This window comes from Leifsonia sp. Y878, from assembly GCF_057669685.1.
Map to the genome: position 1 here is coordinate 721,276 of NZ_JBYHFS010000001.1, position 228,234 is coordinate 949,509.

At 63.6% G+C, this 228,234-nt stretch carries 210 protein-coding genes, 2 tRNA genes, 1 other RNA gene and 1 pseudogene; 97 read left to right on the forward strand and 117 right to left on the reverse strand.

Annotated elements, in window-relative coordinates:
* Positions 1 to 100 precede the first annotated feature (100 nt).
* From AC25Y4_RS03395 to AC25Y4_RS03430, 8 genes are all read right to left on the reverse strand, one after another.
* Positions 101 to 1,435, reverse strand: coding sequence for an Ig-like domain repeat protein (locus AC25Y4_RS03395; RefSeq protein WP_488118958.1), 1,335 nt, complete (start codon positions 1,433 to 1,435; stop codon positions 101 to 103).
* Positions 1,436 to 1,486: 51 nt separating this feature from the next.
* Positions 1,487 to 2,827 (reverse strand): Ig-like domain repeat protein, encoded by a 1,341-nt coding sequence (locus AC25Y4_RS03400; protein WP_488118959.1) that lies wholly within the window; start codon positions 2,825 to 2,827, stop codon positions 1,487 to 1,489.
* Between the two features lie 90 nt (positions 2,828 to 2,917).
* Positions 2,918 to 4,078 (reverse strand): type 2 periplasmic-binding domain-containing protein, encoded by a 1,161-nt coding sequence (locus AC25Y4_RS03405; protein ID WP_488118960.1) that lies wholly within the window; start codon positions 4,076 to 4,078, stop codon positions 2,918 to 2,920.
* Between the two features lie 136 nt (positions 4,079 to 4,214).
* Positions 4,215 to 6,899: a hypothetical protein gene (locus AC25Y4_RS03410; RefSeq protein WP_488118961.1), complete on the reverse strand. Its 2,685-nt coding sequence runs from the start codon at positions 6,897 to 6,899 to the stop codon at positions 4,215 to 4,217.
* A complete protein-coding gene (locus AC25Y4_RS03415) occupies positions 6,896 to 8,536 on the reverse strand; it encodes a phosphate ABC transporter substrate-binding protein PstS (protein ID WP_488118962.1) in 1,641 nt (546 codons plus the stop codon). The genes AC25Y4_RS03410 and AC25Y4_RS03415 overlap by 4 nt, the downstream gene beginning before the upstream one ends.
* A 59-nt stretch (positions 8,537 to 8,595) precedes the next feature.
* On the reverse strand, positions 8,596 to 9,894 hold the full coding sequence (gene pstA / locus AC25Y4_RS03420) for a phosphate ABC transporter permease PstA (protein WP_488118963.1): 1,299 nt from the start codon (positions 9,892 to 9,894) through the stop codon (positions 8,596 to 8,598).
* 7 nt (positions 9,895 to 9,901) lie between these two features.
* Positions 9,902 to 10,969, reverse strand: a complete 1,068-nt coding sequence (gene pstC, locus AC25Y4_RS03425) for a phosphate ABC transporter permease subunit PstC (protein ID WP_488118964.1) — start codon at positions 10,967 to 10,969, stop codon at positions 9,902 to 9,904.
* A 373-nt stretch (positions 10,970 to 11,342) separates the two neighbouring features.
* Positions 11,343 to 11,927, reverse strand: a complete 585-nt coding sequence (locus AC25Y4_RS03430) for a TetR family transcriptional regulator (RefSeq protein ID WP_488118965.1) — start codon at positions 11,925 to 11,927, stop codon at positions 11,343 to 11,345.
* 221 nt (positions 11,928 to 12,148) lie between these two features.
* Between AC25Y4_RS03430 and AC25Y4_RS03435 the strand changes: the two genes are divergently transcribed.
* The 6 genes from AC25Y4_RS03435 to AC25Y4_RS03460 all read left to right on the forward strand — a co-directional run bounded on the left by AC25Y4_RS03435 (position 12,149) and on the right by AC25Y4_RS03460 (position 22,675).
* Positions 12,149 to 13,381 (forward strand): sensor histidine kinase, encoded by a 1,233-nt coding sequence (locus AC25Y4_RS03435; protein ID WP_488118966.1) that lies wholly within the window; start codon positions 12,149 to 12,151, stop codon positions 13,379 to 13,381.
* On the forward strand, positions 13,378 to 14,025 hold the full coding sequence (locus AC25Y4_RS03440; protein WP_488118967.1) for a response regulator transcription factor: 648 nt from the start codon (positions 13,378 to 13,380) through the stop codon (positions 14,023 to 14,025). The genes AC25Y4_RS03435 and AC25Y4_RS03440 overlap by 4 nt, the downstream gene beginning before the upstream one ends.
* Positions 14,026 to 14,165: 140 nt before the next feature.
* Positions 14,166 to 16,871 (forward strand): class III lanthionine synthetase LanKC, encoded by a 2,706-nt coding sequence (gene lanKC, locus AC25Y4_RS03445; RefSeq protein ID WP_488118968.1) that lies wholly within the window; start codon positions 14,166 to 14,168, stop codon positions 16,869 to 16,871.
* Positions 16,872 to 16,877: 6 nt separating this feature from the next.
* Positions 16,878 to 17,000 (forward strand): class III lanthipeptide, encoded by a 123-nt coding sequence (locus AC25Y4_RS03450; RefSeq protein WP_488118969.1) that lies wholly within the window; start codon positions 16,878 to 16,880, stop codon positions 16,998 to 17,000.
* Positions 17,001 to 17,239: 239 nt separating this feature from the next.
* A complete protein-coding gene (locus AC25Y4_RS03455) occupies positions 17,240 to 21,766 on the forward strand; it encodes a glycoside hydrolase family 97 N-terminal domain-containing protein (RefSeq protein WP_488118970.1) in 4,527 nt (1,508 codons plus the stop codon).
* Positions 21,767 to 21,814: 48 nt separating this feature from the next.
* A complete protein-coding gene (locus AC25Y4_RS03460; RefSeq protein WP_488118971.1) occupies positions 21,815 to 22,675 on the forward strand; it encodes an AI-2E family transporter in 861 nt (286 codons plus the stop codon).
* On the opposite strand, the gene AC25Y4_RS03465 is transcribed toward AC25Y4_RS03460, so the two are convergent.
* Positions 22,672 to 23,658, reverse strand: a complete 987-nt coding sequence (locus AC25Y4_RS03465; RefSeq protein ID WP_488119516.1) for a formylglycine-generating enzyme family protein — start codon at positions 23,656 to 23,658, stop codon at positions 22,672 to 22,674. The two genes, AC25Y4_RS03460 and AC25Y4_RS03465, sit on opposite strands and share 4 nt — an antisense overlap.
* Before the next feature lie 157 nt (positions 23,659 to 23,815).
* Between AC25Y4_RS03465 and AC25Y4_RS03470 the strand changes: the two genes are divergently transcribed.
* On the forward strand, positions 23,816 to 23,977 hold the full coding sequence (locus AC25Y4_RS03470) for a hypothetical protein (protein WP_488118972.1): 162 nt from the start codon (positions 23,816 to 23,818) through the stop codon (positions 23,975 to 23,977).
* A gap of 149 nt (positions 23,978 to 24,126) precedes the next feature.
* On the opposite strand, the gene AC25Y4_RS03475 is transcribed toward AC25Y4_RS03470, so the two are convergent.
* Entirely contained in the window at positions 24,127 to 26,487 is a 2,361-nt protein-coding gene (locus tag AC25Y4_RS03475; protein WP_488118973.1) for an arylsulfatase, read from the reverse strand.
* Positions 26,488 to 26,726: 239 nt separating this feature from the next.
* On the opposite strand from AC25Y4_RS03475, the gene AC25Y4_RS03480 reads away from it, so the two are divergent.
* The gene (locus tag AC25Y4_RS03480; RefSeq protein ID WP_488118974.1) at positions 26,727 to 27,332 is read left to right on the forward strand and encodes an HdeD family acid-resistance protein; all 606 of its coding nucleotides are present in this window, start codon (positions 26,727 to 26,729) and stop codon (positions 27,330 to 27,332) included.
* Positions 27,333 to 27,458: 126 nt separating this feature from the next.
* Here the strand turns inward: AC25Y4_RS03480 and AC25Y4_RS03485 are convergent, their stop codons facing one another.
* A complete protein-coding gene (locus tag AC25Y4_RS03485) occupies positions 27,459 to 27,674 on the reverse strand; it encodes a hypothetical protein (RefSeq protein WP_488118975.1) in 216 nt (71 codons plus the stop codon).
* Positions 27,675 to 28,187: 513 nt separating this feature from the next.
* Between AC25Y4_RS03485 and AC25Y4_RS03490 the strand changes: the two genes are divergently transcribed.
* Positions 28,188 to 29,288 (forward strand): type I restriction endonuclease, encoded by a 1,101-nt coding sequence (locus tag AC25Y4_RS03490; RefSeq protein WP_488118976.1) that lies wholly within the window; start codon positions 28,188 to 28,190, stop codon positions 29,286 to 29,288.
* 76 nt (positions 29,289 to 29,364) lie between these two features.
* Here the strand turns inward: AC25Y4_RS03490 and AC25Y4_RS03495 are convergent, their stop codons facing one another.
* Together AC25Y4_RS03495 and AC25Y4_RS03500 are read right to left on the reverse strand one after the other, a co-directional pair.
* Positions 29,365 to 30,033 (reverse strand): GAP family protein, encoded by a 669-nt coding sequence (locus tag AC25Y4_RS03495; protein WP_488118977.1) that lies wholly within the window; start codon positions 30,031 to 30,033, stop codon positions 29,365 to 29,367.
* A gap of 3 nt (positions 30,034 to 30,036) precedes the next feature.
* Positions 30,037 to 31,722: a SulP family inorganic anion transporter gene (locus AC25Y4_RS03500; protein ID WP_488118978.1), complete on the reverse strand. Its 1,686-nt coding sequence runs from the start codon at positions 31,720 to 31,722 to the stop codon at positions 30,037 to 30,039.
* Between the two features lie 187 nt (positions 31,723 to 31,909).
* On the opposite strand from AC25Y4_RS03500, the gene AC25Y4_RS03505 reads away from it, so the two are divergent.
* The 3 genes from AC25Y4_RS03505 to AC25Y4_RS03515 all read left to right on the forward strand — a co-directional run bounded on the left by AC25Y4_RS03505 (position 31,910) and on the right by AC25Y4_RS03515 (position 34,544).
* Entirely contained in the window at positions 31,910 to 33,529 is a 1,620-nt protein-coding gene (locus AC25Y4_RS03505) for a SulP family inorganic anion transporter (RefSeq protein ID WP_488118979.1), read from the forward strand.
* Positions 33,530 to 33,705: 176 nt separating this feature from the next.
* A complete protein-coding gene (locus AC25Y4_RS03510) occupies positions 33,706 to 34,149 on the forward strand; it encodes a DUF6325 family protein (RefSeq protein ID WP_488118980.1) in 444 nt (147 codons plus the stop codon).
* Complete coding sequence (locus tag AC25Y4_RS03515) at positions 34,149 to 34,544, forward strand: SHOCT domain-containing protein (RefSeq protein ID WP_488118981.1); 396 nt, start codon at positions 34,149 to 34,151, stop codon at positions 34,542 to 34,544. The genes AC25Y4_RS03510 and AC25Y4_RS03515 overlap by 1 nt, the downstream gene beginning before the upstream one ends.
* Positions 34,545 to 35,039: 495 nt before the next feature.
* Here the strand turns inward: AC25Y4_RS03515 and AC25Y4_RS03520 are convergent, their stop codons facing one another.
* The 3 genes from AC25Y4_RS03520 to AC25Y4_RS03530 all read right to left on the reverse strand — a co-directional run bounded on the left by AC25Y4_RS03520 (position 35,040) and on the right by AC25Y4_RS03530 (position 38,069).
* Positions 35,040 to 35,243, reverse strand: coding sequence for a hypothetical protein (locus AC25Y4_RS03520; protein ID WP_488118982.1), 204 nt, complete (start codon positions 35,241 to 35,243; stop codon positions 35,040 to 35,042).
* A gap of 173 nt (positions 35,244 to 35,416) precedes the next feature.
* On the reverse strand, positions 35,417 to 36,106 hold the full coding sequence (locus tag AC25Y4_RS03525) for a helix-turn-helix transcriptional regulator (RefSeq protein ID WP_488119517.1): 690 nt from the start codon (positions 36,104 to 36,106) through the stop codon (positions 35,417 to 35,419).
* Positions 35,991 to 38,069, reverse strand: coding sequence for a winged helix-turn-helix domain-containing protein (locus AC25Y4_RS03530; protein WP_488118983.1), 2,079 nt, complete (start codon positions 38,067 to 38,069; stop codon positions 35,991 to 35,993). Before AC25Y4_RS03530 ends, AC25Y4_RS03525 begins: the two co-directional genes overlap by 116 nt.
* A 483-nt stretch (positions 38,070 to 38,552) precedes the next feature.
* Here AC25Y4_RS03530 and AC25Y4_RS03535 point away from each other — a divergent pair, with 483 nt between their 5' ends.
* From AC25Y4_RS03535 to AC25Y4_RS03550, 4 genes are all read left to right on the forward strand, one after another.
* Positions 38,553 to 39,848, forward strand: coding sequence for a ScyD/ScyE family protein (locus AC25Y4_RS03535; protein ID WP_488118984.1), 1,296 nt, complete (start codon positions 38,553 to 38,555; stop codon positions 39,846 to 39,848).
* Between the two features lie 214 nt (positions 39,849 to 40,062).
* The gene (locus AC25Y4_RS03540) at positions 40,063 to 40,569 is read left to right on the forward strand and encodes a sigma-70 family RNA polymerase sigma factor (RefSeq protein WP_488118985.1); all 507 of its coding nucleotides are present in this window, start codon (positions 40,063 to 40,065) and stop codon (positions 40,567 to 40,569) included.
* Positions 40,566 to 41,345, forward strand: coding sequence for a zf-HC2 domain-containing protein (locus tag AC25Y4_RS03545; RefSeq protein WP_488118986.1), 780 nt, complete (start codon positions 40,566 to 40,568; stop codon positions 41,343 to 41,345). The genes AC25Y4_RS03540 and AC25Y4_RS03545 overlap by 4 nt, the downstream gene beginning before the upstream one ends.
* A 111-nt stretch (positions 41,346 to 41,456) precedes the next feature.
* Complete coding sequence (locus tag AC25Y4_RS03550) at positions 41,457 to 41,987, forward strand: COG4315 family predicted lipoprotein (protein ID WP_488118987.1); 531 nt, start codon at positions 41,457 to 41,459, stop codon at positions 41,985 to 41,987.
* Positions 41,988 to 42,023: 36 nt separating this feature from the next.
* Here the strand turns inward: AC25Y4_RS03550 and AC25Y4_RS03555 are convergent, their stop codons facing one another.
* The 5 genes from AC25Y4_RS03555 to AC25Y4_RS03575 form a co-directional block, all read right to left on the reverse strand.
* The gene (locus tag AC25Y4_RS03555; protein WP_488118988.1) at positions 42,024 to 42,791 is read right to left on the reverse strand and encodes a metal-dependent hydrolase; all 768 of its coding nucleotides are present in this window, start codon (positions 42,789 to 42,791) and stop codon (positions 42,024 to 42,026) included.
* 103 nt (positions 42,792 to 42,894) lie between these two features.
* Positions 42,895 to 43,254, reverse strand: coding sequence for a hypothetical protein (locus AC25Y4_RS03560; RefSeq protein WP_488118989.1), 360 nt, complete (start codon positions 43,252 to 43,254; stop codon positions 42,895 to 42,897).
* Positions 43,255 to 43,402: 148 nt separating this feature from the next.
* Positions 43,403 to 44,086, reverse strand: a complete 684-nt coding sequence (locus AC25Y4_RS03565; protein ID WP_488118990.1) for a response regulator — start codon at positions 44,084 to 44,086, stop codon at positions 43,403 to 43,405.
* Positions 44,083 to 46,596 carry a sensor histidine kinase gene (locus tag AC25Y4_RS03570; RefSeq protein WP_488118991.1) on the reverse strand — a complete coding sequence of 838 codons (2,514 nt, stop codon included), beginning with the start codon at positions 46,594 to 46,596 and terminating at the stop codon, positions 44,083 to 44,085. Before AC25Y4_RS03570 ends, AC25Y4_RS03565 begins: the two co-directional genes overlap by 4 nt.
* Before the next feature lie 101 nt (positions 46,597 to 46,697).
* Positions 46,698 to 48,917, reverse strand: a complete 2,220-nt coding sequence (locus tag AC25Y4_RS03575) for a heavy metal translocating P-type ATPase (protein ID WP_488118992.1) — start codon at positions 48,915 to 48,917, stop codon at positions 46,698 to 46,700.
* Between the two features lie 178 nt (positions 48,918 to 49,095).
* Here AC25Y4_RS03575 and AC25Y4_RS03580 point away from each other — a divergent pair, with 178 nt between their 5' ends.
* Both AC25Y4_RS03580 and AC25Y4_RS03585 read left to right on the forward strand, forming a co-directional pair.
* Positions 49,096 to 50,835 carry a bifunctional 3'-5' exonuclease/DNA polymerase gene (locus tag AC25Y4_RS03580; RefSeq protein ID WP_488118993.1) on the forward strand — a complete coding sequence of 580 codons (1,740 nt, stop codon included), beginning with the start codon at positions 49,096 to 49,098 and terminating at the stop codon, positions 50,833 to 50,835.
* A gap of 7 nt (positions 50,836 to 50,842) precedes the next feature.
* Positions 50,843 to 51,739 carry a DUF1684 domain-containing protein gene (locus AC25Y4_RS03585; RefSeq protein ID WP_488118994.1) on the forward strand — a complete coding sequence of 299 codons (897 nt, stop codon included), beginning with the start codon at positions 50,843 to 50,845 and terminating at the stop codon, positions 51,737 to 51,739.
* Here the strand turns inward: AC25Y4_RS03585 and AC25Y4_RS03590 are convergent.
* Together AC25Y4_RS03590 and AC25Y4_RS03595 are read right to left on the reverse strand one after the other, a co-directional pair.
* Positions 51,687 to 52,328: a PadR family transcriptional regulator gene (locus tag AC25Y4_RS03590; protein WP_488118995.1), complete on the reverse strand. Its 642-nt coding sequence runs from the start codon at positions 52,326 to 52,328 to the stop codon at positions 51,687 to 51,689. The genes AC25Y4_RS03585 and AC25Y4_RS03590 overlap by 53 nt on opposite strands.
* Before the next feature lie 100 nt (positions 52,329 to 52,428).
* Positions 52,429 to 53,481, reverse strand: a complete 1,053-nt coding sequence (locus AC25Y4_RS03595; RefSeq protein ID WP_488118996.1) for an LLM class F420-dependent oxidoreductase — start codon at positions 53,479 to 53,481, stop codon at positions 52,429 to 52,431.
* Between the two features lie 223 nt (positions 53,482 to 53,704).
* Here AC25Y4_RS03595 and AC25Y4_RS03600 point away from each other — a divergent pair, with 223 nt between their 5' ends.
* The gene (locus AC25Y4_RS03600; RefSeq protein WP_488118997.1) at positions 53,705 to 54,226 is read left to right on the forward strand and encodes a DUF3145 domain-containing protein; all 522 of its coding nucleotides are present in this window, start codon (positions 53,705 to 53,707) and stop codon (positions 54,224 to 54,226) included.
* A 146-nt stretch (positions 54,227 to 54,372) separates the two neighbouring features.
* On the opposite strand, the gene AC25Y4_RS03605 is transcribed toward AC25Y4_RS03600, so the two are convergent.
* The 6 genes from AC25Y4_RS03605 to aceE all read right to left on the reverse strand — a co-directional run bounded on the left by AC25Y4_RS03605 (position 54,373) and on the right by aceE (position 61,985).
* A complete protein-coding gene (locus AC25Y4_RS03605) occupies positions 54,373 to 55,608 on the reverse strand; it encodes a beta-ketoacyl-[acyl-carrier-protein] synthase family protein (protein WP_488118998.1) in 1,236 nt (411 codons plus the stop codon).
* Between the two features lie 93 nt (positions 55,609 to 55,701).
* A complete protein-coding gene (locus AC25Y4_RS03610) occupies positions 55,702 to 55,950 on the reverse strand; it encodes an acyl carrier protein (protein WP_488118999.1) in 249 nt (82 codons plus the stop codon).
* 61 nt (positions 55,951 to 56,011) lie between these two features.
* Positions 56,012 to 57,016 (reverse strand): beta-ketoacyl-ACP synthase III, encoded by a 1,005-nt coding sequence (locus AC25Y4_RS03615; RefSeq protein WP_488119000.1) that lies wholly within the window; start codon positions 57,014 to 57,016, stop codon positions 56,012 to 56,014.
* Positions 57,017 to 57,035: 19 nt separating this feature from the next.
* A complete protein-coding gene (locus AC25Y4_RS03620; RefSeq protein ID WP_488119001.1) occupies positions 57,036 to 57,956 on the reverse strand; it encodes an ACP S-malonyltransferase in 921 nt (306 codons plus the stop codon).
* Positions 57,957 to 58,048: 92 nt separating this feature from the next.
* Positions 58,049 to 59,251, reverse strand: coding sequence for a PucR family transcriptional regulator (locus tag AC25Y4_RS03625; RefSeq protein ID WP_488119002.1), 1,203 nt, complete (start codon positions 59,249 to 59,251; stop codon positions 58,049 to 58,051).
* A gap of 7 nt (positions 59,252 to 59,258) precedes the next feature.
* The gene (aceE, locus tag AC25Y4_RS03630) at positions 59,259 to 61,985 is read right to left on the reverse strand and encodes a pyruvate dehydrogenase (acetyl-transferring), homodimeric type (protein WP_488119003.1); all 2,727 of its coding nucleotides are present in this window, start codon (positions 61,983 to 61,985) and stop codon (positions 59,259 to 59,261) included.
* A 256-nt stretch (positions 61,986 to 62,241) separates the two neighbouring features.
* On the opposite strand from aceE, the gene AC25Y4_RS03635 reads away from it, so the two are divergent.
* The 4 genes and pseudogenes from AC25Y4_RS03635 to AC25Y4_RS03650 all read left to right on the forward strand — a co-directional run.
* A complete protein-coding gene (locus AC25Y4_RS03635) occupies positions 62,242 to 62,709 on the forward strand; it encodes a peroxiredoxin (protein WP_488119004.1) in 468 nt (155 codons plus the stop codon).
* Between the two features lie 166 nt (positions 62,710 to 62,875).
* Positions 62,876 to 62,948, forward strand: a tRNA-Val gene (locus AC25Y4_RS03640).
* 182 nt (positions 62,949 to 63,130) lie between these two features.
* Positions 63,131 to 63,685: a hypothetical protein gene (locus AC25Y4_RS03645; protein ID WP_488119005.1), complete on the forward strand. Its 555-nt coding sequence runs from the start codon at positions 63,131 to 63,133 to the stop codon at positions 63,683 to 63,685.
* 501 nt (positions 63,686 to 64,186) lie between these two features.
* Positions 64,187 to 64,330, forward strand: a pseudogene (locus AC25Y4_RS03650) (DUF2809 domain-containing protein); the annotation flags it as partial.
* Here the strand turns inward: AC25Y4_RS03650 and AC25Y4_RS03655 are convergent.
* On the reverse strand, positions 64,310 to 65,284 hold the full coding sequence (locus AC25Y4_RS03655; protein WP_488119006.1) for a DMT family transporter: 975 nt from the start codon (positions 65,282 to 65,284) through the stop codon (positions 64,310 to 64,312). The pseudogene AC25Y4_RS03650 and the gene AC25Y4_RS03655 sit on opposite strands and share 21 nt — an antisense overlap.
* 45 nt (positions 65,285 to 65,329) lie before the next feature.
* Between AC25Y4_RS03655 and AC25Y4_RS03660 the strand changes: the two genes are divergently transcribed.
* A complete protein-coding gene (locus AC25Y4_RS03660) occupies positions 65,330 to 65,824 on the forward strand; it encodes a MarR family winged helix-turn-helix transcriptional regulator (protein WP_488119007.1) in 495 nt (164 codons plus the stop codon).
* A 35-nt stretch (positions 65,825 to 65,859) separates the two neighbouring features.
* On the opposite strand, the gene AC25Y4_RS03665 is transcribed toward AC25Y4_RS03660, so the two are convergent.
* Positions 65,860 to 66,600, reverse strand: coding sequence for an SDR family NAD(P)-dependent oxidoreductase (locus tag AC25Y4_RS03665; RefSeq protein WP_488119008.1), 741 nt, complete (start codon positions 66,598 to 66,600; stop codon positions 65,860 to 65,862).
* 165 nt (positions 66,601 to 66,765) lie between these two features.
* Between AC25Y4_RS03665 and AC25Y4_RS03670 the strand changes: the two genes are divergently transcribed.
* The 5 genes from AC25Y4_RS03670 (at position 66,766) to rnpB (ending at position 72,356) form a co-directional block, all read left to right on the forward strand.
* Positions 66,766 to 67,689: a DMT family transporter gene (locus AC25Y4_RS03670; RefSeq protein ID WP_488119009.1), complete on the forward strand. Its 924-nt coding sequence runs from the start codon at positions 66,766 to 66,768 to the stop codon at positions 67,687 to 67,689.
* Positions 67,690 to 67,693: 4 nt separating this feature from the next.
* Entirely contained in the window at positions 67,694 to 68,515 is an 822-nt protein-coding gene (locus tag AC25Y4_RS03675; RefSeq protein WP_488119010.1) for a Nif3-like dinuclear metal center hexameric protein, read from the forward strand.
* 81 nt (positions 68,516 to 68,596) lie between these two features.
* Positions 68,597 to 69,334, forward strand: coding sequence for a zinc ribbon domain-containing protein (locus AC25Y4_RS03680; protein WP_488119011.1), 738 nt, complete (start codon positions 68,597 to 68,599; stop codon positions 69,332 to 69,334).
* Between the two features lie 134 nt (positions 69,335 to 69,468).
* Complete coding sequence (locus tag AC25Y4_RS03685; RefSeq protein WP_488119012.1) at positions 69,469 to 71,949, forward strand: MMPL family transporter; 2,481 nt, start codon at positions 69,469 to 69,471, stop codon at positions 71,947 to 71,949.
* Positions 71,950 to 71,972: 23 nt separating this feature from the next.
* An RNA gene (rnpB, locus tag AC25Y4_RS03690) (RNase P RNA component class A) lies at positions 71,973 to 72,356 on the forward strand.
* Between the two features lie 36 nt (positions 72,357 to 72,392).
* Here rnpB and AC25Y4_RS03695 read toward each other — a convergent pair.
* The 6 genes from AC25Y4_RS03695 to map all read right to left on the reverse strand — a co-directional run bounded on the left by AC25Y4_RS03695 (position 72,393) and on the right by map (position 79,213).
* Positions 72,393 to 72,794 carry a DUF779 domain-containing protein gene (locus AC25Y4_RS03695; RefSeq protein WP_488119518.1) on the reverse strand — a complete coding sequence of 134 codons (402 nt, stop codon included), beginning with the start codon at positions 72,792 to 72,794 and terminating at the stop codon, positions 72,393 to 72,395.
* 92 nt (positions 72,795 to 72,886) lie between these two features.
* Positions 72,887 to 74,410, reverse strand: a complete 1,524-nt coding sequence (exaC, locus tag AC25Y4_RS03700; RefSeq protein WP_488119013.1) for an acetaldehyde dehydrogenase ExaC — start codon at positions 74,408 to 74,410, stop codon at positions 72,887 to 72,889.
* A gap of 182 nt (positions 74,411 to 74,592) precedes the next feature.
* A complete protein-coding gene (locus tag AC25Y4_RS03705) occupies positions 74,593 to 75,951 on the reverse strand; it encodes a GAF domain-containing protein (protein WP_488119014.1) in 1,359 nt (452 codons plus the stop codon).
* Between the two features lie 66 nt (positions 75,952 to 76,017).
* Positions 76,018 to 77,511 (reverse strand): serine hydrolase domain-containing protein, encoded by a 1,494-nt coding sequence (locus tag AC25Y4_RS03710; RefSeq protein WP_488119015.1) that lies wholly within the window; start codon positions 77,509 to 77,511, stop codon positions 76,018 to 76,020.
* Positions 77,511 to 78,284: a polyphosphate--glucose phosphotransferase gene (gene ppgK, locus AC25Y4_RS03715; protein WP_488119016.1), complete on the reverse strand. Its 774-nt coding sequence runs from the start codon at positions 78,282 to 78,284 to the stop codon at positions 77,511 to 77,513. Before ppgK ends, AC25Y4_RS03710 begins: the two co-directional genes overlap by 1 nt.
* Positions 78,285 to 78,346: 62 nt before the next feature.
* Positions 78,347 to 79,213 (reverse strand): type I methionyl aminopeptidase, encoded by an 867-nt coding sequence (map, locus tag AC25Y4_RS03720; protein WP_488119017.1) that lies wholly within the window; start codon positions 79,211 to 79,213, stop codon positions 78,347 to 78,349.
* 12 nt (positions 79,214 to 79,225) lie between these two features.
* Between map and AC25Y4_RS03725 the strand changes: the two genes are divergently transcribed.
* On the forward strand, positions 79,226 to 79,414 hold the full coding sequence (locus AC25Y4_RS03725) for an SPOR domain-containing protein (RefSeq protein WP_488119018.1): 189 nt from the start codon (positions 79,226 to 79,228) through the stop codon (positions 79,412 to 79,414).
* A gap of 40 nt (positions 79,415 to 79,454) precedes the next feature.
* On the opposite strand, the gene panB is transcribed toward AC25Y4_RS03725, so the two are convergent.
* Positions 79,455 to 80,327: a 3-methyl-2-oxobutanoate hydroxymethyltransferase gene (panB, locus tag AC25Y4_RS03730; protein WP_488119019.1), complete on the reverse strand. Its 873-nt coding sequence runs from the start codon at positions 80,325 to 80,327 to the stop codon at positions 79,455 to 79,457.
* Between the two features lie 103 nt (positions 80,328 to 80,430).
* On the opposite strand from panB, the gene AC25Y4_RS03735 reads away from it, so the two are divergent.
* From AC25Y4_RS03735 to AC25Y4_RS03755, 5 genes are all read left to right on the forward strand, one after another.
* Positions 80,431 to 81,768: a glutamine synthetase family protein gene (locus AC25Y4_RS03735; protein ID WP_488119020.1), complete on the forward strand. Its 1,338-nt coding sequence runs from the start codon at positions 80,431 to 80,433 to the stop codon at positions 81,766 to 81,768.
* A 19-nt stretch (positions 81,769 to 81,787) separates the two neighbouring features.
* Positions 81,788 to 84,817 carry a bifunctional [glutamine synthetase] adenylyltransferase/[glutamine synthetase]-adenylyl-L-tyrosine phosphorylase gene (locus AC25Y4_RS03740; RefSeq protein ID WP_488119021.1) on the forward strand — a complete coding sequence of 1,010 codons (3,030 nt, stop codon included), beginning with the start codon at positions 81,788 to 81,790 and terminating at the stop codon, positions 84,815 to 84,817.
* Between the two features lie 523 nt (positions 84,818 to 85,340).
* Entirely contained in the window at positions 85,341 to 86,894 is a 1,554-nt protein-coding gene (locus tag AC25Y4_RS03745; protein ID WP_488119022.1) for a glycosyltransferase family 2 protein, read from the forward strand.
* Complete coding sequence (locus AC25Y4_RS03750; RefSeq protein WP_488119023.1) at positions 86,887 to 88,332, forward strand: glycoside hydrolase family 26 protein; 1,446 nt, start codon at positions 86,887 to 86,889, stop codon at positions 88,330 to 88,332. Before AC25Y4_RS03745 ends, AC25Y4_RS03750 begins: the two co-directional genes overlap by 8 nt.
* A gap of 60 nt (positions 88,333 to 88,392) precedes the next feature.
* The gene (locus AC25Y4_RS03755) at positions 88,393 to 89,793 is read left to right on the forward strand and encodes a UDP-glucose dehydrogenase family protein (RefSeq protein ID WP_488119024.1); all 1,401 of its coding nucleotides are present in this window, start codon (positions 88,393 to 88,395) and stop codon (positions 89,791 to 89,793) included.
* A 109-nt stretch (positions 89,794 to 89,902) separates the two neighbouring features.
* Here the strand turns inward: AC25Y4_RS03755 and AC25Y4_RS03760 are convergent, their stop codons facing one another.
* Positions 89,903 to 90,874, reverse strand: coding sequence for a universal stress protein (locus tag AC25Y4_RS03760; protein ID WP_488119025.1), 972 nt, complete (start codon positions 90,872 to 90,874; stop codon positions 89,903 to 89,905).
* A 121-nt stretch (positions 90,875 to 90,995) separates the two neighbouring features.
* On the reverse strand, positions 90,996 to 92,420 hold the full coding sequence (gene glnA / locus AC25Y4_RS03765; protein ID WP_488119026.1) for a type I glutamate--ammonia ligase: 1,425 nt from the start codon (positions 92,418 to 92,420) through the stop codon (positions 90,996 to 90,998).
* A 138-nt stretch (positions 92,421 to 92,558) separates the two neighbouring features.
* On the opposite strand from glnA, the gene AC25Y4_RS03770 reads away from it, so the two are divergent.
* Complete coding sequence (locus AC25Y4_RS03770) at positions 92,559 to 93,002, forward strand: RDD family protein (protein WP_488119027.1); 444 nt, start codon at positions 92,559 to 92,561, stop codon at positions 93,000 to 93,002.
* A 46-nt stretch (positions 93,003 to 93,048) separates the two neighbouring features.
* Here AC25Y4_RS03770 and AC25Y4_RS03775 read toward each other — a convergent pair whose 3' ends face one another.
* Positions 93,049 to 93,759 carry a DUF4191 domain-containing protein gene (locus AC25Y4_RS03775; protein ID WP_488119028.1) on the reverse strand — a complete coding sequence of 237 codons (711 nt, stop codon included), beginning with the start codon at positions 93,757 to 93,759 and terminating at the stop codon, positions 93,049 to 93,051.
* A gap of 144 nt (positions 93,760 to 93,903) precedes the next feature.
* Between AC25Y4_RS03775 and AC25Y4_RS03780 the strand changes: the two genes are divergently transcribed.
* Positions 93,904 to 95,400, forward strand: coding sequence for a hypothetical protein (locus AC25Y4_RS03780; protein WP_488119029.1), 1,497 nt, complete (start codon positions 93,904 to 93,906; stop codon positions 95,398 to 95,400).
* A 16-nt stretch (positions 95,401 to 95,416) separates the two neighbouring features.
* Here the strand turns inward: AC25Y4_RS03780 and AC25Y4_RS03785 are convergent, their stop codons facing one another.
* The 3 genes from AC25Y4_RS03785 to AC25Y4_RS03795 form a co-directional block, all read right to left on the reverse strand.
* On the reverse strand, positions 95,417 to 96,844 hold the full coding sequence (locus tag AC25Y4_RS03785) for a 2-oxo acid dehydrogenase subunit E2 (protein ID WP_488119030.1): 1,428 nt from the start codon (positions 96,842 to 96,844) through the stop codon (positions 95,417 to 95,419).
* Between the two features lie 76 nt (positions 96,845 to 96,920).
* Positions 96,921 to 98,294 carry a dihydrolipoyl dehydrogenase gene (gene lpdA / locus AC25Y4_RS03790; RefSeq protein WP_488119031.1) on the reverse strand — a complete coding sequence of 458 codons (1,374 nt, stop codon included), beginning with the start codon at positions 98,292 to 98,294 and terminating at the stop codon, positions 96,921 to 96,923.
* A gap of 105 nt (positions 98,295 to 98,399) precedes the next feature.
* Positions 98,400 to 99,884 (reverse strand): leucyl aminopeptidase, encoded by a 1,485-nt coding sequence (locus AC25Y4_RS03795; RefSeq protein ID WP_488119032.1) that lies wholly within the window; start codon positions 99,882 to 99,884, stop codon positions 98,400 to 98,402.
* A 95-nt stretch (positions 99,885 to 99,979) separates the two neighbouring features.
* On the opposite strand from AC25Y4_RS03795, the gene AC25Y4_RS03800 reads away from it, so the two are divergent.
* From AC25Y4_RS03800 to AC25Y4_RS03820, 5 genes are all read left to right on the forward strand, one after another.
* Positions 99,980 to 100,903: a proteasome assembly chaperone family protein gene (locus AC25Y4_RS03800; protein ID WP_488119033.1), complete on the forward strand. Its 924-nt coding sequence runs from the start codon at positions 99,980 to 99,982 to the stop codon at positions 100,901 to 100,903.
* 38 nt (positions 100,904 to 100,941) lie between these two features.
* Complete coding sequence (locus AC25Y4_RS03805) at positions 100,942 to 102,291, forward strand: MFS transporter (RefSeq protein ID WP_488119034.1); 1,350 nt, start codon at positions 100,942 to 100,944, stop codon at positions 102,289 to 102,291.
* A gap of 241 nt (positions 102,292 to 102,532) precedes the next feature.
* Positions 102,533 to 103,837 (forward strand): RNA polymerase sigma factor, encoded by a 1,305-nt coding sequence (locus AC25Y4_RS03810; RefSeq protein WP_488119035.1) that lies wholly within the window; start codon positions 102,533 to 102,535, stop codon positions 103,835 to 103,837.
* Between the two features lie 10 nt (positions 103,838 to 103,847).
* Positions 103,848 to 105,137, forward strand: a complete 1,290-nt coding sequence (locus AC25Y4_RS03815; protein ID WP_488119036.1) for a MurT ligase domain-containing protein — start codon at positions 103,848 to 103,850, stop codon at positions 105,135 to 105,137.
* A complete protein-coding gene (locus tag AC25Y4_RS03820) occupies positions 105,134 to 105,862 on the forward strand; it encodes a type 1 glutamine amidotransferase (protein ID WP_488119037.1) in 729 nt (242 codons plus the stop codon). Before AC25Y4_RS03815 ends, AC25Y4_RS03820 begins: the two co-directional genes overlap by 4 nt.
* Before the next feature lie 77 nt (positions 105,863 to 105,939).
* Here the strand turns inward: AC25Y4_RS03820 and AC25Y4_RS03825 are convergent, their stop codons facing one another.
* Positions 105,940 to 106,176, reverse strand: a complete 237-nt coding sequence (locus AC25Y4_RS03825; protein ID WP_488119038.1) for a DUF7455 domain-containing protein — start codon at positions 106,174 to 106,176, stop codon at positions 105,940 to 105,942.
* A 162-nt stretch (positions 106,177 to 106,338) separates the two neighbouring features.
* Between AC25Y4_RS03825 and AC25Y4_RS03830 the strand changes: the two genes are divergently transcribed.
* Entirely contained in the window at positions 106,339 to 108,420 is a 2,082-nt protein-coding gene (locus AC25Y4_RS03830) for a DNA gyrase/topoisomerase IV subunit B (protein ID WP_488119039.1), read from the forward strand.
* A gap of 97 nt (positions 108,421 to 108,517) precedes the next feature.
* Here the strand turns inward: AC25Y4_RS03830 and AC25Y4_RS03835 are convergent, their stop codons facing one another.
* Positions 108,518 to 110,995 carry a DNA gyrase/topoisomerase IV subunit A gene (locus AC25Y4_RS03835; RefSeq protein ID WP_488119040.1) on the reverse strand — a complete coding sequence of 826 codons (2,478 nt, stop codon included), beginning with the start codon at positions 110,993 to 110,995 and terminating at the stop codon, positions 108,518 to 108,520.
* A 79-nt stretch (positions 110,996 to 111,074) separates the two neighbouring features.
* Here AC25Y4_RS03835 and AC25Y4_RS03840 point away from each other — a divergent pair, with 79 nt between their 5' ends.
* On the forward strand, positions 111,075 to 112,220 hold the full coding sequence (locus tag AC25Y4_RS03840; protein ID WP_488119041.1) for an alkaline phosphatase family protein: 1,146 nt from the start codon (positions 111,075 to 111,077) through the stop codon (positions 112,218 to 112,220).
* Between the two features lie 68 nt (positions 112,221 to 112,288).
* On the opposite strand, the gene AC25Y4_RS03845 is transcribed toward AC25Y4_RS03840, so the two are convergent.
* Positions 112,289 to 112,885: a DUF3043 domain-containing protein gene (locus tag AC25Y4_RS03845; RefSeq protein ID WP_488119042.1), complete on the reverse strand. Its 597-nt coding sequence runs from the start codon at positions 112,883 to 112,885 to the stop codon at positions 112,289 to 112,291.
* A 38-nt stretch (positions 112,886 to 112,923) separates the two neighbouring features.
* Between AC25Y4_RS03845 and AC25Y4_RS03850 the strand changes: the two genes are divergently transcribed.
* The 5 genes from AC25Y4_RS03850 (at position 112,924) to AC25Y4_RS03870 (ending at position 118,074) form a co-directional block, all read left to right on the forward strand.
* Positions 112,924 to 114,342 carry a M20/M25/M40 family metallo-hydrolase gene (locus tag AC25Y4_RS03850; RefSeq protein WP_488119043.1) on the forward strand — a complete coding sequence of 473 codons (1,419 nt, stop codon included), beginning with the start codon at positions 112,924 to 112,926 and terminating at the stop codon, positions 114,340 to 114,342.
* 102 nt (positions 114,343 to 114,444) lie between these two features.
* Entirely contained in the window at positions 114,445 to 114,816 is a 372-nt protein-coding gene (erpA, locus tag AC25Y4_RS03855) for an iron-sulfur cluster insertion protein ErpA (protein ID WP_488119044.1), read from the forward strand.
* A 202-nt stretch (positions 114,817 to 115,018) separates the two neighbouring features.
* Positions 115,019 to 115,909 carry an aa3-type cytochrome oxidase subunit II gene (gene ctaC / locus AC25Y4_RS03860; RefSeq protein WP_488119045.1) on the forward strand — a complete coding sequence of 297 codons (891 nt, stop codon included), beginning with the start codon at positions 115,019 to 115,021 and terminating at the stop codon, positions 115,907 to 115,909.
* A gap of 3 nt (positions 115,910 to 115,912) precedes the next feature.
* Positions 115,913 to 117,649, forward strand: coding sequence for an aa3-type cytochrome oxidase subunit I (gene ctaD / locus AC25Y4_RS03865; protein ID WP_488119046.1), 1,737 nt, complete (start codon positions 115,913 to 115,915; stop codon positions 117,647 to 117,649).
* Positions 117,650 to 117,651: 2 nt separating this feature from the next.
* On the forward strand, positions 117,652 to 118,074 hold the full coding sequence (locus AC25Y4_RS03870; protein ID WP_488119047.1) for a cytochrome c oxidase subunit 4: 423 nt from the start codon (positions 117,652 to 117,654) through the stop codon (positions 118,072 to 118,074).
* Positions 118,075 to 118,155: 81 nt separating this feature from the next.
* Here AC25Y4_RS03870 and AC25Y4_RS03875 read toward each other — a convergent pair whose 3' ends face one another.
* Complete coding sequence (locus AC25Y4_RS03875; RefSeq protein ID WP_488119048.1) at positions 118,156 to 119,148, reverse strand: zinc-binding dehydrogenase; 993 nt, start codon at positions 119,146 to 119,148, stop codon at positions 118,156 to 118,158.
* 108 nt (positions 119,149 to 119,256) lie between these two features.
* Between AC25Y4_RS03875 and AC25Y4_RS03880 the strand changes: the two genes are divergently transcribed.
* The 5 genes from AC25Y4_RS03880 to AC25Y4_RS03900 all read left to right on the forward strand — a co-directional run bounded on the left by AC25Y4_RS03880 (position 119,257) and on the right by AC25Y4_RS03900 (position 123,544).
* Complete coding sequence (locus AC25Y4_RS03880; protein ID WP_488119049.1) at positions 119,257 to 119,643, forward strand: MmcQ/YjbR family DNA-binding protein; 387 nt, start codon at positions 119,257 to 119,259, stop codon at positions 119,641 to 119,643.
* Positions 119,640 to 119,990, forward strand: a complete 351-nt coding sequence (locus AC25Y4_RS03885; RefSeq protein WP_488119050.1) for an MmcQ/YjbR family DNA-binding protein — start codon at positions 119,640 to 119,642, stop codon at positions 119,988 to 119,990. Before AC25Y4_RS03880 ends, AC25Y4_RS03885 begins: the two co-directional genes overlap by 4 nt.
* Before the next feature lie 136 nt (positions 119,991 to 120,126).
* On the forward strand, positions 120,127 to 121,380 hold the full coding sequence (locus tag AC25Y4_RS03890; protein WP_488119051.1) for a replication-associated recombination protein A: 1,254 nt from the start codon (positions 120,127 to 120,129) through the stop codon (positions 121,378 to 121,380).
* Positions 121,381 to 121,391: 11 nt separating this feature from the next.
* Positions 121,392 to 122,033: an ABC transporter ATP-binding protein gene (locus tag AC25Y4_RS03895; RefSeq protein WP_488119052.1), complete on the forward strand. Its 642-nt coding sequence runs from the start codon at positions 121,392 to 121,394 to the stop codon at positions 122,031 to 122,033.
* Positions 122,030 to 123,544 (forward strand): hypothetical protein, encoded by a 1,515-nt coding sequence (locus tag AC25Y4_RS03900; protein WP_488119053.1) that lies wholly within the window; start codon positions 122,030 to 122,032, stop codon positions 123,542 to 123,544. Before AC25Y4_RS03895 ends, AC25Y4_RS03900 begins: the two co-directional genes overlap by 4 nt.
* Here AC25Y4_RS03900 and AC25Y4_RS03905 read toward each other — a convergent pair.
* The 5 genes from AC25Y4_RS03905 to ctaE are packed head-to-tail and all read right to left on the reverse strand — an operon-like array spanning position 123,541 to position 128,605.
* Positions 123,541 to 124,380, reverse strand: coding sequence for a methyltransferase domain-containing protein (locus tag AC25Y4_RS03905; RefSeq protein ID WP_488119054.1), 840 nt, complete (start codon positions 124,378 to 124,380; stop codon positions 123,541 to 123,543). The genes AC25Y4_RS03900 and AC25Y4_RS03905 overlap by 4 nt on opposite strands.
* A 39-nt stretch (positions 124,381 to 124,419) precedes the next feature.
* Positions 124,420 to 126,039 carry a cytochrome bc1 complex cytochrome b subunit gene (qcrB, locus tag AC25Y4_RS03910; RefSeq protein WP_488119055.1) on the reverse strand — a complete coding sequence of 540 codons (1,620 nt, stop codon included), beginning with the start codon at positions 126,037 to 126,039 and terminating at the stop codon, positions 124,420 to 124,422.
* The gene (gene qcrA / locus AC25Y4_RS03915) at positions 126,036 to 127,109 is read right to left on the reverse strand and encodes a cytochrome bc1 complex Rieske iron-sulfur subunit (RefSeq protein WP_488119056.1); all 1,074 of its coding nucleotides are present in this window, start codon (positions 127,107 to 127,109) and stop codon (positions 126,036 to 126,038) included. The genes qcrB and qcrA overlap by 4 nt, the downstream gene beginning before the upstream one ends.
* A gap of 54 nt (positions 127,110 to 127,163) precedes the next feature.
* Entirely contained in the window at positions 127,164 to 127,976 is an 813-nt protein-coding gene (gene qcrC, locus AC25Y4_RS03920; RefSeq protein ID WP_488119057.1) for a cytochrome bc1 complex diheme cytochrome c subunit, read from the reverse strand.
* A 23-nt stretch (positions 127,977 to 127,999) separates the two neighbouring features.
* Entirely contained in the window at positions 128,000 to 128,605 is a 606-nt protein-coding gene (ctaE, locus tag AC25Y4_RS03925) for an aa3-type cytochrome oxidase subunit III (protein ID WP_488119058.1), read from the reverse strand.
* A gap of 169 nt (positions 128,606 to 128,774) precedes the next feature.
* On the opposite strand from ctaE, the gene trpD reads away from it, so the two are divergent.
* Entirely contained in the window at positions 128,775 to 129,827 is a 1,053-nt protein-coding gene (trpD, locus tag AC25Y4_RS03930) for an anthranilate phosphoribosyltransferase (RefSeq protein WP_488119059.1), read from the forward strand.
* A gap of 21 nt (positions 129,828 to 129,848) precedes the next feature.
* Here trpD and glpK read toward each other — a convergent pair whose 3' ends face one another.
* Positions 129,849 to 131,363, reverse strand: a complete 1,515-nt coding sequence (glpK, locus tag AC25Y4_RS03935; protein WP_488119060.1) for a glycerol kinase GlpK — start codon at positions 131,361 to 131,363, stop codon at positions 129,849 to 129,851.
* Between the two features lie 91 nt (positions 131,364 to 131,454).
* Positions 131,455 to 132,168 (reverse strand): MIP/aquaporin family protein, encoded by a 714-nt coding sequence (locus AC25Y4_RS03940; protein WP_488119061.1) that lies wholly within the window; start codon positions 132,166 to 132,168, stop codon positions 131,455 to 131,457.
* A 289-nt stretch (positions 132,169 to 132,457) separates the two neighbouring features.
* On the opposite strand from AC25Y4_RS03940, the gene dhaK reads away from it, so the two are divergent.
* The 4 genes from dhaK to AC25Y4_RS03960 are packed head-to-tail and all read left to right on the forward strand — an operon-like array spanning position 132,458 to position 135,188.
* The gene (gene dhaK, locus AC25Y4_RS03945) at positions 132,458 to 133,459 is read left to right on the forward strand and encodes a dihydroxyacetone kinase subunit DhaK (protein ID WP_488119519.1); all 1,002 of its coding nucleotides are present in this window, start codon (positions 132,458 to 132,460) and stop codon (positions 133,457 to 133,459) included.
* 9 nt (positions 133,460 to 133,468) lie between these two features.
* The gene (gene dhaL / locus AC25Y4_RS03950; protein ID WP_488119062.1) at positions 133,469 to 134,107 is read left to right on the forward strand and encodes a dihydroxyacetone kinase subunit DhaL; all 639 of its coding nucleotides are present in this window, start codon (positions 133,469 to 133,471) and stop codon (positions 134,105 to 134,107) included.
* Positions 134,108 to 134,112: 5 nt separating this feature from the next.
* Positions 134,113 to 134,820, forward strand: coding sequence for a dihydroxyacetone kinase phosphoryl donor subunit DhaM (gene dhaM / locus AC25Y4_RS03955; RefSeq protein ID WP_488119063.1), 708 nt, complete (start codon positions 134,113 to 134,115; stop codon positions 134,818 to 134,820).
* Between the two features lie 53 nt (positions 134,821 to 134,873).
* A complete protein-coding gene (locus AC25Y4_RS03960) occupies positions 134,874 to 135,188 on the forward strand; it encodes a hypothetical protein (protein WP_488119064.1) in 315 nt (104 codons plus the stop codon).
* 84 nt (positions 135,189 to 135,272) lie between these two features.
* Here the strand turns inward: AC25Y4_RS03960 and AC25Y4_RS03965 are convergent, their stop codons facing one another.
* The 13 genes from AC25Y4_RS03965 to AC25Y4_RS04025 form a co-directional block, all read right to left on the reverse strand.
* Positions 135,273 to 136,661, reverse strand: a complete 1,389-nt coding sequence (locus AC25Y4_RS03965; protein ID WP_488119065.1) for a glycine--tRNA ligase — start codon at positions 136,659 to 136,661, stop codon at positions 135,273 to 135,275.
* A gap of 97 nt (positions 136,662 to 136,758) precedes the next feature.
* Positions 136,759 to 137,733 (reverse strand): urea transporter, encoded by a 975-nt coding sequence (locus AC25Y4_RS03970; protein WP_488119066.1) that lies wholly within the window; start codon positions 137,731 to 137,733, stop codon positions 136,759 to 136,761.
* 1 nt (position 137,734) lies between these two features.
* Positions 137,735 to 138,829 carry a HoxN/HupN/NixA family nickel/cobalt transporter gene (locus AC25Y4_RS03975; protein WP_488119067.1) on the reverse strand — a complete coding sequence of 365 codons (1,095 nt, stop codon included), beginning with the start codon at positions 138,827 to 138,829 and terminating at the stop codon, positions 137,735 to 137,737.
* Between the two features lie 6 nt (positions 138,830 to 138,835).
* Positions 138,836 to 139,843: an urease accessory protein UreD gene (locus tag AC25Y4_RS03980; protein WP_488119068.1), complete on the reverse strand. Its 1,008-nt coding sequence runs from the start codon at positions 139,841 to 139,843 to the stop codon at positions 138,836 to 138,838.
* Positions 139,840 to 140,475, reverse strand: a complete 636-nt coding sequence (ureG, locus tag AC25Y4_RS03985; protein WP_488119069.1) for an urease accessory protein UreG — start codon at positions 140,473 to 140,475, stop codon at positions 139,840 to 139,842. Before ureG ends, AC25Y4_RS03980 begins: the two co-directional genes overlap by 4 nt.
* A gap of 55 nt (positions 140,476 to 140,530) precedes the next feature.
* Positions 140,531 to 141,226, reverse strand: coding sequence for an urease accessory protein UreF (locus tag AC25Y4_RS03990; protein WP_488119070.1), 696 nt, complete (start codon positions 141,224 to 141,226; stop codon positions 140,531 to 140,533).
* 6 nt (positions 141,227 to 141,232) lie between these two features.
* The gene (gene ureC, locus AC25Y4_RS03995) at positions 141,233 to 142,957 is read right to left on the reverse strand and encodes an urease subunit alpha (RefSeq protein WP_488119071.1); all 1,725 of its coding nucleotides are present in this window, start codon (positions 142,955 to 142,957) and stop codon (positions 141,233 to 141,235) included.
* Positions 142,957 to 143,367: an urease subunit beta gene (locus AC25Y4_RS04000; RefSeq protein ID WP_488119072.1), complete on the reverse strand. Its 411-nt coding sequence runs from the start codon at positions 143,365 to 143,367 to the stop codon at positions 142,957 to 142,959. The genes ureC and AC25Y4_RS04000 overlap by 1 nt, the downstream gene beginning before the upstream one ends.
* Before the next feature lie 17 nt (positions 143,368 to 143,384).
* Positions 143,385 to 144,287 carry a sirohydrochlorin chelatase family protein gene (locus AC25Y4_RS04005; RefSeq protein WP_488119073.1) on the reverse strand — a complete coding sequence of 301 codons (903 nt, stop codon included), beginning with the start codon at positions 144,285 to 144,287 and terminating at the stop codon, positions 143,385 to 143,387.
* Positions 144,288 to 144,290: 3 nt separating this feature from the next.
* Positions 144,291 to 144,596, reverse strand: coding sequence for an urease subunit gamma (locus AC25Y4_RS04010; RefSeq protein WP_488119074.1), 306 nt, complete (start codon positions 144,594 to 144,596; stop codon positions 144,291 to 144,293).
* A 155-nt stretch (positions 144,597 to 144,751) separates the two neighbouring features.
* Complete coding sequence (locus AC25Y4_RS04015; protein WP_488119075.1) at positions 144,752 to 145,312, reverse strand: dihydrofolate reductase family protein; 561 nt, start codon at positions 145,310 to 145,312, stop codon at positions 144,752 to 144,754.
* A gap of 67 nt (positions 145,313 to 145,379) precedes the next feature.
* Positions 145,380 to 145,985 carry a GNAT family N-acetyltransferase gene (locus tag AC25Y4_RS04020; protein WP_488119076.1) on the reverse strand — a complete coding sequence of 202 codons (606 nt, stop codon included), beginning with the start codon at positions 145,983 to 145,985 and terminating at the stop codon, positions 145,380 to 145,382.
* 85 nt (positions 145,986 to 146,070) lie between these two features.
* Complete coding sequence (locus tag AC25Y4_RS04025) at positions 146,071 to 146,244, reverse strand: hypothetical protein (RefSeq protein ID WP_488119077.1); 174 nt, start codon at positions 146,242 to 146,244, stop codon at positions 146,071 to 146,073.
* An 85-nt stretch (positions 146,245 to 146,329) separates the two neighbouring features.
* On the opposite strand from AC25Y4_RS04025, the gene AC25Y4_RS04030 reads away from it, so the two are divergent.
* Complete coding sequence (locus AC25Y4_RS04030) at positions 146,330 to 146,827, forward strand: VOC family protein (protein ID WP_488119078.1); 498 nt, start codon at positions 146,330 to 146,332, stop codon at positions 146,825 to 146,827.
* A gap of 32 nt (positions 146,828 to 146,859) precedes the next feature.
* Here the strand turns inward: AC25Y4_RS04030 and AC25Y4_RS04035 are convergent, their stop codons facing one another.
* The gene (locus AC25Y4_RS04035) at positions 146,860 to 147,594 is read right to left on the reverse strand and encodes an NADPH-dependent F420 reductase (protein ID WP_488119079.1); all 735 of its coding nucleotides are present in this window, start codon (positions 147,592 to 147,594) and stop codon (positions 146,860 to 146,862) included.
* 140 nt (positions 147,595 to 147,734) lie between these two features.
* On the opposite strand from AC25Y4_RS04035, the gene AC25Y4_RS04040 reads away from it, so the two are divergent.
* Positions 147,735 to 148,097: an ArsR/SmtB family transcription factor gene (locus AC25Y4_RS04040; protein WP_488119080.1), complete on the forward strand. Its 363-nt coding sequence runs from the start codon at positions 147,735 to 147,737 to the stop codon at positions 148,095 to 148,097.
* Positions 148,098 to 148,495: 398 nt separating this feature from the next.
* On the opposite strand, the gene AC25Y4_RS04045 is transcribed toward AC25Y4_RS04040, so the two are convergent.
* Positions 148,496 to 150,856 (reverse strand): ATP-binding cassette domain-containing protein, encoded by a 2,361-nt coding sequence (locus AC25Y4_RS04045; protein ID WP_488119081.1) that lies wholly within the window; start codon positions 150,854 to 150,856, stop codon positions 148,496 to 148,498.
* Between the two features lie 41 nt (positions 150,857 to 150,897).
* On the reverse strand, positions 150,898 to 151,662 hold the full coding sequence (locus AC25Y4_RS04050) for an SDR family oxidoreductase (RefSeq protein ID WP_488119082.1): 765 nt from the start codon (positions 151,660 to 151,662) through the stop codon (positions 150,898 to 150,900).
* Positions 151,663 to 151,777: 115 nt separating this feature from the next.
* Here AC25Y4_RS04050 and AC25Y4_RS04055 point away from each other — a divergent pair, with 115 nt between their 5' ends.
* The 4 genes from AC25Y4_RS04055 to AC25Y4_RS04070 all read left to right on the forward strand — a co-directional run bounded on the left by AC25Y4_RS04055 (position 151,778) and on the right by AC25Y4_RS04070 (position 154,454).
* Positions 151,778 to 152,248: an NfeD family protein gene (locus AC25Y4_RS04055; protein WP_488119083.1), complete on the forward strand. Its 471-nt coding sequence runs from the start codon at positions 151,778 to 151,780 to the stop codon at positions 152,246 to 152,248.
* Positions 152,248 to 153,183, forward strand: a complete 936-nt coding sequence (locus AC25Y4_RS04060; protein WP_488119084.1) for an SPFH domain-containing protein — start codon at positions 152,248 to 152,250, stop codon at positions 153,181 to 153,183. The genes AC25Y4_RS04055 and AC25Y4_RS04060 overlap by 1 nt, the downstream gene beginning before the upstream one ends.
* Before the next feature lie 50 nt (positions 153,184 to 153,233).
* Positions 153,234 to 154,001, forward strand: a complete 768-nt coding sequence (locus AC25Y4_RS04065; RefSeq protein WP_488119085.1) for a glycerophosphodiester phosphodiesterase family protein — start codon at positions 153,234 to 153,236, stop codon at positions 153,999 to 154,001.
* An 87-nt stretch (positions 154,002 to 154,088) separates the two neighbouring features.
* Entirely contained in the window at positions 154,089 to 154,454 is a 366-nt protein-coding gene (locus AC25Y4_RS04070; RefSeq protein WP_488119086.1) for an RNA polymerase-binding protein RbpA, read from the forward strand.
* Positions 154,455 to 154,490: 36 nt separating this feature from the next.
* On the opposite strand, the gene lnt is transcribed toward AC25Y4_RS04070, so the two are convergent.
* From lnt to AC25Y4_RS04120, 10 genes are all read right to left on the reverse strand, one after another.
* The gene (gene lnt, locus AC25Y4_RS04075) at positions 154,491 to 156,044 is read right to left on the reverse strand and encodes an apolipoprotein N-acyltransferase (RefSeq protein ID WP_488119087.1); all 1,554 of its coding nucleotides are present in this window, start codon (positions 156,042 to 156,044) and stop codon (positions 154,491 to 154,493) included.
* Positions 156,045 to 156,053: 9 nt separating this feature from the next.
* Positions 156,054 to 158,504 (reverse strand): DEAD/DEAH box helicase, encoded by a 2,451-nt coding sequence (locus AC25Y4_RS04080; protein WP_488119088.1) that lies wholly within the window; start codon positions 158,502 to 158,504, stop codon positions 156,054 to 156,056.
* 9 nt (positions 158,505 to 158,513) lie between these two features.
* Complete coding sequence (gene tatC, locus AC25Y4_RS04085; protein WP_488119089.1) at positions 158,514 to 159,266, reverse strand: twin-arginine translocase subunit TatC; 753 nt, start codon at positions 159,264 to 159,266, stop codon at positions 158,514 to 158,516.
* Between the two features lie 47 nt (positions 159,267 to 159,313).
* Positions 159,314 to 159,568, reverse strand: a complete 255-nt coding sequence (gene tatA, locus AC25Y4_RS04090; protein ID WP_488119090.1) for a twin-arginine translocase TatA/TatE family subunit — start codon at positions 159,566 to 159,568, stop codon at positions 159,314 to 159,316.
* Entirely contained in the window at positions 159,558 to 159,902 is a 345-nt protein-coding gene (locus tag AC25Y4_RS04095; RefSeq protein WP_488119091.1) for a hypothetical protein, read from the reverse strand. The genes tatA and AC25Y4_RS04095 overlap by 11 nt, the downstream gene beginning before the upstream one ends.
* Positions 159,903 to 159,905: 3 nt before the next feature.
* The gene (locus AC25Y4_RS04100; RefSeq protein WP_488119092.1) at positions 159,906 to 160,913 is read right to left on the reverse strand and encodes a helix-turn-helix transcriptional regulator; all 1,008 of its coding nucleotides are present in this window, start codon (positions 160,911 to 160,913) and stop codon (positions 159,906 to 159,908) included.
* The gene (locus AC25Y4_RS04105) at positions 160,910 to 161,929 is read right to left on the reverse strand and encodes a helix-turn-helix transcriptional regulator (RefSeq protein WP_488119093.1); all 1,020 of its coding nucleotides are present in this window, start codon (positions 161,927 to 161,929) and stop codon (positions 160,910 to 160,912) included. The genes AC25Y4_RS04100 and AC25Y4_RS04105 overlap by 4 nt, the downstream gene beginning before the upstream one ends.
* Before the next feature lie 81 nt (positions 161,930 to 162,010).
* On the reverse strand, positions 162,011 to 162,982 hold the full coding sequence (locus tag AC25Y4_RS04110; RefSeq protein ID WP_488119094.1) for an FKBP-type peptidyl-prolyl cis-trans isomerase: 972 nt from the start codon (positions 162,980 to 162,982) through the stop codon (positions 162,011 to 162,013).
* 64 nt (positions 162,983 to 163,046) lie between these two features.
* Positions 163,047 to 164,048, reverse strand: coding sequence for a tRNA (adenine-N1)-methyltransferase (locus tag AC25Y4_RS04115; RefSeq protein ID WP_488119095.1), 1,002 nt, complete (start codon positions 164,046 to 164,048; stop codon positions 163,047 to 163,049).
* A complete protein-coding gene (locus AC25Y4_RS04120) occupies positions 164,045 to 164,794 on the reverse strand; it encodes an HAD family hydrolase (RefSeq protein ID WP_488119096.1) in 750 nt (249 codons plus the stop codon). Before AC25Y4_RS04120 ends, AC25Y4_RS04115 begins: the two co-directional genes overlap by 4 nt.
* Positions 164,795 to 164,876: 82 nt before the next feature.
* On the opposite strand from AC25Y4_RS04120, the gene AC25Y4_RS04125 reads away from it, so the two are divergent.
* Positions 164,877 to 165,821: a proteasome assembly chaperone family protein gene (locus tag AC25Y4_RS04125; RefSeq protein ID WP_488119097.1), complete on the forward strand. Its 945-nt coding sequence runs from the start codon at positions 164,877 to 164,879 to the stop codon at positions 165,819 to 165,821.
* On the opposite strand, the gene mshC is transcribed toward AC25Y4_RS04125, so the two are convergent.
* The 3 genes from mshC to AC25Y4_RS04140 are packed head-to-tail and all read right to left on the reverse strand — an operon-like array spanning position 165,818 to position 169,319.
* Positions 165,818 to 167,083, reverse strand: coding sequence for a cysteine--1-D-myo-inosityl 2-amino-2-deoxy-alpha-D-glucopyranoside ligase (gene mshC / locus AC25Y4_RS04130; protein ID WP_488119098.1), 1,266 nt, complete (start codon positions 167,081 to 167,083; stop codon positions 165,818 to 165,820). The genes AC25Y4_RS04125 and mshC overlap by 4 nt on opposite strands.
* A 13-nt stretch (positions 167,084 to 167,096) precedes the next feature.
* A complete protein-coding gene (locus AC25Y4_RS04135) occupies positions 167,097 to 167,951 on the reverse strand; it encodes an undecaprenyl-diphosphate phosphatase (RefSeq protein ID WP_488119099.1) in 855 nt (284 codons plus the stop codon).
* Between the two features lie 42 nt (positions 167,952 to 167,993).
* Positions 167,994 to 169,319, reverse strand: a complete 1,326-nt coding sequence (locus tag AC25Y4_RS04140; RefSeq protein WP_488119100.1) for a M20/M25/M40 family metallo-hydrolase — start codon at positions 169,317 to 169,319, stop codon at positions 167,994 to 167,996.
* A gap of 113 nt (positions 169,320 to 169,432) precedes the next feature.
* Between AC25Y4_RS04140 and AC25Y4_RS04145 the strand changes: the two genes are divergently transcribed.
* Together AC25Y4_RS04145 and AC25Y4_RS04150 are read left to right on the forward strand one after the other, a co-directional pair.
* A tRNA-Leu gene (locus tag AC25Y4_RS04145) sits at positions 169,433 to 169,516 on the forward strand.
* A 192-nt stretch (positions 169,517 to 169,708) separates the two neighbouring features.
* On the forward strand, positions 169,709 to 170,488 hold the full coding sequence (locus AC25Y4_RS04150) for an alpha/beta fold hydrolase (protein ID WP_488119101.1): 780 nt from the start codon (positions 169,709 to 169,711) through the stop codon (positions 170,486 to 170,488).
* A gap of 48 nt (positions 170,489 to 170,536) precedes the next feature.
* Here the strand turns inward: AC25Y4_RS04150 and AC25Y4_RS04155 are convergent, their stop codons facing one another.
* The 5 genes from AC25Y4_RS04155 to AC25Y4_RS04175 all read right to left on the reverse strand — a co-directional run bounded on the left by AC25Y4_RS04155 (position 170,537) and on the right by AC25Y4_RS04175 (position 175,832).
* Positions 170,537 to 171,415 carry an ABC transporter permease gene (locus tag AC25Y4_RS04155; protein WP_488119102.1) on the reverse strand — a complete coding sequence of 293 codons (879 nt, stop codon included), beginning with the start codon at positions 171,413 to 171,415 and terminating at the stop codon, positions 170,537 to 170,539.
* Positions 171,402 to 172,418, reverse strand: coding sequence for an ABC transporter ATP-binding protein (locus AC25Y4_RS04160; RefSeq protein WP_488119103.1), 1,017 nt, complete (start codon positions 172,416 to 172,418; stop codon positions 171,402 to 171,404). Before AC25Y4_RS04160 ends, AC25Y4_RS04155 begins: the two co-directional genes overlap by 14 nt.
* Positions 172,415 to 173,485 (reverse strand): LolA family protein, encoded by a 1,071-nt coding sequence (locus AC25Y4_RS04165; RefSeq protein ID WP_488119104.1) that lies wholly within the window; start codon positions 173,483 to 173,485, stop codon positions 172,415 to 172,417. Before AC25Y4_RS04165 ends, AC25Y4_RS04160 begins: the two co-directional genes overlap by 4 nt.
* A 242-nt stretch (positions 173,486 to 173,727) precedes the next feature.
* Complete coding sequence (locus AC25Y4_RS04170) at positions 173,728 to 174,093, reverse strand: hypothetical protein (RefSeq protein WP_488119105.1); 366 nt, start codon at positions 174,091 to 174,093, stop codon at positions 173,728 to 173,730.
* A 47-nt stretch (positions 174,094 to 174,140) separates the two neighbouring features.
* A complete protein-coding gene (locus AC25Y4_RS04175) occupies positions 174,141 to 175,832 on the reverse strand; it encodes a SulP family inorganic anion transporter (RefSeq protein WP_488119106.1) in 1,692 nt (563 codons plus the stop codon).
* 192 nt (positions 175,833 to 176,024) lie between these two features.
* On the opposite strand from AC25Y4_RS04175, the gene AC25Y4_RS04180 reads away from it, so the two are divergent.
* Complete coding sequence (locus AC25Y4_RS04180) at positions 176,025 to 176,432, forward strand: SHOCT domain-containing protein (protein ID WP_488119107.1); 408 nt, start codon at positions 176,025 to 176,027, stop codon at positions 176,430 to 176,432.
* 145 nt (positions 176,433 to 176,577) lie between these two features.
* Positions 176,578 to 177,459, forward strand: a complete 882-nt coding sequence (locus tag AC25Y4_RS04185; protein WP_488119108.1) for a hypothetical protein — start codon at positions 176,578 to 176,580, stop codon at positions 177,457 to 177,459.
* A 56-nt stretch (positions 177,460 to 177,515) separates the two neighbouring features.
* Here AC25Y4_RS04185 and AC25Y4_RS04190 read toward each other — a convergent pair whose 3' ends face one another.
* The 3 genes from AC25Y4_RS04190 to AC25Y4_RS04200 all read right to left on the reverse strand — a co-directional run bounded on the left by AC25Y4_RS04190 (position 177,516) and on the right by AC25Y4_RS04200 (position 180,539).
* A complete protein-coding gene (locus tag AC25Y4_RS04190) occupies positions 177,516 to 178,034 on the reverse strand; it encodes an HNH endonuclease signature motif containing protein (RefSeq protein WP_488119109.1) in 519 nt (172 codons plus the stop codon).
* Positions 178,035 to 178,092: 58 nt separating this feature from the next.
* Complete coding sequence (locus tag AC25Y4_RS04195) at positions 178,093 to 179,244, reverse strand: DUF222 domain-containing protein (RefSeq protein WP_488119110.1); 1,152 nt, start codon at positions 179,242 to 179,244, stop codon at positions 178,093 to 178,095.
* A 362-nt stretch (positions 179,245 to 179,606) separates the two neighbouring features.
* Positions 179,607 to 180,539 (reverse strand): J domain-containing protein, encoded by a 933-nt coding sequence (locus AC25Y4_RS04200; protein ID WP_488119111.1) that lies wholly within the window; start codon positions 180,537 to 180,539, stop codon positions 179,607 to 179,609.
* Positions 180,540 to 180,614: 75 nt separating this feature from the next.
* Between AC25Y4_RS04200 and AC25Y4_RS04205 the strand changes: the two genes are divergently transcribed.
* Positions 180,615 to 181,271 (forward strand): DUF1345 domain-containing protein, encoded by a 657-nt coding sequence (locus AC25Y4_RS04205; RefSeq protein WP_488119112.1) that lies wholly within the window; start codon positions 180,615 to 180,617, stop codon positions 181,269 to 181,271.
* A gap of 47 nt (positions 181,272 to 181,318) precedes the next feature.
* Here the strand turns inward: AC25Y4_RS04205 and AC25Y4_RS04210 are convergent, their stop codons facing one another.
* Together AC25Y4_RS04210 and AC25Y4_RS04215 are read right to left on the reverse strand one after the other, a co-directional pair.
* Positions 181,319 to 181,483: a hypothetical protein gene (locus tag AC25Y4_RS04210; RefSeq protein WP_488119113.1), complete on the reverse strand. Its 165-nt coding sequence runs from the start codon at positions 181,481 to 181,483 to the stop codon at positions 181,319 to 181,321.
* Positions 181,484 to 181,577: 94 nt separating this feature from the next.
* Positions 181,578 to 182,090 (reverse strand): DUF6328 family protein, encoded by a 513-nt coding sequence (locus AC25Y4_RS04215; protein ID WP_488119114.1) that lies wholly within the window; start codon positions 182,088 to 182,090, stop codon positions 181,578 to 181,580.
* 92 nt (positions 182,091 to 182,182) lie between these two features.
* Here AC25Y4_RS04215 and AC25Y4_RS04220 point away from each other — a divergent pair, with 92 nt between their 5' ends.
* A complete protein-coding gene (locus AC25Y4_RS04220; protein ID WP_488119115.1) occupies positions 182,183 to 182,641 on the forward strand; it encodes a Dps family protein in 459 nt (152 codons plus the stop codon).
* 71 nt (positions 182,642 to 182,712) lie between these two features.
* Here the strand turns inward: AC25Y4_RS04220 and AC25Y4_RS04225 are convergent, their stop codons facing one another.
* A complete protein-coding gene (locus tag AC25Y4_RS04225; protein ID WP_488119116.1) occupies positions 182,713 to 183,546 on the reverse strand; it encodes an SOS response-associated peptidase in 834 nt (277 codons plus the stop codon).
* 30 nt (positions 183,547 to 183,576) lie between these two features.
* Between AC25Y4_RS04225 and AC25Y4_RS04230 the strand changes: the two genes are divergently transcribed.
* The 8 genes from AC25Y4_RS04230 (at position 183,577) to AC25Y4_RS04265 (ending at position 193,430) form a co-directional block, all read left to right on the forward strand.
* On the forward strand, positions 183,577 to 184,473 hold the full coding sequence (locus AC25Y4_RS04230) for a slipin family protein (RefSeq protein ID WP_488119117.1): 897 nt from the start codon (positions 183,577 to 183,579) through the stop codon (positions 184,471 to 184,473).
* 184 nt (positions 184,474 to 184,657) lie between these two features.
* Entirely contained in the window at positions 184,658 to 185,299 is a 642-nt protein-coding gene (locus AC25Y4_RS04235; protein WP_488119118.1) for a hypothetical protein, read from the forward strand.
* Positions 185,300 to 185,301: 2 nt separating this feature from the next.
* Positions 185,302 to 186,879 (forward strand): DNA polymerase Y family protein, encoded by a 1,578-nt coding sequence (locus AC25Y4_RS04240; protein ID WP_488119119.1) that lies wholly within the window; start codon positions 185,302 to 185,304, stop codon positions 186,877 to 186,879.
* 30 nt (positions 186,880 to 186,909) lie between these two features.
* Positions 186,910 to 190,308, forward strand: coding sequence for an error-prone DNA polymerase (locus AC25Y4_RS04245; RefSeq protein ID WP_488119120.1), 3,399 nt, complete (start codon positions 186,910 to 186,912; stop codon positions 190,306 to 190,308).
* Between the two features lie 68 nt (positions 190,309 to 190,376).
* Positions 190,377 to 191,225 carry a DUF3097 domain-containing protein gene (locus AC25Y4_RS04250; RefSeq protein WP_488119520.1) on the forward strand — a complete coding sequence of 283 codons (849 nt, stop codon included), beginning with the start codon at positions 190,377 to 190,379 and terminating at the stop codon, positions 191,223 to 191,225.
* Between the two features lie 204 nt (positions 191,226 to 191,429).
* A complete protein-coding gene (locus AC25Y4_RS04255) occupies positions 191,430 to 191,633 on the forward strand; it encodes a cold-shock protein (RefSeq protein ID WP_026851477.1) in 204 nt (67 codons plus the stop codon).
* Between the two features lie 224 nt (positions 191,634 to 191,857).
* Positions 191,858 to 192,724 (forward strand): ketopantoate reductase family protein, encoded by an 867-nt coding sequence (locus AC25Y4_RS04260; RefSeq protein ID WP_488119121.1) that lies wholly within the window; start codon positions 191,858 to 191,860, stop codon positions 192,722 to 192,724.
* A 64-nt stretch (positions 192,725 to 192,788) separates the two neighbouring features.
* Positions 192,789 to 193,430: a TetR/AcrR family transcriptional regulator gene (locus AC25Y4_RS04265; RefSeq protein ID WP_488119122.1), complete on the forward strand. Its 642-nt coding sequence runs from the start codon at positions 192,789 to 192,791 to the stop codon at positions 193,428 to 193,430.
* 28 nt (positions 193,431 to 193,458) lie between these two features.
* Here the strand turns inward: AC25Y4_RS04265 and AC25Y4_RS04270 are convergent, their stop codons facing one another.
* The 3 genes from AC25Y4_RS04270 to AC25Y4_RS04280 form a co-directional block, all read right to left on the reverse strand.
* A complete protein-coding gene (locus AC25Y4_RS04270) occupies positions 193,459 to 195,360 on the reverse strand; it encodes an APC family permease (RefSeq protein WP_488119521.1) in 1,902 nt (633 codons plus the stop codon).
* A gap of 85 nt (positions 195,361 to 195,445) precedes the next feature.
* Positions 195,446 to 195,943 (reverse strand): Lrp/AsnC family transcriptional regulator, encoded by a 498-nt coding sequence (locus AC25Y4_RS04275; protein ID WP_488119123.1) that lies wholly within the window; start codon positions 195,941 to 195,943, stop codon positions 195,446 to 195,448.
* A gap of 88 nt (positions 195,944 to 196,031) precedes the next feature.
* Positions 196,032 to 197,843 carry a DEAD/DEAH box helicase gene (locus AC25Y4_RS04280; protein WP_488119124.1) on the reverse strand — a complete coding sequence of 604 codons (1,812 nt, stop codon included), beginning with the start codon at positions 197,841 to 197,843 and terminating at the stop codon, positions 196,032 to 196,034.
* Between the two features lie 56 nt (positions 197,844 to 197,899).
* On the opposite strand from AC25Y4_RS04280, the gene AC25Y4_RS04285 reads away from it, so the two are divergent.
* A complete protein-coding gene (locus AC25Y4_RS04285; protein ID WP_488119125.1) occupies positions 197,900 to 198,721 on the forward strand; it encodes an SGNH/GDSL hydrolase family protein in 822 nt (273 codons plus the stop codon).
* A gap of 14 nt (positions 198,722 to 198,735) precedes the next feature.
* Here AC25Y4_RS04285 and AC25Y4_RS04290 read toward each other — a convergent pair whose 3' ends face one another.
* A complete protein-coding gene (locus AC25Y4_RS04290; protein WP_488119126.1) occupies positions 198,736 to 199,962 on the reverse strand; it encodes a D-alanyl-D-alanine carboxypeptidase family protein in 1,227 nt (408 codons plus the stop codon).
* 64 nt (positions 199,963 to 200,026) lie between these two features.
* Positions 200,027 to 200,827, reverse strand: coding sequence for a TrmH family RNA methyltransferase (locus AC25Y4_RS04295; protein ID WP_488119522.1), 801 nt, complete (start codon positions 200,825 to 200,827; stop codon positions 200,027 to 200,029).
* Positions 200,828 to 200,941: 114 nt separating this feature from the next.
* Here AC25Y4_RS04295 and AC25Y4_RS04300 point away from each other — a divergent pair, with 114 nt between their 5' ends.
* Positions 200,942 to 201,793, forward strand: coding sequence for a Sir2 family NAD-dependent protein deacetylase (locus AC25Y4_RS04300; RefSeq protein WP_488119127.1), 852 nt, complete (start codon positions 200,942 to 200,944; stop codon positions 201,791 to 201,793).
* Between the two features lie 85 nt (positions 201,794 to 201,878).
* Positions 201,879 to 202,478, forward strand: coding sequence for a histidine phosphatase family protein (locus AC25Y4_RS04305; protein ID WP_488119128.1), 600 nt, complete (start codon positions 201,879 to 201,881; stop codon positions 202,476 to 202,478).
* Here the strand turns inward: AC25Y4_RS04305 and AC25Y4_RS04310 are convergent.
* The 3 genes from AC25Y4_RS04310 to AC25Y4_RS04320 form a co-directional block, all read right to left on the reverse strand.
* Positions 202,475 to 203,488: a hypothetical protein gene (locus AC25Y4_RS04310; protein WP_488119129.1), complete on the reverse strand. Its 1,014-nt coding sequence runs from the start codon at positions 203,486 to 203,488 to the stop codon at positions 202,475 to 202,477. The genes AC25Y4_RS04305 and AC25Y4_RS04310 overlap by 4 nt on opposite strands.
* A gap of 107 nt (positions 203,489 to 203,595) precedes the next feature.
* A complete protein-coding gene (locus AC25Y4_RS04315) occupies positions 203,596 to 203,934 on the reverse strand; it encodes a cupin domain-containing protein (RefSeq protein WP_488119130.1) in 339 nt (112 codons plus the stop codon).
* Between the two features lie 68 nt (positions 203,935 to 204,002).
* Positions 204,003 to 204,506, reverse strand: coding sequence for a DUF805 domain-containing protein (locus AC25Y4_RS04320; protein WP_488119131.1), 504 nt, complete (start codon positions 204,504 to 204,506; stop codon positions 204,003 to 204,005).
* A 160-nt stretch (positions 204,507 to 204,666) separates the two neighbouring features.
* Between AC25Y4_RS04320 and AC25Y4_RS04325 the strand changes: the two genes are divergently transcribed.
* A complete protein-coding gene (locus AC25Y4_RS04325) occupies positions 204,667 to 205,323 on the forward strand; it encodes a Pr6Pr family membrane protein (RefSeq protein WP_488119132.1) in 657 nt (218 codons plus the stop codon).
* A gap of 41 nt (positions 205,324 to 205,364) precedes the next feature.
* On the opposite strand, the gene AC25Y4_RS04330 is transcribed toward AC25Y4_RS04325, so the two are convergent.
* A complete protein-coding gene (locus AC25Y4_RS04330) occupies positions 205,365 to 205,559 on the reverse strand; it encodes a hypothetical protein (protein WP_488119133.1) in 195 nt (64 codons plus the stop codon).
* A 148-nt stretch (positions 205,560 to 205,707) separates the two neighbouring features.
* Positions 205,708 to 206,697 (reverse strand): alpha/beta hydrolase, encoded by a 990-nt coding sequence (locus AC25Y4_RS04335; RefSeq protein ID WP_488119134.1) that lies wholly within the window; start codon positions 206,695 to 206,697, stop codon positions 205,708 to 205,710.
* A gap of 6 nt (positions 206,698 to 206,703) precedes the next feature.
* On the opposite strand from AC25Y4_RS04335, the gene AC25Y4_RS04340 reads away from it, so the two are divergent.
* Together AC25Y4_RS04340 and AC25Y4_RS04345 are read left to right on the forward strand one after the other, a co-directional pair.
* Entirely contained in the window at positions 206,704 to 207,492 is a 789-nt protein-coding gene (locus tag AC25Y4_RS04340) for a GNAT family N-acetyltransferase (protein ID WP_488119135.1), read from the forward strand.
* A 91-nt stretch (positions 207,493 to 207,583) separates the two neighbouring features.
* Complete coding sequence (locus tag AC25Y4_RS04345; RefSeq protein WP_488119136.1) at positions 207,584 to 208,228, forward strand: flavin reductase family protein; 645 nt, start codon at positions 207,584 to 207,586, stop codon at positions 208,226 to 208,228.
* A gap of 36 nt (positions 208,229 to 208,264) precedes the next feature.
* On the opposite strand, the gene AC25Y4_RS04350 is transcribed toward AC25Y4_RS04345, so the two are convergent.
* Entirely contained in the window at positions 208,265 to 208,975 is a 711-nt protein-coding gene (locus AC25Y4_RS04350; protein WP_488119137.1) for a potassium channel family protein, read from the reverse strand.
* A 99-nt stretch (positions 208,976 to 209,074) separates the two neighbouring features.
* On the opposite strand from AC25Y4_RS04350, the gene AC25Y4_RS04355 reads away from it, so the two are divergent.
* A complete protein-coding gene (locus AC25Y4_RS04355) occupies positions 209,075 to 209,587 on the forward strand; it encodes a hypothetical protein (protein WP_488119138.1) in 513 nt (170 codons plus the stop codon).
* A 33-nt stretch (positions 209,588 to 209,620) separates the two neighbouring features.
* Here the strand turns inward: AC25Y4_RS04355 and AC25Y4_RS04360 are convergent, their stop codons facing one another.
* Positions 209,621 to 210,076: a hypothetical protein gene (locus tag AC25Y4_RS04360; protein WP_488119139.1), complete on the reverse strand. Its 456-nt coding sequence runs from the start codon at positions 210,074 to 210,076 to the stop codon at positions 209,621 to 209,623.
* 210 nt (positions 210,077 to 210,286) lie between these two features.
* Here AC25Y4_RS04360 and AC25Y4_RS04365 point away from each other — a divergent pair, with 210 nt between their 5' ends.
* Both AC25Y4_RS04365 and AC25Y4_RS04370 read left to right on the forward strand, forming a co-directional pair.
* Entirely contained in the window at positions 210,287 to 210,700 is a 414-nt protein-coding gene (locus AC25Y4_RS04365; protein ID WP_488119140.1) for a hypothetical protein, read from the forward strand.
* A 69-nt stretch (positions 210,701 to 210,769) separates the two neighbouring features.
* Positions 210,770 to 211,351 (forward strand): dihydrofolate reductase family protein, encoded by a 582-nt coding sequence (locus tag AC25Y4_RS04370; RefSeq protein ID WP_488119141.1) that lies wholly within the window; start codon positions 210,770 to 210,772, stop codon positions 211,349 to 211,351.
* Between the two features lie 26 nt (positions 211,352 to 211,377).
* Here the strand turns inward: AC25Y4_RS04370 and AC25Y4_RS04375 are convergent, their stop codons facing one another.
* The gene (locus AC25Y4_RS04375; protein WP_488119523.1) at positions 211,378 to 213,048 is read right to left on the reverse strand and encodes a DNA-3-methyladenine glycosylase 2 family protein; all 1,671 of its coding nucleotides are present in this window, start codon (positions 213,046 to 213,048) and stop codon (positions 211,378 to 211,380) included.
* A gap of 95 nt (positions 213,049 to 213,143) precedes the next feature.
* The gene (locus AC25Y4_RS04380) at positions 213,144 to 213,956 is read right to left on the reverse strand and encodes an isocitrate lyase/PEP mutase family protein (RefSeq protein WP_488119142.1); all 813 of its coding nucleotides are present in this window, start codon (positions 213,954 to 213,956) and stop codon (positions 213,144 to 213,146) included.
* 122 nt (positions 213,957 to 214,078) lie between these two features.
* Here AC25Y4_RS04380 and AC25Y4_RS04385 point away from each other — a divergent pair, with 122 nt between their 5' ends.
* Complete coding sequence (locus AC25Y4_RS04385) at positions 214,079 to 214,741, forward strand: class I SAM-dependent methyltransferase (protein WP_488119143.1); 663 nt, start codon at positions 214,079 to 214,081, stop codon at positions 214,739 to 214,741.
* 22 nt (positions 214,742 to 214,763) lie between these two features.
* On the opposite strand, the gene AC25Y4_RS04390 is transcribed toward AC25Y4_RS04385, so the two are convergent.
* From AC25Y4_RS04390 to AC25Y4_RS04400, 3 genes are all read right to left on the reverse strand, one after another.
* Positions 214,764 to 215,015, reverse strand: a complete 252-nt coding sequence (locus AC25Y4_RS04390) for a hypothetical protein (protein ID WP_488119144.1) — start codon at positions 215,013 to 215,015, stop codon at positions 214,764 to 214,766.
* Positions 215,016 to 215,209: 194 nt separating this feature from the next.
* Positions 215,210 to 216,358, reverse strand: a complete 1,149-nt coding sequence (locus AC25Y4_RS04395; protein WP_488119145.1) for a glycosyltransferase family 4 protein — start codon at positions 216,356 to 216,358, stop codon at positions 215,210 to 215,212.
* Entirely contained in the window at positions 216,355 to 217,251 is an 897-nt protein-coding gene (locus AC25Y4_RS04400; RefSeq protein ID WP_488119524.1) for an alpha/beta fold hydrolase, read from the reverse strand. The genes AC25Y4_RS04395 and AC25Y4_RS04400 overlap by 4 nt, the downstream gene beginning before the upstream one ends.
* 120 nt (positions 217,252 to 217,371) lie before the next feature.
* On the opposite strand from AC25Y4_RS04400, the gene treS reads away from it, so the two are divergent.
* Both treS and AC25Y4_RS04410 read left to right on the forward strand, forming a co-directional pair.
* A complete protein-coding gene (treS, locus tag AC25Y4_RS04405; protein ID WP_488119146.1) occupies positions 217,372 to 219,069 on the forward strand; it encodes a maltose alpha-D-glucosyltransferase in 1,698 nt (565 codons plus the stop codon).
* Positions 219,070 to 219,173: 104 nt separating this feature from the next.
* Complete coding sequence (locus AC25Y4_RS04410; RefSeq protein ID WP_488119147.1) at positions 219,174 to 219,860, forward strand: exonuclease domain-containing protein; 687 nt, start codon at positions 219,174 to 219,176, stop codon at positions 219,858 to 219,860.
* Between the two features lie 131 nt (positions 219,861 to 219,991).
* Here the strand turns inward: AC25Y4_RS04410 and AC25Y4_RS04415 are convergent, their stop codons facing one another.
* The 3 genes from AC25Y4_RS04415 to glgA form a co-directional block, all read right to left on the reverse strand.
* A complete protein-coding gene (locus AC25Y4_RS04415) occupies positions 219,992 to 220,243 on the reverse strand; it encodes a type B 50S ribosomal protein L31 (RefSeq protein ID WP_414803448.1) in 252 nt (83 codons plus the stop codon).
* Positions 220,244 to 220,386: 143 nt separating this feature from the next.
* Complete coding sequence (locus AC25Y4_RS04420; protein ID WP_488119148.1) at positions 220,387 to 221,172, reverse strand: ABC transporter ATP-binding protein; 786 nt, start codon at positions 221,170 to 221,172, stop codon at positions 220,387 to 220,389.
* A 47-nt stretch (positions 221,173 to 221,219) separates the two neighbouring features.
* Positions 221,220 to 222,401: a glycogen synthase gene (gene glgA, locus AC25Y4_RS04425; RefSeq protein WP_488119149.1), complete on the reverse strand. Its 1,182-nt coding sequence runs from the start codon at positions 222,399 to 222,401 to the stop codon at positions 221,220 to 221,222.
* 82 nt (positions 222,402 to 222,483) lie between these two features.
* On the opposite strand from glgA, the gene glgC reads away from it, so the two are divergent.
* Entirely contained in the window at positions 222,484 to 223,725 is a 1,242-nt protein-coding gene (gene glgC / locus AC25Y4_RS04430) for a glucose-1-phosphate adenylyltransferase (RefSeq protein ID WP_488119150.1), read from the forward strand.
* Entirely contained in the window at positions 223,722 to 224,399 is a 678-nt protein-coding gene (gene serB, locus AC25Y4_RS04435; RefSeq protein WP_488119151.1) for a phosphoserine phosphatase SerB, read from the forward strand. The genes glgC and serB overlap by 4 nt, the downstream gene beginning before the upstream one ends.
* Before the next feature lie 38 nt (positions 224,400 to 224,437).
* Here the strand turns inward: serB and AC25Y4_RS04440 are convergent, their stop codons facing one another.
* Positions 224,438 to 225,148 (reverse strand): beta-ketoacyl-ACP reductase, encoded by a 711-nt coding sequence (locus tag AC25Y4_RS04440; protein WP_488119152.1) that lies wholly within the window; start codon positions 225,146 to 225,148, stop codon positions 224,438 to 224,440.
* Between the two features lie 143 nt (positions 225,149 to 225,291).
* On the opposite strand from AC25Y4_RS04440, the gene AC25Y4_RS04445 reads away from it, so the two are divergent.
* Genes AC25Y4_RS04445 through AC25Y4_RS04455 form a run of 3 tightly spaced genes read left to right on the forward strand, consistent with a single transcriptional unit; the run spans position 225,292 to position 226,687 of the window.
* The gene (locus tag AC25Y4_RS04445) at positions 225,292 to 225,600 is read left to right on the forward strand and encodes a DUF3099 domain-containing protein (protein WP_488119153.1); all 309 of its coding nucleotides are present in this window, start codon (positions 225,292 to 225,294) and stop codon (positions 225,598 to 225,600) included.
* Positions 225,601 to 225,611: 11 nt separating this feature from the next.
* Positions 225,612 to 225,848, forward strand: a complete 237-nt coding sequence (locus AC25Y4_RS04450; RefSeq protein ID WP_488119525.1) for a hypothetical protein — start codon at positions 225,612 to 225,614, stop codon at positions 225,846 to 225,848.
* On the forward strand, positions 225,845 to 226,687 hold the full coding sequence (locus AC25Y4_RS04455) for an SURF1 family cytochrome oxidase biogenesis protein (protein WP_488119154.1): 843 nt from the start codon (positions 225,845 to 225,847) through the stop codon (positions 226,685 to 226,687). The genes AC25Y4_RS04450 and AC25Y4_RS04455 overlap by 4 nt, the downstream gene beginning before the upstream one ends.
* 63 nt (positions 226,688 to 226,750) lie before the next feature.
* Here AC25Y4_RS04455 and AC25Y4_RS04460 read toward each other — a convergent pair whose 3' ends face one another.
* Positions 226,751 to 228,136, reverse strand: coding sequence for a M14 family zinc carboxypeptidase (locus AC25Y4_RS04460; RefSeq protein WP_488119155.1), 1,386 nt, complete (start codon positions 228,134 to 228,136; stop codon positions 226,751 to 226,753).
* Positions 228,137 to 228,234 lie beyond the last annotated feature (98 nt).

The window sequence follows — 228,234 nt, forward strand, 5'->3', positions numbered from 1 at the left end:
TAAGAGTTGGGTTCTTCGGTTTTTTTTTTGGGGCGAGAGGGGGGGGGGGTGTGGTTGAGATGGGGCAGAACGAGAAGGTCCTCCCCCCCCCGACACCGTGCTAGATCAGCGTCAGCGTGAGCTTCGCCGTGTAGTTGCCGGCAGCCGTGTCGACGGGAGCCTTCAGCGTGAAGGCGGCGTTGACGGTGGTCTGCGCCGTGGTGACTCCGGCCGCTGCCTGGGCGAGCGGCTTGTCGCTCGACAGGCCGCCGCTGACACCCGCGACAACGGCGGCACCAGCGGTCCCGGCGTTCGTAGTGCCGACCGCGGCCGGAACCCAACCGAGGTTGCTCGCTGCGATCGTCTTGGTGGCGTCGGTGAGACCGACGAAGTCGCCGGCCTTGCCGTTCAGCGTCCACGCAGTGCGCGCGGCACGGCTGTCAGAGACCGTCACCGTGCCGAGTGCGCCCGTGGCGACGTAGTTGGTTCCGTCGAGCGTCGGCTGGCCGAGCGCCGCGTCGCCGGGGGTGATCGTGAACTGCAGGCCGGTTGCGGATGCCGGAATGGTCACGGTGATGTTCGTGTCCTGCGGCGGGGCGGGCTCGGCGACCGTGGTCACGGTCACTGCGTTCGACGTGGAGGTGTTGTACAACGCGTCGCCCGAGTAGGCGGCGGTGTAGCTGTAGGTAGTGCCTTCGGTCAGCACGCCCGATGTCCACGACGCGACACCGTTGACGGGCGCGACATTAGCAACTTCGGCGCCGGCGCTGTCTTTGAACGACACCGTTCCGGTGGCGGCCGCGGGGGCAACCGTGGCCGTGAGGGTGACCGCGCCCGTGTTGAGGGCGCTGGCGGCGAGGGTCGTGACGGTGTCGGTCTTGACGACGGGCGCGTCGCCGACGAGCTTCCAGCCGGTGGCGGTGACCTCGAAGTCGGCGCGGAAGTAGGGGTTGCCGGCCGACAGATTCGACGTGGTGGCTTTAGCGTGCAGCACGACTGAGAAGGTGGATCCGACTGCCGTGGTGTCGATGGTTGTGACCGAGTTGAGGCGGCCCGAGAACGTACGGGCAATCATGTCGCCGCCGGTGGCCGCGGGGTCGGAGCCGAAGTTGTAGGGGCCGTGGAGCGGACCCGTGTAGGCGGCGTTGCTGTTCAGCGTGCCGAGTGTGCCCGCGAAGTTGCCCTTCTGTAGCGAGAGCCACACGTACGGGTGGGTGGTAGCCGTGACAGCAGGATCGAAGGCGGTGTCGGTCCAGACACGGGTGAGCTTGTCGTCCCATGTGCCCGAGCTGGGCTCGACGTGCAGCTCGCCAACGTAGGTGCCGTAGGCGGGCGGGATGTCGAGGTCTGCGGCGTGGGCGGGTGTGCCGGCGAGCACGGCACCGGCGACGAGGCCGGCGCCAATGAGCAGCGCGGCGAACCGCCGCGGCGAGCGGGTGGTGGGCTGGGTAGGCATGCGGGTGTCTCTTTCTCTAGGTTGTGTGCGGTCGGGTGCGGATGGAAGAAGTTAGATAAGGGTGAGCGTGAGAGTAGACGTGTAGGTGCCGGGAGTGGTGTCGGCGGGCGCTCTGAAGATGACGTTGGCGATCACTCTCGTCTGCACATTGGTCGCGCCGCTCGTTGCTTGCGCTAGCGGCTTTGCGGAAGACAGCCCGCCTCCTACGCCCGCGGTGACGATCGCGCCGGGGCTGCCGGCGCTGTCCGCTTGCTGGCCTACCAGTGCGGGCACCCACCCGAGACCCGAGGCCGCGATCGTCTTGGTCGAGTCGGCCACGTTCACGAAGTCGGTTGCTTTGCCGTTGAGCGTCCACGCGGTTCGAGTGCGGCGCTGGTCACTCACCGTCACCCTGTTGAGTTGGCCGGTCGCGACGAGAGCGTCGCCTTCGAGAAGGGCCTTGTTGAGCGAAACGCCGCCGGGGGTGATCGTGAACTTCAAGGCGCTGGGGGCTGTCGGGATCGCCACGGTGATGTTCGTGTTCGCGGGCGCGATGGGATCGGCGACCGTGGTGACTGTGACGGCAGCGGCCGTTGACGGGTTGTAGAGGTCGCTGCCCGAGTAATCGGCCGAATAGGTGTACTCGGTGGCCGGGGACAGGACCGCGGATGTCCACGTGGCGACGCCGCGCACGGGGGTCACCTGGGCGAGCTCGGCGCCGGTGGCGTCTTTGAACGTCACCGTTCCTGTCTCCGCCGCCGGAGTCACCGTGGCGGAGAGCCGCACCGCGCCGGTCTTGAGCGCGGTGGCGCCGAGGGTCGTCACGGTATCGGCCTTGACCACGGGCGCCGTTTCGACGAGTTTCCAGCCGGTGGCGGTGACCTCGAAGTCGGCGCGGAAGTAGGGGTTGCCGCCCGAAGGGTTGGACGTGGTCGCTTTCGCGGCGAGAATCGTCGAAAAGGTCGAGCCGACAGCCGTGGTGTCGATTGTTGATACAATGCTCAGTCGCCCGGAGAACGCCCGAGTGATGACGTCGCCGCCAGTGGCGCCGGAGCCGGAGCCAAAGTTGTAGGGGCCATACAGCGGGCCTGTGTAAAGCGCGATGCTATTCAGCGTGCCGAGTGTGCCCGCGAAGTTGCCCTTCTGCATCATGAGCCAGACATACGGGTGGCTCTCCGGGGTGATCGAGGCGTCGAATGCGGTGTCGGTCCAGACGCGGGTGAGCTTGTCGTCCCACCCGCCGGAGCTGGGCTCGACGTGCAGGGGGCCAACGTAGGTGCCGTACACCGGTGGGATGTCGACGTCTGCGGCGTGCGCTGCTGTGCCCGCGAGAACGATGCTGGCGAGCAGACCGGCACCCACGAGCAGTGCGGCGACCAGCCGTTGGCGCCGCGTGCGGGGGATGGTGTGCATCTGTCTGTCTCTTTTCGGTAGGCGAGCAGGTGAGAAACGTGCGCCTGCGGGGCGGACCGGGGTCCGCCCCGCAGGGTGTTGCTGGTGGTGCTAGTTGATGGTGAACGCCGTGGATCCGGCGGTGTAGGCGTCTACCCCGATGGTCAGCGGGAGGGCGTTGAAGCCGAAGTCTTCAAAGACCTTGTTTCCGCTGTACGGGCTGTCTTGCGTGTATGCCGAGCCGGCTGCTCCGACGAAGGTCGAGGCGAGGTCGGCGTTGTAGAGGTCGCCCGTGGTGATCGCTGCCGTCTCGACGACGGTGAAGACCACGCGCTTGAGGGGGAATGCCGAGTTCAGCACGCCGCCCGAGACGGGCACGCTAGCATCGACCTGCTGCAGTTCTGCGGCTCCACGACGGTCGACTACGCCGGCTGCGTAGTTGGCGTTGAGGGTTGCCGCGTTGCTCTGCTCGATGAACGCGCCGATCGAGAACGGCACAATGTAGCTGCCGTCGAGCAGCGGCGCGCCGCTGTTCTCCTGCACCTGGGTGTTCGCCGGTCCATAGGTTGCCGGGATGGTGGGACTGATTGTTGTGCCGGCGAGAACGGTGTCGGTGAAGTACTTGCGCGTTCCCGAACCATCCTGCGGAAGCAGGGGGTGCAGGGTGATGGTCGTTCCGCCCGAGGTGTAAGTGGTCACGTTGCCCGCGTAGATGTTGCGCAGGGTCAGCAGGGTGGACGCATCCGTCGTTTCGCCCACCGGGATGGTGGTCGGCAGGATGCTGTCCTCGGTGGTCGCCCACGTCACGCCGTCAGCCGCGTAGGGCAGGTAGGTGAGCGCGCCGGTACCGCTGGTCAGCCACTTCGCGCCACTCGAGGAGCGGGCAAAGTTGACGTCATTGTGGTTGAGGTTGACGCTCGTCGTACCGTTGAACAGGGTGGTGGTGTCGTCGATCGCCGAACGCAGCGCCTTCACGCCAGCACTCGAACCGTCGGGACGGTTGAACGTGGTTCCACCGCTCCAGGTCTTGATGGTGCTGGCGAGCGGGGTGGCGTTGAACGAGGCGATGTACTGGTCGCCCATGCCGTTGAGCAGTACCTGCGAGAGACCGTTGTACAGGTCCTGCGTGGTGTCGGAGCCGACGCCGCGCAGTGAGCGGTCGGCGGTGTCGCCGATCGGGTCCGCGTTCGCGGCGGTAGCTCCACCGAGAGCGAGGGCCGCGATGGTGGCGACGCTGAGCGCCGAAACCGTCATTTTCTTGATGAGTTTCACTTTGTGCAACCTTTCGGTTATGATGTCCACTTGTTACATGCGCTGTTGCGCGGAAGCCCTCACCACGTTTTGAAGCCTTGGTGGGGGCTTCTTCATGCCACCGGACGTTAGTGTGGCAAGAAGCTTTAAGGGCGACTCATTGCGGTTTCCGTCGCAGGAGGAACGGCGCTCCCACCAGTCCGGCCAGGCCGGCGATGAGAGAGCCCCCAAGGGCCGTTGACCCGACAACGCTGCTCGTCGGCTCCGCGGCGGTTACCGTGGTCGACGCGCGGGTCGAGGTCGCGGTGGTTCCGGGCGCGGCGGGAGCCGCACTGGTGGTGGACGTCTTCGAGGGGACCGTCACGATGGCGCTGGAAGCGGCAGGTGGCGTGGTCGGTGCTGCGGCGGGCGCCGGTTGGGGTCCGGCCTCGAGCACGTCGGCCGCTGTCAGCGCCTGAGTCACGAGCGCGGCGTTCAGGGGCGCGTATCCGGGCGGGAGCTGCCCCGGACCGAAGCCGAGTTCATTTCCCCCCTGCGCCGCATAGCGGATGAGCTCGGCGTACTTGCCGCGCGCGTCGGCGCCCATCGCGGGGTCGTTGAGGTCGGCCGCCGCATAGACGATCGAGGTGAGGGGGTAGGCGTCGTCGGGCAGGGCGGCGAAGTCGGTGGTTGTCACCCCCGCAACGCTCGTCGCCTTCTGCGCGTCGAGCGTTCGCGCCTGCGCCTCGGCATCCGCGCCGGCAAATACGCCGGGCCTATTCGGCAGCTGAAGGCGCGCCGTGCGCAGCGCGAAGGCCTCTGCCGTGGGGGCGTCGAGAATACCTATTACAAATGTGGCAATCGGGTATGAGGGCTGCTCAGCCTTGAACGCCTTGAGTTGGTAGTCCCACGCGGTGAGTCGGCCGGTGTCGCCTCGACCTATCCGCTGCGCTACGTTCTCGAAGCTCCCGGCGTAGCTGGGGTACGATTGCGCGTCAATGCGGACCGTGCCCTCCGTGGAATAGCCGGCTTGCCCTACAACCGTTGGGTGAGAGTAGGGAGCCTGGGTCTCGTCCGCCTTCGGAAAGTAGTTGATCGTGTCCGTTGCGAGATTCACATCGAGGCCGACGGCCTTGCTGATCGGGTCCCCGTTCGGACCGAGCACCTTATCGCCGTCGACACAAGGGGCCCCGCTGCTCAGCGCGGGGAGGCCGTTCACGCAATAGACAGGTGATACGACGGCTCCTGGGTGGCCGACAGGCAGGTAATACGGGTTCACTGTCATGCCGTGATTGTCGGCATCGGGCCGGCCTTCGAGGAATGCGCGCGCCTCGTCGTCGGCCTGGATCCACGCCCAGACTTGTGCAAAAGCATCCGCGGTCTGCGGCCCAAGCACCTGAGGCAGCGGCGGGTAGGGGGTCTTCCGTGAGGAAGGGTTGTCTGGATCGTCGAGGTGAAATGCCCGCACGACGTCGGGGTCTTGCCAGAACGCTGGTGAAGTATCGATTGCGTTCCACCAGGCGAGGTGCTCGCTGGTCGTGGTCTCGGAAGGGCCCATGTTTGAGATCCTGCCGGTGATCTGATGCGGGTATGACTGCGTCAATAGCTTCGCGAGCAGCCGTGGCGATATGTCTGCGGTAGTCACGGTGCCCGCGAAGGTCGTGAACTTGTAGCCGATTACGACGCCCGTCGCGGCCACGGGTGCGTACACGATGTCGGCGCCCGCTGTCGATGCTGCTTCTGCATCCACCGGCTGAGAGGTGTAGATGAACGGGGTGGATCCAGAGAGCATCTGCCCCCGGGTGACGTCGTCGCCGTTGGTCACCATCGAGTACAGGCCCTTGTCGCATAGTTCGCGCTGCCACGACCCCATCGCCTTTGACATCAGGGCCGAACCGGTGGCGCGAATTTCTTCGGTTCCCGACGAACACGCAGCGCCGACGGGAGTGAAGTCGAGCGGGATGACCATTCGTTCACTCCACCGCGAATACTGTGGGTCGAACGGGCTCCCGGTGCTCCCGATATCGGTCAACGTTGCACCGTACTTCGGGTCTGCTACGTCGACTATCTGCGTGTGACTTCCATAGGGAACCACCACGAGCCAGCAGCGTCGGACTGCGCCCGAGTCGTCGTCGGCGCCGCAACCCAAGTGAGGCGCGCCGACGGCGTTCTGCGTCTCAAAAGTGACTTCGCCGTGCCCGTCGGCTCCCACACGAGCTATAGAAACTTCGTTGGTCGTCGTTTCACCGAAGTACTCCAACTTTTTCGACTGTGGGTCGCTCTCCCCATACCCTCCGCCTGCCGCGGAGCGGAAGGCTGTCGCTCCACGTTCGACGACCGTCGTCGCGAGGCCCGCGCTGTCGATGTACTTTCCTGCCGAGCCATCGTTACTGGGCAGCACGTGGTCGGAGTTCCACACCCCTCCCCATTGGCACGTCTCTGCGAAATTATCAGCGAGTGGGTTGGGCCCCCAGCACTGCATGACGCTGAGGAAGTTGTAACTGACCGCCCCCGACCCAGTCCCTGTGCCACGCTGCGTCCCCCCCATCCCGTCGTACGTCACCCGCACCCCGCCGTCGGCGAGGTTCCGCGTGCGATCGACCGTCACCGTGAGGTCTTTGAAGTCCTCGTAGTCGCCGCTTTTATCCGTCGCGTCGGGGTGAGCCGGCTGAAACTTCTGCAGCGCGGGGTCATTGCCGCCCGCCCACGCCACGGTGACCGACGAGTCGTCAACGACCGCCTGGGCGCTCGGCGGGGTGGAGACGGCGGCGAGACCGAGGGCAGAGAATGCGACGAGCGCCAGACTCAGGCCGCGCACGAGGCGCAGCCGGGCGGAGTCGCTGCGGGGGGCGGGGAATGTCACGAGAGCATCAGTCCTTCGGGGTTGAGCTGGGGGGGGGAGCCGCGGGTGGGAGTGGGAAAGAGTGTCTTGCGGCCGCGCTTGCCGAGCAGCGGCGGCACGGCGGCGAAGGCGAGCAGACCGCCACCCGCGCCAAGCATGGCCGCCGAGGGAAGAAGGCCCACGCCGGCCGGGGGAATCGACTGCGGGGTTGCTGCGACGATCACCGGGCTCGCGTCGGCGTCGATGACCGACGAGTTTCCGCCACCGCCGGACGAGCCGGTGCCCGTGTCGCGAACCGCATCACCAGAGGCGCCGCCCGAGGTGGTGCCGTCGGTGTTGGTGGTTCCGCCCGCCGCCGCGCCGCCCCCCGTCGGCGTGGTGGGCGTATCCTTCGCCCCGCCGGTGCCGGTGGTGCACTGGGTTACGCCCTTTTTGTCACAGTCGGGCGGCTGGGGCGCCTCGTTGGCGAGCTTGTTCGACCCGTCGGGCGAGAAGGTGGGGTTGTTGCAGTCGTTGATGCCCTTGATCAGCGGGTCGCCGCCGGGAATCTTCTGAATCTGCTTCTGGCCGGCCTGCACCAGGTTGATCGGCAGCGGCGAGTAGCCGAGTGTCTCGGCGCTCATCTGCCCTTCGCAGAGAAAATAGGCACCGAAGTCGGCGAGGGTGAGACCCTTGTCTTCGGTGAATCCCGAACCGAGCGCGGTGGGCAGAATGCTGTACGAGTACGACGACAGCGGATAGGTGCGTGCGTCGCCCGAAGTGTAGACGCCAGACAGGTCTTGCGTGAGGTAGTCGGGAGAGGTCATGTCTTCGTTGATGCGCGCGCTGAGCAGCGCCACCGCCACGTTCTGCGCCGTGGGTTCGGTGTAGTAACCCGCGTTGTTCAGCACCTTCGCCACCGGGAACCCGGAGTTGAGGGCGTACGAGTACTCGACGAAGGTGATCGCGCCCACCGCATGCGACTGTGCCACGTATCCCGCGACGCCGTTGGATCCCGACCGCGCGACGAAACCGGTGCCGGGCACGACCGGGTAGTTGCTGGTGACGCCGCAGTGTCCGTTGACAAGGGGCCGGCCGACCTGGGGGCAGTAGGCGTCCCACTCGGCCGCGTGTTCCTGCCGCAGCCAGATCGACACCTGCGCGGTCGCTCCCGATCCGTCGGAGCGCACCACGGGCACGATCGGAATCGACGGCAGCGCGAGCTCGGGGTTGTCGGCCTTGATCAGGGCGTCGTCCCAGCGGGTCACGGTGCCGGTGAAGATCTTGGCGATCGTCTCGCCCGAGAGCCGAAGGTTGGTGACCCGGTGGCCGCCAATGTCGAGGTTGTACATAAACGCGGTGCCGCCCGCGACGATGGGCATGTACGCGAAGGGGCGCTCGGGGCGAACATCGGCCTCGTTGCTGTTGGCGATGCCGTAGGGGATCTCGGAGACGCCGAAATCGGATGTCCCGTTGCCGAAGTCATTGCGGCCCTGGGTCGATCCCGACTCCGAGAAGGTGATCTTCCACTGGTAGTTGGCCCACACGTTGCGGATCCAGGCCTGCAGCGCGTTAGCCGACCAGGTGGAACCCGAGCCGACGATCGGCGCGTGAACGGAGCCAACGGCGAGGGCCTGCGGGGCGCCGACGAAGCCGAGCACACCCGTGCCGATCAGCACGAGGCCGAGCAGCGCTGCAACCGCGCGAGCTGAGCTCCACCGTGACATCCGCGTTATGCTCATTCGCTGGCCTCCGTGCCTGTTGTCGATGTTTCTGTGATCGCGGGTTTCGCGGCCATCGCCCCGCTCGCGACCGGCGCGAGACGGTGTTCGAAGCGTTCGGCGTCGCGGTGTGATGCGGCGAGAGCGCGGGCCTGGCCGCGCGGCGACAGGAGCCCTGCGCCGCGGCCGCCGATGATGCGGGCGACGAGGAAGAGCACGAAGACCAGCACCATCAGCACAGCTGCGGCGCCGAAACCGCGGGCGATCTGCGTGGGCTCCGGGCTCTTCACCAGGGTGAACGTGGCGAACGGCAGCGACACCATCGGGCCCGAGAACGGGTTGAAGTTGTAGAACGTGGTGTAGCCGGCGGTGAGCAGCACGGGTGATGTCTCGCCGATGCCGCGGGCGGTGCCGAGGATGATCGCGGTCATCAGCCCCGACTTGCTGGTGGGCAGCACCACGTGCCAGATCGTGCGCCACTGGCTGGTGCCGAGGGCGAGCGAGGCCTCCTTGAGCGTGCCGGGCACGAGCCGCAGCACCACGTCGGCCGAGCGGATGATGATCGGCAGGATCATGATCGTGATGGCGAGGCTGGCGGCGAATCCCGACTTGTCGAAGCCGAACAGCAGGATGTAGGTGGCGTAGATGAACAGGCCGCAGACGATTGACGGCAGCGCGGTCATCGCCTCGACCACGGTGCGCACGATGCGGGCGAATGGGCTGGGGAACTCGGCGAGGAAGACCGCGCATAGCAGCCCGAGGGGGATGGCGATCGCGAGTGCGATGGCGATCATGATGAGCGTGCCGACCGCTGCATGGGCCATGCCGCCGACCGTCAGCGGGTCGAGCGGGCCGGCGAGCGACAGGTCTTGCACCCAGAAGTTCCAGTTGAGAAACGCCTCGGTGCCTCGGCCGAGGGTGAAGACGACGACCACGGCGAGAGCCAGGATCAGCACGATAGCGAGGGAGTGGATGACCACTGCGATCACTCTGTCGACGATCGTCACCCGGTTGTCGTCGAAGCTGATCAGGGTGACGAAGAAGCCGACGAAGAGCAGGTAGGCGACCACGACGAAGGTGACCGGCCCCTCGAAGGGGAACACCTGCGTGTACAGCCAGGCCGTGGTCGCGATCGCGGCGACCGCGGCGCCGACGACGCGCAGCACGTCATCGCGGCGGATGCGCGCGAGGTTGCGCCGCGTCTCCGGACGGGTGGGGTGTGTGCTGCGACCGTCGCGGCCGGGCAGGTGGGTGCGCGTGATGCGCGCCGGGCGCTGGACGCGGCGCTGAGTGCGGGGGGATTCGATCGTGGTCATGGGTCTCTCAGCTCGCCGCGCCCGAACGGGAACGCTGGATGATGATGCCGGCACCGAAGTTGACGACCATCGTGATCAGAAACAGAACAAGCCCGGCAGCCATCAGGGCCGACAGCTCGAACGGGCTCGCCTCGCCGTACCGCAGAGCGATGAGCGACGAGATGGAGTTGGTGCCGGTCTGCAGAATGTGCGGCTGGATGACGAACACCGGCGAGATCACCAGGTAGACCGCGATGGTCTCGCCGAGCGCGCGGCCGAGGCCGAGCATCGCGCCGCCGATCATGCCGCCGAGGCCGAACGGGTAGACGACCGAGCGGATCATGCCCCACTTGGTCGACCCGAGCGCCAATGCGCCCTCGCGTTCACCGACGGGCGCCTGGGCGAATACCTCGCGCATGATGGATGCCGCGACCGGAGCCACCATCATGGCCACGACCAGCCCGGCCAGGAAGGCGCTGGCGGTGAACACCGTCGGCGTGGCGAGCGGGTCGCCCGGTTCGAAGTTCGGCACAGCGAAGATCGGGATCCAGCCGAAGTAGGTGGATATCCACTGGGCGATCGGCAGGATCGACCCCTCGAGCCAGAACATGCCCCACAGGCCGTAGACCACAGAGGGGATCGCGGCCATCAGGTCGACGATGCCCACCAGGAAGCGCTTGATGGCGGCGGGCGCGTACTCCGAGATGTAGGTTGCCGTGCCAACGGCGAGTGGCAGTGCCACGCTGATTGCTATGAGCGCGATGGTCACCGTGCCGAAGAGAACGGCGGCGATGCCGAACCTGCCAGAGTTGGGCTCCCAGTCTTGCTCGGTCAAGAAGTTGGGGCCTGCGGCGGCGATCGCCTCTGCACCGCGCACCGCGAGGAACACGCCGACGAGGGTCATGATGCTGAGCACAACGACACCGCCGCCGTGCGCCGTGAATCGGAAGGCGTTGTCGGAGATGCCGCGCACCGTCGTCAGTTGGCGGGGTTTGTCTTTGACGTGCGCCTGCTCGTCGAGCGGCGTGTCGTCGAGCGGTGTGCCTTCGAGCACTGCGCCCTCGTGAGAGGTTCGCTCTGTGTCGCGAATCTCCATCGGTTCCCCCTAGTGGTGAGCGCGCTCACAGACCCGACGGTCGGTCGGATGCTCTGGCGCTTGTGTGGCGTGTGCGTGCCAGAGTTCCGCTTCTCGGGGGCCCACGGTGGCTGGCTCGGCAATCATGCAATACCCGACGAAATTTCGCAAACCTATTCGTCGGTAAAACCCCGCCAGGGGGCCCGGTACGCCGCGTTCGAAGATGAACACTAGGTTAACGCCGCACGTCCGAAGCACAGGAGGAGGCGGAGTTCGGTCATCCGAACCCGCTAGTTCACGGGCGAAAGGGTCGGTGAATACGGTTAGTCGCGTATGTCCGGCAGGTGAATCACTTTAATTTGTGGCGAATCGCTCAAATGTGCCGTGTCGAGATTCAGCGGGCGGTCGTGCGCAGGCCCGCACCCAGGATCATCCAGAGCCTCGCGAGGCGTTCGCTCACGACCACTTGACGGCTGATCGGGAAGGGGCAGATGCTGGCCCCGTAGATGCACTCAACGACCGTCTGCGCGAGTTCGCGGATCGGGATCGAGTCGGAGACGTCGCCGTCGGCGATGGCCTGCTGCAGAGCGAGGATCACGAAGTCATGCCAGAGCTCGAATGCCGCGACGGCCGGTGGGTCGAGTTCTTCGGCGATGCGCATGATCGCGCGTGCGCGCACATCACCGTCGATACGCTCGGCGACGGCGATGGAAAACGCTTCGAGTGCGGCGAGTCCGCGAAGCCCAGAGCCTTCTACCAGGGCGACCAGCTCTGGCCAGCGCTCGGCCTCGAGCTCAACGATTGCTTCGGCCATCTGCACTTTGTTCGTGAAGTGGTGGTACAGCCCGCCCTTGGTCATATCGGCGCGGTCGAGCACGTCTTGAATACGGGTGCCTTCGAGGCCGTGCAGCCAGAACTCTTCCGCTGCGGCGTCGAGCAGTGCGTCACGCGTGCGTTTGGCCTGTTCACGCCGGATCATCGCGTCTGCTCCATTCACTCAGGGTAGGCCATTAGGCCTATGCCGTTCGTGCACGGCGCGGGATAACAGTGGGCACTCGGGGTGCTTCCGTGCCGCACGTCGTTTGGAGAGGATTAAACTCCCGTTCGTCTGCCGCGGGCACCGCTTGGATAGCCTGAAAGAGCAATCCCCAACTTGTGACGCTCACCGCCAGGAGCATCCCTACACAGACACGAGACTCTATGGCTTCCCGCACCTCGGGCCCAATGATCCAACGCCTGCCTCTGCCCGACTGGGCGTGGGCAATGATCTTCGGCGTCACATCCATCGGCTATTTCCTGATCACCATCGCGACAGGAACGAGCTTCTTCGAGGCGAACGGCGGGCCTACCGTCAGCGCAGAGAGCGTGTGGGGGAGCGTCGCCGTCTTCGGCCTGCAGGCAGTGCCGCTCATCTGGCGCAGCTGGTTGCCGGTGCTGAGCTTTGTGCTCGTGTTCACGTGTTTCTTAATCGCGATCGCAATTTCGATCGACCGTAACCTCACCGTCACCCCGACACTCCTCTTCGCGATGTTCAATGTCACGGCTCTCACCTCGTGGCGAACCTGGAGTGTTGTGCTGGGCGCCGCATTCGTCGTCGATTTCACCATCCATCTCACCCTCGCTTGGGTGAGCATCGGGGCGCTGCCGCCCGTTGCGATTCTGGCGACGCTCATCCGTATAGTGCCGTCGTACGTGACGGCGATTCTTGCCGGTCTGCTCTACGGATCGCAGCGCCGGCGGGCCGAGCTTGCCGCCCAGGCGGGCTCCGCCATAACCAAGGCCCGCGACGGGCAGCTTGCCGCGGCCGTCGCCGAAGAACGCAACCGCATGGCGCGGGAACTCCACGACGTGGCGGCGCACCACCTGTCCGGCATCCTGCTGCAGACGAAAGCGGCGATCCGGGTGCAGACATCAGACCCGGTTACAACCGCGGAGTTGCTCGAGTCGATCAACAGCGAGGGTGAGCTCACCCTTCAGAACCTTCGCGAGGTCGTCGGCGTACTTCGAGAAGAAAGAGAGATCGGCACCGTGCCAGAGCCGACCCTCAGTCGCTTGCCCGACCTCATCGAATCGGTGCGCGCCCTGCACCCGACGATCGATCTCGTCGTCGAAGGAGACATCGATGACCTCTCGCCCGCGACGTCGCTGGCCTGCTACCGGATTATCCAGGAGTCGTTGACCAACGCGCGCAAACATGCGTCGGGCGCCTACGTGACCATCCACATCGATCGCACCGCGCGCGATGTCGTAGTCAGGGTGTCCAACTCGGCGCCCGCGCTCGCCTCCGCTCCAACCGCCGATCCCGGCTATGGAATGGTCGGCATGCGCGAGCGCGCCACCATGCTCGGCGGTAGCCTCGACAGCGGCCTCACCCTCGACGGCGGTTGGCAGACCCGCGCCGTCATCCCTATAGAACGGCGCTCCATCGTATGATTCGAGTTCTCATCGTCGACGACCAACTTCTCGTGCGGCGCGGCCTGCGCGTATTGCTTGACGACTTCCCAGGCATCGAGGTGGTGGCCGAAGCCGCGTCTGGCCCTGAGGCGATCCAGCTGGTGAACGACGTGAAGCCCGACGTGGTGATTATGGACATCCGCATGCCAGAGGGCGACGGAATCGCGGCTACCCGTGCAATCGCAACCAGCCCAGAGCCGGTGCCGGTAATCGTGATCACGACCTTTGACCTCGACGACTACGTGTTCGGTGCGCTCGAAGCTGGGGCCGTCGGCTTCCTCCTGAAGAACACCGGACCCGAAGAACTTGCCGCCGCCGTGCGCGCTGCCGCCCGCGGCGACGGCCTGGTCTCGCCCGCCGTCACCCGGCGCGTGCTCGCCGAGTTTGCCCGGCGCCGACGCTCGCCCGTTGCCACCGATGCCGTCACCGGCGTGCTCACCGCGCGCGAACTGGACATTGTCCGAGCCCTTGGACACGGAAATACCAATGCGCAGATCGGCGAGCTGCTACACCTCGAGTCGGGAACAGTGAAGGCGCACCTGTCGCGCATCATGGGCAAGCTCGTCGTGCAGAGCCGCGTGCAACTCGTGATCTGGGCCTTCCGCAACGGCATCTCGTCATAAGGGCGTGCCGAACGACATAGGGCGAATAGTAACTTTCGGCAGGCGCGCTGCACCTCTGCAATTCGGAGACTTGTAACGCGAAGCTGCGCCGGCCGATTCGGGCGAGCCGGGGGCTGAGGCACCGTCGAGAGGCTCCCTACGTGGATACGACCTACCTGCGCTTTGCCCGAATCGACCCGTACTTCTACGAGACGCCTGCCCGCGGTTCTGTGGAGCAACGACACGACACCTTTATGCCAGACGCACAGAGCGACTGGAACGGATGGCGCCGCGACGTCGACAATGACTGGTCGGGTTGGCGCCCTCACCATTCGGCACTTCCCGAGCAGGGCTGGAAGATCCACGTGGCGGCGACACCCGCAGGGGCAGCCGAAATCCTGCGGCTCGTAACGGGCTACTGCAACGCACACTCTCTTACCTTTAAATACGCACCTTCAGCCGACGCCCTCGTCGGACGCAACTCGAAAGACGCCGACCGCGCAGGATCGGGCAAATTCATCACGGTCTACCCGCGGGACGAGCGCCAGTTGCGCGAAACGCTGCTCGGCCTTGACGATCTCGTGGGCGGAATGCCCGGCCCATACATCCTCTCCGACCTGCGGTACAACGAAGGCCCTCTCTACGTGCGCTACGGCGCCTTTGCCCGTCTCTACACGCGCGGCGAAGACGGTGAGGACGTGCTCGCCATCCGCACCCCAAAGGGATCGCTCGTGGAAGACCAGCGCTCGGCGGGGTTCACGCCACCGCCCTGGGTCGAGCTGCCGCCGTTTCTCGCCGAGCAGCTCGAGGCACTCGGCGCGGAGGACGCCCCAGACGGGTTCCCGTTCAACATCACCCGCGTGCTGCACTTCTCCAACGCGGGCGGCGTGTACGAGGCTACGGATGCCACGGGTGACACGGTCATTCTGAAGGAGGCGCGACCGCACTCGGGTCTCACCCCCGACGGCCGGGACGCCGTCACCCGTCTTGCAGACGAGGAGGACCGCCTGCGCGCACTAGCCGGTCCGTCAGTTGTCGGCGTCCGCGCATCCGTCGACCTGCATGGCCATCGCTTTCTTGCTCTCGACCTCGTCGACGGCGACAGCCTCAACAGCGCGGTTGTGAGGCGGTGCCCTGCGATCCGGGCGAACGCGACAGCGGCCGACTACCTCGAATATCGGCAGTGGGCGCTCGACGTGGCCGCGCAGACGCAGCAGGCGCTCGAGGGGGTGCACGCGGCGGGGTACGTGCACGGCGACGTTCACCCCGGCAATGTGTTGGTGACAGGTGAGGGCCGCGTTGTGCTGCTCGACTTCGAGATGGCCCAGCGGGTCGCCGACGCCGGGCGCGTGCTCATCGGAGCTCCGGGTTTCGTCGCGCCGTCGCACGCCGATCCCTCAACACGTGGGGGCGTCGGCGCCGACAGGTACGCGCTTGCCTGCCTCAAGCTGTTCCTCTTTGTTCCTCTCACGTCGCTGCTCGCACTCGACCCACTCAAGGCGGACGAGCTGCTGGAGTTCGCGCTCGACGGGTACGCGCTCGACGAGGCGTGGATCGATGAGATCCGGCAAGATCTGGGGATGCCGGGACGGGAGTCGCTTGCCGGCCGCAGCGTGCTGGTACGAGACGCCGACACGGCGATCCGCGACTGGCGCACCGACAGTGAAGACGCCATCCTCGCGCTGCAGGTGATGATCGGCCGGTCACTCGACGCGAGCGCCGATTTCTCTCGCGGCGACCGCGCCTGGCCAGGCGATCCGCGTCAGTTTGCGGAGAACGGCTACGGGCTTGCCCACGGCGCAGCCGGAGTGATTCACGCGCTCGAGTCGACCAGTCTCGCCGTCGATCCGCAGGCGGTCGACTGGCTGCGCGCGGCAGTCGACTCGCCGAAGGCGCGGCCCGGACTTTACGACGGCCTCGCAGGAGCTGCCTGGCTGAACAGGCGGATCGGAAACGACAACCTGGCGGATGCTCTGATCGAACGGATTCTCGCCGTCGATTTCGATCAGCTCGGCCCCGACCTCTACGGCGGGCTTGCAGGCATCGGTCTCTACCTGCTCAGCGAGGCAGAGCAGGGCGACTCGTTCGATCACGACCTTAATCACGAGCTCGATCACGAGCTTGCCCGCGTCGCCGTGCTGCTGCGTGGGCATCACGACCGTCGCCCGCCGTTGCGGGCCGACGATGCGGAGCCGAGTGTGCGCGCGGGTCGCGGCGGTCTGATGTGGGGAGCGACCGGTACGGCGCTGTTCGCCTTGCGGCTCTATCAGCGCACGGCCAATCCTGAACACCTGCAGCTGGCCGAAGACGCGCTCGACTACGATCTGGCGCACTGCACCTTCGCCGCAGACGGTTCACTGCAGGTAAACGAAGGATGGCGGCTGATGCCGTACCTGGCCACCGGCTCAACGGGCATCGGTCTCGTCGCGGCCGCGCTCGTTTCCCACGTTGCCGAGCCCCAGCGCTACCTGGACGCGCTCGACGGCATCACGGCCGCCGCGTGCGCGCCGTTCGCGATCGAGCCGGGACTGTTCTACGGACGCGCGGGACTCATCCACTTCTTGGTCGCGATATCGCGCGCTGGGCTGTCCACCGCCGAGTCCGATACGGCACTCGCCAACCACGTCTCAGCCCTGCAACTGCACGCCATCCGACACAGCACCGGTATTGCCTTCCCTGGCCAGGGCCTGCTGCGGTTGTCGTGCGACCTGGCCACCGGCGCAGCCGGCATCCTGACCGCGCTTCAGGCCTATGGCCTGAGCGTCTACGACGGCGACCGCGACGGCTGGCCGCATCTGCTGCCGTTACTCAGCCTGACTGCGAACCTCCACGCAGTTTCCGACCCGACGTCGCAGCGGAGGAGGTGAAACCACATGCGCTACCTCCTCACGCTCCAGAAGCTCGACGAGAACTCCAGCAGCCAGCACCGCAACCAGCTCGCGAGCACGTTCAGTCTGACCGTCTGCATCAGCACCACCTCGCAGGTGCTCTGCTAGTCGGATGACGCGCAGGCTGGTGAGAGGATCTCACCGCTCATCAGCCTGCCCTTGATCGGAATGTGAACGGGTATCAGGCGTCATCGCCTCATCCTTCAGCCGTGTGACGTCATTCTCCCTCTCGACGCCGACTGTTCATCCCGCAGAGTGGACTGCTTTAGCGCCGGGTCGTTGCGGCTTCATGCCCGCTGACCAGCCTTTTCGTCGAACCTTCCTATTCACGGCGAGAGGACATTCCAGTGGCACATCAACCAACCAAACGACGACGAGGGATACCGATCGGCAGCGCCTCGGCGGCGGCCGTCGTTGTCGCCTTGGTCGCGGGGGCCGTCGGCAGCGGTTTCCTGGCCCACGCCGAGACGCCTCTGGCCGGGGCAGGTACCGAGGCTGAGCCCTACCTCATCGGCTCGACAGAGGAGTTCTCCGCCTTCATCGCGGCCGCCAACGCCGACACGGCCGGCACCGGCGCGGCATCGGCGCGCTACACGCTCACCTCGGATATCGAACTCACCGCCCCGGTGAAGATGATCGACAGTTTCGCGGGAACGCTCGACGGAGGCGGACACACCGTGTTCGGCCTCTCGGTCGATTTCGCGGGATCGAAGGCGTACGCCAGTTCAGCTGGCAAGGACAAGTCCGCAGCGCTCATCAATGCCAACAGCGGCACGGTCACGAAGATCGGATTCAGCAGTGTCAGCATCACCGGCACCGCGGCGTCTGAGTCGGAAACGACGAAGACCAAGAAGGCCGCGGTGGTGGCGAACAACCGAGGCACCATCGACCAGGTCTATGTGAACGGTTCGATCGCCGGCGGCTGGCGCACCGGCGGTATTGTGGCCGACAACCTCTCCGGGGGAACCATCCAGAACAGCTACTTTCTCGGATCGGTGTCCGGAGGGTGGGAGACCGGCGGCATTGCTGCCCGCAACGACAACACCGGCACTCAGCGCATCACGAACGTCTACGCCGACGCCACCGTGACGACCTTGAACCGCAACATCGGTCTGATCAGCGGCTACAGCTACAGCACCGCGACCATCACCGGCGCGGTGGCACTCAACGGCTCGGTGACACAGCCGAGCGGCCAGTCCGCCAGCAACATCGGCCGGGTCAACGGCCAGAACAACACGACCGTCGCCGGCCGTGGCGCCACGTACTCCAATAACCTCGCGCTCAACACCATGTTGCTCAGCGGAGCAACGGTCACGGGCGGTGCGGGCAACAACCGGCAAGGACTCGACGCAACGGCCGCGGAACTCACGCAGCAGGCCACCTACGAGGGTATCGGCTGGGACTTCGCGAATACCTGGACCATGAATACGACGGCTCAGCGTCCCCAGCTCACCGCTGTCACGGAGAAGACCGTCCCCGACGCGCCGACCGAGCCGACTGAGCCGACCGAGCCGGGCGAGCCGGGCGACCCCGGATCCAGCGACCTCAGCTCGCACACCCAGATCTCGAGCCCTGATGGCCAGACCGTCGCCACCGTGTCAACCGATGCCTCTGGCACCCTCGGCTACACGATCTCCCAGGGTGGCACGATCGCCGTGCGCGACTCCGCGCTTGGGCTTGTGGTCGACGGTACCGACTGGGGCGCCGGCGTCACGCTCGGAACCGCGGTCACCTCATCCGTTGATGAGTCGTACCCGTTGATGGGCTTCCATGACACCGGCCGCGACCACCACAACGCCAGCGTGATCCCGATCGTTCCCAGGGGCAACACCGGCCAGAGCCTGGTCTCGGTCGAGTTCCGCGTCTTCGATACCGGTATCGCCGTTCGATACGTTCTCGACCCCTCGCTCGCCGGCAAAATGGTGACCAGGGAGAATACAACGTTCTCGTTCGATCCAGCCTCCGTGCTCAACTATCAGGTCACGACTCCGAGCACCATCGACGACCTGCAGAACTCTTTCAGCCGCAACACCTTCGCTCAGGCCGGCTCGCAGAGCATCACCGTACTGCCCACGGTCGAAATCGCCGGCGGCGGATTCGCCAACGTCACCGAAGCGGACATCCGCGACTGGCCGGCGATCGCCCTCCGCACCACCAGCGGCGGCGATCTGTCGACCTACTACTGGGCTACCGACAACGGTCAGGGCACCTTCGCAGTGAACCCGGCGACCCTGCACTCGCCGTTCCGTGTCATCACGATCGCGGCCGACCTCACGGGTCTGACCAACTCCGACATCATCACCTCGGTGAACGCGCCCATCGATCAGAGTGTGTTCCCGGGCGGCGATACCAGCTGGATCCGCCCTGGTACCAACTCCTGGTCGACCCTTTCGACCGGCGACCAGACTTTCACCGGCATCCAGTCGCTGATCGACTCTGCGTCGGAGGCCGGCATCTCGGGTGTTCTCATCGAGGGCAACCTGTCGAACGCGTCATGGGGTTCCACCACGACCGAGCGTTTTGCGAAGATCGCGGAACTGGCAGCACGGGGCAAGGCGAAGGCCTTCCCTGTCGACGTCTGGCTGTGGACTGATTTCGACAGTGGCGCAGGCGCTGACTCCAGCTTCATCGACGGCATCCGCTACACCAGTGGGAGCCCCTACCCGCAGCGCAGCCTGCAGAACCCTGATTTCCGCGCGGCCTACCTGGAACTGTCGGCGGCCAGCGGAATCGCGGGACTCAAGATCGACCACACCTTCGACGAGACCGAGACCAAGGTCAACTTCTTCGGTGACGCGGCGAAAGACGCGGCGGCTCTCAAGCTGATGGTGATCTACCACAACCCCCTCGAGCCCACCGGCTTGAACCGCACCTACCCGAACGAGCTCGGCCGTGAGGCCATCAAGGGCCTGCAGTCCGGGTACAACGCGAACCAGGACGTGATCGCACCATTCACCCGCCTTGTGGCTGGGCCGGCCGACTACACACCGTTCCTCCTCTCAGGCTCGGGCGGCAACGTCACCTGGTCGCACCAGCTCGCCTCGACGGTCATCTACTCGATGCCGTTCCTGCAGTTGTCGGAGCGCCCGTCCTACCTCGCTCCTGGGGGGCAGTACCACAACCTCGTCGGCGACGTGGTGCGAAACCTGCCCACCACGTGGCAGCGCAGCTGGATTCTGCCGCAGAGCACGATCGGCAGCCTCGCCGGGGTAGTGCGGCAGACCGCAGACGGCGAGTACTGGATCGCGGTGGCCGCTGGCACGACCGCTCCGGGCACGCTCTCGATTCCGCTGGACTTCCTGCCCGCTGGCACGACCTACAACGCCGACGTCTACACCGACAAGGCTGTGGGAACCACAATGACCCGAACCACCACAACGGTGGACGGATCGACGGTGTTGACGCCTGCACTCACCTCTGGTGGAGGCTTCCTCGTTCGGATCACCACTGAGGCGATCAACAACCCGATGAACGACGGCTCCAACGGGCCGTTTGCGATCGCGACCGAGGCCGACCTGGCGCTCATTGGGCAGCATCCGTCTGCCACCTTCACCCTCACGGAGGACATCACCCTGACGAAGCCCTGGACCCCGGTCCCGACTTTCGAGGGAACCATCGAGGGCCGGGGGCACAAGATCATCGGCCTCACGGTCGAAGGTTCTGCGTCGAAGGCGTTCATCATGAACAACTCAGGCACGATCCGTCAGCTCGGATTCCTTGACGCCACCTCGGAGGTCACCGGGCCCTACGCGCAGACGACCCGGGTTGCCGTGGTGACCGTCACGAACAACGGTCTCATCGACGAGGTGTTTGTCTCCGGTGCGGTGGTCTCCGGCGGTTGGCGCACGGCGCCCATCGCGGCGGAGAACAACGGCCAGGTCACCAACAGCTACACCGTTGATGCGAAGGTCACGTCCAACTGGGAGGCCGGCGCTCTCACCGGTTGGAACTCCGCGGCGAGTGTTCTCCGCAACAACTACGTGGCCGGTGCCACAGTGAAGGCGGACGTGCAGAACGGTGGCATCCTCACCGGATACGGCTATACCGGCACAAAGTTCATCGGCAACGTGGTGGTCAGCGGTTCGGTGCAGACCGTCAACTCGCCGCGAGGCCGCATCGTGGCGCGGGAAAATAGCACACCGACCTACACCGACAACCTGTCGCTAGACACTGCCACCGTGAACGGGGCTGCCATCACCGACGGCACCTCCACGAACAGAAACGGTGCCAACCGTACTGCGGCCGAGCTCGCGCAGCAGGTGACCTACGACGCTATCGGTTGGGACTTCGCAGCGATCTGGAGCTTTGATGCTGAGCGTGGCCGACCGGTGCTGAGAGCAGTGTCGGAGACTCCAGAAGCTCCGGAGCCTCCGGTGTCCGCGATCTCACAGGGGCTCCAGGTGGTGCTGTCGCAGGTGGATCCCGGCGAGCCGGGCGAGTTCATCTGGAACGTCGACGGGAACAACTCCCTGGTCGACTTCGGCACCGCGGTCGCGAACGGCGACCACTTCGCCGCCACGGGCGCGATCAACCCGATTCGAGTCACCGACACTCGGGCGCGGACGGCAGGGTGGTCGATCTCAGCGCAGACGACTGACTTTACCTTCGGCAGCCAGAAGCCATCGTTCTCGGGCAAGTACCTCGGCTGGACGCCGAAGCTTGTCGAGGCGGGCGGCGATGCGGTGGCCGGAGCAGCGGTGGCCTCCGGGTTCGGAGGGGGCAACGGCCTCTCGGTCTCCTCGACACTCGGATATGCCTCGTCGGGCCATGCAGTCGGCTCAGCAAAGCTGGGCGCAGATCTTGATCTGCGATTCCCGATCGATGTCGCCGGCGGCACCTACCGGGCGACACTCACCCTGACCGCGCTCGGCTAACAGCCACCGTCCGTAGCAGCGCAGTCCTCACACAACACGGCGCCCCCGATGAATTTCGGGGGCGCCGTGTTCCGTTGTGCTCGGCTGTGGCGGGTTCGCCGTGCGATGCTGCTCATCGTGGCATCCGCTCAATTCATCAAATTGTTGCCCGATTACGTCGACGAGTTCACGGGAGTGGCCGACGATCTCGTTGCCGCGCTCGGCTCGATCGGCTTCCATCCCGACACCGCCGCCGGCGCCTTCAGTTGGCTCACGCCTGAGGTGCTGATCAACGCGGCCTACGCTGTCGCGGACTCGGTGCTTGGCCTGGCAACCGCGTTCTTTTTCGTGCTGGCCTACGTCATTTTCATGGCAGCGGATGCGGCGTCGCTCGGCCGTCGTGGAATCGGCTTTGCCCCGCGCGCCGGCGTGATTGCCGAGCGTTACTTCGGTGGAGTGCGCCGCTACTACGTGGTGAATGCGAGCTTCGGACTCGTCGTCGCTGTGGTCGACGGCCTGCTGCTCTGGTGGCTGGGTATTCCCATTCCCATCGTGTGGGCGGTGCTCGCGTTCGTCACCAACTTCATCCCCAACATCGGCTTCGTGATCGGCGTGATCCCGCCGGCGTTGTTCGCGCTCGTGATCGGCGGTTGGCCGCTCGCGCTGCTCGTGGTTCTCGCCTACAGCGTTGTGAACGTGGTGCTGCAGGTGATGGTGCAGCCCAAGTTCGTGAGCGACGCCGTTGGCCTGAGCATGACGCTGACCTTCTTCAGTGTGGTGTTCTGGACACTCGTGATCGGCCCGATCGGCCCGATCGGCTCGATCCTCTGCATTCCGCTGACGCTGCTGGTGCGGGCCTTGCTGCTGGAACCCGACCCGCACGCCAAGAACCTGCGTGCGCTGAGCGGGGACACTGCGCCGATGAGCTAGCGCGCGCAGCGAAAACCGATGTGCGTCGTGGCGGTGTCGTCGGCCTGCGGCGAGCGTGCTGCTGGGCGGTAACGCAGGCAATATTCGGGCGCGCACAGGTGCGAACCGCCTTTGAGTACGCGGCGGGGGATCGCGGATCCGGGCTCGGCAGACGCGGCCGCTTGCGCTGCCCTAGCGGCCTCCTCCGCGCCGCTGGTGCTCGTGCGGCCGGAGGAGCTCGGGCCACAGGCGCAGGCATCTCCGCAGCCAGTGGCCGCGGCATCCGGAACCTGCAAAAGATTGGGGCGAGCGGATGCCGGTGGCACATGCCTTTCGGTGTATATGTCGCTCGTCCACTCCCACACGTTGCCGATGCAGTCGAGCAGGCCGTAGCCGTTCGGCGGAAAGGTGCCGACGGGCGCCGTGCCCACCCAACCAGCCGCGCCCGTGTTGTTGTAGGGAAAATTGCCCTGCCAGGTGTCGGCCATGAGCACGCCGTCAGGACGCACCTCGCTACCCCAGGCGAAGGTGGCGCCGTCGAGTCCGCCGCGGGCAGCGAACTCCCACTCGGCCTCGGTGGGCAGGCGTTTGCCGACCCACGCCGCGTAGGCGCTGGCATCTTCGAACGAAACCTGAACGACTGGATGCTCGTCGCGGCCGTCGATTGAGGAGTTCTGGCCGAAGGGGTGACGCCAACTGGCCCCCTCGCCCCACGCCCACCATTGGCGCCAGTCGCCCAGGTTCACGGGGCCGCGCGTCGGAGTGAAAACGAGCCCGCCGGGGGAGTAGCCGCTGATGTCTGCGCCGGGAAAGTCTGCAGGGTCGAGTGGGCGCTCGGCCACCGTCACGTACCCCGTTGCCTCAACGAATGCAGCGAACTGAGCGTTGGTCACCGGATGCAGGTCGAGCTCGAACGGAGCGACCGTTCGCGCGTGAACTGGCCCTTCTTCGGGGTAGAAGTCGGTCGACCCCATTCGAAAAGTGCCACCGGCAATCTTGACCATCGCGCTTGTCTCGCTCACGCTTCGAGCTTAGGGGCGCACCCGCAGAGCCGCCAGCGCCGAGAAGACGCACATGGCTCCGCCGACGTGGTGCACGACCCAGTCCGATCTATCTGGGGCTGGGACACATGTCACCGGGTAAGTACCGCAGACTGAGGGTGTGATTGACGAGAACCTGGACAGCACCGACCTGTGTGATGGCCCGCCGTGCCCGGCGTGTGGTGTGGAGATGCAACCCGATGGTGTCGACACCGTTGAGGGGCTTGAGTCCTGTCATCGTTGCCCGCGCTGCAAGCTGGTTCTTGTTGTTCCCGGCTACTGAGCCGGACGCCGGAATGGCGAACAGATCGGCGTCGAACACCTCGCGGTGCTCGACGCCGATCCCGACAGCGCCTCCGAGCAGGAACTCATGACGCGAAGCCGCGAGTACCTGAAGAGCAGCGCTCCGAGGGATTCTTGCAGTGATAACGGCTATTGCTTGAGCATGGCGACTGCAAGTTTGTGTTCGTCCTCGATGAGATGGGAGTGGTCGTCCTCGCCGAGGTCGATGCGCACCCAGTCGAGTGTTCCGGTGAAACCGTTGCCGGTGGCAGCGTAATCGGGTGAGACTGGAGAGGCGAGGTCGGCTCCGACGTCGACGGTCTCGTCGAAACTGAACTGGTACGGGATCGTCTTCTCTATGCGCCCCTCACCGAGCTGCTGGTCGCCGGCGAAGAGGGTGACCAGTCCGCCCTTCGCGACTCCGCCACCGTCGTAGGCGAAGTGTGCGCGCAGTTCCTGCTCGCCGGTCGGCACATCTACGTCCGAATGGATCACCGTCACGTCAATACCGAGCAGGCTGTAGGCGAAGGCGAGCTTTCCTTCGTGTGCGTAGAACGACCAGCCACCGTACGCGCCGCCCTGGGCGATGAGCACACCGTCGGCGCCTGCGTCCGGGACTGTGGTACTCGCGGTGACGGTCCACGACTTGTTCTTAATGTTGATCGTGGTGTTCTCGCTGAGCCGTTTCATGCCCGGGTAGAACTTCTGGCTGTCGCTGACGATCAGTTGCGGCCGCCCCGCGATGTCGGGGTTCATCCGCTCTGCGGAGCGAATGTCCAGTGGCAACACGTTGAACCGGGCGGCCTGAATCAGGAAGAGCTGCTGCAGGTGGGCTAGCTTTTCCGGCTCCGCGGCAGCGAGGTCGTTGGACTGCGTCCAGTCCTCGTCGACGTTGTAGAGCTCCCAGACGTCGCCGTCGAGTCCATGGGTTGACCCCTCCCACGGGTTTTTGTGCTTGGCGACGGCCGTCCACCCCTTGTGGAAGATCGCGCGGTTCCCAAGCATCTCGAAGTACTGGGTGGTGTGCCGTTCATCGGCATCCGCGCCGGTCTCGGCGAATGTGTAGTTCATCGGTGTGCCCTCGTATGGACGTTGCGTTACGCCGTTCACCGCGGAAGGCTCTGGGATACCGGCTGCTTCGAGCACCGTTGGAGCGACGTCGATGACGTGGCTGAACTGATTTCGGATGCCGCCTTTCTCCACGCCGCCGTTCGGCCAGCTAACGATGGTGCCGTTGCGGGTACCGCCCCAGTGGCTGGCGACCTGCTTCGTCCACTGATACGGGGTGTCCATGGCGTGAGCCCACCCAACCGCGTAGTGGTTGTACGAGCGGGGCGTGCCGATGTCATTGATGTGGTCGGCGACATACTGCTCGGTCTCGATGTCGTTCATGTGGTTGATCGTGAAGCCCTCGTTGGTCGTACCGTGCATCGACCCTTCGGCGCTGGCGCCGTTGTCGCCGATGATCACATAGACGAGGGTGTCATCGAGAATGCCAAGTTCTTCGTACGCGTCAAGTAGGCGTCCAACGTGATGGTCGGCGTACGCGAGGAACCCTGCGTAGACCTCCATCTGGCGGGCCAGGGCGGGTTTGATGAGATCGCTCATCTCGTCCCAAGCGGGAATACCCGCACTGCGTTCGGTGAGCACGGAGTCGGGCGCGATTACCCCGAGCTTGAGCTGGCGGGCGAAGGTCTCCTTGCGTACCTCATCCCAGCCTTGATCGAACTGTCCTTTGTACTTGTCGGCCCACTCCGTGGGTACGTGGTGCGGTGCGTGAGTAGCGCCCGGCGCGAAGTAGGTGAAGAACGGCACGTCGGGAACGAGCGACTTTTGCGCCCGCGTCCACGCGATGGCCTTGTCGGTCATGTCGCCCATGAAGTGGTAACCCTCTTCAGGCGTACCCCATGGCTCGACGGGCACGGTGTTCTCATACAGTGCGGGATACCACTGGTTGGTCTCGCCACCGATGAATCCGTAGAAGTACTCGAACCCATTGCCGGGGCTCGGCCAACCGCCGAACGGGCCGATCTCACTTGCCTGCCAGACCGGCACTTCATGGCATTTGCCGAACTGCGAGGTGTTGTACCCGTTGAGCTTCAGCGTCTCTGCCAAAGGAGCGCAACTGTTCGGCCGTAGCGAGTTGTAGCCGGGCGCGGACGTTGCGATCTCGGTGATACCGCCCATCCCCACCGTGTGGTGATTGCGGCCGCTTAACAGGGCCGCACGGGTCGGCGAGCACAGAGCCGTGGTGTGGAACCGCGTGTACTTCAGGCCCGCCGCCGCCACACGCTCGAAATTCGGCGTCTGCACCGGACCGCCGAAAGCGCTTGAGGCTCCGAATCCGGTGTCATCAATCAGAACGACCAGGACGTTGGGCGCTCCCGCAGGCGGCCGGATCGGCTGAATCGGCGGGTAATGAGTGTCAGGATCGGTGGCATCGTAAGTGACCGTGCCGGTGTAGGCAAGGTCAGGGATGGGAAGACTGGAACGCTGCGGATAAGTCGACATTGACACTCCCGAGTTTCACGGCGGCCAGGCCAGGTCGCCTCCTGCCGGAAGCCTACGAGATCAGCGAGATTCTGTCAGCACGTCGGTGGGTATCCTCCTCGCGTCCGCGCGCCGTAGGCAGTGATTCGCCACCAAAATGCCTGCGATCAGTGAGTTGTCTCAAAAGTGTTGTGGCGCGGGAGCCAATCTGGGAATAGCCTGAGTGCACACTTGATCACCGTTGCTGCAGGAGGTAACAGATGTCCACATCATCCGGTTCGACGCTCGGCGGCTTCTCGCTCGACGCAGCTGAACTCACTAAGTCCGCTGTCAACAGCATCCGTATTGCGCTGGGCGTCAGTGGGGTTGTCGCCCTCATCATTGGCCTCTTGATCACATTCCAGCCGCAGACGGCGGCCGCGACTATCGCCGTGCTGTTGGGCATCTACTTCATCGTCGCCGGTCTCGCGTACATCGGCCTCGGCATTTTCTCGCGGGGGATCTCTGGGGGGACCAGGGCGCTGAACATCATCCTCGGTGTCCTCTTCGTTATTGGTGCAGTCCTGGCATTCGCCAACCTGTCTGGCACGGTGGTGTTCCTCGCCGTCTTCCTCGGAATCCTGGTCGGCATTCTGTGGATCGTCGAGGGCGTGGCGACTCTTGTGCAGCTCGGCGACTCGGCATCGAGAGGCTGGAATCTCTTCTTTGCGATCATCAGCATCCTCGCCGGCATCGTGCTGCTGTTCGCGCCGGTGTGGGGCGCTCAACTGCTCTTCCTGCTGACCGGTATTGCGCTGATCATCTTGGGCATCGTGCAGATCGTCCGCGCGTTCACGTTCGGGCGCGGCATCACCGCCACAGTCTGACCCTCATCCCCTTATCCAACGGAAACGACGTTTCGACCATCTTGGTGTCACCGTCGCAGGCCTCGTGACGACGTACTTCTTCGGGCTGGGTCATGGGGCCGTGGCATGTCAACGCCCGTGGAATTCCTAGTTCGTGGTTATCTCAGAACCGAAGTCGAGCTCTGAGGCAGCGATTCGGAGGGCCGTGGCGAAGGCCTCTCTGTAGTTGCCGAGGGGGAAAGGGATCGGCTGCTCGTGGAGGAGGGGCGCTGCCGCCGCGGTGAGTTCGGGGGCGAGAACCTTAAACGATGGCGTGTGGCAAATGACGATGCCGTCAGGGTTGAGTTCGAGGATTTCACGCACCCGTGACGGGGCGCTGATTTTGAGTGCTCGGCGCCGGTCACCGGAGCTCAGATGGTTTACCGGGAAAGGCGCTAGGTCGATAAGCCAAACACCGTCGTCCCGAAGTCGACTGAGGAGCGGGGCGCGATCTTGGCCAGTGTGAAGCTTCTCGCCGTAGAGTCCGAGGGCGACTCCGCGGAATAGGTTGTCGGCGCGGCTGACCGTTGGTGCATAGAAGAATCGTCGTTCCGCCTCGGTCGCGATTGGATTAGGTGCTGACTCTGCAACAAGGAGGAGCCGGACTTTGACGGGAGGCGCTCATACCAGGCGCCGTCAGGGTGGATTTGGAAGTTGGCAGGAGCGGCATCGTTGAGCACGCCCCGATCGTAACGGTATCAGCGCGTGCAGATGACCGATGGTGGGGGTGTGGTGGATTCCTGCCGCGCAACAACTGAGGCGCGGTGACGCGCGTCGTCCAGGTAGCGAGTCCGCGTTCAAGTATTGTGCGAACAGGACATTCAGATTAGGGGAATCATGGAATTTGCGGAACTACTGTCGGCAATGTCGCTCAAGGTGCGAAACCAGCGCGACGCCATTCAAACCGAAGAGGGAACCAAGAACGCGTTCGTGATGCCGTTCATCTCGACCATCCTTGGTTACGACGTCTTCAACCCGCTCGAAGTAGTGCCAGAATTCACCGCCGATGTTGGCATCAAAAAGGGTGAAAAGATCGACTACGCCATCATGCGCGATGGTGAAGTGCAGATGTTGATGGAATGCAAGAAGTCGACGGAACCTCTGAAAATCGAGAATGCGTCACAGCTGTACCGGTATTTCGCAGTCACGAACGCTCGAATTGCCGTACTGACTAATGGCCAGGTTTATCAGTTCTACACGGACTTAGATGCGCCCAATCGTATGGACGCTAAGCCTTTCCTCGTTTTGGACCTGCTCGATATTGACGACACTCTCATCCCCGAGTTGCGCAAGCTTACGAAGGATGTTTTTGACCTCGACTCCATCATCAACGCCGCCGGTGAGCTGAAGTACGTTGGTCAGATCAAGCGAACAATCGCGGCCCAGTTCAAGGAACCGGAAGACGAATGGATCCGATTCTTCACTTCACGGGTATACGAAGGTTCGCTCACGCAAAAGGTGAGAGAGCAGTTCGCTCCGCTCGTCACTAAGGCAACCAGCCAGTTCCTCAACGATCAGGTTAACGACCGGTTGAAGACGGCCCTCGGCGGGACGAATTTTGCGATCGATGACGTTGAAACTGAATCGGGTGGCGTCACGAGTCAGGCAGCAGCCGAAGACGACCTGGACAGAGATACCGAACTCGACACGACTCTTGAAGAGCTGGAGGGCTACCAGATCGTCAAGGCAATCGCCTGCAGCGAAGTTAAACCCCAGCGGGTCGTTCACCGTGATTCCAAGTCGTATTTTGCGATTCTCTTGGACGACAACAATCGCAAGCCGATAGCGCGCCTTCACTTCAACGGGAAGAAGCAGAAGTATCTCGGTCTGTTTGATGACCAAAAAGTCGAGACTCGGCATCCGATCGAGAACCTTGACGACATCTATCAGCACGCTGCGAGAATCAGGGAATCAGTCAAGACCTACACCCTCCAGTAAGTGACCGAGGATCAACTGCCGTGAGACTCGGCTACTGATCTGCAAGTCGGGTTGGGTTTTCTGCTGCCGCTTCAGTTCAGAAGCTGCCGAGGCCCTTGCCGATCAGCACCACGCCGAGCACCAGCAGCAGCAGTGCCATCACGACCGCGTTCTCTCGCGTGAGCCACGTGCGCATCGCGTCCAGCGGGCCCGCCATTTGCTTGGACGCCACCAGATAGGCGATCACCGGCACGGCAACGGATGCCGCGGCAATGGCCGTGAAGACGACGATGACGATGGTGGCCTCGCCCACGGCCAGGCCGCTCCCGCCGATGATGACGCCGGCGCCAATGCTCATCAACAGGTTCTTGGGGTTGATCGCAGCGAGTGCGAAGCCGAGTCCGAGGCCCCTTGCCGGAGTCATCGTGTCGATGGCTTTCATCCAGCCCGGCAGCTTCGGCGCTTCGTCCCGCTTCGGGCGCCCTCTCCACTGCCTGACGGCGAGCAGGAGGAGCAGCAGGCCCAGGATGATTTTGATCGTCCCTGCCACCGGCTTCGAGCCACTGTCAGGCTCAGGCAGTACCGACGAGAGCAGCGTGAAAATCGTTACCGCAACGACGATGCCCACAACCCAGCCGATCATGAACCCGACGCTCGTTCGCTTCGCTCGCGGTGAGAGCAGCATCAGGATCGCCGCGATGATCGGGATCGGGCTGATGGTGATACCGAGGGCCAGGCTCAGGATGTCTCCGATGACTGCGGCCATGTTTTATCCCTTTCCAGGGTCTGTGGTGTCGAGAACAGGGCTGGGAACCGGAGCGCCGAGAGCCGCGACCGCCTCTCGATTGGTGTCAAAGACGCGTTCGTCGCCCAGAACGCCGAGCGCAGTCATACGGTCGCGCGCGTCCGCTCTCATTCGGCTGAAGCTCACCTCGATGTCGCGGTCGCGCAGCCACTCCAGCAGGGTCGTGAAGCTCTCGGCCCCGGTGACATCCACATCGGTGATGGCCTCCATGTCGATGACGATATGTCGTACCTGGTTGGCGGGTACCGCAGTGACCGACTTCTTTACAGCGGATGCGAAGACAGAGCCGTTCGCGAAGAACAACGGCGCAGCCAAGCGGATGACGATGATCCCTGGCGCGGTCAGCGTTCCCCGCGGCGCTTCGACCAGCAGCGAATCCGTCGGATTGTCGTTGGCGGCCAACACGTCGATGGCCGGGTTGGCTGCACGTTTCGCGAGATTAATCAGCGCGAGCACGAACGCGACGAGGATGCCGGGGATAGACCCGACGAACAGCGTGACCAGGAAGCAGACGAGGCCGATGACGAATTCGAACTTGTCGAGGTGCCAGAGTCGACGGAACTCTGCGATCCCGAGCAGCGGCACGATGGCGACGGCGACGATGGCGCCGATGGCGGGGGAGGGAATGTCTTCCAGCAGGGCGGTGCCGAAGAGCAGCAGCAGGAGAGTGCCGACCGCAGTGATGATGGCGGGCAGCTGGGTGCGGGAGCCCGCCTGGTCCATCGCCGCCGTGCGCGACGTCGATGACCCGACAGCGAAGCCGCCGGAGGCCCCGGCCGCGACGTTCGCAACGCCAAAGGCGAACAGGTCGCGGTTCGGGCTGGTGTGGTAGCCGCGCTTGTCGCCGTAGCTGCGGGAGACGAGCAGGCCCTCTGCCGTCGCCACGAGTGTGAGTGCGATGGCCGACGGGATGAGTGCGAGCCACATGGACCACTCAAGCACCGGCCAGCCGAAGGTGGGCGGGCCGGCGTCCACCGGTCCGAGTACGGCGACGCCCTCATCCTCCAGGCCGGTCGTCACGACCACGACGGTAGCGACGATGAGCACGACAAGTGCCCACGGTATGGCTCTGGCAATGCGCCGTCCGAGGAGAAGAACGGCGACCGCCGCTGCGGCGATGACGATGGAGAAGCCGTTGGCCGTGGTGAGACCGGTGACAAGGGCAGTGACCTTCGCGACGAACTCACCTCCCGAATCGATCTTCACGCCCAGCATCTTCGCGACCTGGCTGACCAGGATGTCGAGGGCAAGGCCTCCCACGAACCCGATCAGGATTGGACGGGAGAGAAAGTTCGCCAGGAATCCGAGCTTGAAGAACGCGCACAACAGAAACAGCACGCCGCAGATGATGGCCTGGGCGAGTGCGAGGGTGAGGTAATCGGCACTGCCGGCCACGGCGAGGCCGCCGATCGACGATGCCACGAGTGCGGCTGCCGCGGCATCCGGTGATGCCACCAACTGTCGCGACGACACGGTGAGCGCATAGACGATCGCCGGAACGATGAGCGCATACAAACCGGCCGTTGGCGGGAGTCCCGCAATCTGCGAGTAGCCGATGTTGAGGGGAATCGCGATGGCCAGCAAGGTGACCCCGGCTGTCGTTTCGCGCACCAGATTCCGGCGATTCAAGCCGGCGAGAGGTCGCTGCACGTGCTCCCCGTTCTGTGTGGGAATCAAGCTGGGTGGAAATCAAGCTGTGGGGGACGCGAGCGACCAGCGTTGGATCTGACTAACACTTGTCAGGTAGACCCGCTGGTGAGCATGATAATTGCACTGCAGCAAGGTATCTGGCAAGGTCCGAGGTGGTGACGGTGGATTGACCGGGGTCGGGGGCACCATGGCGCGAACGGGAACCGTGGCGAGACGCGCCTGGTTCTTCCCCACGCTGAGCACCTACCAGCGCGCGTGGCTGCGGCCCGACATCACCGCCGGAATCGCGGCAGGAGCGGTGATCATTCCCCAGGCGATGGCCTATGCCACCATCGCGAACCTGCCGGTGCAGGTCGGCCTGTATACGTGCATGGTGCCGATGATCGTCTACGCCATGCTCGGCGGCTCCCGCGCGATGAGCGTGTCGACGACATCGACGATCGCCACGCTCACGGCAACGACGCTGGTGACCGGCAGCGTGGCCGCCGACTCTGACGATCCCATTGGCAGCGTGACGACGCTCACCCTGCTGGTCGGCCTGATCCTCGTGATCGCCAGGGCGCTGAAGCTCGGCGCGCTCGTCGAGAACATCAGCAGGGCCACCATCGTCGGGATCCAGATCGGCGTCGGTTCCACTGTCGCCGTCGGTCAACTCCCGAAGATGCTCGGGGTCGACACCAACTTCACCGGGCACGGGTTCATCCGCTCCATCGTTGCGGTGGTGGAGGCACTGCCGGGAATCAACTGGGCGACCACGCTGCTGTCGGTGGCCACCTTGTTGATTCTCGTTGCCGGCAAGAGATACCTGCCGCGGATTCCGGCCCAGCTGATTGTCGTCGCCGTCGGTATCCTGCTGGTCGCCTTCACCGGGCTGGATGCCGCAGGCGTCGATCTCATCGATCCGATTCCGGCCGGGCTGCCGCTGCCAGCACTGCCGTCGCTCGACGGCATCGCGCAGCTGATACCCGGCGCGCTGGCCATCGCCATCATGGCGTTCCTCGAGACGGCGGCCGTCGCGCGCGGCATCCGCTCGCCGGGGGACACCCAGATCGACAGCAACCGGGAACTATTGGCGGCCGGCGCGGCCAGCGTTGCCGGCTCGTTCTTCCAGACGCTTCCGGCGGCGGGCGGCTTCTCGCAAAGCGCGGTGAACCAGTCAGCCGGCGCCAAGTCGCAGCTGGCGACACTGGTGACGGTTGCGCTTGCCGTGCTCGTTGCCCTCTTTCTCGGCCCTGTGCTCAGCCTGCTGCCACAGGCGACACTCGCGGCCATGGTGTTCGTCGCGGTCATTGGGCTGATCGACGTTCGTGCGCTGGTGAGATATGCGCGCATCAGCCGCCCGGAGTTCTGGGTCGCGGCGCTGACGGCCTTCATGGGGCTGACCGTCGGGTTGCTGGCCGCCGTGGCCGTTGGGGTGGCCACGACCTTCGCGCTTGTGCTCCACGAGCTGAACCGCGTGCGGGTCGTTGCCGGTGAGCGTCGCGGCTCCACCCAGGTCGTGGTGATCGAGGGCTCTGTTTACACGGCGAACGTTTTGGAGAATGAGCAGGCCGTCATAGCCCTGGTTGAAGCGGATGCCGGGATCGCCACCGTGGTGCTCGATCTCTCCCGGATGATGGCCACGTCGCTCATGGTTCTTGACGCGCTTGCAGACCTAGACAGGGAGCTGTCCGATCGCGGGATTGAGCTGAGGATTGCCGCGCTTCCCGACGGCGCCACTCTTATGGCCGACAAGACCGAGTGGTACAGCACGCTCCGCCGGGACGGCCGGGCGTTTGCCAGCGTGCAGTTGGCTGTGGCTGGCTGAGAAACGTCGACCTGCAGTAGCAACCTATGCCAGGCAATTGCAGTTGCGAAAGGGCCGCGTGAACGAGCGGGGCTGGACGCGCCAAAAACATCCCCGCCTTCGTGAGCCGGGTGTACTGTGCGAAAAAATCGTCGACATCGGTGTCGACGGGTTCAAGACTGTGATGGGTGGCAGCAATGACTGATTTTGAATACGGGCCTGTCGAGCTGGTGCTTGCGGGCTTCGAGGGTGATGAACCGAACCCCGGTGTCATAAGTGCGGTGATGGATCTCGTCGAAGCCGGAACCGTCCGACTCCTTGACCTGGTCTTTATAGCGCGATCGGAGGCAGGCGATCTCACCTTCGTCGAGGTCGACGAAGCGCCGGCGACGTTTGGCGTGGCCGGCATCGAACTCTCTGCGCGCGGGATGGCCGGGGACGAAGACGTGGCTGAACTGGGTGAATCGCTGCCGCCTGGCACATCTGCGCTGCTTCTCGTGGTTGAACTGACGTGGGCAAAGAAGCTCGCGTCGCGTCTGGCGGATGCCGGTGGCTTCGTGATCGACGCCAAGCGCATTCCCGCCCCCATCGTCAATGCGGCACTGGCCGAGGCCGAAGCCGATTCTGAAAGGACCCACTGATGCCAATCTTCAGGAGAGGGGGCCGGCCAGGCCTCATCGGAATGGCCGCGCGCACCGCGGTGGTTGCCGGCACAGCGACCGCCGTTGCCGGAGGGGTATCCCGGCACCAACAGAACAAGGCGAACGAGCAGGCAGAGGCTCAGCAGTACGAGCAGCAGCAACAGGCAGAAGCGGCGCAGGCCCAGGCAGAGCAGGCGCAGGCCCAGGCCGCCCAGCAGGCTCAAGCCCAGCAGGCTCAAGCCCAGCAAGCTCAAGCGCAGCCGGCGGCTGACGCGGGCGGAGCGCCGGGTTCCACCATGGTCGAGGAGATCCAGCGACTCGCGACCATGCACCAGCAGGGAATCCTGAGCGACGAGGAGTTCGCTGCCGCGAAGAGCAAGATGCTCTCCACCTAGCGACGGCGCTCAACACGCACCACGCTTCACGCTTGACGTGAACACGAACGTGCGCTTGAAAGGGATGACCGAGCCACCGGCGGTCATCCCTTTCGCGTGCCTGCGCGCCTTCCTGGGAGCACAGCGCGTATTGGCCGTCCAGACGCGTGTCACCATTGCGCGACGTGTCGTGAATACAGCACGTGTCGCCAATACAGGATGGGCGATACGAAATGAGCGAATTCGTCCTGTATTCGACGACATATCGCCGATTCGTCATGCTTTCGATACTGGTTTCGAGCAGTGGCACCGCTGCGCGACATCATGGTGGATGCACAAACTCCAATTTCGACTAGCCGTCGAGTCTGGGCGCGCGGTTTTCCCTCAGGCGCGCGCTTTATCGCGCGCCTGAGGGAAAACCCCGCGCCCAGCTTAAATCGCGACCGTCATCGCCTTCGAGACGACGGCTCCTTCCTCGCTGTCTCCTCAACCAACTCAACTAACGGCTTCGCGGTTTCAGGGCTGCGCGCGAACCTCCGTGATGTCGATTCCGAGATCGGCCACGCGCGCGAGAAGCTCATGCAGTTGTGCCTGGTCGCGAATATCGCCGGTCAGGAGTGTGCTGTCTGCAGCCAGTTCAACGGCATGCAGCTCGTAGAACGCTTCGCGGATCGTGTCCGAAAGCGCGCAGGCGATCCTGATCTCGTACCGGGTGGACATGGTGGTGCTCCTGCTTCAGAGTGGTCCTGTCTCGCCACTGTGCGCCGCCGTGCGCCATCGCGCATCCCCTGATCCGGGCGACTTCATTGCCGACTTCATTGCCGACTTCATTGCAGCGTGTACGCAATCGACGTGAGGAACACACTGAGGGCAACACGCTGAGAGCAACACGCTCAGAGCAATCCGTGTGCCTCTGCTCGCTCCACGGCATCCGCTCGCCCTGTCACACCGAGCTTCTGGTAGATCGATCGCATGTGCGTCTTGATCGTGTTGGGGCTGAGCTGATGCTTTGCCGCAATGTCGCCGACGCTCTGGTGACGGGGCAGTTCCCGCAGGATCTCCCGTTCCTTCGGTGTGAAATAGACGCCATGCATGGGCTGCGGTTGCCCTGGCTGAATAGCGGATGGCGCGGCGTCGACGATCGACCTGGCGAGCTCGTCGTGCGGCCCCAACCGCCCGATGCGCGGGCGCAGTAGCCGTACACCACGCTGGTCTGCCGCGATGAAGGGCCGCCGAGCGTGCATCATGTCGGCGAGTTCCAGCGCCGTTGCGGTGAACTCGTCGGCGCGGGATGAGCGGCCGGAGCGCTCTGCCCACTCGGCCAGCAGAAGCCAGGCGTAGATCGGAGTCGTACCGTTCCAGGTGCGACGTGAGGAGGAGAGCGCAGTTTCGAGGTCGAGACTCGTGGCTGCGCTACCGCTCGTAGCCGAGGTGAGCTGAGCTCGCGCCAGTGCAGTCTCGAGCGAATCATCGCCCAGGTGGGTTCGCGATGAGGTCGACAGTCTGTTTCGCCTGATGCTTGTCGTGCAGTTGCAGCATGGCCCCGATGTACCGAAACGAACTGAGCGCCACGGTGTCTGGATGCGCATGACCGTGCTCCCTGAGCAAGCGATCGAGGGAATCGAGAGCGGTTCGGGGGTCGGAGTGAACGTCCAGTCGGTTCAAGTGGCGGAGTGCCTGTGCCCGCACGGTGTCGCCGGGTACCAGATCGACGCTCAGCATCCCCAGGAGCGCGTCGAGCTGCGGTTCGAAGTGCTCTACAGACAGAGCATCGTCGCCGAGCCACTCGAATTCTGCCGCACACGCCGCAAGCTGCAGGTGAGCCCTGACCATGGTCGTCTGCTGGTCGCTTGTGCTGGCCAACGCCGCGATGGTGTGGTGCACGGCGACGCTCTCAGACCAGGCGCCATGTCGGGCTGCAGCGGATGCCGCGGCATCAAGCATGAGGAGATGGAGCCAGGCGTGCGCGCCGAAACGCGAGCTGTCGACGGCTGCGCGCAACACGCGGATGGCACCGTTTCCGTCACCGTGCGCCTCGGAGCTCCTGGCGTAGGCAAGCTGGGAGAAGAGCACGGCGGCGTAGGTGAGGCTGTGTGCCGTGCCAGCGGCATCCGCTGTTGGCCAGTTCGTGAGGCGTTCACGTGTTTCCATCTGCGCAGGTAGCGCGGATGCCGGCGCCCGCAGAATCGTGAGGGTTGCGTGGATCAGCTGGATGCTCACCGACGCCGTGCCGATGGTGAGGGCTGCAGCGGCAAGGTGGTGATCAACCCGAACGGAGTCGACGAATGCCGGCGCTGACAGTAGCGCGGCCACGACGTGTGTCGTCGTGGAGTGTCGGCCTGCGTGCTCCAGCGCGACGAGCGCCCGCGCGACGATGGTGGCGTGGCCGTCGAAGATCAGGGAGGCCCCGGCCTCATCGACAGCGGGCAGCAGCGCCCCCGCGTTGTCCGTGCGGAGGCAGAGTTCCAGGGCGAGATCGGCGCGCCCGTGACTGAGATACCACTCAGATGCAACAGAGATACCACGTGTAAAACCATCGAAATCGCGTCGGCGCAGCTCCGCGCGCAGATATGTCAGGAGAGTGGGGTGATAGTCGTAGGTGCGCCCGACGCCGTTGCTTGCGTTGTCTGCGTGTTCAACGGCATCGGCGCTGCCATGATGACTCACGAGCGATGTGATGTTCTCCAGCTGAGCCAAGATGTCTCCGGCGTCGTCACGGCCCGACAGGCGCACCGCACACGGCACGGTGAGCGAGTCGACGATGGAGGTCGTGAGCAGGAACGCTCGATGACGGGGTGGCAGCTGGTCGAGCACTTCGCTCACCAGGTAGTCGGCAACGGCGCGATGGTCGCCACTGAAGTTGCGGGGAAGGCGTGAATCAGCGGGCCGTGAATTAGCGGGCTGTGAGTTAGCGGGCTGTGAGTTAGCGGGCTGTGAGTTAGCGGAGCGCGGCTGCGGTGATCTCGCCCCGTGCATCCACCCGGCGAGAAGCGCCAGGGCTGCAGCCCAGCCGCGCGTTCGCTCGCACGCGGCGTCCAGGTCGGCCTCGGCGAGCGCGGTGCCGTGCACAACGAAGTACTCCCTGGCCTCATCTCGGGTGAACGCGAGATGCGTCGAGCGGTACTCGACTGTTTCGGGATACAAGCGTCGCCTGGCGATGGTCGCTGGGGGATACCGCCCGGCCATCACGATTCGCACCTCGGGGCCTCGCTCCCGGATGAGAGCCAGCAGCCATTCACTGTCGTGACGGCTCCGCAGCTGGTGCAGGTCGTCGAAGATGAGGGTGAGTGGCTGGTGGTCGCTGCGAAGCTGCCCGCTCCGCCCACTCTGGGTAGCGGCAGCGGTAGTGGCACTGGCAGCGCGCCGCACGGCATCCTGAACGAGCGCGGAGAGCGATGGGCGGTATCCGTAGCCGGGACCAAGGCCCACCCAGGCGACGACTTCGCCGCGGGCCTGCACATCACGGGCCCAGAGCGAGAGCAGGGTCGTTTTGCCTGCGCCTGCCCCCGCCCAGATCTCGGTGATGACGGCGCGGTCCTCGGCCATCGCCAGTCGGGGTCGCCTCTGCACCAACGGCGACACCGGCGGCACCGCCAGCACGATCGATTCGTTCAGTCGGTATGGCCGATTCGCCCGGGTTGGTCGACTCGCTAGCACTGTGCCTCCCGCTGTGACTGCCGCGACGGTGACGTTTCATAGCCGATAGTAGCCACGACGCTCACCGCGTCTACGGTTCACCCGAATGAGGTGAGAAACCGGACGTAGAAGAACCCAATATTTCGGTCATTTCCGCCGCGTGTGCGCGGTTTGCGACGCAGTTTGCTCGCCGCCTAGCCCATGCCAGCCTTCGGGGTTAGGTTGCCAAGGTCAGCGCATCTGTTCGCTGACCCGGCGAAGGAACGGACCGATTCGCAAGCGGTGTTCTGGAGTGCAGTTCCCCTTCCACGGCGGTCGATTGCGACCGCGGCACCCTCACGTCCTTCTCCGGTACTTGTCCAGTGCATTCCCGTTAGTGCAAGGAGACCCATCGTGAAGAAACCGATCATCACTGCTGTGACCTGCGCGGCTGTCGTCGCATCCCTGGCCATAGCCGCGCCTGCGATAGCGGGCGACAGGGGGCATCCATCATCCCCAGACACGCCCGTCACTCCGGGCACCCCCACAACTCTGGTGGGTGACCTCACCACTCCACTCAGCCTCTCCGTCAACAGGGAGGGAACCGCACTGGTCAGCCAGAACTTTGCGGGACTGCTCACCAGCGTTGACAGTGCGGGTGCGGCCTCAGAGGTCGTGAGCGCGCCCGGCAGCGAGATTGGCGCGGTTTCCCAACGAGACGGGACCATCTATTTCGCGCAAAACGCAACGGACCTCTCGACCACGACGCTGATGAGCCTGCCAGAGGGCGGCTCGCCGACTGAGCTCGCCAACATCCGTGCCTGGGAGGAATCGGAGAACCCGGACCAGGTCAATGAGTACGGCTTCGAGGGGCTCGATCAGGCCTGCCTCGACCAATTTGAGACCGGCCCGATGTCGAATCCGGGTCTGTACACCGGGCGAGTGGACTCGCACCCGTATGCGTCGCTTCCGCTTGAGGACGGGATCTATATTGCGGATGCCGGTGCCAACGCGATCCTGAAGGTCGACTACGACGGCACGGTGTCAACGACGGCCGTGTTGCCGCCGACAGAGCCTGTCCTGGTCACCGCTGAGATCGCCGCTGCGAACGGCTTGCCTGCCTGTGCCGCCGACCACTACGCCACCTTCGAACCCGTACCGACGGATGTCGCACTCGGCCCAGACGGGCTGCTGTATGTGACGTCATTGCCCGGTGGGCCTGAGGACGCGAGCCTCGGCGCGCGTGGGGCGATCTACACGGTTGACCCTGACTCCGGCGACGTCGAACTGTACGCGACCGGATTTGTCGGCGCGACAGGACTGGCGGTGTCGCGGTCTGGCGAGATTTACGTGGCCGAGATGTTCGGCGGCGACGATGCAACAGGGCAGGTTTCGGTTGTACCGGCGGGAGAAGACACTCCAACTCCGTTCATCGCACTGACGTCACCGGCAGCTATCGACCTGCAGGGGGACAGCCTGTACGTGACAACGGATACCTTCGTACCAGACGCGACGGGAAACCCGCAGTCGATCGGAAAGATCACCGTGGTTCCGCTTGAGGGTGGTAACGGCGGCGACGGTCACAATCACGGAGACCGCGGCGACCATAGTGACTCGGGGAACCATGGTGACTCCGGGAATCATGGGAAGAGCGGGAATCATGGGAAGAGCGGCCACGCCAGCAACTCGTCCTGGGGAGGACATCGCTGAGTGAGCCCAGTGACAATCGTTCACGCATCCATGTGAGCGCAGTGATCCGGCGGGGAGCCTTGCGGCCTCCGCCGGTTTCTGTTGCGCTGAACTCTGTTGAACAGAACTCAGTTGCACTGAACTCTGTTGAATTGAACTTCTGGGGCGCCGGTGTCGTATTACCGGTAACAGGAATACCCAGATAGTCGGGGAGTGCGCTGATGGGAGTGCGCGGATGCCAGATGACGAAGCCGCCCTGCTCAGAGTCCTCTATGAGCAGCACGCTGGACCGCTGTGGCGCTACGTCGTTCACCTCACAGGCGACAGGGCCCAGGCGGAGGACATTGTGCAGGAGACACTGTTGCGCGCCTGGCGGAAGCCGTCCGTGCTTGAGCAGCGCGACGCATCCGCTCGGGCCTGGCTGTTCACGGTGGCACGCAACCTGGTCATCGACGACAAGCGCAGCGCGCACAGTCGCCACGAAATCGGCACCGATGCGGTACCGGAACAGCTGAACGCCGACGAAACGGATGCGCTGCTCGATTCCTGGCTGGTGGCAGACGCGCTGGCGGCTCTCTCTGCTGAGCACCGCGCTGTGATCGTGCACGCGTATTACGGTGGGCGATCGGCGGCAGAGATCGCCCAGGAGCTGGATATTCCGGAGGGCACGGTCAAGTCGCGCCTGCACTATGGGTTGCGGGCCTTGCGCCTCGGGTTGCAGGAAATGGGGGTGACCCGGTGACCGGACACGATGATGCGCTGACAGGAGTCGGAGCAGGAGCCAGCGGGTACGGAAGGGCGCACGAGCTGTACGCCCAGTGGGACGCAGCATACGTTCTTGGTGCCCTGTCGCCCGCTGAACGTCGCGAGTTCGAGGCGCATCGCGCAGAGTGCGATCGCTGCGCCGCTGCTGTCGCCGATCTGGCCGCGATGCCAGCGCTGCTGTCGTTGGTGCCGGCCAGCGATGCGGCGGCACTGGCCGGTGTTGATGAAGACGTTGAGAACGGTATCGACGCAGACATCGGGCAGGCCCAGCTACCCACGGGCCTTCTTGACCGGGTCGCGAGACGGGTGACACGTCGTCGTCGGCGCGCACGGGGCGTGACCATCGGTGTCATCGGCCTGCTCACCGGGGCGGTGGCCGCTGGGCTGGTTCTCCCCGCCGTGATGGATGCTCCGACCCCTCCCGTCGTGGCCGCGTCGCTGCAGGAGGTCGTGCAGTCACCGATCACGGCGAGTGTAAGCATGACCGAAACATCGTGGGGAACAAGCATTGAGGTGAGCTGCCACTACAGCGACGCGAGCACGCGGGCCTATGGTGCGGGTGACAGTGGCCGTTACGCGCTCGAGGTCACGGACATGGCCGGCACGACCACACGGGTGGCCAGCTGGACCGCGGGGCCCGGCGACACCGTCGACGCCCAGGGATCGATCGATACTCCGGTGACCCACATCAAGGCCGTGGAGTTGCGCTCCGTGGATAGTGGCAGCGTGCTGCTCTCGCATTCCTTCGGGTAGCAATCGAATACCGCTGAACTCGGCGGGCCTTCGCATCGTGCTCTCTAGAGACGCGTGACGCTTACCGCGTGACACACAACGCGCGTCCTGAAATCGAAGTGAGGAACCATCGTGCGTACAAAGATCCTTGTTGCGTTCGCCGTCACTGCGCTCGCCGTCGTCGGCTTCGCCGGGTGTTCGTCGAACCCATCGTCCGGGGGATACGGGCAGGGAGGGACATCGTCCTCCTCGTCACCGTCCTCATCAGCGGATGCCGCGACATCCGCTTCACTGTCGACGGCGTCCTCGTCGCTCGGCACCATCGTGGTCGACGGCGCTGGTTTGACCGTCTACGTCTTTGACAACGACACCGCGAACTCCGGTACGAGCACGTGCACAGGAACCTGCGCAGACAACTGGCCGGCCGTCACGACGACCTCAGTCACGCCGACCGTCTCAGGCGTGACGGGAACCGTGTCGACGATCCAGACGAGTGATGGCAAAAACCAGGTCACCCTGAACGGGCTCCCGTTGTACTACTTCGTGAATGACGCCGCGGCCGGTGATGTCAAAGGCCAGGGCGTTCAAGGCATCTGGTGGGTTGTCGCGCCCGACGGGAGCAAGATCTCGACGGCGATGACGACAGCGCCAAGCGGATACTGATGGCGGATACTGATGGCGGGTGCCGCTGACGGGTGGCTAGCGAAGGAGTTCGAACATGGCCAGGCTCACGCCCGTGATGGCGTAGAGCGCCAGCGGCACCATCAGGTACCACTCCCGCCATGACCCCGTGTTCCCGAGGATCGGGAGCGCGAGGTTACCGCTTCGCAACCACACGAGGCGGATCACCGGGATACGGGTGACGACTCGCGGTGCCTTCGGCTTGAACGGCCAGAAGATGGGGAGGCCACCCGTGGTGAGGAGATCACCGGCCAGATGGATGATCCAACCGACGGCGATGCACAGGGGCAGCCATCCCCACTGCGTGGGGGCCAGCCAACTGACGAGCAGCGACACCGCTGTGCCAACGACCCAGGCCAGGCTCCAGTGCTTGACGATCTTCAGCACCTTGAGTGAGAAGGCCAGCAGGATGGCGACGACCACGGCGGAGGCAACGCTGGCTGCGCTCCCGTACTCGGCCGTAGACCAGCCGATGGAGGAGAGCCAGAGGGCTCCCCAGAGCACTGCAATGGCCGAGAGTGCAGAGTGCGTGCCGTGTCGATGACCGCCGGCTGCCAGGGAGACGGCCGCCGTGGCAGCCCGCCCGACTCCCGGCAACGAGTGCGCGATCGTTGCGCTGTGGTGGTCGGCATCGGGGAGGAGCGCCGCTCCAGCGCAGACGAGTGCACCAAGGGCGACACCGACGGGGCCGAGCGGGTAGAGGGCGAAGGTAGGGAGGGAAGCGGCGGTAGAGGTAATGGCAACCCAGGCTGCCGCTCCTGAGATTGCGTGGTGCGTGCCCATCATGGTGGTGCGTTACTTTCTGCAGTGCGCCGGGCACAGAGTTGCCCAGAGACGAAAGTTCAAGCTTCGCAGACCGGAGTGCCCTCTGGCGACAGGGGTGCAGGGATCAGGCGCGTTCGCGGTCGTCCAGCGACACGGTCACGGCATCCGCTCCCGGCAGTCGCTTCACGCGGATGCGTTCCACCAGGTTCATGTCCAGGAAGATCCCGGCAATGGTGCCGAGGTGATCTTTCCTGATAGCGATCCACTCGGAGAACGGCAGCTTCGCGCAGCGATCGCCGCCCCTGCTCGCCAAGGTCATGATCAGGCGCTCAAGCCCTCGCCAGTTCGGTCGTTCCTCGTAGGACTCCGGAACGACGGAGATGATGACGTAGTCGGGGTCGAGAAACTGAAGCTGCCCCAGAATCGTCAATTGGTCCGGTGAATAGGCATCCACCGGTTCCATCACCAATCGCGTCAACTCCATTGCTTCACCATAGGCGGGTGACTGTGGAGGCTCCTGTGAAGCGGATGGCAGGGAGCAGGGGGTGACCGGGGCTTTACCTGTATCCAGGTGAGAGGGAACACAGGGGGCTACGAGGCACAGGGATCACAGGATCCAGGGATCACAGGGATCACGGGGTGAAGCGATACCCCATGCCGGCTTCGGTCTGCAGGTATCGCGGCCGAGAAGGGTCTGCCTCGAGCTTCTTCCGCAACTGTGCGAGGTACAGCCGTAGGTATCCGCTGTCACCGGTGTGATGGGGACCCCACACCTCGGTGAGCAGCGCCTCGCGCGTCACCAGTCGGCCTGGACTCCGAAGCAGGGTCTCCAGGATGCGCCACTCCGTCGGGGTCAGCCGAACAGGGGTGCGCTCGCCGTCTACCTGTCGGGAGACGCTCTTAGCCGAGAGATCGACCGACACGTCTCCCATGGCGATGACGGGCTCCTCGTCGACCGTGACGACACGGCGGGTGAGCGCACGGATGCGTGCCAACAGTTCATCGATCGAGAATGGCTTGGTCACGTAGTCGTCGGCTCCCGCGTCGAGGGCTTCGACCTTGTCAGCTGAACCGGTGCGACCGGACACCACGAGCACGGGTACCTGTGACCACCCGCGCAACCCTTCGATGACCGCGATACCGTCAAGCTGTGGCATGCCGAGATCAAGCATGACCAGGTCTGGGTGGTGTTCAATTGCCGCGTCGAGCGCACCGACGCCATCCGCTGCCGTCAGGATCTCATACCCGCGCGCCCCCAGGGTGATGCGCAGCGCTCGCAGCAGTTGCGGATCGTCGTCTGCGATCAGGATCTTCACGATGTGGCTCCACGTTCTGGCTCTGCAGATGCCGCAGCATCCACCGCGGGCAGCGACACCACCATGGTGAGCCCGCCGCCGGGGGTGTCGTCGGCTTCGAGCGTACCGGCCATGCCGTCGATGAACCCCTTCGACAGGGCAAGTCCAAGGCCGAGTCCCGTGAGGTTGTCGGTATCGCCGAGGCGCTGGAACGGCACAAAGACCTCGTCGCGTCGCTCGGCACTGATACCCGGTCCGTGGTCGACAATGCGCAGCTGCACAGTGCCGGCGAACTGGCTGGCCGACACGCGTACCCGAATGCCCGGTGGCGAGAAGCGGATGGCGTTGGCCAGCACATTGACCAACACGCGTTCCAGCAGCCCGGCATCCGCTCGTACGAGGGGAATGTCCGGCGATACGTCGACATCCACCTCGTTCGGACCAAGACCGAGCTCATCGATGGCCGGAAGGATGAGGTCGATGAGGTCGACGTCGTCGAGGGTGACCGCTAGGGCACCAGCCTGCAGGCGGCTGACATCGAGGAGGTTGGTGACGAGGGCCGCCAGCGAGTCGAGACTCTCGGCTGCGGTGGTGAGCAACTCGTCGCGATCTGATCCGCTCAGCTCGACATCGCGGGCGCGCAGCCCGCTGACAGCGGCTGTTGCCGCGCTGAGTGGCCGACGCAGGTCGTGGCCGACGGCGGCCAGCAGCGCGCTGCGCACCCGATCGGCTTCTTCGAGCGGTCCGAGCTCCTGTGCAGACTTGGCCAGGTCGCTGTGCTCAAGTGCCGCGTCGATCTGCGTGGCGAGCACCGCGAGCAACCGTCGCTCAGAGGCGGCGAGGTCTGAACCGTGCAACTCAAGGGTGGCACGTGTGCCGACGGGCACGAGCGTGACATGGTCGTCAGGCGACGGCTCGCCATCGGCGTAGAGCACGGTGTCTCCGTCGAGGAGTCGCACTCCGTCGAGACTGAACGCCTCCCGCGTGCGTGTCACCAGCGCTTGGATGGCGTCCTGGCCGCGCAAAACGCTTCCGGCAGCCGTGGCCAGCAATTCCGACTCCGCGGCCGACCGGTGGGCGCTCCTGGCTCGCCGGGCAGCCTGGTCGACGACGTAGCTCACCAGCAGGGCATTCAGCAGGTACAGGGCAAGTGCGAGCAGGTGCAGGGGTTCTGCCACCGAAATCGTGTACAGGGGTTGCACGAAGAAGTAGTCGAGCGTGAGGCTCGACAAGAGCGCGGCGAACAGTGCCGGCCAGATGCCGCCGACCAGGGCGACGAGCACGACGAGCAACTGGTAGCTCAGCACATCCGACGTGATCGATGCGTCACTTCGGAATTGAACGAGCAGCCAGGTGGTGAGCGGCCCGCCGAGCAATGCCAGTGCGAATCCGAGGAACCGGCGCCTCGCAGAGAGCGCGCCGCCGAAGCGTGGCAGCCGGAACCCGCCGCCTGCCGCGGAGTGCGTGACGATGTGAACGTCGATGTCGCCGGATTCACGGATGATGGCGGTGCCGATGCCTGGCCCGGTGAGCGCCGCAGCGAACCTGCTGCGACGGCTGACACCGATGACCAGCTGGGTGGCATTCGCGGCGACGGCGAAGTCGACAAGTGCGCGAGGCACATCGTCTCCGATCACCTGGTGATATGTGCCGCCCAGGGTATCGACGAGGCGTCGCTGTTCCGCGAGCGCCCCTGGGTGCGCTTCGCGCAGGCCGTCGTGGCTCGTGACGTGGACAGCGAGCAGTTCGCCCCCAGACGAGCGCGCAGCGATGCGGGCGCCGCGGCGCAGCAGCGTCTCGCCTTCAGGCCCGCCGGTGAGCGCCACGACGACGCGTTCCCGTGCCGCCCAGGTGGCATTGATCCCGTGCTCAGCGCGATAGGTCGTGAGCGCGCTGTCCACCTCGTCGGCGAGCCACAGCAGCGCAAGTTCGCGGAGCGCTGTGAGATTTCCGAGCCGAAAGTAGTTGGACAGCGCCGCATCGATACGTTCAGCGGGGTAGACGTTGCCCTCCGCCAGGCGGTCTCGCAGCGACTGGGGCGCGAGGTCGATGACCTCGATCTGGTCGGCAGCCCGCAGGACGGCATCCGGAATGCTCTCGCGTTGCACCGCTCCGGTGATCTGCTGCACGACGTCGTTCAGTGAGTCGATGTGCTGGATATTCACGGTGGAGATGACATCGATCCCCGCGGCAAGCAGGGTGTCGACATCCTGCCAGCGTTTCTCATGCGGGGTGCCGGGGACATTGGTGTGTGCGAGTTCGTCGACGAGTGCGATTCCTGGCCGCCGGGCGAGCACGGCCGCCAGATCCAGCTCAGACAGGGTGACCCCTCGATACTCGACGGTGTGGCGCGGTATCACCTCGAGACCGTCAAGCAGCGCGGCCGTTGCGTGGCGTCCGTGGGTTTCCACGAATGCCACCACCACGTCTGCGCCGTCGTCACGCAGTCGTCTGCCCTCTTCGAGCATTGCGTATGTCTTGCCGACACCGGGGGCGGCGCCAAGGAGAACCCGAAGGCGCCCACGTTTCATGCGTTAGTGATCCATCTCTGCACGGGCCGGTTCAGCCGAAGCTCAGTCACGGCCCTCTGTCGCCGCCAACTACCACCCAACTGTAGTCATCCCAGCAGTAGTCATCCCAGGGTGCGCGGGGCCGCAGGCGTGAGGTCGAGCCGACGCAGCAGCTGTGCGTTGAGAGCGACGACCACAGTGGATGCCGACATGAGCAGTGCGCCGACGGCCATCGGCAACACGAAACCGATGGGAGCCAGCACGCCGGCCGCGAGCGGAACCGCGATCAGGTTGTAGCCGGCGGCCCACCAGAGGTTCTGCTTCATCTTGCGATACGTCGCGGTGGAGAGGTCGATGACCGACAGGACGGATGCCGGGTTGTCGCTGGCGAGGATGACGCCGGCCGACGCAATGGCGACATCCGTGCCAGCGCCAATGGCGATGCCAACGTCGGCCTTGGCGAGGGCAGGTGCGTCGTTGACGCCGTCGCCGACCATGGCGACCGAACGCCCTTCGTTCTGCAACTCGGTGACGCGCGCAGCCTTGTCTTCGGGGCGAACGCCGGCGTAGACCCTGTCAATGTTCAGCTCAGACCCGACGAACTGGGCCACGGCGTCGGCATCACCGGTGATCATGACAACCTCGATGCCGCGCTCGTGCAGGGCGGCGACCGCGTCGAATGACTCAGGGCGAACCAGATCGGTGAGTGCCAGCGAGCCGAGAAGCACGCCGTCCCTGACGACGTAGAGGATGGTTGCCCCGTCGGCCGCCCACCGTTGGGTGTCGGTCGGGGCGTCGATGCCGTCACGGGACAACAGGTGCGGGCCGCCGACGCTGACCGTGCGCCCGTCGACGGTGCCACTGACGCCGATCGCCGCAGAGGCTGAGAAATCGGTGGCGGCTCGCGCATTGAGCCCGCGTTCGGCTGCTGCCGTCACGATGGCGCGGGCAAGCGGATGCTCGCTGTCGGCTTCAACGCTGGCCGCCAGTCGAAGGAGTTCGTCCTCGGTCACGTCGGTGGCGTATAGCTTGCTGCCGGCAACAGCCGGACGCCCTGTGGTCAGTGTTCCGGTCTTGTCGAAGAGCACTGTTGTCACGGTGCGCATGCTTTCAAGGGCCAGGCGGTCCTTGATGAGGATGCCGGCGCTGGCCGCACGTTCGGTGGCGATGGAGACCACGAGGGGGATGGCCAGCCCGAGGGCGTGCGGGCACGCGATCACGAGCACGGTTATCGTGCGGACGACGGCGTCGTCCGGCTTGCCGATGGCGGTCCAGATGATGGCCGTGAGCACGGCGGAGCCGAGCGCGAACCAGAACAGCCACCCAGCTGCCTTGTCGGCCAGGCGCTGTGCGCGCGAACTCGATGCCTGCGCCTCAGCCACCAGCTTCTGGATGCCGGCCAGCGCCGTGTCGTCTCCGACGGCGCTGACCTGTACGCGCAGAGCATTGTCGGTTGCGACGGTTCCGGCCACCACGCGATCGCCAGGGCTTCTGCCCACCGCACGGGATTCGCCGGTGATCATGGATTCGTCGACGTCTGCCGTGCCCGTGAGCACGACGCCGTCGGCAGGGATACGGCCGCCGGGGCGCACGACAACGGTGTCGCCGACCTGCAGTTCAGCGGGAGAGATCTGTTCGATGTCGTCGCCCCTCACCCGTTCGGCGACATCCGGCAGCAGCGCGGCCAATGATTCCAGTGCGGTCGACGTCTGGGCGAGAGAACGCATTTCTATCCAGTGGCCCAGCAGCATGATGACGATCAGCAGCGCGAGCTCCCACCAGAAATCAAGCTGGTGATCGAGGATGCCGAGGCTGGCGCCCCACGACGCAAGGAACGCGACGGTGATGGCCAGGGCGATCAGGAGCATCATCCCCGGTGCGCGTGCACGCAGTTCACTCACGGCACCGGTGAGGAATGGCCGGCCGCCCCACACGTACATCACGGTGCCGAGAAGGGGGGAGATGATGCCGAGTCCTTGCGGCACCGAGTACCCGAAGAGCATCGCGAACATGGGGCTGAACGCCACAACGGGGATCGCGATGACCAGCATGATCCAGAACAACCGTCGGAACTGCGCAACGTGGTCGGCGTGGCCACCGTGGCCAGCGTGGCCAGCTATGTTGTGGCCGGCCATATCGTGCCCAGTCATGTCGTGCCCGGCCATGTCGTGCCCAGCCATGCTGCCGTGTTCGTGGGGGCTGCCGTGGTTCAGCGGGCTCCCGCCATTCTGAACGGATGACACGGTGCCACTCTCTGGCGCGACCTTGTCGTGCAGCGCACGGTTTTCGCGGGGGCTGCCGTTGTCGGGCAACGGGGACTCGTGCTCATCGGCAGGCGTCATGCCTACCACGGTAACCCGCAGGCGAGTGTGCTGGCCATCCCCGACCGGGCTCGCGCCGCTGTCGCCGTCGGGATTGCCAGCCCGCCGTCAGAAATGCCAGCCCGTCGCCAGGATTGCCAGCCCCGTCAGAAATGCCAGCCCCGTCCGAAATGTCAGTGGAGCGCGACAGAATAGAACGGTGCATATCCTGGCCAGCCGAAGCGATGGCGTCATCCTCGTCACCGAACTCGACGAGACGGGTGCACCCGTCTCGCCCGCACACGAACTGGCCAGTGCCGACTTCCCGTCGTATGTCAGGGAGCGGGAGACCGCGTCAACGCGCTGGGTGTGGGATGACACCGCCGTCTGGTATCCGCAGCTGCTCCGTGCCGGCATCAGGGTGGGCCGGTGCCACGACCTGCGTCTCAGCCATGTGATCCTGTGCAATTCGGCCTTCACCGCAGACAGCGAACTGGCGACTGGCGCTCCGCACCGATGGGACGACGGGGTCGCGGCCTCCGCTCCGAGCGCGGAGGCAGGGGCGACGCTGTTCGATTTTGTGTCCGTTGCCCCGACGTCGGGCACGGGGAGCGACGATGATCGCGCCGAGTACAAGCGTCAGCTTCGCGCACTGGCTGCGTCGACAGAGAGCGGGAAGCTACGCCTGCTCCTCGCCGCAGAGTCTGCGGGGGCATTGATCGCCGCAGAGATGCAGTTCGCCGGGTTGCCGTGGCGCACCGATGTCCACGAGGCGCTGCTCGCTGCCGAGCTCGGTCCGCGGGTGCCGTATGGCACGCGCCCTGCTCGACTTGAGGAGTTAGCCGGGCGCATCCGTGTTCTGCTTGAAGACGCGACGCTCAACCCCGATTCGCAGGCCGACCTGTTGCGCGCGCTCAAGCGCGTTGGCCTGCCGGTGCGTTCGACGAGGGCCTGGGAGCTGAAGGAGCACTCGCATCCTGCGCTCGTTCCCCTGATGGAATACAAGAAACTATCCCGGCTGCTCACCGCCAACGGCTGGTACTGGATGGACACCTGGATCGCCGACGGCCGATTCCGCCCCGACTACCTGCCGGGCGGCGTTGTCACAGGTCGATGGGCTGCCAGGGGTGGCGGCGCCCTCCAGCTGCCCAAGCAGGTGCGCGGTGCCGTGCGCGCCGACGAGGGGTGGAAGCTGGTCGTCGCCGACGCGTCGCAGCTCGAGCCTCGAATCCTGGCGGCTCTCTCCACCGACCTGGCCATGGCCGATGCCGGTCGGGGCACCGATCTCTACGCCGGCATTGTCGCCAGCGGTGTCGTCGAGACCCGTGAGCACGCCAAGGTGGCGATGCTCGGTGCCATGTACGGTGCGACGACGGGAGAGAGCGGTCGGTTGCTTCCGAAGCTGGCGCGCGCGTACCCGCGGGCGCTCGAGCTGACCGAAGCTGCAGCACGGGCCGGTGAACGCGGGGGAGTCGTGACAACGCGGCTCGGCCGCTCGTCACCCCGCCCCAGCGAGGAGTGGTTCGAGACGCAGGCCAATGCCTATTCACCGGATGCGTCCAGCGCCGATGAGAAAGTGGCTCGCAGTCGCGCACGTGACTGGGGTCGCTTCACCCGCAACTTTGTCGTGCAGGGCAGCGCCGCAGAATGGGCGCTCTGCTGGATGGCTGAGGTGCGGAAGGCCCTGCAGGCGCTTGATGTTGCTGAGACTGCTGAGACTGCTGAGGCTCGTGAGTCTCCTGAGACCAGCGAGGGTGCATCTCCGTTCCAGTCGGCCCCGCACCTCGTGTTCTTCCTCCACGACGAAGTCATGGTTCATGCCCCTGCGGAACTCGCCCCGACGGTGGAGCGCATCATCATCGATGCCGCCACCGCTGCCGGGCGCCTGCTTTTCGGTGAGTTCCCGGTAGATTTCCTGCTGACCGTTGCCACGGTCGACAGCTATGCAGACGCGAAATGAGAGAGATATGCCAGACGCACTGCCCGATGCACTGCCCGACGCGCTGCCCAATACGCTGACGCCCCACGAGGACACTCGCAGGTCGCCCGCAGCAGAGCAGCTCGATGCGATCAGGGCCCAGCGGGTCGAGACGGCGCTGTCACCGCACGGCGTTCTCGCCCTCGTGACCACGCAATGGATCACGGGCGACCCGGCGGTCGCTGTGCCCGTCTGGGGTGTGCCTGGCCTGTGGTCGCCCCTGCCAGACGGCGTCTCAGGGCTGCGCCTGAGTGCGAGCGCCAACGACGGCATCAGGGTCGATGGTGACGTTGTCGACGGAACGGTGATTCTCGCGGGCATCGACGCGATTGCGCCCTCTGCCATCTCGTTCTCTGACACGCTGTCCGGCACGGTCATCGTGAACGAGTTCGGCGAGAACGCGCTGCGCGTCTGGAACGCGGCGTCCGACGCCATCCGCGACTTCGGCTCGATCGAGGCCTTCCCGTACAACCCCGACTGGGTGATCGAGGCGAGTTTCACGCCGATCGATGGCGGGGGAGAAGTGAGCGTCGCCCACCTGGCCGACGGCGGCAAGACCCGCCAGAAATCGCTGCCTGGCGTCATCCGCTTCGACAAGGATGGCCAGTCACATGAGCTTGCAGCCTTCACGGACGGGCCCACACTGCTGCTGGTCTTCGGCGATGCGACGAACGGTGTCAGCACCTACAGCGTGGGGCGCTTTCTTCGCGTGACACCGTCAGATGACGGCACCATCACGCTGGACTTCAACCGCGCGTATCTTCCGCCGTGTGCCTTCAGCTACAGCTTCAACTGCCCGATCCCGCCGCCCCAGAACAGGTTCAGCCTGGCGATCAATGCTGGTGAGCGGAACGTGCTGAACTCACGGGGTGAGCCGCTGCACTGATGGTGTGTCCTGCGGCTGCGGGGCGTCGACCGCGTTTGGGCCGAGTGGAGCTCAACGGCCGTTGGAATGATCCAGGCCCCGTGGTGTCGATCAGCGATTCAGCCTGTGCCAGCCAGTCAAGGGCTGCCGCAGCAATGGTCACCGTTCCGGCGGCGGCGAGAAGCACCTGTCCGGAGGGATCGCCGCTCTCCGGCGCAGCCTGCGCGGCAGGGGTGGCGGTCCAGAACGCGCGGTACTCGGCGATCAGGGATGCAGGATTGTTTCCGGGAAGGGACGACGACAGCAGCACGCGGTCGATCATGTCATCCCAAGCGTCGCCGGCCGCGCTGGTCGTGCTCGTCGTGCTCGTCAACCAGGCTGCGGCCTCTGCGCGCCCACGGTCGGTCAGCTCATAGAGCGGCAGGCCATCGATGGTGAGGCCGGCCGAACGCACAGCGCCCTGGTCGATGGCGCGTTCGAGCGTGGAATAAATCTGTCCGACGTTGATCGCCCTGCGATGTGCGGTGCGCGACTGGATCTCACCGTGGAGCTGGAATCCGTACGCCGGGCCGATCGTGAGAATCGCGAGCAACATGCTGCGTACCGACACCGTGCCTCCGAACTCGTACTGCGAGCGACCCTGACAGCTAAAACCATACCCACTACACAATTGATTTCCGGCTCCCACACCGAACGGGTGCCGCCGGGGTTCAGACGGCGCTGTCCTGCAGCAGCCCCTTGAGGAGGCCAACCTGGCGCACTCGTTCCCCGGGGGCCGGCGACACCGTCGCAACGTTCAGCCCGGTCACCCCGGCGGACGCGAAGGCGGCCAGCCGCGCCGCAACCTCAGCTTCGGTACCGATCAACGAGATAGCCCGCACCAATTCGTCTGGCACGACCGCAGCCGCTTCGATCTTCTGGCCGGCCAGGTACAGATCCTGGATCTGTTCGGCCTCCGCCTCATAACCGTATGAGCGCACGAGGTCGTTATAGAAGTTCGCGCCCCTGGCTCCCATGCCACCGATGTACAGCGCGAGGTGCGGCTTGACGGCCGCAAGGTACTTCTCGGCGTCAGCACCAATGGCCAGTGCGGGTGTCGCGTAGACCTCGAGCGGGCCGAGCGCGCTGTCACGACGACTCGCCCCGCGGGCGAGCGAATCACCCCACACTGAAGCCGCCTTCTCCGGGTGGAAGAAGATGGGCTGCCATCCCTCGGCAATTTCAGCAGCCTGGGCGACGCTCCGCGGGCCGAGTGCCGCAATCACGATCGGAATCCGGTCACGCACCGGGTGATTGACGAGCTTCAGCGGCTTTCCGAGGCCGGTGCCCTGGTTAGCTGGGAGCGGGATTGCGTAGTGCGCGCCCTGGTACTCGAGCTTGTCCCTGCGCCAGACCATCCGGCAGATGTCGACGATTTCCTTGATGCGCGCGACGGGCGCGTCATAGGGAACGCCGTGAAACCCCTCGATGACCTGCGGGCCAGAGGCGCCGATGCCCAGGATGAAGCGGCCATCCGACACGTAATCGAGTCCGGCGGCCGTCATCGCCGTGAGCGTCGGTGTGCGGGTATAGATCTGCAGGATGCCAGACGCCAGGCTGATCGTCTGCGTCTGCGCCGCAATGAACCCGAGCTGGCTGACCGCATCGAACGAATAGGCCTCTGGCACCGAGATCACGTCGAGGCCTGCCTGCTCGAGTTCCCTGACCTCTGCGACGGCCTCGCGGAATCCGTCGGCGTAGTTGATTGCCATTCCGATGCGCATGATTCTCCTGTGAATTGCTTGTCGTCCACACAGTCTTGCGTATGGAACGGCGTAACGCTCCCACGAGTGCGACGCGCGGCAGGGTGTTGTGTATTCCGACACGCCTGCGGCATAATTCACGTACGGCAGCAATGTCGTCTATTTTCTAATTTCATACGCACGCCGCGCATCAGTCGGTTCAGAGGTCGTTGGGGAAGACGCACCTCACTGAACGGAGAAAAGGATGACGGCAACAGAAACCCGTCAGGCACCTGCTGCACGGGGAGTACTTTATGTGCACTCTTCGCCTCGAGCGCTGTGTCCCCATATCGAGTGGGCGGCCGGTACCGCCCTTGGCGAAGCGGTGAACTTTGACTGGGCTGAACAGCCCGTCTTGAAGGGTGCCCAGAGGGCCGAATTCTATTGGGAGGGCGCGCGAGGAACCGGCGCTGTCCTGGCATCCGCTCTTCGTGGCTGGGAGCACTTGCGCTTCGAGGTGACGGAAGACGCCGGTCTCGGCACCGATGGCGGTCGCTGGCTGCATACGCCTGACCTCGGAGTCTTCTACGCCCAGACCGACACCGTCGGCAATGTGGTCATTCCAGAGGATCGGGTGAGGTACGCGATGGAGGTCGCCGGCGCGAATGCCGTCGAGCTGCACCGCGAGCTGCGACTGGCCCTCGGCCAGGCATGGGACGACGAACTCGAACCATTCCGCCATGCCAGTGACATGAGTGCTGTCGTCTGGCTGCACAAGGTCGGATAGAGCACGCACACACCTGCGGAGGGATGTGGCGCCGGGCGCGCTGGTCGGTGACATACCCGATCGACGCGAGAGCGAAACATCCTGCTGCATACACGAGACCCCGACCGGTTGCCCGGTCGGGGTCTCGTGCGTGGTGCGAGTGTTCGCTAGACGCTGCGGAACGCGACGACGGCGTTGTGCCCGCCGAAGCCGAACGAGTTGCTGATAGCCAACAGGTCGCCGGCCGGCAGCGCGCGCGGCGATGTGACAACGTCGAGCGGGATAGCAGGATCCTGCTGCGTGAGGTTGATCGTCGGGGGAGCGAGACGCTCTTTCAACGCCATGACGGTGAAGAGCGCTTCGATCGCGCCGGCGCCACCTAGCAGGTGACCAGTGGATGCCTTCGTTGCCGAGACGGGGATGCCGTCGAGCAGATCGCCGAAGACACGACGCAGTGCGTTGTACTCCGCGATGTCACCCACCGGTGTTGACGTTGCGTGAGCGTTGATGTGTGCGACGTCGGCCAGGCTGGCGCCGGCGTTCTGGATGGTCTCGATCATGGCGCGAGCTGCGGCAGAACCCTCAGGGTCCGGAGCCGTGATGTGGTACGCGTCGCTGGTGACCGAACCGCCAAGGAGCTCGGCGTAGATCTTCGCGCCGCGGGCCTTGGCGTGCTCCTCTGTCTCGACGACAAGTGCCGCGGCACCCTCACCGAGAACGAAGCCGTCGCGGGTCACGTCGTAGGGACGTGATGCCGTTGCCGGGTCGTCGTTGCGCTTCGACAGCGCCTGCATGGCGGCGAAGGACGCGATGGGCAGCGGGTGGATCGCTGCCTCAGAGCCACCGGCGATGATGACATCGGCCAGGCCGGCCTGCAGGTGGTTGTAGGCGTTGACGAGTGCTTCGGTGCTTGACGCGCAGGCAGAAACGACGGTACGGATGCCGGCACGAGCGTGCAGGTCCATTCCGATTGCGGCTCCTGGACCGTTCGGCATCAGCATGGGCACGGTCATGGGCAGTACTCGGCGGGGTCCGCGTTCGCGCAGAGTGTCCCACGCGTCGAGCAGCGTCCACACGCCACCGATACCGGTGGACCAGTCAACGGCGAGGCGCTCTGGCTCAACCTCAGGGGAGCCGGCATCTGCCCAGGCTTCACGCCCGGCGATCAGGGCGAACTGGCTCGACGGGTCGAGACGCTTGGTCTCGAATCGCTCAAGGACGCTCGACGGCGACACCTTGGCCTGCGCGGCAAAAGTAATGGGGAGCTGGGTCTCGGCGACCCAGGCTTGTTCAAGCGTGCTGGCACCCGACTCGCCGGCCAGGAGGGCCGACCAGGTGGACGAAGCATCTCCGCCGAGAGGCGAAGTCGCACCGATACCGGTGATCACGATTTTCTTGGTCATAACGTCAACTCTCGTGGAGGGGAAAAGCGAGGGGGCATGCCACAACGGGCAGGCCGACCGACCAGAGTCGCCCGACCTGCCCGACTGGTGTGCTTAGCCCTGGGCCTTGACGATGAACTCGACAGCGTCGCCGACGGTCTTGAGGTTCTTTACCTCTTCGTCGGGGATCTTGACGTCGAACTTCTCTTCTGCGTTGACGACAATGGTCATCATCGAGATGGAGTCGATGTCGAGGTCGTCGGTGAACGACTTGCCCAGCTCAACCGTGTCGGTCGCGATGCCAGTCTCGTCGTTGATGAGCTCGGCCAGGCCGGCAAGAACTTCTTCGGTGGACAATGCCATTGTTTTCTCCTTGGGGGTGTCTCGTTTGACCGAGACTTAGTTTAGGGGTGAGTGGGTGAGACTAGGGCAGAACCACGACCTGCGCGCCGAATACCAGTCCGGCGCCGAAGCCGATCTGGAGCGCGAGGCCGCCGCTCAACTCCGGGTGCTCCTCGAGCAACCGGTGTGTGGCTAGGGGGATCGACGCGGCAGATGTGTTGCCGGTCGTGGCGATGTCACGGGCAATGACGACGGATTCCGGCAGCTTCAACTGCTTGGCGAATTCGTCGATGATGCGCATGTTCGCCTGGTGGGGGATGAACGCGGCGAGCTGGTCGCCCGTGATGCCGGCGGCATCGAGCGCCTGCTTGGCAACCTTGGCCATGTCCCAGACCGCCCAGCGGAAGACCGTCTGGCCCTCCTGGCGGAGCGTCGGCCACGGTGCGTCACCGCGGCGGTACTCCTGCAGCGTGTGGTTCATGCCGACGGCATCCGCTTTGGAACCGTCTGAGCCCCAGATTGTCGCCGAGATGCCGGGGAACTCGCTCGGGCCGATGACCACAGCTCCTGCGCCGTCGCCCAGCAGGAACGAGATGGAGCGATCGGTCGGGTCGACGACGTCTGACAGCTTCTCAGCGCCGATGACGAGTGCGTAGTGGGCGGCACCGGCGCGGATCAGGGCATCAGCCTGCGCGATGGCGTAGCTGTACCCGGCGCAAGCCGCGTTGACGTCGTAGGCGGCGGCCGGGTTTGCTCCAACGCGGTCGGCAACGACGGCAGCCATGGACGGCGTCTGCTGGATGTTGCTGATCGTGGCGATGATGACGGCGTCAATGAGCTCTGGGGAGATGCCTGAGCGTTCGATGGCTTCGCGAGCGGCATCCGTTGCGAGGTCGACGGCCTGCAGGTCTGCGCTCGCCCTCGTGCGGGAGATGATGCCGGTGCGCTGCTGAATCCACTCGTCTGAAGAGTTGATGGGCTCGATCAGATCGTTGTTCGTGACGTCCAGGTCGCCGCGTGCTGCACCAACGGAAAGGATGCGGGTGAACTGCGCGCCGTGCGACTGCTGGAGGGTTGGCTTGATCATTCTGTTCTTTCGGTAGGACTCAGGAGGCCTGGTTGATGAGCTCGAACGCGGCGGGCAGGTCGTCTGGTGACTTGATCGCGACGCTCGGCACGCCCCTGAGGGCACGTTTTGCGAGTCCGACGAGGGCGCCGGCTGGCGCAACCTCGATGATTCCGGTGACACCGGCGTCCGTGAAGGACTCCATGCACAGGTCCCACCGTACCGGGGACGACACCTGGCCGACCAAAAGATCGACGAACTGCGCGCCGCTGGTGACGCGTGAGCCATCCTTATTGGTCCAGATGGGAAGGGTGGGGTCTGCCGGTGCCAACGATGCCGCGACGGCGGAGAGGTGTTCGACGGCAGGAGTCATATACCGGGTGTGGAATGCGCCGGCGACCTGAAGCGGGATGACGCGGGACTTGGCCGGCGGGTTCTCCGCGAGGGACGCCAGGGCGTCCAACGCGCCAGCAACGACGATCTGGCCGCCGCCGTTGAAGTTGGCGGGCTCGAGGCCGAGTTCCTGCAGGCGGGCGAGCAGCTCTGCCTCGTCTCCGCCGAGCACGGCGCTCATGCCGGTGGGCGTTGCAGCCGCGGCCGCAGCCATGGCGCTGCCGCGCTCCTTCACGAAGCGAACCGCGTCGGCGCTGCTCAGGATGCCAGCGCCGGCAGCCGCCGTGATCTCACCAACGGAGTGCCCGGCGATACCGCCGATCTTCTCCTTGCGGCCGTCGGCGAAAAGCGCCTTGAGCGTCAGCAGTCCTGCTGCAACGATCAGCGGCTGTGCGATCGCGGTGTCCCTGATGGTGTCTGCGTCGCTGGTCGTGCCGTGAGCCACGAGATCGAGCTCGACGGCGTCTGAGATCTCACGCAACTCCTGCGCGAACGCGGGGTCGGCCAACCATGGCTCAAGAAATCCGGGGGTTTGCGAGCCCTGTCCAGGGCAGACGACAACAATCACGTTTCTAGTTTCCCAATCTCACATCGGCGGGGTGTGTCGAAGAAGTACTAAGTATTCCCGAAACGTTTGGTGGATTCGTTACACGGGCTGACTCAACGACGTCGAGAGCCGTCGTGGTCGCTGATCGAACCGATGATGAGCGCGGCCTGCAGAATCAACGCTTCCCTGGCTCCTGTTGCGTCGTAGCCGATGACTTCGGAGACGCGCTTGAGCCGGTAGCGCACGGTGTTCGGGTGCACAAACAGTTCGCGCGCCGTCGCCTCAAGCGACCGGCCGTTGTCGAGATAGCACCACAGCGTGGTGAGCAGCTCTGTCGAGTGTGCCTGCAGCGGCCGATAGACGCGATGGATGAGGGTGGCGCGAGCGAGAGGATCGCCGGCCAGTGCGCGTTCAGGCAGCAGATCGTCGGCCTGAACGGGCCTGGGAGCGTTTCGCCAGGCGCGCGCAACGGCGAAGCCGGCGAGGGCAGCCTTGGCGCTCTTGGAGGCGTCAACCAGGTTCGGCACCTCGTGTCCGAGTACGAGGTGGCCAGGGCCGAAGCTCTCTTCCAGCTGCACGGCGATTTCCATGAAGCTGAGCTGCGGGGCAGTGCCCGTGGCGTCGTCGCCCTCCGCTGGGGTGGGGTGGGCGCGACCAATGACCAGAACGAGCCTGTTTCCCTGCACTCCGATCAGGACATCCGCTGCCATGTGCCTGGCTGCGCGCCTGAGGTGGTCGACGTCGAGCATCTTCGGCGTCGTGCCGACGAGTACGCAGACTTCGCCGTGGCCGTGCCAGCCGAGGGCAGCAATGCGGCTCGGCAGCTCGTCGTCATATTCGCCGCTGAGGATGGAGTCGACGACGAGGGCTTCGAGCCTGGCGTCCCAGAGACCGCGAGCTTCGGCGGCCCTGGCGTAGACATCCGCTGCGCCGAAGGCGATTTCACGCGAGTAGAGCAGGATCGCTTCGCGGAGTGATTCGCTGCCGTCCTTGACGCGTTCCTCGACGACTTCAACCGTGATCCGGATGAGCTGCAGCGTCTGCTGCAGGCTGACAGATCGGAGCAGCTCGCGCGGAGCGGCCCCGAACACGTCAGCCGCGATCCAGGGTGTCGAGGTGGGGTCGTCGAACCAGGAGATGAACGACGTGATGCCGGCTTGCGCGACGAGGCCGACGGCGGACCGCCGCCCTGGTGGCATATCGCCATACCAGGGCAGCGTGTCCTCGAGGCGCTTGAGAGTCGCCGTGGAGAGCTCGCCTGAAATCGTTCGAAGCCAGGCGAGCGTCTGCTCTTTCGTTCTGGGCGCCGGTGCCACGGTGTGGTTAGCTTTCGCCCCCGGCAGAGCCGGTGGTTCCAGCGCTCACGTCGTGCAGACGGTACTTCTCGATCGCTGCACTGACCAGGCTGCGATCAACCTTGCCCTGACGGGCGAGCAGCTGGAGCGTGCGAACGACCATGGAAGGGCCGTCGATCTTGAAGTAGCGACGAGCAGCTGCGCGGGTGTCAGAGAAACCGAAGTCGTCAGCACCGAGCGTTGCGAACTCGCCGGGAACAAACTGGCGAATCTGGTCAGGCACGGCGTGCATGTGGTCGGAAACAGCCACGAACGGTCCCTCTGCGCCGGCAAGCTTTGCCGTCACGTACGGGACGTGCTCCTCGTCTTCCGGGTAGAGGAAGTTGTGCTCTTCTGCCGCAAGGCCGTCACGACGCAGCTCAGTCCAGGAGGTGACGGACCAAACGTCAGCCGATACGCCCCAGTCGGCAGCGAGAAGCTGCTGGGCTTCAAGCGCCCACTGCACACCGACACCGGATGCCAGCAGCTGGGCCTTCGGGCCGGCAACGGTCGACCGGTTCAGCTGGTGGATGCCGCGAACGATGCCATCGACGTCAACGCCTTCCGGCTGGGCCGGCTGCACGTACGGCTCGTTGTAGAGAGTGATGTAGTACATGACGTTCGGATCCGTGTGGGTTCCGCCGTACATGCGGTCGAGGCCTGAGCGCATGATGTGCCCGATCTCGTAACCGTATGCCGGGTCGTACGACACGATCGCCGGGTTGGTCGAAGCCAGCAGGTGCGAGTGGCCGTCTGCGTGCTGCAGGCCTTCACCGGTCAGCGTGGTGCGGCCGGCCGTTGCTCCCATGATGAACCCACGGGCCATCTGGTCGCCGGCAGCCCACATGGCGTCGCCGGTGCGCTGGAAACCGAACATCGAGTAGAACACGTAGATCGGGATGAGCGGCTCACCCTGGGTGGAATACGTGGTTCCCATGTTCGTGAACGCGGCCATGGCGCCGGCTTCGTTGATGCCGACGTGGTCGATCTGGCCCTGCGGGCTCTCCTTGTACGCCAGCAGGAGCTCGCGGTCGACGGAGGTGTAGTTCTGCCCATTCGGGTTGTAGATCTTGGCGTTCGGGAAGAACGCGTCGATGCCGAAGGTGCGGGCCTCGTCCGGGATGATCGGAACGATGCGGTTGCCGAAGTCCTTTGACCGCAACAGGTCCTTGAGCAGACGCACGAATGCCATGGTGGTGGCAATCTCCTGCGAGCCGGAGCCCTTCTTCGAGATCGCGTACGTGGAGTCGTCAGGCAGGTTGAGCTGCGTGTACTTGGCGCGACGCTCCGGCACGTAGCCGCCGAGTTCGCGGCGACGCTCGTGCATGTACTGGATGGCCGGGTCCGAATCGCCTGGCGTGTAGTACGGCGGCAGGTACGGGTTTTCCTCGAGCTGGGCATCCGTGATCGGCACGTGCATGCTGTCTCGGAACGTCTTGAGGTTGTCGAGCGTCATCTTCTTCATCTGGTGGGTCGCGTTGCGGCCCTCGAAGCTCGGTCCGAGGCCGTAGCCCTTGACGGTCTTCGCCAGGATGACGGTCGGCTGGCCCTTGTGCTCAGATGCGGCCTTGAATGCTGCGTACACCTTGCGGTAGTCGTGGCCACCGCGCTTGAGGTTCCAGATCTCGTCGTCGGTGTATCCGTCGACGAGCTGAAGGGCGCGCGGGTCGCGGCCGAAGAAGTTCTCGCGCACGTATGCGCCGCTCTCAGCCTTGTAGGTCTGGTAGTCGCCATCCGGTGTGACGTTCATCAGGTTCAGCAGTGCACCGTCGGTGTCGGCCTTGAGCAGGTCGTCCCACTCGCGACCCCAGACAACCTTGATGACGTTCCAGCCGGCACCGCGGAAGAAGCTCTCGAGCTCCTGGATGATCTTGCCGTTACCGCGCACAGGGCCGTCGAGGCGCTGCAGGTTGCAGTTGATGACGAAGTTGAGGTTGTCGAGGCCTTCGTTGGCAGCGACCTGGAGCTGGCCGCGGCTTTCAACCTCGTCCATCTCACCGTCGCCAAGGAACGCCCAGACCTGCTGGTCGCTGGCGTCCTTGATGCCACGGTTCGTCAGGTAGCGGTTGGCCTGTGCCTGGTAGATCGCGTTGATCGGGCCAAGGCCCATCGACACCGTCGGGAACTGCCAGAACTCCGGCATGAGGCGAGGGTGCGGGTACGAGGAGAGTCCTCCGCCTGCGTGGGACTTCTCCTGGCGGAAGCCGTCGAGCTGGTCGGTGCTGAGGCGTCCTTCGAGGAAGGCGCGAGCGTAGGTTCCGGGGGAGGCGTGGCCCTGGACGAAGACCTGGTCACCACCACCTGGGTGGTTCTGGCCGCGGAAGAAGTGGTTGAAGCCGACTTCATAGAGCGCGGCTGACGAGGCGTAGGTCGAGATGTGCCCACCGACGGCGATGCCGGGGCGCTGGGCGCGGTGCACCAGAACGGCTGCGTTCCAGCGGATCCACGCGCGGTAGCGACGTTCAACTTCTTCATCACCGGGGAACTCTGGCTCGTTCTCTGCGGCGATGGTGTTGATGTAGTCCGTGGTCGGAACCATCGGAACACCGAGGTGAAGTTCCTTGGAGCGCTTCAGCAGGCTGAGCATGATCTCCCGACCACGCTGGTGTCCCTCGGCGGCAACAAGCGAATCCAGTGACTCCGACCATTCGGCGGTTTCTTCTGGATCTGTGTCGATGTTATTCATCGAGTACGGGTCCTGGTCGTTGACAGTCACACTCGACCTCTCTCTGTTGGGCTGACCGTGGGATGAGCAGATCAAGCCTGATTATTCGTGCCGGAGACAAAAACGGGTCGGATTACGACCATTGGCACCGACCCCAGCCTAGTGAGTAAGTAATGGGTCTGCATGCGCCCCGCCCCGCCGTGGCGACCACGGCTGGTTGTGCGGATTCTTGGTTCCTGCAGGCAGCAGGGCTAGAGTGGCTCACCGTGCTCAGGCTAGGTATTGCGGCACGGAAAGGACATGCACCATGGCTTTGGAGAATGACACCCAGGCGCCTGATTTCGCTCTCATCAATCAATTCGGTGAGACGATCCAGCTCAGCCAGTTCAGGGGTGAGAAGTCAGTTGCTCTTGTTTTCTTCCCTCTCGCTTTCTCGGGAATCTGCAGCAGCGAGCTGTGTGAATTGCGCGATAACCTCGCCCTCTTCGCCGACAGCAACGTTGAACTGATCGGCATCTCTGTGGACTCTCGTCACGCGCTGCGTGCCTGGGGCGAGCAGGAAGGCTACGGCTTCAACCTCGTCTCCGACTTCTGGCCGCACGGCTCTGTCGCGAAGGAATACGGCGTGTTTCTCGACGTCAAGGGATTCGCAAATCGCGCGACGTTCCTCATCGACAGCTGCGGCATCATCCGTGCAAGCTTCATCACCGCCCCAGGTGAACCGCGTGCGATCGAGGCCTACCGGGCTGCGCTCTCGGAGTTGCAGCCGGCCTAGCGCTGCAGCCGGCCTAGCGCTGCAGCCGGCCTAGCGGTCTGCTCTCGGCCAGCTCGACGCGGCATGCGACGCGCCCGGGCGGAGCAAACCAGCCCCTCGATTTCTGACTCCGGCGCTGGTTTCTGTATGATGTGAAACGACCTGATTCGCGGTAACGCGTTCGTCGGGGCCTTTAGCTCAGCTGGTAGAGCGCCACGTTTACACCGTGGATGTCATCGGTTCGATCCCGGTAGGGCCCACAGTGAAAACCCCCGAGAAATCGGGGGTTTTTCTTGTTTCGGGGGTTGCTTTGTGAGTCAAGAATGGGCTTGAGGGGTTGGGTGAACCCAACTTGACCTAGGCGTAAATCAATCTTGAACAGTCGACTGACTAGAAATACTTGTGCCGAAAGTTGGCCCAGTGCTCTGCAATAGTGGCTGTCGTGAAGACGATGAGAAACAGCATGGGATATCTGGCGCTCTTCTCAGTCGCTAGCGTAGCGCTTTGGATACCGATCGTTATGTGGTTCGCGTCACCGAACCGAAATGTGTACCTTGGCGGCGCCCCTGTTCAACTCCTTCTCATCGTCACGGTTCTGATCCAGCTCGCAGCGATCTTCCTCGGCGTCTGTTTCCTCGTGACCCCATCGACATGGTACGAGGAGAGCGCACGCAGGGTGTCTCATGTTGCCGGTTGGATCGGCTATGGGGCCGGGGTGATTTGGGCATGGTGGACATCAACGTCAATGCTTGGGGACGCTGGCGGAAAGCAGATCGGTCTCGTTGTTCTCTGCGCGCTCTACCTGATTCCGGCGCTTATTCCAATTTCTAAGTCCAAGGCGAGGACTGGTTTCGGAATTGTCGCCGCTGCGATCACACTGATTGCAACCGGTGTCTTGACGACTGAACAGTTGTCGCCGATATTGATCGCCCCGGCGACTGTATATGTCGTCACGGTCCTACTCAGTGGTGTTTTTGCGGAAAGCGCTGAACAGTAGTCAGCGATGGCGGATCCTCGCTCGAGGTGTGGTTTTTGCGTCACCCCGCGGTACGGCCACGCGACGACGTCCTTCAGTAGTTAAACAATGGAACGGATGGCGTAATCGGGGGAATGCGCCATCCGTTCCGCGTGGTTGTTCGGGTCAACCACGACTCTCGAATGAGAGATCGTGAGATATTCTCGCGTCGTTCCAGACCCGTCGCGAGCCGCAACTTTAGGGGTGATCTCGTCGTCTACCCCTGCGGCGCGAGACGACTAGCTTCTGGGTGCTGGCACCCCAGTGGCGTATCCTCTGCCCGTGTCACTTAACGCCTCTGCCGCTTCTGCCCCCAGTGGCCCATCCCACGCCGCACGCGCTGACGTGATCGCTCGCCGATCCGTCCGGCACCGTCGCAGTGTGGTCGGAGCCGCCGCCCTGGCCGTCGTGGCACTGGGCCTTCTCGTGCACGTCGCGACCGACGGGCCACTGGGCGATTTCGTCGCAGACGCCCTCTATGCCGTGTGCGCTTACCTGGCGCTGGCATTCGCCGTCCCGCGGGCGCGACCACGACGTGTTGCGCTGATCGCCTGGGTAACGTGCGTGGCGATCGAGCTGTTCCAGCTCACCGGGGTGCCCGCTGCGTTATCGGGCTTCACGCCGTTCCGGCTCCTGCTCGGCACGACGTTCAGCGCGCTCGACCTGGTTGCCTATTCGCTTGGTGTGCTCGTGGTGCTCGGCTGTGACAGCGGAGTGCGTAGCCTGTGGCTGGCGCGTCACCGTGACAAGGGCAATTGAGCCGAGCACAACCAGCATGCCGATGACTTGCGTCGGTGCGAGGGTTTCATTCACGACCAGCCACCCAAGCAGCACCGCAACGACCGGGCTCAGGAGCACGAGCATGGCCGGGATTTTCGTGGGAAGGCGCGCGATGCCGCGAAACCACACGACATACGCGAAAGCGGTACCGACCAGTGCCAAGTAGGCGTACCCCGCGAGATTCACCGGGGTCAGCGGCGTGCTCGGGAATCCCTCCAGTAGCCACAGCAGCGGCACGAGGGTCAGGCCGCCGGCGATGAGCTGCCAGGCCGTGGTCGCCAGCGGCGGGGCCGGTTGGCCCCACTTCTTCGTGAGCACGATTCCGGATGCCATGGAGAGCGTGCCCAAGGCGGCCGCCAGCAACCCGACGGAGTCAAGCCTGGCCTGCGCCTGCAGCACGATGAGGGTGACGCCGAAGACGCCCGCCGCTCCGCCGATCACCGTCCGTGCGCGGAGGCGCTCGTGCAGCACGCGACTGGCGAGTACCGCGACGACCAGCGGCTGGAGTCCGCCGACGACAGCCGCAACGCCGCCCGGCAGTCGGTACGCGGCAATAAAGAGGAGGGCGAAGAACGCGCCGATGTTGAGCACGCCGAGCACCCAGGACTTCCACCACCACGAGCCGCGCGGCATCCGTCTGGCGAGTGCCAGAAGCAACAGTCCGGCCGGCAGCGCCCGAATTGTTGCGGCGAGCAGGGGTCGATCCTCGGGTAGGAGCTCCGTCGTGGTCAGATACGTGGTTCCCCATAGTATGGGGGCGACGGCTGTCATGAGGACGAGAGACACTCGATTGCTAAGCACTTAGCCATAATAGCTAAGCACTTAGCGAAAGGCTAGGGTGGATCCATGACAGACCAAGACCACGTCGATCACATTCTTGCGCAGTGGCATGCGGAGAAACCCGCACTCGACGTGTCACCCATGAACGTGATTGGCCGGCTCAGTCGCGCGTCGGCGGCCGTGAACGTGCGCCTGGGGGAGACCTTCGCGAGGCACGGGCTCGATTCGTCGTCGTTCGACGTGTTGGCCACCTTGCTGCGGAGCGGATCGCCATACCGACTGACGCCGGCCATCCTCGCCCGCGATTCAATGGTGACGACCAGTGCGGTGGCCCAGCGATTGAACAAGCTGGAGACGAGGGGACTCGTGTCGAGGGAAGCGAATCCCGCCGACGGCCGCGGGACAGTGGTGGCGCTCACCACAGCCGGCAAGCAACTGATCGAGGCCGCATTGCCAGACCACCTGGCCACGGAGCGCGCCATCACGGCCGCACTGAGTGACGCAGAGCAAGCGCAGATTGCGGCACTGCTGCAGCGACTGGCTGACGCAGCCGGCGCCTGACGCCGGCGGACTCCGGCCGAAATAGGGCCGCGTGCCTATAGCCCGCCGGCGACTCGGATAATCGTGCCGGTTGCGTATCGGGCGTCGTCGGAGAGAAGCCAGGCCACGGCGCCAGAGATGTCATCTGGTTCACCTGCTCGTCCGAGCGGGACTGTCTTCGCAACCTGCGCCGGTCTGGTTGGGTCGCGGTGGAACTCAGTCCAGATCGTGCCGGGAGCGACGGCGTTGACGCGGATGCCGAGTGGCCCAACCTCCCGGGACAGTCCAACGGTCAGCCCGTCAACGGCCGCCTTCGAGGCCGCGTAGTGCACATAGGTTCCCGCGCCACCGAGCGTGGCTGCCGCCGATGAGATGTTGACGATCGCGCCGCCTCCAGACGTCGTGAACTCGCGAACGGCGTACTGGGAGCACAGTATGACGCCCACAAAGTTGACGTCGATGTCGCGCCGGATGGCTGCGATATCGTTCTCAGCCAGCGTGCCGACGGCCCCGGCCGAGCCGGCATTGTTCACCAGTCCCGTCACCGTTCCGAGATCGCGTGCGCGTGTGAACAGAGTCGCGACAGACGCCTCGTCTGTCGTGTCGACCTGCACTGTCAGGGCGCGGCGCCCGATTCGCTGTACATCTCCCGCCACGGCTTCCGCGGCGGCCTCGTCCTGAACGTAGCCGACGATGACATCGTGGCCGTCGTGTGCCAGCCGCCGACAGATCGCCGCACCGATACCGCGGCTTCCGCCCGTCACGATGGTCAGAGGTCTCGGCTGCGTCATTGTCATGTCCAATCTGTGGGCGGCGCGCTTCTCAACGCATAGCCATCGTGCCAGTTCGACACGGCGCCATGTGGATACGGCCCGCGCGCATCCTGCCCATACACTGTCGGAATCAGCCAGCATTCGCGCGGCGTGGTCAGTGAGTGGTGCGAGAGAAATCAGAGAGAGCGGATGCCAGTGGGGCAGAGCAATCGCGGTGTCGTTCCCATCCTGATCGCGGCGCTGCTCTGGGGCACAACCGGCACGGCCGCCCACTTCCTCCCGGCAAACGTCAGTCCGCTCGCGACGGGGGCCGCGACCATGGCCATCGGCGGTGGACTCCTGTTTCTGCTCTCCATGCGGGGCGCGCTGCGTGCCATGGCAGATCGCTCAGTGCGGGGCTGGCTCGTCGCTGGCGTCGCCGGTATCTTCGTCTACCCACTGGCCTTCTACAGCTCGATGAATCTGGCCGGTGTCGCCATCGGCACGGTGGTCTCGCTGGGCTCTGCCCCGATCTTCGCGGCAGCGATCGAGTATCTGGTTGACAGGCGAGGGATCTCCGCCCGGTGGGCGCTCTGCACCGTCATCGCCGTCGCCGGTACCGTCATGTTGGTGGTTGGCAGCCCGGCACAGGGCGATTCCACCTCAGACCAGAGCTTGCTTGGTGTGCTGCTCGGACTGCTTGCCGGCCTTAGCTACGCGCTCTACACGGATGCCTCTCGTCGCGTCCTGGCGGCCGGCCACGGGTCGAACGCCACCATGGGCGCACTGTTCGGCCTCGGTGCGCTCTGTCTCGTCCCTGTCTTGCTTCTTACCGGAGCGCCGCTGCTGCAGTCGACGTCGAGCATCGGGATCACGGCGTACCTGGCACTCGGCCCCATGTTTCTGGCATACATCCTGTTCGGCGCCGGTCTTCGTACGGTAACCAGCACCACGGCAACGACAATCACGCTCGTCGAGCCGCTGGTCGCCACTCTCCTTGCGATCCTGGTGGTCGGTGAACAGCTCGATCCGCTCGGCTGGCTGGGCCTCGCCCTCATCATGGTCGGCGTCGTCGTGCTGGTGTGGCCACGAAGGCAATTCCCCACGGCGGACAGGGCGCGACCGGTAAGCTGACCAGGTGTCAATTACGCTCGCCAACGCAACCCAGATCATCCATGAACTGTGGCCGTTGTCCGGCGCAGAGCCATGGGATGCCCCTGGCCTCCTGAGCGGTGACCCCGCACAGGAGATCACCTCCATCCTGCTCGCCGTCGATGCCGTGGCCGACACGGTCGACGAAGCCGTTGCCGTCGATGCCGACCTGCTGCTGGTGCACCACCCGCTGTTGTTGCGCGGCGTGACCTCTGTGGCAGAAGACCGGTACAAGGGCGCATTGCTGGCCAGGCTCATTCGCGCGAACTGCGCGCTGATTGCCGCACACACCAATGCCGACGTCGTCGAAGACGGCGTGTCAGATGTGATCGCCCAGAAGCTCGGCCTGGGAGGAATACGGCCCATTGCACCAGGGGCAACGCCGGGTGTCGGCATCGGTCGAGTCGGCCGGCTCGCTGCACCGACACCGCTCGGCCAGCTCGCCCGTGACCTGGCCGGAATTCTGCCTGCAACGGCATCCGGTGTTCGCGTTGCGGGAGAATATGGCACGCTGGTAGAAACCATTTCGCTGTGTGGCGGAGCGGGTGATTCGCTCCTCAATCACCCTGCGGTTCTGGGGTCCGATGTCTACATCACGGCAGACCTGCGACACCACCCGGCGTCGGAGTCCAGGGAGCAGGCGCGGATCTCCGGCTCAGGTCCCGCGCTCATCGACGTGTCACACTGGGCAAGCGAATGGTTGTGGCTCGACACGGCAGCAGAACAGCTCAGGGCAGCACTGCCTGGAGTGCGTGTGAGTGTCAGCGACCTGCGCACCGATCCCTGGGATTTCGCCGTCACGCAGTAGAGGTTCGGCACCAGCCACCTCGCGTGACAATACAGTGGCTCCACAATTTTGTAACTCAACACTCGTAAAGGTCAGGAAACAGTGAAGGCAACCCCCGTAGCCCAGAAAGAGCTCCTTAGGCTCCAGGCGCTCGACACCAAGGTCCAGCAGCTTGAACACAAGGCAAAGGCCCTTGCGCAGCACGCGGAGATCGCCGCCCTCGTCGCAACGGATGACGCGGTGAAGGTTCGCTACGTTGCCCGCCTCGGTGAACTCGACGACGTGCGCACTGAACTGTCGCGCATCGAATCCGATGTCGAGGTCGTGGAAAAGCGGATCGCGCGCGACTCCGAACGGATGCAGCACACGTCATCCGTCAAGGACGTGCAGGCTCTCGAAACCGAGCTTGCCGCTCTCACGAAGCGCCAGTTTGACCTCGAGGAGATCGAGATCACCGTGATGGAGCGCCTCGAAGAGCACGAGAGGGCACTCGCGCAGGTCACCGGTGAACGCGAAGAGATCGCCGCCCGTATTGCAGAACTCTCGGTGGAGCGCGACGCCGAACTGGTCGAGGTCAACAAGGAACTGAGCGACCTGGTGCGCGATCGCGATGCCATCGCCGCCGGCATCCCCGATGAGCTCAGTGCTCTCTACGAGAAGCGCCGTGTGGCCGGCCACGGCCACGGAGCAGCCCTGCTGCGTGCGCGTACCTGCAGTGCCTGCACGATGACGCTCACCGGCAATGACCTGCAGGCCGTGCGTTCAGCTCCGGCCGACGACGTAGTGTTCTGCCCAGACTGCGGTGCGATCCTCGTGCGCACCGAAGAGTCGGGCATCTAAGTACCTGAGCATCTAAGCACCTGATGCAGAAGGGGGCACCGTCGTGAGGCGGTGCCCCCTTCTGCGTTTTGCGATACCGGTGATCCGGTGCGCGAGACGGTGCGTATCATCAAGATGTCTCGCGAAAGGACATCATGGCTGAGCTGTTATACCGTTTGGGCAAATTCTCTGCGCGTCGCGCCTGGCTGGTCATTGCCGCCTGGGCCGTGATCCTGGTTCTGGCCATCGGCGCGTTCCTGATCGGATTCAAGGGACTCAGTTCAAGTTTTGACATCCCCGGCACTGCGTCCGGTGCCGTCACCGACGAGCTCTCAGAGCAGCTTCCCGATTTCAGCGGCGCTTCAGGAACGGTGGTCTTCACCACCGAGGATGGATCTGCTCTCTTGAGCGAGCAGAAGGCCGCAATCAGCGAGCTCGTGGCGGGTGCCACCGCCCTGCCGGATGTCGCAAACGTTGTTGACCCGTTCGCCACTGAGGCGGAACGCGCTGACCAGGCGGCCCAGATCGAGGCCGGGCGCACGGAGATCGCCGCCGCACGCGCTCAGCTTGACGCAGGGCAGGAGCAGCTCGACGCAGCCCAGGCACAGCTCACTGCCGGGCAGGAACAGCTCGACGCGAGCAGGGCTCAGGCCGAAGCGGCTGGAGCCTCGACGGTGGAGCTCGATGCCGCGCAAGCACAGCTGACTGCGCAGCAGGCGCAACTCGACCAACAGCAGGCCGCGCTGGCCGAGTCCCTCGCCACCCTGAATGCCCAGAGCACCAAGCTGGAGCGTGGGGCTGAATTGCTCTCGCTCGCGCAAGGCATTCGAATGGTCTCGGCAGACGACGCGACAGCGATCGTGAACGTTGCATACACGGTGCCACGCCTGGAGCTGCCGGAAAGCTCCAAGTCGGCGACCATCGACTACTTCGAATCCACCCCAATCGAGGGCGTCGAGGTGTCGTTCTCCTCCGACATCGCCCAGAGTGTGCCTCAGCTTGTCGGAGTAGGCGAGGCGATCGGCGTCGTCCTGGCTGGGGTCGTTCTCGTCATTGTGCTCGGCTCCTTCATCGCAGCCGCATTCCCCATCGTCACGGCACTCGTCGGCGTCGGCATTGGCGCACTGGGAACCCTCGCATTCTCCGGCGTCATCGACATGACGAGCGTGACGCCGATCCTGGGGGTCATGCTCGGACTTGCAGTGGGAATCGACTACTCCCTGTTCATCATCAATAGGCACCGTAAGCAGCTGCTGCGGGGTGCCGAGGTGCATGAATCCATCGGGCTGGCCAACGGAACCGCCGGTAATGCCGTGTTGTTCGCTGGTACGACGGTCATCATCGCCCTGCTCGCGCTCAACATCACGGGTGTGCCGTTCCTGGGGCTGATGGGCACTGCAGGCGCCCTGAGCGTGTTGATCGCTGTCCTGATCGCCATCAGCCTCACCCCCGCACTGCTCGGCCTCGCGGGAACACGGGTGCTTGGGAAGAAGGCCACGGCATCCGTTGGCAGCCCAGACGTATCGTCTCGCGCGGTGAAGCCCATGGGCACACTCCGTGCCGTCGTCACTGCTGTCCTCACGATCGGCGTGCTGCTGGTCATTGCGCTCCCGTCGCTTTCGATGCGCTTGGGCCTGCCAGACGGGTCGTCAGAGCCGGTGGGTTCAGCGTCGTATCAAGCCTTCACCGTCGTGGGGGAGTCATTCGGCGAGGGCGCAAACGGCCCTCTTCTGGTCACGGCAGCTCTGCCGCCCGGCCTCGACGAAGAGGGCCTGCTCGCAGCGCAGGTGTCAGTTGCTCAGGCAATCGCTGAGCAGGACGACGTTGTCGCCGTCGCGCCGATCGCCGTTTCGGACAACGGTCGCCTCGCTGCATTCCAGGTCCTGCCTGCTGAGGGGCCGAACAGCGCCTCCACAGAGCAGTTGGTGCGCGACCTGCGCGGCCTGACGGCCATAGACGGCGACATCACACTCGGGGTTGCCGGTCAGGCCGCGATCAACATCGATATCTCAGAGGCACTGGCGGATGTGCTGCCGCTGTACCTCACCGTTGTGGTCGGCCTGTCGTTCCTCATCATGATTCTGGTGTTCCGCTCGTTGCTCGTGCCGCTGATCGCGACAGGTGGATTCATCCTGTCCCTCTTCGCCACCTTCGGTGCGATCGTTGCTGTCTTCCAGTGGGGCTGGTTTGCCGAGATTCTCGGTATTCACAGCGCAGGTCCGATCCTGAGCTTCCTTCCCGTGATCCTTGTCGGCATCCTCTTCGGGCTCGCAATGGACTACCAGCTCTTCCTCGCAACGGGAATGCGAGAAGCGTACGTGCACGGAGCCCCAGCGCGCCTCGCCGTCGCCCAGGGATTCCGAGCCGGCCGGGCGGTGGTCATCGCGGCTGCCCTGATCATGGTTGCGGTGTTCTCCGGCTTCATCAGTTCGGATTCCAGCATGATCAAGTCGATCGGATTCGGTCTGGCCTTCGGCGTGCTCGTCGATGCGTTCCTCGTGCGGATGCTGCTGATGCCGGCGATCATGCATCTGCTCGGCACGTCTGCCTGGTGGATCCCGCGCTGGCTCGACCGTATCCTGCCCAATGTGGATGTCGAAGGCGCAGCCCTCGAACGGCAGCACGAACTCCACTGAGCCAGTAGGCTTGACGTTTGGAATGGGTCGGCAAGACGGTCGCGTCATCCGGATCTTCGGATCAGGATGCCGAGGAACGTCCGGGCTCCATAGAGCAGGGCGGTGGGTAACACCCACCCGGGGTAACCCGCGAGATAGTGCCACAGAAAGTAGACCGCCTGGAGCTTCGGCTCTCGGTAAGGGTGAAACGGTGGTGTAAGAGACCACCAGAGGCCAGGGTGACCTGGTCGGCTCGGTAAACCTCGCCCGGAGCAAGGTCAGACAGAAAACGCTAAGGCTGCTCGCCGAGTTTTCGGGTAGGCCGCTAGAGGGCTGCGGCAACGTAGTTCGTAGATAGATGACCGTCGACGGTGTCGTGTTTCGATGCGACACCTGGACAAAACCCGGCGTAATAGCCGGCCCATTTCATTTCCCGCGTCTCCTCCGCTGGCGTCATACGCCGATCAGGTGAACGGCGTTGCGGTCTCCATCAGTCGTGAGCGGATGAGGAAACGCACGCCCTCTGGCGCCTCGGCTGAGAATCCGCTGCCACGTCCCTTCACCACGTCGACGGTGAGATGGGTGTGACTCCAGTACTCGAACTGTTCGCGCGACATCCAAAAGTCGATGAGTTTCGGTGCTTCCTGGGTGCCGATATCGAACTGGCCGAGCCGCACATCCTGGTCAGAGGTGATGAAATCACCCGCCGGGTAACACATGGGTGAGCTGCCATCGCAGCATCCGCCCGACTGGTGGAACATCAGCGGGCCGTGCCTGTCCCAGAGTCGGCCGAGCAGTTCAATGCTCGCGCCGGCGAGGGCGACTCGCGAGAGCCGTTCGCCCGGCAGGGTGACGGATGCCTCCATCATGCTGGCTCCAATCGTCAGGGCGGTCGGTCCGCTCGTTCTGCAGGAACAGACCGACCGCCTCGCGGTGAACGCGCGTGTAGTGAACCGGCTTAGAAGTAGCCGAGCTGGTCCTCCGAGTACGACACCAGCAGGTTCTTGGTCTGCTGGTAGTGCCCGAGCGCCAGTTTGTTGTTCTCGCGGCCGATGCCGGAGCTCTTGTAGCCTCCGAACGCGGCCCCTGCCGGGTAGGCGTGATAGTTGTTCACCCAGATGCGCCCGGCCTTGATGTCGCGTCCAGCCCGGTATGCCACGTTGCCGTTGCGTGACCACACGCCTGCTCCAAGGCCGTAGAGCGTGTCGTTCGCCTGCTGGATGGCGTCGTCGTAGTCGGTGAAGCTGGTCACGGCGACGACAGGGCCGAAGATCTCCTCCTGGAAGATCCGCATGGAGTTCTCGCCTTCGAAGATGGTCGGGGCCACGTAGTATCCGTCGGTGAGGTCGCCGCCGAGGTCAACGCGCTCCCCGCCCAGGATGAGCCTGGCACCCTCCTGCTTGCCGATGTCGATGTAGCTGAGGATCTTCTCCAGCTGATCGTTGGAGGCCTGGGCGCCGACCTGGGTGTCTGTGTCGAGCGGATTGCCCTGGATGGCTTTCTTGGTGCGTTCGACGCCGGCGCCGAGGAACGAGTCGTAAATCGATCTCTCTACCAGCGCCCTGCTCGGGCAGGTGCAGACTTCGCCCTGGTTGAAGGCGAAGAGCACGAAACCTTCCTGGGCCTTGTTGTAGAACGCGTCGTCGTGGTCTGCGACATCCTTGAAGAAGATGTTGGGGCTCTTGCCGCCGAGCTCAACGGTGCTCGGGATGAGGTTGGCGCTGGCGTACTGCAGGATGAGGCGCCCTGTTGTCGTTTCACCGGTGAAAGCAATCTTGCGGATGCGGGGGCTGGAGGCGAGTGGCTTGCCCGCCTCGATGCCGAAGCCGTTGACAATATTGACCACGCCGGGCGGCAGGATGTCGCCGATCAGCTCGATGAGCACGAGGATCGACACCGGTGTCTGTTCCGCCGGCTTCAGGACGATTGCGTTTCCGGCGGCGAGGGCCGGCGCCAGTTTCCACACGGCCATTAGGATCGGGAAGTTCCAGGGAATGATCTGCCCGACTACGCCAAGGGGCTCGTGGAACTGGTACGACACCATGTCACCGTCGAGCTCTGCGTGGTCGCCATCCTGTGCCCGGATGGCGGCGGCGAAGTAGCGGAAGTGGTCGCTGGCCAGCGGCAGGTCGGCGTTCAGCGGTTCGCGAATCGCCTTGCCGTTGTCCCACGTCTCTGCAACAGCGAGCAGCTCGAGGTTGTCATCGATGACGTCTGCGATGCGGTTCAGGACCGCGGCGCGCTCTGTGGGGCTTGTCCTGCCCCAGGCCGGCGCTGCGCGGTGAGCGGCATCGAGCGCGAGCTCGATATCGGCGGCTGTGCTGCGGGCGACCTCTGCGAATGGCTTTCCGATGACGGGGGAGTAGTCCTCGAAGTACTCGCCTCCCACCGGTTTCACCCACTCACCGCCGATCCAATTCTCGTACCGTGGCTTGAAGGTGACTTTCGCATCGGGTGTTCCCGGGGCGGCGTAGATAGTCATAACGCTCCTGTTCGACGACTCTGTCTGAGGTGGAGGACCGGGTGTGTCCTCTGTCGCGAGCATAGGAGCGTGGGGGTTGCAGCCAGGTTGCACGGGTCGCAGGCGGCGCCTCGCACTCCTTGTATGGAAGTCGTGCCCGAGTCGCACTGTAGTGGTTCAGCGATCTCAGTTGTTCAGCGGACTCAGTGGTGCGCAGGAAGTGGTGCGAGTTCCTTTTCGATCATTTCGAGCCGCGCGACGACGGCCGCCCGCTTCGGTGAACGCAGGGGCAACAACTGCAGGCAGGTTCGCCACACCTCGGTGTCGAGAGCCGCATCGGCTGTGCGCGCGTAGGCAAGCAGCGTCTCTGCAGAAGCATCCGTCAGGATGGCTGTCCTGAGCGCTGTGCTGACCTCAGACCGGATGGCCACGATGCCTGGTGCCTCAGAGTGGCGAAGCAGCGGCCCGGCATAGGCGGCCAGCGCCACCTTGTGCGCTCCACGGGTGAGGAACGCCATGACCCGCTGGGCGTCCAACTCCAGAGGGACGCCGAGCCGATACGGCTTTGACTCCAGGACCAGCATGGGGGCGGCCTTCTGGAGCTGACGCCGCAACCGCACCATTTCAGCGCGCACGGTCACGATCGCCGCGTCGGTCCCGTAGAGCAGCTCCGCCAGGGCTCCGGCCGTGAGACCGGCACCGTGCCAGGCCAGGAGGGTGAGAATCTCGGCGTGCCGCTGGCTGAGGAAAATGGAACCGCCGCCAACCTCGAGCCTGCCTCCGTCGACTCCGAGCGCCGTCAGCCGTGCGGTGGACGCGGTGGACGCGGTGGACTGCGTGGCACCGAGAGCATGAGCGCTCGCGTGCGGGTGCGGACGCGTAGGCGATGCGGCGAGCCGGTCCCGCTGCGTCACCCTGAGCTCCGCCTCGACAGCGGCCACGGTCGCCTCGATGAGCGACAGGGTCGCCGGATCGACGGCATCCGCTTCGCCTGTGATGTCGATCACGCCGAGAATCGCGCCACTCGACGGATCATGCACGGGGACGGCCGAACAGCTCCACGGGTGCACGATCCGGTTGAAATGCTCTGCTCCGTCGATCTGCATGCTGCGATCGAGGGCCAGGGCGGTGCCTGGCGCGCTGGTGCCGACCGCGTTCTCTGACCAGTCGGCGCCCTCGACGAAGAGCATCGACTCCGCCTTGTGTCGAAGGCTGCGATCGCCGTCAATCCACAGCAGGCGCCCCGACTGGTCGCCGATGGCGACGATCAACCCTGAATCAAAGGTGTGCCGAATGAGCAGGTTGTGAATCGTGGGCAACACGAGGGCAAGCGGATGCTCGCGGCGATACTCCCGCAGCTCGTCATCGTCGAGACTGAGGGCGGCCAATGGCTTGTCTGGGTCGAGCGACAGGTGGAGCGACCGCTGCCAGGACTCCAACACCAGCCTGCGGACCCCCGACGGTGCGAACGGATCGGCCAGTGATATCCCGGCCATCGACTGCACATGGGCCTTCTCGACGACGCGGCGTGATGAACGGTCCACCATGCCTCCGATCGCCATTGCCCGAGTGGCTTCAGACTACTCGGGTGTGTGGCAGACGGGAGGAGAATCTGCTCTGGTCGGCGCCTACCGACCGACGCGGTCCGGTGAGAACTTCAGCGTCTGCACGCGCGGGGGATTCTCTGGCGTCAGCTGGATCTCGATCCGCAGGCGGCCTGCTGCACCGGGCAGATACCAGGCCAGATGAGCCGGTGAGACGGAGCTTTCCTCAACGGCTTTGTGCTCGCCTACGTCACCATCTACGTCACCGTCTACGTCACCGTCGTGCTGCACGAGCCCGCCGATTGCCGTAATCGCCGCAGCGAGCGTGGCGTGGCGATGATCGAGTGGCTCGTCGAGCGGGACGTTGTCTGCACAGAGCGCCGCTACGGCATCCGGGTTCCAGTCGTGTGCGAGCGCGGTGATGGCAGCCTGCGCGGCGCGGGTTGCCGGCCAGAGGGAGACAGGCAAGGCGGTAGGCGGGCCGACCGTAGTGTCCTGGCCGGCGATGACGCGATCGAACGCCTCTGTTGTGGGAACGGAGACGCGGGAATACGTTCCGTTCTCGTAGGCGACAATGCCGCGCCTGGAACGCGTCGACCAGCGCATATGGGCCGAGAAGCCCGGGTATCCGCCGGAATGGGACACCACTGTCTCGTCGTCTGCGTAGTGCTGTACGAACAACCCGTAGCCGTAGCCACCTGGGTGCGAGGGCAGGCCTGCGGTGAATCGCTGGACCTGCTGCATCTCACGGCGGGAGGAGCGCGACAACACGGCATCCGTGTGCTGGGCGCCGGGCGCGTCGTCGAAGGCGCTGACCAGCCAGCGCGCCCACGAGCTGAGGTCGCGCAGCGTGCTGAACAAGCCGCCGATCGGGGAGAAAGCCCCAGGCTGCGAGAACGGCAGATAGTCCCAGGTGTTGTCGAGCCAGCGGGCGCCGACGGCAATGCCCTGTCTGGCCGGCACCGACGTGTCGAACCCCGTGGCGCCAAGCCCCAGCGGAAGGAGGAATCTTTGCGTGATGAAAGCCCGATAGTCGGTGCCGCTTGCCTGTTCGATGACCCGGCCGAGCAGAGCGTAGCCGAGGTTGGAGTACGCGAATCGCGTTCCAGGCACCGACTCGAAGCTGAGGCCGCGAGCGAGCAGGCTGTCAAGGTCAACGGCCGTCATCGATTCCTGCCGGTCGGCCCATGGGTCGTCGGTGGGCAAACCAGCCGACATGGTCAGCAGCATCCTGATCGTGGGAACGGGAGAGTCAGCGCTGGGAAGCGCCACTGCATCAAAGGCGGGGACGAATCTCGTGATGGGGTCGTCGAGGTGCACCAGTCCCTCATCGCGGAGCGCAAGGATTGCCGCGGCTGTGAAGCTCTTGGTGCACGATGCGATGCGATAGGCCGTATCGGGTCCTGGGACGGAACCGTCGCTGAGCCGGCCGCGCGCGTCGGAGTGGGCGAGACGAGTCTCGTCGAAGACGCCCCAGACAACGCTCGGGGCAGCGCCCCTGGCGTGATGCTCAATGAACGAGCGGTCGACATCACGTCGATGTGCCTGAGTGAGAACGGGTGCGGTGCTCGTGGTCATCAGCCGGGAAACTTGACCGCAAGCGCGGCCGAGCCGAGGATGCCGGCATTGTTGCGGTGCACAGCCGGCACGATCGGCGTCTGCAGGCTGAGCAGCGGCAGGAATTCCTCGTGGTGCTTCGAGACTCCACCGCCGACGATGAAGAGGTCGGGGGAGAACAACCTCTCGAGCGTTGAGTAGTACTTCTGCAGCCGCTTGGCCCAGGCTTCCCAACTCAAGTCGTCGCGTTCCTTGGCGGAATACGCAGCCTTGGTCTCGTAGTCCTTGCCGTCGATTTCGATGTGGCCGAGCTCGGTGTTCGGTACAAGCACGCCGTCGTTCAGGAGTGCGGATCCGATACCGGTGCCGAGCGTGGTCAACAGGACAACGCCGGGAACGTCCTTGGCCGCGCCGAACTCTGATTCGGCGTAGCCCGCGGCATCCGCGTCGTTGACGAAGTGAATGCGCTGGCCAAGCGTCTGCTCAAAGAGCTCCTCTGCGGCAAGGCCGATCCAGTCCTTCGAGACGTTCGCTGCCGACATGGTGCGACCGTTCTTCACCACAGCTGGAAAGCACACGCCAATGGGCAGCTGTGCGTCGTCGGGGGAGAGCGTGCTGAGCAACTGCCGGGTTGTCTCGACGATGTCCTTCGGCTTTCCGCCCTTGGGCGTTGCCAACTTGACTCGGTCAGAGAGCAGTTCACCTGTGGAGAGGTCGACAATGGCCCCCTTGATGCCGGTGCCGCCGATGTCAATCCCGATGGCCGTCGTGGCAGCCGTGCCCGTTGCATTCATCCTGCCAACTTACCCGCTGCTGGACCCGTTCGCCGGTCGACGTGCGTGCCGACGCCGGCGAATTACGGCAGAGTCAGGATGTCTGCGCCGCGTTCGGTGACGACCAGGGTGTGCTCGAACTGGGCCGTCAGGCTCTTGTCCTTCGTGGTGACCGTCCAGTCATCCGCCCAGATGTCCCACTCGTGCGTCCCGAGCGTCAGCATCGGTTCGATCGTGAAGACCATGCCGACTTCCATGACCGTGTTGTAGTCGGGGGCTGAGTCGTAGTGCGGGATGATCAGGCCGGAGTGGAACGCTTCGCCGACCCCGTGCCCGGTGAAGTCACGCACGACGCCGTAGCCGAAACGCTTGGCGTACGACTCGATGGTGCGGCCGATCACATTCACCTGTCGGCCGGGGGCTACGGCTTTGATGCCGCGCGCGAGTGCTTCCCTGGTGCGCTCGACGAGAAGCGTCGCCTCGTCGCTGGCATTGCCAACGATGAACGTCGCGTTGAGGTCGCCGTGCATCCCGTTCTTGTACGCGGTGATGTCGATATTGATGATGTCGCCATCGCGCAGCACGGTGTCGTCGGGGATGCCGTGGCAGATGACTTCGTTGACAGAGCTGCACAATGACTTCGCGTAGCCGCGGTAGCCGAGTGTCGACGGGTACGCGTCGTGGCTGATCAGGAACTCGTGTCCGATCGCGTCGAGTTCGTCCGTTGTCACGCCGGGGACGATGGCTGCCGCAACGGCCTCAACCGCCTGCGCAGCGATGCGACCGGATTCCCTGATCAGTTCGATCTGCGCCGGAGCGTAGATGTTGTTGCCGGAGTAGGGAGCCGGTGCCTTCTTGCCGACGTACTCGGGTCGCGCAATATGCGACGGAACAGCGCGAGGGGGAGATACTCTCCCCGGAATCAGGTGACCGGCAGAATCATGAGGCATAAGATCAAGCTTATGGCCGAAGATCGCGAACACCTGTTTTGGTACAACATGCGCACCGGCGCCGTCGAGCAGGGCTTCCAATCGCCCTCAAACGACCGTGTCGGTCCATTCCAGACGAAGTCTGAAGCGGAGCATGCCCTCGACAAGCTGCGCGAGAACAGCGCCAAGTGGGCTGAAGAAGACGCGGAAGACAACCGCTAGACCCACGCGCTGCCGTGGCTATTCGTAGCCGTGAGCTGTCCTATTCGTAGCCGTGTTCTGGCGCCGGGTACGCCCCCGACTCGACATCGGCCCTGAACTGGGTCACGGCATCCGTCAAGACTGAGCGCACGTTCGCGTACTGGCGGACGAAGCGCGGCACCCTGCCCTCTGTCATGCCGGCGAAGTCGGTCCAGACGAGAAGCTGGCCGTCGACGTCTGGCCCTGCGCCCACGCCGATTGTGGGGATGTCGAGCCGCTCAGTGATCATCGCTGCAACGGATGACGGCACCATTTCGAGCACCACGGCAAACGCGCCGGCCTTCTGTACTGCAAGCGCGTCTTCCAGCAGGCGTTCGGCTGCGGCGCCCCTGCCCTGGATGATGTGCCCGCCGAGCCCGTGCTCACTCTGCGGGGTGAAGCCGATGTGCGCCATGACTGGAATGCCGGCAGAGACGATGCGCTTGATCTGCTTGCGACTGCGCTTGCCACCCTCGAGCTTCACGGCGTGCGCGCGTGATTCCTTCATGAACCGCACGGCAGTGTGCAGCGCCTCTTCTGGGCCGCCCTCGTACGAGCCGAACGGCATGTCTGCGACGACGAGTGCCCGCGTGACGGCATCAGATACGGCACGCGTGAGCGGAATCAGCTCGTCAACGGTAACCGGCAGTGTCGTTTCGTAGCCGAAGACGTTGTTGCCGGCTGAATCGCCAACGAGCAGGAAGTCGATTCCGGCCTGGTCGAAGATCTGCGCCGTGAGCATGTCGTAGCTGGTCAGGCCCGTGATCGGGATGCCCTGCTGCTTGGCGTTCTGGAAGTGACGGGTGCGCACGCGCTTCTGTCCAGCGGGAGCAGCGCCGTATGGCTTCTGTTCGTCGGCGGCAGCGGTGACGGAAGAGCTGTTCAGGTCAGGCATGGCTCCAGTGTAGCCAGCATGATTTGGGCGCGCCGCTGGTGGGTCCCTCTGCCCTGATAGCGCCTCTAGCCACTACCCTAGAGATGGAAAAGAGAGGGCCTGAATGGATAAGCAGCGTGACTTCGTTCTTCGTACCATCGAGGAGCGAGGGATCAAGTTCGTTCGCCTATGGTTCACCGACGTCGTCGGCACTCTGAAATCGGTGGCGATCGCCCCGGCAGAGGTCGAGGGTGCCTTCGCTGAAGGCCTCGGATTCGATGGTTCTGCCATCGAGGGACTCACCCGTTCGTTCGAAGCGGATGTGCTGGCGCACCCGGATCCCACGACTTTCCAGATCCTCCCGTGGCGCGGTGAAATTGACCCGACAGCGCGGATGTTCTGTGACATCACGACGCCGGACGGCCAGCCTGCCGTCGCAGACCCCCGCAACGTGCTGAAGCGCACGCTGGAGAAGGCGGCCGAGCGCGGGTTCACGTTCTACACGCACCCCGAGATCGAGTTCTACCTGCTCAAGTCGTCAAAGTACGGCCCAGAGGGTCCCGTGCCCGTTGACTCGGCCGGCTACTTCGACAACGTGCCAGGTGGCACGGCCCACGACTTCCGTCGCCGCTCTGTGCGGATGCTCGAAGATTTGGGCATCTCGGTGGAATTCAGCCACCACGAGGCCGGCCCAGGTCAGAACGAGATCGACCTCCGGTATGCGGATGCCCTCACAACGGCAGACAACATCATGACGTTCCGCACCGTGATCAAGGAAGTCGCCATCGAGCAGGGCGTGTACGCAACGTTCATGCCCAAGCCGATGTCAGATCACCCTGGTTCCGGCATGCACACACATGTCTCGCTGTTCGAGGGTGACACCAATGCCTTCTATGAGGCCGGTGCCCAGTACCAGCTCTCAAAGACGGGTCGCCAGTTCATTGCAGGCCTGCTCAAGCACGCTCCTGAGATCACGGCGGTGACCAACCAGTTCGTGAACTCATACAAGCGCCTCTGGGGTGGCGACGAAGCGCCGAGCTTCGTCTGCTGGGGCCACAACAACCGGTCCGCGCTCATTCGAGTTCCTCTCTATAAGCCCAACAAGGGCCAGAGCTCGCGCATCGAATACCGCGCGATCGACTCTGCGGCAAACCCGTACCTGGCGTACTCCCTCATGTTGGCCGCTGGTCTCAAGGGAATCGAAGAAGGCTACGAGCTTCCGCCAGAGGCAGAGGACAACGTCTGGAGCCTGAGCGACACAGAGCGTCGCGCACTGGGCTACAGCCCGCTGCCTGCCAGCCTCGATCACGCCATCGAATTGATGGAGCGCTCAGAGCTCGTTGCCGAGACGCTGGGGGAGCAGGTCTTCAACTTCGTGCTGCTCAACAAGCGGCAGGAGTGGAAGGAATACCGTTCGCAGGTAACGCCATTCGAGCTTCGCAAGAACCTCGAGATGCTCTAAGCGATACCGCTTCACCATCATGGCGCGCGGACAACTCACCCTCACAGAACTCGCCCGCGTTGGTTTTGTCGAACTCGGGGTTGTTCGCGAGCGCCTGATGGATGCCGAGCGGCTGGGAGCCCCGCCTGCCGCGGAGCTGCTCCCGCTGCTGGGGCGCACAGCCAGTCCTGATGCCGCACTCGGTGCACTGCTCGAGCTGATTCGCCGGGCGCCGGGCGAGACGACGGCGTTGCTCGACCACCCGGAATCCGCTGAGCGCCTCCTGCGCGTGATCGGCGCATCCAGTGGCCTGGCTGAGTTCTTCCTGCGTCACCCAGAGGAACTCGATGTCCTCGCTGATGGGCGGGACGAGCTGCCGGACGCCGCGGACCTCGACGCCGACTTTCTCGACGCTGTCGGGGCAACAGCCGGATTTGCGCAACTGGTCGACGACGAAGCCTGGGTGGCCCTGCGCGTGCGCTATCGCCGACGGCTGGCAGAGGTTGCAGCCTTCGACCTTGGCCAGGCAGACCAGGTTCGTGGCGTGGACGCCGTAGCGCACTGCCTGGCCGATCTGGCATCCGCTGCCCTCGATGCTGCGCTGGCCGTCGCGCGCAGCATGGTGGCGAGCGACGTGCCAGGGCATGGCACCTTCCCGACAAACGAGGTGCGGGCAACCAGGCTCGCCGTGATCGGCATGGGCAAGGCCGGCGCTCGAGAACTCAACTATGTGAGCGATGTCGATGTGATCTTCGTCGCGGAAGGCGACGAGAGCGCGGGGCTCGACAACCAGCGCGCCGTCGACATCGCCACCCGGCTGGCCATGCTCACGATGCGCGGGCTCAACCAGCCAGCCGTCGAACCAGAGCTGTGGGAAGTCGACCCCAACCTCCGGCCAGAGGGCAAGGACGGCGCCCTGGTGCGCACCCTGGAGTCACATCTCGCCTACTACGACCGGTGGGCGAAGAGCTGGGAGTTCCAGGCGCTGCTCAAGGCGAGGCCACTCGCCGGCGATCTGGAGCTGGGCCTGCGATACGTGACGGCAGTTGCACCCGGCGTCTGGAGCAGCGCCAGTCGCGAGAATTTCGTTGAATCGGTGCAGCGGATGCGGGAGCGCGTCAGGGACAACATTCCAGAGGCCGAGGCCGAGTACCAGCTGAAGCTGGGCCCCGGCGGCCTGCGCGACATCGAGTTCACTGTGCAGTTGCTGCAGCTCGTTCACGGACAAGCCGACGAGGGGGTGCGCCAGGCCGGCACGCTGCCGGCCCTGACTGCTCTCGCAGACAATGGCTACATCGGCAGGGTCGAAGCAGCAGAGTTCGCCCAGGATTACCGGGTGCTCCGCCTGATGGAGCACCGCATCCAGCTGGAGAAGCTCCGTCGCACGCACCTCGTCCCGCGCGACGAGCAGGCGCTCAGAACACTGGCGAGAGCGACGGGCCTGGCGACGAGCGCCGCTGCTCTCGTCGAACGCTGGGCAGAGACCAAGCAGAGGGTGCGGGGGCTGCACGAGCGCCTCTTCTACCGCCCGTTGCTGTCGGCCGTCGCGTCGCTCCCCGCTGACGGACTCAACCTCACCAGCGAGCAGGCGGAGGCCCGCCTCGCCGCGATCGGTTTCCGCAACACCAGGGGCGCGCTCGGCCACATCGCGGCATTGACCGGGGGAGTCTCGCGTCGCGCCACGATCCAGCGGCATCTGCTTCCCGTCATCCTCCAGTGGATCTCAGAGGGAGCTGATCCCGACTACGGACTGCTCGCATTCCGGCGGCTGAGCGACAGCCTCGGCTCGACCTACTGGTTCTTGCGGATGCTCAGGGATTCGTCAGGGGCCGCTGAGCGCTTGACCCGCGTGTTGTCGAGTTCCCGCTTCGTCGGAGAACTGCTCGAGAAGATTCCGGAGGCGGTCGCGTGGCTGGAAGACGAGGCCGATCTTCGGCCCCGCACACTTGCCGTCTTGCAGGATGAGGCGAGCGCCGTCATCGCACGCCACGAGAGCCCGGACGCCGTGGCAGGAATCCTGCGCACCGCCAGGCGTCGTGAGGTGTTGCGGCTTGCTTTCTCCGCCATCCTGGGCGAGATCACGGTGGCAGAGCTCGCTCTCGGCCTCACTGACATCACGGCCACGTATATCCAGGCCGTCGTCGCCTCCGTGCGTGGCACCTCTCTCGTACCCCGCCCTGATGAGGATGACGGCATTGAGTTTGCGGTGATCGGCATGGGCCGGTTCGGTGGAGCGGAACTCGGGTTCGGTTCCGATGCTGACGTGATGTACGTGTTCCGTCCGGTGACCATCGACCATGAAGCCGCCCACGCGCGCGCCACGTTTATCGTGCGTGAACTCACGCGGCTCACCGAAGACAATGCCCTGCCGCTCGACCTCGACATCGGGTTGCGTCCAGAAGGAAAGAACGGCACTGTCGTGCGCTCCCTCGACTCGTATGCCGCGTACTACCGGCGCTGGTCGCTGACGTGGGAAGCACAGGCGCTGCTCCGCGCATCCGGCGTGGCAGGGGATACCGCGCTCCTCGCCGACTTCACCACCGTGGCAGACTCCGTGCGCTACCCGAACACCATCGCTGAGCAGGATGTACGCGAGGTGAAACGCATCAAGGCCAGGGTTGAGAGTGAACGGCTGCCGCAGGGGGCCGACCCTCAGCGCCATCTCAAACTCGGCCGCGGCTCACTGAGCGATGTCGAATGGTTTGTACAGTTGCTTCAGCTGCAGCACGCTGCAGCGCTTCCGGAGTTGCAGACGACGTCGACGATGATCGCGCTGACCGTGGCGAGCGAGGCCAACCTCGTCAGCGAAGACGACGCTGAGACGCTGCGCGCCGCTTGGATCTTCGCCTCACGTGCTCGGTCTGCGATCACGCTCTGGACCAACAAGACGTCCGATGTGCTGCCGGCTGACCGGCAGCAGCTTGAGGGAATTGCGCGCATCATGCGCTATCCCCCTGGCTCTGCGAACCAGCTGGAAGAGGATTACCTGGGCGTCACGCGCCGTGCGCGGGCCGTTTTCGAGCGACTCTTCTACGGCCCCGTCGAGGGCACGCGTCCGCTCACGGGCTAACCCACAGTTTTGCGGTGCCCGCGTGGAGTGGGCACGTCTTCGATGGCGCCCGTCGCCGCCCCCATTTGTTACAGCGCCGTAAACTTCCGTAAGAATTTTTTACCGGAATTCGACCTCCGTTTTGCCGTTCTGAGGAAGCTGAGCGGCGCTCAGTCGGCAGTGTTTCGCCGCGGCCAACCATTGCAACGCGCCCAGCATCTCGCTCGCTGTCCCATGGATGCAAATCGCCCTGATCAGCCATTACGCACGCAGATTCGTCGCGCCAGCTCTCGTCGAACCCGCACTCAGGCAGTGAAAACCACCTCAGATTCGGCCGGGAAAATAGCCATGTCTATGTCCACACAAGGGGGGACACATGTCGGTCAAAGGGGGGACATCGCGTACCACGTCCGGGGGTAGACGGCACGTTTGCGCACGATGACTTCCACCCACCATACTCAGACCACAATCGCTTTTTGTTCGAATCATCGATGATCCCCAGCGGCGCGGATCTCACCACAACTACGATCGCCGGGGTACAGCCTTGTTCATTTTCATCCTGCAAATCCGACACATGACGGAGGGTCACGCAGAGCTATACATGTTCTCCGTGTACTCCGCCCTGGTCTGGATCCTCTGGGCAATCAAAGTATTCCTGTCCGCGCGTTACCGCCCGTTCACGGGCGAGTACGACGGCACGACCAGTGTCGTGGTTCCGGTGCTCGACGAGCCGCTTGACCTCTTCCGCGATGTGCTCGGGCGCATGGTGGAGCAGGGTCCTGGCGAGATCATCGTTGTCATCAACGGCCCTGAGAACCCCGGCCTCGTCAGCGTGTGTGACGAATTCGCCCCGCTCGTGCGCTGGGTCCACACCCCGATCCCCGGAAAGCGAAATGCCGTCAAGATCGGCACGGAGCTTTCCACCGGAGACATCACGGTGCTCGTCGACTCCGACACGGTCTGGATGCCGAATGCCCTCGCCGAACTCGTCAAGCCTTTCGCTGACGACAAAGTCGGCGGCGTTACGACCCGTCAGCGAATCCTGGAGCCCACGCGCAGCTGGATCACGCGCTGGGCCGACTGGCTCGAGAACTCCCGTGCGCTGTACTCGATGCCCGCGCAGAGCGTGTTGGGTCAGATCGGTTGCCTCCCCGGCCGCACGATCGCCTTCCGTCGCTCCATCTTGATTCGCGTGATGGACAAGTTCATGACAGAGAAGTTCATGGGCGTGTTCCTCGAAGTGTCCGACGACCGCACGTTGACCAACCTCACCCTCAAAGAGGGCTACCGCACCGTGTACCAGCACACGAGCCTCGTGTACACGGATGCGCCCCTGCAGGTGAAGAAGCTCTGGAAGCAGCAGCTGCGTTGGGCTCGCGGCAGCCAGTACAACACTCTCCGGATGTTGCCATGGATGCTCGGCCACGCACCGCTTCTCGCGTTCTTCTTCCTCATGGACATCCTGTTGCCCTTCCTTCTCGCCGGCGTGATGCTCGGCTGGGTCTACCGCTCATTCACGGGCCAGGGATACAACTTCTACGAAGGCTTCCTCAACGAGTACGGCATGGGCACCGGTATCGTGACCGTCGCAATCCTGATGCTCCTGTCGTCCGTGATCAGCATGGCCATCCGCCAGATGCGCCACCTGTCAGAAAAGCCCAGCGACTTCTTCCGTCTCCCGGTTTTCATCATCGTCTCGACATTCTTCCTGATGCCGATTCGTCTCATCGGATTCTTCCGGATGGCTCACGCCAGCGGATGGGGTACCCGCGTTGGCGCCTATGCCGGTGGCGACACCCAGACCAGCGAGGGCACCGGAGTCGACTCCGTTGGCAGCCTCCGCGATGAGGCAGAATTCGGCACCCTCGAGTCGCTCGGCTTCCCCGCGACCTGGTCGGAGTCATCCGCTACCCAGGGTGCGCACCAGGCCGACTCTGCCCTCACGGCCACAGCGGTGCGAGAGTACCCCGCCGTAGAGCCGGTGACGGTCACGTCGCGCCGACAGAAGCCGGCCAGACGCCGCCTGAACCCGAAAGCTGCGATTCCTTACCTGATCGGAATCGCCATCTTCGCCCTGGAAGGATTCCTCATTGTCTAACAAAACCTGGTGGTCAACGGGAAAGAAGAACACCCGTCGCTCGGTGATTGCGCTCGTCGCCATGGCCGCAACGCTCGCCATCCTCTCGATGATCGTGTGGTCGTCTCCGAGCAGCCCGATTCGCCAAAGCGTTGAGGCGGCCGTCTCCGGTGCTCAGACGACACTGAACCCGCTCGCGGCTGAGAACACCAAGCTGAAGATGAAGCTTGCGTCCATTGAAGCAAAGCTCGCGAAGACGTCGAGTGAGCTGACTGCGCAGAAGAAGACGCTGCTGGCGCAGCAGGCTGCGACAGCCAAGAAGCTGGCCCAGGTTCAGCAGCAAGTTGTGGCCGCCGAGCGCCGTGCAGCAGAGGCGAAGGCCGCAGCTGCCAAGCCGAAGGTCGTCGTCAAAACCACGCCGGCCAAGCCTGGAGTTCCAGAGACGACCATCACGGCCCCTGCCCTGCAGGACATCGTGAACCCCACCGCGCGTTACTTCGGCATGTACACGGAACAGGCGCCGTTCAACTGGTCAACGCTGGACGCGACAAGCAGTGCCATCGGAGTGCAGCCCGATATGGTCGGCTACTTCAGCGGCTGGGACGAAACGTTCAGGGCCAACGCCGTGACGCGAGCATGGGAACGCGGGAAGGTCCCGCTCATGACGTGGGAGTCCCGGCCGATCAAGGCCGGCAACGACGTGATTGAAGAGCCGGCGTACTCGTTGCCCGTGATCCTCGGCGACCCTGCAGCAGGCGTTCCCGGCGCATTTGACGAGTACATCCACCAGTACGCCCGCGACATCGTCGCGACGGGCCTCCCGCTCGGCATCCGGTTCAATCACGAGATGAACGGCATCTGGTATCCCTGGAACGAGACAAACGGCAAGGGCGAGTCCATCAATGGCAACCGCCCCGGTGACTACGTCAAGGTCTGGCAGCACGTGCACGACATCTTCGAGGCAGAGGGAGCCAATGAGCTCGTCTTCTGGGTATGGGCCCCGAACGTCATCACCAAGCTGCCTGCCGCGAACAAGACGCCGGAATTCCTGGCATCGCTGTACCCCGGTGATGAGTACGTCGACATGGTTGGTCTCTCCGGGTACCTGCGTCCGCCATACGTGGCGAAGCAGGAGTTCACGTTCCAGAGCACGTTCGATCAGAGCCTTGACCAGCTCCGAGCACTGACGAAGAAGCCGATTCTGCTGGCGGAAGTCGGCGCCTCTGAGACCGGTGGGCACAAGGAGCCGTGGGTCACGAGCTTCTTCTCCGCGCTGGCTGAGCCGAAGAACGACGACATCATCGGTTTCGCGTGGTTCAACCTGGCCATCACCACCTACGTCGAGGGCGAGCGTTCCACGAACGACTGGCGCATCAACTCACGGGGCGACAGCCTCTCTGCGTTCATCACTGGTCTGACGGATCCACTGGGTCGATTCACCCTGTTGCCCGCAAGCTGACCGAACGCGTCCGAACGGCAACCCCACACTTCACCACTTTTCAGGACTAAGGAGAAACCAATGACGAACGACAACGTAGAGCAACGAGCACCACGGATCAGTGTTATCGGCACCGGCTATTTGGGCGCAACGCATGCTGCTGCCATGGCCGAAATGGGATTCGAGGTCGTCGGAGTCGACACCGATCCGAACAAGGTCGACGCCCTCAGCCAGGGAATCGTGCCCTTCTACGAGCCTGGGCTCCCCGAGCTGCTCCGCAAGCATGTCGGTAGTGGACGCCTTCGGTTCACCACCGACATCGCAGCCGCGACGGACTTCGCCGATGTGCACTTCGTCTGCGTCGGCACGCCCCAGCAGGCCACGAGCTTCGCCGCGAACCTCAGCTACGTCGAGGACGCGACCAGGCAGGTGACCAAGCACCTCACCCACGACGGCCTGATCGTTGGCAAGTCAACGGTTCCCGTCGGCACCGCAGCACGCCTCCGTGGCATTGTGCGGGAGAACCTTCCTGCCGGCGTGCAGGCCGAGCTGGTCTGGAACCCCGAGTTCCTGCGTGAGGGCAAGGCTGTGCAGGACACGCTCGCGCCTGACCGCCTCGTTCTGGGGGGCACGACTGAAGCATCTGAGGCACTGCTCCGCACCGTGTACGCGGAGCCGATCGCAAACGGCACGCCGGTGCTGGTCATGGACCTGCCGACCGCAGAGCTGGTGAAGGTGAGCGCGAACGCCTTCCTCGCCACCAAGATCTCCTTCATCAATGCGATCTCTGAGGTCTGCGCCGCTGTCGGCGCGGATGTCACATTGCTCGCGGATGCCCTGGGTCACGACGTCCGCATCGGCCGCCAGTTCCTGAACGCCGGCCTCGGCTTCGGCGGCGGTTGCCTGCCGAAGGATATCCGGGCGCTGATGCACCGCTCAAGCGAGCTGGGTGCGCACTCGGCCTCCGACCTGCTGCAGCAGGTCGACGAGATCAACATGCGACAGCGTCAGCTGGTCATCGACCACGCGTTGGCAGCCTGCGGAGGATCCGTTCTCAACCGCCGCATCGGCGTGCTTGGCGCGGCCTTCAAGCCGGACACCGACGATGTCCGCGACTCGCCCGCATTGAATGTTGCAGCGGCACTCCAGCTGAAGGGTGCCCAGGTGACCGTCTTCGACCCACAGGCCACCACCAGCGCGTCCCGCATTTTTCCGGCGCTCGGTTACGCCGACTCTGCCACGGCAGCAATCCAGGATGCCGACGTGGTACTCGTCCTCACCGAGTGGCCGGAATTCATCCAGGCCGATCCGCGCGAATTCGGACAGCTCGTCAAGTCCCAGAACATCGTCGATGGCCGCAACTGCCTCGACGGTGAAGCCTGGGCTGCCGCCGGCTGGAACGTTCGCACGATCGGCCGGGCTCCCGTGCGCAGCGTAAACGCGTCCGCACCTGCCGACCAGGGTGCATACGCGTTCGCCTGATGAACACGTTCGCCCCCTGAGCGCGGTCGCCGAGAAGAACCTCGACGGCGTGACATGAACACTGGCCGCATCCCTATCCGGGGTGCGGCCAGTGTTTGCTTATCCGCCCCTAGTGTCTGGCCCGCGGAACGATGAGTGTGGGGCACTCTGCGCGGTGCGCGCAGTACGCGCTGACGGATCCGAGCAGCAGGCTCGTGAAACCGCCACGGCCGCGGCTACCGACAACAAGGAACCCTGCCAGCTTCGACGCGTTGACCAAAGATTCACCCGGATCGCCCAGCACGCCGAAATAGCTGACGGGAACAGTGCCATACCGCTGCGAAACGGGGGCAACGTCTCTGATCAGCTGTTCCCGCACCCCCACAGAGACTTCCTCGAAGCTCGCCACGTAGCCATCCCTCCACAGCAGTCCGTGCGGCACATGGTCGATGCTCCAGGTTCGAACCGCGGCGAGGGGGAGGCCAAGTGCCTGTGCAAACGTGAGCCCAGCCTCGAGGGCATGATCGCTGTTCATAGAGCCATCGTGGGCGACAACGACTGATCCTGGCGCTATGTCGAGCAACACAGCGCTATCTGACCGGTCCCCGCCACCCGGCGCAGCCTCACTGTCCGACGCAGCCACGGCAGGTGGGCGAACGATCAGCACTGGGCACACCGCCTGGTGCACGCATCGATCGGCGACGGAGCCCAGCAGCAGGCCGGCAACGCCGCCGAGGCCTCGCGACCCGAGGACGAGCGCCAGCGCCTCGGCGGAGATAGCCGTCAGGGCTTCAGCCGGTGCGCCCAACTCGGCCTCATAGCTGACTGTCACGGACGGATGCTCACTCAGTGTCGGCGAGCATTCCTTCTCCAGCGTGGAGCGGACGGCGGCCGTCAGCTCTGGGAAAGAACCGGGGCCAGAGAGAATTTGGGTGTACTCGGGAGTGTGCTTCTCCAACTGCCAGCACCGGACGATGACGAGCGGGGCGGCGAAGGCCTTCGCGAGTGTGATGGCCTGCTGAAGCGCGCGAGCTGAATGCTCTGAGCCGTCATGTCCAACAACGATCGAACCACTCGGCGCATATGGATAGTCCTCTGACACGGTGCTCTCCTCCCGTCGGGAACAATTCGCATCCTATCCCGCATGTGCGGGGCGCGCCGGTAACGCAATCGTGGCCGCCCCTCACGAAGAGGGACGGCCACGATTGTGTTCAGGCTATGGCTTAGACGCCGTAGTACAGCTCGAACTCGAACGGGTGCGGACGCTGGGCGAGGGGCTTGATTTCCTTCTCGCGCTTGTAGTCGATCCACGTCTCGATGAGCTCAGGGGTGAACACGTTGCCTGCGAGCAGGAAGTCGTGGTCTGCCTCGAGAGCGGAGAGCGCCTCTTCGAGGGATGCCGGAAGCTGCGGGATGTTCTTCGCCTCTTCTGGCGGCAGCTCGTACAGGTCCTTGTCGACGGGCTCGTGCGGCTCGATGCGGTTCTTGATGCCGTCGAGGCCAGCCATCAGCTGTGCCGCGAATGCGAGGTACGGGTTGCCAGAGGCGTCAGGAACGCGGAACTCGATGCGCTTCGCCTTCGGGTTGGTGCCCGTGATCGGGATGCGGATGCAGGCTGAGCGGTTGCCGGCCGAGTAGACCAGGTTGACCGGAGCTTCGAAGCCCGGAACCAGGCGGTGGAACGAGTTCACGCTGGGGTTGGTGAACGCGAGCACAGCCGGAGCGTGCTTCAGCAGGCCACCGATGTACCAGCGAGCCAGGTCGGACAGTCCGCCGTAGCCGGCCTCATCGTAGAACAGCGGTACGCCGTCTGCCCAGAGGGACTGGTGGGTGTGCATGCCTGAACCGTTGTCGCCGAACAGCGGCTTCGGCATGAACGTGGCCGTCTTGCCCCACTCGTGAGCGGTGTTCTTGACGATGTACTTGAACTTGAGGATGTCATCCGCTGCAGCGACCATGGTGTCGAAGCGGTAGTTGATCTCGCCCTGGCCGCCGGTGCCGACCTCGTGGTGGCTGCGCTCGAGAATGAGGCCTGCATCAATGAGCTTGAGGCAGATGTCGTCGCGCAGGTCTGCGTGCTGGTCCACAGGGCTGACGGGGAAGTATCCACCCTTGTACGCAGTCTTGTTGGCGAGGTTTCCGCCTTCTTCCTTGCGTGCTGAGTTCCAGGCGCCTTCGCTGGAGTCAACGGAGTAGAAGCTGGAGTGCTGGTTCACTTCGTAGCGAACGTCATCAAAGATGTAGAACTCGGCTTCGGGGGCAAAGAACGCGGTGTCGGCGATGCCGGTGGAGGCGAGGTACTTCTCAGCCTTCTTGGCGACCTGACGCGGGTCCTTGGCGTAGATCTCGCCGTTGCGCGGGTTGTAGATGTCGAACAGCATGATGAGCGTGCGCTCGGTGCGGAAAGCATCGATGTACGCGGTGGTGACGTCAGGAATGAGCTGCATGTCGGATTCGTGGATGTTCGCGAAGCCGCGAATCGAAGAACCATCGAAGAGCTGGCCGACGGTGAAGAACTCCTCATCGACGGTGGAAGCAGGAATGTTGAAGTGCTGCTGCACACCTGGCAGGTCGGTAAAACGGATGTCAAGGAACTTGACGTCGGTGTCCTTGATGAACTTAAGCACTTCTGACGAATCGCGGAACATGCGGGTTAACTCCAAACGGCGTGGATCCAAAACGGTCGCGCACTACGACCTCCTACGACCGTAGTAGCTCGTCGTTTCTCGACAGTGTCGCAAATGTTTCCGGCATGTTACGCGGAGCCTGATCGGTACACTTGATGGGTGCCTCAACCAGATTCCAACCCCACGTCATTCGGTCAACTCGCGCCCAGCAAATGGCCGGGGGAACGACTGGGTCTGCCGGAGACCGGCCCCACGTCCGTTGCTCGGGCTGGGCGCCGAATTGGCGCACTGGCCATTGACTGGGCCATCGCCATCGCCGTGGGCTACGGAGTCTTCGGGGCTAACTTCGCGAACTACAGCGGATTCGCGACGACCCTGATCTTCGTCGTCATGCAGATCGTGCTCATTCCGATCATGGGAGGCGGAGTCGGTCACCGCCTCCTCGGCATGCGACTGATAGCGCTGAACGGGGAGCGTGTCGGACTGTGGCGTCCGATCGTCCGGACTCTGCTGCTGGCTGTTGTCATCCCGGCACTCGTGTGGGATTCAGACCAGCGTGGTTTTCACGACAAGGTGGCTGGAACAGTTTTGATCCGTGCCTAAGCGGCACGGATCAAAAGTGAGGTAAAACTGTTCGCGCCTGGCGCGGCTATTTTCCGCGCTGCGGTCGAGCCTTCATCGGGTCGACACCCTTGGGGATCGGCATGGAGGTGCGCATCGAGTTGAGGCGGTTGTTCATCGCGAGTACCTCCGCCTTGGTCACAGACTTCTTGATCTTGGTCAGTCGGCTCGGGAGCTTGTGCAGCGGCACGGCGTCTGCATCGGGTCCAACGGAGATGACGGTGACGTTCACATTGCCGAGCACCTTGCTGATCTTGCGACGCTCGTCCTCGACCATGCGGGTCGTGCGGCTCTTGGGGCCTTCACTGATCAGCACGACGCCGCCGCGACCGACGGCGCGGTAAACGGCATCCTGAGTCTTGCCGTTGACGGCTACGGGCATTTCGCTGCCGACCCAGCCACGCTTGAGTGAGCTGCGCAGAACGGCGCCGACGGCACCTGGCTGCCCCTCGATCTGTGAGTATGCGGCCTTCTCTGCACGACGGCCGAGCAGGATCAGCATCGTGAGGATGCCGCCGAGCACGCCGGCGATGATCCACAGCGTCATGGTCAGCCAGTTGCCAGGCGAGAAGATGAGTGCGAGAGCCACGCCGATGACGACGGGAACCAAGAAGCCGAGCACCAGGTACAAGACGATTTTCGAGTCGTATCGCCTCGTCATCTGGAACACCTGCCACATTTGCTTCAGGCGGCCGGGTTCTTTCGGGGTGCGGGGAGTTTTATCCTTGCTGCGAGCCATGTCTCTAAGACTATCGAGTCGCCGGATTACTTAGTGACAGTCTGGCCCGTCACAGCGACTCCTCCTCCCCGCATTCTGGGGGAGCAGATTCCACACTTCATCGTTTTTCCGGGGTGAACGGATGCTGTGAGCCACGCTCCCTGTATGAGCGCCGTCTATCCAGCCACCTCTACCCCAGCGATGATCGCCGGCTATCGCATCCTGCGAAGGCTGGGCGTCGGCTCGCGGTCAACGGTGTACCTGGGGAGCGCTGTGCACTCAGACGCAGGGTGTGTGGCCATCAAGGTGTTCGATGCCCACGCAGACGCCCTCTCCATCTCACGCGAGATTGGGGCGCATTCGGGCGCTCCTGCCGGTCACGTGCCAGCTCTGTTCGATGTGGCGACGCTGCCGGACGGCCGTGTGGTGCTCGTCGAGGAGCGCGTGTCGAGCGAATCGGTCGGTGCCATGCTGCTCGGCTGCCGGAACATCTCGGCAGGCGAGGCCGTCACCCTCATCGCGCCACTCGTCGCTGCGCTGGCAGCGCTGCACGAGTCAGGCCTGGTGCACACGACTCTGAGCCTTGGCACCATGGCGTTGACCGCTGCCGGTCGCCCCGTCCTGATGGGCCTCGGCTCCCTGGCAGACCTTCCGCCCACACGAGGGCAGCCAGAACCTGAGCGCGACCGTGCGCACAGGTTCGATCTGCAGAGAGACGACTACACCAGGCTGACGAACGTGATGCGTGCGGTATTCACACATCTGGACAACGACGTGCAGCTTCATCGCCGTTCTGAGCCGATTGCCGCCTGGTTCGAGATGGCGACTACTGCGATTCCGTTTCGTCCGTGTCTCGATGAACTCGAGCAGCGCCTGTTTGTGTGGTCGAAGGGAGCGCCACTCCGACTGGTGCACGCCTCGACGCCGCAGGTGCGGGACGATCCGGCCACCAGCGTGCGCGCAGGCGCGCGACGCGAGCGGTGGGGCGGCCTCGGCGGGGTGTTCGCTGACCTGCTCCCGGAGGTGGGTGGCAGTGATGGTGATGGTGACGGCAGCCGGCGTGGCTGGCTCGCCTTCGCGATGCCGGGATGGGCAGCGCGGCTGCGTGAACGGGTGCGAGCTGGGTTACGTGCACGGCGCCGTCCGCTCATTGTGGCCGGCGCGCTGTCGGTGGCCGCCACGATCCTGCTGCTCACGCTTCTGCCGACCGAGAGTAAGACGGCAGCAGAGCCTCGCGTAGCGGTGCCGACGCCGGCCACGACACTGGGCGTGCCAATAGATGCCCATTCAAATGCCGATGCGCGTGCGAATGCCGAAACCGATGCGATCCTGGCCGATGAGCCGGCCGCGGCCGCTGCGGCTCTCGTGCGTCGTCGCGCGCACTGCATTCAGGAAGCGTCGCTGGAGTGCCTGGCCGGCGTGGACCAAGCCGGCTCTGCGCTCTGGGAATCAGACAGCTATGGCATTCGTCATGGGCAGCAGGGCGGCAGCTCCGACGAGGCAGCGCTGCTCGCAGACAGCGCCATGACTCTGGTGGAGCGAACGGGAAATGCCGCGATCATCGCGCTTTCTCCACCCGCTGGCGCTCCAGAACGGAAACCGGCCTCGCTCCTGGTAATCAGGGGCGAGGCCGGTTGGCGACTACGTGAGCTGTTCGACTAACGAACCGCTGTCTGGGCTAGAGGCCGAGGTTGCCCTCGAACGCGCCAGCTTCGAGGCGACGCTTCATCGTGGTGAGGAAGCCGGCGGCGTCCGCTCCGTCGATGATGCGGTGGTCGTACGACAGCGCGAGGTACACGCTCGAACGGATGGCGATCGAGTCGAGTCCGTCGTTGGTGACAACGACCGGCTTCTTGTACACGATGCCGGTGCCGAGGATCGCGCTCTGCGGCAGGAACACCACGGGGGTGTCGAAGAGGGCGCCACGTGACCCGGTGTTGGTCAGCGTGAACGTTCCACCTGACAGCTCGTCTGGCTTCAGCTTGTTGTCGCGCGTGCGCTCTGCCAGATCTGCGATCTGTGCGGCAAAGCCGGCGATGTCGAGCTCAGCAGCGTTGCGCACGACCGGCGTGAGCAGGCCACGGTCGGTCTCGACAGCAATGCTGATGTTTTCGTGCGGCGGGTAGACGATGTTGCTGTCTGCGTCGATGGTGGCGTTGATGATCGGGTACGCCTGGAGCGCCTCGGCAGCGGCCACCGCGAAGAACGGCAGGAAGGAGAGCTTGTTGCCGGTCTTCGCTACGAAGTCGGCCTTCACCTTGTCGCGAAGCATCGCTACGCGGGTCACGTCAACCTCGACGACAGTGGTCAGCTGTGCTGACGTCTGCATGGAGATGACGGCACGCTCCGCGACAACCTTGCGGAGGCGCGTCATCGGCACAGTCGTTCCACGCAACGGCGAGACGGTGACGGCGGGTGCCGCAGCAGCGCCGGTCGCCGGCTTCGCCGAGACGACGTCTTCCTTGCGGATGCGTCCACCAACACCGGTGCCGGTGATCGTCGACAGGTCAACGCCGGCCTCGTTCGCGAGCTTGCGGACGATAGGCGTGACGTATCCGGAGGTCCCAGCGTGCGAACCGCGAGCTGGTGCAGCTTCAGCAACTGGTGCGGCCGCGGCAACCGGAGCAGCGGGAGCAGCAACCGGTGCAGCAACCGGAGCGGGAGCAGCAGCGACCGGCGCGGCAACAGGAGCTGCGGGTGCGGCAACAGGAGCGACCGGCGCGGCAACAGGAGCTGCCGGTGCGGCAGGCTCTGCGGCAACCGGAGCTGCCGGTGCGACAGGCTCTGCGGCAACAGGAGCTGCAGGAGCCGGCTCTGCCGCCGCTGCTACGGGCTCAGCGGGAGCTGCCGGTGCGGCTGCGGGTGTCGATCCGTCGCCAATCTTGACAAGAACCGTACCCACCTCGACCGTCTCGTCTTCCTGGACGAGGATTTCCTCGATAACACCGGCTACTGGCGACGGAATCTCCGTGTCGACCTTGTCGGTCGATACTTCGAGTAGGGGCTCGTCGACCTCGACGCGGTCTCCCACGTTCTTGAGCCAGCGGGTAACCGTTCCCTCTGTGACACTCTCACCGAGTGCCGGGAGGCTGACGGATTCGCTCATGCGCTTGTCTCCTTCAAAACCATATTCAAAACCATTTGTATTCGTAGCTTACTGAGAGTGTGAGTAGCGGCCGGGGCTACATCGCGTGCAGTGGCTTGCCAGCCAGTGCGAGGAAGGCTTCACCGAGCGCTTCGTTCTGCGTCGGGTGAGCGTGGATGAACGGTGCGATGTCTTCGGGGTATGCGTCCCAGTTCACGACGAGCTGGCCTTCACCGATGAGTTCGCCGACGCGTGCGCCGATCATGTGCACACCGACGATGGGGCCGTCGTTGACGCGAACGACCTTGATCGAACCTGTGGTGCCGATGATCGCACTCTTGCCGTTGCCGCCGAGGCTGTATTCGTAGCTGGAAACCTGGTCGGCGCCGAACTTCTCGCCTGCCTTGGCCTCGGTGTATCCGACGGACGCAACCTCTGGGTCGCAGTAGGTGACCTTGGGAATGTTCACGTCTTCAACGACGATCGGGTTGAGGCCGGCGATTTCCTCTGCAACGAAGATGCCCTGCTGGAAACCGCGGTGCGCGAGCTGGAGGCCTGGCACGATGTCGCCAACGGCGTAGACGCCGGGGATGTTCGTGGCGAGGCGCTCGTCGGTGATGACGAATCCGCGGTCGACGGTGACGCCGACCTCTTCGAAGCCGAGACCTGCCGTCGCCGGTCCGCGACCGACGGCAACCAGGAGAAGTTCAGCTTCGATCGTCTTGCCGTCTTCGAGGGTGACGACGACGCCGCTCTCGTTCTGGACAACGCTCTGGAAGCGCACGCCGAGCGAGTACTCGATGCCGCGCTTGCGGAACGCGCGCTCGAGCTGCTTGGAGATCGACTCTTCTTCGTTCGGAACGAGGTGGGGGAGCGCCTCGATGATGGTGACATCAGCTCCGAATGACTTCCACACGCTGGCGAACTCGACGCCAATGACGCCGCCACCGAGGACCGCGACCTTCTTGGGTACGAAGTTCAGTTCGAGAGCCTGCTCGCTCGTGATCACGCGGCCACCGAGCTCAAGGCCAGGCAGTGAACGTGAGTACGAGCCGGTGGCCAGGATGACGTTCTTGCCCACGATGGTGTCGGTGCCGACCTGAACGGTCGTGGGGGAGATGAGACGGCCTTCGCCTTCGATCACCGTGATGCCGCGTGCCTTGATCAGGCCCTGGAGACCCTTGAACTTGCTCGCGACGATTCCTTCGCGGTAAGCGGTGACAGCCTGGATGTCGATGCCCTGGAACGTCGCGGCCACGCCGTACTTCTCTGACTCGCGGGTGACATCAGCGACCTCGGCCGAGTGGAGAAGCGCTTTGGTTGGAATGCAGCCGCGGTGCAGGCACGTTCCGCCCAATTTGCCCTTCTCGATCAGACCAACAGTGAAGCCAAGCTGGACTGCGCGCAATGCTGCTGCGTATCCACCGCTTCCTCCACCGAGAACGACAATGTCAAAATTCTGCTCGGACACCCAGACTCCTTCGCGCGTTACGAACTCCGCCACGTACTGCCCGACACCACGATTTGGTCTCGGGCAGGCGTTAATCGGCAAGCATCTCTTGCCCATATGACCTTACTACGGGCGGCAAAAGTCCTCGGCCAGTTTGATGAGGGTGCGAAGGGATACGGCAGTCGGGCCTGCCGCGGTGAATCCCCAGCCGCGGCCCTCGTTCTGGGCGGATCCGGCGATGTCGAGGTGTGCCCAGGGGATTGTCGGTGAACCCTCTCCGTCGTCAGTCGTTCCGATGAACTCCTGCAGGAATACGCCGGCCAGCAGCATCCCTGCGGCCTTGTTGCCGATCTTGGCATTGGCGATGTCGGCCACGTCCGACTTGAGGACGGGGCGGAGCTCTGCCGGGAGCGGCATCGGCCATGCCGATTCGCCAGCCGCTGCGCTGGCAGACAAGACGCGTGCCACCAGTTCGTCGTCCCCCATCGCGGCGAAGTACCGCGTGCCGAGTGCGACGGTCGCCGCACCGGTCAGCGTGGCGACGTCGATGATGGCGTCGGGGTGCTCTTCGCTGGCAGCAACGAGTCCGTCGGCGAGTACCAGGCGGCCCTCAGCGTCGGTGTTGAGAACCTCGACTGTCTTGCCACCCCTGATGCGGAGTACGTCTTCTGGGCGAGTGGCCGTTCCAGACGGCATGTTCTCTGCCATGCACAACCAAGCGGTGACGCGCAGCGGGAGCTGCAGGCGGACGGCAGCCAATGTGGCGGCCAGGGCGGTCGCAGCGCCTGCCATGTCGTATTTCATGCCGACCATTGATGCGGCGGGCTTCAGGGAGAGTCCGCCGGTGTCGAAGGTGATTCCCTTGCCAACGATGGCAATGTGGCGTGTCGCTCCTGCGGGGGAGTATTCCACCTTGACCAGTCGCGGCGGGCGGGACGAACCCTTGCCGACGCCGAGGATTCCACCGAAGCCGTCGGCTTCCAGCTGGTTCTCGTCCCAGACGGTCAGCGTGACGGGGAGGCCTTCGGCCGCCTGTGCAGCGAGATCCGCGAAGGACGCGGGATAAAGGTCGGCTGGCGGTGTGTTGACGAGGTCCTTGACCAGAGCTGTCGCGTCAGCCACGACGCGTGCACGCTCAAGCACGTCGGGAGCGTCGACATCGGTATGCACGGTGATCGTCTCGGCCGGGAGCTTCAGTGCTGCCGGGTTTGAGCGGTACGCGGTGAAACTGTAACCGCCGAGTGCCGCGCCCTCGAGCACGGCCGAAAGATCTGCCTCAGTGCCAAGTGGCAGCGCAAATGAGAGTGAATCGATGCCGACGAGCTGGCGGACTGCCGTGCCTGCGGCGTTTCGCAGTGCGAGTTCTGACGCGTCGCTGCCCAGCCCGACGATGGCGATGCTGCGGCTGGCGCCGACACTGGCGGGAATGCGTGTCACCTGGTCGGCAGCGCCGGTCACGCCCAGCGCGGTGAGTTCGTCTGCGATGCTCCCATACGCTGCATCCGCGAACAGTGTTGCGCCCCCTGGAGAGGCGATGGCGCCAATGACGACGACATCGGACGTGGACTCGAGTGCGGGCTGGTTGGACACGGAAAGCTGCGGAACTGTCATACCTCAATGGTAGGGGCGTGCGCTGTTCGCTCTCGGCATCAAGGCATGCTGGCGAATCCGTGAGCCGCGCGAACGGGGCAGCTTAGAGTTAATGCATGCGCGATCCGGGTGAACTATACGAACTGACGGCTGATGAAGCTGTGGTCCCTGAGGGCCTGCATCTGGTCGCCGGCCTCACTGGATTTGCAGATGCCGGCGGTGCCGTTTCGCAATTCACGGAGTACATCGTCGGAACGCTGGAACACACGGTGGTCGCCACGTTCGACGCGGATGCGTTGTTGGACTACCGCGCCCGTCGTCCCATCATTTACTTCAACCAGGACCACCTGACCGATTACCAGCCGGCCACACTCCAGCTGTACCTGACGACGGATGAGATCGGTCAGCAATTCCTGTTGCTTGCCGGCTTCGAGCCGGACTTCCGCTGGGAACAGTTCACCGCAGCCGTTCTGGAGCTCATTGAGCACTTCAAGGTCGCGTCCACCACCTGGGTCCATGCCATCCCGATGCCCGTGCCGCACACGCGACCGATCGGTGTGACGGTGAGTGGCAGCCGGTCAGATCTCATCGAGACCATGTCGGTGTGGCGTCCGCACACCCAGGTGCCGGCCAATGCCCTGCATCTCGTCGAATACCGACTGCAGCAGTCAGGGGCATCCGCTGTCGGGTTTGTGCTGTTGATTCCGCACTACCTGGCTGACACTGAATACCCGTCTGCGGCGCTCTCCGCACTGGAGAGTACGAGCGCGGCCACCGGTCTTATCTTCCCAACCGACCGGCTGCGGGAGCAGAATCGGGAGTTCGTCGCCCGCATTGACGACCAGGTGAACGAGAACGGGGAGCTCTCCAAGCTCGTCGGAACGCTGGAACAGCGTTACGACTCCTATATGGAAGGCAGCACGCTTCGTTCGCCGCTCACGGACGAAGACGGTGAGCTGCCAAGTGCTGACGAAATCGCCGCGGAGTTGGAGAAGTTCCTCAGCATCCGCCGCACCAGGGATGACGGCTTAGGCGGCTAGGTCCCCGGGCAGCGCTGACCCAGGGGTAACGTAGGGGAGTGAATTCTCGTCGGTCCTGGTTGATTTTCGTCGTTGGATCGTTCGCCTATGTCAGCGCGATCCTGCAGCGGACGTCGCTCGGTGTTGCCGGCGTTGACGCGGCTGAACGTTTTGGCGGTTCAGCGGCCGTGCTGTCCAGCCTCGCCGTCGTGCAGCTGATCGTGTATGCGTCGGCTCAGATTCCTGTCGGCATCCTGATCGATCGCTACGGTCCTCGGGTGCTGATGCTCGCGGGCACCGCGCTGATGATCGTCGGCCAGTTCACGCTGGCATTCTCCCCAACCATCACGGTTGCCGTCGTCGGCCGTATCCTGGTCGGCGCCGGAGACGCAACGATCTTCATTTCGGTGATCCGTCTCGTCTCCTCGTGGTTCACGCCGCGCGTTGTCCCGCAGGTGTCGCAGTGGATGGGCAATTTCGGCCAGCTTGGGCAGGTGCTCTCGGCTGTGCCCCTCGCCTGGGTCCTGCACATGTGGGGATGGACGTCTGCGTTCATCTCGGCCGGATCTGTCGCAGTCATCGCACTGATCGTGATCGTGATCTTCATCAGAGACCGGCCCGCTGACGCCGTCGACATGGGCGCGTCGGCCACCTGGCGGGCGGCGCTGGTGCAGTTGCGTCACAGTCTCGCGCGACCCGGCACGCAACTTGGGTTCTGGTCGCACTTCGTGACGCAATCGTCGAGCACGGTCTTCAGCCTGCTGTGGGGGTTCCCGTTCATGGTCTACGGCCTCGGCTATTCGCCCAGCCTGGCGGCCAGCCTGCTCACCATCCTCGTGGGCGCTGGACTCGTCATAGGTCCCATTCTCGGCATCCTGACTGGCCGTTTCCCGCTTCGGCGCAGCTCCATCGTGCTCGGAATAGTCACGGCGATAGGCATCATGTGGACAATCGTGCTGTTGTGGCCAGGACCGCAGCCCGTGTGGCTCATCGTGCTGCTCCTGATTGTCATTGGCACCGGCGGCCCAGGCTCGTTGATCGGCTTCGATTTCGCCCGCTCATTCAACCCGCAGCGGAGCCTCGGGTCTGCGAACGGAGTCGTGAATGTCGGTGGGTTCTCCGCCAGCTTCGTGATGATGTTCCTCATCGGTCTGCTGCTTGACGTACAGGACGGCTGGCGGGTGAGCGGGGGAGAGGCGAGCGACCTGTATTCGGCGGACTCGTTCCGGGTCGCTTTTGCGGTGCAGTACCTCGTCATTGGAACCGGGGTTGTCTTCCTGCTGCGCGCGAGGCGGCGCACGAGGGCACAGATGTCAGCGGATGAGGGAATAGAAGTAGCCCCGCTGTGGGTTGCACTATCTCAAGCATGGAAGCGACGCACGCGGAAGGGCGACGGGACGCACCCGTAGAACGCAGGCAGACTCTTTTGGCCTATGGCTCGACGTATATCCAAACCATGCAATAATTGTCAATAGGACCCGTTCGGGTTCTGGGAGTACCAATCGAAATGTTGGTGCAGATGTCATCCGCGCGATGCCCCAGGACTTGACATGGGTCTTAGTACTGCCCAATTTCTCGTAGCAACGGTTTCACACTGCGAAAAAAGCGGGGCGCTGTACGCGCAAAACTTGACGCATGAGAGGTGTTCGAATGGCAACCCCAGTAAAGACCGAGGTGACCGAAGAGACCACCGCGAGCGAGGCCAAGGCGGCAAAGGCCGCTAAGGCTGCTGCCACGCGGGCCGCAAATGCCGCGAAGAAGGCTGCTGCAGCTGCAGCTGACCCAGCAGCTGAGAAGGCCGCGCCGCGCAAGCGCGCTGCCACGAAGGCTGCGAAGTCCGGAAACGGACCTGACGATGAGGTTGACCACGGCGATGAAGGTGCCGTTGTCATCGATGTCGACAAGGCTGACGACGACGAGTCAGACGAAGAGGGCGTCAAGCGCACCGCTCCTGCTGAGCCGCTTCCCGCCGGCGCTCTCGTGCTGTCACTTGTTGACGACGACGACGAAGTGCCCGTTTACTCCAGCGCAATCACCGGCGCGACCGCTGACCCGGTCAAGGACTACCTGAAGCAGATCGGAAAGGTCGCGCTTCTGAACGCGGCCGAAGAGGTCGAGCTTGCCATGCGCATCGAGGCCGGCCTGTTCGCTGAGGACAAGCTCGCCCACATGACGGACGCAGAGAAGCGTACGGCCAACGGTCGTGAACTGCAGTGGGTGGCCAAGGATGGCGCACGCGCCAAGAGCCACCTGCTCGGAGCGAACCTCCGCCTTGTTGTTTCACTGGCCAAGCGATACACCGGCCGCGGCATGCAGTTCCTCGACCTGATCCAGGAGGGAAACCTGGGCCTCATTCGTGCAGTTGAGAAGTTCGACTACACCAAGGGCTTCAAGTTCTCCACCTACGCCACCTGGTGGATCCGCCAGGCCATCACCCGCGCCATGGCCGACCAGGCCCGCACCATCCGTATCCCCGTTCACATGGTTGAGGTCATCAACAAGCTCGCCCGTGTGCAGCGCCAGATGTTGCAGGACCTCGGTCGCGAACCGACGCCAGAAGAGCTGAGCCGCGAGCTCGACATGACGCCTGAGAAGGTCGTCGAGGTCCAGAAGTATGGTCGCGAGCCCATTTCGCTGCACACCCCGCTTGGTGAAGACGGCGACAGCGAGTTCGGTGACCTGATCGAAGACACCGAGGCAGTCGTTCCTGCAGATGCAGTGGGCTTCACCATGCTGCAGAAGCAGCTGGAAAGCCTGCTCGATTCGTTGTCTGAGCGCGAAGCCGGCGTCATCCGGATGCGCTTCGGCCTCGGAGACGGTATGCCGAAGACACTGGACCAGATCGGCGACACCTTCGGCGTCACGCGTGAGCGTATTCGCCAGATCGAGTCCAAGACGATGGCCAAGCTGCGTCACCCGTCGCGCTCACAGTCGCTGCGCGACTACCTCGAGTAAAGGTCACTGAGTGCGGTATGCGCCGGCGATCCTCATTGGCAGGGTCGTTCGGATTCTCGCGAGATGGCGCAAGCCAGGGGGCGGCTCTGCCGTCCCCGGCCTTGTCGTCAATAAGATTGCCCCTGGCTTCCTGACGACCACGCTCAACAGCTTTCCGCTTGGCCTGGTCATCGTGACGGGATCGAGCGGAAAGTCGACCACCACCAAAATGCTGGTCGCGATCCTGCGCGCCCACCAGCTCTCCGTTTTCACCAATCCGTCGACGGCGAACATCAGCCAGGGCCTCACGTCTGCGCTGCTCGAGCAGGTCAGCCTGTCCGGTCGTATCGACGGTGAAATCGCCGTGCTTGAAATGGATGAGGGGCACGGCGCTCTCATCGCCGGTGGCCTCACCCCGCGCGTCGTGGCCCTCACGAATGTGATGGTCGACCAGATCGACAGGTTCCACGACTCAGAGATGGTCTCAGCCATGCTGCGCACCATCGCGGCGCGTGCGACCGAATCAGTCGTGATCAACGCCGACGACCAGTACCTCGTCTCGTTGGCTGAATCCCTCGGCGAAGGCGTTCACGTTGAGCGGTATGGCGTCAGCGCCACCGTTCTGGCGCAGAATCCCCGCGGGCTCGGCTACACGCAGACCGCACACGAACGGTTGGCTGCAGGCGAGGGAACAATCGTCACGCAGGTGTCTGGCCGTGAGGCTCAGATTGCCATGTCATCCGGACAGGGCTACACCGTCGGCTTGCCAGCCCGCGGAACGCACTATGCCGTGGATGCCGCGACTGCGCTGGCCACTGCCCGCGCAATTCTCGGGGAGCGGTTCATTCCTGAGCGCGCCGTCGCTGCCGTTTCAACGATTCCCCCTGTGTTCGGCCGTGGCGAGATCGTCACGGTGCGCGGCAAGCAGGTCGAGTTCGTTCTCGTGCAGAACCCGGCTAGCTTCCAACTGAACGTCGACAGCCTCGAACCCGGCACTGAGCAGATCCTGGTCGCTGTCGGCTCCGATGTGCGCGACCCGTCCTATTTCTGGCCGGTGGACACCTCCAACCTCGGCCGTGTGCTGCTCGTATCAGGGTCGAAGGCCCATGACATTGCGCTGCAGCTCGCATACGACAATGTCGAAATCGATCGGATTGAAACCGATCTCGGACGCGCACTCGATGACTTCATCGCTCTTCCGGATCCCGGTCATGGGCTGAAGACAATCGTCTTCTCTGCTGATTCCATGCGCCGCACGCGGGCGCACCTCGGCCTCGCCAGCAATGATCCCGACCCGGCCGTTGAGGTAGAAGTAATATGACCGAACTCACCATCGTCTCGATCCTTCCAGAGCTGCTCAACACCAACGGAGACGCAGAGAACGCCAGAGTCCTGGCTAGACGCGCAGAATGGGCAGGCCACACTGTCACGATCGTGCCGGTCGCCTCTCTGGCCGATCTGCCGGCATCGGTTGACCTCGTCGTTATCGGTTCTGGCACTGACTCTGACCTGGAACGCGTTCGCGATCTCCTCAGGCCGTTTGTCGGCCATATGCGTGAGTGGTGCGCTGCCCACGTTCCGATCCTTGCCATCGGCACGGGGTGGGAACTCCTCAGCGGTGGCATCCAGCTGGATGGCACGGTCATCGATGGCCTCGGCCTGGTTGCCGGACGAGCGGTCCCCGCGCCGGCGAGGATCACCGACGACATCGTGGTCAAGACCAAGTACGGCCGCCTGAGCGGCTTTGAGAATCACGCACGCGCTTATGTCGGCGCCGAAGCATCACCGCTCGGCCGAGTGATCAGCGGTACCGGAAACGGCAACGGAGCTGGGCAAGAGGGCCTCGTGATGGGTGACCTGTTCTGTACGCACCTGCACGGCCCTGTGCTCGCTCGCAACCCCGGGTTGGCCGATCACTTGCTCCGGATCGCGCTGGCCAGGCACGGCGCGGACTACGCCCCGTCAGCACAGAGTGACCTCGCAGACGAGATCGCGCTGGCTGCCCGCAATCAGATTGCGTCCAGACTCGGTCTCGACGCCGAGTAACACCCGCAGCACACACGAGAAGAGCCCCCAGACTGTGGTCTGGGGGCTCTTCGCACCTTGATGCGTCGTACGTTCTGTTACGAACGCTGGTCTTCGAACAACCGACTCGACTCGTCATGCCAGCTCTGCGCAACGGCGGCCAGCTTCTCCTGGTGCTTGCGACCGTGGTGGGCGCAGAACAGCAGTTCACTGTTGTTCACGACAACACGGATGTACGCCTGAGCTCCACACGCGTCGCAGCGGTCGGCTGCGGTGAGCTGGTGGGGGGCGTCGAGTTCCTCGACGGCACCGTTTTCGGTGGCGATCTGGGACATGTGCTCCTCCTCCAGACTGGGACCAATAAAACCTGATACTCAATGTAAACACGCCTGAGGCGACTTTGAAGGCCACTTGCGAAGTATTTCGCTCACCGCGTAGCGGTGGGCGTCGGGTGTCGGTCAGGCGACTGTCGCCTTCGGTCACTAGTCTTAACAGTTGTGAGTTCTGACTATTCCGCCCGCCACCTTTCCGTCCTTGAAGGATTGGAGGCTGTGCGGAAACGCCCCGGCATGTATATCGGTTCGACTGACTCTCGGGGACTCATGCACTGCCTGTGGGAGATCATCGACAACTCAGTCGACGAGGCGCTCGGCGGGCATGGCAACTTCATCGGCGTGATCCTGCACCCCGACCAGAGCGTCGAGGTCAGGGACGCAGCGCGCGGCATCCCCGTCGACATTGAGCCGAAGACCGGCCTGTCAGGCGTCGAGGTCGTCTTTACCAAGCTGCACGCCGGCGGCAAGTTCGGCGGTGGGTCATACGCCGCATCCGGCGGGCTCCACGGTGTTGGCGCATCCGTCGTCAATGCACTCTCCGAACGGCTCGATGTCGAGGTTGACCGCGACGGCAAGACGTGGGCGATGTCGTTCCACCGCGGCGAGCCCGGAATCTTCGCTGACGAGGGTGGCGAGAAGAGCCCTGACGCACCGTTCACGCCCTTCGAGAAGAAGAGCGAACTGCGCGTGATCGGCAAGGTCAAAAAGGGTGTCACCGGAACCCGCATCCGCTACTGGGCAGACCGCCAGATCTTCACCAAGGGTGCGACGTTCCAGACTGACGAATTGCTGGGCAGGGCACGGCAGACTGCGTTCCTCGTGCCAGGCCTGACCCTCGAAGTCAGCGACCAGCGCTCTGCTGAGCACATCGAAGAGTCATTCTCGTTCGAGGGTGGCATCTCAGAGTTCGTGGAGCACCTGGCAACGGATGCCCCCATCACCGACACCTGGCGGCTCACCGGCAACGGCACATTCACCGAGACGGTGCCGGTACTGACCGACAAGGGCGCCATGGTTCCCACCGAACTGCAGCGAGACTGTGCGGTCGACATCGCCCTCCGCTGGGGGACCGGCTACGACACGGTCATCCGCAGCTTCGTCAACATCATTGCCACTCCGAAGGGCGGCACGCACCAGGCCGGGTTCGAAGCCGGCCTGCTGAAGTTCATGCGGTCGCAGGTTGAGCAGAACGCGCGGCGACTCAAGGTCGGCAACGACAAGCTCGAGAAGGATGACATCCTCGCCGGGCTCACGGTTGTGCTCACGGTGCGCCTGCCCGAGCCGCAGTTCGAGGGCCAGACCAAGGAGATCCTCGGCACGCCTGCGGTGCGCGCAATTGTGGCATCCGTTGTGGCCAAGAGCCTCGCAGAGCGATTCGCATCCTCGAAGCGTGACGACAAGGCCCAGACCGCTCTGGTTCTCGACAAGGTCGTCGCTGAGATGAAGTCGCGCATCTCGGCCAGGGCTCACAAGGAGACCCAGCGTCGGAAGAATGCGCTGGAGAGCTCGTCGCTCCCGGCCAAGCTCGTCGACTGCCGCAGCAACGATGTTCTCACGAGTGAACTGTTCATCGTCGAGGGCGACTCGGCACTCGGCACCGCGAAACTCGCCAGGGACAGCGAGCACCAGGCGCTGCTGCCGATTCGCGGCAAGATCCTGAATGTGCAGAAGGCCTCAGTGTCCGACATGCTCTCCAACGCGGAGTGCGCGTCAATCATCCAGGTGATCGGAGCTGGGTCAGGCCGCAGCTTCGACCTGTCCGCCGCCCGATACGGCAAGGTGATCATCATGAGTGACGCCGACGTTGACGGCGCCCACATCCGCACACTGCTCCTCACCCTGTTCTTCCGTTACATGCGTCCGATGATCGAGGGCGGCCGCGTGTTCGCCGCAGTGCCGCCGCTGCACCGGGTGGTCGTCATGAACCCGGGAACCAAGCCGAACGAAACCATCTACACATACTCAGAAGCCGAGCTGCAGGGCGTTCTGGCCGGTCTCAAGCGCACCGGGAAGAAGTACCAGGACCCCATCCAGCGGTACAAGGGACTCGGCGAGATGGATGCCGACCAGCTCGCAACGACCACGATGGACCGTGCCCACCGCACGCTGCGCCGCGTGCAGGTGGCCGACGCAGAGCAGGCGGGGAAGATCTTCGAACTGCTCATGGGTAACGATGTCGCCCCGCGCAAGGAGTTCATCATCGACAGCTCTGACAAGCTCAGCCGTGATCGCATCGATGTTTAGCTGCAGCGTGTAGCTGCAGCGTGTAGCTGCAGCGGTGTTGGTACGCAGAAGGGGGCGGTGCGCAGGCACCGCCCCCTTCTGCGATTCATCGTGCAGGTCAGCTGATGCTGGCGCCGATGGCTCCGACGACAGTGTCGAGAAGTGTGCCAGACGCATCCCGCCGTGAACCGGATTCCGGCAGAGCACGTGGCGTGCCATCAGGACCGACAGCACGTGCGGGCGCTGGGCCGACCCAGGCAATGGCAAGTGCGTCCTCGCCCTTCAGGAAGCGCTGTGAGCGCACGCCACCGGTTGCGCGTCCCTTGACCGGGTACTCGGAGAAGTCAGACACCTTGGCGCTGCCGGGATCTGTGCCCGTTAACGTTTGGCTGCCGACGGCGATCGTGGCGACCACTGCCGTCTCTGCGTCCTCTGGGGAGACCGCCCCGAAGAAGATCACGGTGGAGTCGGTGGCCAGCTTGATGCCGGCCATGCCTCCCGCAGTTCGGCCCTGTGGACGCACCGAGTTCGCAGGGAAACGCAGCAGCTGTGAATCGGAGGCCACGAAGACCAGCTCGTCGTCGTCATCGCCCTGCACGGCGCCGATGACTTCGTCCTTGGGCTTCAGCGCGATGATCTCAAAGTCAGGCTTGTTGGCCCAGTCCTTCGCCGTGACCCGCTTCACGACTCCCTGCTTCGTGCCGAGTGCAATCGACGTGTCGGCGTCGAGGGAAACCAGGGCGAGCACCTTCTCGCTGCGGTTGGCCAGTGCCAGGTAGTCGTTGACGCGTACACCCGCTGCCAGCTGGATCGACGATGTCGGCATGACGGGCAGGTCGACGGGCGAGAAGCGGATGAGCCGACCGAGGTTGGTCACTGCGCCGATTTCGGTCCGGCTGGTGGTGTCGAGCACAGAGCGGATGGCGTCGTGCTTGCTGCGGCGCTGTACGGGCACAGCACGCGACTCAGCGGCTTCTGCGTCCGCGTCCTGTACATCGACCCTGGCGATGCGTCCTGTGGCGCTGAGGTAGACGCGTGTGGCGTTGTCCTGCACCTCGAGGATCGCCGCCTGACGCTTCGCAGCCGCGCCGGCGATGCTGGGCCTGGCCTCGGTGAGTACCGTGCGGCGCGGAGTGCCGAAGCGCTCAGCGACCTCGGCGAGTTCGTCGGAGACGAGGGTGCGAATGGCCTGCTTGCTCGCGAGCAGCAGTTCGAGCGCTGCAATCTCCGCGAGCAATTTGTCACGCTCGGCTTCCAGCTCGATGCGCGAGAACTTCGTGAGTCGTCGCAACCTGAGTTCGAGAATGTACTCGGCCTGGATCTGGCTCAGCTCGAAGACGTCGATCAGTCGCGTGCGTGCCTGCTCGCTGTCATCGCTGGCCCTGATCACCTGGATGACCTCATCGATGTCAAGGATGGCAAGGAGGAGCCCCTCGACGAGGTGGAGTCGTTCCTTGCGGCGGGCAAGACGATACGCGCTTCGTCTCGTGACAACCTCGATGCGGTGGTTCACGTAAACGAGCAGCAGCTCGCGGAGGCCGAGCGTCTGGGGGCCGCCGTTGACGAGCGCCACGGCGTTGATGTTGAACGAGTCCTCGAGTGGGGTCACCCGGTACAGCTGCTCGAGCACAGCTTCAGGGCTGAAGCCCGTCTTGATGCCGATGACCAGGCGCAGGCCCTTGGTGCGGTCCGTGAGATCTGTCACGTCCGAGATGCCGGAGAGCTTCTTGGAGTTGACGCCGTCCTTGATCTTCTCGATGACCTTCTCAGGCCCGACAAGGTATGGCAGCTCCGTGACGACGAGGCCGGTCTTCCTGGCCGTGATCGCCTCGACGGACACGCGGGCCCTGGTCTTGAAGCTGCCGCGCCCTGTCGCGTATGCGTCCTTGATGCCGGCGAGGCCAACGATGGTGCCGCCCGTGGGCAGGTCGGGGCCAGGCACGTACTCCATCAGCTCATCGAGGGTGGCGTCCGGGTGGGCGAGCAGGTGCCTGGCAGCGCCGACGACCTCGATGAGGTTGTGGGGTGCCATGTTGGTGGCCATGCCAACGGCGATACCGCTCGCCCCGTTGACGAGCAGGTTCGGATACGCGGCGGGCAGCACGTCGGGCTGGGTCAGCTGGTTGTCGTAGTTGGGTACGAAGTCGACGACGTCCTCGTCGAGGTTTTCCGTCATCGACAGCGCGGATGCCGCCAGGCGCGCCTCTGTGTAGCGAGGGGCAGCGGGGCCATCGTCGAGTGAGCCGAAGTTGCCGTGTCCGTCGATGAGGGGCACGCGCAGCGTGAACGCCTGGGCCATGCGCACCATGGCGTCGTAGATGGCTGTATCGCCGTGCGGGTGCAGCTTTCCCATCACCTCGCCGACAACGCGAGCTGACTTGACGTGCCCGCGATCGGGGCGGAGGCCCATCTCGCTCATCTGGTAGAGAATGCGTCGCTGTACCGGCTTGAGCCCATCCCTGGCGTCGGGAAGCGCGCGCGAGTAGATCACGGAGTACGCGTACTCCAGGAACGACCCCTGCATCTCTGTCGATACGTCGACATCTTCGATGCGCTCGGTAAAGGATGCGTCTGCTGTGCTGTCTGAGCGGCTCATTCGTGAATTCTGCTTAGGACGTGCGTCTGGGCACGAGTGGTTCATGGCGGGTGTGAGGGACTGTGAAAGACTTACCCCGATGTCCCTTATGCTACCGGCCCGCCAATTCAGCACGATTCGCCTTGCCGATGTTCTCCCAAGTTGCCTGCACGCCCTCCAGGGCACACCGAACGTGCTTGGCCTCCCGCCAGCGGCCAAAGCCGTGGTCGTCTTGGTCGACGGTCTCGGCGCCAGCGCCATCAAGAGCCGTGCGGGCCATGCCAGGTTCCTGGCCAGCAGGCTGGGCAAGCGCAGCGTGATCGATGGGGTGTTCCCCGCGACAACGGCGGCCGGCATCGCCACGTTGACAACAGGTGTTGCGCCAGGCCAGCACGGCCTGGTCGGCTACCGCGTGCGCGACGAGGCCCATGACCGAGTCGTGAACCAGCTGACCGGCTGGGACGCCGACATGGATCCGGCGACCTGGCAGCGCGTGCGCACCGTGTTCGAGCAGGCAGCGGATGTTGGTATCCCCAGTTTCACCGTCGGCCCAGCACGCTACGACGCGTCGGGCTTCACCCAGGCGGTATTGCGTGGCGCGACGTACGTGTCAGCTGAGCGGATAGCGGATCGCTTCGCGGCCGCGAAGCGCATCCTTGATGAGGAACCGCGTGCGCTGGTCTACCTGTATGTGGCTGAACTCGACATCGCCGCCCACGCGAATGGCTGGGAATCGGCCAAGTGGTTGACAGAGCTTGAAGTGCTGGATTCAGAGCTTGCACGGTTCGCGGCGACGCTCCGCGCCGACGAAGGACTGATCGTCACGGCTGACCACGGAATCATTGACGTGCCGGCAGAGCGCCACATCCTGTTCGACACCGTGCCAGAGCTCGTGGAGGGCGTCAGGCACATCGGGGGAGACCCACGGTGCCTCCACCTGTACCTCGACGCGAACACAGACGTCACCGCGGACTCGCTGGCTGAGGCCTGGCGCGCTCTCGAAGGTGAACGTGCCTGGGTCATGACGCGCGACGAGGCGATCGCAGCCGGCTACTTCGGCGAGGTCGATGCAGAGGTCGCGCCCCGAATCGGAGATGTCATCGTCGCGGCGCGAAAGCTGGTCGCGTACTACGACTCCCGCGAGCCGAACCAGTCAGCCAGGAAGATGGTCGGCCAGCACGGTTCACTGACCGAAGACGAAACCAGAATTCCCCTGGTCAGGGCGGGCGCATTCCACCTGGCCTGATCTGAGCGCCATCCGCTGAAACGCGAAAGGCCCCGGCAATGCCGGGGCCTTTCGTCGTCTGTTCAGGTCTAGCTGGGGTACTGCCCGCGCTTGACCTGGGGCTTCGGAAGCCGCATGACGCGCAGCTGCAGGGCGCGCATCGCCGCGTACCAGCGCACACGCTCAGCCTTGTCGGCGCCGAACTTGGCCGCGACCTTGCGCTTCAACGTGAAGCCGAGGATCACGCAGTCGACAACCGCAATCAGGAAGAAAGCCCAGAGCGCCAGGATCCCGTATGTCTGCACAGCGGGGTTGGGGAAGAAGGTGAGGATGATCACGAGGAACATCACCGGGATCATGAACTCGCCGACGTTGAAGCGGGCGTCGACGTAGTCGCGCACGAATCGCTTCTGTGGGCCGCGTTCACGCTGCGGGAGGTACTTGTCGTCGCCGGCTGCCATGCCGAGGCGTGCACGCTCGCGGGCGTCGGCAGACTGCACGCGTGCCTGCTTCGCAGCCAGCTTGCGGTCGTCTGGCACCAGGGGACGCTTCCGCGCGGCCTCCTGCTGCTTGCGAGTGGGGGTCGGGGCGCCCTTGCCGGTCGTTGTCGCTGCGAGCCGCGCTGCGGTCTCCTCAGCGGTTTCGATCGATGGTTCCGCGTCGGGGGTCAGAGGTTGCTTTGCCACATCATGTCCTTGAATTTAGTTGCCTTAAGATTACCTGCATGACGGATAGCCAACACACATCTCCAGCAAACGCGAAAGTTGAGGCCGACGTTCGCCTCGCAGTCGAGCAGGGACTGCCCAGTACCATCGCCGATTTGAGCGCACTCGTGCGTATTCCGTCGGTGGCGTGGGCCGCGTTCGATCCCAGCCATGTCGCCGCAAGCGCGGATGCCGTCGCGGCACTCGCGCGTGACCTCGGTGTTTTCGACAGCGTTGAGGTCAAGCAGGCCGGTATCCCTGGGACGGATGAGCTGGGCCAGCCGGCAGTGCTCGCGACGCGGGCCGCCAGAAACGGAAAGCCGACGATCCTGCTCTACGCCCACCACGATGTGCAGCCTCCTGGGCGAGATGAGGAATGGGAATCCAACCCGTTCGAGCCCACCGTGCGCGGCGACCGCCTCTACGGCCGTGGCGCCGCTGACGACAAGGCCGGCGTGATGGCGCACATCGCCTCCATCCGCGCGCTCGTCGAGGCTGTCGGACCCGACTTCGACCTCGGCCTTGCCCTCTTCATCGAGGGTGAGGAGGAGTTCGGCAGCCGCTCGTTCGCCACATTCCTCGAACAGAACGAAGATGCCCTGCGCGCAGACGCGATCGTGGTTGCTGACTCCAACAACTGGGATATCGACACTCCCGCGCTCACCATCGGCCTGCGCGGCAATGTGACGTTCCGCCTGACTGTCCGCACGCTGTCTCACGCATCGCACTCCGGAATGTTCGGGGGAGCGGTACCGGATGCCATGCTCGCGACGATCAAGCTGCTCGCGACCCTGTATGCGGATGACGGATCGGTGGCCGTCGCCGGTCTCACCAGTCACCCGCAGGACACTCCCGAGTACTCGGCCGAACAGCTCAGACTCGAAACCGGCCTGTTGGATGGGGTGTCGCCGATCGGCAACGGATCGATTCTCAGCCGCATCTGGGCACAGCCGGCGATCACCGTGACCGGTATCGACGCGCCCAGCGTCGCAAACGCCTCCAATACGCTCTCACCCTCCATCAGCGTGCGACTCAGCGCCAGGATCGCCCCTGGGCAGCCGGCAGCTGAGGCATACGCGGCACTCGAGGCGCACCTCCGTGCCAACGCCCCCTTCGGCGCCCACCTCGAGATCGATGACGTCGACACAGGGGAGGCCTTCCTCGTTGACACCAGCGGCTGGGCCGTGGCAGAGACGCGCACGGCGATGCGGGATGCCTGGGGCGTCGAACCTGTCGATATCGGCGTCGGCGGATCCATTCCGTTCATCGCAGACCTTGCACGCGTCTTTCCAGAGGCCCAGATCCTGGTCACCGGCGTAGAAGATCCTGATTCACGGGCGCACAGCCCCAACGAATCGCTGCACCTCGGCGTGTTCAAGCGCGCCGTGCTGAGCGAAGCGCTGTTGCTGGCCAGGCTCAATGAACGCTCAGCCGGTTAGGTCACCCGGCATGGCCAACTGGGAATGTTCACTGCTCGTTCCCGGTTGGCCGCTATAGAATCCTCAATAGATTTCGCGCTGTACAACGTCTCAAGGAGCACCATGACTGACACCATCACCGAAAGCACTGCACCTGCAGAGACCGCCGCTCACCGTGTCGGCATCAGCGATGCGGCCGCAGCCAAGGTGCGCAGCCTGCTTGCGCAGGAAGGCCGCGAAGACCTGCGCTTGCGTGTTGCCGTCCAGCCCGGCGGATGCTCTGGCTTGATTTACCAGCTGTACTTCGACGAGCGAACGCTCGACGGCGACGCTGTTGTCGACTTCGATGGCGTTGAGGTGATCGTCGACAAGATGAGCGTTCCTTACCTTGACGGCGCGTCGATTGACTTCGAAGACACCATCGAAAAGCAGGGTTTCACGATTGACAACCCGAATGCCGGCGGAAGCTGTGCCTGTGGAGATTCCTTCCACTAGTCGATAAAGCTGTTTCAGGGCTGGGAGATCATCGAATCGATGGTCTCCCAGCCCTATTTTCGGCAAAAAAATCCAGCAATTCCTTGATTTTTACGGTGACGCGGCACCGGGAGTGCACATGTGACGGCCGCTCTCGGAGTAGGCTGGGAAACGATCAATTCACTTCCTGAGAAGTGACCACGAGTCTCCCGAAAGGTCACCGGTGCGCAATTACCGCCGTCTTCGATGGGCTGCAATTCCAATCGCAGCGTCGTTAACCATTGCTCTCGCGGGGTGTACACAAGCCCAGCTCAACGGGTTCCTCCCCGGATTCGAGGAGGGGCAGCCTGCGGTTACAAACCACACAGAGCGCGTCTCCGGCTTGTGGACCACCTCCTGGATCGTGCTCCTCATTGTGGGTGTCATCACCTGGGGCCTCACACTGTGGGCAGTCGTCGTCTACCGACGCCGCAAGGGCCAGACCGGCCTGCCGGTACAGCTGCGATACAACATGCCGATCGAGATCTTCTACACGATCGTGCCGCTCATCCTCGTGCTCGGATTCTTCGCCTTCACGGCCAGGGACCAGCAGGCCATCGAGGCTCGCTTCGATCAGCCAGAAGTCAAGATCCAGGTTTTGGGCAAGCAGTGGGCGTGGGACTTCAACTACGTCAATGAAGATGTCTACTCGGCCGGTATCCAGGCCCAGGACGACCCTGACGCCGCTCCTGGTTCGATCATCGAATCCGAGCTCCCCACGCTGGTTCTGCCTGTCGGCAAGAAGATCGAGATCGCTCTTCAGTCCCGCGACGTCATTCACTCCTTCTGGGTCATCGACTTCCTCTACAAGAAGGACATGATTCCCGGCAAGGTCAACTACATGTCTGTTATCCCGGAACGAATCGGCACCTACGACGGAAAGTGCGCCGAGCTGTGTGGCGAATACCACTCCCTCATGCTGTTCAAGGTGAAGGTCGTGTCAGAGGCTGATTATCTGGCATACACCGACGGGCTCCGCGCAGCGGGCAACGAGGGTCAGCTCGGTACCGAGTACGACCGCAACCAAAATCTTCCGGGCACCAGCGCTCCGGTGGCGCAGGAGGAGGGTAACTAACCCATGAGCACGACACTTACAACGCCGGCGTCGGTGCGCACCGCGCCCCCCGTCATCAGCCCAGGTGCTGAGAAAAAGGGCAACATCCTGGTTCGGTGGATCACATCCACCGACCACAAGGTCATCGGGTACATGTACCTGATCACGTCCTTCATCTACTTCTGCATCGGTGGCGTGATGGCCTTGGTCATCCGCGCCCAGCTCTTCGAACCGGGCCTTCAGGTCGTCGCGACGAAAGAGCAGTACAACCAGCTCTTCACCATGCACGGCACAATCATGCTGCTCATGTTCGCAACCCCGCTGTTCTTCGGATTCGCGAATGCCCTGATGCCGCTCCAGATCGGTGCACCAGACGTTGCCTTCCCGCGTCTGAACGCTTTCTCCTTCTGGTTGTTCTTCTTCGGTAGCTTGATCGCCGTCGCCGGATTCCTCACCCCGCAGGGTGCAGCATCCTTCGGCTGGTTCGCCTATCAACCGCTTGCCAGCACGACGTTCTCACCCGGCGTTGGCGGGAACTTGTGGATGGTGGGGCTAGGCCTGTCGGGCTTCGGTACCATCCTCGGTGGTGTGAACTTCATCACGACGATCATCACGATGCGTGCCCCTGGTATGACGATGTTCCGCATGCCGATCTTCACGTGGAACGCGCTTGTCACCTCGCTGCTGATCCTGATGGCGTTCCCGGTTCTGGCTGCTGCCCTCCTGGCTGCCGCTGGCGACCGCATCTTCGACATGCACATCTACGACCCGGCAAACGGTGGCGCCATCCTGTGGCAGCACTTGTTCTGGTTCTTCGGTCACCCAGAGGTTTACATCATCGCCCTGCCGTTCTTCGGCATCGTCTCTGAAGTGTTCCCGGTATTCAGTCGCAAGCCGATCTTCGGTTACAAGACACTCATCTACGCAACCATCGCCATCGCCGCACTGTCGGTGACCGTGTGGGCTCACCACATGTACGTGACGGGTTCCGTGCTCTTGCCGTTCTTCTCCCTGATGACAATGCTCATCGCAGTGCCAACGGGTGTGAAGATCTTCAACTGGATCGGCACGATGTGGCGAGGGTCGCTGACCTTCGAAACACCCATGCTCTGGGCCATCGGCTTCCTCATCACCTTCACGTTCGGTGGTCTGACCGGTGTCATCCTGGCTTCACCGCCGCTCGACTTCCACGTGTCTGACACGTACTTCGTTGTTGCGCACTTCCACTACGTCGTCTTCGGAACTGTTGTATTCGCCATGTTCAGTGGCTTCTACTTCTGGTGGCCGAAGTGGACGGGCAAGATGCTCAACGAGCGCCTCGGCAAGTGGCACTTCTGGCTTCTCTTCATCGGCTTCCACACCACGTTCCTCGTGCAGCACTGGCTCGGAGTCGTCGGCATGCCGCGTCGATACGCCACGTACTCGCCCGATGACGGATTCACCTGGATGAACCAGCTGTCGACTGTCGGCTCGATGATCCTCGCGGTCTCGATGATCCCGTTCCTGCTGAACGTGTACATCACGGCTCGCAAGGCTCCGAAGGTCACCGTCAACGACCCGTGGGGTTACGGCGGATCACTCGAGTGGGCGACCTCCTGCCCGCCGCCGCGCCACAACTTCACGTCCATCCCGCGCATTCGTTCAGAACGGCCCGCGTTTGACCTCAATCACCCCGAGGTCGAAATCCCCGTTGGCATCGGCCCGGCGAAGGACGCACCCGACGCTCCTACGTACGACGCGGCTTCCGAGAAGGTCAAGTAAAAATGAAAGTAAACGTCAACCTCCTGTGGATCCTGGCCGCGTTCTTCGGTCTCTCGACAGTTGTCTACGTCGTGTGGAGCCTCCTGGACCCACTGTTCGGCCACATTGAGTGGGCCGGAACGTTCGCCCTCGGACTCTCGACGATCCTCGCAAGCTTCATCGCCTTCTACCTGGGCCGTGTACACACGGCACAGGGTGGGGAGCTTCCAGAGGACCGTCTCGATGCCAACATCGACGACGGCGACCCTGAGCTTGGCTTCTACAGCCCGTGGAGCTGGTGGCCGATCATGCTCGCCGCCAGCGCTGCGTTGCTCTTCCTGGGCCTCGCCGTTGGCTTCTGGATCTGCTTCATCGCAGTCGGCATCGGCGTAATCAGCCTCGTCGGCTGGGTATACGAGTACTACCGCGGTCTCTTCGCCCGCTAAGCACTCATCCACGCACGTCACATACAGCGCTCTCCTCCGGGAGGGCGCTGTATGCGTTAAGTCCACACTGAAGCGGTGAGGTTAGTCGAGTACGACGACGTGTTTTCCTGGGGTGCCGCCGGCTTCGAGGTCGGCCTGGGCTTTCCCGGCTTGGTCGAGGCCGTGGTAGACACCCCCGACGGGGACAGTGAGTTGTCCGTCCTTGATCGCAGCAAGTTGTTTGGCGAATTCCTTGGCTGGCAGGTCGGAGGCGCCTCCGCCGTAGGTGGTCAGACGTACCCCTGAGGGGATGAACCCGAACGGAGAGAAGTCCTGAATGGTCCATTGTCCGCCGAGAGCCCCGGTGAAACACGCGGTTCCGCCTCGGCGGACTGTCCGTATGGTGTCGCCGAGGGTGACGGTGCCAACGAGTTCGAGTGCGGCGTCGACACCGTCCGGCGCGAGGCCGCGGACGGTGTCGACGATGGTCCCGGTGTCGACGATCGCGTGAGTGACGCCGTTGCTGGCAAGCAGTTTGATGCGGTCGGGGTTGCGGGTCGTGGAGATGACGGTCGCTCCGAGGTGGTGGGCGAGGGTCGCCGCCGACAGCCCAACCGTTGACGTCCCACCGCGGATGAGGAGGGTCTGGCCGGGCTGGAGGTTCAGGCCGGTGGTGAGGGATCCGTAGGCGGTTTGATACATCTCCGGGAGGGCGCCGAGGGTTTCCCAGGGCAGGTCGGACGTGAAGGGGATGATCTGGGATTCGGGTACGAGGGTGTATTCGGCGTAGCTACCGTCGAAGGAGCGGCCCATGCCGCCCATCATCGTCGCGACCTGTTGGCCTGACTTCAGCGCGCTGCCTTCGGGAACGGCGTCGATGATGCCGACGCCTTCGATCCCCAGGATGCGGGGGAAGGTGAAGTCCGGGTCGGATTCACCCTTGCGGCTGGTTACTTCGGACTCGTTCACCCCGAACGCTTTCACCCGGATGCGCACCCACCCTGGTCTCACCTCAGGTTTGGGGACCTCGGTGACGACGAGCTGGTCGATCCCGCCGGGCGCTGTCAGCACGATCGCGTGCATTGTTTCGGTCATGGTTTCAGTATCGTCCGGCATAGCGCATTGAGGGTGTCGGCTTCGAACTCGCAGGGTAGGTAGGGTGGAGACCGTACACAGGCTGCCTATTGTGAGGGAGACCCATTCATGGATGGCGACGCTCTGCAGGCGCGGGCTGCAGCCCGTACGGAGGAGTTACCTGGCGCAGGGTTGGAGCATCCGTTCGGTGAGGAGTGGGAGGTGTACAAGGTCCGCGGGAAGGTGTTTATGCTGCTCACCGAGATCACGGGGGAGAAGATCGTGATCCTCAAAGCTTCCCCCTCCGATGGCCAGGCGCTGCGAACCGCGCACGAGGACATCACTCCGGGGTATCACATGAACAAGCAGCACTGGATCACTCTGTCTCCGGGTGGCACGATCGACTCTGGCTTGGTTGACGAACTGGTCACAGAGTCCTACCTCCTCGTCGTCGAGAACCTCCCGAAGGCCAAGCAGCCAGTGGATGCGAACACCTTCGGGCGGCACGAGTCATGACGATCACCGGTACGCAACTGCAGAACGTTGCCCGGGAGGTCGCGTCCGCACTTCCCGACGTGACGCATGGGCACCCTTTCACGCCAGCGCTGGATGTGTACAAGGTGGGCGGGAAGGTGTTCCTGATTGTCACTGAGGACCCGGCAGAGCAAATCATCACCGTTAAGGCCGAACCGGACCATGGTAAAGCGTTGGTGCGGTCATTCGAGACGATCACCCCTGGCCGGTACCTGGACAAGCGGCACTGGATCTCCATCGGTGCAGGGGACAGCATCACGGATGACCTGGTGGAGGATCTGGTCACGAACTCCTACGAGCTCGTTGTAGCCCACATGCCCCACCACTGAAGACCATACGTAGCCGGGACACGAATGAGAAGGAAGCAGGTGTCGTCGCATGGCAGCTGAGCCACCGTCACTGTTCGAGGTCGATGATGCCTCCCGGCCCCTCGCCGACAGACTCCGTCCGACCACGCTCGAGGATGTGGTCGGACAGGACCACCTGCTTAGCTCGGACGGCCCGCTCGGGCGCATGGTCGCAGCGCATCGGCTGGTGTCAATCATCTTGTGGGGGCCCCCCGGATCGGGGAAGACCACGATCGCCCGGCTCCTCGCCGAGCGCACCAATCTCGTCTTCGAACCGCTCTCCGCCACCTTCTCCGGTGTCGCGGACCTGCGCCGCGTGTTCTCTGTGGCGGCAAAGCGCCGCGAGATTGGGCAGGGCACCTTGCTGTTCGTTGATGAGATCCACCGCTTCAACCGCGCCCAGCAAGACAGCTTCCTGCCCTATGTCGAAGACGGCACGATCACCCTGGTTGGCGCAACCACGGAGAACCCCAGCTTCGAACTCAACGGCGCGCTCCTGTCGCGCTGCCAGGTGTTCGTGCTGAAACGCCTCGACGAGCACGCCTTGGATACTCTCATCGCTCGGGCCGAACACCTCATCGGCCACAGCCTGCCGGTCGACGCGGGAGCACGGCAGGCGCTGCTCGCGATGGCCGACGGTGACGGCCGTTACCTGCTGAACATGACCGAGCAACTCCTCACCCTCCCCGATACCGGCACACAACTCGATGCTGCCGGGCTTGCCGCGGTCGTCCAAAAACGGGCGCCCCTGTATGACAAGACGCAGGAATCGCACTACAACCTGATCTCCGCCCTCCACAAAGCCATGCGCGGCTCCGACCCCGACGCCGCGCTGTACTGGCTCGCCCGCATGCTGGACGGCGGCGAGGACCCGCTCTACATCGCACGGCGCCTCGTCCGGTTCGCGAACGAGGATATCGGCATCGCTGACCCTGAAGCCACCCACCAAGCTGTGACTGCGTGGGACGTGTTCGACCGGCTCGGGTCCCCAGAGGGGGAGCTGGCGATCGCGCAGGCCGTGGTGTATCTCGCGACCGCTCCGAAATCCATCGCCGTCTATCGAGGCTTCAACCGTGCCGTCCGTGCGGCGAAAGAGACCGGTTCGCTTCCCCCGCCGCTACACATCCTGAATGCCCCCACCAAGCTGATGAAGAACCTCGGCTACGGCAAGGACTATCAATACGATCCCGACACGACCGACGGGTTCTCCGGCGCGAACTACTTCCCAGACGGCATGGAGCGGCACCGGTTCTATGAACCCAGCAGCAACGGGTACGAACAACGCATCGGTGAGCGCCTGGCGCAATGGGAGGCACTGCGTTCCCGGAAGGACCGGGCTGAGGATCCTGAGCAGGATGAGCATCGACAGTAGATACTGGAGCGGTGGGGATTCTTGTCGAGGTCGAGCAGCTGTCCGTGGCCATGGATGGAACGGAACTCCTGGGGCACACGTCTTTTTCTTTGAGCGCGGGGGAGTCCCTCGCCGTGACGGGTGCGAACGGCACAGGGAAGACGACCCTGCTGCGGGTTCTGGCTGGTCAGCTGCGACCGACATTCGGAACAGCGCGCATTGGGGGGAATTCGACCAACGAGCGGTCTCCACTATTCAGGCGCGCGGTGAGCGCCGCCATAGGCAGGCCGCCGGTCGCGCGTGACCTCACGCTCGAGGAGCACCTCACGCTCGTGGCTGCGTCCTGGGGCCTCCCTCGACACGAGGCGGGTCAACGAGGGCAGCAGCATCTCCGTCGGTGGCAGCTTGAACCACTCCGCCAGAGATTCCCGCACGAGCTCTCATCCGGCCAATCACAGCTGTTCGCTCTCGCCCTGGCGACCGTGCGCCCCTATGACGTGCTGCTGCTTGACGAGCCTGAACAGCGCCTCGACCCTGAACGGCTGCAGGCCGTTATCGCAGTGCTGGCCGAAGAACAGGCAACCGGGCGCACCATCGTCTTCGCCACGCACAGTCCGTTGCTGACAGACGCCGTGGCAGGGAGATCCATCGCGCTGGCTGGCGCCGCGGCGTGAGCTCTCGACAAACACTCCGCGACGTTCGTTCAGTGCTGAGCTCGCGCAGGGGAGCTGCGTCCACACCCGATCGTGCATACGCGGCATACGCTGCCGTCATGCTGTGCGCGGTTCTCGGCCTTCCTCTCCTGCGCACCCTTCTGCTCTGGCTGGCCCAGCCGCAGATCCTCACCATCCTCGTCGCGTCGGGTGCAGCGAGAGCAGCCAGTGGGATGGGTGTTCTCCTCGCGGCCTTCGTTGTGCTCGGTGGTATCCGCGGGCCGGTCCACCTCACCCCGTTCCTGAGCATGGCTCTCGCGGGCAACGACCTGCCGCGTAGTCGTACCTTGCAGCACCCCGCCATGAGGTCAGTCTTCCTTCTCTCGCTTGGGGCTGCTGCCGGTTCGCTGCTGACGGGGCTCGTGCTGGCGTCGTCGGGCGCCGCGACCCCCTCCAGCGCTGGCGCCTTCGCACTCGGCGCCGTGTCCGCCGGAGTCATATGCGGTGGATTCTGGCTCGTTGGGCAGCGACTTGCTGACACGTCCCGCGCTGTCCTTGCTCTCGCACTAGTCGGGGCCACAGCACTCTCGTCTCAGCTGCCGGCGATTCAGGCGGTGTTCCCATGGACCTGGCTCGCAGCCGTCTTCCCCGCCCAGACGGATGTCGTGTGGCCGGCGTTGCTGGCACTGGTTGCGGGCGCCGTCGCGACGGCTTGTGTTGCGCCGGTTCTGCTCGACGGCCTGGGCGGACCTCAGCTGCTCAGGCAGGCCCAGCGCTGGGACAGAGCGGGTACCTTCGCATTCACGGGGGAACTCAGCCTGGCCGCGGGGGAGTTCAGACCGGTCCCGCGCATGGGCAGGGGGCTGCCCGCAATCGGTTCAGGACCCCTCATCCTCGTCTTTCTGCGGCGCGATCTGTTCGGGGCGATGCGCACGCCTGCCCGCTTTGTGACAGCGTGCCTTGGCGCTGCGAGTTGCGGTTTCCTCGTTGCATTCTCCCTGGCCGGATCCACAGATGTGGCCTGGATTCCGGCGGCGGCAGCGGCAGTCGTGGGGTTTCTCGCACTGGGGGTGTGGTCGGATGGCTTCCGGCACAGTGTGGAATCAGCAACAGCTCCGACGTTGTATGGCGTGTCGCCGACCGCGCTGTTCGCACTGCACACGACCCTTCCGGTGCTGGCCGGCGCACTCTGCGCCGCTCTCGGTGCCCTCGTGGCCGTGGCTGTCGGCGCGCCGGCGGTCGGTCTTGCCGCGGCTGTTGCCTGCGCGAGTGTGCTCGTCGCGGTGCGCCTGTGCGACGCGGCCAAAGGGCCGCTTCCACTTGAGGTCATGGCTCCGGTGCCCAGTCCTCTTGGCGATCTCTCCAGCATCGTCATCACTGCCTGGCTGTCAGACGCTGTGCTCGTCGCGGTTCTCGCGGTCGTCGCCGTCGTGACTGCGGTCACGGACTTCGGGCTAGCAGGGTTGCTGATCGCACTGCCGATCCTGCTGGCGATCATGCTGCGCACCAGAAGGCGGATCAGTGCGCTCTAGAGTGCGTTCCCTGTACGCCTGAAGCTCAGTACTTCGAATGCCGAAGTCACGTCCTGTCGACGATCGGCATCTGCGTCGCTGCCGTCGACCGCACCTGAGTGGTGGTGAGCGGATGGGCCCATGCCGACGAGTGCCGAGATCTCCGCATCGGTCAGGCTGAGGGTCTGGGACAGGGCCACTCGGGAGTCAAGAGTGAAGTAGCCGGCCATGCCATCGATGAGCTGGTTCGCCTTGTCTTCCTGCACGCCAAGGGCGAGGCCGGCATCGCGAAGTTCCTGGAGGTGCGTCTCCTGGGGGATTGCGACGATGAGCAAGCCGTCCTGCCGCAGTATGCGAGCGAATTCGGCTGCATTCCGCGGAGCGAAGACATTAAGGATGACATCGGCTGCGTGATCGCGGATCGGCAGCGGTGACCACACGTCGGCTACCAGACCGTCGATGTTCTCCCGCGAACGCACGGTGCGAGCGACAGCGGCGGGGGAGAGGTCGAGGGCGAGTGCGCGTGCTGCGGGCGCCCGATCGAGTACGCCACCCAGGTAGTAGCCGGTGCCGCAGCCAATGTCGAGGACGGTGGCGGGATCCTGTGCGGCGGCCAGCTCGCTGACGGCATCGCGAAGCGGCTGGTACCAGCCGGCGCCCAGAAAGCTGTCCCGTGCGTCGAGCATGGCTGCGCTGTCGCCGATCAGCCCATGGGAGCGCAGGAGCGTGACGAAGCCACGCTTGTTCACGTCGAACGCGTGGCCATTCGTGCAGGACAGCGCCAGCGGCTCACGCGACGCGAGCGGGGTTAAACAAATCGGGCACCGAAGCCACTCCGACAATGTGTGGAGGGACATCGATGCCCGATCTGTGTGTATCAGGTCCGCGGTGCGGACTTAGTGGTGGTCTCCGTGCGACTGTTCGATTTCCTTCGAGGTGACCGGAGCGATCCGGTCTTCGAAGAACCAGCGGGACAATGCTGCGCGCAAACGCTGACCGCCGGTGATCTTGCCCTTGGAGTTGGGGCGGATCATCAGGGGCTCGTATTCCTTGTAGTCGACCAGCTTCCAGCGCTCGTATTCATCGACGGGCTGGTGCACCTCGATGAACTCGCCACCGGGGAGGCGAACGATGCGTCCGGATTCGAAGCCGTGCAGAACGATCTCACGATCCTTCTTCTGCAGCGCCAGGCACATGCGCTTGGCGATGAAGTATGCAACGAACGGTCCGAGGATGGTAATCGCCTGCAGCGCATGGATCACGCCTTCCATTGTGAGGTGGAAGTGAGTCGCGATGATGTCGGACGATGCAGCTGCCCAGAGGCCTGCGTAGAACGTCACGCCTGCAGCGCCGATGGCGGTGCGGGTCGGGGCGTTGCGCGGACGGTCGAGCAGGTGGTGCTCACGCTTGTCGCCGGTGATCCAGGCTTCGATGAACGGGTAGATCATCACCGTAACGATGAAGATACCGATCACGATCAGTGGAATCAGGATGTTGAACGACCAGGTGCGGGCGAGCCACACGAACTCGAGGTGCGGCGGAATCAATCGGAGAGCGCCATCGGCGAAACCGATATACCAGTCTGGCTGGGTACCTGCAGACACCGGTGACGGGTCGTACGGGCCATAGTTCCAGATCGGGTTGATGGTGAACAGCGATGCGATCAGCATCACGACACCGAACACGACGAAGAAGAATCCACCAGCCTTGGCGGCGTAGACCGGGAGAACCGGGAATCCGACGACGTTTTGGTTTGTCTTGCCGGCACCGGGGAACTGCGTGTGCTTGTGAACAACCACGAACAGGAGGTGAAGGGCGATGAACGCAACGATGATCGCCGGCAGCAACAGGATGTGCAGCGAATACAGGCGGCCGACGATGTCTTCGCCGGGGAACTCTCCACCGAAGAGGAGGAACGAGATCCAGGTGCCGACCAGCGGGATGCCCTTGACCATTCCGTCGATGATTCGGAGGCCGTTACCGGACAGCAGGTCATCGGGGAGCGAGTATCCGGTGAAGCCCTCAGCCATCGCGAGGATGAACAGGACGAAGCCGATCACCCAGTTGAGCTCGCGCGGCTTGCGGAATGCACCCGTGAAGAAGATGCGCAGCATGTGCAGTCCGATGGACGCCACGAACAGCAGAGCCGCCCAGTGGTGCACCTGACGCATGAGGAGACCGCCGCGAAGGTCGAACGAGATATCGAGCGACGACGACATGGCGACAGACATCTCGACGCCCTTGAGGGGAACGTACGAGCCGTCGTAGATGACCGGTGCCATGGATGCCTGGAAGAAGAAGGTCAGGAATGAACCGGACAGCAGGATGATGACGAAGCTGTACAGCGCTACTTCACCCAGGAGGAACGACCAGTGGTCAGGGAAGATCTTGCGACCTAGCTCCTTGACCGCGGTTGAGATGCTCGTGCGCTCGTCAATATAGTTCGCTGCGGTAGCCGTGAAGCCGCCGGACTTGCGAGTATCTGCCGGTGCAATCTCGGTGGTTGTCGTACTCAATGGCGCTCCCAGAAGCTCGGCCCGACGGGTTCGGTGAAGTCGCTCTGAGCGATGAGGTAGCCCTCAGCGTCAACAGCGATAGGTAGTTGGGGCAGTGGCCGCGCGGCCGGTCCGAAGATGACCTCACAGTGGTTCGTGACGTCGAACTGCGACTGGTGGCACGGGCAGAGCAGATTGTGCGTCTGCTGCTCGTACAGAGCCACAGGGCACCCAACGTGCGTGCAGATCTTGGAGTAAGCAACGATGCCGTTGTACGACCAGTCCTTGCGCTCAGGGAGCTCGTGCAGGTCTTCCGGCTTCAGGCGTACGAGCAGCACTGCTGCTTTTGCCTTCGCTTCGAGCCTGCCGTGTTCGAGATCGTTCAAACCTTCTGGAATGACCTGGAAAGCAGAACCGAGCGTGACATCCGATGCCTTGATCGGAAGGCCGGTCGGGTCAATCGCGAGGCGAGTGCCCTTCTTCCACATGGTGTGGCTGAGCAGCTCGACAGGGTTTTCGTCCTGCGGGCCGAGGCCACGGAAGAGCACGACAGCCGGCAACGGGAATGCAATGAGCGCGCCGATGAGGCTGTTGCGGATGAGGGTACGGCGACCAAGTCCCGATTCCTCGCCTGCTTCGGCGAAGATCTCGACAGCACGGGCACGCGTCTCATCTGAACCGCGTACGGGGTGACGCTGGTCGACACCTTCGTGGTCTGCCATCAGGGCCTTGCCCCAGTGCACAGCGCCAATACCGATAGCCAGCAGCGCCAGGGCCAGTCCGAGACCGATGAAGAGCGTGTTCAGGCGAACTGAACTCGGATCTTCAGGAACGATCGGGAAGACCATGTACGCGGCGATCGCGAAAACGCTACCCACGATGGACAGGTAGAAGAGCGTGTACACCGTTCGCTCTGCGTGACGCTCTGCCTTAGGGCTGAGGTCAGTGATGCGGGGACGGTGCGGGGGCAAACCAGGATTGGTCAGGCCATCCCGCGCGACAACAGCTATACCCGCAGATTCCTCCACGTGTACAACGTCTGACGAATCGGCAGCTGTCAGATCCTTCCCGCCGTTATCGTCCTTGGCCATTGTTCTCCTTCATACCAAATGTCGATTCAATTATTGTTCGTGACCGGATGCCGGTCAGTTCGACTTAGCCGTGATCCACACGGTCAACGCCACGATGCTGCCCAGTCCGAAGATCCAGAGGAACAGGCCCTCTGATACCGGTCCGAGCGAGCCAAGTGCGAATCCACCCGGTGACGGGTTGTTCTCGATGTACTTGAGGTACGTGATGATGTCGCGCTTGCTCTCTGGCGAGATGTTCATGTCGTTGAAGACCGGCATGTTCTGCGGTCCTGTGACCATGGCTTCGTAGATGTACTTGGCGGGAACTCCCGTGAGCGGCGGTGCGAACTTACCCTGGGTAAGGGCTCCACCTGCACCGGCCACGTTGTGGCACATTGCGCAGTTGATACGGAAGAGTTCTCCACCGTTGGTCGCGTCACCCTCGGCGTCGAGCAGATCGGCGCTAGGAATTCCAGGGCCAGGTGCCAGTGAGGCAACGTATGCCGACAAGGCAGCGATCTGGTCCTCGGTGAACTGCACCGGCTTCTGCAATGCCTGCGGCCCCTGCATTTCGAGGGGCATACGGCCGGTGCCAACCTGGAAGTCGACCGATGCGGCGCCGACACCAATAAGAGTCGGGCCTTCCGCGGTTCCTTCTGCACTCATACCGTGGCATGTCGCACAGTTGGCTGCGAAGAGCTTCTGGCCTTCCTCGATCGTCTGCTGCGACGTCGCGTCGGCTTCGGCAGAGGCTGTGCTGCTGCTCAAAGCGACGTACGCGCCACCAGTGAAGAGGAGGCCGATCGCAATGAGTGCGACGCTGGCCAACGGGCTGCGTCGACCGGCCTTGCGGCCCTTACGGACCTTGGGTGTTGTGTTCTCGGGCATGCTGAGGTGTCCGCTCCTGATTTCTATTTGAGAACGTAAATGACCAGGAAGAGCCCGATCCAAACGACATCGACGAAGTGCCAGTAGTACGACACGACGATGGCGCTGGTTGCCTCTTTGTGGCCGAAGTTCTTGACGGCGAATGCGCGGCCAATGACTAGAAGGAAAGCGATCAAGCCGCCGATCACGTGAATACCGTGGAACCCGGTGGTGAGGTAGAAGGCTGATCCGTATGCGTTCGCTGACAGCGACAGGCCCTCTGACACGAGGGTCGCGTACTCAAAGATCTGACCGGAGACGAAGATTGCCCCCAGCGCATAGGTGAGGAAGAACCACTCGGTCATGCCCCACTGGCTCAGTTTCCAACCGGTTGCACGCGGCTGCATCCGCTCTGCGGCAAACACACCGAACTGGCATGTCACCGAGGAGAACACCAGGATCAACGTATTCCCCAATGCGAAGGGGAACGTGAGTTTCTCTGTCTGGGAGACCCACAATTCGGGGGAGGTTGACCGGAGAGTGAAGTAGATCGCGAAAAGACCCGCGAAGAACATAACCTCACTGCCTAGCCAGACAATGGTGCCCACCGCCACGCTGTTGGGCCTGTTCACTACGGGCGCAGTTGCCATAGGAGTAATTGAAGTGCTCGTCACCCCTCCATTATGGCCGATATTCGCACAGGTTTTTCTCAATCTGGCATGCTCGCACCGGATTAGTGCCGGTTAGGGCAGCCTAATAAAGCCCGTGATCGGCCCGTAAAGTCGGGGGATTGGGTCATTCTGACTTAAGATCGGAATCATGTTCGAAATGCAGACTTGGCCCAAAATCCTGAATGCCCTCCTTGATGGTGAGGATCTCAGCGTCGCTGACGCTGCGTGGTGTATGGATCAGGTGATGATTGGGGCCGCCAAGCCATCACAGCTGGCGGCATTCCTTATTGCACTGAAGGCCAAGGGGGAGACCGTCAATGAGATCGTCGGTTTCCGGGATGCCATTCTTGAGCACGCTGTTCCCCTTGAGGTCAATTCCATGGCGCTCGATATCGTCGGCACCGGCGGTGACCGATTCGGCACCGTGAACGTGTCGACAATGTCGTCGATCGTGTGCGCGGCAGCGGGCGTCCCTGTGATCAAGCACGGCAACCGGGCGGCGAGTTCCGCGTCGGGGTCATCCGACGTCCTGGCTGCCCTCGGCATTGACTTGACCTTGTCGGCGGAGCGCGTAGCGGCAATCCTCGACCAGGCTGGAATCACGTTCGCCTACGCCGCAGCTTTCCATCCCGGATTCCGTCACGCGGCCGGTGTGCGCGCAGATCTCGGGGTGCCGACTGTGTTCAACTACCTCGGCCCGCTCTGCAATCCAGCACGGCCGGAGGCATCCGCCGTTGGAGTGGCCAGTCTCGACCGTGTCCCGCTGTTCGTCGGGGTCTTTCAGACTCGCGGAGCGACAGCGCTGGTGTTCCGTGGCGACGATGGGCTCGACGAGCTGACGACCACCGGCCACAGCCACGTATGGGAAGTCTCCCGTGGGCTTGTGACAGAGCACGATATCGAACCGAGGGATCTGGGCATCAAGCGTGCACGGATGAGCGATCTGGTCGGGGGAGATGCCACCCACAATGCAGCTGTTGTCCGAGCGATGCTCGCTGGCGAAGAGGGTCCGGTGCGCGACATCGTCTTGCTGAATGCTGCGGCCGGTTTGGTGGCATATGACCTGGCCCAGGACCCCGCCCAGGCGCAGGTGGCCATTATCGACAGGTTTGCACGCAAGATGGCCGTGGCCGCGGAGACGATCGACTCCGGTGCGGCCACGGCCAAGTTGGCTCAGTGGGTTGATGCCACCAAGGCGTGATGCCTGGGTAGCGTGACGGGTTTAGACGACGTCTTCGTCGACCCAGCCGAAGGTCTTCGTGACGGCCTTCTTCCAGTTACGAAGCAACCTGTCGCTCTCAGCCTGGGGGAGTGACGGGGTCCAACGGCTGTCTTCTTGCCAGTTGGCCCTGAGCTCGTCGAGCCCGCTCCAGAAGCCCACGGCCAGCCCGGCAGCGTATGCCGCGCCGAGTGCCGTGGTTTCGGCAACGACGGGGCGAACGACGGGCACACCGAGAATATCGGCCTGGAACTGCATCAGCAGGTTGTTGGCGATCATGCCACCGTCAACCTTGATCTCGGTCAATGGCACACCAGAGTCTGCATTGACGGCGTCAATGACTTCCCTGGTCTGGTACGCCGTCGCTTCGAGAACTGCACGGGCAATGTGGCCCTTGTTCACGAAGCGGGTGAGGCCCACCAGTGCGCCGCGGGCATCCGAGCGCCAGTACGGGGCGAAGAGGCCAGAGAATGCAGGGACGAAGTACGCGCCACCGTTGTCGTCGACCGAAGCGGCCAGCGCTTCGATGTCGGAGGCCGAGTTGATGATGCCGAGGTTGTCGCGCAACCACTGCACGAGGGCGCCCGTCACGGCGATCGCTCCCTCGAGCGCGTAGTGCGGAGCGGCGTCGCCGAGCTTGTATCCGAGCGTCGTGAGCAGGCCGTTCTTGGAGTGCACGATCTCTTCGCCGGTGTTGAAGATCAGGAAGTTACCCGTGCCATATGTGTTCTTGGCCTCGCCCTTGTCGAACGCTGCCTGGCCGAACGTTGCTGCCTGCTGGTCGCCCAGGATGCCGGCAATCGGCACCTCCCGAAGCAGGCTGTGCTCCTCGACGATGCCGTACACCTCCGACGAGGACTTGATCTCTGGAAGCATCGACTTCGGCACATTGAACGCTGCGAGAATGTCGTCGTCCCACTGCAGGGTCTCGAGGTCCATGAACAGGGTTCGGGACGCATTGGTGACGTCCGTGGCGTGCACGCCGCCGTTCACTCCGCCGGTCAGGTTCCACAGCACCCAGCTGTCGGTGGTGCCGAAGAGCAGGTCTCCCGCTTCTGCCTTGGCCCGTGCGCCTTCAACATTTTCCAGGATCCACACGATCTTGGTGCCGGAGAAATAGGTGGCCAGCGGAAGGCCGACCTTCTGCTTGAAGCGTTCAACGCCGCCGTCGGCTGCGAGGCGATCGACGATGGGCTGCGTGCGGGTGTCCTGCCAGACGATGGCGTTGTACACGGGCTCTCCCGTGGTCTTGTCCCAGACAACAGCGGTCTCGCGCTGGTTGGTGATGCCGACCGCTGCGATGTCGTGACGGGTCAGGTTGGGCTTGGACAGCGCTTGGCCAATGACCTCACGGATGTTGTTCCAGATTTCCTTGGGGTCGTGCTCGACCCAGCCGGCCTGGGGGAAGATCTGTTCGTGCTCGAGCTGGCCGGTTGAGATGATCGACCCTGCCTTGTCGAAGATGATGGCCCTGCTGCTGGTCGTGCCCTGATCGATTGCGAGAATGTAGTCACTCATTGTTTTTCTCCATTGAAAATGTCGTCTGAAACGTGTCGTCGCACATACTGAGCGGGCCGGTTCACGATGTGAACCGGCCCGTGTGCAGGAATTACGTGATGATCGGCAGCAGGACGAGCGAGGCCCAGCCGGCGAGGACACCGCCGATGATCGGCCCTACGACCGGCACCCAGGAGTATGACCAGTCTGAACCGCCCTTGCCCTTGATCGGCAGCACGAAGTGCGCGATACGCGGTCCAAGGTCGCGAGCAGGGTTGATGGCGTAACCGGTTGGTCCACCGAGGGACGTACCGATCACGATCACGAGCAGTGCAACCGGAAGTGCGCCGAGAGCGGCCAGCCCCCCGTCACCCTGTCGTCCGCCACCAAAGCCGATGACGACGAATACCAGGACGAACGTGCCGATGATCTCGGTGGCCAGGTTCCAGCCGTATGAACGGATGGCAGGACCAGTGGAGAACACGCCCAACTTGTTTGCCGGTTCAGGCTCAGCGTCAAAGTGCTGCTTGTACGCGAGCCAGACGACGATGGCGCCGATGAAGGCACCGATCATCTCACCCGCGATGTACACAATGACGGAAAGGAAGTTGACCGGAACTCCTAAACCGAACTCCGTCGCTCCTGAGGCCACCAAACCCAATGTCACTGCCGGGTTCAGGTGGGCGCCTGAGTTGTACGCCACGATGACACCGCAGAAGACCGCGAGGCCCCAGCCGATGTTCACCATTAGGAATCCGCCGTTGAAGCCCTTGTTCTTGGCCAGCGCGACGTTGGCTACGACACCACAGCCGAGCAGGACCAACATTGCCGTGCCCACGATCTCAGAAAGAAATACGACCCCTAAATTGTCCACGTTGACCTTTCAGATGAGGCCAGGGGAACGCCGGAGGTGTCCCATGGCGACGAGCGGTTGGCACAACCTTAGCCCTGTGGGGCAATTCAGGGAATGTAAATTACGGCGAGGAATTTCGGGGCGCGTATTGCAGGTACTTACTGCGTGGCGCCGGAGCGCGTAAGTTGGGCAACGACACGTGGGGTTGAAGCCGACATCAAAGACGATGACGGTGCCCTGGGTGGCTGGCGAAGGGACGCTCGTGAAAAAGCTCATCAATGACCCCAAGAACGTTGTGGCCGAAGCGGTCGCCGGCATCGAGGCGGCGCACAGTGACGTAGTCAGGGTCTCGCATGACCCGATCTTCATCGTGAGGAAAGATGCCCCTGTCGCCGGCAAGGTTGGCATTGTCAGCGGAGGCGGCAGCGGGCATGAGCCGCTGCACGGTGGGTTCGTCGGTTTCGGCATGCTGGATGCTGCTGTGCCAGGTCCGGTATTCACGTCACCGACTCCCGACCCCATCCTGGCCGCCACACAGGCGGTTGACGGCGGCGCGGGCGTCCTGCACATCGTCAAGAACTACACGGGGGATGTGCTGAACTTTGAGACGGCGGCCGATCTGGCATCCGCTGAAGGCATCGAGGTGCGTTCGGTCATCATCGACGACGACGTTGCAGTCAAGGATTCGCTGTACACGGCCGGCCGCAGAGGCGTCGCAGGCACTGTCCTGGTCGAGAAGATCGCGGGTGCTGCTGCTGAACGCGGTGACAACCTGGACGCCGTCGTGGCTGTTGCGGAGAAAGTGAACTCGCAGGTACGGACGTTGGGGGTGGCCCTGACGCCGTGCGTTGTGCCGCACGCGGGGGAGCCAAGTTTCGTGCTCGCCGACGATGAGATCGAGATTGGCATTGGCATCCATGGCGAACCCGGTCGTGAGCGGATCAAGCTCGAGCCTGCAGACGCCATTGTCGACCGTATTCTCGGCCCGATCATTGACGATGTTCCCTTCGTGTCTGGCGACAATGTCCTGTTGTTCGTGAATGGCATGGGCGGTACGCCGCTGGTGGAGCTTTACATCGTGTTCAGGCGTGCAGCAGAGGTTCTCGCTGCGAAGGGCATCAAGGTCACCAGAACCCTCGTCGGCAACTACACGACCTCCCTGGAAATGCAGGGAGCGTCGATCACGGTGCTTAAGCTGGATGAAGAACTGACGGCACTGTGGGATGCCCCTGTGCAGACCATCGCCCTGCGGTGGGGAAAGTAGAGGAAACGGATGAGCGTGGATGTCGCCTGGGTTGAGGCATGGCTTCGCCGGAGCGCGGAGGTCATCTCAACCAATCGCAGCGCATTGAACACCCTGGATCGTGACATAGGGGATGGCGACCATGGCGAGAACATGGACAGAGGCTTCCAGGCCGTGGTGCCGAAGCTGAATACGCTGCCGGCCGACCGCACACCGAGCGACATCCTGAAACTCGTCGCAACCACTCTGATCTCCACGGTTGGCGGAGCCGCTGGGCCGCTATACGGCACGGCATATCTCAAAGCCGCCCCTGTTGCCACCCCTGAGCTCGATGGCCAGACCATCGCCACGTTGCTCGCAGCCGCACGCGACGGCATCGTGCTTCGTGGCAAGGCAGAAATCGGCGACAAGACAATGATCGACGCCTGGACTCCCGCGGTCGACGCGGCTGAGCACGCTGCGGCCGCGGGAGCGGATGCCGCCGGCGTCCTCTCCGCTGCTGCAGACGCGGCAGAGGCGGGCGCTGCGGCCACGGAGCCCCTGGTGGCACGAAAGGGACGCGCGAGCTATCTCGGCGACCGTGCCATCGGGCACCGGGATCCTGGCGCCCAATCTACGGCCTTGTTGCTTCGTGCTGCGGCAGACACTGCGGCAGAGGCGCAGGCGTGAGCGGTATGTCAGAACACGTTGGCGTCGTTTTCGTCTCGCACAGTGTGAAGATCGCTGAAGGGCTCGTTGAGCTTGCTCGCCAGATGGCGCCACAGGTCAGCCTGTACGCAGCAGGCGGCACCGATGACGACCGGATCGGAACAAGTTTTGAGAAGGTGTCGGCCGGCATCAGCGAGGCGGATGCCGGCGACGGCGTCGTGATCCTGTGCGACCTCGGCTCCGCGATCCTCACCGCGGAGACCGCACTCGATTTCCTGGAGGACGACGTGCGTGCACGTGTGCGCATCGTTTCCGCTCCTCTGGTGGAAGGTGGCGTTGCCGCAGCCGTCGCCGCAGAGATCGGCGGAAGCCTCGATGCGGTCGCAGAGGCAGCGCACTCTGCGGGGACGGCATTCATTCCAGAGGCAGAAGTCGGTGCACCAGCCCAGGGTCCTGCGCCGGTGCCTGACGCTTCGGATACGGTCACCCGGTCAGTCACCCTGCGCAACAAAGCCGGTTTGCACGCACGTCCAGCAGCCGAGTTCGTCAAGCTCGCCAGCACTCTCCCTGTGCCGGTCACGGTGAACGGCAAGGATGCCAAGAGCCTCCTCGGCATCATGTCGCTTGGGCTGACGAGGGGCGCCGTGGCTGAAATCTCATCTTCAGGTCCCGGTGCCGCTGAGGCCGTCGACGCTCTCGCAGACCTCGTTGAAACAGGGTTCGGCGAAGAATAATCCGGCCGAGAATCCCTCATGTCTAAGCGCCTCACCCGGCGTAGGGTGGGGGCATGGTCCAGGAGAATGCGCCGCGGGGCAACAGATACGCTCACCTGTTTGAGTGGGTCGAGGGCAAGTTGTTGCCCATCTTTGACTCACCAGCGGTGGGCAAATATCCGGCAGATGAAACGGTCGATCTGAGAGATTGTCCGGTGTGCGGTCGGCCAATGAGCGAACACACGATCGATCATTCACTGAGCAACACCGTCTTGAATTGTCCGGCCCCGCCACGTCGGGGAGTTGACGCGGATGAGTTCAAGCCAGTGAACGAGTTCGGCATGGTCATTCATCAGAATGACGCGTCAAACTCCTCCGCCACGAACTAGTCGCCGGGCATCATCGCCGCAACCACAGAAGGCCCCACCGCGTAGTGGGTGGAGCCTTCCAGGGGTGCTGTGTGCGGCTGTCGCCTACGCGCCGTTCAGTCGACCGGCGAGGTAGTCGTGCAGTTCGTCAAGCGGTACGCGATCCTGCTGCATGGTGTCCCGGTCACGGACGGTGACCGCGTTGTCCTCGAGGGAGTCGAAGTCAACGGTGACGCAGAACGGCGTGCCGATCTCGTCCTGGCGCCGGTAGCGACGGCCGATTGCACCAGCGTCGTCGAAATCGACGTTCCAGTGCTTGCGGAGCGCGTCACCAACGCCGCGTGCCAGCGGCGAGAGAGCCTCGTTGCGTGACAGGGGGAGAACGGCAACCTTCACGGGCGCCAGACGCGGGTCGAGGCGCAGCACAGTGCGCTTGTCGATGCCGCCCTTGGCATTGGGTACTTCCTCGACGTCGTATGCGTCGACCAGGAACGCCATCAGTGCACGCGTCAGGCCGAATGACGGCTCGATCACGTACGGGATGTAACGCTCGTTCTTGTTCTGGTCGAAGTAGCTGAGGTCCTTGCCAGATGCTTCAGCGTGCACCTTGACGTCGTAGTCGGTGCGGTTGGCGACGCCCATCAGTTCGCCCCACTCGCTGCCTGCGAAGTGGAAGCGGTACTCGATGTCGACAGTGCGCTTCGAGTAGTGCGCCAGCTTCTCTTCTGGGTGCTCGAACCAGCGGATGTTCTCCGGCGTCATCCCAAGGTCGATGAACCATTCCCAGCACAGGTCCATCCAGGTCTGCTGCCAGGCCTCGTCTGTTCCCGGTTCAACGAAGAATTCAATCTCCATCTGCTCGAACTCGCGGGTGCGGAAGATGAAGTTACCCGGTGTGATCTCGTTGCGGAACGCCTTGCCGATCTGGCCGATGCCGAACGGTGGCTTCTTGCGTGACGTCTGGAGCACGTTGTGGAAGTTGGTGAAGATGCCCTGCGCGGTCTCTGGGCGCATGTAGTGCATGCCGGACTCGTCATCGACGGCACCCAGGTAGGTCTTCATCAGGCCGGAGAATGCACGAACCTCTGTCCACTGTCCGATGATCTTGGGGTGCTCAGGGTCAGGGATGTCGGCGAGACCATTGACGGGCGGGTGGCCATGTTCCGCCTCGTACGCCTCGAACAGGTGGTCGGCGCGGTAGCGCTTGTGGGTGGTCAGCGACTCGGTCAGCGGATCGCTGAAGACCTTGACGTGACCTGAGGCTTCCCACACGGCGGTCGGCAGGATGATGGCGGAGTCGAGGCCGACCATGTCGCCGCGGCCACGCACGAACGCGTTCCACCACTGGCGCTTGATGTTTTCCTTGAGTTCGACACCGAGCGGTCCGTAGTCCCAGGCCGACTTGGTGCCGCCGTAGATCTCGCCGGACGGAAATACGAATCCGCGGTGTTGCGCCAAGGTGATGACGGCATCGAGACGGGACTGTTCGGCCATTAATGCTCCAATTCTGCGGTGTGAAGCGAGGAAAGGGGGCACTCCTCGCTCGTTCCCATCTTAGCGAGCGGCTGCAGGCTGGCCGTGCGAGCGCCTACTACGTGGCCGTGGCCATGGCCTCTGCGCCGTGACCGCCGTGTTCCCGCCGAATGAGCCGGGGGATGACAAACGTCAGGATCAGCAGGACCCACGTCGTGAGGATGTACGGCCAGGTGTAGATAGGGCCGGGGAGGAAGCCCATCCAGAATTGGACGAGTGCGGTGAGCACGGCGCCGATGACCGCCATCACCCAGGGCTCCCACACGCCCTTCAGGAACACGGCCGCCATGGCGATGGCCGTCAACACGGCGGAGTAGCCAGCAAGGCCGTTGGAGATCTTGGCCGGATCATCGCCAAGGGCCAGAGCGCAGAGGCTGCCGATCAGGCTCCCGAGGATCGCGGCAACACCGACTTTCCAGTTCGCGATGAACAGCCCGATCAGAATGAATGCACCGCCGATGGCACTGTCGACGAGGACGACCTGCGAGATATTGGTCAGCAGGGACTGCAGGAAGCCGATTCCGCCTGAGTCAGGCGCCGTCAGCGGCGCGGACGTGACATGGGCGGGAATCGTGAGGCCGTAGACGATGCCAGCGGTGATGCAGAACGGGGCAGTGGTGTACGGCAGGTTGATCGGCTTCAGCGGTCCATGCGTGAAGAGCCACAGCACGCCCAGAGTGATCGGTGCGCAGATGATTCCGCCGACGATCGCCATCAGGTATGGCAGCCACTGGTCGCCTCCCATAGCCGCGAAGGCTGCGGCGCCGACGAGCGTTCCACAGAAGCCGTGCATGCCGGCGACGATATCTTTCCTCGGCACTTTGAACAGGGCGGCGGTGACTGTCGACGCGATGGCGCCGAGAAGAGCCAGAATTGCCATCCGCCAGTCTGCAACGACGAAGGCCGCGAGGATGAGCAACCCCGTCCACACGTTTGCCTGAAAGTAGATTTGCGAGACGCCGTGGCCGAGGGATTCGCCCCATTGCGCAGCAGATCCCGATGCGTGCTGCTCAGTTCCATTTGCGGTAGTCATGTCAATCAGAGCCCTTCACTGGTTTGGCAGGAGCGTCCACCACCGGGTGACTGGCGCTCCAACGCTGTTCGACCTTGCCGAGTTTCCAGTAGGCCATCGAGAGCAGCCAGGCGCCGATGAGCGTGCCAACGACGACGTAGCCGATGTATTCCAGGTCGAAAGTGGCGATCCACGATGTGATCGGATCTGTCAGACCGAGCTTCTCATTGAGCAGTCCGAGCAGCTCTATTCCGCCGATCACGATCGCGATGACCACAGAGATTCCGGTTATGGTCAGGCTGTAGTAGACCTTGCGAATCGGGTTGATGGTCGCCCACCCGTACGCCTTCACCATCACTGCCGAATCCAGGGTGTCGAACAGGCTCATACCCGCCGCAAAAATGAGTGGCAGGCAGAGCACGGCGTACCAGGGCAAGCCTGTCGCGGCGCCCGTTCCGGCAAGGACCAGCAACGCGATCTCGCTCGCAGTGTCGAAGCCGAGACCGAAAAGGAACCCCACAAAATACATCTTCCCTGGGCGATCGACGGACTTCACGAGCGGTCGCAGGATCTTGTTGATGAAGCCCCGGCCTTCGAGGTGGTGGTCGAGATCCTCCTGCTTGAGGGCGCCCCCTCGTGAAGCGCGCCACACGCGCAGTATGCCGAAGAACGCAAAGGCGTTAATGACACCGATCAGTATCAGGAACACCCCTGAGATCATGGTGCCGAAGACGCTTAGCCAGTCTCGGGCCTGGTTCCCATCGGAGGCCAGGCCAGCCGCCCAGCTGATGCCGCCGGCGAGCAGCACTGCCATGATGAACACCACGGTGGAGTGGCCCAACGAGAAGAAGAGTCCGACGCCGGCCGCCGGCTTATTCATGTCGACAAGCTTGCGGGTGGTGTTGTCAATCGCTGCAATGTGGTCGGCGTCGAAGGCGTGCCTCACGCCCAAGAGATAAGCCGTGATCGCGATGCCGATCCCGAACACCGCAGAGCCGAGCTGCAGATGCTGGGGCTGCACGAACGCGAAGAAGATGCCGAATCCGACGACGTGAATAAGCGCCACAGGGACGAAGACCCTGACGAGCTGCAGGACGTACGACGGTTGAGTCTTCATACCTCATCACGTCTTTCTGATCGCCGGAGCTGCGAGCCCCGTCAGGCGCTCATGAATGAAGCTCCACAGCGCGGTAGTCCTCCTGGCCATGGCGATGGTGTCGTTTCCGAGTGCTCGTACCCAGACGCCGACGTCGCCAGGCAGGACACTGACACCGAAAAGGGGATCGTCCTGCGCTGTCGCGTCTGTCGATCCGGTGAGGAGCTCATGCAGGTTGTCGGCCAACTCCTGTGCGGGTACCAGCGGAGTAAACACGTAGAGCATCGACAGCACATCGCGCCCATCGAGCATGGCGAGCCCTTCGACTCCGCTGTCGTCAGGCACCAGCCGCACCTTGTCCAACGCGACGAGTGATCCGTCTGGTCTGAACACCTCGAAATCAGACGCAAACACGTCGTAGTGGTGCCGTTCGTCCCTGGCCAGTCGCCCGGCATACACTGTCTCGCTGACGACCAAGGTGGCCGTCGGATCGAGTTCAACCCTGGTGTGCTGGTAGTACCTGGAGCTGGCGAAGGGGATGACCGGGTCTGGCATGTATTCCACATAGGCACCGGCTCCGACCACCAGATTCATGATGGCCGTGGCGTAGTTGCGCTCCATCTTGTACACCCTGGTGTGGGCCTGAGTCGTGACGTGTGCGGAGCTGCCAGGCCCAAAGGTCAGGTCAGTCCGGAGACGATCGCCCTGCAGGACGCCGCCACCGGTGGACATGAGGAAGGTGTACGGCATGTCTGGGCGCAGTTCGTCGTAGTACAGCGGTCGCATGATCTGCAGTGGCGATTTCTGATAGTGGTGCGCGAGCTCTGTGCGATGCTCGCCCCTCGCGAACTCGAGCTGCATGATTCCGACTTTGCCGGGGCTACCCACGTCGAGGTCGCCCATTGCCTCGTCGTAGCGCAGGACCTCGTCCGGCACGCGAGCCGGTTCGAAATGTGCGCGCTGGAGGCGATAGCCGCCGGCAAATTCCGGCGGCTCACTACCAACGTCGTTGATCACTTCATGCTCGATCGTCATGCCAGCTGTTCCTCGCGCGTCTTGCTCCACTGGGCCAGGATCTGGTCATGCAACTCTTGCACCCCATGCCCAGTCAGCGCGTTCGTGAGGATGACCGGCTTGCCGTCACGGACGCGATGCGCGTCACTTTCCATCACGTCGAGGTCGCAACGCACGTATTGGGCGATATCGATCTTGTTGATGACGAGGATGTCGGATTCCGTGATGCCTGGACCGCGCTTCCGCGGCATCTTCTCGCCCTCAGCGGTATCGAGGACGAAAACGAAAACGTCAGCGAGCGCGGGGGAGAAGGTCAGGGTGAGATTGTCGCCGCCCGACTCGTAGATGAGCGTGTCGATGTCGGGGAACCGTTCAAGCATCTCGGCGCCGGCGGCCAGATTCATGGTGGGGTCGTCTCGAACTGCAGTATGCGGACATGCCCCCGTCTCCACGCCGACAACCCGCTCCGGATCGAGAACTCCGGCGAGTTCGCGGCGAACGTGGTGCGCATCCTCCTGGGTGTAGATGTCATTGGTAATGACGCCTGGCGTGTGCCCGGATGCGATGAAAAGGGGAACTAAGGCCTCGGCGAGCGCGGTCTTTCCAGAACCGACAGGTCCGCCGATGCCAATACGCAGTACGTGTTCACTCATGGTGTATTTCTTTCTTTCCTGTAGGGATGTGGATTCAACGAACCAGCGGACGCACTCAACTGGCAAACAGTCGAGCTTCTGCGCGCTCGTGCCTGGCCGACATGATGTCGGCCATAGGCACGCAGCCACCCAAGTCTTCGATGTGCCGGTTGATAGCGGCGACAGTTGCCCGCTCAATGGCGGGCGCAACAGCGTTCAATATCACTTGTGCGTCCTGGTGGTCCGTGAGCCGAAGCCGAAGCGCGGCGCCGACGAAGCTCACCGAAAAGGCGAAGAGGTCAGAGGCGACGGCTTGTTCGGTGTCGACGCCAGCGCCCGCATAGGCAACGGCCGTTGCGACCGCCTGGCAACCGGGTGTTGATCGATCCGTGACCATGCGGCTGTACTCTTCCAACTCCGCCCCGCCGAAAGCCGCTCTGGCGACCTCCGTGAACTGGCGACCACTTCGTACAGAGGCTTTGCGCATCTCCGCATTCAGCTTCGATGCAAAGAGGCGCTGATCGACCTCTCTCACGACGTCCCAGGCGCCTATCCGGGCGGCGCGATGAGCTGCAGCGAGCGCAGTCCCGTCACCCGGACCAACCGAGTGGATGAGTATCTCGGCAAGCAGGGCCTCGACGCCACCACGCGCGATCAACCTCGCTTGGCTGAATCCTTCCAGGCCATGGGAGAGCGTGTAGAAACCACTCGGAAATGCCGAGTCCGACAGCTGCAGGCTGACCAGCAGCCGCCGGACATCAGAGGAAGGCATGATCGACTATGCCAAGAAGAACAACTGGGTCAACGGAAGTGTCTTCGCTGGCTTGATCGTCGCCGGCTTGCCGTCATACGTCACCTTGAACGTCTCAGGGTCGACTTCGATGACCGGCAGGGCGTTGTTTCTGACCATGCTCTCCTTACCGATGTTGCGGGTCCGCTTCACGGGAAGCACCTTGCTTTCCAGCCCCAGCTTCTCCGGGATGCCATTCTCAATGCCTGCCTTCGACATGAAGGTGACTCGGGTGGTCTGCTGCGCCCGGCCCATGCCTCCGAACATCGGCCGGTAATACACCGGCTGCGGAGTCGGCAGCGAGGCGTTCGGGTCTCCCATGAGCGCCCAGTTGATCAAGCCACCCTTCACGATGAGCTTCGGCTTTGCAGCGAAGGACTCCGTTGGCCACAGCACGATGTCTGCGATCTTTCCGGGCTCGATCGAACCGACGTAGTCCGAAATGCCCTGGGTGATGGCGGGGTTGATCGTGATCTTGGCCAGGTAGCGCAGCACGCGGAAGTTATCGTTGCCTTCGGCATCCTCCGGCAGCTTTCCGCGCTGGTCCTTGTTGTGGTGGGCCACCTGGAAGGTGCGGGTGAATGATTCACCCACGCGCCCCATGGCCTGCGAGTCAGACGAGATCATCGAGATGACGCCTTCGTCGTGCAGCACCGTCTCTGCCGAGATCGTCTCCGCACGTACCCGGGAGTCCGCAAATGAGACGTCCTCTGGGATGTCGTGCGAGAGGTGGTGGCAGACCATGACCATGTCAAGCAGCTCGTCAACCGAGTTCACGGTGTACGGCAGCGTTGGGTTGGTCGATGACGGCAACACATTGGAGTGGCCGGCAACCTTCAGGATGTCTGGGGCGTGTCCACCACCAGCACCCTCTGTGTGGAAGGTGTGGATGGTGCGTCCGTTGATCGCGTCCAGCGTGTTCTCGACGAACCCGGACTCGTTGAGGCTGTCCGTGTGCACCGAAATCTGGACGTCGTACAGTTCAGCGACGTCCAGCGCATTGCTGATCGCGGCCGGCGTTGCGCCGTAGTCCTCGTGCACCTTGAGGCCAGCAGCTCCGGCTTCGAGCTGTTCGATCAATGCGCCGGGGAGCGAGCCGTTTCCCTTCCCAAGGAACCCGAGGTTGACGGGCATCTCTTCGGCAGCTTCAAGCATGCGGTGGATATTCCAGGCGCCAGGCGTCGTCGTCACGCCATTTGTGCCATCTGTCGGCCCGGTACCACCGCCAAAGAGCGTGGTGATCCCATTGGACAGCGACGCTTGCGCCTGCTGCGGCGAGATGTAGTGCACGTGGGAGTCGATTCCGCCCGCGGTTGCGATGAGGTGCTCGCCGGCCAGTAGCTCTGTGCCTGGACCGACGACAAGCCGAGGGTCGACGCCGCTCTGGAGCTGTGGATTGCCAGACTTTCCGACGCCAACGATCAGTCCGTCCTTGATGCCGATGTCACCTTTGATGACTCCGAGCACCGGGTCGAGAATAATCGCATTCGTGATGACAAGGTCAAGTACCCCGTTGGCGCCTGTCGCCTGTGGATCGGCACCCATCCCGTCACGGGCGGTCTTACCACCGCCATAGACGATCTCATCGCCATAGTGACCTTCGCTGTAGTCCTTCTCAATCTCGATCACGAGGTTGGTATCGGCCAGCTTGACTTTGTCGCCACGGGTCGGTCCGTACAGGTCCGAGTATTCCTTGCGTGAGATGAGAGCCATTATTTCTTCCCCTTCGTGGCGGTGGAACGCGCGGTTGGCGTGCCGTCCTCATACTTGAGTTCTCGCATGCGATCGATCGCCTGGATGCGGGTGCGTTCAGAATCGAGCCCACCGTCGACGAGGTTGTTGAAACCGACGATGTGTCGATTCCCGGCGTACGCGACGAGCGTTACTTCCTTCGTGTCTCCGGGTTCCAGCCGGACGGCTGTCCCCGCCGGAATGTCGAGGTGCATCCCGTATGCCTTCTCGCGATCGAACTTGAGGGCCTTGTTGGCTTCGAAGAAGTGGAAATGCGAACCGACCTGAACGGCACGATCACCGGTGTTGCTCACCTTGAAGGTGACATGGGCTCGACCCGCATTGAGTTCCAGTTGATCGCTGCCAAATTCGTACTTTGGGCTTCCAAGCATGATTTTTCCTCCACCTGTCAATGACTGTGCGTGAATTCGTCTGGACGTACATCGGACTGGTCCGAGTGCGTTTCGTGGTTGTGTCCTTCGCCGTGCCCGCCATGGGTGTGGGGGACTCCGGCGTGTGAGTGGGTGTGCGGGGCCTGCCCTTCTTCGAATGCGTGGGAGTGGGCAAAACCGTGATCGTGGTCAGCCAGCAGGCCATCCTCGATCCCGTTTTGACCGTGTCCGAGGTTGTGCTCGGCCTCCGTAACGCGTTCAGTGATGACGCGGATGATCGCTTGCTCACTCATCAGCGGTCCGTAGAATTCGGTGCCGGTTGTCGCCGTCGCTGAAAAGTCAACAGGTGACGTTCGCGCGAACCCAGCGGGAACAATTTCGGTCTCGCCCCGCCCTAACGCTCGAAAGCGTTGGATGCTCTGGACGACGTCCCCGTCGGATTCATAGCAGCAGACCTCGACGTCGTTTCCCGCACCGTGTGTGCGCACCAGATGGGCCAGTCGATACAGTTCGGCATCGTCGAATGGATTCGACCGAGGCGCTGCGACGATGATGCCGGCATTGGGCCGTCGCGCACTCGTCCTGGTGGCCGCAGTACGCAGCCAGGCGACGAGGTGGTCAGCGGAACCGAATGGGTCGCACAACGCGAGTCGGCCACCTTCTCGTCCTGTCGAGAGCCACTGCATCGTCTTGGCCGCATCGGCAACCATCGTCGGATTGCGCCCAAACGTCATCGGCAGCACAGCTACGACGCCGTCCGTGGCATCGAGTGCTCGTGAAACGACGTTGTTCAGAGGACGTCCAGGGGGGCTGGACAGCACGTTTGGCAGTGCGGCCTTGATGAACTCAAGGTCAGCGCCATCGTTACTCTCGTGCCCACCGACCAACACAATCCACGACGGATCCCGGCCGGGCGTCATCCGCTAAACCCCCACTGGGTCGTGGCAAGAGACGAGTTTTGTGCCGTCAACGAACGTGGCTTCGACCTGTAGCAGGGCGATGCGGGGACGCACGCCATCCATGCATTCCTTCTCCTTGACGATGCCTTTGCCGAGCTCCATACATTCGGCAACGCTCTTACCGTCTCTGGCGGCTTCGAGAATGGCCTCGCTGATCAAGGCCTGGGCTTCGGAAACGTTGAGTTTGGTACCTCTTTCGCGCCGTTTTCGTGCCAGATCCGCGACCTGGTAGATATACAGCTTGTCGATTTCCCTCGGGGTCAGATTCATCTCTGCACTCTCGCTTTCGGCGATATGGCGGGGTCGCAATGGGCGCGCCCCTGACCTAGCTAGTGACTCTCCAGTTCACAGTAGGCGGCCTTAACCGCAACGTAAACGGGTTCACTCTGTGCCCGAATGTGGGTAGTATCCCCGTTGCCCAGACGTCAGTGGATGACGAGATAGTGCAGGTGCATCGTGCCGTCATCGAAGCGGTGTTCGTCACGTAACGTGAGGTTCACGCGCGACCCATGCGGGAAGAATGGCGTGCCATCACCCACCAGTATTGGAGTCACGAACAGGTGAATCTCGTCGACGAGGTCGGCCGCGAGAGCCTCGGCAGCGATCTCAGGGCCGCCAATGGAGATGTCGCGCGATGCTGCCGCCTTCAACGCCCTGACTGCGGACGCGTCGAAGGATCGTTCGATGCGCGTGCGTGCACCTGGCGCTTCTGGAAGGGTGCGGGAATACACGATCTTGTCTGCGGAGTGCCAGATATCGCTGTATTCCAGAGCAGGGCCAGACAGGGTCAGTTCATCTGTGGCTGTTTCCCAGAACGACATCACTTCGTACATGCGGCGGCCGTATAGATAGGTTCCGATCGGGCGCTCGAGCTGGTTGACGAAAGCATGGACTTCGTCCGTCGGGGCGGCCCAGTCAAAGTTGCCTTGGGCATCCGCTATATATCCGTCGAGTGACATCAATGCCGAGCTGATCAGTGCGGCCATGACGAGGCTCCTCTCGCTCCCGCCAGTATGCGCGTGTGTTCCAGCGCCGGAAAGCTGGAAGACGGCGTTATTCGGGGCGCAAGCTTCCCATTGAGAGGGAGTGGCGCAAACCCGCTCGAACGGCGGGCCATTCGCTATCGAGTATCGAGAAGACGACGGTGTCGCGGAGGGCGCCGTCTGGACCGACAGAGTGACTACGCAGGACACCGTCCTGCTTGGCGCCGAGGGCCGCTATCGCAGTGCGCGACTGACGATTGTGCCAATGGGTTCGAAGCTCAACAGCAATGCACTGAAGCTCATCGAACGCGTAGCCCAGCTGCAGGAGTTTCGCATCCCGATTCGCCCCTGTGCCCTGGGCACTTCGCGCAAGCCACGTCGAACCGATTTCCAGGCGCTGGACATCGTTACTGGGGTTCATGAACGTCGTCATGCCGACAATCTGCCCTGTCGCCACGAGTCTGGTGGCCCAGGGAACCATGCGACCACTCGCGTGGAGGTCAAGACGTCGAGTGACTTCGTCTGCCATTGCGTCGGGGTGGGGTATCGAGGTGTACCAGGTACGCCACAGCTCACCCTCGGCCGCTGCGACGCTGAGCGCCGGAACATGTTCGGGGGAGAGCGGCTCGAGGGTCACCCGTGAGCCGTTGAGCGTTGGCACTGCCGTCAGATCCATTCCTCGACCATAGGGCACGCGTGAGTCCCGTCCTGACTTGTCGGGGGAGTGGCGTTCGGTTGCGGGCCCGCTCGGGCCCGTGCCGCTACCCGGACGGGTTGTCGACAGGTATGCCGTCTGGGCCGGTTCCTGTCTCCGGGTCTACCTGGTCTGGGCTGACGTGTTCTGGGTTGGCGTGTTCTGGGTTGGTCTTCGGGTCGTTAGCGTCGGTGTGATGCATGATGTTCACTACCTCTCCGTTCACCGCGTTGGATGGCATCGTCATCATCCTCCTCTTTATGGGTCGGTACCGGCAGACATTGACCCACGATTCACAAAGTGCGATAGCCAACTATCCATCTCGTATGTATGTTGCATACCAGCAGGCATGGCTCATCCAGGCCTGCCGCGATGGGGGAGTGATGGCAATTCAGCGGATGGACAATGTGGCCATCGTCGTCGACGACTTGGACGCGGCTGTGGCATTCTTCGCCGAACTGGGTATGGAGCTGGAAGGCAGGACGTCGGTCGAAGGCCCGTGGGTGGACGGCACGGTCGGTCTCAGCGGTGTCCGAAGCGATATCGCAATGATGCGGACTCCAGACGGCCAGAGCAGGCTGGAACTAACCAGGTACCGTGCGCCCGCCGCGTCCACCGCCGGACAGGAGAACCTGCCGCCCAACACGCTCGGCCTCCATCGAGTCATGTTCACCGTCGATGACATCGACGACACCGTTGCCCGTCTACGCGCCCACGGCGCCGAACTCCTTGGCGAGGTTGCGCAATATGAGACGTCTTATCGGCTTTGCTACCTCCGCGGACCGGCCGGCATCATCCTCGCCCTGGCCGAACAAATCGGCTAGCGCTCACCGACTGCATCCCGGCGTGTGGGGTGCTACTGGTGGGCCGAACGGTTGATCGCGACGATCTCGTCGAGCGACGGGGCGTTTTCAAGAGAGCCGAAGTGCTCCATGAGGTGGTCGCGTTGAACGGGTGCCTTGTCCTTGTCGGCCGCTGCGAGGGCTGCGGCGAGGTCGTCAAGGCCAAGCTCGGTGCAATACGCAGGCGTTCCGGGCTGCTGGCGCCACGAGTCGGCGAGCACACCCGCATCGAAGGCGTCGAAGCCTGTGTCGTCGACGAGCTGCATCACCGTGGTCCGTGCCTCGGCTGAGTCCGCGGCGACTGGAATCGCGATGCGGCCTGGAGAGCCTGCCGGCAGTCCCTTGGTCTGCTGGGTGCCGGCCAGCGCCGCGTTCCACGCCTTCACGATCGGGCGACCGAGCTTCTTCTGGCTCCAGAGGCTCTCGACCTCGCCGTCGTCGACGTCCTCGACCGGCCCCCTCATGAACGGGTAGTAGTTCGAGGTATCGACCACGATTGTCTCGGCGGGGACGGTGCCGAGCAGGTCGGCGAGGTCCGGCTGGGCCGAGAACGGAATTGCCAGGACGATAACGTCACGCCCCGCGACGGACGCGGACAGCTCCACAGCGCGTGCACCGGTGGCGAGGACCGTGTCTGCGACGACTTCGGGGCCACGGGTGTTGGCAACGAGAACGTCATGGCCGGCCTCGCTAAGGCGGCGGGCGAGGTTGCCGCCGATGGCTCCGGCGCCGATGACTGTGATCTTCATGGTTCGTTCCTTCGTTCGTTCGTTCTGGCGCAGCGGGTGCGGAAGTATGTACACTTCTTTGTGTACATGAAGCGTAACTTATGTACACCCAAACATGTACATCAATGTGTTGCGCAAACGTAGAGAACGAGGCAGGGGCCATGGCAAGTCGTCTGGCAAATCCGTTGACGATCCCCGACGAAGAGGACTTCGACCTGTTCGCGGTCATGTCCGCGTTAACTGATCCCACGAGGCGCGCGATCGTCCATTACATCGCAGCCGATCCAGGCACCGCGTGCAGCAGCTCCGACTTCGGCGTCACCAAGTCCGCCCTGACCCGGCACTGGCGGATCCTCCGGGAGTCCGGCGTGATCAGGCAGGAAGTGCAGGGCAATCGGCACCGGAATTGGCTGCGCCGGGAGGAACTCGACCGACGCTTTCCCGGGCTGCTGGAGCTCGTGCTGGAAGCGAACTCGTCCAAGCCGCCCGCGCCGGAGTCTGACGAGGATGACAGCCGGCAGTAGGGGCAGTCATTCTCCTTGTTGACATAATGTGCATTATCGGCGCACCTGATATGAGTATTGATTGGGGCGATCCAATATGAAGAACTATGCGTCGATGCCAATTCTTTGTGCTGGTCAGTTGCGGTTTCCGTCATGTTCGACGAGTGCACTGGAGAAGCTGATGCGTTTAGTGCGCCGTGAGCCTCGTGTCAGTGAGCCTCGTGTCAGTGAGCACCTCGCCAGTGCATCGCGGCATTCACGCCACCTGGTCGACGCCGGTAAATCGTGCCCAATCGCTATTCCCTGACACTTCTGCTCCGATCAGCGATTTTGTTGACATAATATCAATCTACTTGACATAACGACAAACTTGCCGGGCAATTCTGCTGGCAGATGGCGTACGCTGTCTGCCTCGTTGCTCAGGAGCCAACGTAAGCGGCAAGGTGCTCGCCTGTCAGCGTTGAACGAGCGGCGATGAGGTCGGCAGGCGTGCCCTCGAAGACAATCCGGCCGCCATCGTGACCCGCACCGGGCCCGAGGTCGATGATCCAGTCTGCGTGCGCCACGACCGCCTGGTGGTGCTCGACGACGATGACCGATTTGCCAGAGTCGACGAGTCGATCGAGCAGCCCAAGGAGATTCTTCACGTCGGCGAGGTGCAGGCCTGTCGTTGGCTCGTCCAGGACGTACACACTCCCCTTCTCCGCCATCTGTGTCGCCAGCTTCAGGCGCTGGCGTTCACCGCCGGACAGCGTCGTGAGAGGCTGACCCAGGCTGAGATAGCCCAGCCCAACGTCTGAGAGGCGCTCAAGAATCGTGTGCGCTACCGGCGTGCGCGCCTCGCCAGAGCCGAAGAATTCCGTGGCGTCTGCCACGCTCATCTCGAGGACCTCGCTGATGTCTCGGCCGCCGAGGTGGTAGTCAAGGACGGATGCCTCGAACCGCTTCCCTTCGCACACCTCACAGGTGGTGGCGACGCTGGCCATCATCCCGAGATCGGTGAAGGTGACACCCGCACCGTTGCAGTTGGGGCAGGCACCCTCCGAGTTGGCGCTGAACAGTGCCGGCTTCACGCCGTTGGCCTTGGCGAACGCCTTGCGGATCGGCTCAAGAAGTCCGGTGTATGTCGCCGGGTTACTCCGTCGGGAGCCACGGATTGCAGTCTGATCGATCGAGACCACTCCAGCGCCCGCTGGCACCGAGCCGTGCACGAGCGAACTCTTGCCTGAGCCGGCCACGCCCGTGATGACCGTCAGCACGCCGAGCGGGATGTCGACATCGACGTCCTGGAGGTTGTTGGCCGTCGCCCCACGGATCTCAAGCGTGCCCGCATGCGTTCGCACGGTGTCTTTGACCTGCGCCCTGTCGTCGAAATGGCGGCCGGTCAGGGTGTCGCTGGTGCGCAACTGCTCCACAGTGCCTTCGAAACAGACGGCACCACCACTGACACCGGCCCCAGGACCCAGGTCGACGACGTGGTCTGCGATCACAATGGTCTCCGGTTTGTGCTCTACGACCAGCACAGTGTTGCCCTTGTCACGCAACTGCAACAACAGCGCGTTCATCCGCTGAATGTCGTGAGGGTGCAGCCCGATGGTGGGCTCGTCAAAGACATAGGTGACATCGGTGAGTGACGAGCCGAGGTGGCGAATCATCTTGGTGCGCTGCGCCTCTCCCCCAGACAGCGTGCCCGCCGGACGGTCAAGCGACAGGTAGCCGAGTCCGATCTCGACGAACGAGTCGAGCGTCTTGACCAGTGCGGTGAGCAGCGGCGTCAAGGACGGTTCAGAGAGGCCCCTGACCCACACGGCCAGGTCGCTGATCTGCATGGCGCAGGTGTCGGCAATGTTCAGCCCGGCGATCCTCGACGACCGCGCTCCCTCATTGAGCCTGGTTCCGCGGCATTCCGGACAGGTGGTGTAGGCAACGGCACGGTCGACGAATGCCCTGATGTGCGGCTGCATCGACTCTTTGTCTTTGGAGAGCATTGACTTCTGGATCCTGGGGATCAGGCCCTCATAGGTCATGTTGATGCCGGCGATCTTCATTCTGACCGGTTCTTTGTACAGGAAGTCCTGAAGCTCTCTCTTCGTGTACTCGCGAATCGGCTTAGCCGGGTCAACGAAGCCCGACTCCTTGTAAAGCCGCATGTTCCAGCCGCCCGCGTTGTAGCCAGGAATGGTGAGCGCGTCGTCGTTGAGCGACTTGCTGTCGTCAAAGAGTTGTGTCAGGTCAAGATCGGTCACGCTGCCCATACCCTCACAGCGTGGACACATTCCACCCGTCACCGAGAAGCTGCGGCGTTCCTTTACCGTCTGTCCCCCGCGCTCCATGGTGATCGCACCGGCTCCGCTCACCGAGGCAACGTTGAAGGAGAACGCCTGCGGTGAACCGACATACGGCTGTCCGAGTCGACTGAAAACAATCCTGAGCAGCGCATTGACGTCGGTGGCTGTGCCAACCGTAGAGCGAACGTTGGCGCCCATCCGCTCCTGGTCGACGAGGATCGCCGTCGTCAGCCCTTCGAGCACGTCGACATCTGGTCTGGCCTGCGAGGGCATGAAGCCCTGCACGAAAGCGCTGTAGGTCTCGTTGATCAGTCGCTGCGATTCGGCGGCAATGGTGCCGAAGACGAGCGAACTCTTGCCGGAGCCGGACACACCCGTGAACACCGTCAGCTTGCGCTTCGGGATCTCGAGACTGATGTCCTTCAGATTGTTTTCGCGCGCACCCTGTACGCGAATCAGGTCATGGGTATTTGTCGAACGGACATCACTCATGGCGTCTCCATCTGTCCGGCTGCCCGATTGTGCGGAAGCGGCTAGCTCGCTGTGAAGTCTGAGGTGTCGCCCACGTAGCGCGTGTGGTCGGCTGGGACGGGTTCAACGGCTGCCAGGGCCACCTCTGCGGCGAACTCGCTGACGTTGTAGAGGCGTCCGGCGGATTCCTTGCGCTCACTCAGGGCGCCTGGGTTCGCACGCTCAAGCAGCGTCGCCGTGATGGTGCCTTCAATCATGTCGCCGGAGACGACGACGAATTCGATGCCCCTCGCCTCGAGTTCTGGGATGAGAGCGCGCAGCGCGTCCTCCCCCGCACGCTTGCTCAATGCGACCGGCAGGTATTCCGGCATCGTCGGGGTTGTGGCGATGAAGTGCGCCTGGTGGCTCGTGACGAAGACCACGCGCGAGCCCTCGCCGAGCAGCGGAAGCGCGGCCTGAAGCAGCTGCACCTGCGCGTCGCGGTTGAGCTGCATGGCGTAGTCAGCAGCCATGCCGCTTTCCATTCCGCCAGAGGCGTTCATGACCAGGATGTCGAGTCCGCCGTATGAGGCACGAATCGTGTCGAACAGTGTGGTGAGCGATTCCGGATCGGTGAGGTCAGCGCCAACGGTGATCGCCGTTCCGCCGGCCGCTGTGATGGCATCCGCCAGCTTCTGCGCCCGCGCAGCCTTGTTGCGGTAGTTGATGACTACCTGGGCGCCCGCCTCGGCGAGATAGCCGACGGTGTCGGCGCCGATACCTCGCGAGGATCCAGTGACGAGTGCTCGTCGTCCGTCGAGTGATCCTGCGGCAAGTGGGTTCGTCACGCGTGCTCCTCTAGTAATGCGTCAATCTGTGCACCTCGACATTACCAACAAGCAACGACGGAAGGCGGCGCGCACCTGCTAGCGTCGAAGTGCAGATGAGCGAGGGGAAAAGGGCATGGACGCTTTCGTAGCAGACTACGGCTGGATTGTCTGGCTGGTGCTCATCCTGATCTTCATGACCGTCGAAATGGTGACGCTTGAACTGACGTTCCTCATGATTGCCATCGGCAGCCTGGGCGGCCTGGTGGCCGGCCTTCTCGGCGCACCGTGGTGGCTGCAGCTCATTCTGGCCGCCATCCTCGCCGTCGTCTTGCTCTTCGGCATCAAGCCCCCGTTATTGCGCGCTCTGAAGCGCGGAGGCGATCCCAGTGCGACCAACATTGACGCTCTTCTCGGCATTGACGGCCGGGTCGTCTCGTCGATCGGCTCCAGTGGCGGACAGGTTCGCCTTGCCAACGGCGAGATCTGGACGGCGCGGCTCTCCCCCGGCGCACCAGCGAGGGTGATTGGGCCAGGCGAGCGCGTTTTGGTGACCGCAATTGACGGGGCGACGGCTGTCGTGCTCCCCGCTGAGAGGGAAAACTGATGGATGCAGCACAAATTGTGACCTTCATAGTCGTGACGGTCATCATTCTGATCGTCGTGGTCTTTGTGATCGTCACGCTGTTCAAGGCGATCAGAATCGTGCCACAGGCCTCCGCCGGTGTGGTGGAACGTCTGGGCCGCTACCACAAGACCTTGATGCCTGGCCTGAACATCCTGGTTCCGTTCATCGACCGGATGCGTCCCCTGATCGACATGCGTGAGCAGGTCGTGTCGTTCCCTCCCCAGCCGGTCATCACTGAGGACAACCTCGTGGTGTCAATTGACACCGTCGTCTATTTCCAGGTGACGGATGCCAGGGCCGCAACCTACGAGATCGCCAACTATCTCGGCGCTGTCGAACAGCTCACAACCACAACCCTGCGTAACGTCGTCGGTGGGCTGAACCTGGAGGAGGCGCTCACCAGTCGCGACAACATCAATGGGCAATTGCGCGTTGTGCTGGACGAGGCGACGGGGAAGTGGGGCATCCGTGTCGGGCGAGTCGAGCTCAAGGCCATCGACCCGCCCCTCTCCATCCAGGACTCGATGGAAAAGCAGATGCGCGCCGAGCGTGATCGCCGTGCCCTCATCCTGACCGCAGAAGGTACGAAGCAGTCAGCCATCCTGACCGCCGAAGGTGCGCGGCAGGCAGCGATCCTGTCGGCAGAGGGCGACGCGAAAGCTGCCGTGCTCCGAGCCCAGGGTGAAGCCGAGGCAATCAAAACGGTGTTCAGGGCTATTCACGACGGCGATGCCGATCCGAAGCTGCTCGCCTATCAGTACCTGCAGACGCTGCCGAAGCTCGCAGAGGGAACAGCGAATAAACTGTGGATCGTACCGAGTGAACTCACGGAGGCGCTGAAGGGCATCGGCCGTGCATTCGGACAGAGTGGTAACCCAAGCACGCCAGGCACGCCAGGCACGCCAGAGGCTTAGTCCACCGCGTGACAATGACCGCATTTCCCGTTTTCAGAAAGCCGTTCCCCATGGCATCACGCCAGCGACATGATTTCCTTGTCGGCTCACGACCTCGCGTATTCGCGCACAGGGGCTTTGCCGTTGACGCCCCTGAGAACACCCTTCTCGCTTTTCTCAAAGCGCTGAATGCCGGAGCGACGCACCTCGAGACCGATGTCCACGCGACGCTCGATGGGGTCGCAGTCATCAGCCATGATGCAGATCTCTCTCGCGTCGCCGGCCGAGACATCCAGGTTGGCCAGCTTACGATTGCTGAGCTCCGGCGTATCGACCTCGGCCAGGGACAGAGTTTTATCTCGCTCGACGAACTGCTTGAAGCCTTCCCGAACGCCCGACTCAACATCGACGTGAAATCAGATGACGCTGTCGGTCCGACCGCAGCGGCGATCCTGCGCCAGCGGGCCACCAACCGGGTACTCGTGACATCCTTTTCTGAGAACCGTCGTCGTCGCACAGCGCAACTCCTGCCAGGAGTGGCCTCATCGGCATCCAGCAGCGGTGTCATCCGCGCTGTGCTCTCCGCGAAGCTCGGGTGGCCACTGGCCACCCGGCATGCACTGCGTGGCCTGCGTGCCGTGCAAATCCCTGAGCGCGCCAAGGGCGTGCGACTCGTCACCCCACGAGTGATCGCGGCGATGCACGCCGCAGGCGTCGAGGTTCACGTGTGGACGATCAACGATCCCCGCCACATGAATAGGCTCCTGGACATGGGCGTCGACGGCCTCGTGACTGACAGAACTGACCTCGCGGTTGCCCTGATCGCCGACCGAGTCTGAGAGTAGTCTCCGAGAATCCGTATAACGGAAAGATAACGCCCAGCTTGATGGTTTAGAACTGGGAGTGCATCGAGAGGAGACCACACGATGGCAGATCGCAGTTTGCGTGGAATGAGATTGGGCGCACAAAGCCTGCAGAGTGAAGAGGGCGTCACCTTCTCGCCTCGAGCCAGCTACACCTATAAGTGTGCGACGTGCGGTCGCGACACCGTGATGGTGTTTTCTGCAGAAGCTGAGCCGCCCGACGAGTGGGAGTGCAAGTACTGCTCCCAGGTCGCGACGCGCTTGGTCGACTCAGTACCGGTGGTTGTCGACCACTCGGATGAGAAGATCGCCAGGAGCCACTGGGACATGCTGCTTGAGCGACGCACACGTGCCGAACTCGAGGAGATTCTCGAAGAGCGACTGACGTACCTGCGCCAACGCCGCGGACAGCAGAAGATCGGCGCATAGCCGACCGATTCTCTGGCAGCACAGCTGCCCACACACCTAAGCGCCGAACGAGTTTCGGCGCTTTTGTGTTCCCGCCGCACGCGCGGTGAATGCGCACAGCGCGAAGCCGGCAATGCCGATTCCCGATACCAGCCATTCGATGCCGCGACCGAGCGACATCGCCGGCGTGACGGTCTGGCTGAGCGGCACCGTCTGAACCATCGCCCCCGCTTCCCATGTCGGCAGCTGGTCGAGTGTCGATCCGTCTGGCGTGATGATGGCGCTGGAGCCCACGGTCGAGATATTCACGACTGTACGTCCGGCTTCAATGGCACGGAGTCGGGCGATCGCCAGTTGCTGCACGCTCTCGTCGGTGTGACCGAAGTCAGCATTGTTGGTCTGGGCGAGAATGATCTCGGCCTTGTTGTCGATCATGGAGTGGACCAGCTCGTCATCCGCTATATCGAAGCAGATCGCGATCCCTGCCCGGATCCCGTTGATGTCAAAGACGTTGCTGCGCGTGCCGATCCCGTAGTCGCGACTGATCAGGTCGATCAGCTCCGGCGCAAATGGGCGCCAGAACGCGCGGTCAGGCATGTACTCAGCGAAGGGAACCGGATGCACTTTGTCGTACCAGTTCACCGCGCCCTCCCCCGCCTTCCACAACAGCGACGTGTTGTAGTAGACATCGTCACGCAGCGTAATGGTGCCGGCGACGATGGGAACGTCGAGCTCGGTGCTGAGATAGTCGAGCACCTGGGCAGCGGTGGCCGAACGGGTCGGGTCGATGTCGCTCGCGTTCTCCGGCCACACCACGAAGTCCAGGTCTTCCCCCACCAGGGGCAGCGTCGCTGAGGTGTGGTCGTTCAGGATCTGCCCCGGCGTGTACTTCGCAAACAGCCCGGCGTCTGATGCTCCCTGCACGGCGGCAAGCCTGGTCGTGCCACTCTGCACCGTCGGCCATGCAGGGAAGACCAGCAGGAGGGCGACGGATGCGATCGCGATCGCTGCGCGTGCAGACACAGAGACGTCACCTGAGCGGATGAGCTGGAGCACCAACGCACACAGCCAGACCATCACGAAGCTGAGGCCGGACATACCGACCCAGGCCACCAGCGAGTTGAAGGGACTCTCCGACTGAGAGATGGCGACTCTGCCCCAGGCAAACCCGCCATAGGGCCAGACGGCCGAGATTGCCTCGCGCGCGGTCCAGAGGCCGGCCACCACGATCGGCACCATCCCGATGCGGCCAAGTGGTGCGGGCCAGATACGCGGTCCGTGCTTGAGCACGACGGCGATGAGGCTCATGCCGACAGCGAAGAAGATGCTCTCGAGGCCGGCCAGCGCAAACCACGGCACGGGGCCGAGATAGAGGGTGATCCAGTGGATGTGGGTGAGCCAGAATGACAGGCCGGCGACAGCACCAACCAGCAGCCCTGTCCACGCACCTCTACCCAGCAGGGCGACCAGCATGAGGAACACGCCAACCGGTGCCAGAATCCACCAGTTACGATCCGGGAACCCGGCGTCGAGGATGACACCGGCGCCCGCGGCCAACAGAATGGATGCCCATAGCGGCATATTCAGCAGCCGTCGGTCTGGTTGATTCACCTCGATAGCCTAAGCGACAGAACTGTAGGCCACGATGCCACGCCTGATGGCGTCCATCGCGGAACGTGCCGTGCGCGCCACCTGCCCGTCAGCGACGACGGACAACTGGTCGAGCAGATCGATTGTCTGCTTCGTCCAGCGCACGAAGTCACCAGCGGCCATGTCAGCTTCGTAGAGCACATCGCCGAGCGATGCACCCTTCGCCCACTTCCACATGGCCAGACTCAGTCCGACGGACAGCGGGTTGCTGCCGGGCAGTTTATTGTCGCGCTCCAGGTCGTCGAGTCGACTCCAGAGATCCTGGGTGGCGTCGAGAGCCGGCCTGAACGAGCCCTTCGGAAGCCATCGTTCGTCGATCATGCCTTCATCACGGCGTGGTTCGAAGACGAGGGCGCAGGCCATCGCAGCCAGGCTCGGCGCGTCGAGGGTGTTCCACAGGCCCCGGCGGAGTGACTCAGCGATGAGCAAGTCGCGCTCACCATAGATGCGGCGGAGAATCTGGCCGCTCTCACTGAGTTCGAGCGCGCCGTGCTCATTCGGTACCAGGTAGCCGAAACCGAGCAGCACGTCGGTGACGCGGTCGAACACGCGGGCCACAGCGTTGGTGCGGGCATTGATCTGGCTGTTCAGGGCATCCGTCTGACGCTTCAGCTTCCACCAGCGCTCAGCCCACCTCGCGTGCTGCTCCTTCTCTGGGCAGCTGTTGCACGGGTGTGAGCGCATGCGCTTCCTGAGGCTGTTCAGCTCGCGCTGGCGCTTCTCCCGCTGTCCGCGGGAGCCGGTGTCCCCCGCGCTACCCGCGCGTTCCAGATCGGTCAGCGCGCGGCGAATCGCGGAGTACTCGGCAAAATCGCCGAGATGACAGGTCATCGATGCGGCATAGCCGGCGAGGGACTCCTGTTGCGCACGAACTTTCCTGGCCAGGTCAACGACGGCCCTGTCGGCCTGGAACTGGGCGAACGAGGACTCCAGGATCTCTCGGGTGCGCGCTCGACCGAACTGGTCGATGAGATTCACTGCCATGTTGTACGTCGGTTTGAAACTGGAATTGAGCGGATACGTGCGACGAGAGGCAAGAGATGCGACGGCCTGGGGATCGAGACCCTGCTGCCACTGGATGACGGAGTGACCCTCGACGTCGATGCCACGGCGGCCGGCGCGGCCCGTGATCTGGGTGTACTCCCCCGGCGTGATGGGAACGCGTGCTTCGCCGTTGAACTTCTCAAGCTTCTCCAGCACTACCGTGCGGGCCGGCATGTTGATACCGAGCGCAAGGGTCTCCGTCGCAAAGACGGCCTTGACGAGCTTCTTCTGGAAGAGCTCCTCAACGACCTCTTTGAAGGCGGGAAGCAGGCCGGCGTGGTGTGCGGCGACGCCGCGCTCCAGTCCGTCGAGCCATTCCCAGTACCCAAGCACCGCAAGATCTTCGTCAAGCAGCGTGCGGCAGCGCTCATCGACGATCTGCCGGATCTCTTCCCGCTCTTCGGCATCCGTCAACCGGACGCCGGCGCGGAGAACCTGTTTGACGGCCTGGTCACAGCCCACCCGGCTGAAGATGAAGAAGATCGCGGGCAGGAGATGCTTGCCGGCGAGCAGCTCGACGATCTCTGCGCGCGGCATCTTGCCGGCATCCGCTTGCATGCGCTGGTGGTAGCTACCGCGGTCATTGCCGCGTCGGCTGGCCGTCGACCTGCTGCCGATGGAGCGGCCTCCTGATGAGGCGAGGCGCACCAACTCTGGGTTGACGCGGTGCGTCGCTGCCAGGCCAGACGAATCGAACAGGTCGAGCATCTTGTTCTTGACCAGGACGTGCTGCTCGAGGGGAACGGGGCGTTCCTCTGAGACGATCACGTCGGTTTCGCCGCGTACAACCTGAAGCCAGTCGCCAAACTCTTCCGCGTTCGACACTGTTGCGCTGAGCGAGACGAGCCTGACGGTTTGGGGCAGGTGGATGATCACTTCTTCCCACACAGCGCCCCTGAAGCGGTCGGCGAGGTAGTGCACTTCGTCCATGATGACGAACGCGAGGTTGGTGAGCAGGCTGGAATCGGCGTACAGCATGTTGCGCAGCACTTCGGTTGTCATCACCACGATGCGGGCGCCGGAGTTCACATTCGTGTCCCCAGTGAGCAGCCCGACGTTCTCTGCACCGTACTCGGCAACGAACTCCTGGTACTTCTGATTGCTGAGCGCCTTCATGGGCGCGGTGTAGAAGACCTTGGCTGAGCGCTGGCGCATGGCCAGGAAGACGGCGAACTCCGCAACGATCGTCTTGCCAGCCCCGGTGGGCGCAGCGACCAACACGCTGTTGTCCTGCTCAAGCGATTCGCACGCAGCGCGCTGGAAGGGATCGAGATCGAAGCGCAGGCCGGCGCGGAACGCCTCGACCTGGGAGAAGGTCGCGCGGGAGCGCGCAGCAGCGTACCGCTCGGCGGGAGACAGGGATTCGGTGTCGGTCATGTTGTCTGCCTACAGCGCCAGCTCGTCGGAGAACGCGAGATTGCGCTTCGCTGCCCTGCGGTCATGCAGCCAGGCGATGCCCCAGGCCATGAAGTACAGCGCGATCATGGGGATCGCCAGTACGAACATCGACACAACGTCGGCTGACGGGGTGGCAATGGCCGTGAAGAGAATGATCACGAGGATGGCGATTCGCCAGGATTTGATGACGGACGCAGCGCTGATCACGCCTGCGAAATTCAACAGCACGATGAACACCGGCAGCACGAACGCGATTCCGATGGCCAGGACCAGTTTCAGCACGAAGTCGAAGTACTCGGTTGCGGCAATGAAAGCGGCATCCTGTTGCGGGGCGAAGCCGGTCATGAGTTCCACGATGTGTGGCAGCACGTACCACCCAGCGGCGCAACCCGCGAGAAACAGGGGCACGGCGGAGAAGAAGAAGCCGAAGGTGTATTGCTTTTCCTTACGGGTGAGCCCAGGCACCAGGAAAGCAAAGATCTGGTAGAGCCACATGGGGCTCGACACAATGATCCCAACGTAGAACGAGATCTTCAGCTTCAGGTCGAAGGCAGACGTGATGTTCGGGTAGTTGATCTGGGCGTTGCGATCTTGCGCATGTGCGATGGCATAGATCGGTTCACGCAGCGCATCCCAAACGAAACCAGAAAGGAACCAGCCAATGATTGTGCCGACGACGATGCCTGCGGCGGCCAGGAACAGACGCTTCCGCAGTTCAAGAAGATGTTGCCCGAGGGGCATCTTCCCTTCGCTGTTCGTACGCCGAGGGGTGCGCACTGCCACGCGAGCTACGACTTAGTCGTCGGGTCTGACGTACCCGTGGTGTCTGACGTACCCGTGGTGTCTGACGTACCCGTGGTGTCGGACTTCGGAGCGTCTGGGTTAGCCACCTTCGCGGTGTCGTCGGTCCTGATCTCGTGCTTCAGGATCTTCATTGACTGGCCAAGGCTGCGGGCCAAGCCGGGGAGCTTGGGTGCACCGAAGAGGAGCAAGACGATAAAGACGATGATCAGGAGGTGCCATCCGGTGAGGTTACCGAGCATTGTGGTCCATCCTTTTGTCTCTAACAGTTTTCAACAGTTTACCCCGGTTCACCAGTGCATCCCGCCGACGGTGGCGTCGCACTGTTCTGGCGTACCGGTCGGCTTCGATTGCGTACGCCAACTCATACTTGTCGTCGAAGATGGCCGGACGCGGTGCGGTCGGTGTGAGTTCGCTGACGGTCGCGTCGAGCGCAGCTACCTGGTCACCCAGCGTGCCGAGCGCGTTCATGGCACGCATGAGCTTGCGGAAGAGCGTCACCGCGAAGAAAACGAGCATGCCGACGAGCCCGATTCCGAGGGCGCCCCAAATCAGGAGCCACGACCACCACGGCATCGGCTACACCCCCTTCTCTGTGGATTCAGCGGATGCCGCGTCGTAGCGAGCGGCGCCTGCGGCCGCCCAGTCAGAGACGATCGCACGTGCGGAAGCCGGTTCGATGACGGTGACCACTCCCGCGAGGCCGGTGACCAGTCGCTTGAGCCCGTGATAGTGGGCGACACGGAGGGTGACACGCATCCGGTCTCCGTCTGTCGTTCCCTTCGCTCCCTCTGGCACGTAGTCAGCGATGAGCGCTGCGGCGGAGGCGGGGAGTTCGATGTCAACGGTCAAGTCGTCTGAGGATCCCACGAACAGCGAATCGGGCAGGTCGACGTCGCCGGCGTGCTCCGTGATGCCCTCGTCGATGACATGCGGTTCGCTCATGCGGTCAAGTCGGAACGTGCGCACGGCCTGGCGCAGGTGGCACCATCCGCGCAGGTACCAGTCGTTGTCCACCGATTGCACGCGCAACGGATCAACCCGGCGCCGTTCGTGTTCGCCCCGCGCATTGAGGTAGTCGAATTCGAGCTGGCGGTTGTCTTTCACAGCGGTCTGGATGAGGGCAAGCGTATCGACAGAGCCGGGCTGGGCAACGGCAAGCTGGCTCGGCGTTGCTGATGCTCCCCTGGTGAGTTTGGCCATCAGAGACGCGATCGCGTCGCGGTCGGCGTTCTCTGGCAGCGAGGAGAGATACTGCAGCCCGGCGATGAGCGCAGCGGCCTCACGCGCTGAGAATCGAGGCGAATCGTCGATGGCCACGAGATTGGTGAGGATGATGCGGTCGTTGTTCTCGAATTCATCCCACTGGATGTCGAACAAATCTCCGTGCAGGTACTGGTGCGTGTCGCCGGGGACGCCGGACATCGCGATGAGGTTGACCGCTTCACGCACCCGCTCTGGGCTGATGCCGAAGTGAGCAGCGACCTCTGCGACCGTGATCTCGTCGTGGTCCATGAGGTAAGGAACCAGCGACAGCAGGAATGTGAGCTTGTCTGGCGCACCGAGCGCCGGCTGCTTGCGGATCATCGGGTACTCCTTTCGCTGTGGGCGTCACGCACTCCGATAAGCCGCGCGTACACAGCCTGCCGGAGCTCAGGAGGCCCATGCACGAAGACTTCCGGGCCGTAGCCGGCGAGTTCATCGGCCAGGATGTTCAGGTCTGTGTAGTGCAGGTGGACGATAGCGTCTGATGCTGGTGTGTTCTCCGCGTCCCGCTTGCTGAGCCGCACTGCGGCATCCGTTCCTGGTTCGACCGAGATCGTGGCCAGGTTGCGATTCCAGATCGCGTCGAGCTCTGCGAGGGCCTGGGCGGCCTTGCCTTCACCGTCCGGGCGGAAGGTCGCACCCTGCACGGCCGTCACGGGGCCAACGATCCGCGAGAGCAGGAATGTGCGGGTGGCATTCACGTCCCGGTCTGTCGCGAACAGGTGCCAGCGCCCCTCGTGAAGCACGACTGCATGCGGGGCAACCACACGGCGGCGCGGAGCCGACTCACCTGGCTTGAGGTACGGGAACGCGACGACCTGGCCGCGATCCATCGCCTTGCTGAGCGGCTCGAACGACGTTTCCCGAGCACGGAGGTACGGTGCATAGCCGAGCAGCGGGTCGCTCGATTCGATGCCGAGGGAATTGAGCTTGGTCAGTGCCCTGCGCGACTCCGCCGACAGGGATCCCTCGCGCCACACCGTGGCGGCCAGCTTCAACAGCATGAGCTCGTCCGGGGAGAATGACAGGTCGGTGGGAAGGTCGTACAGGCTCTTCGGGATCAGGTAACGAAGGTTGTGATTGCTGCCAGGGTCGTCAAGCGGCTCAATGGTCTCAAGCGGAATGCCCAGTTCACGGATGTCGTCTTTGTCACGTTCGAACTGTCGCTCAAGGCTGGCATTGTCGCCGCCGACGACGTAGCGCTGCCGGTAGCCCTGGACCGTCGAGAGAATCTCGGCCTTCGACAAGCCGCCCTCCGTCGCAAGCAACGCAAGAACGAGGCTGAACAGGCGTTCTTCAACCGTGACACGGCTGGGCGATTCAGGAGTGGTCGGCACACTGCGATTCTAAGGGGGGAAAGCAGAAGGACTTGGCAAGCGGATACCGCCAGCCAAGTCCTTCTGCCTCACATGCGTTGGTTAGCCGATGCCGAGGATGTCCACGACGAACACCAGCGTCGATCCGGCGGGGATACTGCCGGAGACAGTGTCGCCGTATGCCTGGTCTGGGGGGATGACCGCGATGATCTGCGAGCCGACGGTCTGGCCGATGAGAGCCTGGGCGAAGCCGGGGATCAATCCACCGTTCGTCGTTGTGCCGTCAGCAACCAGCAGCGAAACGGGGCTGCCGCTTGCCCAGCTGGAATCGAAGACCTTCTTGGTGTCCCACAGCACACCGGTGTAGTTGACGGTGACGGTGTCACCCTCCTTGACCGTTGCTCCCGTGCCCTTCTTCAGGACACCGACCTCAAGCGTGGTCGGCGGCGCCTCTGAGGGGATCGTGATGCCTGGGACGCCGTTCTCATCGAGGACGACGGCCGGGAGATCTGAGGAGACCTGCTGGTCTGCGCCGTTGGCGCGAGGCAGAGAGGCGTCGACGACGTCGAGGACGAAGACGAGGGTGTCGTCTGCCGCGACGCCCAGCTGTTCATTGCCGCCCTGCGGCCCGAAGCCGTCCTCAGGTGAGACAACGACGACGATTCGCGAACCGACCTGCGCGCAGGTGAGTCCGTCGGTGAGGCCGGCGATTGTCTGGTCGTTGAGCACGAAGTTTGCGCGCGATGAGCCGTCGTACGAGCTCTGCTCGATGAGCTTGCCGGTGGTGCCGTTGTAGACGCTCAGGTCGACGGCCACCTTCTGTCCTTCAACCAGGCCGGGGCCTGTGCCTTCGATGACCTCGACACGCTCGGTGGTGTCTGTCTTCAGAGGCGTGGGGAAGTTGACGGTCGGTGCTTCGCCGAACTCGCCGGAGACACTCACGAGCTCTGATGCGGCGCCGTCCGTGACGACCGACGTGCAGTCAGCGGCAGAATCCGAGCTGGCGTTCGAGCAGCCGGTTAGTGCAACCATGGCCAGTGCGGCGGTTGCAATGAGTGCGAATGGTTTACGCACAATTCCTCGTTTCGATACAGGGGTTTTGCCTGGCTGATTTGCGTGTGGCAGGCCGGAGCCCATCCTAACTGCCGTCAAGGTCACGCGCCTTGGAGAGCTCCGCGCTTTGGCCGGCGGCGCGGGCACGCTTGCGGAGGCTCTTCGGGCTGACGCCGCGCTCCCCCAGTGCACCGGGGGTCCAGGCCTCGAAGTCAGCGTCGTCAAAGTCGGTCTTTGACGGACGGCGCTTCAGCTCAGGCAGCACGGTGTCCGGCGCCAGGCGGCGGGCCGTGATGAGGAAACCGGTGTGGCCGATCATGCGGTGGTCAGGGCGAACAGCAAGTCCTTCGACGTGCCAGCCACGAACCATGGTCTCGTTCGAATCCGGGTTCGTGTAGTGACCTGAGCCCCTGATCGCCTCTGCGACCCTCGACAGCTGCGTCACCGTGGCGACGTAGCAGAGCAGCACTCCGCCTGGCTTCAGGGCTGCGGAGACAACGCCCAGGCATTCCCATGGGGCGAGCATGTCGAGCACGACGCGGTCAACCGAGCCGTCCGGCATGGTGTCCGGCAGGGTGTCGGCCAAGTCGCCGAGGGTGATGGTCCAGTTATCGGGGTCGTGCCCGAGGAACGTCGCGATGTTGCCGCGTGCCACGTCAGCGAAGTCCTCGCGGCGTTCGAAGGACGCCAGGCGCCCTTCCGCCCCGATTGCCCGCAGCAGCCACAGCGACAGCGCGCCAGAGCCAACGCCGGCCTCGACGACGGTTGCGCCGGGGAAGATGTCGGCCTGGGCCAGGATCTGGGCGGCATCCTTCGGATAGATGATGGCAGCGCCGCGTGGCATCGACATCACGAAATCATTGAGGAGCGGGCGCAGCGCGAGGTGCTCGACGCCCACATTGTTGGTGACGACGGAGCCATCGGGGCGCCCGATGATCTCATCGTGCTCCAGGATGCCGCGGTGGGTGTGGAAACCCTTGCCAGGCTCGAGGGTGATGGTGTTCAGCTTGCCCTTGGGGCCGGTCAGCTGCACCCGATCGCCCGCGCGAAACGGACCGCTGTTTTGGATGACCTGGTTGTCGCTCATTGTGTTGCGCTTTCGGTGGTTGTCTGCACTCGGTGCGAGATGGCTGCATTGGCGCGCTCGTGCGCGCCATGTCGATCAGAGTAGAGGGCGGCAAGGTCGCCGACCATGCGCCCGTGGAGCGTATCCCAGAGCGTATACAGGCCGCTCTCGGCCAACGGAATCTGGTGCGGAACGCCGATCACGATTGCACCGGAGGCCACGCCGGCAGCAACGCCTGGCACTGAATCCTCAATGGCGATGCAGTGTTCAGGGTCGACGCCGAGCGCGATAGCCGCGGCCAGGTATGCCTCTGGGTGCGGTTTGCTGTGGGTGACCATGTCGCCGGCGACGATGACGTCGAATGCCGGGAAACCGATCAGGCCGGACACCTGTTCTGCCATGCTCCGCATCGACATCGTGACGAGGGCCATGGGGATGCCGGCGCTCTTCACCTCTGCCAACAACTCGCGCGCGCCAGGGCGCCAGGGCACACCGGTGTCGCTGAGCTGCTCCTGCACGCGGTTGGTCAACCAATCGACGATCGCGTCAGCATCCATATCGACGCCGGCATCCTGCAGGATTGTCGCTGAGGCCCACAGGCCGCTCCCGACGAGCTTCATGCAATCGTCGTGGGTCCAGACGCCGCCGAATGATTCGACGAGCTCGATTTCTGACTGCATCCAGTACGGTTCGGTGTCGACCAACGTGCCGTCCATGTCCCACAGAACGGCAGCGGGCAGATGAATCTCGGTTTGGCTGGTAGTCACGGGGTCCAAGTCTAGGGGCACCGCCTATCCTTGACTGAGGGCATGTCGACCAGACAGCCCGGAATGATCGAGGTTCTAGGTAGTGACTGACGGCAATGGGTTTCTGGGTGGGCGTCTACTCGTGGTGGCGTTCGAAGGCTGGAACGACGCCGGAGAGGCGGCGACCGGGGCCGTTCGCACGCTGAAAGACATGCTTGCTGTCGCCGAGATCACGAGCGTCGACCCTGAGATGTACTTCGACTACCAGTTTAACCGCCCGACGATTTCAACGGATGAAGATGGTCGCCGACAGCTGGAATGGCCGGATGTCGTGTTGTACGGACCGGAATTCCCCGATGTCGTCGGCGAACCGCTTGCCGAAGATGCGCAGCTGCGCGTCAGCGGCGCCAATGCAGGCAATATCTACATGCTCATCGGCACTGAGCCGTCACGCAGCTGGAAGAGCTTCGCCGCCGAGATACTTGATGCAGCGCTTGCCGCCGACATCAGCGGCATCGTCTTCATGGGCGCGATGCTCGCTGACGTGCCGCACACCCGCCCGATTTCAGTCATGGCCACGAGCGACAACCCACGGGTGCGCGCCGAGCTCAGCATCGAGCGCAGCAACTACGAGGGCCCTGTTGGAATCCTGAGCGTGCTCGCCCACTCTGCAGAGCAGGTCGGCATTCCGACACTCGCAATTTGGGCATCCGTTCCGCACTACGTGCACAACGCGCCGTCGCCCAAGGCGATGCTGGCCCTGATCGACAAGCTCGAAGAAATCATCGACGTTGTCATACCGCGCGGAGACCTCGTTGCAGAGGCTGCCGAGTGGGAGACAGGGATCGACGCGCTTGCCGCAGAGGACGACGAGATGGCCGCCTACATCGCGCAGCTGGAGCAGGCCAGGGACACCGTCGACTCTCCAGAGGCCAGCGGCGAGGCCATCGCCCAGGAGTTCGAACAGTATTTGCGAAAGCGCAATGACGGCAGGGATGGCCGTGAGGGCTGGGCAGACGGCCGCCCTGGCCCCGAGGGGCCGCGTTAGAGCTTGATACCGAGCAGGGCGTCGATGGCGTCCCGCAGCGTGGCTGGGTCGTCCACACCGGCCGACACTGCGTCGTCGATCATGCTTAGCGCACGCGACGTATCGAGGTCGGTGGCGATCGCCGCGCGTATGGCCTCGATGAGGGCAGCCGTACTGGAGTTGCCCGGAGCGATTCCGCTGCCGAATGCGGCTCCCCAGCGCGTGAGGCGCAGGACGGCGGTATCGAGTTGTGCACCAGTCCATTCCCAATCGGATCGGTAGTGCTGTGACAGAAGCGCCAGCCGGATCGCACGCGGATCGATCCCGTCTGCGCGCAGTCGGGACACCAGCACGAGGTTGCCCAGTGACTTGCTCATTTTCTCGCCCTGGTATGCAACCATGCCGGTGTGGCTGAAGACGCCAGCGAGCGGATGCCCGGACAGCGCAGCTGCGTGACCCGCACTCATGTCGTGGTGCGGGAAGATGAGGTCTGAGCCGCCGCCCTGCACGGTGAAGTCGGTGCCGAGCTCCATGAGCGCGATGACCGAGCATTCGATGTGCCAGCCTGGCCGGCCATTGCCGATGCGCGATGGCCAGGACGGCTCTCCTGCACGCGCTGCGCGCCAGAGGAGCGGATCCAGCTGGTCACGCTTTCCCGCACGGTCAGGGTCTCCCCCGCGCTCAGCGAACAGCGTGAGCATGCCCTGCCTGTCGAGATTGCTCTCGTCGCCGAGACGCCAGGGGGCCGTGCGCTCTGCAGCGGCAATGTCGAAGTACAGGTCGCGGCCGCGCTGGCCGTCTGCGTCAACAAGGGCATCCGGAGTGTCGACGTGGTAGGCGATGCCTGAGTCGCTGAGCTGACAGACCGCCTCGGCTATCTCGTCGATGACCTCGGTCACGGCGACATACTCGTCGGGCGGAATGATGCCGAGCGCCGTCATATCCTCGCGGAAAAGCTCTACCTGGGAGAGTGCGAGCTCTTTCCAGTCGACGCCGGTGGCCGCTGCTCGTTCGAGCAGCGGGTCGTCGATGTCGGTGACGTTCTGGGCGTAGTGCACGCTGTAGCCGGCATCAAGCCAGATGCGCTGCAGCGTGTCATAGGCCAGGTAGGTCGTGGCATGTCCGAGGTGGGTCGCGTCATACGGCGTGATTCCGCAGACGTACAGCCTGGCGACATCCGTCGGTCTGGCCTCTACCAGCTGTTCTGTCGCAGTGTCATACAGACGGGGTACGTCGGCATGGCCGGGAAGAGCAGGGATTTCGGGACGGTGCCAGGCGCGCATGTATCCAGCCTAGCTATGCGGCGATGGTGTTTGTCGCCAGCAGGATGTAGAGCACGACGCCCAGCGCGATGCGGTAGATCACGAACGGCAGGAAACTCCGCTTCGAGATGTAGCTCATGAAGAACGCGATGACGACGAGCCCGACGACGAACGCCACCACTGTGGCGACCAAGGTCTCTGCGGGGCCGAATACCTCTGGCAGGCAGCCGAGGTCGCCTTCGAGGCACGGCTTCGCGATGGACTTGTAGACCTGGTAGAAACCGCTTCCCAGAACGGCAGGAATGGCGAGCAGGAACGCGTAGCGCGCGGCAGCCTTGCGCTCGTAGCCCATGAACAGTCCAGCGGTGATGGTTCCACCTGAGCGGGAGACGCCGGGGATGAGTGCGAGGGCCTGCGCGAAGCCGTAGATGATGCCATGGCCGACAGTGAGGTCTTTCAGGCGACGCTTCTTGGCGCCAACGTAATCAGCGACACCGAGCAGGATGCCGAACACGATCAGCATGGTCGCGGTGATCCAGAGCGAGCGGAGCACGGTCTCAATCTGGTCCTGGAACAGCAGTCCGAGCACGATGATGGGCAGCGAGCCGAGAATGATCAGCCAGCCCATGCGGGCATCAGGGTCATCCCTGGGCACCTTGCCGACGAGCGACCGGCACCAGTGCCCGATGATGCGGGTGATGTCGTGCCAGAAGTAGAGCACGACGGCGAGCTCTGTACCGATCTGGGTGATCGCGGTGAACTGCGCCCCAGGGTCGCCGCCGGTGCCCAGGAACTCCCCAACGATGCGAATGTGGGCGCTCGATGACACCGGAAGAAACTCGGTGAGGCCCTGGACGAGGCCCAGGATGATGGCATTCAGAAAATCCACGCGATTGTCTCCGCTGGTTGGTGCTGTGTCTGGGACTGCAGGTCAGTAAGTGGTCAACAGGTCGGTCAGGACCCGTCTGCCAAACACTAATGCGTCAAGCGGTACGCGCTCATCAACGCCATGGAACATCGCCGGGAAATTCAAATCTGCTGGGAGTTTCAACGGGGCGAAGCCGTATCCTCTGATGCCCAGCTTGCTGAGCGCCTTGTTGTCTGTGCCACCGGAGAGCATGTACGGCAATACGGGTGCGCCGGGGTCGTGCCGCTCAAGGGTTGTGGTGACGGCGTCGATGAGGTCGCCGGAGAAGTCGGTCTCCAGCCCGATGTCGCGGTGCATGATCACGATCTCGATGTCGGGGCCGACCAACTCGGCGAGTTCGGCGAGAACGGCGTCTTCTTCTCCGGGCAGCGAACGGATGTCGATGAGCGCCTCAGCCATGTCTGGGATGACGTTGTGCTTGTAGCCGGCGCTCAGGAGCGTCGGGTTGGTGGTGGTGCGGAGGCTGGCCTGGATGAAGCCGGACGCCGTCCCAGTGGCCAGCGCCAGTTCGTCAGGGCCGACCTGCTGAGGGTCGACGTCGAGGATGCGGGCAAGTTCGGCCAGCAGCGCGCTCGTGGTGTTGGTGAGCCTGATCGGCCATTCACGCCTGCCGACCTTCGCAACGGCCTCAGCGAGCTTGGTGATCGCGTTGTTGTGGATCAGGCGTGAGCCGTGGGCTGCATCGCCCCTGGCGACGAGCTTGACCCAGATGAGAGCTTTCTCACCCGTTTGCAGGAGGTAGGCACGCGTGCCGCCGAGAGTGATCGAGTATCCGCCGACTTCACTGATGGCGTCGGTTGCCCCCGCGAAGAGCTGGGGCTGGGTGTCCACCAGGAAGTGCGAGCCGAGCACTCCCCCTGCCTCTTCGTCGGCGAAGAAGCCAATGATGAGATCTCGCTCTGGTGCATCACCGGCACCGATGATGTCGTGGAGGGACGCGAGGATCATCGCATCCATGTTTTTCATGTCGACGGCACCGCGTCCCCACAGCAGTCCGTCTTTGATGACGCCGCCGAACGGATCGACGCTCCAGTTCTCTGGATCAGCCGGCACGACATCGAGGTGGCCGTGCACGACGAGTGCACCCTTGGTGCTGTCTTTCCCCTTGACACGGGTGACGACGCTCGTGCGGCCTGGCGCCGCTTCGAAGATCTGTGGCGACAATCCGAGCCCACGAAGATTTTCGGCGACATACTCGGCGGCATCCGCTTCACCGTTGGATTTACCCTCACCGTAATTGGTGGTGTCAAAACGAATTAAATCCCGCGCCAACGTGGCTGTCAGATCCAGCTGAGCCCCGTAAAGAGGCGTATCTTCTGTGTGTGCCATGGTGTTCACGCTATCGGTCAAACGGTTGATCGGCCGCGTGTGTAAAACCATGTCAAAAAACCGTGCTAGATTATTACCTCGTCAGCAGGAAAGAACAACGCAGACAACATCCGGTCCGGGTGGCGGAATTGGCAGACGCGCTAGCTTGAGGTGCTAGTGCCCGTAAGGGCGTGGGGGTTCAAGTCCCCCTTCGGACACAAGATAAAACCCCCGCATTGCTTCGGCAGTGCGGGGGTTTTCTCGTTAACGCGTGAAAGATTTTTCTGCGGAAAAAATATTGATTCCAATTTCGGCATGTATGAAAAACCGAAATGTGGCGCAGTCGGAATGTGCAGACCTTTTCGGGTGCAGGATGCCACTCCACGCCAGGTCGTGATCGAATAGTAATGATGTCCTCTCTCTCCACTCCCACCCCGCGTTCCGTCTACTCCTCCGACGGGCTGAAGCTGGCCACCTATGAATTCGGTGATCCGGCCGCCCCGACCGTGCTTGCGATGCACGGGTTCGCATCGAGTGCACTGGCGAACTGGCACATGACCGGATGGACGCGCGATCTGACGCGTGCCGGTTACCGCGTCATCGCGATTGATCAGCGCGGGCACGGTGCGAGCGACAAGCCGCACTCCCCCGCTGCCTATTCGATGGATGCGTTGACCGACGACCTGCTGCGGGTGCTCGACACCTATCTGCTCGACGAGGTTCTCTACGTCGGATATTCGCTGGGCGCGCGGGTGGGATGGCAAGCTGCCGGCCACTTCCCGGAGCGGATTCGCCGGGCAGTGCTCGGCGGGATCCCTGACGGTGATCCTCTTGAACGATTCCAGGTTGACGACGCGCGGGAGCACATTGAGCGCGGCGTCGATGTCACCGATCGCCTCACCGGCGTCTATCTCACGATGGCCCGAAGCGTGCCAGGCAACGACCTCACCGCTCTGGTCGCGCTGGTCGAGGGCTTGCGGGGTGGCCCTCAACCCGGTCCTGAGAACGCGCCAGAACAGCAACTGTTGTTCGCCACCGGAAGCGAGGATGGCGTCCTCGAGGAATCGCGGGCTCTGGCCGCCGCCGCGCCGCATGGCAGTTTCTTCGAGATCCCAGGGCGGAATCACTTCAACGCGCCGACGTCGCGGCCTTTTCGCGAATCCGCGATCTGGTTTCTCGGACAGGCGTAGCGGGTCTCGAGACGCTCGTTGGCGCTTGTTCAACGACCAGCGAGATCGCTATGAGAGTATGTCCTTCGTTAGGAAGCGGCCGAAGGCCATGGCACCGAAGACGAGGGCATAGCCGGCCTGGAGTAGCGCGTTGTCGCCGAACGATGTCCAGTCGATGGGTTGCCTGAGGAGATCGGCAAAGTCCAGCCAGTAGTGGCTGAAGAGCCACGGATGCAGCCAGTCCAGCTGAGGCAACGCGTCCAGCACCTGGGAGACAACGGAGAGCACGATGGTGGCTGCCATGGCTCCGACCGGGACGTCGGTCAGTGTTGAGATGAACAGGCCGATCGCCGCGAGCCCGAGCAGTGACACGATGACGTATGCAGCCAGGAGCAAGGACCGCACCACGGATTCGCCGACGCTGATGGTGTCTCCAGACAACAGCGTGACAGGGCCGATGGGGAACAGGATGGCGCCGGAGACCGCACCGGCGACCACGACGGTCAGCGTAGCCGCCGCACAGAAGACGGCCGCTCCGGCGTACTTGATGACCAGGAGTCGCGCACGCCCGGCCGGTGCCAGCAACAGGTACCGCAGCGTGCCGTGGCCGGCTTCTCCCGCGATGGTGTCCCCCGCCACCACTCCGATGGTCAGTGGAAGGAACAACGGAATAGACACCACAAGGGAGGTGATGCCGACAAAGAGGCCATTCTGCGTGATGCGGTCAAGGAACGGCGGGCCCCGGCCGGCTTCAGGTTCACTGGTCGTCACCCGCACCGCGATCGCGATCAAGACGGGGATCGCGGCCAGGGCAAGCAACATGGCCCACGTGCGCCTGCGCCGAAAGAGCACCGACAGCTCAGACCCCATCAGCGCCCAACCGAACGAGGGCCGCGTGCGAATTGGTGCGTCACTGGACAACCGAGCTGGTGCGTCACTGGACAACATTGAACCCCTCTCCCGTCAATGCCACGAAACGGTCTTCGAGGGTGCTGCTTTCGACGGCGAAACCGCGCACCCGAACCCCGGCGGCGACGAGCGCGGCGACGATCGATTCCGGTTCGCCACGGTAGTCACCCAGTGGGGCGATCACAACGACGTCCTCAGGCCCATCGGTATGCACAGTGGCAGGCGCATCGGCCGGCACGGTGGCCGGCACCAAACCCAGCGCACTGAGCACCTGACCCGCTGCCACTGCATCTGGCGTGTGTACCCGCACCTCTGCCCTACCTGAACGCAGGTCGTCCAGGGTGCCCTGGGCCACCAGCCGGCCGGCGCTCATGACTGCGGCGTGGGTGCAGATCTGTTCGACTTCGGCGAGTAGATGGCTTGAGAGGAAGACTGTGGTTCCCTCCGATGCGAGCGTGCGCACCAGCGACCGCACTTCCCTGGTTCCCTGGGGATCGAGACCGTTTGTGGGCTCGTCGAGTACGAGCAGCTCGCGGGGCACCAACAAGGCGTTGGCGATACCCAGGCGTTGTTTCATGCCCAGCGAATATGCGCGCACCTTCTTGTTCGACGCGTGGGTCAGCCCCACACGATCCAGCGCACGTTGCACCCTGGCACTGCGGGTGCTGCCGGGTGCGTGGCCGTCTGCAGTATCGAGCCGGCGCAGATTGTCGGCACCCGACAGGAACGGATAGAAGGCCGGCCCTTCAACGAGCGCGCCCACGCGTGGCAAGACGTCACGCAGGCCAGCCGGCATGGCCATACCCAGTACGTTGATCGAGCCGCTCGTTGCCGACGCGAGCCCGAGCAGCATCCTGATGGTCGTGGTCTTGCCAGAGCCGTTGGGGCCGAGGAAACCGAATACCGACCCTCGAGGCACCGCCAGATCGAGGTCGGCTACGGCGCTCTGGTGACCAAACCGTTTGGTGAGTCCCCGCGTCTCAATTGCCAGGCCCGGTACAGGATTAAACGCCCGGTCTTGCGCAGGGGAAGGCCCCGTCACGAAGCGTTGGCTGCGGCCTGCAGCGTCTCGAAGGGAACAGAGCCGGCGAAGACACGACCGTCATCGGTGACGTACACATTCACGAGCGCCGTCGATAGCAGCCGTCCGCCGCTCACTGGCGTGGTCGCCTGGGCGAAAACGGGGGAACTTGTGATGTCAGCAGGCACCGTGGCAGCGGGAAGCTCAACGACAGTCGCCCAGCCAGAACCGCTGGTGGTGACATCGTCGGAGTGGTCTGCGCTCTGCTTCCCCTGCTCATCCGTCCAGCTCGGCAGTGCCTGGTTCTCCACCGTCGCGCCAGGAGGTGGCGTGAAGTCGAAGAGGGCGGCATCCGGTGTATCGAGGGACAGCTCGGTGAAAGCAAGCTGGAACGCGGGCTCGTCCTGTGCTCGCGCCTTGATGTTGACCGCGAGAGGAAGGCCGGTCTCAGCGTCAACGGAGATGGATGCCGATCCGACCAGCGTCTCGGGCGTCTGAGGCGTCAGGATCAGTTCGTAGGCCTCTCGGCCGGCAACGACGGCGTCGGTGCCGACGGTCACCTGTGTGCTGGGCTCAATGGAATCGACCAGGCGCTGGGCAAGTTCAGCGGGCGTCATCGTCGCGCTCGTCGCGCCGGGGGCAGCTGCTTGTTCCTTTTCGTCTGCAGGCACGGTGAGGGTGGTCGCGGTGTTGTCTTCGGAGCTGTAGAGCCAGACCTGGTCTCCGTTGACGACCAAGTCGGTCTCAGACAGCTGGTCGAGAACCTGCAGCCTGGCGTTCGTTGGACCGTCAAGATACACACGGATGGTGTGCGAGCCCGTGAGCAGGCTGAGGGGCGATTCGGCAGCTGAGCCGCCCATCGATCCACCCATGTCGAGCTCAGGAAGCCCCAGCTCAGACGTTTGCTCCATGGTTCCGGATAGTGCGGCGACATCGCTGTCTGCGACCAGCGCCAGGACTTCTGCCGGGCTCTTGTCCGGCAGGTCGACTGCTGCGTTGGCCTGCGATTGGCCGACGGCCACCCCTGCGACAACGACGACAGGAACGATCATCGCCGGAAGCCAGCGCGTCCACTTGCGATTGTTCATCTCAGCCACACCCCCGTGGTGCTCCGTGAATCTCACGTGTTGGTGTTGAGACTACGCTTCGAGCCCAGCGCACGCACCTCCTGCTGCCGAGAATCTGCCGTGACCCAGTGCTGGAACGGTGACGGTATGATTGTGGAAGACTTCCGGACCTTCAGGGTTCGGACGAGCACTGGTTGAGACAGTGCACTGAAGGCCCATGACATCACTGTCATGGGCCTTCAGCCTTGCTACATATCAGCCTCTTATGAAACCGGTTCGTCGACGATGCCGATGAACCTGCTGCCGATGCCGTCGACCTCTGAGCGTCGCATTCCTTCTGCGGGCTCTGGGAGTTCGTCGGCGTCATGGTACTCACACGTGATGTAGGTGAATTCCGGCCACCATTTCTTGGGCCTGGTTGCCTCGGTGAATCCGCACACGTCGCACGTCAAATGCACCCAGATCACCTTTTTGCCGGTGCGATTCGCCCTGGACTGCAGCAGCCATGCGGGCGGGTTCTGCTCAAATTCGGTGAACTCTTCAGGTGTCATACGCGTGGGAATCCCGTGGCGTGTGGCCATCTCAAGTGGGATGTCCAGTCGTAGTGCTGCTTCTCGTCGCGTAATCATCGTCATTAACGATAAACGGTCAAGCGTCGGGGTAAATCCGGTCTGGTTCAGTCCGTGTGTTTCGTTGCGGCTGCCACGGCGTCGTCGACTGTCGAAAAGGCCCGGCCAGACGCTTCCAGCGATGCAAACCAGTCGGTCTTCTGCACGAGGGCATGCGCTTCGTCTGGCAGCGCCGCGAGGTACAGGGTGCTCCCCAATCCCGCCAGTTCGTTATCGAGCTCCACGAGGTTGTCGATCACCGTCACCGAGATGAACTCCAGCGCCGTCGTGTCGAGGATGACCAGTCGGGGTCGCCCGGCATCCGCGACATCCGCTTCAATCACTTGAATCGTGCCGACGACGTTTGCCGTGTACAGCGGTTCTTCCAGACGGATGACCATATAACCGTCTCCGGAGCGCGACACGCTCACGCGTGGCCGGTTGAGCTCAGACAGCACGATGAAGAGTGTGAGCACAACGCCCACCGCAAGCGCCGGCAGGAGGCCGGCAGTCAATCCGAGCGCCGTCGTGACGACCGCGACGGAGAACTCGGCCGGGCTCAGTCGTGCCAGCCGCACGAATCCTCGTACGTCGATCAGTGACAGCACGGCGATCAGAACCATTGAGGCGAGGGTGGCCGCCGGCAACTGACTGATAACGCGACCGAGGAACAACGCAACGATCGTCGCCAGGACTGCCGTCACCACGGTCGCCAGCTGCGACTTGGCACCGGCCGCGCGCGTGACCGCGCTTTGGGAGAAGCCGCCGGCCGCCGGCATGGTGTGGAAGATCGCACCCACGAAGCTCGCGGCGCCTGTGGCGAAAAGCTCCCGGTTGTTGTCAATACGCGGTTCGCCGGCTGCACGGACGCTCCGTGCAACGGCTGCAGTCTCGAGGAAGGCGAGCACTGCAATGCCGAACGCGCCTGGCACCAGCGACGTCACATTCTCGAACGCCGGCAGTGTCGGCGCGGGGAAGCCTTCAGGCACCGCGGAGATGAGTGTGACGCCGAGTTTCGTGATGTCGGTGAATGACGTGAGCAGGATGCCGCCCACAGCGACGAGGAGAGATGCCGGTATCCGCGGGAAGAAGCGCCCACAGACGACCAACACTGCGATCGAGCACAGCGAGAGGATCACGGTGGGCAGGTTGAACTGCGGGATCGCCTTGACGGCGGCTATGACCGATGGGATGAACTCGTGGCCTGATGAGGTGACATCCGCCCCAAGCAGGCGCGGGATCTGCCCGACAGCGACGGTGATCCCGACGGCGGCCTTGATGCCGATCAGCGTTGAATTGCTGATGTACTCGACGAGCGCCCCGATGCGAAGCAGCCGCGCAAGGAGCAGTATCGCGCCCACGAGCAGGGTGAGTGTGACGAGGTCTCTGACAGCGTCATCAGAACCCGCCGCCACTCCTGAGCTCACCAGAGTTGCTGCCGTCAGCGTGGCAATGGTGGATGTCGTCGACACGCTCATGGCACGGGAGCCGCCGAGCAACGCGTAGATCAGCATCGGCACGATGCAGGTGTACAGACCGATCTGCACGGGGAGATCGGCGATGGTGGCGTATGCCATGGCCTGGGGCACCACCACGGCGCCAGCGGACAGTCCAGCGATCAGGTCGGCGGGGAGCCACGCTCGCTGGTATCCGACGAGCGTCGGGAGGAACCAGCGCGGTTTCGGCGCGGCAGGCGCGGTCGGATGGCTCATCACGGCATCCGCTTCGGCATCCGCTTCGGCATCCGCTTCGGCTTCCACGACACGGTATCCACCAGCTCACGCCTTCTCTCTGGTCATGATCGATTTTCACGGTACCTCCGCTGCGCGCGTTCGGCGAGGGAACGTTCTGCCCGGTGGGCGCACTATTACGCCAGATCTAGCCGAGACGGGGCACTCCCCACTAAGTTCATTCACACAGGGGCACCTCGCCGCTGTTCTGGGGAGGCAATCATGGATTTTTGGAGCAATGTGTGGAACGTCATCTGGCTGTTCTTCTGGAGTTTCGCCTTTATCGCCTATCTCTTTGCGCTCTTCGCGGTGATCGGTGATCTTTTCCGTGATCGCAAACTCAATGGCTGGTGGAAGGCGCTCTGGATCATCTTCCTGATCTTCCTGCCGTTCCTTACCGTGCTTGTCTACCTCATTGCCAGAGGCGGGGGAATGGCCGAGCGCCAGGCGCAGGTCGTGCAGCAGGCGCAGAAGGAAACCGCCACGTACATACAGAGCGTGGCCGGGCACAGCGCGGCCGACGAAATCGCCAAGGCAAAATCGCTGCTCGATGCCGGCACCATTTCACAGCAGGAGTTCGAGCACCTCAAGGCACAGGCGCTGGCCCACACCGCCGCCCCTGTGAGCTAGAGCTAAGAGCGAGCACGAACGAGTAAACCGGACGGCCGGGGCGAAGTGATTCGCCTCGGCCGTTCGTTGCGTACACGAGCAGCGCCTCGGCCGGCTGTGGCTGTGGCTGTTCAGTACGACATTCCGCCCCGTGAAACAATGAACCATGTCAGAAAACGCATCGCCCCTCGGCCTCATGCTCGATGTCGACGGACCCATCGCCAGCCCGGTCACCCGTACGATTTCCACGCCCAGCATCATCACTGACCTGATTGCGCTGGCATCGGCCAATGTGCCGATCGCGTTCATCACCGGGCGAAGTGCCGATTTCATTCGCGAACAGGTGGTCGGACCGCTCGTGAAGCAGGGTCTGCCCGCTGAGATGCGCATGTATGGGGTCTGCGAGAAGGGCGCCGTCTGGTTCCCGATCACCGCGACCGGAATGGGCGATGTCGTTGTTGACGACTCTGTGGCACTTCCTGCTGACCTCGTTGAGCGATTCAGACAGCTCATCGCTTCTGACTACAGCGACACGATGTTCTTCGACGAGACGAAGCTGGCCATGGTGTCCGTCGAACAGCGCACGGATGTGAGCAACGCCGACTTCCAGGCCGCCCAGCGGTCCTTCAATGAGACCGCTTACGACATCCTGGTCGAGTCCGGAGTCGGAGTGCGGTTCGGAAACCGTGAATCGGCGAATAGCGCCGGAGACGTGCCATTCCGCATCGACCCCACCATTATCTCCACCGACATTGAGTCCGTGAACCTCGACAAGGATCACGCCGCCGAACGCGCATTGGCCTTCTTCGCCAGCTCGGGCGAACTGCCCACCCTGTGGCGATCCGTCGGCGATTCCCGCAGTGACTACCTCATGGCTGATCACCTGCATGCTGCCGGCTACGACGTGGCCCACGTCGATGTGCGTCCCGCCGATGGAGTACTTGAGCGGCCGTACCCGGTCATTGTGATCGGTGAAGAGATTCACGACGAAGCCGGTTCGACGTTCCTGGACTACTGGGTCGACAAGCTCGGTATCGCTCGCGCCTAAGCCATTCGACGAACGCGCTGCTCTGATCTGTTCTGCTCTGTTCAGATCTGTTCTGCTCAGAACGGCGGGTTCTCTGGCAGTGGTGTGCGGGATTCCCGCAGCTTTCGGAGAAGTGGCGAACGTGTCAGTGAATTCGTGAGCAGTGAATTCGTGGGCAGCGGATGCCGGGGCAGTGGATCGGGTGGTTCGTTGATCCCGACGTAGCCGGTGGGCGTGGTCACGGTGACGCTGCCGTCGGAATCTCGTTTGTATCGGATCTTCGTCAGCGTCTTCAACCGGTGATCGGATGGGCAGAGCGGGATCAGGTTGTCTTCGTTGGTGAGCCCGTGGTCTCGAACCCATTCTTTGAGGTGGTCGACGTCTGAACTGACGGCGAGCCGGCTGCAGCCGGTCCGTGCGCAGGTACCGTACTTCACGGCGAGCCATTCGCGTTGCGCTTTCGTGGGCCGGTAGCGGGTCCGGTCGAAGCTGAGAACCTCGCCGGTGAACGGGTCGGTGCCCACCCGGCGGAACGCCGGGGCATCGATGAAGAGTTGCGCGGCGGTGACAGGGTCTATAGGGCCGTAGCCCTGCAATACTGCGGGCTGCTCGAAGGGAACCGGCTGGCCGGCCTGACCAGGCTGACCAGCTGGATCAGTAGCACTGGCGTGGCCCTCGTGACCCGAGTGCCCGCGGTGCCCAGAGTGGTCGGCCTGCCCGGCGCTGCTGGCCTGCCCAGCACGGCTGGGCTGCTCGGCGGACTTGGTGCCACCGAGGAGCCCATGGATGGGGACGAACAGCAGCGGCCGGCCGTACCTTCGCGGCAGTCGGGGTGCCATCGCCCGCGAGCCACCCGGCGAACAAGTCGGTACGGATCTGCGCCCGGGTACGGCACCGGTCCCGGCCCGTGCCGGCAGCCTTGGCTTCTTCCGCTTCCTTCTTCGCAATCCGCTTGGCTGTGGCATCGAGTCGGGCGTTGATCCGGATGCCGTCCGCGGCGCTGATCACCGCGAACACCGTGCACATGCCATCGTTCGCGGGTTCAATCAGGACGCGCCGGTCAGCCATCGCGCGGGCGTGGCGGAGTTCAGGGGGTTCGGCGAGAAGGCGTTGCTGCAGGACGCGGGCCTTCCGTTGGAATGCTTCCGGCGTGAGCTCCGCGGCCTTCTGGGCGAGTTCGGTGTCGTAATGGGCGATGACCTCCGGGTCGGTCAACCCGGTGAGATGGTTGACGGCGGCGCGGGCCTGCGCGTATCCGGTGTGACCGGCCTGGAACAGTGCCCAGAGCTGCGGCAGCGACTCGGCGAGCACCAGTCCTTCGTGGGCCATGGTCCGCACCTGATCGGGCGAGCGATGCAAACGGAGGCTCAGGTCGGTGGCCGCGGTCCGTTCGGCCAGGTCCAAAGCGTCGGGCTCACTCATCCCGCCCGGCGTCAAATAGATGCTGAGGTTGTTACGGGCCAGGCGGATTACCTCGGCCGCCGCCGCGACCTCAACGGCCATCGACCGGGCAGTCATGGACTGCGCGGTCTCCGCTTTTCGGAGCGCGAGGTTGATCGCGCCATGTGCGGACTCTGTTCCCGGGCCACCGACATCACCGATCAGGACCTGCGCCGCAGCCATCTGCTCAGCGACCGCCTCCTCAGCAGCCCGCTCTGCGGCTTGCGTGGCGGCCACTTGTTCCGCGGCCTCTTCCGCGGCCTCTTCCGCGGCCTGCTCTGCGGCCTCTTCCGCGGCCTGCTGCACGTCCCATTCGAAGACCCACCGCGAGAGCTGTTTCTCGGCATTGGACCAATTAAAGTCCACGGGTCCGCGCTGCGCCGCGGCGAGCTGAACGACAGTCGCGAGGGCGCGGTCGGCGAAGGAGGACGAGGGAAGAGTCGAAGCCGTAGGAACTGAAGCTGCGGAAGTGGAGGCATTGGGAACTGAGGCAGCAGGAAGCGAGGCCGCGGGAAGGGATGAGACCGAGCGCGTGGAGTGTGAAGTGGCGGGAGTGTTCACCGGCCGTTCGGGGTGTTCCAGCGCTGGATCCATGCCCCAATTCTAGATCAAACGTTCGAAAGAAACAAGAGGATTTCTCACACTACATGAACTCTATGTTCGACCCGTTTGATGAAGGCAACTGGCTTGATGAACGCACAACGGAGCATCCGTAATCACGGCGATCGTTAGTCAGCAACGAAGCGGATACCGTTCTGCAGTTGGCTACGCAGCTCAAAGACCTTTTCGAAACTGCCGCGCTGCAAGCCGGGCATACCATCGCGCAGAAGACCGATCAGCCTCGACCGTGTGAGCACGACCACACTCGGACGCCGACCTTTCGGCGGAAGAACTGCCGGCTCGGAGATCGCGCCATCAGGCACGACAACGACGAGTGCGGTGAAGCGCACCCGCAGCGACTTCGTCAGGCTTCTGGCGCTCGCCTGGAGGGCGTCGATGGGCTCCTCCCCCGGTGCGAGCAAATCCCCGACGAGTTCACCCTTTCGCACCTCGATCATGCAGCCCCAGTCCTCCGACATGATGCCGAACAGGCCAGCAGGACCGAGCACGATGTGATCAAGCTTGTCCGTTCCACCGCCCGTCTCCACGTCATGCCACGCGGTGTACCCGATTCCGAGCCCCGAAACCAGCTGCGCCGTCGCTTCCTCAGCGCCTGCCTTAGCGAGCAGGTGCCGAATCTCTCTGGGTGCAGACCGAATCAGTTCGGGATCATAGGGGTCGTCGAGCGACCTGCCCCTGCCTGACCACTCCCGCATCAGCTCAAGGTAGCGTTGCCTCGACCAGCCGCCGGGGTGCCCATGCATCCTGGCTCGCGGCCCCGACGGCCCACGGCGGGTTCCTGTTCTACCCGTCGAGAATGTCGATTCCGACACGGGCTCCGCACCGGTGAATCGCGAGCGATCATACGCGGCGCGCAGGGCTGGCGTTCCGATTCGCTCCCATGCCAATTGCACGGCGTGGAACTCTGTCGCGCTGCCGCCGGCATCCGGATGTGTCTGCCGCAACAGCCGCCGATAGGCGCGCTTCAGCTCATCGTCGCTGACGGAAGCCGTCACGCCCAGAATCTCGTACGGGGTGGACGCAGCCGGGCTGTCTGTCATCAAAATCTCTCGACATAGGTGATCAATAAATGCAGTACATCAAGATACCGGTCGTTTCTGTGCAACGATCGCCGTGTGAAGAGTTTTGATGCAAACGCCCCGCGCCATCACTCCGCTTTTCGGGTCGCAATCATGTTCGTCATTGGCATCATTGCGGCGCTCATCACGGGTGCGAGCGGGCATTGGGCGTTGGCTCCCATCGTCGGATGGGGCTGCTCCTGCATCGCGTACCTGGCTTTGGTGTGGACGCTGATCATTCCCATGGATGCGGAAACCACAGCTCGTCATTCGACCCGCGAAGACCCCACCAGACGCTCGACTGACTTCCTGGTCCTGTTGTCCAGCCTCGCCAGCCTGGGCGCCGTCGTCGTGCTGCTCATCGCGACGCAGTCCCACGCGTCGAACACCGAACAGGTGTGGACTGCCGTGCTGGCGGTCGCCAGCGTCGCCCTCTCCTGGTTCTTGGTGCACACGCTGTTCACGCTGCGTTATGCCCGGCTCTACTACTCCGGAGAGGACGGCGGTGTCGACTTCAATCAAGATGACCCGCCCATGTACAGCGATTTCGCCTACCTGTCGTTCACCCTCGGCATGACCTTCCAGGTCTCAGACACCAGTCTTCAAACGCACGATATTCGGATCACGGCACTCAAGCATTCGCTGCTGTCTTACCTGTTCGGCTCGGTCATTCTGGCCTCACTCATCAACCTGCTGGCGGGGCTGCCCTCGTAGAGACACGATGAACTGACCTGCCGAACACACCTGTCTGGGCAGTACAGCTAATCGCGCATGATCTGCGTGGGGATCGCGATCGCCACCGCAACACACAAGATTCCGCCGAAAAAGACAGGGGCCTGGAACTCAGTGATGGTGAACGCGGCGCCGAACAGCCAGAAGCCGAACAGCATGATGGCGAATGCGATTATGAACATGACGACGTGCATGACGGAGTCCTTTTCTTGAGGTGAAGCACCCAAGCATCAACGGTGTGCGCCACCGCTGTTCTGAGCCTAATCCGCGTACCAGCGGCTGCGGCGGCTACGTGTCCTTCGAATTGAGATGCACCATGCGCGGAACCACGTTCCACACCAGAACAGTGAACACCAGCACGGCGCCGCCGCTGATAAAACCGGCTTCGCGACCGACGACCACGTCGAAGATGAGCAGAACTGTTCCGGTCAACACGAGAGCGACACCGATGAGGGTCGCCCGCACCAGGATGTTGGCGATCTGGACGACCTGCGCCATGGCATGCCGACGGAACAAAGCGCGATGCAGGCTCACCGGCCCCAACCCGATCGCTGTCGTCAGGGCAGCAAGGCTGACCAGCACCAGGTACACCGTCACCTGGTACTGATCGAGCTCACTGAAGCGAGCCTGGAAGGCCACGGTGAGTAAGAATCCGCTCAGGATCTGCGTACCGGTTTGCGTCACCCGCAGTTCCTGGAGCAACGAATTCCAGTTGCGATCCAGCCGCTCAGTTTCCGTCTCAGAGCGGCCACCGCCCGGCACGGCATCGTGCGCAGCCGACGCTGATTCTGGCATATTCATGCCCACATGCTAGTGTCTTGGCACCAGTTAGAGGGGCGTTCGGCTCGCTTTTCAGGCCGCACCACGCCCCAGAAAATGCGCGAGGGGAAAACATGAAAGCCTCAAAAAAGCTCAGTAACAACCTGCAGTCAGTTCTGGTCGATTTGATCGAATTGCACGTCCAGGGCAAACAGGTTCACTGGAACATCGTCGGTAAGAACTTCCGCGATCTGCACCTGCAACTCGACGAAATCATCGATGCAGCTCGCGAGCATTCCGACGAGATCGCCGAGCGGATGCGCGCACTCCACAGCATCCCGGATGGCCGAGCAGAGACCGTGGCAGCGACCACGAAGCTGCCGAAACTTCCGTACGGTGAGCTGAGCACTACCGCCGCAGTCGACCTGGTCGTCGGACTCCTCGACGCCACAACGGACAACGTTCGGGCCGTTCACGACGACGTCGACGAGGAAGATCCCGCCAGTGCTGACCTGCTGCACGGCATCCTTCTGAGCCTGGAGCAGTACTCCTGGATGGTCGGTGCCGAGAACCGCAAGCCAAGCGGCAGCTAGATCACCAGCAGCTAGATCGCACAACGCACAGGCTGCACACGAGCGGATGCTCGGGTGCAGCCTGTGCGTGTTTAAACCGGCTGGATCATCTCTGGCGAGTCTCCCCTGATCGGAGAGGCGATCCGATGGAACTCAAGTCCCTCTGCGACCGGTGTCGCCGCAGACACTGCTGCATCGACGAGGTGCTTGTCTCCCGTGATTTTGGGATCGATCCAGGTGTCGAGCATCTCGGCGGGAAGAGTGACAGGGGTGCGGTCGTGGATCGTCGCGACCTGGCCAACCGCCGGACGCGTCAAGATGGTGGTCGTCAGATGCCAGCGCGCTGGATCGCTGCGCTCGAGCGTCGGATCGACCCACCACGAATAGAGGCCGGCGAAGTAGAGCAGGCCTTCTTCTGGTCGGATGAAGTATGGGACCTTGCTCGAGCCATCCGTTTTGGTCTCGTAGTACCCGATGGCGGGAATCACAGCGCGTTGCCTGGGCACGGCGCCCTTGAACGAGGCCAGGGTGGTCACCGTCTCGCTGCGGGCGTTGAAGGTGGGATGGCGCCCCCTGAGTTCCTTCGCGAACGACGGGGCGAACCACCATTCCGCAAGTTCTGCGCGACGCTGTGTCGGTCCGTCTGGGTCTTTCTTGTCGACGAGCGTCTCCAGCAACACGGGCACGGGATCGGTGGGGCGCACGTTGTACGACGGCTTCCAGTCGAGCTGCCATTGCTCAGGGGGTCGACCTGTCGCTTCCACGAACTCGGTGATCAAGTCGTTGACCGTACTGTCCATTGCAAATCTGCCGCACATGAAGAGATCGTACGACGAGCCCGTCTGTGGCGGATAGCCACGAGACCGACAGTGTGCCGCAACCGCTGGATTGACCGCCCGTTCGGAGAGACAATTGAAGAGGCACATCAGCTATACGTGCCGGTGGAGATGAACCTCATGACTACTCTCATTGTCGTTTCGGTGATCGTCCTGGTTGTGGCAATCATCTTGCTCATCGCGTCCATCAGGGTCGTGAAGCAATATGAACAGGGCGTCGTATTCAGGTTCGGCCGGTTGATCGGCCTCCGTAGGCCAGGGCTGCGATTCATCATCCCGTTCGTCGACGTGATGCATCGGGTGTCGTTGCGGATCGTGACCCTGCCCATCCAGTCGCAGGGCATCATCACGCGCGACAACGTCAGCGTTGGGGTGTCTGCCGTCGCCTATTACCGAGTGGTTGACCCGGTCAAGTCTGTGGTCGCCATCGAGAATGCGCCTGCGGCCATCGACCAGATCGCCCAGACCACGCTGCGCAAGGTGGTCGGGCAGCACTCCCTGGATGAAACGCTGGCGGAGACCGACATCCTCAACGTGAACATCCGGGAGATTCTCGACGGCCAGACGCTCGACTGGGGCGTCGAAGTGACCCTCGTTGAGCTCAAGGACATCCTGCTGCCCGACTCGATGAAGAGAGCGATGGCCAGGCAGGCAGAGGCCGAGCGGGAGAAGCGAGCCAAGATCATCAACGCCGAGGGCGAATCGCTGGCCGCGGCCGCGCTGGGCGAGGCCTCTGACACCATGATGGCTCACCCGATCGCCCTGCAGCTGCGCAATCTACAGTCCCTGGTGGAGATCGGCGTCGACAAGAACACCATCGTGGTCTTCCCCGCTCCCCTGATGAGCACGATCGGTGAACTCGGCACGTTCCTCGCTCGGGAAAGCGCCGCCAGCGGAACGAATGAACCGGGTTCTGAGCCGCGAGGGCCACGGGAATCGACAGAGCCGACCGAACAGACGGAACCGACCGAACCGACCGAACCCCCTGGGCCGCGTCGGGTGACGGTGCCAGTGTAGGTCTCCGCCGCTGCATCCGCCTGAGTGGAATACGTCGAAAACGACACGCCGCGGCGACGCCACCCGGGTTGACTAATTAGAACACTTGTTCGATCATGAAGGTATGTCCTTGTCAGCTATGGTTACTCCTCCCCCCGCCTCGGCGCGGGAGCAGATCCAAGCGCTGCAGCAGCGAATTTCGAGCATGCAGGCAACAAAACTTGAGACAAAAACGTTGCCGACCCTCTCGGCGCTCGCTGAGGTATTGCCCGGTGGCGCCCTGAAGCAGGGAGCGGCATATTCGGTCGACGGCTCAACCACCCTGGTCATGGCCATGCTGGCCGGCCCCTCGCAGAGTGGCGCGTGGTGCGGCGTGGTCGGCATGCCTGATTTCGGAGCCGAAGCGGCCAGCCGTTTCGGCATCGACCTCGAACGGCTCGTCTTCGTTCCCTCCCCCGGAGACCAGTGGCTGGCTGTGACAGCGGCTCTCGTGGACGTGCTCGCCGTGGTGGTCATGCGTCCGCCGCTGCGCACCAGCGACACCGATGTGGCCCGTCTTGGCGCACGTCTCCGCCAGCGCGGCTGCACACTCATCGTGATCGGCGACTGGCCGCAGTGCGAGGCCGAACTACGCATTGAGACCAGCACCTGGAGTGGGCTCGGCCGCGGGCACGGGTCGCTCACCGGGCGTGAGGTCACGATCAGTTCGTCTGGCCGGTCTTTTGCGGCCAGGGGGCGAAATGCCAGGGTGTGGCTGCCAGACGGCACCGACGGTTTTCAGCCGGTCGTTCCCGAACATCCGTTCCCCCAACACCACTTTCCCCCGCTGCGGGAGCTGGTCGGCTAACCATGTCAACACCCCTCACCCGCACGATCGTGCTGTGGTGCCCAGACTGGCCCATCAGCGCCGCACGTCGAAGCGAAGACATTCCAGCGGATGCTCCCCTCGCCCTCATCGACAAGGGCCTGGTTTTCGCCTGCTCTGCAGAGGCCAGACGTGAAGGCGTGAAACGGGGCTTGAAGCTTCGCGAGGCGCAACACCGCTGCACAGACCTGCTGGCGCTCCCCTACAATCCGGTGCACGACAGCCGCGCATTCGAACCGGTGATCATCCGCATCGAAGAGATGGTTCCCGGCGTCCAGTTGATCCGACCGGGAACCTCGGCCGTGCGTGCCAGGGGGCCTGAACGGTACTACGGCAGTGAGGAGCAGGCGGCATCCGCTTTGCTCACCGGCCTCGCCGAGATCGGCATCACTGACGCACGTGTCGGGATCGCCGACGGGCCGTTCGCCGCAGAACAGGTGGCCAGAAGCACCAGCGGCAGGCCAGGAGACGCGGTACGTATCGTGCCCCTGGGCGAGACCCCCGGATTCCTTGCCCCGCTGCCCATCGACATTCTCGTCGACGACCGGCTCGGCACCCTGTTGCACCGGCTCGGCGTGCACACGCTGGGGAGCTTCGCGGCGTTGCCGGCGCTCGACGTCGTACGTAGATTCGGCGGAGCAGGCGCGCAGGCCCACGAGAAAGCGAGCGGATACGAACGTGCGGCAGTGGTGGCACGCGTGCCACCGAAGCTGTTCGACACGGTGTCAGAGTTCGAACCGGCCCTCGATCGTACCGACCAGGTGACGTTCGCGATCCGCGCATCGGCTGAAGAATTCATCGCAGCCTTCACCACGGCCAACCTGGTGTGCACGGCGCTCCGCATCGAGGTGAAGACCGAATCGGGAGAGATCTCCGAGCGTGGTTGGCTGCACCCTCGCTGGTTCAGCGCCAGTGATGTGGTCGACCGGGTGCGCTGGCAGCTTCAGGGCTCGCAGGCGATTGACAGCGGCCTCAGTTCCGGCATCGTCATGGTGCGCCTGTCGCCAGACCGCGTCGACGGCGCCAGCAACCACGAGCAGGGATTGTGGGGCCAGGGGCCAGACGAACGCATCCATCACGGGCTGACGCGCGTGCAGGGCATGCTCGGCCACGAGGGTGTGCTGACGGCGGTCATCGGTGGCGGGCGACTGCTGGCCGACCGCCAGATTCTGGTGCCGTGGGGAGACACGCCCGACGGCGACGGCGCGGCGCTGGAACGCGCCCAGGCGCAACCATGGCCAGGCAGCCTGCGCGGCACTGCCCCCGCGACCGTCTTCCAGACCAGGCGCCCTGTCGGCGTGGTGACCACGGCCGGAGAGAACGTTGACGTCGATGAGCGCGGGGCACTGAACGGTGAACCGGAGTGGTTTTCTCCCACCGGCCTAGCCGCCGAATATCGCCAGGTCGAAGCCTGGGCAGGCCCATGGCCGATCACCGAACGCTGGTGGGACCCGGCACGTGCAACCGCACTGCACCGTTTTCAAGTGGTTGACATCGAAGGAAACGCCTGGCTGCTTGCCCTCGACGACCACCGCTGGTGGGCGGAGGCCCGCTATGACTAGGGCAGCTATGACGAGAACAGGGACACGCTGATGGGCTGGAACAACCCACCGATCCCCTGGTCTGAACTGGAACGCAAGCTCTCCGACCGTCGTAGCCCCAGCCCGCCACCCGCGGACGGCGGCGACAGTCCAGCGTTCTCGAGGAAGCGCGAGAAGTATGAGCCACCGGAGCCACCGCGCCCGACGCCCGGATCCGTCGTCCCATACGCGGAGCTGCACGCGCACTCCAACTTCAGCTTTCTCGACGGGGCCAGCTCTCCTGAGCAGCTGCTGGAGGAAGCGGCACGGCTGGGCCTGCATGCACTTGCCCTGACCGACCACGACGGCTTCTACGGCGTGGTGCGCCTGGCGGAGACGGCAGAGAGCTACCCAGAGATGAAGACGGTCTTCGGCGCAGAGCTCTCGCTGGGCCTGAACACCCCGCAGAACGGCATTGCCGACCCTGAGGGCACCCACCTGGTGGTGTTGGCGCGCCGCGAAGAGGGCTATCACCGCCTCGCCTCCGCGCTGACCCATGCCCAGCTGGCCGGTGACGAGAAGGGCAAGCCGCTCTACGACCTTGACGAGTTGGCCGAGCAGGCGGCCGGACACTGGGTCGTGTTGAGCGGATGCCGGAAGGGCGCCGTTCGGCAGGCCCTCGCCATCGGTGGCCCCGCCGCTGCCGCCGCTGAGCTCGATCGCCTCGTGACCCTGTTCGGTCATGGCAACGTGTATGTCGAAGTGTTCGACCACGGGCATCCGGAAGACAGCGCCGTCAACGACACGCTGGCCGTGCTCGCCGAGGAGGCTGGGCTCCCCCTCGTCGCCACCAACAACGTGCACTATGCGAGCCCAGCAGAGCACCGACTGGCTGCGGCGCTCTCTGCCGTTCGTGCCAGGCGAAGTCTCGACGAGATGGACGGCTGGCTGCCAGCCAGCCCGAGTGCGCACCTGCGAAGCGGCGCTGAGATGGCGGCGTTGTTCGCGCGGTTCCCCACCGCAGTGAGCAACACGGTGCCGCTGGCCGACGAGCTAGCCTTCTCGCTACGACGGGCACGACCCAAGCTGCCCAGGCAGGATGTGCCGGATGGGCACACCCCCATGAGCTGGCTGCGGGAGCTGGCGTGGGCCGGCGCGGCCGAGAAGTATCCGCAGTACAACGACCTGGTGCGGGAGCGGATCGAGAAGGAACTCGCCGTGATCGAGGCCAAGGACTTCCCCGGCTACTTCCTGATCGTGCACGACATCGTGCAGTACGCACGCAGCAAGGGCATCCTGTGCCAGGGGCGCGGATCCGCCGCCAACTCTGCTGTCTGTTACGTGCTGGGCATCACCGCCGTCGACTCGATCTTCTACCGCCTGCCGTTCGAACGCTTCCTCTCCAGCCTGCGCGAGGAAGAGCCAGACATCGACGTCGACTTCGACTCCGACCGCCGTGAAGAGGTCATCCAGTACGTCTACCGCCGGTACGGGAGGCTGAATGCCGCCCAGGTCGCCAACGTGATCACCTATCGCCCCAAGTTCGCGGTGCGGGACATGGCCAAGGCGCTCGGCTACAGTCCTGGCGCGCAGGATGCCTGGTCGAAGCAGATCGAGCGCTGGGGCAGCGTAGTTGGCGGGGAAGACAACGACATCCCGGCATCCGTTATCGAACTCGCAGAGCAGGTGCTGAAGTTTCCCCGGCACCTGGGCATCCACTCAGGGGGCATGGTGCTGACCGACAGGCCCGTCGGGGAGGTCTGCCCGATCGAGCACGCCAGGAAAGAGAATCGCACCGTCCTGCAATGGGACAAGGACGACTGCGCCTGGATGGGCCTGGTCAAGTTCGACCTGCTGGGGCTCGGGATGCTCGCCGCCCTGCAGTACGCCTTCGACCTCATCGCAGAGCAGACCGGGGAACGGTGGGGACTCGACACCATCCCGCGTGAAGAGCAGGGCGTGTACGACATGCTCTGCGTCGCCGACTCGATCGGCGTGTTCCAGGTGGAGAGTCGCGCCCAGATGGGCACCCTCCCCCGCCTGCAGCCGCGACGCTTCTACGACCTCGTCGTTGAGATCGCCCTCATTCGGCCCGGCCCGATCCAGGGTGGGGCTGTGCACCCCTATATTCGCCGCAGGACGGGACAGGAAGAGGTCACCTACCTGCACCCGAAGCTGGAGCCGGTGCTCGAGCGTACCCTGGGCGTTCCGCTCTTCCAGGAGCAGCTCATGCAGATGGCGATGGCCGTCGGCGGTTGCACTGGGGAGGACGCCGACCTGCTCCGGCGAGCCATGGGGTCCAAGCGCGGCATCGAGAAGATCTCGTCGCTGAAGGCCAAGCTCTACGCCGGCATGGCAGAAAACGGCATCACAGGAGATGTCGCAGACTCCATCTACGAGAAGATCGAGGCGTTCGCGAACTTCGGGTTCGCCGAGAGCCACTCGATCAGCTTCGCCCTGCTGGTGTACGCGAGCGCCTGGCTGAAGCTGCACTACCCCGGCGCATTCCTGGCCGCGTTGCTCCGCGCCCAGCCCATGGGCTTCTATTCGCCACAGACCCTGGTAGCGGATGCCAGGCGGCACGGCGTCGAGGTACGTCGTCCAGACATCACTCGCTCTGGCGCTGAGGCCGGGCTGGAATTGGTCGATGGGGCGACAGCCCTTGCCGACACGCTCGACAGCTGCCTCGCCGCAGAGCAGCCTCCTGTGCCGCCGTTTGAGCGGTCACGGGGCTCGCAGACGGCAGAACACCGGAGGGACGGCGCATTCGCGGTGCGGCTCGGCCTGGCAGAGGTGAGCGGCATCGGGGGTGCGCTCGCCGAGGCCATCGTCGCGGAGCGGGACGCTGCCGGACCCTACCTGTCGATGGCAGACGTGTCACGCAGGGTCGGGCTCTCGACTGAGCAGCTGGAGGCGCTCGCCGCGGCCGGTGCCTTCGAGTCGTTCGGCCTCGAGCGCCGCGAAGCGCTGTGGAACGCCGGTGACGCCGCGCAAGACAAGGCGAGCTACCTGCGTGACTCCGTGGTCTTCGTGCAGCCGCCGCTGCTGCCCATGTTGAGCGAGGCAGAGCAGGTGGTCTACGACCTGTGGGCAACGGGCATCTCAACCGACGACCACCCTGTGCGCCACGCCAGGTCCCAACTGGAGGCCAGGGGCGCCCTGCGCGTCGACCAGCTGGCCACACACGAATCCGGCCGACGTGTCGAGGTTGGCGGCGTGGTAACCCACCGCCAACGACCCTCAACAGCCGGCGGTGTCACGTTCATCAACCTGGAAGATGAGACAGGGACGCTCAACGTGATCGCCGGCGTCGGCGTGTGGAATCGGTATCGCCGGGTCGCGAGGGAATCGCCAGCATTGGTGGTGCGCGGCATCCTGGAACGCTCTCCGGAGGGCATCACCAATCTGATCGCCGACAAGTTCGAAAGCCTCGCACTGGGCGCCCAGACGCGCTCACGAGATTTCCGCTGAGTGCCAGCGCACACCTGCCATGCAGCACGTTCGGCCAACCGAGTTCGACTAACGTCGATGAGGTGATGATGGACGATCGATACGGCTCCGATGTGCTCTCCCCCGGGTGGAGAGACGCCGGCAAGAAGAACACCCGAACCCAGGAAGCAACCCGCGACCTCGTCGTCGAAGAGGTGGTGACGGGCTTCTGCGGTGCGGTGATTCGCATTGAGAAGAACATCGTCACCCTCGAAGACCGGCACGGCAAACTGCGGCTGTTTCCGCTCGGAGCCGGCTTCCTCCTCGACGGAGAACCCGTCGTGCTCGTCAGGCCGGCAGCAGCGGCCCCACAGGGGAAGGCGCGTACGGCGTCAGGATCGCTCGCCGTCGCCAACGCCCCCGCCAGAGTGGCGAGGGCCAGCCGCATCTTCGTCGAGGGACGACACGATGCAGAACTCGTCGAAAAGGTGTGGGGCGCCGACCTCCGCATCGAGGGCGTCGTCGTCGAGTACATCGAGGGTGTCGACAATCTGGCGGAACTGCTCGACGAGTTCCGACCAGATGCGACACGCCGAGTCGGTGTTCTCGTCGACCATTTGGTTCCCGGATCGAAGGAGAGCCGAATCGCCGATGCCGTGGCGCGCGGACCGTACGGAAAACACGTTCTCGTCGTGGGACATCCGTACGTTGATGTCTGGCAATCGGTCAAACCGAAGCGCCTTGGACTCACGACCTGGCCGACGATTCCCCGCTCTATCGAGTGGAAGCACGGCATCTGCGACGCCCTCGGCTGGCCGCATGACGAACAAGCCGACATTGCGATGGCCTGGAAACGCATTCTTGGGCAGGTGCGTTCGTTCATGGATTTGGAGCCTGAATTGCTGGGCCGCGTGGAGCAATTGATCGATTTTGTAACGGCTGAGAAAATCCGTTCATAACGCTTTGGAACACATTCTTGAGAGAAACCGGTGAAAAGTCAGGTTCGTGGGCTAGTGTCTATAAAGAAGTTGTAGTGCTTGCACGTCTTAAAACGCATCGATCTCGGTTGATGCGCCACATTCCTTTCGGAAGCGGACGACGAATACCGCGACGAACGGTTCCGACAGTCGGAACCGATCTAACACTCCTGGAGGAGTTTCATAATGGCAACAGGTACCGTGAAATGGTTCAACGCTGAAAAGGGCTTCGGCTTTATTGCACCCGATGACGGAAGCGCTGACGTGTTCGCACACTACTCGGCAATTGCTTCGAGCGGCTACAAGTCCCTCGACGAGAACCAGAAGGTTGAGTTCGAGGTCACCCAGGGCCCCAAGGGTCCCCAGGCTGAGAACATCCGCGGCCTCTAAATAGAGCCGCGCGGATCTTCTAGAACCGCATAGTTCTTCGGAACTAATCGCAACGCCCCTGCTTCGGCAGGGGCGTTGCTTCGTTAACCCGCGAAGGATGTCGCCAGGACTCACACGGGTGAAATCACACTTAACTCCGGATCGCTAATCGGAATTAGTTATTCCGTTTAGTGTAAATTCGTTGCGGAATATCTAATTCCGCTTAGCGACCTGAGGGAGCTGCCATGAAGATTCTCGTATACGGTGCCGGTGTCACCGGGAGCCTGTTCTCCGTCCGCCTGCATGAGGCCGGGCACGACGTTGCGCTCCTCGCCCGAGGCGAGCGACTGGCAGCCCTGCGCGAGCACGGCGTGCTTCTCGCTGAGGGCGACAGTCCAGCCATCAAGCACGTCCGGGTTCCCGTAGTCGAGCGCCCGGACGGCCTCTACGACCTGACAGTCGTCTTCGTCCGCACCCATCAGGTGGACGCGGTGCTCGAGTCAATTGCCGGGCACACCGGCGACGTACTGTTCCTGCTGAACTGGGCGAGCGGTCCGGAGCCACTGGGCGCGGTAATCGGCCGCGAGCGTGTGCTGCTCGGCTTTCCTCCAGAGGCCGGCACCATGGATGGAGAGGTGGTTCGCTACAGGGCGGCCTCACTGATGACCCGGCTGGTCACAATGCCGATCGGCGAACCCGATGGCCGCACCACTCCGCGACTGGAACGAATCGTGCAGACGTTCCGCTCCGCAGGAATCAACGCCAAGGCTGAACCCCGGATTGACGCCTGGCTCAAGACACACGCTGCGTTCGAGGTGCCGCTCGGGCAGGCCGTGCACGCTGCGGGCGGTCCGACGTCTCTCGCCCGTAACCCAGACGCGATACGCAATATGGTCCGGCGCATGAAGCAGAACCTCGAGGCCCTGCCGACTCGGCCGGTCCCGCGTGGCTTCAACGCGTTACGCACTGTGCCCGAAGGTGTACTCGTGACCCTGTTCGGGCGGTTTTTGCGCAGCACGGCGGCTGCGCCCCTCGCCACCGCGTCGCCTGCGGTGTCCGCCGAACTCGACCGGATGGCCGAGCAGGTGCGCGCTTTTGCGAGCGGACGTTAGACGGCATTCCCGTCGACGGGTGAGAACCCGACGGTGGTGACTCATCCGAGACGATAATGGATTCATGCCAATCGACGAATCCCTCACGCGCGCCAAGCGGAAAGACGCGGCCCTGAACAACGAGCGTCTGGTGCAGGCGGCGCGTGAGGTGTTTGCGCGGCGGGGCCTTTCTGCAACGCTGGAGGACATCGCTCAGCACGCGGGAGTTGGGGTTGGAACCGTGTACCGAAATTTCGCCAGCAAACGAGAAATCATCGAAGCCTTGTACGAAGCGGCAGTTGACTCTGCCCTGGCCGACGTGCAAATCGCATTGGAGATCGAAGACCCGTGGCGAGCAATCGTGACCTTCTTTGAGATCACTGCGGCTAATCAGGCGCAGGATCGCGGTTTGTGTGAGACGTTCCTCGGATACGACGGCATCGGGCCCAACGAGCGCATCGCCGAGAATCTCGTTACTGTTCTATCTCCTTTGTTCGACCGAGCCAGCAAGGCTGGAGTTCTCCGCGAAGGAGTATCCGTCACGGATATCGGCCCGATCTTCGCCATGCTCAACGGTGTCTACCGAATGAGCGACGAAAGTCCAGACCTGTGGCGACGGTATCTGGTTCTCATGCTCGACGGCCTCCGTGCCTCCGACCGGCCAGCTCTTCCTGTGCCTGCGTTAGATCTCGCCTCGTTCAAAACTGCACTCTCTGCTGGCGGCTGACTGCTTACGGAAACATGGGCATCCTCGGCTAGCTGACGTGTACGCGCGGTCTGCGCGCTGCATCCTTTTCGGCTTCCCGCAACACCTCCCTGGTGACGGGAGCCACCTCGCCTACCCCGGTGATCAAATAGCGGAACATGTTCGAAATCGGGTTCCCTTCGGTCCACTCGATGTAGATCTCCGGCACAAGTCCCGCGACATCGCGGATCTCCAGGAGCACGGCGGCGATGGTGTTCGGAACGTTCGCACTGCTCACCTCCATCACCCTGTAGCCGTGCTTGGCCACGCCGCGCACGACGAGGTCTTCCTCAAAGTCCGACGAGTCGGAAACGTGCACCTCCAGAAAGAGCATCGGTGACCGATGCGGCAAGTTGCCGAAACGATGCTCGTCCCTGCTCTTCTGCCGGTACTCCTCCGCCGTATCAACGCCCGGCTCGTGGGAGACGACACGGATGACGCCGTACTCCTCGGCATCCGCTTTGATGAAGTCCAGAGCGACCGGATCGAATGTGACAGACGTTGCCCGCAGCTGGAATGACCTGCGCAGCCGGGAAATGATCGAGACCGCCACGATCCCCAGGATGAACAGTCCGGCGATCCGTACGCCGTCTGGCCGTTCGATCACGTTGGCGATGGTCGTGTAGAGGAAGATCACCGACACGAGCGCGAACCCGATCGTGGCCTTGTGCTGGCGGTGATGCCTGGCCGAGAGGGTGACGGCGACTGACGCCGACGTGATCACCACGAGCACGCCGGTCGCGTACGCGCCTCCCTGTGCGTCGACACTGGCCTGGAACTCGATGGTGATCAGGAACGCGATGGCGATGAACACCAGCACCAGCGGGCGCACGGCCCGTGTCCACTGGGGCGCCATGCCGTAGCGAGGCAGGTAGCGGGGCACGAGGTTCAGGAGGCCGGCCAAAGCGGATGCTCCGGCGAACCACAGGATACAGATGGTGCTGATGTCGTAGATGGTTCCGAAGACCGGTCCGAGGTACGCGTGCGCGAGGTACGCCAGCGCACGGCCGTTGGCTTCGCCTCCCGGCAGGAACTCGTCCTGTGGAATCAGGAACGTCGTCACGATGCTCGACGTGATGAGGAAACAGCTCATGATAATCGCCGCTGTGGTGAGCAGCCGCCTGGCGCCCCTGATCCGTCCGAGGGGGCGGCTGGGCGCATCCGTTGCATCACCGGTGATCTGGGGCATCACCGCAACGCCGGTCTCGAATCCTGACAGCCCGAGCGCGAGCTTCGGGAAGACGATCAAGGCAATGCCCACCATGACCCACGGGTTGCCGTGCTCGGCGTTCAATGCGCTCCACCAATCGGTGACGACGACGGCGTTCTCGGCGACGTGGGCGATGCTCACACCAATCACCACCAGGTTCAGCGCCAGATAGACGGCGACCAGAACAACGGCAATGCCGATCGCTTCGGTGAACCCGCGCAGGAAGACCGCCCCCAGCAGCCCAATGAGCACGAGGGTCACCACGACCTGGCCATCGTGCATCCAGGCAGGCGCCAGCGGATTCTGGATGGCGTGAGCTGAGGCATCCGCCGCTGACAGCGTGATCGTGATCATGAAATCGGTGGCAGCGAAGCCGAGTAACACGAGCACGAAGAGCTTGCCGCCCCACCATGGCAGCAGGCGCTCGAGCATGTGAATCGAGCCGGAACCTTGAAAACTCTCCGCAGCAACCCTGCGATACACGGGCAGCGCACCGGCCAGTGTCAGGGCGACCAGCACGATCGTTGCCAGCGGCGACAGGAGTCCGGCGGCCAGCGCGGCAATGGCGGGTTGGTAGCCCAGCGTGGAGAAGTAGTCCACGCCGGTCAGGCACATCACACGCCACCAGGAATGTGTCTTCTCAACGTGCTGTGCCAGTGGGCCGACGTGCGCGCCGCGCGCATCGACCAGGCCCTTCAACATCCAGGTCCTGAGGGGACTCCAGTGTGCGTGCTCTGCGGTCACGTCGCCAGCGTACGCCCGCTCTGCAGACCGGGCGGCAGTGGTGTTACTGGACCAGGTCCTGCCAGCCGTCGCCGTCGACGTACTCGAAGATCAGGTTGGTCTCTGTGTGGGCGACAGCCGGGTGCTCCGCCAGGTGCTCAAGCACGAAGTCGCGGAGTGAGGAGGCATCCGCTGCGGCCACATGCAACAGGTAGTCGTCTGCGCCGGCAACGTGGAACATGCCGATCACGCCAGGCCAGTGCGGGGCGGCGCTGGTGAAGTCGTCGATCTGCGCCCTGGCGTGCTTGGCGAGGCGCACCGCAATGAGTGCCTGCAGCGAGGCGCCGAGCGCCGCGAGGTCGATGTTGGCGCGGTAACCGCGAATGTGCCCCAGCTGTTGCAACCGGCGGAGCCGGAGAGAGACCGTCGACTCAGCGACACCGATCTCGGCGGCCAGGGCCGCACCAGAGGCGCGCGCGTTGACCGACAGCGCTTTGAGAAGTGCCCGATCGACTCTGTCGAGATCGGACTTCTTCGTATCAGGCTGAGCGGTGTCTTTCACCCTCCGAGTTTATGCGATTTCCTGCAGGGTTTATGCGATTTGAGGGACGTCGGTGAAAGCGTCTACGCCACGATACGGATGAGATGAACTAGCTGCGACCGAGACGGCGCCGCAGCAGGTCGATCCGCTTTTGCAGCTGGGTGACGCTCGCCTGCGCGACGGCCGGGCCACCGCAGAGCTGCCTGAGCTCAGCGTGCACCATGCCGTGCGGCTCGCCCGCAAGCTTGGACCACATGCCGACCAGGCTGTTCAGCAGCGTGCGCTGCTCCTTCAGCGTGCGGTAAAGCGGGATGTCTTCCTCGCTCTTTTCTTCCTCGGTCATGTTCTTGCGACGATCGTCGACACGCTTCGATTGCTTGGCCTGGCGCTGTCGCAACAGCTCAGACACCTGCTCTGGTTCCAGCAGCCCTGGGATGCCGATGAAGTCGAGTTCCTCGTCGGTACCAGGCTCTGCGAGCTGGCCGAACTCGTCACCGTCAAACACAACACGGTCGAAGGTGGCCTGCGAATCAATCGCCTGCCAGCTGAACTCCTCAAGAAGGGAGTCAGAGCCCTTCTCCTGCCGGTTCGCGTCGGCGACCATGGCGTCTTCGGGGTTGTACATCCCGTCGCCCTCATCGTCGCGATTACGGCGGTCGAGGGCGTGGTCGCGCTCCATCTCCAGCGCGTGGGCGAGGTTGGTGAGGCTCGGAACGTCTGGCAGGAAGATCGACGCCGTCTCACCGCGTCGCCTGGCGCGCACGAAACGTCCGATGGCCTGCGCGAAGAACAGGGGGGTGGATGCGCTCGTTGCGTACACACCAACGGCGAGACGCGGAACGTCGACGCCTTCAGACACCATGCGCACCGCGACCATCCACCGCTTGGTGTTGTGCGAGAACTCTTCGATCCGGTCGCTGGCCTCTTTCTCGTCGGAGAGCACGACGGTGACCGATTCGCCACAGATGTCTTCGAGCATGGCTGCGTACGCACGCGCGCTCGTCTGGTCGGTGGCAATGACCAGGCCGCCGGCATCCGGTATGCCGTTGCGCACTTCGCTCAGTCGAAGATCGGCCGCCCTGAGGACGGCGGGAATCCAGGAGCCACCTGGGTCAAGCGCCGTGCGCCAGGCCTGGGAGGTGATGTCCTTGGTGTTTCCCTCACCGAGTTTCGCCTCCATCTCGTCGCCGGCCTTGGTGCGCCACGTCATGTGGCCTGCGTAGACCATGAACATGACAGGGCGGACGACGCCGTCTTCGAGCGCACGCCCGTAGCCGTAGCTGTAGTCGCTCTGCGAGAGACGGATGCCGTGCTTGTCTGGCAGGTAGTTCACGAACGGGATCGGAGAGGTGTCAGACCTGAACGGCGTTCCCGTCAGCGAGAGTCGACGCGTCGCCGGCTCATAGGCCTCGCGGATCGCGTCTCCCCAGCTGAGGGCATCTCCACCGTGGTGGACCTCGTCAAGAATGACGAGAGTTCGATGTGACAAAGTGAGGTCGCGGTGCAGGGCCGCGCGTGTCGCGACCTGCGCATAGGTGACGGCGATGCCGTGATAGTGGCTTCCGTAACGGCTGTCGCTGTTCTTGAAGTACGGGTCGAGACGGATGCCGGCCCGAGCCGCAGCCTCCGCCCACTGGCGCTTCAGATGCTCGGTCGGCGCGACGACGGTAATGCGGTCGATGACGCGCCTTGCCCGCAGTTCTGCCGCCAAACGCAGCGCGAACGTGGTCTTTCCTGCCCCGGGCGTTGCGGCAGCGAGGAAGTCGCGGGGTTCGGTAAGGAAGTAGGCGTCGAGAGCCTCTGCCTGCCACGCGCGGAGCTTGTTTGCAGTACCCCATGCTGCACGTTCCGGGAATGACGGAGAGAGATGCTCTGCTGCTGATGTGCCCTGAGCTGGGCCGAAGACGGGCGGAGTATTCACTTCGAACAAACCTATCAAGTTGCGCTGTCCTTTGCCTGACCGTGCAGAATGAAACCATGCCTGAACAACTGCATCCGTGGTCACGGTACGTCGCGCTGGGAGATTCGTTCACAGAGGGAATCGGTGACCCAGAGCCGTCCGTGCCCGGAGGCTATCGAGGGTGGGCCGATCGGGTGGCCGAAGTACTGTGCCAGGGCACAGCCGACTTCTCCTACGCCAATCTTGCTGTGCGCGGAAAACTGATCCGTCAGATCATGGACGAACAGATCGAACCGGCTTTGGCGTTGCGTCCCGACCTGATCACGATTTCAGCCGGAGGCAACGACGTCATTCGCCCGGGGTCCGACCCCGACGCGATCGCTGCCCAGTTCGATGACGCTATTGCTCGACTGAGCCGCGACGGGGCGACGATCGTGATCTTCACCGGAGCGGATCTCGGCTTCTCCCCGGTCTTTCGCGGCATCCGCGGCAAGGTGGCGATCTACAACGAGAATGTGCGGGCGATCGCCGCGCGGTATGACTGCATCGTCGCCGATCTGTGGGCGCTCACCGAGATCAAGGATTCGCGGATGTGGGCTCCTGATCGACTGCACCTGAACGCGCTCGGACATCACACCGTCGCTCGCATGGTGCTTGCAGCGCTCAACGTTCCGAACTCGCTCGAGCCGATGCGCCCTGAGCCGCTTCCAGCGGCATCGTGGCGCCAGGCGCGCACGAGTGACTTCGTGTGGGCCAGGGAGCACCTGATGCCGTGGGTGCTGCGGCGCTTGAGGCATCAGTCGTCTGGCGACAACCTGCTGCCCAAGCGTCCTGATGCCGGCCCGTTTGCCGGCGAACGGCATTCCCCAGAAGAGCCAGAGGCAGGCAACAAGAGCTGAGTCGCCCGTCGGTTCTAGCCGAGCTTGGTCGGGTTCGTGAGGCGCCAGCCGAAGCCTGGGTCGCTCAGCTCCGTGTCGAGCACCAGCGGAACAGTGATGACCTGGCTGCCGACGGTGTAGTCAACGGAGCCCACAGAGTCCCCCGCAGCACCTGTCGTGATGTCCTTGGCTGATGCGGCCGCGGTGATGGGGGTGTCTGACCAGACGAGTGCAGACGCGGAGTCAGCTGCCACTGCCTGGGCGGTCTGTCCCCACTCGGTCGTGTATGACCCGAACGCAGCTCCCTGTTCGGTGAGCTGCACCTCCTGGAAGCCGGACTTCACGCTCTCGATGAGGTTTGCGATCGAGTCGTTGAGCTCAGAGTGAGTATCGCCGCCGAGGACAACACCGATGAGGGTGACCGTGTGGTTGCCAACGGTGAAGTCTGCGGAGAAGAGCAGGCAGGCGCCAGCCTCATCCGTTGTGCCCGTCTTGATTCCGTCGACGCCGTGGGTGCCGAGCAGCTTGTTGGTGTTGGTCACCTCGCCGACTGTGGGAACCGTGGCGGTCGGCATCGCGACGATGGCGGACACCGTCGGGTCGGCAACCACGAGTTTTCCGAGTTCGATGAGGTCGGCTGGCGTGCTGACGCTGTTCGCGGACAGGCCGCTGGTATCGACAACGTGCGTGTCGGCCAGGCCGTGCGCGTCGAGCCAGGAGGCAGCGGCGCTCAGATAGGCGTCCTCTGAACCGAAGGCCCAGTTGGCCAGCGTCAATGCGTAGTTATTGGCTGAGGGCAGCAGCATGACTTCGAGGGCTTCACGCTGCGAGAGCACCTGGCCCACAGAGACCGGCGCCGACGATCCGTCTTCGGCGATGGTGTCGTAGTAGATGTCGACATCGGCATCCGTGAATGTGATGTCTGGACCCTCGTCACCGGCTGCAAGCGGCTTCGCCTCAAGCAGTACCAATGCCGTGATCATCTTGGTGATACTGGCGATCGGCACCTGTGACTGGTCGCCCTCTGTCGCCAGGACACCGTCGAAGCCGACGGCGCCGAGCGCACTGGTTCCGTAGCCGGGCCAGTCAGGGGTCGCTGCCGCCTGAGTGAGGGTCGCTGACGGCGTCAGTTCGGCTGAGTTGGCCCGCAGCGGGGCCAGTCCAGTGCTGAATCCGTATATGACCGCGATGAGTACGACGGCAGCGCCGCTCAGTACCGCGATACGTCGACGTCGGTAGATCTGGCGCCTAGTCAATTGCATCCGTCGATTCTATCGGCGACCGACTGGGGAACCGCCTTGCGCGGCACCCGATTCCCGGCGACCGTCATCGGAGTGTGTACAGCGCGACGGCGCTGGCGGATGCGACGTTCAGCGAGTCGACGCCGTGCAGCATCGGAATCGTGACCACCGTGTCGGCCGCGGCCATCGCTGAGGCGCTGAGGCCGTCTCCTTCGGCGCCCAGCACGATGGCGATGCGCTCCGGCTGGTCTGCTGCGAACTCGTCAAGCGTCACCGCGTCATCTGAGAGGGCAAGGGCAGCGAGGTGGAATCCGGCGCCGTGCAGGATCGGCACGGCCTCAGACCACTCAGGCAGTCGCGTCCAGGGCACCTGGAGCACCGTGCCCATGCTCACCCTGACGCTCCGACGGTACAACGGGTCCGCGCAGCGCGGCGTGATGAGCACCGCGTCGGCGCCGAGGCCTGCGACGGACCGGAAAATCGCACCAACGTTGGTGTGATCAACGATGTCTTCGAGGATGACGATGCGACGGGCATCCCGAATGAGGTCTTCTACCGAGGAAAGCGGCGGTCGGTGCATGGCGGCCATGGCCCCACGGTGCAGGTTGTAGCCGGTGAGTTTCTCCAGCACGGCTGGCTCCCCCACATAGACGGGAACGTCTGGCCAGTCGGCCAGCAGCGGCTCGATGTCTGGCAACCACTGTTCTTGCAGGAGTACGGAGCGAGGCTGGTGCCCGGCCGCCAGGGCGCGGGAGATCACCTTGCTCGACTCTGCGATGTACAGCCCGCCCTCCGGCTCCATCACGCGGCGCAGGGCGACATCCGTCAGTCGGGAGTAGTCAGACAAGCCGGCCAGGTCGAGGTCGTCAATACGGATCAGGTGCACAGCGGTGGAGCCTTTCGATGGAGGGGCCACTCAAGACTGCCACCTGCGGAAACAAACGGAGAATCAGGGTTGTTTTAGAATCAGGTCACACCATGCTCGTATGAAGAGGAACGAATGACCGCTGATACCGCAGGACTCGCCCAGATGGCACCGGATGCGTCGCTTGACGCCGTTGCCGATCTGCTTCGTGGCGGGCGGACGGCGGTTCTGACCGGCGCCGGGTTGAGTACGGACTCCGGGATTCCCGACTACCGCGGAGAGGGCGCCCCCGTGCGCACGCCGATGACCTTCCAGACGTTCACCGCCGACGAGCGGGCACGCAAACGCTACTGGGCGGGCAGCCACCTCGGGTGGCGTCGGTTCAGCAGCGCAGAGCCGAACCTCGGTCACCTGTCGCTGGCCATGCTGGAAGAGCAGGGAGCACTCACCGGTGTCGTGACGCAGAACGTCGACGGCCTGCACACCCGCGCCGGCTCACGCCGCCTCGTCGAGTTGCACGGGTCGATGGACAGGGTCATCTGCCTCAACTGCGGGCAGGCCTTCAGCCGTGAGAGCGTTGGCAGTCGCCTGGAGGCTGAGAACCCAGGCATCCTCACGCCAGAGGGAGTGACGGTGAACCCTGACGGCGACGTCGAGGTCACCGACATTGACGACTTCCGCATCCCTGAGTGCACGGTATGCGGGGGCATGTTGAAGCCCAACGTGGTGTTCTTCGGGGAGTTCGTTCCCACCGAACGCTTCGCTGAGGCCCTGGCACTCGTCGAGACAGCGGATGCGCTGCTGGTTGCCGGCTCGTCGCTGGCCGTGAATTCCGGCATCCGTTTGCTGGAAGCAGCCAGGCGTCGCAAGCTGCCGATCGTGATCATCAACCGCGGGCCGACCAAGGGCGATGGCCGGGCGCTGATTAGGCTGGAGGCTGGCGCTTCTGAGGCGCTCGCCGGACTGGCGCTCCGCCTGGGCGCGTAGGCTGCTGGCTTCATTGCCCGCTCGCTTCACTGCCACCCACACCACCCAGGCCCACCACACCGACATTTCAAGGGACATCACTTCTATGACGAGACTGTCGATCGTGCGTCACGGCCAGACCGACTGGAACCTGCACAAGAAGATTCAGGGCAGCACCGACATCCCCCTGAACTCGACGGGGCGTTCAGAGGCCGCAGAAGTGGGCGCAGCGTTGCGCGAGCGCGAGTGGGATGCCGTCGTGGCAAGCCCGCTCGCGCGAGCCGAGGAGACGGCTCGCATCATCGCGGGCGAGGTCGGCCTCACTCCCCCGCAGGTGATCCCGGAGCTGACCGAACGCCACCACGGCGAGATCGAGGGGCTCACCTTCGATGAGCGGATGGCACGCTTCCCTGACGGGGTGGCCGTTCCTGGCCTCGAAACCAGGCAAGAGGTGCTTGACCGGGTGATTCCGGCTCTCGGTCGTATCGCAGAAGAACACGATGGCGGTTCGGTGCTCGTCGTCAGTCACGGCGGGGTGATCGGCACCCTCATCCGTCACATCACGGATGGTGAACGCCCGCGGCACGACGAGATCATCGCCAATGGATCGGTGCACGACTTCGATTGGGAAGACGGGCAGCTCGTGCTCACCCACTTCGATGCGACGATCCGCAAGGTCGGGGACGCGTTCCACACCATCCGCTAGGAGCTGGCTGCGCGCGGTGTAGCCCGGTCGGCTGGCGCCAGATGTTCGGCGGCATAGAGGCTTGTGCGCCGCGCCTGCCGGAGCAGGATCGGTAGCAGCACGAGAAACACCAGCACGAGGGCCACGCCCATGTAGAGACCGAAGGTGCTGATGCCCTGCGCATATTGCGTGAGCCCCTGGCCGATGATGCCTACGTAGAGGAGAGCGAAGTACGCGAGCTGGTAGCGGAAGTAGGCGGAGGCGAATAGAGCGTAGTCTGCCGCCGCGGCCAGGTCACTGTCACTCAGGGGCTCATCTTTGCCCCTGACCACGACGCGAGAGATCCGCCGAGCGGACGCGAAATCCCCGCCCGCCGCGTCGCGCATCCGACGGGCCAGCCGGAGACTGGTGACGATCGTGGCGAATGCGCCCGCGAAGCAGGCCACGATAATCGCGTACAGGACGGCCACCCACAGCTCGCGGGAGAAAAGGGGGTCGGTCTGCTGCACGAGGAGCACAAGCACAAGCACAATCCATGTGATCAACGTGGAAAAGAAGACAATCGCAATCGTCCGAATGCGCTTCGCGTGTGCCGCACGACTCAGATCAACGTCGGACGCCAGCGGTTGTGGATGCCGCACGTCGTAGCCGTGGAGCGCACCGCCGATCACGACCGCCAGCACCGTCAACACGATCGCGAGCACAATCATTACTGGTGCGTACCAGATCACAACGTGCCCGACGATCGCCCCGGCCACGAGCGCAATGAGCCCGAGGACCTCCACCGCGAGAACGATTCCGAATCCGCGGCGCTGGTAGCGCTGGGCCGCTTCGTCCGACGGATGCGCGCCCCAGTACGCGAGGTATGAGCCAATCACCATCGGCGCCATCACTATCAGGCTGAGGCCGATAGACACGATCAGGAGCGCGCCGGGAGCGACGTGAGGCGACGACACGACGAGCAGCACGATCCCACCCATCAGGATCAGCGTCGTTACGACGACCGACATGACGAAGGCGAAGATTCTCATCTGTGCTTCCCAACGAATCGAGGCGACCAGGACGATGGGAACGCTATCCGCTCGCCACGACACCCACAACAGTGTTAGTGAAACTGACTAGCGTTAGTGCAACGGACTCAGCTCGGGCGCCCCGGGACGAGCTCAGGCTTCTCGCCTGGACCCGTCAAGAAATAGCCGAGAAAGGTGACGCCTTCAGCCGTCGCATCGAACCGATTGATCAGGACGCCAGCAGGCTCATAGAACACGTCCCCCGCCCGCAGAATCACCTCCGGTCCACCATCCACCTGGAAGTAGACCGATCCAGCTTCAAGTGATCCGAAGACCGGACCGTTGTGGTGGTGCGGGCCACCTACGACGCCCGGTTGCAATGTGATGCGACGAACTTCCACTGCTGCGGTGGTCTTGTCGGCGAGTGGTTGTTCAAGAAGCGTTACCCGCACTACTGGTTCGGTCATGGGTTGATCTTGTCAGTTGCGGAACATTCGCAGGGAATATGGCAACGCGAAACAGCGGATCGAGGGAGCTAGACGTCGAAACGGGCGCCCTCTGACCGGGATCGTCGGGTCGCGAGCAGGAGCAAAACGAATGAGCCGGGCGGAACGAGCGCAAGCAGCGTCCACCACCCAGAGAGGTTCGAGTCGTGAAGGCGACGAACTGCGACGGTGAAGCCGGGGATGACGGTGAAGATCAACCAGAGCGCGGCGCAGAGCAAGAAGAACGCCGCAACCGGTGAACTCGGTGCGTCGGTCTGATGCCCGTTGAACAACTTAATGTTCGCGAATAACCACGAGCCAAAGGGCCCCAACAGCAGGGTCGGTTGTGGGGTGCGCCCCGAGATCAGTGCAGGAACGAGAAGCTGCGCAATCGCCAGCACGACGATGTTGACGAGCATCCACCACCAGTACTCGCTGCGGCTCGCCCGGCCTCGGAGGCGAAAAGTACCGCTCATCAACCGACTCATGGCCTGCGGCAACGAAACTCCCGGCACGGGGGCGTTCGCCATGGGTGCCGCATCGGTGTAGGTCACAGGCTCATGCTAGAGGATCGACCGCGACTGTCCCGCTGCGCTTTAGCGGCATCCCGCTACATCCCGAATGCTTCTGGTCCATGAGCCAGGGTCCATAGTGCGCCCGAGCCCCGGCTCAGTCCATGCTGTTCAGGCCGTGCTCGATAGGCTGTCGCTTGTGATGTCTGACGCAGCGATCCAACCAAGAGCTGTCGTGGTGGGGATCTGCCGTTTGGGCAGCGGCCTGCTGATCACAGCGGTTCTCGTGTATGTCTACGCCCTCCGCATCGCTGTCGGAGACGGCAACCCGTTCGATTACTTCGGATACTTCACCAACCAGACAAGCCTGATCACGAGCCTCATTCTCATCGCGACCGGGGCGCTCATCGTTCTCGGCCGACACGTCCCTCCCTCGCTCACCCTCATGCGGGGAATCGCGACGGCATACTTGCTCGTCGTCGCAGTGATTTACAACGTTCTCGTGCCGGGAACAGGGACTGCACCGCCCTGGGTGAGCGTCATCCTCCACCTCGTCTTCCCGGCCCTCGTTGCACTCGACTGGCTACTCATCGGCGACCGCCCCCGCTTACCCTGGCGAAAGTTTTGGATACTGCTCCCCTACCCAGTCCTGTGGCTGACCACGGTCCTGATCCGCGGCGTAACCGATGGCTGGGTTCCCTACGGGTTCCTCCTTCCGGAACACGGCGTCGTCTCGCTCACCGTCCACATCGTCGGGCTGCTCGCAGCTATCATCGCCGCTGGCGCACTCGTCTGGACTGTCAGTAGATCGCGCGGCATCCGCTTCCGGGCTGTCGAACTATCCCCCCGCGGCACGTAGAGACCTCCTGCGCGCAATCGCTCAGATCGCCAATCGGCAGATCAGCCGCCGGTGAACATCTCAATGGCTGCCTCGACATCTGCCTCGGCGCAGGCGTCCGACAAGTCCTGGAGGCCAGTGTCCCACTCCGCGGACCCGATTCCGGTCGTTCCCATGGCGCCCAGGGCGATCGCAGGAGCAGCGTCCTTCAGTGAGACAGCTGCCTCACTGACCGCGCCCTCTCCGCGGGTCGGCACGCCATCCAGTACACGCGTGGCAAGTCGGTACCAGCCTTGTTGTTTCTGGGCCGGCCATCCGTCGACTCGTTGGGGCCTCCCCAGGGCTCACAGATAAACGACACCATATCGGACCGCTTCTGGAACCGCTCGTCACAGATCACGCGTCCTACGCCTGTATCCGGCAGGCCCACTCGATGATGAGACGCAAGCCCTCCGCGAAGCTCGGTTCTTGGGGTCGGTTGAGGAAGGCGTGGAAGGTCCCGGGCAACACGCGGTAGTCCACTGCGACCCCAGCGGCAGAAAGTTCCTGGGCGAACTGACCGCCGGACGCGCGCATTGAGTCGCGATCAGCGTCGAGCATGAGCGTCGGCGGAAAGCCGTGCAGGGGGTGATCACCGGGAAAAGCATGGCTTTCAGACAGCGCGGCTCGCGTGCCTGCGTAGTGGAGATTCGTCAGGTTGAGGAGCATCGGAGTGTGGACGAAGCGGCGACGGCCACGGAGGCGGCCCCGTAAATGGGCCGACCGTTTCGGCAGCGCCGCGTGGAACAGTCCATAGGCGAAGAAGGCGCCTGCGAGATCGTCAGCCCCGTTGTCGGCCAGACGAAGTACTGCGCCGGCTGATAGACACGCGCCGGCGCTTGCACCGCCCAGAATCACCCCATTGGGTGCCTCGCGCTGCACCTCCCGCACCACGGCGACGACATCATCAACCGGTACCGGATAGTGGACGGACGGGGTCCACCGAAACCCCCTCGAAGTCCGACGAAGCATCGATACGGTCGCCAATCGATAGGCAACAGTCACGACCCGGAATCCCGCTGCCGCTAGCGCTCGCGCGACGTCATGCGACTCCGGCAGGTCGAGGTCGCCTTTGAAGAACCCGCCCCCGTGAATCCACACGATCGGTGTGGATCTGATAGGAGCAGTGCCGCTGGGCGAATACCATCGCACCGGTATAGCTCCATGCGGGCCCTCTATCGTGCTTCCGATCGAGTCGACAGCTATCGAGGCCTGGTCGAGCGGCTTCACGTTCTCACACCACGTCTTGCCGCGATCAAAGACGATTCCCCATGCGTGCACCATAGCGTGAGGCCTCTCGCATCTGCGCGTGCGGCCGCGCGATCCGCTGAGGACAATGTAGGTCGGCGCTAGCATGAGGCCATGACCGACTCCTCGCTGCTCCTTGCCGCTTACGACGAACAGCTGCGCACGGACGCTGAAACACCCAGTGCGCTGTCGTTCGTCCAGCACGGCCCACTACGCCTCGTGACGTTCGCAGGCGGGCGTGGGTTCATCACCTACAAGGACCTCGGCGGGGCGAATGCCGACACCATCACGCGTCTGGTTCCAGAAGCGCTTGACCACTACCGCGCCAACCCAGACATCACCAGGGTGGAGTGGAAGACACGCGGACATGACGACGCACCTGGATTGCACGAGGCGTTGGTAGCGAACGGCTTTGCACCGGATGAGCAGGAGTCGATCATGATTGGCGATGCGCACGCCCTTGCCGTAGATGTCTCACTGCCGGAAGGCGTGACATTGCGTCGAGTCACAGCGGAGGCAGACGTGCGCGCAATGAGCGCGATGGCCGATGAGGCCTTCGGTGACCTCCCCTCGGACGACATGGCAAACGCGCTTCTGCGCCGGTTGTCCCTCAATGACGGGATGGAGCTGTGGATTGCAGAAACGGATGGGCGCATCATCAGCGCCGGCCGGCTGGAGCCAGTCCCCGGCACCCAGTTCGCCGGCATCTGGGGCGGCGCAACCCTCGAGGAATGGCGAGGCAGGGGAATCTATCGAGCACTGACATCCGCTCGCGCCCGCTCGGCAATCCGCATGGGCAAGACGCTCATCAACAGCGACTCGACAGAGTTCTCACGCCCCATCCTCGAGCGATCCGGTCTCGTCAGGGTCTCGACCACGACGCCGTATCGCTGGGTGCGCTGAGGCCGATCTCACGTTTCTGAGAGCGGGAGCGTCTACCTGATATGAGCGACCGCAATGAGTGCAGTCGCCGTCTCTACCGGTTGGACGACAGATGTCTGCTTCCCACGTATCCATCGATCCGGCGATTCTCTACTTCGGCACGCCCGTCGCGCTCCTGAGCACGGTGGACAGTGCTGGCCGTCTGAATCTCGCCCCCATGTCCTCGATCTTCTGGCTCGGACAGACCGCCGTTCTTGGCATGGGTGCCCGTAGCCAAACGGCGATGAACCTGCGTGCCACGAAGGAAGTGGTCGTCAACCTTCCGTCCGTTGATCAGGTGCACGTCGTCAACAGATTGGCGCTGACGACAGGCAGAGACCCCGTGCCTGCCGCCAAGGAGACTGTGGGTTACCGGCACGTAGGCGAGAAGTTCGCCCACTCAGGTTTGACAGCGGTTCCCTCCACCACTGTTCGGCCCGCACGAGCGGCAGAGTGCCCAGTCACGATGGAGGGGCGTGTGACGGGCATGCATCCGCTGGGGAAGGGCGATCCGGCCGACGCGGGCACTGTACTCATTTTCGAGGTCAAAGTGACACGCGTGCACGTGCACCCGGCGGTTCAACAGGAGGGCCGACTGAACCGTATCGATCCTGACAAGTGGCGGCCGCTGATCATGAGCTTCCAGAGGTTCTATGGGTTGAGCCAAGAACTGGAGCCCTCGCGCCTCGCGACCATTGATGAGGAGTGGTACCGCTAGGGGTTTGCCCGTAGACCGGTACTTGCGCAGGAGGCTTCAGGGAGCCCTGCTGTCAAGACTGTCCTGTAGCTGCGCGATCTGGTGAGCCAAGGCCTTGATCTCGCCGCGGGTGGCTGCCCGATCGTCCTCTTCCTGCTTCGCAACCCGCTCGACGATCCAGGATGCGAGGGTCGCGGTCACGACACCAAGGAGGGCTACACCCCCGAGCATGAGTCCGCCCGCGATGATGCGCCCCAGCCCCGTCACGGGCGAGAAATCACCGTAGCCGACAGTGGTGATGGTGACGAACGCCCACCACAGTGCATCCCAGAAGGTCGTGATGGTTGAGCCAGCGGCTGACCGCTCTGCGTCGAGAACGGCCAACGACGCGACGAAGACAAGAAGCACGGATGCGCCGATCACGTACGTGACGACGCGCTCGCGGAAGGCAGCACCGGCCGTTCGCTGTAGCACGCTCAGGATCGTGACAAGCCGCAGCAAGCGGAGCGGTCGAATGACGGGGAGGACCACGATGAGGAAGTCGAAGATGTGGGTGCGAAACCACACCCACCGGCGAGGTGCAAGCACAAGGTTGACGACGTAGTCCAGAACGAAGGCCGCCCAGGTGGCCCAGATGACCAGCTCCGCAATCGCACCGGCTGCGCCGCTCAGATTGCCAATGATCTGCCATGCATACGCGATGAGGAAGATGACGGCGGCGATCGTGAGCGGGATGTCGGTGATCTTCTGCCAACGCGCTTGAGTCATAAATGCACTCTATGGGAACTCATCTGGCCTGTTTGACGGGGTGTCACTTACGAGACATCTGCGCCCCCACGAGCTACGCTCCCCGGAGGGGGTGGCGTGATGAAGGCATTGCGATTGGTCGGACGGGTGCTCGGACACCTCATGACTACCGCCGCGAAGACCATCGGTGGGATGACCGGCATCAAGACGTTCGACCACGATAACGCGACATCGTTGTACACACCCAGCGACGATGGTCGACGGCGGTCGGCCCCTGAGATGATGCGGTTGGTCGGCATAGCCCTGCTGGTGGTTGGCGTCGTGGCTGCTCTCGGCGTGGTCGCGTCGGCATGGCTGGCCGCCATCTATGGTGGCCTTGACTACAAATGCTTCGTCGAAGGACCTCGCCCTGAATTCGCTCCCTTTGCAACGATGTCGGAGGCAGCGCCAGTGCACGGGCACTTCGAACTGTGGCCGCTTGGGCGGGCCTGCGATTGGGTGCGTGCAGATGGTCAAGGGCTCATCACCGCGAGTCCTGCCTGGGCAGGCACGATCACTGTCCTCGCTTGTGTGGCGACTGCCCTTGTTGGCGCCGTGCTTTCGCTGAGGAAGGTGCGCACAGTCGCACCATGATGGCGACTATCGGCGTCACAGCCGTTGAGCCGCCTACGCATTGCCCCACGCGAGGACGAGACCCGCTATGCGCTGGCCCTCGTCACGGTCACTGTTGATTAGCCGCTCGAGGACTGCATCTACGTCGAACTCCAGCCGAGAATCCCCCACCGTCGTCCCACTGCCCTCGTACGCGCGCCAGTGAGCATCCGGGTGATGTTGAACTAGTGCGTTGCTGAGAAACCGAGCGGCTGACGTCGTCAGAGTCGCATCGGTCGCAATGTCGGGCGCGTGGGACTGAACGAAACTAATGAGCTGAGGGATGCTCGCGGCTAAGTTGGCAGCATCCTCACCGTGATTCTCGACAAAGGTGGCGAACTCGGAGTAGCCGGAGGCGTGCCTCACGTGCTTGGGTTCACTGCTGCCCGCCACATAAAGCGCTGAACCACGCGATATCGGCACAGGTAGAGCAGACGCGAACCCGAAAAACGATTGATCCTGGTCTTCCATGAGCAAGAGCGTAGTCTCAGGCTCCGCATGCCCGTCATGCGTCAGTCCCCCTCGTCAACGATCGCATCCAGCGCAGCAATGGATCAGCCCCCAGTTCTCAGCCCGTCAGAGAAACCCGAGTCCGACGTTCGATGCACCTGTCCGAACCCCTGTAGTTGGCTTGCCGGCCGTTGCTGGTGGAATTATCTGCGGCATAGGTAGGCTGCGGTCATGCAACAGCTCGTGGGGATTCGAATCGTGCTCGTTCCGCTCGCCCTTATTGCCGCAGCAACCCTCACGGGGTGTGTCACGACATTCACTTACTCGGATCTCGATCGGGAGGCCGAGGATTCCGACGTGCTTCCGGCGACGTTGAAAGACGATGCGGCGGATTGGCTGGTGACCGATTCAATCCGGCTCGTCGGCGACGATGCAGGGGTCCGCTTCTACCTCGCCAGAGCGACGGATGGTGAGATCTGCGTGCTCATCTATCGCGACACGCCCGATTGGCTCGCCGGCTGTGGCAATAGCGTAACGGTGGATGGGGCAGGTGTGTCGGCCAGGGTGGTGCCTGACTCGACTGAGCTCGAAGCCGGGTGGTCGATGGTCGGCGAGAACGTACAGGTCAAAGGCCTGCCGGATTGAGAAGGTCAATCCGCCACGAACCGTGAAGTGCGGCTATTTTGGGGGCATACCAAGGCAGAGGAGCGCCCCATGGGCACAGTAGTCATGTACAGCTCGGTGTCGGTGGACGGCTTCATCGCGGACGAGAATGACCAGCCCGGACCGCTGTTCGACTGGTTGACCAGCGGTGACGTGCCGTTGGACGAGAGCGGCGCGTTGACGGTGTCGCAGACGTCCTACGACTACACCCGGCCGTACTGGGACCAGATCGGGGCGACCGTCGTCGGCCGCCACGTTTTCGACATGACGGACGGCTGGGATGGGAAGCCTCCGGGCGGGATCGACCACGTGGTCGTCGTGACGCACCGCCCGGAGCCAGAGGGCTGGGACCCCGAGGCGCCGTTTCACTTCGTCGACGGCATCGAGGCAGCCGTGGCCAAGGCGCAGGAGCTTGCGGGTGACCGCGTGGTCGAGGTCGCCGCTGGCGACGTCGGCGGGCAGGTGCTTGCCGCTGGCCTGATCGACGAGGTGCGCATGGACGTCGTACCCGTCGTGTTCGGGTCAGGCAAGCGCTACTTCGGGTCGGTCCATGCGCAGAACATGCTGGAGGATCCTGACGTGGTGATTCAGGGAAACCGAGTGCTTCACCTGCGGTATCGGGTGCGCCGATAACCGATCTGGCGGTAGGCAAAGAAGTGTCAAGTCACCGCGAACCGCGAAGAGCCGCTGTCTCTGGGGCGCTGAGTGGCGGCGGTCGCTGCCTGCCACAGGTGTAGGGCCGCATAGGAGCGCCACGGCGCCCACGCGGCGGCCTTGTTGCCCAAGGCGCGGTGCGCAGCCGCCTTCGGCAGGTTGGGCTCGAGCGTGCCCACCGCGATCGCGCCGGCGACCAAGGCGACATCGCCGTGCAACCAGGCATCAGGGTCCCCCAGTACTCGCATCGAGATGTACGCGGCAGTCCACGGCCCGATCCCCGGCCGGGCCACAAGTCGTTCTCGCAATGATTCTGGGTCTGCGCCCACATCGACGACGAGCTCGCCGTCGGCGAGGGCACGGGCAGTTGCGACGACGGTGCGTACGGAGCGGCCGGGCAGCCTGAGCGGGCGATCAGGATCGAGCGGATCGCCGGGCACCGCCTCCGGCAGCCCGATTGCGATCTGGCCGGGTGCAGGGAACAGCCGATCAATGCCGGCAAAGGATGACGTGTAGCGCGTGCCGAGCATCGCCGTGAGGCGACCCAGGTGTCCTCGCGCTGCGGCAACCGATATTTGTTGCCCGACAATGGCGCGGATGACGAGCTCGTGGGGGTCTATCGCACCGGGCACCCGTATTCCGCGGGTTCTACTGACAAGCGGCGCCAAGGCGGGATCTGCACTGAGTGCGGCGTCGACAGCGATAGGGTCAGCATCCAAGTCCAGCATCCGCCGCACGCGAGCCACGGCGGTGGCGACGTTGGCGAGCGACGCGAGCTCCAACTCCGCTTGGAGGCGCCACTCAGAGTCCCCCACCTGTGTCGCGACGATCTCGACGGCGCCCGGGCCGTGCGGGAGCGACAGGCTGCGCGCGTACCGTAGTGGACCGTCGACGGGAAGCTCGGCGGCCTCCACACCCGTGATCGCGCGTGCCGCAAGGAATCGAAAGAGGCCTGGAGCATCGAACGGCTGCCGCACGGGGAGAGCGAGACTGAGGCGCACCGGTGCGGCGCCGGTCATCTCCGCCCCGTCTTCGGGTGATTCGATGTGTGCGGAGGCTGGCCCGGCGTTGGCAGTGCGATGCCGCGCCCGCACCTCGCCAGGGCGGGCGGCGAACACCTGCAGAAAAGTGTCGTTGAACTGCCGAACCGATCCGAAGCCGGCGGCGAACGCGATGTCAGCCAGTTGAAGGTCGGTGCCGACCAGCAGGCTCCGAGCTGTCTGCGCTCGCCGCGCACGAGCCAGCGCAAGTGGTCCGGCGCCGAGCTCGGCCACGAGCAGGCGGTTCACCTGGCGCTCGCTGTACCCCAGGTGGGCAGCCAAACCGTTCACGCCCTCGCGGTCCACGACTCCATCGACGATCAACCGCATGGCCCTGCCAGCCAGATCCCGACGCAGATCCCACTCCGGGGTGCCGGGTGCGGCCTCTGGCAGACAGCGTTTGCACGCCCGATACCCGGCCTCGTGCGCGCCCGCAGACGTGAGGTAGAAGGTGACGTTCTGCGCTTTCGGTGTGCGAGCCGGGCACGATGGGCGACAGTAGATTCCCGTTGACGACACCGCGGTGAAGAACTGCCCGTCAAACCGGGTATCGCGGGCGTCAATCGCCCGGTACCGCTCTGCAAACAGCGGATCGTGCTGCGACCCCTGCGCGTCATCAGCTGCGCTCGCGACGATTGTCTGCGCCGCATGCTCCTCGGTAATCACGACTCTATTCTCGCTCTCCGTCTGATCAGTGCGTTGCTTACTCAGTGCGTGCCTAACTCAGTGCGCTATCGGTCCAGCAGGCCGTTGAGCTCGCCGTACTCGAGCCCGCCAGCAACCGACTCGTAGGTTCCGGCGGTAAGGAGTTCCTCGGTCGCACGATGCACGACGGCGTAGGCCGCCTGCACCACACTGGACCCCAGGCTGACACGAGCAACCCCCAGACGGGCAAGCTCTGGGACGCTGAGCGAGCCGGGGTTTGCCATCACGTTCACCGGCGCTCCGATTCCAGCAGTCAGCGCGGCGATCGTCTCGGCATCCACAACACCGGGCACAAAGATCCCGTCTGCCCCTGCGTCCAGATAACGAGCTGCCCTGGCGATGGTCTCCGTCACGCGCTGTTCCGGGGCTCCAATGCCGCGCAGGAAAACATCGGTGCGCGCGTTGATGAACAGCCGTACCCCGGCCCGATCAGCCTCGGTGCGGGCAACGGTGATGCGTGCGGCCAACTCATCGACCCCGCACATTCCGTCTTCGATGTTGATTCCCACGGCGCCCGCCGTGAGAAGCCCCTCAACGGTCGCCGCAACATCCGCTGTTTTAGTGGCGTATCCGCTCTCGATATCAGCGGTGACGGGCACTGTGACAGCGGCGGCAATCCGAGCGATGACGTCCAGAGCCTGCTCGCGGCCGAGGCGGTCGCCGTCTGGCATGCCCAGCGACCATGCGAGGCCGGCGCTCGTGGTCGCGACGGCCCGGGCGCCCGCGGCTTCGACAATCAGGGCGCTGGCGACATCCCAGGCGTTCACAAGAGCGAGCGGCTGGGAGCGGTCATGGAGAGAATGGAAGCGAAGAGCCTGAGCGGCGAGCGTGGTGTTCATAGGTACATTCCACCAGCGGATGCGCGCCACGTCTGGCGGGAATCAGACACGAGAGCGTCGCTCGTATTGCCATTTCGGCACGAGAATTTGGTGGTGGGCGTGGCACGATGCATGCTGCAGTAATGGACAAGATCAACGGCACGTCGGACGTTCCCACCATTCACACGCCACGGGAACCAGCTGCCGTCGAAGACCTGTGGGACCAGCGCTATGCCGGCATGGACAAGCTGTGGAGCGGCAAGCCCAACGCCTGCCTCGTGAGCGAGACGAACGGGCTGCGCCCTGGGCGGGCACTGGACGTCGGCTGCGGCGAGGGCGCCGATGCCATCTGGCTCGCACAACAAGGCTGGGATGTCACCGCGTTGGACGTCTCGAAGGTGGCACTCGACAGGGCAGCCGACCAGGCTGAGCGACTGGGCGTCGACGTGCGGTGGCTGCACGCCGGCCTCGTTGAAGCGGAGCTGCCACTCGGCGGCTTCGATCTGGTCTCCGCGCAATACCCGGCGCTGCTTCGCACTGACGACAACGTTGCCGAGCGAGCACTGATCGATGCGGTTGCTCCCGGTGGCGTGCTGCTCATCGTGCACCACCCCGCACCCACCGCGGCGGAGGCCAATGCGCACGGATTCAGTCCAGACGACTACGTCAGCCCCGCCGGAGTCGCTGACCTGTTGGATGACAGCTGGCAGATCGAAGTGGATGAGACGCGGCCTCGCCACGTGAATGGTGGCGCAGGAGCGCATCACACCGAGGACGTGGTCATCCGGGCGCGCCGCCTGGGATGACCTGCGGCGTCCGCCCTCATCCTCAGCTGAGCTCGGTGCCCTGGGAGATCCACACTCTCCCGATTGCCTCGTAGTACTCAACCACGCAGGCGTCAGCCACGCGCTCGATCGTTTCGACATCCGCTTGAGTTTCAGCTTCTATGGCGTAGCTGAAACCGAGCTCGCTACCGTTGGCTGCGATCTCAGTCGGTTCTGCACCGGTCTCCTGCACGCAGCTCCACCAGTCATCGACGGCAAGCCGGTACTCGGATTCGTCGACCACAAGGTCGTCCAAGACGCCCTGCTGATACTCGCTCGAGCCGTCGCGCAACTCAGACGGAGTTTTTGCGACACGCCGTGTTCACACGCCACCCGCATGCGGCGTGTCGCATTTTCTCCGCCTGAACCTGGCCGCGGCTCGAGGAGCGAGCGCTGGCGGACGTCTTGGGACCTCGCGCGCAGATCGCGGGCACAGGCCGGCGCCAGCGACTAGTCGGTTGTCGCGGCAGTTGCCGTCGTTGGTGACGCGGCTACCGCGGCGGCGGCGGAGCCCGCACCACGGCGCGCGGCCACAGTGTCCGTCAGTGCAGCCAGCAGCGTCTTCGCCGAACGCGCCCAGGTGAACTGTGACGCCTGGGTGACAGATCGCTTCGAGCGAGTCTCCCATTCGCTTGGTGTGCTCAGCTGCAGCACCCTGGCGGCGAGCTCGTCGGGAGAATCCGGATTGAAGTAGAGCGCGGCCTCTCCCCCGATTTCGCGGAAGATCGCGATGTCGCTGGTAATCACGGGCGTGCCGACGTTCATCGCTTCGACGAGCGGGATCCCGAATCCTTCATCGCGTGATGCCGTGACGAGGGCAGTGGCCTCTTGCAACAACTCGAGGTATTCGGCATCCGTTGCGCCATTGTGGAACACCAGGTTTGCCTGCGGGGCGAGAGCCGTCAGGCGCGTGCGCTCTGCATCGTCGACCCTGCTCATGAGGTGCAGCGTGTAGCCGGGCAACGCTGCGGCGGCGCGCACGAGCGCGTCCACGTTCTTGTACGGCATGAACGAGCCCATGTACACGAGAATCCCCGACGCCGGCATCGTGCGGTCAAGGCTCGAGCCACTCGAACCGGCCGGTGGCGTGGCCGCGTTCGACACGACGGTGATGGGCTTGCTCGTGAGGTTGTGCTGCTCAATGAGCTTCTTGGTTGTCTCCGAAACAGTGACGACGGCGTCGGCGCGATTCAGCAGCATCCGCTGTGGCCACCACGACAGGTGATACAGGCGCCACAAGCCCCTGATCGGCCACGGCAGGTTTCGCGGTGGTGTGCGATTGGTGTAGTAGATGAGGTCGTGCACCGTCAGCAGCAGCGTGTATGTGCGACCCCACGAACCCATGGTCTGCATGGGGCTGAACACCACGTCGGGCTTCAGCCGGTTGAGAGTGCGCGCCATGAATGGTTCCATCACACTCGTCGGCGGCCTGACGATCTCCCACGGCAGCGCAGGCAGCAGGTCAAGCTGGCGGTGGTCGCTGATCAGCATGGTGACGGGATGCAGCTTCGCCAGCTCTGAGACGATGCCGGCTGTATACCGGCTGATGCCGTCGTGCTGGTCGAAGCGGGTGTACCGGCAGTCGAAAACGATCCTCATTCTGGGGTCACCGCCAGGAAGCTCTGTACGTGGGCGGCCGCCTGGGCCGGAACCTCGTAGTGGATGAGATGGCCGACATCAGAAATCACGCGCAGCTCTGCGTTCGGAAACAGCTTCTGCAGACGGTACTGGGCTGGCACCGCGGTGATGTCGTCTTTTTCGGCAGCAATCAACAGGGTCGGCTGCGCGATGCGGGCAGCGAATTCGCTGACGTCGTTTCCCACGGATGCCGTGAAGGCTTCCATCACGACGCGTCGGTCTGAGAATGCAGAGAAGTACCTGTCGTGCTGGTTGTGGATCCAACGCCTGAGCGACTTGTCCTTGGTTTTCACCATGGCCAGGCTCGTGATGCGCACGATGAGCGGATTGCGGAGCAGCGCAAAGCCTGCCCGCTCCGGCAGCGCGGCGGCGGCCCAGTAGTAGAAGACGGCCAGTCGGGTCAGGATGCCGCGCGGCCCTGACAGGGCGGGGGCCGCAATCGGGTTGACCAGGATCACGCGGTCAGCGGGCAACCCGCCAGCGACCGCGCCAGAGACAATGATCGAGCCGAACGAGTGGCCGAGAATGACGACGGGGCCGGTGAGCTGAAGCTGTGCGATGAATTCGCCGAGCCACGCGCTGTAGCCGGGAATGTCATGGGCGACCGCCGTCAGGGGCGTCGATTCGCCAAACCCAGGCAGGTCGGGCGAGATGATCCGGTACCCGGACAGCTGGGCGACGACCGGCTCCAACCCATGGTGATCACCACGAAAACCGTGAACCATCACGATCGTCGTCGCTGCGGCAGGGTCACCGTAATCCCAGAAGTGGGTACTGCTGCCCAAGACGGATGCTGAGCCCGTCCGTACGGGAATCTGGGCTAGTTGCCCTGCAAATGGCGAAGGTACGATCATCACGCCTAAGTTTAGGCATGCAGACACGGCTGGAACTGTACAAACGCCACATTCAGCGACCTAGACTCGTCCCAACACTTTCTCTCAGCCTGCGCCCGTAATCGGGCCGAAAGGATCGACGTGAGCTTTACCGCACCCATCCAACTTCCCGGACTGGCCTTCGACCCGCAATGGTTCCGACGCGCCGTGTTCTATGAGGTGATGGTGCGGTCATTCGTAGACAGCAATTCGGATGGTTCTGGAGACCTGGCCGGCCTCGTCTCCAAGCTCGACTACCTGCAGTGGCTGGGCATCGATGCCCTCTGGATTCCCCCCTTCTTCAACTCCCCGTTGAAAGACGGCGGATACGACGTTGCCGACTACCGCGCGATCCTGCCAGAGTTCGGCACCCTCGACGAATTCAAGGACCTCGTCACGAAGGCCCACGAGCGCAACATGCGCGTCGTGATCGACCTGCCGCTGAACCACACGTCAGACCAGCACGAGTGGTTCCAGCAGTCTCGGGAAGACCCAGAGGGCCCGTACGGCGACTTCTACGTCTGGAACGACGACGACGAGAAGTACCCGAACATCCGCATCATCTTCACCGACACCGAAGAATCGAACTGGGCGTTCGATCCGGTGCGCCGCCAGTTCTTCTTCCACCGCTTCTTCTCGCACCAGCCAGACCTCAACTTCGACAACCCGGCTGTGCACGACGCGCTGTTCGAAATCGTCAGGTTCTGGCTTGACCTCGGTGTTGACGGATTCCGTCTCGACGCCATTCCATACCTGTACGAGTCAGAAGAGGGAAACGGCGAGGGCGAGCCGCCGACGCACGAATTCATCAAGAAACTGCGCGCAATGGTCGACCGGGACTACCCGGGCCGCATCATGATCGCAGAGGCGAACCAGTGGCCACGTGAAGTTGCCGCGTTCTTCGGCACAGAGGAAGAACCGGAGTGCCACATGGCATTCGACTTCCCCGTCATGCCGCGCATCTTCTACTCGCTGCGCTCCCAGCAGGCCGCAGAACTGGTGCGAGTGCTCTCTGAGACCACAGACATCCCAGAGGGCGCCGGCTGGGGCGTCTTCCTGCGCAACCACGACGAGCTGACCCTTGAGATGGTCAGCGAGGAGTACCGCCAGGCAATGTACGGCTGGTATGCATACGACCCGCGGATGCGCGCCAACATCGGCATCCGTCGTCGCCTCGCTCCCTTGCTCGACAACTCGCGCGCTGAACTCGAACTCGCCCACGCCCTGCTGTTCGCCCTGCCTGGCAGCCCGTTCCTGTACTACGGCGATGAGATCGGCATGGGAGACAACATCTGGCTCCCCGACCGCGACAGTTCGCGTACGCCCATGCAGTGGACGCCCGACCGCAACGCCGGCTTCTCGGCCGCCGATCCAGGCAAGCTCTACCTGCCTGTCGTACAGTCGCTGGTCTACAACTACACGCAGACCAACGTCGAGACCCAGCTGGCACAGTCGGGTTCGCTGCTGCACTGGGTGCGCAACGTGATTCACGTGCGGAAGGCGCACCCGGTATTCGGTCTGGGCACGATCAGGGTGCTGAACACCAACCATGAGTCAGTACTGGCGTTCATCCGCGAGTACGACGGCACGGGCACTCGCTACGGCGACCAGCCGGAGACCGTGCTCTGCGTGTTCAGCTTCGCCCACAACCCGGTGGCGTTCAAGATCGAAGACGCGGACATGGCGGGCACCCGCCTGTACGACCTCTTTGGCGGCGCCGTGTTCCCCAGCTTCGATGACGACGGGTCTCTGACCCTGACGCTGGGCGCGCAGAGCTTCTACTGGCTGCACTGCGGTTAACGGGCACGGCGGCTAACCAGCCGACGTTTTACACCGGCCAGGTACCACACGATCCTCGTGTGTGCCTGGCCGGTTCTGTCAGGGGTCGCCCGTAGGCTTTGGGTATGAGCACATGGAGCGACACACTGGCCGTTTTCGACCTCGAGACCACGGGCATAGACGTGGAGACGAGTCGGATCGTCACGGCGACCGTGGCGGTCATCAACGCCGACGGCGTGGTGCTTGAGCGCACCGACTGGTTGCTCGACCCTGTGATCGACATTCCCGAACAGGCCACGAACGTGCATGGCATCACCACGGAGCACGCCAGGCAGCACGGCCAGGATGCTGCCACAGGCGTTGCAGAGATCGTCGCCGCCCTGAAGTCCGCCCTGGATCGTTCTCTGCCCCTGGTGGCGTACAACGCGCCATACGACCTCACCCTGCTCAACCGGGAGGCGATGCGTCACGGCATCCGCCCGCTGGTCACGCCGTCACCCGTCATCGACCCGCTGGTGATCGACAAGGCTGTCGACCGCTACCGCAAGGGCAAGCGCACGCTGACGGTCACGTCCGAGTTCTACGGGGTTATCCTCGAGGATGCTCACGACTCAGGGGCGGATGCCATTGCCGCCGGCCGCGTCGCCCAGGCCATCGCTCGCACGCATGGAGCCCTGTTGCCGGCTACAGCCGCCGAACTGCACGCCCTGCAGGTGACGTGGTCTGCCGAGCAGGCCGCAAGCTTCCAGGAGTACATGCGTCGCGCCCGCGACCCAGAGTTCATTGCACACGGCGGCTGGCCGGAGCGTTGAGCTAGCGCTCCCCCGGTTGAGTTGGCTCCCCCAGGGAGTCAACTCGGCTCGCTACCGGCGAGACACGCAAAAAGGGCGACCAGCCGAAGCTGGTCGCCCTTTCTCGTACGCGGTGTTCGCGTGCGGAAGAGTTACTTACCGAAACCCGCGTAGCGCGAGTTGAACTTCTCAACGCGTCCGGCGGAGTCCATGATGCGCTGCTTGCCCGTGTAGAACGGGTGTGACTCCGAAGAGATTTCAACGTCGATCACGGGGTACGTGGTTCCGTCTTCCCACTCGATGGTCTTCGAGCTGGAGACCGTCGAACGGGTCAGGAACGTCGCGCCCGACGCGAGGTCGCGGAAAACCACGGGAGCGTACTCGGGGTGAATGTCAGACTTCATGAAGACTTCCTTGTTGCGATTTGATGAATGAAAACTGCGATTGGTGAGTTCTGTCTCGCCAAACACGGCGAAAAAGTTGTCCGGCCACAGGGCCAGCTACTGAGTTTAGCAGAAGCCGATTGATTCGGCCGACATTGAGCGGACTATTCGTGAGCGCGAGCCGTGTAGCGGCCATCGGCCTCTGAGAGCTCGATGGTCATGCCGAAGGTGTCGCTCAGCGTCTCGGAGGTCAGCGCATCCGCCAGCGGGCCTGCAGCGACGATACGACCGGCCTTGAGCAGAAGCACATGGGTGAAGCCGCGAGGAATTTCTTCGACGTGATGAGTGACCATGACGATGGCGGGGGCGTTGGGCGAACTGGCGTAGCCGCCCAGCAGCTGCAACAGCTCTTCCCGTGCGCCCAGGTCAAGGCTTGCGGCCGGTTCGTCGAGCAGGAGGAGCTCAGGGTCTGTCATGACCGCGCGGGCAATCTGCACCCGCTTCTGTTCACCATCACTCAGGGTGCCGAACGTGCGTTCGCCCAGGTGATCGAGCTTCCACTCTGACAGCACGCGCTGTGCACGACGTTCGTCGATCTCTTCGTACTCTTCGTTCCAGCGGCCGGTCACGGAGTACGCGGCGGTCATCACCACGTCGAGCACTCGCTCTGCACCCGGAACCTTGCGTGCCAGCGCGGTCGACGCGAAGCCGATGCGCGGACGCAGCTCGAAGACATCCGTTCCACCCAGCGGCTCGCCGAGAACCTCAGCGGTACCGCTGGTCGGGTAGCCGAGAGCTGCAGCGATCTGCAGCATCGTCGTCTTCCCGGCGCCATTCGGACCGAGAATCACCCAGCGCTGATCGTCGTCGACGCTCCAGCTCACTGAATCCAGGATTGGGGTGCCGCCGCGAACGACAGACACGTCGGAGAGCTCAAGAACGTTGACCATACAGCCATGTTATCGGGCTTCAGCTGGTCGTCCGTCGCGGCACCCCGCTACCGGAGAGACCGGTAGATTTCCCGTGTCCTGGTGGCGATCTTGGTCCAGCTGAACTCGACCTCCGCCCGCTTTCGCCCTGCGGCGCCCATCTCGGCCGCCCTCGCCTGATCGCTGAGCACGTCGGTCAAAGCCGCCGCAAGATCGGCCACGAATCGGTCTGGATGGATCGGGGTTCCGGTGCCGTCCTCCATCTGTTCGATGGGGACCAGTCGTCCAGTGACGCCATCGACGACGACCTCTGGGATGCCACCGGTTGCTGTTCCGACGACCGGCAACCCGCATGCCATTGCCTCGAGATTCACGATGCCGAGCGGTTCATAGACCGACGGGCAGACGAAAACGGTGCCAGCGGTCAACACAGCAGAGAGCTCGTGGTGCGGCAGCAGCCTGTCGATCCAGACGACGCCGTCGCGTTCACGCTGCAGCTGCTCGACACCTGCGGTGACCTCAGCCATGATCCCCGGCGTGTCTGGCGCACCGGCGCACAGAACGAGCTGCACGTCAGGCGGCAGCAGCGCGGCAGCGCGCAGCAGGTACGGAAGGCCCTTCTGCCGAGTGATTCTGCCGACGAAGACAACAGCGGGGCGATCTGGGTCGATGCCGAGGGAACGTACCAGCTCAGGGTCGTGCACCGGCTTCCACCGATCGAGATCGATACCGTTGTAGACCACGTGCACACGCGACTCGTCGAGATCTGGGTAGCAGCGGAGGATGTCGCGACGCATGCCGCCGCTGACGGCGATGACGGCATCCGCTGCTTCGAATGCCGTCTTCTCGATCCAGCTGGAGACACGGTATCCACCGCCCAGCTGTTCGGCCTTCCACGGCCGGAGCGGCTCGAGGCTGTGTGCCGTGACGACGTGAGGGATGCCGTGCAGCAACTTGGCCAGGTGGCCTGCGCCGTTCGCGTACCAGGTGTGAGAGTGGACGAGGTCGGCTCCCCCGACGGCATCCGCCATCTGCAGGTCGACACCCAGCGTGGCAAGCGCACCGTTTGACTCGCGAAGCTCCGCCGGCACCGGGTATGCAACAGTGTGCGCGTCAGTTCGCGGGGCGCCGAAGCACCGCACTGTCACGTCCATCTCGGTGCGGAGCGCCCGCACCAGCTCCGTCACGTGCACCCCAGCACCGCCGTAAATCTCCGGCGGATACTCTTTCGTCAGCAGGTCTACTCGCATGGAGTAAAGCTAGCGCAGCCGAAGCCCGACACATACGTTAGTCATATGCCTCAGATGGCCTGGTTGGCCCTACTGTAAAGGCATGAAGCCTTTGAAGATCTTTGGCATTGTCTTAGCGGGTGGCGAGGGAAAGCGGCTAATGCCGCTGACGGAAGACCGAGCCAAACCAGCGGTGCCTTTTGGTGGCCACTATCGATTGATCGACTTCGCACTGTCAAACCTCATCAACTCAGGGCTGAGTCAGATCGTGGTGTTGACGCAGTACAAGTCGCACAGCCTCGACCGTCATGTGTCGCAGACCTGGCATGTCTCCGGCCTCGTCAACTCATACATCGCGTCAGTCCCCGCCCAGCAGCGCCTCGGCAAACGCTGGTTCAGCGGTTCAGCGGATGCCATCCTGCAGAGCCTCAATCTCATCCACGATGAGAAACCTGACATCGTGGTCGTGGTCGGTGCTGACCACGTCTATCGCATGGACTTCAGCCAGATGGTTGAGGCCCATGTGGCCTCTGGCGCCCAGGCCACCGTCGCTGCTATTCGCCAGCCGATCGGCCTGGCCGACCAGTTCGGAGTCATCGAGGTCGACGCGGCCACTCCGGATCGCATTCGAGAATTCCGCGAGAAGCCGACGGATGCCGTTGGTCTCGCCGACGCGCCGCACGAGGTATTCGCTTCGATGGGCAACTACGTCTTCAACACGGACGCCCTCATCGAAGCAGTTCTCCGCGATGGCGAACGGACAGACTCCAGCCACGACATGGGCGGCGACATCGTCCCTGATTTCGTCGCACGCGGCCAGGCCGGCGTGTATGACCTCAAGCGCAATGACGTGCCGGGTTCGACGGACAGGGATCGCTATTACTGGCGCGACGTCGGAACGATCGATTCGTTCTTCGAAGCCCACCAGGACCTCATCTCCGCCCTGCCCGTGTTCAACCTGTACAACCAGTCATGGCCGATCTTCAGCCGCCAGCTCAACTCACCGCCGGCGAAGTTCGTGCGCGACGCACGCGGTGCGCTCGGCACGATGATCGATTCAGTGGTGTCGCTCGGATGCGTCATCTCCGGCGCCCACATTGAGCGCAGCGTGCTCGGCCCCTGGGTGACAATTGGTTCTGGTGCAAAAATCGTCGACTCGATCATTTTCGATCGCGTCCAGGTTCACCCCGATGCCACCGTGCATCGCGCAATTCTGGATAAGGAAGTTGTCATTGAAGAAGGAGCACAGGTCGGTATCGACCGTCAGCGCGACCTGGCCAGGGGGTTCAGTGTGACCGATTCCGGCATCACCGTCGTTGGCAAGGGAGTTCGAGTACACCCGTGACCCGCTCCACCCTTCATCGCCCCATCCCCCACAATTCCTCCCGGTTCCTCGTCGTTCTCGACGCGGATTCGACCCTGATCGAAGACGAAGTCATTGAGCTGTTAGCGGATGCCGCTGGCTCACGTGAACTGGTTGCCGACGTGACAGAACGCGCCATGCGCGGCGAGCTGGACTTCGCAGAGAGCCTGCGGGCCAGGGTCGCCACGCTGGCGGGCCTTCCCACGTCGGTCTTCGCGGACGTCAGCGCCCAGATCCGGCCGACGCCTGGCGTGCACGACATGATCGCGGGACTTCACGAGCACGGCAGCATCGTCGGCGTTGTCTCAGGAGGCTTCCACGAACTGCTCGACCCACTCGGCGCATCGCTCGGCCTCGACCACTGGCGCGCCAATCGCCTCGAGGTCGACAACGGTCGCCTCACCGGCGGCCTCGTCGGCCCCATCATCGACGCGGCCGCCAAGGCCGCCGCACTCCGGGAGTGGGCGGCGCAAGACGGCATTGCACTCCCCCAGACGATCGCCGTCGGCGATGGCGCGAACGACCTGGAGATGATGGCCGTTGCCGGTCTCTCCGTGGCGTTCAACGCCAAGCCGCGCGTGAAGGACGAAGCCGACCTGGTCATGAACGTGTGTGACCTGAGCCAGCTGCTTCCCGTGCTCGGGCTCCGCGGCTAACTGCGGAAGCGCCTACGGGCCTGAAGCGACTGGCGGGCCTAGTGGCCCATGCCCAGTCCACCATCAACGGGGATGACGGCGCCGGAGATGTAGCCGGCGTCGTCGCCCGCCACCCAGGTGACAACGCGCGCGACCTCTGTCGGCGTGGCGAAGCGGCCGGCCGGGATGTTGCGCTTGTACTCGGCCTGCTGCGCTTCAGGCAGCTCTGCCGTCATATCCGTTTCAATGAAGCCGGGCGCGACCACGTTGGCGGTGATGCCACGCGACCCGAGTTCGCGGGTCACCGACCTGGCCATTCCGACCAGACCGCTCTTCGACGCTGAGTAGTTGACCTGGCCGGCAGAGCCGTACAGTCCGACGACGCTGGAGATCAGCACGATGCGACCGAAGCGTGCCTTGAGCATGCCCTTTGATGCACGCTTGACCACGCGGAACGCACCGGAGAGGTTCGTGTCGATGACGGAGGTGAAGTCCTCTTCAGACATCCGCATGAGCAGGGTGTCCTTGGTGATGCCGGCGTTGGCGACGACAACCTCGACCGGGCCGAGTTCGGCCTCGATCTGGGTGAATGCGGCATCAACGGATGCGGCATCCGTCACGTCTGCACGCACGGTAATGGTTCCTGCCGGGCCCTCGCCGGAGCGAGCGGTCACGGCGACCCTGTGGCCCTGGGCCACGAATTCTTCGGCTATTGCGAAGCCGATACCGCGGTTTCCACCGGTTACGAGTACTGTCCTGGGGGTCGTCATGCCTGTATCCAATCTGGGCACGGCGAATTCACAGCCGCGCATACCTGAGTTCAGCTTAGGGCGTGCGCTCGAACACTCCCGCGAGACGTAGTCTTAAGAGGCACCGGTACGAACCGCAGCACCTTGATGAAGCGACAGTTGGAATGAAGCAGCAGGCGATCACATCCCTTCCCCTCTCCCCAGAGGTCGAACGACGCAATCGAATGATCAAGTATTCGATCGCGATGGGTGTGCGCGTTGTCTGCATCGTGATGATGCTCTTCGTGCAGGGCTGGTGGCTGCTGGTATTCGCAACCGCCGCGATCGTGCTGCCGTACTTTGCCGTTGTGCTGGCCAATGTCCACTCCGATCCGCGAGGCGGCCAGGTGGAGCGGCCAGGTGGAATCCTTCCCGTGCGCCCACGACAGCCTGCGGATGACCCCCGCGATTCAACAGAAGGCAAGCGACAGTGATCCTGCAGGGCATGGACCTTGACCACGACACCTGCTCGCGAGCAGGTTGCCGCGAGCCGGCATCGTGGCGACTCGACTGGCGCAACCCCCGCATACACACTGAGGACAGAGTGAAGACCTGGCTAGCCTGCGACGAACACGTCGATTACCTGCGCGAGTTCATCAGCGCCCGTGACTTCCCGCTGCGCGTGACTCCGCTGCACGGCGACGCCGCATCCGCTGCCGCAACAGAGGTGACCAACGCGTGAAGGGCTGGTCATTCCTCGTTTCCCGGCGATGGGCCGGCTACCTGGCGCTCACTATCGTGTTTGCGCTCGTGTGTTGCGCGCTCGGCGCCTGGCAGTTGTCCCGGCGCGCGGAGGCCCAGGCAGAAATCGCCAGGGTTGACGCGAACTTTGACTCAACCCCCGTGGCGCTCGATGAGGCGCTGCCGGCCCTTGATTCCTTCGACGAGTCCCAGAAATGGCTCCAGGTCGAAATGACCGGGACGTACCTGGTTGACCAGGAACTTCTGGCACGCAACCGTCCGCTGAATATCAACCCGGGCTTTGAAGTACTCACCCCGCTACTGCTCGACGACGGCACGGTTTTTGTCGTCGACCGTGGCTGGCTTCCGACCGGTGAAGCACAGGACGCACCGGATGTCGTCCCCGCGGCTCCGACGGGCCCCGTCACCGTCGTCGTCCGGTTGAAAGCCGGCGAGCCGACGCTTGCCGGCCGAACCGCGAGCGGGAACCAGATCGCCACCATCAATCTTGAGGACATCGCCGGTCGCGTCGACAAGCCGACCTACACCGGCGCATACGGCCTGATGGCCAGCGAAGACCCGGCGCCCGACGAACGTCCGGTGGCCGTGACGAGACCGGTCAGGGACGAAGGCCCACACCTGTCGTACGCGTTCCAGTGGTTCGTGTTCGCCCTGATGGGATTCGTGGGTCTCGGCTGGGCAGCCAGGCAGGAGTTCCGCACGATCAACGCGCTCGACCCTGACGAGCAGGATCGTGCCGCTGAGCGGGCGCGCAAGCAGGCGGCCAAGCCGCGAAGCGACGCCGAGATCGAAGACGAGCTCCTCGGCCACAACCGCTGATTCACCGGCAATGTGCCGCGGGATGGCAGGGCTGAGCGAGACGGCCCGCGCGCCCGAATCTCGTTACAGGGTGCCAGCGAAATACGCAGCGCCGGTGAGGATCGCCCCGTACTGCACTCCGACGAGCGAGGCGATCGGAATATCATCAGCATCGTTGTCGGCCGCGGCCTCTGCCTGCCACCGGGTGTAGAGGTCACGCATCCGCTCTGAAATGCGGCGCAGCTCTGCCGGCGCCGTGCCCGCGTTCACTTCTGCCTCGAACGCGCGCAGGAGCATTCCGCCGAATCGGAGCCGGAACATGTGAATCAGGTCTTCGCAGCCGAAGCGTTCGGCGACAGTTGCGGGGCGCTGGGATTCCGACTGCTTCGAACGAGCAATGTTCGACTCACCTGTCGACGTCATCATCGGCACGAAGGCGCGGGATGCGCGGATGAACGGGGTGTCGAGGCTGAGCATCGGCTCTGCCTGGTCAAGCAGCGAGTTCAGCTCTGTCCCGAAGTCAACGAATGTCTCACCGGTGCGTGCGAGAAGCGACGAATACGTCTCCTCGATCGGCACGGTGTTGTCGGCGTCGGCATGCTTCCAGTAGGGAAGCTCGGCGATCATCGACAGCGTGCCGTAGCGCAGGGCGTAGTCGCTGGAGGCATTGCCGCCGGAGCCGGCCGGGAACGGGTCACCGCCGAGGGACTCGATCCAGTCGTACACCTCCTCCAGGGCGCCCGTGATGAAGATGGCCGGTGCGAGCTCCTTGAGATGCCCGCCTTCCGGCTCTCCCTTGTCGAGGGGAAGTCCAAGGCTCGCGGGCACAGCGGCCAGCAGGTCATAGATTTCCGGCACGTCGCGGGTGAGGTAGTAGTAGACGCCGCCCATTTCCGCGTTGTGCAGCGGGACGTAGAGGTCTGGCCTGGTGAGGTCGATGGCGCGAGCGAGCGCCTGCGTCTCTGGGAGCATGGCGTCGAAGTAGGCCTTCTTATAGGCCCATGGGAAGGTCCATTCGACCTGTTCGTTGGGTGCAGGTCGGTAGAACGCCCGCGCGTAGCTGCCACGATCGCCTGGTTCGTTGAACCAGCCTTCGTTGAGCCTGGCGCCGTCGGGATCGATGCACGGCACGATGTTCCAGCGCGCATCGAGACCGGCACGGAGCTCCTCATCGGTGACGAGCTGCTCAAGCAGGTGCACGGCTGTCCAGGCGCCGACCGGCTCATTCGGGTGCACTCCGCCGACGACGAGGTGCGACAGGCTGCCATTCCCGATCGAGTACATCCACAGGCCCTCTCCCAGACGGCTGGTTCCGATGCGCTGGGCTGTGATCAACTCCGGATTGTCAGCGTGCAGCTTCTCGAAGCGAGCGGTGAGCTCGTCCATGGTGGGGAAATACGTTCGATCGGGGACCAAGCTGACCCGCCGGAGAATGTCGTCCGGCGAACCGACCTGGATGTCACGACTCACAGTCGCAGATGATTCCACTGGTGCTGGTGTTCCTTTGTACTCGTGTGACTGTGTAGCGATTGCCGGACATCGGCATGACCGCGAAGTCCCCAAGAATA

Bases quoted from the DNA above. Each gene is read 5' to 3' on its own strand.
- AC25Y4_RS03395 (WP_488118958.1), bottom strand. From the start codon at position 1,435: ATGCCTACCCAGCCCACCACCCGCTCGCCGCGGCGGTTCGCCGCGCTG.
- AC25Y4_RS03400 (WP_488118959.1), bottom strand. From the start codon at position 2,827: ATGCACACCATCCCCCGCACGCGGCGCCAACGGCTGGTCGCCGCACTG.
- pstA (WP_488118963.1), bottom strand. From the start codon at position 9,894: ATGACCACGATCGAATCCCCCCGCACTCAGCGCCGCGTCCAGCGCCCG.
- pstC (WP_488118964.1), bottom strand. From the start codon at position 10,969: ATGGAGATTCGCGACACAGAGCGAACCTCTCACGAGGGCGCAGTGCTC.
- AC25Y4_RS03430 (WP_488118965.1), bottom strand. From the start codon at position 11,927: ATGATCCGGCGTGAACAGGCCAAACGCACGCGTGACGCACTGCTCGAC.
- AC25Y4_RS03435 (WP_488118966.1), top strand. From the start codon at position 12,149: ATGGCTTCCCGCACCTCGGGCCCAATGATCCAACGCCTGCCTCTGCCC.
- AC25Y4_RS03440 (WP_488118967.1), top strand. From the start codon at position 13,378: ATGATTCGAGTTCTCATCGTCGACGACCAACTTCTCGTGCGGCGCGGC.
- AC25Y4_RS03450 (WP_488118969.1), top strand. From the start codon at position 16,878: ATGCGCTACCTCCTCACGCTCCAGAAGCTCGACGAGAACTCCAGCAGC.
- AC25Y4_RS03460 (WP_488118971.1), top strand. From the start codon at position 21,815: ATGAATTTCGGGGGCGCCGTGTTCCGTTGTGCTCGGCTGTGGCGGGTT.
- AC25Y4_RS03465 (WP_488119516.1), bottom strand. From the start codon at position 23,658: ATGGTCAAGATTGCCGGTGGCACTTTTCGAATGGGGTCGACCGACTTC.
- AC25Y4_RS03475 (WP_488118973.1), bottom strand. From the start codon at position 26,487: ATGTCGACTTATCCGCAGCGTTCCAGTCTTCCCATCCCTGACCTTGCC.
- AC25Y4_RS03480 (WP_488118974.1), top strand. From the start codon at position 26,727: ATGTCCACATCATCCGGTTCGACGCTCGGCGGCTTCTCGCTCGACGCA.
- AC25Y4_RS03490 (WP_488118976.1), top strand. From the start codon at position 28,188: ATGGAATTTGCGGAACTACTGTCGGCAATGTCGCTCAAGGTGCGAAAC.
- AC25Y4_RS03495 (WP_488118977.1), bottom strand. From the start codon at position 30,033: ATGGCCGCAGTCATCGGAGACATCCTGAGCCTGGCCCTCGGTATCACC.
- AC25Y4_RS03505 (WP_488118979.1), top strand. From the start codon at position 31,910: ATGGCGCGAACGGGAACCGTGGCGAGACGCGCCTGGTTCTTCCCCACG.
- AC25Y4_RS03510 (WP_488118980.1), top strand. From the start codon at position 33,706: ATGACTGATTTTGAATACGGGCCTGTCGAGCTGGTGCTTGCGGGCTTC.
- AC25Y4_RS03515 (WP_488118981.1), top strand. From the start codon at position 34,149: ATGCCAATCTTCAGGAGAGGGGGCCGGCCAGGCCTCATCGGAATGGCC.
- AC25Y4_RS03520 (WP_488118982.1), bottom strand. From the start codon at position 35,243: ATGTCCACCCGGTACGAGATCAGGATCGCCTGCGCGCTTTCGGACACG.
- AC25Y4_RS03530 (WP_488118983.1), bottom strand. From the start codon at position 38,069: ATGGCCGAGGACCGCGCCGTCATCACCGAGATCTGGGCGGGGGCAGGC.
- AC25Y4_RS03540 (WP_488118985.1), top strand. From the start codon at position 40,063: ATGCCAGATGACGAAGCCGCCCTGCTCAGAGTCCTCTATGAGCAGCAC.
- AC25Y4_RS03555 (WP_488118988.1), bottom strand. From the start codon at position 42,791: ATGATGGGCACGCACCACGCAATCTCAGGAGCGGCAGCCTGGGTTGCC.
- AC25Y4_RS03560 (WP_488118989.1), bottom strand. From the start codon at position 43,254: ATGGAGTTGACGCGATTGGTGATGGAACCGGTGGATGCCTATTCACCG.
- AC25Y4_RS03570 (WP_488118991.1), bottom strand. From the start codon at position 46,596: ATGAAACGTGGGCGCCTTCGGGTTCTCCTTGGCGCCGCCCCCGGTGTC.
- AC25Y4_RS03575 (WP_488118992.1), bottom strand. From the start codon at position 48,917: ATGACGCCTGCCGATGAGCACGAGTCCCCGTTGCCCGACAACGGCAGC.
- AC25Y4_RS03585 (WP_488118994.1), top strand. From the start codon at position 50,843: ATGCCAGACGCACTGCCCGATGCACTGCCCGACGCGCTGCCCAATACG.
- AC25Y4_RS03595 (WP_488118996.1), bottom strand. From the start codon at position 53,481: ATGCGCATCGGAATGGCAATCAACTACGCCGACGGATTCCGCGAGGCC.
- AC25Y4_RS03600 (WP_488118997.1), top strand. From the start codon at position 53,705: ATGACGGCAACAGAAACCCGTCAGGCACCTGCTGCACGGGGAGTACTT.
- AC25Y4_RS03605 (WP_488118998.1), bottom strand. From the start codon at position 55,608: ATGACCAAGAAAATCGTGATCACCGGTATCGGTGCGACTTCGCCTCTC.
- AC25Y4_RS03610 (WP_488118999.1), bottom strand. From the start codon at position 55,950: ATGGCATTGTCCACCGAAGAAGTTCTTGCCGGCCTGGCCGAGCTCATC.
- AC25Y4_RS03615 (WP_488119000.1), bottom strand. From the start codon at position 57,016: ATGATCAAGCCAACCCTCCAGCAGTCGCACGGCGCGCAGTTCACCCGC.
- AC25Y4_RS03635 (WP_488119004.1), top strand. From the start codon at position 62,242: ATGGCTTTGGAGAATGACACCCAGGCGCCTGATTTCGCTCTCATCAAT.
- AC25Y4_RS03660 (WP_488119007.1), top strand. From the start codon at position 65,330: ATGACAGACCAAGACCACGTCGATCACATTCTTGCGCAGTGGCATGCG.
- AC25Y4_RS03665 (WP_488119008.1), bottom strand. From the start codon at position 66,600: ATGACAATGACGCAGCCGAGACCTCTGACCATCGTGACGGGCGGAAGC.
- AC25Y4_RS03670 (WP_488119009.1), top strand. From the start codon at position 66,766: ATGCCAGTGGGGCAGAGCAATCGCGGTGTCGTTCCCATCCTGATCGCG.
- AC25Y4_RS03685 (WP_488119012.1), top strand. From the start codon at position 69,469: ATGGCTGAGCTGTTATACCGTTTGGGCAAATTCTCTGCGCGTCGCGCC.
- AC25Y4_RS03695 (WP_488119518.1), bottom strand. From the start codon at position 72,794: ATGGAGGCATCCGTCACCCTGCCGGGCGAACGGCTCTCGCGAGTCGCC.
- exaC (WP_488119013.1), bottom strand. From the start codon at position 74,410: ATGACTATCTACGCCGCCCCGGGAACACCCGATGCGAAAGTCACCTTC.
- AC25Y4_RS03705 (WP_488119014.1), bottom strand. From the start codon at position 75,951: ATGGCGATCGGAGGCATGGTGGACCGTTCATCACGCCGCGTCGTCGAG.
- AC25Y4_RS03710 (WP_488119015.1), bottom strand. From the start codon at position 77,511: ATGACCACGAGCACCGCACCCGTTCTCACTCAGGCACATCGACGTGAT.
- ppgK (WP_488119016.1), bottom strand. From the start codon at position 78,284: ATGAATGCAACGGGCACGGCTGCCACGACGGCCATCGGGATTGACATC.
- map (WP_488119017.1), bottom strand. From the start codon at position 79,213: ATGCCTCATGATTCTGCCGGTCACCTGATTCCGGGGAGAGTATCTCCC.
- AC25Y4_RS03725 (WP_488119018.1), top strand. From the start codon at position 79,226: ATGGCCGAAGATCGCGAACACCTGTTTTGGTACAACATGCGCACCGGC.
- panB (WP_488119019.1), bottom strand. From the start codon at position 80,327: ATGCCTGACCTGAACAGCTCTTCCGTCACCGCTGCCGCCGACGAACAG.
- AC25Y4_RS03735 (WP_488119020.1), top strand. From the start codon at position 80,431: ATGGATAAGCAGCGTGACTTCGTTCTTCGTACCATCGAGGAGCGAGGG.
- AC25Y4_RS03740 (WP_488119021.1), top strand. From the start codon at position 81,788: ATGGCGCGCGGACAACTCACCCTCACAGAACTCGCCCGCGTTGGTTTT.
- AC25Y4_RS03755 (WP_488119024.1), top strand. From the start codon at position 88,393: ATGACGAACGACAACGTAGAGCAACGAGCACCACGGATCAGTGTTATC.
- glnA (WP_488119026.1), bottom strand. From the start codon at position 92,420: ATGTTCCGCGATTCGTCAGAAGTGCTTAAGTTCATCAAGGACACCGAC.
- AC25Y4_RS03775 (WP_488119028.1), bottom strand. From the start codon at position 93,759: ATGGCTCGCAGCAAGGATAAAACTCCCCGCACCCCGAAAGAACCCGGC.
- AC25Y4_RS03780 (WP_488119029.1), top strand. From the start codon at position 93,904: ATGAGCGCCGTCTATCCAGCCACCTCTACCCCAGCGATGATCGCCGGC.
- AC25Y4_RS03785 (WP_488119030.1), bottom strand. From the start codon at position 96,844: ATGAGCGAATCCGTCAGCCTCCCGGCACTCGGTGAGAGTGTCACAGAG.
- AC25Y4_RS03795 (WP_488119032.1), bottom strand. From the start codon at position 99,884: ATGACAGTTCCGCAGCTTTCCGTGTCCAACCAGCCCGCACTCGAGTCC.
- AC25Y4_RS03800 (WP_488119033.1), top strand. From the start codon at position 99,980: ATGCGCGATCCGGGTGAACTATACGAACTGACGGCTGATGAAGCTGTG.
- AC25Y4_RS03810 (WP_488119035.1), top strand. From the start codon at position 102,533: ATGGCAACCCCAGTAAAGACCGAGGTGACCGAAGAGACCACCGCGAGC.
- AC25Y4_RS03820 (WP_488119037.1), top strand. From the start codon at position 105,134: ATGACCGAACTCACCATCGTCTCGATCCTTCCAGAGCTGCTCAACACC.
- AC25Y4_RS03825 (WP_488119038.1), bottom strand. From the start codon at position 106,176: ATGTCCCAGATCGCCACCGAAAACGGTGCCGTCGAGGAACTCGACGCC.
- AC25Y4_RS03835 (WP_488119040.1), bottom strand. From the start codon at position 110,995: ATGAGCCGCTCAGACAGCACAGCAGACGCATCCTTTACCGAGCGCATC.
- AC25Y4_RS03840 (WP_488119041.1), top strand. From the start codon at position 111,075: ATGTCCCTTATGCTACCGGCCCGCCAATTCAGCACGATTCGCCTTGCC.
- AC25Y4_RS03850 (WP_488119043.1), top strand. From the start codon at position 112,924: ATGACGGATAGCCAACACACATCTCCAGCAAACGCGAAAGTTGAGGCC.
- erpA (WP_488119044.1), top strand. From the start codon at position 114,445: ATGACTGACACCATCACCGAAAGCACTGCACCTGCAGAGACCGCCGCT.
- ctaD (WP_488119046.1), top strand. From the start codon at position 115,913: ATGAGCACGACACTTACAACGCCGGCGTCGGTGCGCACCGCGCCCCCC.
- AC25Y4_RS03870 (WP_488119047.1), top strand. From the start codon at position 117,652: ATGAAAGTAAACGTCAACCTCCTGTGGATCCTGGCCGCGTTCTTCGGT.
- AC25Y4_RS03875 (WP_488119048.1), bottom strand. From the start codon at position 119,148: ATGACCGAAACAATGCACGCGATCGTGCTGACAGCGCCCGGCGGGATC.
- AC25Y4_RS03880 (WP_488119049.1), top strand. From the start codon at position 119,257: ATGGATGGCGACGCTCTGCAGGCGCGGGCTGCAGCCCGTACGGAGGAG.
- AC25Y4_RS03885 (WP_488119050.1), top strand. From the start codon at position 119,640: ATGACGATCACCGGTACGCAACTGCAGAACGTTGCCCGGGAGGTCGCG.
- AC25Y4_RS03905 (WP_488119054.1), bottom strand. From the start codon at position 124,380: ATGTCCCTCCACACATTGTCGGAGTGGCTTCGGTGCCCGATTTGTTTA.
- qcrA (WP_488119056.1), bottom strand. From the start codon at position 127,109: ATGGCCAAGGACGATAACGGCGGGAAGGATCTGACAGCTGCCGATTCG.
- qcrC (WP_488119057.1), bottom strand. From the start codon at position 127,976: ATGCCCGAGAACACAACACCCAAGGTCCGTAAGGGCCGCAAGGCCGGT.
- ctaE (WP_488119058.1), bottom strand. From the start codon at position 128,605: ATGGCAACTGCGCCCGTAGTGAACAGGCCCAACAGCGTGGCGGTGGGC.
- trpD (WP_488119059.1), top strand. From the start codon at position 128,775: ATGTTCGAAATGCAGACTTGGCCCAAAATCCTGAATGCCCTCCTTGAT.
- glpK (WP_488119060.1), bottom strand. From the start codon at position 131,363: ATGAGTGACTACATTCTCGCAATCGATCAGGGCACGACCAGCAGCAGG.
- AC25Y4_RS03940 (WP_488119061.1), bottom strand. From the start codon at position 132,168: ATGTTGGTCCTGCTCGGCTGTGGTGTCGTAGCCAACGTCGCGCTGGCC.
- dhaL (WP_488119062.1), top strand. From the start codon at position 133,469: ATGAGCGTGGATGTCGCCTGGGTTGAGGCATGGCTTCGCCGGAGCGCG.
- dhaM (WP_488119063.1), top strand. From the start codon at position 134,113: ATGTCAGAACACGTTGGCGTCGTTTTCGTCTCGCACAGTGTGAAGATC.
- AC25Y4_RS03960 (WP_488119064.1), top strand. From the start codon at position 134,874: ATGGTCCAGGAGAATGCGCCGCGGGGCAACAGATACGCTCACCTGTTT.
- AC25Y4_RS03965 (WP_488119065.1), bottom strand. From the start codon at position 136,661: ATGGCCGAACAGTCCCGTCTCGATGCCGTCATCACCTTGGCGCAACAC.
- AC25Y4_RS03970 (WP_488119066.1), bottom strand. From the start codon at position 137,733: ATGACTACCGCAAATGGAACTGAGCAGCACGCATCGGGATCTGCTGCG.
- AC25Y4_RS03975 (WP_488119067.1), bottom strand. From the start codon at position 138,829: ATGAAGACTCAACCGTCGTACGTCCTGCAGCTCGTCAGGGTCTTCGTC.
- AC25Y4_RS03980 (WP_488119068.1), bottom strand. From the start codon at position 139,843: ATGACGATCGAGCATGAAGTGATCAACGACGTTGGTAGTGAGCCGCCG.
- ureG (WP_488119069.1), bottom strand. From the start codon at position 140,475: ATGAGTGAACACGTACTGCGTATTGGCATCGGCGGACCTGTCGGTTCT.
- AC25Y4_RS03990 (WP_488119070.1), bottom strand. From the start codon at position 141,226: ATGCCTTCCTCTGATGTCCGGCGGCTGCTGGTCAGCCTGCAGCTGTCG.
- ureC (WP_488119071.1), bottom strand. From the start codon at position 142,957: ATGGCTCTCATCTCACGCAAGGAATACTCGGACCTGTACGGACCGACC.
- AC25Y4_RS04000 (WP_488119072.1), bottom strand. From the start codon at position 143,367: ATGCTTGGAAGCCCAAAGTACGAATTTGGCAGCGATCAACTGGAACTC.
- AC25Y4_RS04005 (WP_488119073.1), bottom strand. From the start codon at position 144,287: ATGACGCCCGGCCGGGATCCGTCGTGGATTGTGTTGGTCGGTGGGCAC.
- AC25Y4_RS04010 (WP_488119074.1), bottom strand. From the start codon at position 144,596: ATGAATCTGACCCCGAGGGAAATCGACAAGCTGTATATCTACCAGGTC.
- AC25Y4_RS04015 (WP_488119075.1), bottom strand. From the start codon at position 145,312: ATGGCCGCACTGATCAGCTCGGCATTGATGTCACTCGACGGATATATA.
- AC25Y4_RS04020 (WP_488119076.1), bottom strand. From the start codon at position 145,985: ATGGATCTGACGGCAGTGCCAACGCTCAACGGCTCACGGGTGACCCTC.
- AC25Y4_RS04025 (WP_488119077.1), bottom strand. From the start codon at position 146,244: ATGCCATCCAACGCGGTGAACGGAGAGGTAGTGAACATCATGCATCAC.
- AC25Y4_RS04030 (WP_488119078.1), top strand. From the start codon at position 146,330: ATGTATGTTGCATACCAGCAGGCATGGCTCATCCAGGCCTGCCGCGAT.
- AC25Y4_RS04035 (WP_488119079.1), bottom strand. From the start codon at position 147,594: ATGAAGATCACAGTCATCGGCGCCGGAGCCATCGGCGGCAACCTCGCC.
- AC25Y4_RS04040 (WP_488119080.1), top strand. From the start codon at position 147,735: ATGGCAAGTCGTCTGGCAAATCCGTTGACGATCCCCGACGAAGAGGAC.
- AC25Y4_RS04045 (WP_488119081.1), bottom strand. From the start codon at position 150,856: ATGAGTGATGTCCGTTCGACAAATACCCATGACCTGATTCGCGTACAG.
- AC25Y4_RS04055 (WP_488119083.1), top strand. From the start codon at position 151,778: ATGGACGCTTTCGTAGCAGACTACGGCTGGATTGTCTGGCTGGTGCTC.
- AC25Y4_RS04060 (WP_488119084.1), top strand. From the start codon at position 152,248: ATGGATGCAGCACAAATTGTGACCTTCATAGTCGTGACGGTCATCATT.
- AC25Y4_RS04065 (WP_488119085.1), top strand. From the start codon at position 153,234: ATGGCATCACGCCAGCGACATGATTTCCTTGTCGGCTCACGACCTCGC.
- AC25Y4_RS04070 (WP_488119086.1), top strand. From the start codon at position 154,089: ATGGCAGATCGCAGTTTGCGTGGAATGAGATTGGGCGCACAAAGCCTG.
- AC25Y4_RS04080 (WP_488119088.1), bottom strand. From the start codon at position 158,504: ATGACCGACACCGAATCCCTGTCTCCCGCCGAGCGGTACGCTGCTGCG.
- tatC (WP_488119089.1), bottom strand. From the start codon at position 159,266: ATGCCCCTCGGGCAACATCTTCTTGAACTGCGGAAGCGTCTGTTCCTG.
- tatA (WP_488119090.1), bottom strand. From the start codon at position 159,568: ATGCTCGGTAACCTCACCGGATGGCACCTCCTGATCATCGTCTTTATC.
- AC25Y4_RS04095 (WP_488119091.1), bottom strand. From the start codon at position 159,902: ATGCCGTGGTGGTCGTGGCTCCTGATTTGGGGCGCCCTCGGAATCGGG.
- AC25Y4_RS04100 (WP_488119092.1), bottom strand. From the start codon at position 160,913: ATGATCCGCAAGCAGCCGGCGCTCGGTGCGCCAGACAAGCTCACATTC.
- AC25Y4_RS04115 (WP_488119095.1), bottom strand. From the start codon at position 164,048: ATGAGCGACAACCAGGTCATCCAAAACAGCGGTCCGTTTCGCGCGGGC.
- mshC (WP_488119098.1), bottom strand. From the start codon at position 167,083: ATGCGCGCCTGGCACCGTCCCGAAATCCCTGCTCTTCCCGGCCATGCC.
- AC25Y4_RS04140 (WP_488119100.1), bottom strand. From the start codon at position 169,319: ATGGCACACACAGAAGATACGCCTCTTTACGGGGCTCAGCTGGATCTG.
- AC25Y4_RS04150 (WP_488119101.1), top strand. From the start codon at position 169,709: ATGTCCTCTCTCTCCACTCCCACCCCGCGTTCCGTCTACTCCTCCGAC.
- AC25Y4_RS04155 (WP_488119102.1), bottom strand. From the start codon at position 171,415: ATGTTGTCCAGTGACGCACCAGCTCGGTTGTCCAGTGACGCACCAATT.
- AC25Y4_RS04165 (WP_488119104.1), bottom strand. From the start codon at position 173,485: ATGAACAATCGCAAGTGGACGCGCTGGCTTCCGGCGATGATCGTTCCT.
- AC25Y4_RS04170 (WP_488119105.1), bottom strand. From the start codon at position 174,093: ATGATTACGCGACGAGAAGCAGCACTACGACTGGACATCCCACTTGAG.
- AC25Y4_RS04180 (WP_488119107.1), top strand. From the start codon at position 176,025: ATGGATTTTTGGAGCAATGTGTGGAACGTCATCTGGCTGTTCTTCTGG.
- AC25Y4_RS04185 (WP_488119108.1), top strand. From the start codon at position 176,578: ATGTCAGAAAACGCATCGCCCCTCGGCCTCATGCTCGATGTCGACGGA.
- AC25Y4_RS04200 (WP_488119111.1), bottom strand. From the start codon at position 180,539: ATGACAGACAGCCCGGCTGCGTCCACCCCGTACGAGATTCTGGGCGTG.
- AC25Y4_RS04210 (WP_488119113.1), bottom strand. From the start codon at position 181,483: ATGCACGTCGTCATGTTCATAATCGCATTCGCCATCATGCTGTTCGGC.
- AC25Y4_RS04215 (WP_488119114.1), bottom strand. From the start codon at position 182,090: ATGAATATGCCAGAATCAGCGTCGGCTGCGCACGATGCCGTGCCGGGC.
- AC25Y4_RS04220 (WP_488119115.1), top strand. From the start codon at position 182,183: ATGAAAGCCTCAAAAAAGCTCAGTAACAACCTGCAGTCAGTTCTGGTC.
- AC25Y4_RS04225 (WP_488119116.1), bottom strand. From the start codon at position 183,546: ATGTGCCTCTTCAATTGTCTCTCCGAACGGGCGGTCAATCCAGCGGTT.
- AC25Y4_RS04230 (WP_488119117.1), top strand. From the start codon at position 183,577: ATGACTACTCTCATTGTCGTTTCGGTGATCGTCCTGGTTGTGGCAATC.
- AC25Y4_RS04235 (WP_488119118.1), top strand. From the start codon at position 184,658: ATGCAGGCAACAAAACTTGAGACAAAAACGTTGCCGACCCTCTCGGCG.
- AC25Y4_RS04240 (WP_488119119.1), top strand. From the start codon at position 185,302: ATGTCAACACCCCTCACCCGCACGATCGTGCTGTGGTGCCCAGACTGG.
- AC25Y4_RS04245 (WP_488119120.1), top strand. From the start codon at position 186,910: ATGGGCTGGAACAACCCACCGATCCCCTGGTCTGAACTGGAACGCAAG.
- AC25Y4_RS04250 (WP_488119520.1), top strand. From the start codon at position 190,377: ATGGACGATCGATACGGCTCCGATGTGCTCTCCCCCGGGTGGAGAGAC.
- AC25Y4_RS04255 (WP_026851477.1), top strand. From the start codon at position 191,430: ATGGCAACAGGTACCGTGAAATGGTTCAACGCTGAAAAGGGCTTCGGC.
- AC25Y4_RS04260 (WP_488119121.1), top strand. From the start codon at position 191,858: ATGAAGATTCTCGTATACGGTGCCGGTGTCACCGGGAGCCTGTTCTCC.
- AC25Y4_RS04265 (WP_488119122.1), top strand. From the start codon at position 192,789: ATGCCAATCGACGAATCCCTCACGCGCGCCAAGCGGAAAGACGCGGCC.
- AC25Y4_RS04270 (WP_488119521.1), bottom strand. From the start codon at position 195,360: ATGTTGAAGGGCCTGGTCGATGCGCGCGGCGCGCACGTCGGCCCACTG.
- AC25Y4_RS04285 (WP_488119125.1), top strand. From the start codon at position 197,900: ATGCCTGAACAACTGCATCCGTGGTCACGGTACGTCGCGCTGGGAGAT.
- AC25Y4_RS04290 (WP_488119126.1), bottom strand. From the start codon at position 199,962: ATGCAATTGACTAGGCGCCAGATCTACCGACGTCGACGTATCGCGGTA.
- AC25Y4_RS04300 (WP_488119127.1), top strand. From the start codon at position 200,942: ATGACCGCTGATACCGCAGGACTCGCCCAGATGGCACCGGATGCGTCG.
- AC25Y4_RS04305 (WP_488119128.1), top strand. From the start codon at position 201,879: ATGACGAGACTGTCGATCGTGCGTCACGGCCAGACCGACTGGAACCTG.
- AC25Y4_RS04310 (WP_488119129.1), bottom strand. From the start codon at position 203,488: ATGAGAATCTTCGCCTTCGTCATGTCGGTCGTCGTAACGACGCTGATC.
- AC25Y4_RS04315 (WP_488119130.1), bottom strand. From the start codon at position 203,934: ATGACCGAACCAGTAGTGCGGGTAACGCTTCTTGAACAACCACTCGCC.
- AC25Y4_RS04325 (WP_488119132.1), top strand. From the start codon at position 204,667: ATGTCTGACGCAGCGATCCAACCAAGAGCTGTCGTGGTGGGGATCTGC.
- AC25Y4_RS04335 (WP_488119134.1), bottom strand. From the start codon at position 206,697: ATGCTAGCGCCGACCTACATTGTCCTCAGCGGATCGCGCGGCCGCACG.
- AC25Y4_RS04340 (WP_488119135.1), top strand. From the start codon at position 206,704: ATGACCGACTCCTCGCTGCTCCTTGCCGCTTACGACGAACAGCTGCGC.
- AC25Y4_RS04345 (WP_488119136.1), top strand. From the start codon at position 207,584: ATGTCTGCTTCCCACGTATCCATCGATCCGGCGATTCTCTACTTCGGC.
- AC25Y4_RS04350 (WP_488119137.1), bottom strand. From the start codon at position 208,975: ATGACTCAAGCGCGTTGGCAGAAGATCACCGACATCCCGCTCACGATC.
- AC25Y4_RS04355 (WP_488119138.1), top strand. From the start codon at position 209,075: ATGAAGGCATTGCGATTGGTCGGACGGGTGCTCGGACACCTCATGACT.
- AC25Y4_RS04360 (WP_488119139.1), bottom strand. From the start codon at position 210,076: ATGGAAGACCAGGATCAATCGTTTTTCGGGTTCGCGTCTGCTCTACCT.
- AC25Y4_RS04365 (WP_488119140.1), top strand. From the start codon at position 210,287: ATGCAACAGCTCGTGGGGATTCGAATCGTGCTCGTTCCGCTCGCCCTT.
- AC25Y4_RS04370 (WP_488119141.1), top strand. From the start codon at position 210,770: ATGGGCACAGTAGTCATGTACAGCTCGGTGTCGGTGGACGGCTTCATC.
- AC25Y4_RS04380 (WP_488119142.1), bottom strand. From the start codon at position 213,956: ATGAACACCACGCTCGCCGCTCAGGCTCTTCGCTTCCATTCTCTCCAT.
- AC25Y4_RS04385 (WP_488119143.1), top strand. From the start codon at position 214,079: ATGGACAAGATCAACGGCACGTCGGACGTTCCCACCATTCACACGCCA.
- AC25Y4_RS04395 (WP_488119145.1), bottom strand. From the start codon at position 216,358: ATGAGGATCGTTTTCGACTGCCGGTACACCCGCTTCGACCAGCACGAC.
- AC25Y4_RS04400 (WP_488119524.1), bottom strand. From the start codon at position 217,251: ATGATCGTACCTTCGCCATTTGCAGGGCAACTAGCCCAGATTCCCGTA.
- AC25Y4_RS04410 (WP_488119147.1), top strand. From the start codon at position 219,174: ATGAGCACATGGAGCGACACACTGGCCGTTTTCGACCTCGAGACCACG.
- AC25Y4_RS04415 (WP_414803448.1), bottom strand. From the start codon at position 220,243: ATGAAGTCTGACATTCACCCCGAGTACGCTCCCGTGGTTTTCCGCGAC.
- AC25Y4_RS04420 (WP_488119148.1), bottom strand. From the start codon at position 221,172: ATGGTCAACGTTCTTGAGCTCTCCGACGTGTCTGTCGTTCGCGGCGGC.
- glgA (WP_488119149.1), bottom strand. From the start codon at position 222,401: ATGCGAGTAGACCTGCTGACGAAAGAGTATCCGCCGGAGATTTACGGC.
- glgC (WP_488119150.1), top strand. From the start codon at position 222,484: ATGAAGCCTTTGAAGATCTTTGGCATTGTCTTAGCGGGTGGCGAGGGA.
- AC25Y4_RS04440 (WP_488119152.1), bottom strand. From the start codon at position 225,148: ATGACGACCCCCAGGACAGTACTCGTAACCGGTGGAAACCGCGGTATC.
- AC25Y4_RS04445 (WP_488119153.1), top strand. From the start codon at position 225,292: ATGAAGCAGCAGGCGATCACATCCCTTCCCCTCTCCCCAGAGGTCGAA.
- AC25Y4_RS04450 (WP_488119525.1), top strand. From the start codon at position 225,612: ATGGACCTTGACCACGACACCTGCTCGCGAGCAGGTTGCCGCGAGCCG.